This is a genomic window from Pandoraea commovens (assembly GCF_902459615.1).
GTDB lineage: Bacteria > Pseudomonadota > Gammaproteobacteria > Burkholderiales > Burkholderiaceae > Pandoraea > Pandoraea commovens.
In genome coordinates this window covers 1,089,879-1,320,564 of record NZ_CABPSA010000001.1, presented here as the reverse complement: position 1 = coordinate 1,320,564, position 230,686 = coordinate 1,089,879, and the positions used below count along the sequence as shown (strand labels likewise).

Sequence of the window (230,686 nt, the reverse complement as noted above, 5' to 3'; positions counted from 1 at the left end):
GCCCGCATGGTCGGTGCCCGGCACCCACAGGGTGTTCGCGCCCTTCATGCGGTGGTAGCGCGTCAGACCATCCATGATCGTCTGGTTGAACGCGTGCCCCATGTGCAGCGTGCCGGTGACGTTCGGCGGCGGCAACTGGATGCTGAAATCTTCGCGGGCGTCGTCGAGGGTCGGGCGGGCATAGCCGCGGCGTTCCCATTCGGGGCCCCAGTGGGCTTCGACGTCCTGCGGCTCGAAGCTCTTGGCAAGCGTATTGTCGCTGTCGCTCATGGATTGATGGACCGTGTAATGCGTGAAACCTTGAATTATAAAAGATTCGGTGGCGTTTCCGCGCCGCAGCAGGATTTATAATCGGGCTTCACTCGAAATTCCTCCCCGACATGCCCGATCTGCTCGCCAATCTGAACCCCGAACAACTGGCCGCCGTCACGCTTCCCGACGAGCCTGCCCTCATTCTCGCGGGCGCGGGTTCCGGCAAGACGCGCGTGCTCACGACCCGTATCGCCTGGCTAATCCAGCAGGGACACGTCGGCCCGGCGGGCATTTTGGCGGTGACCTTTACCAATAAGGCCGCCAAGGAAATGCAGGCCCGGCTTGGCGCGATGCTGCCGATCAGCACGCGTGCGATGTGGATCGGCACCTTCCACGGGCTGTGCAACCGCATGCTGCGCGCGCATTTTCGCGACGCTGGGCTGCCGCAGAGCTTCCAGATCCTCGACCAGTCCGATCAGCTCTCCGCCATCAAGCGGATGATGAAGGCAGCGAATGTCGACGATGAGAAATTTCCGCCGAAAAACCTGCAATATTTCATCAACAACGCGAAGGAACAGGGCCTGCGGCCGCATGAAGTCGAGGCCAACGACGCGTTCAATCAGAAGTTCGTCGAACTGTACGCGAGCTACCAGGAGCAATGCCAGCGCGAGGGTGTGGTCGATTTTGCCGAACTGCTGCTGCGCTGCTTCGAACTGCTCAAGCACAACGAGCCGCTGCGCGTGCATTACCAGTCGCGCTTCCGCCATATCCTCGTCGACGAGTTCCAGGACACCAACAAGCTCCAGTATGCGTGGCTGAAAATGCTCGCCGGTACAAACGCCGCCGTGTTCGCTGTGGGCGACGACGATCAGAGTATCTACGCGTTTCGTGGTGCCAACGTCGGTAATATGGCTGACTTCGAGCGTGAATTCCGCGTTCGTCACCTGATCAAGCTGGAGCAGAACTATCGCTCGCACGGCAATATTCTCGACGCCGCGAACGCGCTGATTTCCAACAACGCGCGACGTCTGGGCAAGAATCTGCGCACCGACGCGGGCCATGGCGAGCCGATTCGCGTCTATGAAGCGGCGACCGATCTGCAAGAGGCCAGCTGGCTCGTCGAGGAAATCAAGGCGCTGGTCGCGCAAGGCCTTTCCCGACAAGACGTGGCGATTCTGTATCGCAGCAACGCCCAGTCGCGGGTGATGGAGCATGCGCTGGTCGGCGCGGGCATCGCCTATCGCGTGTACGGTGGCCTGCGCTTTTTCGAGCGTCAGGAAGTCAAGCACGCGCTGGCGTATCTGCGTCTGATCGAAAATCCGAACGACGATACGGCGTTCGTGCGTGTCGTCAATTTCCCCACGCGCGGGATTGGCGCACGTTCGCTGGAGCAACTGGCCGACGCGGCGCGTCTCTACAACTGCTCCATGTATGCGGCTGTACCTTATATGACGGGCAAGGCCGGGACCAATCTACTGGCGTTCGTGCGCATGATCGAACAGATGCGCCATGCCACCGAGAGGCTCACGTTGCCGGAGGTGGTGACGCATGTCATCGACGCGAGCGGCCTGATTACGCACTATCAGACCGAGAAGGAAGGGCAGGATCGCATCGAGAACTTGCAGGAACTGGTGCATGCCGCCACGGCCTTCATCGCTGAAGAGGGCTATGGACTGGACGCACCGGCGCGTCTGATCGCGATGCGCCCCGCACTGCCTGGCGCGCCCGACGTGCTGGCGTCTCCCGATGGCGTGGTCGATGCCGATACGCCGGTGGAGATGACTCCGCTGGCAGGCTTCCTTTCGCACGCGTCGCTCGAAGCGGGCGACAACCAGGCCGAAGCCGGCCAGGACGCTGTGCAACTGATGACGGTGCACGCAGCCAAGGGGCTGGAATTCACGGCGGTGTTCGTCACCGGTCTCGAAGAGGGGCTGTTTCCGCACGAAAATAGCGCGCTCGAACTCGACGGGCTCGAAGAAGAGCGTCGTCTGATGTATGTGGCGATCACACGCGCGAAGGAGCGTCTGTACCTGTCGTTCACGCAAAGCCGCATGCTGCATGGTCAGACGCGCTACAACGTGCGCTCGCGCTTCTTCGACGAAATCCCCGAGGAAGTGCTGAAGTTCCTCACGCCGCGTGCGCAGCCGGGGGCGCGTCTGAGTCAAAGCGAACCGGCTTGGGGGCGCGACTGGTTCTCACGCCCGCAAGTCAGCGCGCCGAAGGACGAATGGGCGGCAACGAAGTCTGAGAAGGCGCTGGCCGATCGCTCGCGCGCGTCGGAGACGGGCTTCAAGCTGGGACAGGGCGTGTTCCACACCAAGTTCGGTGAAGGCAAGATCATCGGGCTGGAAGGCACGGGCGACGAAGCGCGTGCGCATGTGAAATTCGGCCGTCATGGCGAGAAATGGCTGGCGCTGGCTGTGGCGAAACTTCAGCCGATCGAGTGATCGTTGGCACTGCAATAAAAAAGGGCACCTTCGGGTGCCCTTTGCTTTTGTCGACGTCGCCCGATGCCTGCTTCAAGCCTCCGGCGGCGAAACGTTCGGATCGAGCGCCCCGATCTCCTGCACGCCGAAGCATCCGCGATAGCTGGCGTAGAACGAGCAGTAGATGATGGCGGCGAACAGCAGCGACAACGGCGAGACCAGAAGAATGGCGTATTGGAAGACGCCCAGCACGGCCATGATGATCGTGAGAATCATCGATGCCGCCGCCGCGAGCAGCATCACACACAGCGCGTAGACGACGAACGCGCGGAAGTTTCGCGTGCAGGCTGTCCAACTGAAGAAGATGGCCTTGACGGGCGTGATGTCGTGCCATGCTACGAGCACCGGCGCGAACCAGAACAACATCGCCACCGGGATGTACGCGATGGCGAAGGCGATGGCAGCGATCAATCCGGCGGTGCCGTTCATGATCTCGTCGCGATTGACGTTGCCGTCGAACAGCAGGTTGTTGATCAGTTCGCTGCCATTGAACAGCGACGAAATCAGGTAGGCGGCGATGGTTGCGGCCATGTAATACCCGCCCAGCACCAGCAGACGGCGGGCGATGTCTTTGCCGTGTCCGCGAAAACCGTCGAGCAGCACCTGCGGCAACACCTGCTTGTTCTTGATGATGTCGCGGCAAGCGGCCATGAAGCCCACCGACAGGCCGGGCACCAGGACGAGCAAAACGGGCCCGCCGATGATCGGCACGAAGGAGATCACCAACGTGCCGAACATATAGGCAAACAGCAGGCTCATGATGGCGAGCGGATTCTTGCGGAACAGCCAGATGCCCTGGCGCAGCCACAAATAACCACTCTTCGGCGGGACTTCAAGCAATTGCATAGGGTTCGAGAGACTCCGGGTGGGGTCGGGTTACAGCCAGGGAATGGAAACGGCTTCGATGCGTTTGCGCAGGATTCGTTCGAAATGCCCCGGATCGTGCGGCTTGAGCATTTCGGCCGCTCGCGGCAAGTGAAAATCATACAGGCGCGAGAGCCAGAATCGCAGCGCGCCCGCTCGCAGCATGTCTCGCCAGTGCGACGCCTCGATGTCGGTCAGCGGACGCACCGTCTCGTACGCGCGCAGCATCGCGAGCGCACGGGCGTCGTCCAGCTCACCGGTGGCGAGGTCGCAGCACCAGTCGTTGACCGTCACGGCCAGATCGAACAGCCACTTATCGCAGCCGGCAAAGTAAAAGTCGAAGAAGCCGCCCAGACGAGGCGAGCCGTCTTCGGCCTTGTCGAAGAGTACGTTATCGCGGAACAGATCGCAGTGGCACGGCCCGGCCTGCATCGCGCGATAGTCGCCCGAGCCGAAAAACGCCTCCTGATGCGCCATCTCGCTTTCCAGCAGCGTGCGCTCGGCATCGTTCAGGAACGGCAGCACGGCCGGAGCCGCCTCACGCCACCACGGCAGGCTGCGCAGGTTGGCCTGTTCCAGCGTGAAATCGCGTCCGGCCAGATGCATGCGGGCAAGCATTGCGCCGACATGGGCGCAATGCGCGGGCGTCGGCGCCAGTTCGGAGCGACCCGACAGTTTGGTGACGATGGTCGCGGGCTTGCCGTTCAGCTCGCCAAGGATCTCACCCGTGCGATCCGGAATCGGATCGGGCACGGGCACGCCGTGATGCGCCAGATGGCCCATCAATTGCAGGTAGAACGGCAACTGCGTGGCCGTGAGCTTCTCAAACAGCGTCAGCACGAACTCGCCGCGCTCGGTCGTCAGGAAGTAGTTGGTGTTCTCGATGCCCGAGCTGATGCCCCGGAAGTCGAGAACATTCCCCAAATCGTAGCGTTGCAGCCACTGCTGGAGCTGCTCGGGCGAGACGGAAGTAAAAACGGCCATGCTTGCGTTGAGTGGATAAGACTCAGACAAACGGCCCGTGCGCGTGCAGCGGGCCGCTGGTTTGAGACAAACAGGTGGCTCGCGCGCCGAACGAAATGAAGTATCGGAAGTGCCGGGGCGCGCGAATGAGTCAGATTACCAGAGACGTCAGAACTTCAGGCCGACGGACGGCAGACGGTCGTTTTGCGACGTGTTGTCACGTGCGCGCGGCGCGTTGTCGGGCGGCGTGGTCAACTGGTAGTTGGTGCCGAAACGGGAGTGGACATCGATTTCCGTGGGCTTGCCGCGATCGCGGTACTCGGTCACGGTCGTACCCTGGTCGTTGACGTAGTAGCTCGGCTTGCGTTCCTGATTGACGTCGACGTTCTGGACGCTGGTGGCAGCGGCGCGGGCGTCGGCTTCACGTTTGGCGGCTTGTGCGGCGGTTTCCTTGCCGTCCTGAGCGTAGACATGGCCGGCGAACAGCAGGCCGGCACCGATCAGCAGGGGCAGGGCACGGGAAAAGCGCGTTTTCATCATTATTCTCCGAGGGCGGGAACGCATCCGCGACGTAAGAGGCAAGCCGGGCCGGCGCAGCGGGTTCCAATCTGTCCATTCTATCAAACGTACCCCACTTCGCATTGTGGAATCTCGTCGAATGCACCGTGGTTGCTTGCCTGCGGCCCTTTTTGTCCTCACCAATGAACGTTTCATGACAACGCTTCTGTCCGAAATGTGAGATTTCGGATGATTCGCAATGTTGGTCTATATTTCTTTTGGTTATAACGAAATCACAAAACGGTCGTTCGCATCGACGTCGAGTTCTGGCAGCCTTGCAAGTTGTCTCAATGGGTGGCCAGGTGCCACCCATCTGCATTCTGGAGTCAGAAAGTCATGTCGTCTTCCGCTTCGGCCGCCGTCAAAACGGCGTCGCCTTCTCCCTCTTCCTACAATGCTCGCCCGCTGACGATTGCGCTGGTGCTCATCGTCATCGGCATTACGTATCTGCAAGCGACGGTCGGACCCAAACAGGCTGCGCTCGCAGGTGTCGGTGCGTTGCTCGGCGTCGCGCTTTACCACGCGGCGTTTGGCTTCACGTCGGCCTGGCGCGTGTTCATTTCGGATCGTCGTGGCGCCGGGTTGCGCGCGCAGATGGTGATGCTCGCGGTCGGTGTCGTGCTGTTCTTCCCGGCGCTGGCCGATGGCACGCTCTTCGGCAACAAGGTCGTCGGTCTCGTGTCGCCGGTCGGCGTGTCGGTGGCGTTCGGCGCATTCATCTTCGGTATCGGCATGCAGCTCGGCGGCGGTTGCGCGTCGGGCACGCTGTACACGGCTGGCGGTGGCAATACGCGCATGCTGGTGACGCTTGCGGCGTTCATCGTCGGCTCGGTCGTGGCGACGGCGCATCTGCCGTGGTGGGAATCGCTGCCGCACATCAAGCCCGTCTCGCTCGTGAAGACGTGGGGCCTCTGGCCCGCGCTGATCGCGAACCTTGCGCTGTTCGCAGCGATTGGCGCGTTCACGCTGTGGGCGGAGAAGCGTCGTCATGGCCGTATCGTCGGTGTGCCGATGACGCGCAGCGCCAAAGGCAAGCCTGCGCTGCTGCGTGGTCCGTGGCCGCTGGTGTGGGGCGCACTCGCGCTCGTGCTGCTCAATTATGCGACGCTCGCACTGGCCGGTCGCCCGTGGGGCGTGACGTCGGCATTTGCACTGTGGGGCGCGAAGGCGTTCATGGCCGTGGGTATCGACGTCGCTTCGTGGCCATACTGGGCCAAGCAGGTCAACGTACTCAACGCGCCGGTCTCGCAGGACGTCACGACCGTCATGGATCTGGGCATCATCCTCGGCGCATTGGTGGCCGCTTCGTTGGCGGGCAAGTTCGCGCCGGTATGGAAGGTGCCCGTGCGCTCGCTGATCGCGGCTATCGTGGGCGGTCTGCTGCTCGGCTACGGCGCACGTCTGGCGTACGGCTGCAACATCGGCGCGTACTTCAGCGGCATCATCTCCGGCAGCCTGCACGGCTGGCTGTGGCTGGTAGCGGCGTTCTTCGGCAACGTGTTCGGCACGCGCCTGCGACCGTTCTTCGGTCTGGAAGTCGAGACGACACCGCGCGAAAGCGGCTGCTGATTCGTTGCTCCGGTGGACGTGCGTCCGCCACAAAAAACGGCGCTCGCGATGACCTCGCGGCGCCGTTTTGCATGGCTGATGACGTTGCCCTCAGCCCTTACAGGTAGAACATCTTTTCACTGGTTTCCGTCTCGGGTTCGATGTGCCCGTCGTAGAACGCGAAGACCGCCTTGAGGATTTCGTCGGGGTCGTCGATCACTTGCACGAGATCGAGATCCTTTTCGCTGATGAGTCCCATCGGCAGCATCGACGAGCGCACCCAGTCCAGCAGGCCTTTCCAGAACTCCGAACCCACGAGAATCACCGGCACGCGACGCGACTTCTGCGTCTGGATCAGCGTGAGCACTTCGGACAATTCGTCGAGCGTGCCGAAGCCGCCGGGCATGATCACGAAGGCGTCCGAATTCTTGACGAATGTGACCTTACGGGTAAAGAAGTGGCGAAAGCGCAGCGAGATGTCCTGCCACTGATTGCCCTTCTGTTCGTGCGGGAGTTCGATGTTCAGACCGACGGTCGGTGACGCGCCACCGTGCGCGCCCTTGTTGGCCGCTTCCATGATGCCGGGGCCGCCGCCGGAGATGACGGCGAAGCCGTTGTCCGAGAATTTGCGGGCAATCGTCATCGTCAGTTTGTAGAACGGCGATTTCGGCTTGATGCGGGCGCTGCCGTAGATGCTGACGGCCGGCCGGATCTCCGACAGGTACTCGGTCGCCTCGATGAACTCTGCCATAATCGTGAACATCTGCCACGACGCGCGCGCCTTCTTGGCGGTGGCGCGCTCATGGTCTGCCAGCATGCGCAGACTCGGTATCTCTTTTCTTCTCTTGGTCATATGTCGGAACAGCAAAGTCTGGAAGGTAAGACGCTCTTATTGGTCGATGGTTCGAGTTATCTGTATCGAGCCTATCACGCCCTGCCGGATCTGCGCGGCCCAAGCGGCGAACCTACGGGCGCGCTGCACGGCATCGTCAATATGCTGCGCCGCATGCGTAAAGACGTTCATGCAGAGTACAGCGCTTGCGTTTTCGATGCAAAGGGCAAGACTTTTCGCGACGACTGGTATCCCGAGTACAAGGCGAATCGCCCGTCGATGCCCGAAGACCTGCGCGCGCAAATCGAACCGATTCACGAAGCCGTGCGCGCGATGGGCTGGCCGCTGTTGATGATCGACGGCGTGGAAGCCGACGACGTCATCGGCACGCTCGCAAAGCGGGCGGCCGAGCTGGGTATGCGCGTGGTCGTCTCGACCGGCGACAAGGATCTGGCGCAACTCGTGAACGATCGCGTCACGCTCGTCAACACGATGACGAACGAAACGCTCGACGCGGCTGCCGTCGAAGCCAAATTCGGCGTGCCGCCTGCGCGCATCGTCGACTACCTCGCGCTGGTGGGCGACACGGTCGATAACGTGCCGGGTGTGGAGAAGTGCGGGCCGAAGACGGCCGTCAAGTGGCTCACGCAATACGGCGATCTCGACAACCTCGTCGCCAACGCCGCCGAAGTGAAAGGTGCCGTCGGCGAGAATCTGCGACGTGCACTCGACTGGCTGCCGATGGGGCGCAAGCTCGTGACGGTGGCGCTCGATTGCGATCTCACGCCGCAGGTCACCTCCATCGAAGCGAGTCTGCAAACGCAGCCCGAAGACGCCGAAGTGCTGCGCGATTTCTTCTCGCGCCACGGCTTCAAGACGCTGCTGCGCGAAGCGGAAGCGACGGTGGCATCGCAAGCCGGTGAGGAAGCTCCGGCACCGGTGGCCGACACCATCGAACGCGAGTACGAAGCGGTGCTCACGTGGGAGCGGTTCGATGCGTGGCTGAAGATCATCGAAGCCGCCGAGTTGACGGCGTTCGATACCGAGACGACGTCGCTCGACGCGATGCAGGCGCAACTCGTCGGTCTGTCGTTCTCCTGCGAACCGGGTCGCGCAGCGTACATACCGGTGGCGCACCGTGCGCCAGGGGAAGTCGAGCAATTGCCGCGCGACGAAGTGCTCGCCCGTTTGAAGCACTGGCTCGAGAGTCCCGATCACAAGAAGGTCGGGCAGAACCTCAAGTACGACGCACATGTGCTTGAAAACTACGGCGTGATTCTGGGCGGCATCGTGCACGACACGCTGCTCGAATCGTACGTGCTCGAATCGCATCGCAGTCACGACATGGACAGTCTCGCCTCGCGCCATCTGGGCGTGACGACGGTCAAGTACGAAGACGTGTGTGGCAAGGGTGCCAAGCAGATCGGCTTCGACGACGTGAGCGTCGAACGTGCGACGGAGTACGCTGCAGAGGACGCCGACATTACGCTGCGTCTGCATCGTGCGCTATACCCCGATGTCGCCCGCGAAGCCACGCTCGAATTCGTCTATCGAGATATCGAATTGCCCACGGCGCGCGTGCTTCAGCGCATGGAGCGCAACGGTGTGCTGGTCGACACGGCACGTCTGGCGGCGCAAAGCGACGAGATCGGGCGCAAGCTGATCACGCTCGAAACCGAGGCGTACGCGCTGGCCGGGCAGCAATTCAATCTGAATTCCCCCAAGCAGATCGGCGACATCTTCTTCACGCAACTGCAACTGCCGGTCGTCAAGAAGACGGCCAGTGGTGCGCCGTCGACCGATGAAGAAGTGTTGCAGAAGCTCGCAGAGGACTATCCGCTGCCGAAGGTGCTGCTGGAGTATCGCGGTCTGGCCAAGCTCAAGTCGACGTACACGGACAAGCTGCCGAAGATGGTCAATCCGTCGACGGGACGTGTGCATACGAACTACGCACAGGCCGTGGCGATCACGGGCCGTCTGGCGTCGAACGATCCGAACTTGCAGAACATTCCGGTGCGCACGGCCGAGGGGCGTCGCATTCGCGAGGCCTTCATCGCGCCGCCGGGGAGTCAACTGGTCTCGGCCGACTACTCGCAGATCGAGCTGCGCATCATGGCGCATATCTCCGGCGACGAAAGCCTGCTGCGTGCGTTTGCGAACGGCGAGGATATTCACCGTGCGACCGCTGCGGAAATCTTCGCCGTCACGCCGCTGGAGGTGTCTTCCGAGCAACGTCGCTATGCCAAGGTCATCAACTTCGGTCTGATCTACGGCATGAGCGCGTTCGGGCTGGCTGCGAACCTCGGCATCGAGCGCGACGCGGCCAAGCAATACATCGATCGCTACTTCATGCGCTATCCGGGCGTGGCGCGTTACATGGACGAGACGCGCAAGAGCGCCAAGGCGAAGGGGTACGTTGAGACCGTGTTCGGTCGTCGTCTGTGGTTGCCGGACATCAATGGCGGCAACGGCCCGCGTCGTCAAGGTGCCGAACGCGCGGCTATCAATGCGCCGATGCAAGGCACCGCCGCCGACCTCATCAAGCTATCGATGATTGCCGTGCAGCGCTGGCTGGACGATAGCGGTTTGCAGACGCGTCAGATCATGCAGGTGCACGACGAACTCGTACTCGAAGTGCCGGATCATGAATTGGCTGAGGTTCGCAAGCGTCTTCCGGAACTGATGTGCGGCGTGGCCAAGCTGCGTGTGCCGTTGATCGCCGAAGTCGGCGTTGGTGAAAACTGGGAGCAAGCACACTGATTGTGCTGGGCTAATGCCCAAAGTGTGTGAGGCGGTGTGTGAGGCGGTCGACGTTGCAGCACGCTTTGGCCGCCACTACGATCAAGGTCACGCAATAGCGGAAATAGGGTGGCGGGTATACCCTAAGTCCGCACTCTGCGGTATGGTAATCGCTATCGCCGGTCTGGCAAATGCTGACCGGCCGGACGGTTTTCCAAGCACGGGGAGTTATCGTGAGTGTGCATCGTATCGTTGTGGTCGGCGGAGGCGCCGGCGGTCTCGAACTCGTCACCCGGTTGGGCGACAAGTACGGGCGTGGCAAGGACGTTCAAATAACGCTGGTCGACCGTTCCCTGTCGCACATCTGGAAGCCGTTGCTGCATGAGGTCGCGGCCGGTGTCATGGATACGGCGACGCATCAGCTCTCTTACGTGGCGCAGGCGAACTGGCATCACTTCGAGTTCGCGACGGGCGAGATGATCGGGCTGGATCGTGTCGCCAAGACCATCCGTCTGGCTGCCGTCCCGGCGGCGGACGACGAAGGCGAGGGCGATCTGCTGCCCGAGCGCACGTTGCCGTACGACACGCTCGTGCTCGCCATCGGCAGCACGACCAATTTCTTCGGTGTTCCGGGCGCGAGGGAACACACCATTGCCCTCGATACGGTCGAACAGGCCGAACGTTTCCGTCGCCGGTTGATGGCGGCTTGCGTGCGTGCGCAGAGTGCTGCCGAAGCGTCGGCACCGGCTGCTGCGACTGAGGTGCAGAGCGGTGGCGCGTTGCTGTCGCCGCCGGGCGCTCAGCGTCCCAAGGTCAATCTCGTGATCGTCGGTGCGGGGGCGACGGGTGTGGAACTGTCGGCCGAGTTGCGCAATACCGCTGAAGTGTTGCGCTCCTACGGTTTGAAGCTCGACCCGCGCAAGGACGTGCGCATCACCATCATCGAATCGAGCCCGCGCATTCTGAAAGCGTTGCCGGAGCGTGTGTCGGGCGCGGTCGCCGGGTTGCTCGCCAAGCTGGACGTCGACATTCTGTGTGGCGATTCGGTGGCGGAAGTGCGTGCCAACGAAGTGACCCTGACCAGCGGCAAGATTCTGCCTGCAGACATCACGGTCTGGTCGGCGGGCATTACTGCACCGCCGGTGCTTGGCACACTGGGGCTGGACGTCAATCGTCTGAATCAGATCGAAGTGCTGCCGACGCTGCAAAGCAAGACCGATCCGGACATCTTCGCGTTCGGCGATTGCGCGAGCTGCGAGTGGCCGGAGCATGGCTTCGTGCCGCCGCGCGCGCAGGCGGCGCACCAGCAGGCGAGTTTCCTTGTGAAGGCCGTCGAGGCACGTCTCAAGGGACAGAGCTTGCCGACGTTCACGTACCGCGACTTCGGCTCACTGGTCTCGCTGGGCAAGTTCAGCGCCGTGGGTAACCTGATGGGCGGACTGATCGGCGGCAGCATGTTCATCGAAGGGCTGTTCGCCCGCGTGATGTACACGTCGCTCTATCGGATGCACGTGGCGGCGCTGCATGGCGTCTGGCGAATGATGCTCGATACGGTGGCTAACCGTCTGCGGCGCTCGACCGTGCCGCGCGTGAAGCTGCACTGACGTCCCGGCCGCGCAGGCACTTTGCCTGCACGGCTTTTTTTCATGCTTCGTGCTGAGTGCACGCGAATTTCCCCTCTAGTAATATCCGAACGTCCGACTCTCGGTCGGCGGTCTTCCCGACCATTTTCTTATTGACGCTTTCTCCTGGAGTGCGACATGTCGCAAGCGGATCTGGATAGTCTCGTACCCGAAGTGGCGCCGCGTAACCGGCGCGATTTTCTGAAGACCGCCGTCGGATCGGCGTTTGCACTGGCGGTGTTGCCGGTGGCGGCCGAAACGATCACCACCGACACGCAAGGACTGGACGCGGGCGAGTACATGCTCGAGGTGTCCGGTATCAAGATGCCGGTGTACTACGCAAAGCCTGCGGGTAAGACACATCTGCCGACGATCGTCGTCGTCTCGGAGATTTTCGGCGTGCACCAGCACATCGCCGACATCTGCCGTCGCTTCGCGAAGCTCGGCTATCTGGCAGTTGCGCCTGAGTTGTTCGTGCGTGCGGGCGACCCGCAATCGTTGGGCACGATTGCAGAGATTCAATCGCAAATCGTAGCGAAAACGCCGGACAAGCAAGTCATGAGCGACATCGACGAGACCGTGAAGTGGGCGGTGGCCAACGGCGGCGACGAAAAGCGTCTGGGCATTACCGGCTTCTGCTGGGGCGGACGTGTCGCGTGGCTGTACGACGCGCATAACCCGAACGTGAAGGCGGCGGTGGCGTGGTACGGACGCATCGTCGGCGACAAGAGCGAGAACTTCCCGCAGAACCCGATCGACATCGCTGGCAAGCTGCACGGCCCGTTGCTGGGGTTGTACGGCGGCAAGGACACGGGAATTCCGGTCGCGAGCGTCGAACAGGCGCGCGAGGCGCTGGCCAAGGGCGATGCTGCGTCGAAGCGCTCGGAACTGAAGGTGTTCCCGAACTCGGGCCACGCGTTCTTCGCGGATTATCGTTCGAGCTATGTCGAGGCCGATGCGAAAGAGGGCTGGAAGCTGGCGCAGGACTGGCTTCGGAAGCACGGCGTCGCTTGATGGCAGGGAGGTGAGGGGGAGAGCCGTCGGCATGCTGACGGCGCGTGGCCCTTGCCCGATCGCCTGCGTAGGCGCTGCACGCCTCGATGTACCAACGGTTTGCCTGTAACGGTAAAAGCTGGTTAAATCGCCGGCTTGCCCGCGGGAGAATCACCATCGACGCCATCCTTGTTTTCATCGTTATCGCCACGCTGGCTTCCGGCGTGCTGAGCCTTTTCGGGGCGGCGTCACTGTCGCTGGGGCTGCTCTCGAAGCTCATCGACAAGATGGTGAGCTTCTCGGCAGGCGTGCTGCTCGGCACGGCGTTGTTGCATTTACTGCCGGAAAGTCTGGAGTCGCACGTTGACGCCCACGTCATCACGCGCTGGTTGCTGGGCGGGCTGTTGGGGTTCTTTCTGCTGGAAAAGCTGGCGTTGCTGCGCCATAGCCACCACCACGAAGGGGACGGACATCATCACGAGCATGGCCATGACGCGCACGAAGCGGGCAAGGGCGGCTGGATGATTCTGGTGGGCAGCGCGATCCACAATTTCGCCGACGGCGTGGTGATTGCGGCCGCTTTTCTGACCGATCCGCGTCTGGGTGTGGCGGCCACGGTGTCGATCACGGTGCACGAAGTCGCGCACAAGCTGGGCGACTTCATGGTGTTGCTGAACGCGGGTTTCAAGCGCCGCAAGGCGCTGGTGCTCACGTTGGCGTCCAGTCTGACGGCCTTGCTGGGTGGCGTGCTCGGTTACTTCATGCTGGATCGTCTGCAAAGCCTGATCCCGTACCTGCTGGCGCTCGCAGCGAGCAGCTTCATCTACATTGCCGTGTCGGATCTCATGCCGCAGATGCAACGACGCACGTCGCCGCGCGACGCCCTGCCGCAGATCCTGTTGATCGGTGTTGGGCTGGCGTTGGTCGTGTGGCTCAATGGGCATGACCACGATCATGACCACGGGCACGGCCATGACGAAGGCGGAAGTGCGCTGGCGATGTCGGCAAGCGTCGTTAAGTCGAGTGGCGAGTAACGAGTAACGAGCGACATCGAACGGCACAAAAAAGGGCACCTCATTCGGGGTGCCCTTTGCATTACTGGCCGACTGAAATCAGGGTTGTGCACCCGTCGAAACCGGACGACGCTTGTCCGCGCACCACTCGCTCCACGAGCCGGGGTAGAGGCTCGCCCCGTGCAGACCCGCCACTTCCATTGCCAGCAGATTGTGGCACGCGGTCACGCCCGAGCCGCATTGCGAGATGACGCGTTCCGGCAGGCGGTCGTGGCCGATCACTTGTGTGAACTCCTCGCGCAGTGTGGCTGCAGGTTTGAATCGACCGTCCGCGCCGAGGTTGTCTTTGAAGAAGCGATTCTTTGCGCCTGGAATATGGCCGCCAATCGGGTCGAGGGTTTCGTTTTCGCCGCGATAGCGGTCCGGTGCGCGGGCGTCGATAACAAGACGCTCGTGCGACGTGAGGTTGCGCTCGATGGCGGCGGCGTCTGCCGTCGTCGCCAGCGGTTCGCCCGGCGCGAAATCGCCGGGAGGCGGCGCTTCGGGCGGTGCGGCGTCGAGCTTGAATCCGGCGGCTTCCCAGGCTTGCAGGCCGCCGTCGAGTACCGCGACCGACTCGTGTCCGAGCCAGCGCAGCAGCCACCACAGGCGCGCGGCGTACATGCCGCCCTGAGCGTCATACGCAACAACCTGCTGGCCCTTCGACAGGCCGCATGCGGCGAGATGTCGGACGAGGGCATCGCGATCGGGCAACGGGTGACGTCCGTTCTTTCCGTTCGTCTTGCCCGAGAGATCGCGTTCGAGATGCGCATAGAACGCGCCGAAGATATGGCCCTGAACGTAGGCTTCCTCGCCGGCCTTGGGATTGGCAAGATCGAAACGGCAATCGAAGATGACCACCGGGGCGCCGCCACCGGCGGCGGTTTGCATCAGCGCATCGAGATTTTGCGGACTGATGAGCGTGGTGAAATGCGTATGAATCATGGCGTCTCCGCAGACGGGCGTGGGGGATTCGTTCGGCGGCGATCAGGCGGAGGGGGAAGGCCGGCGCAGCGCGGTCATGCCGCTCGCTACGATGAGCAGCATGCCGATCCAGCCGGCCAGTGCAGGCCAGTCGCCCCAGACAAGCATGCTGATCAGTGTAGCGAAGATTACGCCGGAATATTGGAGATTCGCAGTGACGAGCGTGTTGCCAAGACTGAACGCCCGGGTGAGCGCCGTCTGCGCAATCAGTGCAGCGATCCCGACGCCCAGCATCAGGCCGGCGCCGCGCCAGGTCATCGGGTGCAAGCCTTCGATGGCGACCCAGGCCAGACCGAGCAGCACCCCGCCCGCCGAGAAATAGAAGACGATGCGCCAGTCGGGTTCGCCCGCTGCGCCTAGCTCCTTGACCTGCATGTATGCGACGGCCGAGAACACGCCCGAGACGACGCCTGCGACACCGGCAACCCACGCCTGGCTGTCGATGGTCGGCTGCAGCAGGAGCGCCACGCCGACGAAACCGGCGAAGATCGCCGCCACCAGCCTGAAATCGGTGCGCAGGCTGCCGCGCATTGCCGCCGTCCCCATCACGATCAATGAAATCCAGATCGGCGACATGTAGTTGAGCGTCATTGCCGTGGAGAGCGGCAATTGTGTGAGCGAAAAGAACCATAGACCGAGGGAAATGACGCCGGCCGTGCTGCGTTTGATGTGCGACCCCAGATGGCGCGTACGAATGGACTGGCCGCGCAAACGCGCCATCCCCAGAAGGACGATCACGCCGATAAGGCTGCGGTAGAGAACGATTTCGCCGGTGTTGTATTCGTTTGCCGCCAGTTTGATGAAGAGCCCCATCAACGTGAACATGAAGGCGGAGACCAACATCCAGAGCGATTGCATGGCGAATTGTGGCCGATGACGGCGAGGAGACGAACGAGCGCGTTTTGTGCTGAACGCGGGCGACTCGTGCAGCACAAACGATCAGTGCACGGTCATATTGGAAGCATGGCGTCGATTCTAACGAAAACGGCGGGCACATGGCCCGCCGTTCAGCGTTTTTTCGGCAAATATTTAATTCAGTCTCGCCGGCACCACAGGGCGTCCGCGAGGCCAATCCGACAGGACTTCCGTCAGATGGTTTTGCGTTCTCATGCAATGAGACTTCCTGAGCCGCTGAGGCTTAGAAATCCCCCATCTGGCGACGCAGGAACTCGTGGAAGTGTTGCATGCCGTCTTCCATCGGGCTCTGATATGGGCCCACTTCCGAGACGCCACGCTGGAACAGGGCGCGGCGCCCGGCGTCCATGCGTTCGGCAATTTCGTCGTCTTCGCGCGCCGTTTCCATGTAGGCGGCACGCTCGGCTTCGATGAATTCGCGTTCGAAGAGCGCGATTTCCTCGGGGTAATAGAATTCGACGATATTCGTCGTCTTCTGTGGTCCGTTCGGGATCAGCCACGACACCACGAGCACGTGCGGATACCACTCGATCATGAGATGCGGGTAGTACACCATCCAGATCGCACCGAAGTCCGGCGGCACGCCTTCCCGGTAGCGCAGCAGCACGTCGTGCCACTGGCGGTAGATGGGGCTGCCGGGTTTGGCGAGACCTTCATGCACGCCAACCGTCTGGACGCTGTACCAGTCGCCGAACTCCCAGCTCAGGTCTTCGCACGAAACGAAGCTGCCCAGACCGGGATGGAACGGCACGACGTGATAGTCCTCGAGATAAACCTCGATGAACGTCTTCCAGTTGTAGTTACATTCGTGCACTTCGACGTGATCGAACATGAAGTTCGAGAAGTCGAGATGGTGCTTCACGCCCAGTCGTGCGAGATCGGCCTGCACATCGCGGCCTTCTGCTTCGAACAGCAGCCCGTTCCAGCGTTGCAGCGGGAACTTGCCGAGGTTCAGGCAGGGCTTCTCCGGGAAATGCGGCGCGCCGAGCAGTTCGCCCTTTGTGTCGTAAGTCCAACGGTGAAGCGGGCAAACGATATTGGGCGTGTTTCCACGCCCATTGAGCATGACCGCCTGACGATGACGGCAGACGTTCGAGAGCAGTTCGACGCCGTTATGCTCGCCCGTACCGTTGCGGACCAGCATGCGCCCCTCCTGCTCTGCCGGAAGGGCAAAATAATCGCCGACTTCCGGGACCATCAATTCGTGGCCCACGTAACGGGGGCCGTGCTTAAACAGGACTTCACGCTCGCGGGCGAGGAGCGCCTCGTCGAAATACGTGTAGACCGGTAGTTGGCTTGAGGCTGGCTTCAGTTGCAAAGCGCTGCTTAGATTGGACATTCCCACTCCCGTCTAGCTTGAAAGCAGTGAACAACCCAACCATCGAAAAATCGATTTAGGGGAACCGACGATTATACCCGGTCTAAGCATCCGAGGGCTGCTAAGTCCATGATTTACGTTAAATAATGTCCGAAAAAAGTCATCCGGACCCGATTTCAGGCAATTTACGCTCTGCGAGCTAATGCGCTTTTGCCGTAAAATGGAACATTCGACCCGAATTTTGCGTTTATGGCTAAGACTGCAAAGTCGCAAGACGCGGCGCCCGAGGTGCCGCAAGACCTGCCCGAGACCTATGAGGCTGCGCTGGCTGAGCTCGAACAGCTCGTCGGACGCATGGAGGGCGGTGAGCTGGGACTGGAAGAATCGTTGGGCGCGTATCGGCGCGGCGCCGTCCTGGTGAAGTACTGCCAGGGTCTGCTCGAGAAGGTCGAGCAGCAGGTGAAGGTGCTCGAAGGCGAGACGCTCAAGCCGCTCGAAGCGTCTTCGCGCGACGAGTTCTAAGTCGCCTGAGCAGCCAACCCGAATTACGGCAAGACGACCCACGACCCAAGGCGTCCCCCAGCAAGACACCGGGGCGCTTCAATAACAAGCACGGCCCGACGGGCACGTGTAGGACGAAGACGATGGCGGATCAGAATATCAAGGCCTGGATGCAGGCAGTACAGGCCCGTGTGGAACAGGCGCTCGACGCTGCGCTGCCCAAGGCGACCGATGGCGGCTCGGCGCGACTCAACGAGTCGATGCGTTACGCCGTGCTCGGTGGCGGCAAGCGGGTGCGCCCGCTGCTGTGCTTCGCTGCGGGCGAAGTGACGCAGGCCAGCGAGACGGCGCTCGATCGCGCGGCATGCGCCGTCGAAATGATTCATGCGTATTCGCTGGTGCACGACGATCTGCCGTGCATGGACGATGACGACCTGCGCCGTGGCAAGCCGACGGTGCACGTGCAGTACGACGAAGCGACTGGTCTGCTCGCCGGCGACGGTCTGCAGACGCAGGCCTTCGCGCTGTTGGGCGAGGCAACGGGCGATCTGAGCGCAGCGCAGTCGCTTGCGCTGGTGCGCGAACTGGCGCTGGCTTCGGGTGCGCTCGGCATGGCAGGCGGTCAGGCCATCGATCTGGAAAGCGTGGGCATCAAGCTCACGCAGTCGCAACTGCAAAACATGCATCGCCTGAAGACGGGCGCATTGCTGCGTGCTTCGCTGCGTATGGGCGCTATCTGTGGCCGCGCGCTGTCGGACGACGAAACGGTCGCGCTCGACGCCTACGCGGCAGCCGTCGGACTGGCTTTCCAGGTGGTGGACGACATTCTCGACACGACGGCCGACTCGGCCACGCTGGGCAAGACCGCAGGCAAGGACGCCGCCAACGACAAGCCGACCTACGTGTCGCTGATGGGCCTCGATGGCGCACGCGGCTACGCGGAAAAGCTGCGTGCCGATGCGCATGCAGCGAGTGCGTCGCTGGGTAACGCGGATCGTCTGCGTGCACTGGCCGATTACGTTGTCGATCGCATTAATTGACCGACGTAGATTAGATGTAAGCCGACGATTCGTGGCGGAAGTCGCGACGCATCATCGGCAAATGAGTTTTCTGGGCAGTCTCTGGGGCGTGGGGTAATGCGTATCCGGGGACTGCTGGCAGTAGCGATAAGCAAGGGGCAAGGAGGGTCGACGCGTTTCTCCCCACAGAACGCATCGGCAGGAGATCGGGAACAACTCACAGGGGGAGTTGACCGGTAAAGAACGCCTATATATGGAACGACGATGTACGAACTTCTAAATACTATCGATGACCCGGCCGATTTGCGGCGTCTGGAGCGTCGCCAACTCGCGCCGCTGGCCGAAGAGCTGCGGGCTTTCGTGCTTGAGAGTGTGTCGCGTACCGGCGGCCACCTGTCGTCCAACCTCGGCACGGTCGAGCTGACGATTGCGCTGCACTACGTCTTCAACACGCCGGAAGATCGCATTGTCTGGGACGTGGGCCACCAGAGCTATCCGCACAAGATCCTGACGGGTCGTCGCGAACAGATGGGTTCGCTGCGTCAGCTTGGCGGTATCTCGGGTTTCCCGAAGCGCGACGAATCGCCGTACGACACATTCGGCACGGCGCATTCGAGCACGTCGATCTCGGCGGCGCTCGGCATGGCGCTCGGCGCACGCACGAAGGGTGAGAACCGCTTCGGCATCGCTGTGATCGGCGACGGTTCGATGACGGCCGGTATGGCGTTCGAGGCGATGAACAACGCCGGCGTGCATGAAGACGTGCCGCTGCTGGTCATCCTCAACGACAACGACATGTCGATCTCGCCGCCGGTCGGTGCGCTCAACCGCTATCTGGCCCGTCTGATGTCGGGCCGTTTCTACGCCGCTGCGAAGAAGGGCGTGGAGAAGGTTCTGAGCGTGGCACCCCCGGTGCTGGAGCTGGCGCGCAAGTTCGAAGAGCATGCCAAGGGCATGGTCGTGCCGGCCACGATGTTCGAAGAATTCGGCTTCAACTACATCGGCCCGATCGACGGTCACGACCTCGATTCGCTGATTCCGACGCTCGAGAACATCAAGAATCTGAAGGGTCCGCAGTTCCTGCACGTGGTCACGCGCAAGGGCTATGGCTACAAGCTCGCGGAAGCCGACCCGGTGCTGTATCACGGTCCGGGCAAGTTCAACCCGGCCGAAGGTATCAAGCCGAGCACGAGCAGCAAGAAGACGTACACGCAAGTGTTCGGCGACTGGCTGTGCGATATCGCTGCGGTGGACAAGCGCATTGTGGGCATTACGCCGGCCATGCGCGAAGGCTCCGGCCTCGTGGAGTTCGAGAAGCGTTTCCCGGATCGTTACTACGACGTGGGCATCGCCGAGCAGCATGCGGTGACGTTTGCTGGCGGCATGGCGACCGAAGGTCTGAAGCCGATCGTCGCGATCTACTCGACGTTCCTCCAGCGCGGTTACGATCAACTGATTCACGACGTCGCGCTGCAAAACCTGCCGGTCGTGTTCGCGCTGGACCGCTCGGGCCTCGTGGGTGCCGACGGTGCGACCCACGCCGGAGCGTACGACATTCCGTTCATGCGTTGCATTCCGAACATGGTCGTGATGGCCCCGTCGGACGAGAACGAGTGCCGCCAGATGCTGTACACCGGCGTGCAGATCGACGGTCCGTCGGCGGTGCGCTATCCGCGTGGCGCAGGCACGGGTGCCGTGATCGAACAGACGATGACGGCACTGCCGATCGGCAAGGGCGTGGTCCGTCGCGAGAGCCAGGCGGAAGCCGGACGTCGCGTCGCAATTCTCGCTTTCGGTAGCATGGTGGCCCCGTCGCTTGCTGCGGCAGCGCAACTCGACGCGACCGTGGCCGACATGCGCTTCGTCAAGCCGATCGACGACGAACTGATCGCACGACTGGCGCAAACGCACGACTACCTCGTGACGGTGGAAGAGGGCAGCATCATGGGCGGCGCGGGCTCGGCAGTGGCCGAATCCCTGTTGGCCAGCGGGGGGCATCGACCCGTACTACAATTGGGCCTGCCCGATCGCTTCATCGATCATGGCGACCCGGCGTTGTTGCTGTCCGGTGTGGGTCTGGACGCCGCAGGTATCGCCAAGTCGATCTGCGAGCGCTTCGATCTTCTGTCGGCAGAGGCCGCCCAGACAACCGGCAAGACCGCGGCGAAGCTCGTCGCCTGACCTGTCCGGTAGTCTCGAGTCTGCGAACGATCCGGCCCAAGCGCCGGATCGTTTCGTTTTGAAAGACGCATTCCCCATCCCGTGCCGGGGTTCTCCGGCACGTTCCCGACGCCACTCGGCAGAGGCCCGCGAGCCGTGTGTCGGATACGTTTGCCCATTGCCTCCCCCCAGTCGGCTTGCCGGCAAAGAAGGAAATTAGATGAACCAGATGAACCCCGCTTTCGTCATGCCGGATGTGCAGAGCACCGTCGACACCCGGCAGATTCCGATTCAGCGCGTTGGTGTGCGTGGCGTGCGTCATCCGTTGTCGGTGCGTCTGGCCGACGGCGACGTGCAGGCCACCATCGGCCTGTTCAATCTCGACGTGCATCTGCCTGCCGACCAGAAGGGCACGCATATGTCGCGTTTCGTCGCCTTGCTCGAAGCGAACCGCGAGCCGATGAACGTGGCGGGCTTCCGCGCAATGCTCGCCAGCATGCTCGACAAGCTCGAAGCCGAAGCCGGTCGCATCGAAGTGACGTTCCCGTACTTCATCAACAAGACGGCGCCGGTCTCAGGCGTGCAGAGCCTGATGGACTACGAAGTCACCCTGACCGGCGACGTTCGCAACGGCGAGACGCGCGTGTGGCTCAAGGTGCTCGTGCCGGTCACGAGCCTGTGCCCGTGCTCGAAGAAGATCTCGCAATACGGTGCGCACAATCAGCGCTCGCATATCACCATCGACGCCGAGATCGCAGGCGACATCGCGGTCGAAGAACTGGTGCGGATGGCGGAAGAGGAAGCGTCGTGCGAGTTGTGGGGGCTGCTCAAGCGCCCGGACGAGAAGTACGTGACCGAACGCGCCTATGAGAATCCGAAGTTCGTGGAGGATCTGGTGCGTGACGTGGCGACGCGTCTGAACGATGAGCCGCGCGTCGCAGCCTACGTGCTTCAGGCCGAGAACTTCGAATCGATCCACAACCACAGCGCCTATGCCGTGATCGAGCGAGATAAGCGCGTGGCGGCGTGATCGTCCGAGACTTTCGTCGGACGTAAAAAAACCGCTCCTCGGAGCGGTTTTTTCTTGGGCGTTCGCCGAAGGATGTGCAGATCGTCAGGTCATCGACATCGCGTTACACACTTCGCACGATATCCGCCAGATCCCAGCGCGGGCGCACCGTGTAGGCGTATTCGCTATCCGCTTCGTCCGGCCAGTGCTTGAGACGCATCGCGCCCGCAAAGGCGATCATCGCGCCGTTATCGGTGCAGAACGCGAGGTCGGGGTAGTGCACGCGGTAGCCACGGCGCCGTGCCGCTTCGTTCAACCCGGCGCGCAGTTGAGCGTTGGCACCCACCCCCCCGGCGACGACCAACGTCTTCATGCCGGTCTGCTTCAGGGCAGCCATCGACTTGGCCACGAGGACGTCGACAATCGCGTCGACGAAGCCACGCGCGAGGTCGGATTTTTCCTGTTCGCAGACGTTGCCGCCGAGATTGCGGACCTGCGTGAGTACCGCCGTCTTCAGGCCGCTGAAGCTGAAATCCAGATTGCCCGAGTGCTTCATCGGGCGCGGCAGGTCGAAGCGTCCCGGCGTGCCGAAGTCGGCCAGACGCGAGACGGCAGGGCCGCCCGGATAGCCGAGTCCGAGCAGTTTGGCCGTCTTGTCGAAGGCTTCACCGGCCGCGTCGTCGAGCGTTTCGCCGAGCATAGCGTACTGTCCGAACGCGCGGACTTCCATCAACTGCGTGTGGCCACCGGAGACCAGCAGGGCGACGAAGGGGAAGTCGGGCGCGTCCGGGGCGAGCAGCGGCGACAGCAAATGGCCTTCTAGGTGGTGCACACCGACGACCGGGCGGTCGAGTGCAAAGGCGAGGGCGTTGGCGACGCTTGCGCCCACCAGCAGCGCACCTGCGAGACCGGGGCCTTGCGTGTAGGCGATGGCGTCGACGGCGCTCAGCGGCTTGCCAGCTTGCGCGAGCACCTCTTCGGCCAATGGCAGGGCGCGACGAATGTGGTCGCGTGACGCCAGCTCAGGCACCACGCCGCCGTACTCGCGATGCATCGCAATCTGAGAATGCAGCGCGTGCGAGAGCAGCCCGGCCTCGGTGTCGTAGAGGGCGAGCCCGGTTTCGTCGCAGGAGCTTTCAATGCCTAGAACCAGCATGGCGGATGGGGATGCGCGCAGCGTCAACTTTAATGGGGAACCCGGAAGTATACCAGTCGGCCTCATCGGCTGCCGGTTACAATGCGCGCCATGGAAAAGTTCGATGTAGCGATTGTGGGGGCTGGTGCGGCCGGCCTGATGTGCGCGGCGGTGGCCGGGCAACTGGGCCTGCGCGTGGTGCTCATCGATCACGCGACGCGTCTCGCTGAGAAGATTCGAATCTCGGGCGGCGGTCGCTGCAATTTCACCAATATCAATGCGGGCCCGGCGAACTATCTGTCGGAGAATCCGCGTTTCTGTCGTTCAGCGCTCGCGCGTTACACCCCGCGCGACTTCCTCGATCTGCTCAAGCGCCATCGCATTGCGTGGCACGAAAAGCATCGCGGTCAGCTCTTCTGCGACGAAAGTGCCGAAGACGTCATCGAAATGCTGCGAAACGAGTGTGCAGCGGGGCACGTGCACTGGCGCATGCCGTGTGCGGTCCATACGGTCGCGTACACCGAGGCCGGTGGGGCGCACCGCTATCACTTGACGACAGATGCCGGGCATATCGCGGCAAAACGTCTCGTAATCGCGACTGGCGGACTGTCGATTCCGAAGATTGGGGCGACGGACTGGGGGTATCGAATCGCGCGTCAGTTCGGTCTGGATATCGTAGAGCCGCGACCGGCGCTCGTCCCCCTGATGTTCGATGCGTCGACCTGGGCACCCTTCGTCGGACTGTCGGGTTTGTCGCTGGAAGTCGACGTCAGCACGGGCAAAGGTAAGGATGCGGGCAGCTTTCTTGAGGATCTGTTGTTCACGCACCGCGGTCTGTCCGGTCCGGCGATTCTTCAGATTTCCAGTTTCTGGACGCCGGGACAGCCGATTACGCTGAATCTCGCGCCGACGTCCGATATCGAGGCGGCGCTGTTTGAAGCCAAGGCGTCGTCCAAACGTCAATTGAGCAACTTGCTGGGGCAATGGGTTCCGGCGCGATTGGCGGATGCATGGGTCGCCAATAGCGGCCTCTCGCCGCAAGCGCGCGTGCAGGAGTTGCCGGACAAAGCGCTGCGCTCGCTCGCACAGGCGTTTTCCGGCTGGACGCTCAAGCCTTGCGGCTCGGAAGGCTGGCGCAAGGCGGAAGTGACGCGCGGTGGCGTCGACACCCGCGCACTGTCCTCGGCCACGCTGGAGGCGCGCGCGCAACCGGGGCTGCACTTTGTCGGGGAAGTGGTCGACGTGACGGGCTGGCTCGGTGGCTACAACTTCCAGTGGGCGTGGGCGTCGGCAGTGGCGTGCGCACGGGCGATGTCCGAAAGCATCCAGGCGGCCAAAGCCGCTGGTGACGGCATCTGACCGCCCCAAGGCGACGCGCTGTCGTAGACGGCCACTAGACCGTTATGCTACGATCTCTCCTTCGTGGAGACGGCGCTGTATCTGTCGTAATAGTCGTTTCGGAAGGCGTTTTGGTTACTTTCAGACGCCTCCGGCGCATTGCCTGAAGATTAGCGTCCGATACGCCAGCGACATGAGGCATCGAACAATGCCGGTGTCCGGGCGGTCTAACTCTCCGGCGAGCCCGCTTGTGATCGCACGTGTGATCGTTTCCGCAAGCGGGTTTTTGTGCTTTGTGCCCCCGTGAACGCTGCGCCAGTGCACCGGCAGCGGCGTAGCGCGGTGCGTGTCACACCGTCGCCGTCCTTTTCTTTGGGGCGGCATGCACTACACTGAAACGTAATCGAATTCCGGAATCCCTGCTCATGAGTCTGAAAGAACGCATTAACGAAGACATGAAGACGGCCATGCGTGCCAAGGCCGCCGACAAACTGGGGACCATCCGCCTGCTGCTTGCGGCAATCAAACAAAAGGAAGTCGACGAGCGCATCACCCTCGATGACGCGGCCACCGTTGCCATCGTCGACAAACTGATCAAACAACGCAAAGATTCCATCAGTCAGTTCCAGGCCGCTGGCCGCGCCGATCTGGCCGATAAGGAAGCCGCCGAAGTCGAAGTACTCATGGTCTACATGCCGCAGCAACTCTCGGCAGACGAAGTTGCGCAGGCGGTGAAAGCGGCCGTGGCGCAAACGGGCGCAGCCGGCCCGCAGGACATGGGTAAGGTGATGGGCGTGCTCAAGGGTCTGTTGGCGGGCCGTGCCGACATGACTGCCGTGTCCGCGCAAGTGAAGGCGGCGCTGGCTGCGTAATCCGGTAGTGCGGTAAGGCGCTGTCGCTTGTGCGACGGTGCGGCACCGCGTTGCGATGGCACCGATCCAGTGATTCCCCAGTCGTTTTTGCAGGACTTGCTCAACCGCGTCGATATTGTCGAGGTGGTGGGCCGTTACGTGCAGTTGAAGAAGGGCGGGGCGAACTTCATGGGGCTGTGCCCCTTTCATAACGAGAAGTCGCCCTCATTTACGGTAAGTCCCACCAAGCAGTTCTATCACTGCTTCGGGTGTGGCGCGCACGGCAGCGCGATCAGCTTCCTCATGGAGCATGCCGGGCTCGGATTTGTCGAAGCCGTGGAAGAGCTGGCCCGCAACGTCGGGTTGGACGTGCCGCGAGAAGCGCCCCTGCCGGGCGCACCGGCACCGGCTGCGCAACGTGCGCAGACCCTCGGCCTCGTCGACGTGATGACGCGCGCTTGCGACTACTACCGCAAGCAGCTGCGCGGCGCGCCGGTGGCCATCGAATATTTGAAACGACGTGGATTGACGGGGGAAATCGCAGCACATTTCGGGCTCGGTTACGCCCCGGAAGCCTGGCAGAACCTGGAAGCGGCGTTTGAGAATTATCGCGACGACCAGTTGCTTGATGCCGGTCTCGTCATAGAGAGCGAGAAGGGCGAGCCGGGCAGCACGAAGCGACGCTACGACCGTTTCCGGGACCGGATCATGTTTCCGATCCGAAATACGAAAGGCCAGGTCATCGCCTTCGGCGGACGCGTGCTGGATAAGGGCGAGCCCAAGTATTTGAATTCTCCCGAGACGCCGCTCTTTAGCAAGGGTAGCGAGTTATACGGATTGTTCGAGGCGCGCATCGGCATTCGCGACGCGGGTTACGTGCTGGTGGTCGAAGGCTATATGGATGTCGTGGCGCTGGCCCAGCTTGGTTTTCCGCAGGCGGTCGCAACGCTCGGTACGGCCTGCACGCCGATGCATGTGCAGAAGCTCCTGCGCCAGACCGAAACGGTGGTGTTCAGCTTCGATGGAGATGCGGCGGGGCGCCGGGCGGCGCGTCGTGCACTTGAAGCCTGCCTGCCGCATGCCGACGACAACCGGAGTTTCAAGTTTCTGTTTTTGCCGAGCGAGCACGATCCGGACAGCTATGTGCGCGAGCACGGCACGCAAGCGTTTGCAGACGAAGTCTCGCGCGCCATGCCGATGTCGCAGTTCCTGATCGGCGAAGTGACGGCGGGCAAGGAAATGCACCAGCCGGAAGGGCGGGCGCGTGCGTTGTTCGAGGTCAAGCCGCTGTTGCAGCAGATGCCCGCTAACGCGCTGCGTGGCCAGATCATTCATGCCCTGGCCGAGCGGGTGGGCAGCTCGGTCGAGGAAGTTGCGGAGCTTTGCGAGTTGCACATCGGCGCTGCGCGCCGTCAGAACACGTGGGACAAAGCACCGGCCAAGCGCGAGAAGCGTCGCGTGGTCGGTACCGAGCATCGGGCATTGCAGAACTTGCTGATGTTCCCGGCGCTGGGAAACGAATTAACCGACGAAGAGACCAAGATTTTGCGGGAGATGGGGCAGCACGGCGAGATTTTCTCGGAAGTGCTGACGCTGTGCCGCGAAATGGGTGCGCAGGCCGATTTCCGCTATATGTCGGATCGGCTGCGGATTTCGCCGAACTGGGCCAGTTTCGACGACATCATTCGCGAAATTCTGGCATTTGAAGAAAATGCGCGGGATCTGATGTTGTTCGATCCGGCCGATGAGGCGCAGGTCGAGCGTCGCGAAGAGCAGATCGCTTTACGCCTCACCGAGTTGCGTAGTGCCATCCGGCGTTTGCAGTACGACCGGTTGTGCGAAGAATTGGAGACGATTTTCAAGCGGGCGTCGTTGACGCCCGATGAATTGCGCCACGCTCAAGCGCTGTCGCGGGAACGCGACGAATTGAAGCGGTGGCTGGCTACGGCCAGCACAGGAGGCGCGCGAAGTTGAGGTATGCCCGCGTGCTATAATTAAAGGTTTTCAGTGGGCTGTTTTCTGGCAAGCGAGATCGCTATGGCAAAGATGACAACGACCAGCGGAAAAAAGACGGTTATCCCTTCACCGACAGCTAAACGCGCGACCAGTGCGGCGGCGGCGTCAGGTGGGAAGGGGGCGTCTCGTTCTGCGAAAGCTGGCGTTGCAGCGAAAGCCGGTGCGGTGTCGCAAGCCTCGAAGAAAACAGCCAGCCAGGCAAGTTCGGCGAAACGTACTACGCAAACCAAGGCAGCTGCCGGTGCCAAGAAGGCAATCGGCAATACGGCTGCGAAGGTGACCGATGTCACCAAGCGCAAGAGTGCGACCGCCGCGACGGTGGGGGCTGCCAAGGCAGCCAGGCCGACGGTGAAGTCTGAGCCGCCCGCCACGACCGCGAAAACGGTCAAGGCGACCAAGCCGGCAACGGCCGCGAAGGCGACGGCAGGCGGGAAACCGCAGGCCCGACAACCCGCTGAAAAAAGCGCGAAGAGCGCAACTACCGCCAAGGCTTCGAGCCCGGCGGGCCGCAGTACACCTGCGACGAAAGCCCCACGCAAGACCGGGGCTTCCAGCAAACCGGAGGCAGTGGTGGAGGTTACGTCGGCAGCAGTTGAGCCGGTCGTCCCGACCAAAGCACGCGGCAGAGCCGCGAAGACCGCCGCCCCGGGGGAGCAGAACGTCGCAGCGAATACTAATGATCAACCCGTGAACGAAGATCAGACCAAAGTGGAAAAGCAGAAGGCGCGTGATCGCCGGGCAAAAGAGAAAGCACTGCTCAAGGACGCATTTTCCTCGCACCAGCCCGGTACGGCCGAGGAACTTGAGGAACGTCGTGGCAAGCTGCGGACACTGATCAAGCTGGGCAAGGAACGAGGCTTCCTGACCTTTGCAGAGATCAATGACCACCTCCCCGACGATGTGGTCGAAGGCGACGCGCTGGAAGGCGTGATCGCAACGTTTAACGACATGGGCGTGGCTGTCTACGAGCAGGCACCCGATGCCGAGACGCTGCTGCTCAACGACAATGCCCCGAACGCTGCGACGGACGACGAAGTTGAGGAGCAAGCGGAAGCGGCCCTCTCGACGGTCGATTCGGAGTTCGGCCGCACGACCGACCCGGTGCGTATGTACATGCGCGAAATGGGCACGGTCGAGCTGCTGACGCGTGAAGGGGAAATCGAGATCGCCAAGCGCATCGAAGAAGGCCTGAAGCACATGGTGCAGGCCATCTCCGCATGCCCGACGACGATTGCCGAGATCCTGGCGATGGCCGAGAAGGTCGAGCGCGAAGAAATGCGCATCGACGAAGTGGTCGACGGCCTGATCGATCCGAATGCGGAAGCCAATGCGGCCGCCGCAGCCTCTGACGACGAAGACTTCGACGCTGATGCGGAAGAAGAAGAGGAAGAAGAGGAAGAGGAAGACGGCGACGAGGAAGAGGATAGCAGCAACGGCGGCGCAGCTTCGGCAGCGCAGGTCGAGCAGCTCAAGCGTGACTCGCTTGCCAAGTTCGCCGTGATCGCCGACTGGTTCGGCAAGATGCGTCGTGCGTTCGAGAAGGAAGGCTACCAGTCCAAGTCGTACGTGAAGGCTGGTGAGTCGATCCAGGCTGAACTGATGATGATCCGCTTCACTGCACGTACGGTCGAGCGTCTGTGCGACACGCTGCGTTCGCAGGTGGACGAAGTGCGCAACATCGAGCGTGCGATCCTGAACATCGTGGTCGACAAGTGCGGCATGCCGCGTGCGGATTTCGTGTCGCGTTTCCCGGGCAACGAAACCAATCTCGACTGGATCTACACGGTTGTGGCCGACAACAAGGCGTACAGCTCGGTGGTTGAGCGTAACGTGCCGGCCGTTCAGGAATTGCAGCAGAAGCTGATCGACCTGCAAGCGCGCGTGGTGTTGCCGCTGACCGAGTTGAAGGACGTCAATCGCAAGATGTCGGAAGGCGAACGCCGTGCCCGCAAGGCCAAGCGCGAGATGACCGAAGCGAACTTGCGTCTGGTGATTTCGATTGCGAAGAAGTACACGAACCGTGGTCTGCAGTTCCTGGATCTGATTCAGGAAGGCAACATCGGCCTGATGAAGGCGGTGGACAAGTTCGAATACCGTCGTGGTTACAAGTTCTCGACGTACGCGACGTGGTGGATCCGTCAGGCCATCACGCGTTCGATCGCGGACCAGGCACGTACCATCCGTATTCCGGTGCACATGATCGAAACGATCAACAAGATGAACCGGATTTCGCGTCAGATTCTGCAGGAAACCGGTGTTGAGCCGGATCCGGCGACGCTGGCCGAGAAGATGGAAATGCCGGAGGACAAGATCCGCAAGATCATGAAGATCGCGAAGGAACCGATCTCCATGGAAACGCCGATCGGTGACGACGACGATTCGCATTTGGGCGATTTCATTGAAGATACCGGCACGGTCGCCCCTGCCGACGCCGCATTGCATGGTAGTATGCGCGACGTCGTGAAGGACGTGCTCGATTCGCTGACGCCGCGGGAAGCCAAGGTGTTGCGCATGCGATTCGGTATCGAGATGAGCACGGACCATACGCTCGAGGAAGTGGGCAAGCAGTTCGACGTGACGCGTGAGCGTATTCGTCAGATCGAAGCCAAGGCGCTGCGCAAGCTGCGCCACCCGAGCCGTTCCGACAAGCTCAAGTCGTTCCTCGAAGGCAATTGATTGCTGCTGAGCGAGCGCCGGTAGTTTAGGGCCGTTAGCTCAGTTGGTTAGAGCAGAGGACTCATAATCCTTTGGTCGCTGGTTCAAGTCCAGCACGGCCTACCAAAAAACACTGTTGTATAAGCACCTTACGCCGCTCTAACCAGCGGCGTTTTTCTTTTCTGCACCTGCTGTGACCAAAGCTTGCCCCGACCCCTACCACGTCGGCCGAAGCGAGTAGGCGCGGCGGAAGTACGACCGGCCGAATTCGGTGGGTTCGAAGTGCGTGCCCACCCGATGTATCAACTCGCGAGCGAGCAACGCGTTAATGACAGCATCGGGCGGCTGGTTGGGGCTCTTTTCCGCAATGGACTGGAGCGCGGCAGTAATGGCGGGCGCTGAAAGGGCGAGCATGTTGGCTCCTGTAGACGTCTTGAGGCCCTCGGCGCTGTGATTCGATAGCGCTTGCTCGGGTGAGCGTACTTTCCAGACTAAAGCCGCTGTATGACGCGAATGTGTGCGGCATCACTTGAGGTTCCCTCTCTCGCTTATACGCTTGTTACGCTGGGGGCTCAACGCAATTCGTGTAGGTGTTTTCGCGCCTCGCGCGTATTGTTGCCAATAGGGCAACACGATAGTCCCCGCCCGGGGGCTTCTGACGGTGCTTGTGTCGACCTACGATAGGGGTGTTGTTCACGTATGCGTGAAACCCGTCAACCGCTGACGGGGCGCGCCAACCCAATGAGGAAGTCATCATGAGCCAACGTCTGAACGCCTTTGCCCAATCCCCGGAACTCTTCAAGAAGTTCGTCGAATTCGGCATGTTGCTCAAGTCGAGCGCCATCGAGTCGTCGATTCTGAGCCTTGTTGAAATCCGTGCCTCGCAAATTAACGGTTGCGGCTTCTGCCTCGACATGCACGTCAAGGAAGCGAAGATTCGCGGCGAAGGCGAACTGCGTCTGCACCACGTCGCGATCTGGCGCGAATCGACCTTGTTCTCGGCACGCGAGCGCGCCTGTCTCGCCTGGACCGAAGCGCTCACCACGCTCGGTGCACACGGCGTGTCCGACGAAATCTACGAGCGAGTGCGCGGCGAGCTGTCGGAGAAGGAAATCTCGGATCTCAGTTTCGCCATCATGGCCATCAACGGCTGGAACCGCCTCAACGTGGGCTTCCGCACCGTTCCCGGCTCGGCCGACAAGGCTTACGGGCTGGACAAGGCCAACTTCAGCTGAGCGGCCCCGCCATGAAAATTCTGGTTATCGGCGGTACCGGCCTGATCGGCCGAAAACTCGTCGCACGGCTTATCGAACTGGGTCATGAAGCGATTGCAGCCTCACCCGCCACGCATGTGAATACGATCACCGGAGAAGGACTCGACGACGCGCTCGTCGGCGTTCACACCGTGGTCGATGTGGCCAACTCGCCTTCGTTCGAAGACAAGGCCGTGCTGGAGTTCTTCCAGACATCGAACCGGAATCTGCTCGCGGCCGAGGCACGCGCCGGTGTGCGCCACCACGTTGCGCTGTCCGTTGTGGGCACGCAGAAGCTTGCCGAGAGCGGATACTTCCGCGCGAAGATCGCGCAGGAAGCGCTGATCGCACAAGGCGGCATTCCGTACACCATTGTTCACAGCACCCAGTTCTTCGAATTCCTGGGCAGCATCGTGCAATCGGGGACCCAGGCTGACGAGGTGCGTCTCCCGACGGCGTTCGTTCAGCCGATTGCCTCCGACGATGTGGCACTGGCGCTGGCCGATTCGGCGCTGGGCGAGCCGGTGAACGGCGTCGTGGAAATCGCAGGTCCGGAGCGTGTGCGAATGGCCGAGCTGGCAGCGCGCTACCTGCACAAGACAGGTGACGGCCGTACCGTGCACGCCGACCCGAACGCCCGCTATTTCGGGGCATTGCTCGACGACGACATGCTGGTGCCCGGCACGACGGCTCCCCGTCTGGGCAAGACCGACTTCGACACGTGGTTCAGCCGCGCGAACGAGCGTCGGGCATAGCGAACGCAAGCGCCTTCATCGATCTGTAGACCGCATCTGCGGCCTCCCCTTCAAAGTCCAATGGACAAGCGCGGGAGGCCGTTGCGCATATTCCGGCGGCTATCCGCACCTGCCTACGCGGCGTGCGCTTGATTCACCAGCAGATCGTTGTGCAAGACATGCAGGTCCATCGCGCGGATCTGCTCCGTCATGTAGTCGATAAACACACGAATGCGAGCCGGTAAGTGCTGTCGGCTCAGAAAGCACACGAAGTGTCCCCGATCCTCCGGCGCATATTGCGGCAAGCAGGCAACGAGACGGCCGGTGCGCAGGTGATCGCCCACCTGATAGGCCGCCATCTGCGCGATTCCTTGAGCGTCGAGTACCGATTGCAGCACGAGGTCTTCGTCGTTGAAGGTCAGCATGGCGTTTGGCGAAATCTTGCGCGCCCGCCCGTCGACCCTGAACTCCCATTCCGACACCCGACCCGACGCCAGCCGGAAATTCACTCCCCGGTGATCGGCGATCTCGTCGACGTTCTGCGGAAGCCCATGCTTAGCGACATAGTCGGCAGACGCACACAGCACCATCTGCATCGGGATCACCTTCCTGGCGATGACGCGGCTGTCTTCCATCCGGCCGTTACGAAACGACACGTCAATGCCATCGGTGGTGAAGTCGGTCGGGCTGTCATCGAGCACCAGCTCGATGGAGATGTTCGGATTGGCTTCGCGAAATCCACCCAGCAGGGGCGCCAGAATCTTGCGCCCGAAGTCCACGGTCGAGCACACGCGCAGCTGTCCCGACGGCGGCCCTTCGCGCAACTCACGCATGTCGTCCATCGCCTGCACGATCCGCTGGACGCCCGGATGACACTGCTCGTAGAAGCGTTTGCCTTCGTCGCTGAGCGACGTGTTGCGCGTCGTACGGACAAAGAGGCGCGTGCCGAGCTGGTCTTCGAGCTTCTGCACGCTGCGGCTGACCGCCGAGCGGCCAATGCCCAGCCGGTCGCCCGCCTTGGCAAAGTTACCTTCGGCCACCACGGCGATGAACGCCACGACGCCTGCATAACTCGTCGCGAAACTGTCGGCCAGCGAGTCGGCCCGCTTGGGACTCTGGGAGATCGAGAGTGCTGATGAAGGTGTCGACATGGTCACTGGGCCGCCGTTGGTTGTGCCTGCTGATAAGACGGCCCGGCGATACGTTCTGTGACATCGAACGCAAAAAAAGCTGACCTTCCAGGGGAAAGGCCAGCTTGGAAGCACGCCCGGCGGGGCGCACAGGGAAGCGCAAGCGGCTCGGGGCAGCGTGTGGCGGGTTAGCGCACCGGGATCATCTGATCGGAATCAGCGCCGGGGCGCCTTGTTGCTTGATGAGCATGACCAGAAATTTGGCGGGTTTCGTCTTGCTGGCGTTGCGCCCGACCGTGTGAACGTCTTCGGGGCCTTCATAGAACGTCTGACCGGCCGTGAGCGTGACTTCCTTGCCGCCTTTGACTTGCATGACGATACTGCCTTCGAGCACATACACGAAGCCATAGGCGTTGTGGCGATGCACCGGGTCCTGCGCGCCGGGCGGGTAATCGACGGTCAACATCAACGCGTCTTTGCCGGGAATGTCGGGCAAGGCTTTTTCCATCAGTTCCGACACGACGGGCTGCGGCGGCGCTGCGTTCGCGACCGGGCCAACGAAGGCACCGGTGACGGCAAGCGTTAAAACGCCTGTCGCCAGTTGGGTGCGCGTGGCGCGTTTCATGATCTTCAACATGGCTTGTCCTCGGCAAGGGAAGAGGTCCTTATCGTATGAGGGCATGCCGCACGGCGGTAGCACCGCGCAGGGGATCGCCATGTTGCCTGTCGCGCACCAAAGCCGGTGCGCCTGTTTCAGTGCATCGGCGAACTACCGCTTCCCGATGGCGGCAGCGATGCGTTCGAGCTTGTCGGGATTTCGTTGCACCAGAATGCGCGTGAGACGTTCGCCGTCGGTCTCAAACGACTGCGCGGATTCCAGCTCGCCGTCGATGAAGCGCAGCAGCGCCCATTGACCGTTGATCTGGATGACTTCGGTACGCATCGCGTCGCGGAACCGGAGCGTGCCCGCGTAGAACAGTTGGGCCAGACGTTTACCGCCGACCAGACTGCGGAAGGCGTTGACCTTGCCGCCGCCGTCGCCCACGAGTTCGGCATCGTCGCTGAGCAGCGCGTGCAAGCCGTGGAAATCGCTGCGTTGCATGGCGTCGGAAAAGGCCAGCAGCAGACGGTGCAGGGTGGCGCGTGGCACCGCGTCGCGGGGCGTGCCGTCGCGCAGTTGCTGCCTTGCACGACGCACGAGCTGACGCACTGCCGCCGGTGTCTTGCCGAGTGTCTGCGCGATGTCCTCATAGTCCGCGTCGAAGACGTCGCGCATCAGGAAGGCGGCGCGGGCATCGGGCGAGAGGCGTTCGAGCATGTACAGGAACGCCACCGACACGTCGTCGGCCAACTCGTGTGCCTGCTCGGGTGTCGCGGGGGCGGACATCAGCATCGGCTCCGGCAGCCAGACGCCGGTGTAATGCTCACGCTCCGCCTTCGCGGCTCGCAGTCGGTCGATGGACAAGCGCGTCGTGATGGTCACGAGCCACGCCTCCGGCGTCTCGATGGTCGCGCGCTCGGTACCGTTCCAGCGCAGCCATGCTTCCTGCACCACGTCTTCGGCTTCGGCCACGGCACCCAGCATGCGATAGGCGATCGCGTACAGCCGGGGGCGATGGCGTTCGAACAGCAACAGCGGGTTGTGGTCGATGCCGGAGTCGGGGGTGGAAGCGGAAGAGGAAGCGGAAGCGGTCATGAAGGGAGGGAAAGCGCCAGTGGCAAAGCTTCGGGCGGTCCATTTTGCCCCACCGCATGCCCCTCGACAAGGACGCACGGTGTTGCCTGCGAGACAACAATTCGGTCCGCGCCGAGAGACACGTCGACATATGCAGCGTCTCACGCATTGGAGGGCATTGGTGGGCATTGGCCTGCATTGGTGCATGAAGCACAACAACGCGCTTCCTCCCGTCTATCTACCGCCATCGTGGGACGGCACCTACGATGCAGTCGCTTCACTGCGTTTCGTCCCCCCACATACCACCCGGAATCCGGCCGACAACCGGCCGCGCTTGAGGAGATTCACGATGACCGCGACAGACAACACTTTGTTCGCCAGCGAAAACCGACCCGTCGATCTGGTGCCCTCCCGCTACGCGCTACGCATCGGCGACATCGAAGCGATGGTGATCAGCGACGGCGTGCTGCCGTTGCCGACGGCGACGATGGCCACCAACGTTGCGCCGTCCGACCTGGCAGCATGGCTCGACGACATGTGCATGCCGCCGGACGCCTTCGACTGGCCGCTCAATGTGATGGCGGTTCGCAGTGGCAGCCAGACCATCCTCATCGACGCCGGGCTGGGTGGTCAGTTTCCCGGATTCCCGCGTGCGGGCCTGTTTCCGCAGCGACTCCAGGCCGCTGGCATTTCGCTGGAATCGATCACGGACATTATCGTGACCCATATGCATATGGATCACGTGGGCGGTCTGCTTGTCCCCGAGGTCAAGTCGCGTCTGCGTCCGGACGTTCGTATTCACGTGTCGGAGACCGAAGTCGCCTTCTGGACGTCGCCCGATTTCTCGCACACCGTTATGCCGACGCCGGTCCCGCCCGTGCTCCGCACGACGGCGACGGCCTTCTACAACGCGTATCGCGAGCAGTTACAGACGTTCGAGCATTCGCGCGAGGTCGCGCCGGGCGTGACCGTTCGCATCACGGGCGGCCATACGCCGGGGCACAGCGTGGTCGATCTCGTCTCGGGGGATGAGCGGCTGACGTTCGCGGGGGACGCCATGTTCCCGGTCGGCTTCGACCATCCCGAATGGCAAAACGGCTTCGAACACGACCCCGAAGAGTCGACGCGTGTTCGCATTGGTCTCTTCGAAGAACTCGCGGAGAACCGTGGCCTGCTGGTGGCGGCCCACCTGCCGTTCCCGTCGCTCGGCCGCATTGCGCGCAATGGTGATGCCTACCGCTGGGTGCCTGTGATCTGGGATTTCTAAGCGCCTGAACTGTCCGGGAGGGGGGCGGTGCTTACTGTTCGCCGTCCTCTTCGGAAAGGTGGCTTCCGTCCTCCTCCTCGTTCATCTCACTTTCCTTCTCGTCGTCATGGTCGTGATCGTGAACGTGGTTCTGCGGCTCGGATCGCGCGATGTACGCCTGGAGTTCTTCGCCCATGTGGCGTGGCTTACTCGTGGTCCAACTGATTGGGTTGTGCGGGGCGACGCGCCCGCCGGCGTTGGTGATGATGAGTGGATTGCCCTGGTGTGTGTATGGCCCGGCCGTCGACACGCCGAACGATGCGAGGCCGGTATTTTGCGCCAGGAACGAGAACTGCGACGGCAGATGCTGATCGAGCAGGCCGCCGTACGTTCCGACCGTATTGGCCATCTCCTGATTGCATCCGCCGGGGAAGCCGCTTTCGCCGAATTTGCCGCAGGATGCGCGATTCTCGACGATGTCCGTCGTTACGCCCGGCATTCCAAGGACTGACGAAAGGTATTCCATATCGTCTTCGGTTGGATCGTCCGGGACGACTCGCTCGGTATCGATCCCCATCATGGACGCCATGTTGTTCAGATCCGTTGCGTTCTTCTCGACAGCCTTCTCGAACCCTTGACTATGCACAGCTAGCGCTTCAGCGTGAGCCGTCTTGCGGCCTGGCGGCAGTGTCACCCCTTGCGGCGGCCGACCTTGCATGAAGACGTTCTGTTTGTGAAACGCAAACGGGGACGTTCCGGGAAGGCTGCTCAGCGACGTACTCTGACCGGTCGGGTTGAAGACCTGTCGATTGTCGTCAGGCCCGTTCGTCATGATGACGGCGTAAGTGTTTTGTCCGCTGAAAGCCGTCTTGCCCGGCTCGGTCACGAAGGCGGAGCCACCCTCCATGACCGACCCCACCTGATTCTGATGAACCTGCCCGCCTGTCGTGAGCACCGGACCGAAGTGCGCGGGGTACTGATGCAGCGCGGCGGAAAGCGGATTCTCAGGCGTCGGCACCGGCCCTGTCGGTGGCTGGAACTGAAAGTTGACTGGTGGGCGTTCCCGCTGCGCCTGTTCCGCACGTTCGCGCCGAACCTGTTCTTCGGCCGCCTTCGCCTGCTCGTAGGTAGGAAATTCGCGGCCCGGGACTTCGGAGCTTCGGTACGGGCGTCCGTTTCGCCCGCCGGTGACCACGCGCTGAATCGGCGGTGCGTTCGACACAGGCATAGCGGAACGTGTCGAATGGCGATCTGCCATCGCTTGAATCGCGCTGTGCTGCGAGGCGACGGGGCGATTGTCGGAAATGCCGGAGATACCGGTGAACCGGGCGCTTTCACGCTTTTGAATCGGATGCCGCGATGCGACATGGTCACAGCCACAGGGTTCGGCGCGTTCGACGAGCTGTTTCACGGAATTCACCTGAATTCGAGAGTGAACGAGGCAACTGACGGTCACCGCACTATAGCCGACGCGTGCGTCGTATGTCCCGGCTCTGTGCAGCAATCGAGACGGTCTGCATATCCATTCGTATCACTGACGTTTCGCCATCCGTAACGATAGGCAAATATGAAGTCAATGATTCGGGTTAATACCTAAAGTTTTCGCTGCGACTGCCGTAATTTCCGAGGTGGAACCTCCCACCTCGTGGAGCCGGTAGCCTGGGTGCCGGTCTCTTGTCTTTCGATCCCCCTAGCCGCAGGCCTGCCTCGACAGCATGACAGTATCTTCGCTTAGAACACGCATCATTCTGATCGCGTGTGCCACCGTCATTGGTGCACTGATCCTCTCCGGCATTACCACTTACATCATCGTGCGCGACAGCATGATGTCCACCATCTCCAACACGCTCGACGCGGTCGCACGGGGCAACACGCTCGCGGTGGAACGCTGGGCGGCTGCCAAGGGCCAGTCGGTCGTCGGCACTGCCGCAGCCGTCGAAAAGGGCGAGCAGGGCGTGGCGCTCACGAAGCTGCTCGGCGCGACCAACGGTTTCCCGATTTCCAGCATTGGCTGGAGCGACAAGTCGTACTTCTCCAGCGGCCCCACGCCGCCCGACTACGATCCGACTGCGCGCCCCTGGTACAAGGGCGCGACTGCGGCGGGCAAGCTGACCGTCGTCAAGCCGTATGCCGACATCGCTTCGGGCAAGCTTTACGTGTCGTTCGCCGCGCCGATTCTGCGTGACGGACAGACGCTCGGCGCCGTGAGCGGGGCGGTGCCGCTCGACGCCGTGCAGGACGTCGTCAAAGCCGTGCACCCCACGCCGTCGAGCCTGGCGTTCGTGGTCTCGCGTGACGGTCTCGTCATCGCACACCCCGACGAGAAGTTCATGCTCAAGCAGTCGAGCGACCTCGCCTCGGTGCTCACGCCCGACGCACTCGTCAAGATGGAGCACGCCACCGAGCCGACGGAAGTCGAACTTGGCGGTGCACCCAAGCTCGTCAAGACGCAACCGGTGCCGGGCACCGACTGGCTCTTCGTCGTGGCGCTCGACAAGGCGGAAGCGACTGCCGGTCTCTCGCGCGTGCTGAGCGGCACGGTCATCTCGCTGATCGTGCTGACGTTGTGCGCCATCGGTATCGCGAGCTTCTTCACGTCGCAAGCGTTCCGTCGTCTGTCGCAGGTGCGAGACGCCATGGATACCATCGGTTCCGGCGGCGGCGATCTGACGCGTCGTCTGGATGTCGTCGGTCACGACGAAGTCGCGCAGATCTCGACGTCGTTCAACGCATTTGTGGACAAGATCAGTACCGTCATGCTCGACGTGCGCTCCGGCGTTCACGGCATGACTTCGGCGACCAGCGAAATCGAAATGGGCAACCGCGATCTGTCGCAGCGCACGGAGTCTTCCGCCGGTACGTTGCAGGAGACCTCGGCGGCGCTCACCGAGCTGACGGCCAGCGTCAAGCAGACGGCCGAGGCCGCCGAACATGCCACGCGTCTGGCGGGCGACGCCAGCGACGCCGCCGCGCGCGGCGGGGAAGTCGTGACCGGCGCTGTCACCACGATGAGCGAAATCGCCAAGTCGTCGGAGCGGATTACCGAGATTATCGGTGTGATCGACGGCATTGCTTTCCAGACCAACATCCTGGCGCTCAATGCTGCGGTGGAAGCGGCGCGTGCGGGTGAGCAGGGACGTGGCTTCGCGGTCGTGGCCGGTGAAGTGCGCACACTGGCGCAACGTAGCGCCGCTGCCGCGCAGGAAATCAAAACGCTTATCGAAGCCTCGGTGCAAAACGTCAAGAGCGGCACGCAACGCGTGCAGGCGGCGGGCGATACGATGGGCGAGATCGTCGACGGTATTTCCCGCGTGCGCCGCCTGATCGGCGAGATTCACTCGGCGGTGACGGAGCAGAGCACCGGGATCAGCCAGATCGACCGTAGCGTGGCCGAAATGGATCAGTCGACGCAACAGAACGCGGCACTGGTGGAGGAATCGGCAGCAGCGTCCGCAATGCTCAGCGAGCAGGCACGCAACCTCGCCGAGACCGTGGCGCTGTTCCAGCTTCGCGAGCACAGCCGTCATGGTGTCACCGTGATGCACACGTCCCAAGGCGGGCGCGGTTCGCGCGACGAACCGGCACTCGCGGCGTAAATGCGTCAGCGAGCGCTTCGGCGCGTTCGCTGACGTCGCTTTACCGCCTCACCTTTGGTACGCCGGCGCACCGTCGCCGCCCGCTGCCCGCCCGCTGGAATATGTCGCACAATAGAGCGCATTCCGGCGGGCACTTCCCGAAGTCCTTCCCATCCCGAATCACCGCCGGTAGCGTTTTCCCTTTTTCGAAGGAGCGACGTCATGGCGAATCAACAATACTCAGGCGGCTGTCATTGCGGCGATCTTCGCTTTGCGGCGAATATTGACTTGTCCAAAACAATTACGTGCAATTGTTCTATCTGTAAAAAGCGCGGATTGATTCTCGCTTTTACGCCGATTGCCGAGTTTTCGCAAACGACTGGCGAAGGAAAGGCGCGGGAATATCTTTTCAATAAGCACGTCATTCGTCACCAGTTCTGTCCGAATTGCGGCGTCGAAGCCTTCGCGTTTGGTCAAATGCCGGATGGGTCAAAAATGGCCGCAGTGAATGTGCGCTGTATCGACGACATCGATCTCGATGCCGTCCACCCAACTCCCTTTGATGGTGCAAGTCGATGATGCGATAGATAGTCAAATATATGACAATGAATATTTAATAATATTCAAATGATTATTGGCTTAACCATCGCAGTCAAAGAAGTAAATCTCTGAAAAAACGTTTCGGCTTCCGGAATTTGAAATATTTCGAAAGCCATTGCGTGAGAATCAGGGGTTTATTGGCTCAAGTTTTTTGAATGGTCGCCCGTTATCGCATGCGATTGTTATCGTTTTTTCGCATTTGGAGCGGGCATGAAGTTCTTGGGTAGTCTCAAAATCGGCACACGGCTGACCGTCGGGTTCGCCATCACGCTGATTCTCTTGTGTATCGTGGGCGGCATGGCTGTCTTTCAGGCGTCGCGCATCTACGGGGGAACACGCGATCTGGCCGACAACTGGCTGCCCAGTGTGCAGACGCTCGGCACCGCGCAAGTGGCCGCCAACGCAGCGCGACGCGCGACGCTCGCCACGCTGCTGACAACCGTCGACAGCACGCGTAAGGACGAAGAGGCTAAACGTCTGGCATCTATCGACCTGATGAACAAGACGCTCGACAGCTACAGCAGCATGGTGGCGTCGAGCGAAGACCGTCGTGCCTACGACGCAGTGAAGGCGGCCTGGGCCGACTATCTGGCCCTCGACAATCGTGTCGCCGCGCTGGAGCAGGGCGATGAAGAGGCAAAGACGCAAGCCCGCACCATCGTTATGACGGAGGCAGTCAAGCGCTTCGGGACGCTCAGTGACCGGCTGACCGAGCACGTTGCCATTAACCGCGCGGGTGCGGTCGGTGCGACGGACGCCGCGGCCGCCAACTATCACGCCGCTTTCATCGCCACTGTTGTGCTGATTCTGCTGGCGCTGGCCGTGGCGACATTCACGGCATGGCTCATCACGCGCTCCATCACCGGACCGATTGGCCGGTGTGTGGAGATCGCGCAGACGGTCGCGCGCGGGGATCTCAGCTCGCGTATCGACGTGCAAGGCCAGGATGAACTGGCGCTGCTGCTCGGTTCGCTTAAGGACATGAACGCCAAGCTCGCGCAGGTCGTGGGTCAGGTGCGCAACACGAGTGAGAGCATTGCCACCGGCTCGGCGCAGATTGCGGCTGGCAACACCGATCTGTCGTCACGCACGGAGCAGCAAGCGGCGTCGCTGGAGGAAACGGCGGCGAGCATGGAAGAGCTGACGACGACCGTCAAGCAGAATGCGGACAACGCAGAGCAGGGCAATGTGCTGGCGTCGAACGCTTCGCACATCGCACAACGCGGCGGAGAAGTCGTGCGTCAGGTCGTTGACACGATGCGCGAAATTTCGGACGGATCGGCGCGCGTGGCGGACATCACGAGCGTGATAGAAGGGATTGCGTTCCAGACCAACATCCTCGCGCTCAACGCGGCGGTCGAAGCGGCGCGCGCGGGTGAGCAGGGACGCGGATTCGCGGTGGTCGCAGGCGAAGTGCGTACGCTGGCACAGCGCAGTGCGAACGCTGCGAAGGAAATCAAGGAGCTGATCGACGCGTCGACGCGTCAGGTGAGCGAGGGCGCAAAGCTCGTCGCCGATGCGGGCAACACGATGGACGAAGTAGTGCATGCCGTCAAACGGGTGACCGATCTGATGGCGGAAATCGCCGCCGCGTCGACCGAGCAACGCACGGGTATCGAGCAGGTGAATCAGGCCGTCATGCAGATGGATACCGTCACGCAACAGAACGCAGCGCTGGTGGAAGAAGCCTCGGCGGCCGCGCAGTCGATGGCGGCACAGTCGAGCGGCCTGCGCGAACTGGTGTCGATCTTCCGTATCGACGGTGCGGCCAATCAGGGACAGCCAGCCCGGCAGATTTCCGCCTGAACCTCAGCAAGGTGTGTCCCGGTGCATCTCAGTGCAGGCGCACCCGTCACCTTGTAAAAGACGGCTCGCCCGCGCACGCCGGCGAGCCGTGAATGCCGGAACGCTCTCACCAGCGCCCGGCCCATGAGACCGCATGCGTCTCACGTTCTTCTCGGCACCGACACGAAGGGTCGATACCGGCCAATCGGCGTCCGTTCGCCCGCCCCCCGGCGATGGCGTCCGGCACCGATGTCCAATGAAGTTATTTCCCCACCAGCATCGAGCCGCGCTCGCGCAAGTTGACGTGCAGATCGAACGCACGCTCAAGGGCATGCGGCGTCTGGCCGCCATAGCGAAGGGCGTCGCGATAGTAGTCGCGCAACACCTCGCGGTAGCTCGGGTGGGCGCAATTGTCGATGACGAGATTCACGCGCTCGCGCGGGGCGAGGGTGCGCAGATCGGCCAGTCCCTGCTCCGTCACGATGATGTCGACGTCGTGTTCGTTGTGATCGACGTGCGGCACCATCGGGACGATGCTCGAAATCTTGCCGTCCTTGGCAATCGACTTCGTCGCGAAGATCGCCATGCGCGCGTTGCGGGCGAAATCGCCCGAGCCGCCGATGCCGTTCATCATGTGCGTGCCGCCGACGTGCGTCGAATTGACGTTGCCGTAGATGTCCACTTCAAGCGCGGTATTGAGCGCGATCAGCCCCAGACGGCGAATCACTTCCGGATGATTGCTGACCTCTTGCGGACGCAGCACGAGCTTGTCGCGATAACGCTCCAGCCGCTTGAATACGCGGTCCTGCACGGCCTGCGAGACCGTGATCGACGAGCCTGAAGCAAACACCATCTTGCCCGCGTCCATCAGATCGAACGTGGAGTCCTGAAGCACTTCCGAGTACATCGTCAGGTCTTCGAACGGCGATTCGATGAAGCCGCTGAGCACGGCGTTCGCGATGGTGCCGATGCCCGACTGAATGGCGGGCAAGGTGCGCGGCAGGCGTCCACGCGAGACTTCGTGCTGGAAGAATTCGATGAGATGCCCGGCGATGCGTTGCGTGTCGGCGTCTGGCGGCAGCGCGTTCGAGGCGCTGTCGGGCGTGTCGGTAATGACGATGGCCGCGATCTTTTCCGGCGCGATCTTGACGACGTTCGTGCCCACGCGGTCGCGCACGTCGACGATCGGCAGCGGTGCGCGATGCGGACGCTGGCCCGGAATCCAGATGTCGTGCATGCCTTCGAAGGCGAGCGGCTGCGCGAGGTTGATCTCCACGATCACCTTTTCCGCGAGGATCGCGAAGCTCGCCGAATTGCCGACCGACGAACTCGGCACGAGGCCGCCGTCTTCGGTGATGGCGACCGCTTCGATCACCGCGACGTCCAGCTTGCCGAACTGACCGGTGCGCAGGAATTCGACCGTCTCGGAGAGATGCTGGTCGACGAACATCACTTCGCCGCGATTGATCGCGCTACGCAACGTCGTGTCGACCTGAAACGGCAGCCTTTTGGCGAGCACGCCAGCTTCCGTGAGCGTCTTGTCGGAGTCATGCCCCAGCGACGCCCCGGTGATCAGCGTGATCTTCATCGGGTTGGCTTTGGCTCGGCGGGCCAGCGCAATCGGCATGTCCTTGGCGTCGCCGGCGCGGGTGAATCCGCTCATACCGACCACCATGCCGTCGCCCACGAGCTTGGCAGCATCGTCGGCAGTCATCACCCGGTCGCGTAGCGACGCCAGGCGAATGCGGTCTTCAAACATCGTGAGGCTCCTCGTCTCTTCTCGTCTCTTATTCGAATCTCTTGGATTCTTGGCGCGCCGGCGATGGATATGCCGGTCTGCGCTTGATTCGAAGTGTATTGACCCGCCGGTCACATTTCCAATATATTGAACATCAAGTTTCCATACTTTTAATGTATTGTCGATGTAAAGCCATATGGCATCGGGCTGACGGAGGAGCGGTCATGGAATTGCGGCATCTGCAATATTTCATTGCGGTCGCGGAGGAGCGGCACTTCACGCGTGCGGCGGCGCGGGTGGGCATCCAGCAACCGCCGCTGAGCTTGCAGATCAAGCAGCTGGAAACAGAGCTGGGCGGGCCGTTGTTCGTGCGGCTACCGCGCGATGTGGTGCTCACGGAGTTGGGCGAGGCGCTCCTGCCGGAGGCGCGCCAGATTCTCGAGCGTGTGGAGCGCACACGGCGGCGCATGCAGCAGATCTCACGCGGCGAAGCGGGGCACATTCGCATCGGTTTCGCCGGTGCGACGTATTTCGAGCCACGGATTCCGGCGTGGATTCGCGACTTCCGCGCGCGCTATCCCGACGTGCAGTTGCATCCGCAGCAGAGCAATACGGCCAGCTTGCTCACGGCGCTGGTGGACGATGCGGTCGATGCGGCGTTCGTGCGCACGCCGTTCGAGGTGCCGCCCGGCATCGTCAGCGTGCCGGTCGTGGACGAGCCGATGGTGCTGGTGCTGCCGCTGGGGCATCCGATGTGTGCGCGCGAACGCGTGCCCCTCGCTGCACTCGCGCAGGACGAATTCATCCTGCTGCCGCGCGACATCAGCCCGGCGCTCTACGACCGCACGGTGGCCGCATGCGAAGCGGCAGGCTTCCGGCCGAAGCTGGGGCAGGAGGCGCCACAGATCACATCCATCGTGCCGATGGTCGCGGCGGGCTTCGGGGTGTCGCTCGTACCGGCGTCGGTGAGCCAGATTCGTACGCCGGGCATGGGCTTCTGGCCCATCGATGCCGCGGGCGGCGACGTGCCGCTAGCGCCGATCAGTCTCGCCTATCGCGAAGATCATGGCTCGGCGGCACTCGATCGCTTCATTGCGATGATGCCGGTGGCGGACGCCGCCGAATGACTCAGTGATAGCCGCGTTGTCCGGGGCTCGGCAGGGCGTCGTCGCTGGTGGATTCCCAGCCGTTCGCGCGCAGTCTGTTGGTGAGCAGCGGATGAATCATCACGGCGTAGAGCAGGCAGGTAGCGGGCAGCGAAATCGCCAGCAACGATTCATTCCAGAGCAGGGCGGGGCCGATGGCGAGCACCGTCCAGAGTAGTGCGTGCCACGTGAAGCCGTACGCCAGCAGGTAGAGCGGGCCGAGAAAGAAGGCCCCGATGCAGGACAGATACGAAATCTCGATGACATCGCCGTTCGCGGGATGGCGAAATTTGAGTGTCATGGCGAGTTCGCAGTCGGAGGGAAGAAGTCGGCAAGTTACCCCAGCGTCGACCCAAAATCGTCCCACTCATGCGGCGATCTGCGAACCAGCGACCCAACGGGCGTTGTGTGGCAATCCGATGCGTTCGACCGGCGGTAGGCTACACTGCTTTCACGCCCCGACACGGGGCACACCGTGGATGCCTCTCCATGCAAATGCTCAGAAGGTTGACCCGCTGGTTGCCGGTGCTCATCGGCGCATTGGCGGGCATGCTGGTCATGCTGCTGATTGGACAGATCGCGCAGACGCGTATCGACGATTTTCGCCTGCGCGCCTATGTGCAGGACATCATGGGCTTCATGAGCGATGCGTCGGTGTCGAGCCGCAACGCGTTGCACGAAGCGATGTACAGCGGCGCGGTGCCCTGTAACGACGCGGACATTCTGGCGCTGCGCCGCGTTGCCATGCGTAGTCCTTATTTTCACGACATCGCCCGGGTGCACGATTCGCAATTGCTGTGCTCAGCCGTTGCGGGACGCTTCGATCCCGCGCCTGCACTGCCCCCCGCCGACCATGAAACGCGCAACGGGGTGAAGCTCTGGCACACGCTCACGGGCATCGTCACGCCGGGTGTTCAGGTTAATGCGATGGGCATGGGTGACGTGGTCGTCTTCAGCCCGCCGGTATTGCCTGAGAGGCTGGCGACGCCGGAGCCGGGCTTCGCGTCGGTGGCGTCGACGAGCGATATGCGCTTCGTCTTCTGGCGCGCAGGACTCGCCGGGGACCAGCAACGCATTACGCTGGGCGAGACGTCGCGCTGGCTCGATATCGGACCGGTGCGCCAGTTCTCACGGTGTTCGAACAACGTGGATGTGTGCGCGTCGGCGGTTTATACGTCGTCGCGCATCGTGACGAACGCGTGGGGATTGCTGTTGGCGCTGGCGATTGGCGCCGTGGCTGGTGGTGCGATGGGGCAGTCGTGGCGTCTGCGCCAACGTTATCGCACATCGATCGACTGGGTCACCCAGCAGGCCGCCGAGTCGGGGGGGATCTACCTCGTCTATCAGCCGCTGGTCAGGCTGCGCGACGGGAAGACGGTTGGCGTGGAAGCGCTCGCACGCCTGAACGACAGCGCGGGCAATCCGATCTCGCCGGACATGTTCATTCCGATTGCCGAACGGCGCGGCGTGATCGGTCTGATCACGCGACAGGTCGCACGTCAGGCACTGATCGAAATGCACGGACGCGCATTGGCCGACCCGGAATTCCACATCAGCATCAATCTCGCTGCCGTGGACGTCGTCGATCGCACCTTCCACACGTTTTTGAACCACATGGCCGCGTCGCTGCGGGTGCCGCGTGCGCAGATTGCGCTGGAGGTAACGGAACGCTCGACCGACAACATGGCGCGGCTTCGCGAAGCGCTCGACCGGCTGCGCGTGGACGGCTATCAGATTCACATCGACGATTTCGGCACCGGGTTTTCGAATCTGGCGTATTTGTCGACGCTCAATGTCGATGCGTTGAAGATCGATCGCATGTTCACGCAGGCCATCGGGACCGATACGGTGGGCAGCGCCATCGTCGACCAGATCTGCAAGATGGCGGCGCTGCTGAACGTCGAGGTCATCGTGGAAGGATTGGAAAGGCAGGCGCAGGCGGACTACATGCTGGCGATTTGCCCCGATGCAATCGGTCAGGGATGGTTGTTCGGCAAGGCGGTACCGGCGGACGAACTTGAGGATTCAGGTCCGCGTATCAGGCAAATTACCGAGAATAACGACAGCGATTCGGGACTAGAGTGAAATCACCGTGGTCCTGATGTGCCCCCGACCTCCACGGACTGTCCGGCTCGCCGCCCTGGCGAGCCGCTTTTTTTTTCGAACGTCGGTCGGAATTGATGAACATGTTACGATTCCTCAAAAAACAGCATCGGCTGGCAGGCCGGCAGACCTTTAGCTGTCGCTTGAGAGAGGGGACATATGACAGATTCGTTCAAATTCCAGTGGCACTATGTCAGCAATACGGCGCCTGGACGTCCGTTCGAACTGACGGGTGCAATCACACCGCGTGCCGACAAACGCTTTGACGGCGCAGTCGACGCGTATTGCGAAGGCGATTACATCGGCCGTTGCGAGTTTTCGAGCATCGACGCGGATTGCGCGTCCGATGCCGCCGCACAGATCCGAAAACGTATCGAATGCCGCATCGAGGATCGCGTCGCGAGAGAGAACGAGACGGCGCGCAATACGACGCATTAAGCGCAACGTCCCGCGCGACGACACGCAAGCCGCTCGGCTTGCGTCGCTCATCCACCACGCGTAATGACGCGCAGCCTCAGCGCGCTTTAAACGCTCGCGTTGCCTGAGCGGCCTACGGCCGTTTAGCGCCAGCGATGACAGCAACGGCCACCCCAGCCGCCCCAGCCACGCCCCCATGAGAACGAAAGCGACACATTGCTGAGCCACGGCGATGGGGCGTATGCCGGATAGACCGGCGCGTACGCAGGGTAAGCGGCATAGGCGGGGTAGGCCGCATATGCAGGATAGGTAGGATAAGCGGGATAAGCGGCGTAAGGCACGAAGCCCGGATCGGGCGAATACGACGAGTAGGCGGAATACGTCGAGTAAGCGGCATTACCCTGCGGCGGTTGCGACGTCTGCGGCGGCACGTAGTCGGGTGGCACCGGCGAACCGTTCGGATAGTTCGGATAGGCTGGGGTTGCACCAGGACGTGCTGTTTGCCCCGAAGGTGCGGGCGGCCGATAGTCCGGTGGGACGGGCGAGTTGTTGCCGGGCTGGAAGTCGCGCGGCACAGGTGAGCCGTTCGGATACACCGGGGCAGGCGTGGGCGCGGGGCGGACCGGCGTCGCCGCTACGGTCGGTGTCGGCACGGGCGCCGTCGCAACGTCGCCGCTCAGGACAGTGCCCGGTGCAGCGCGCACGGCTTGCGGCGCTGTAGGCGTTGGGGAAAGCGTCAGCGCGCCGCCGGGGTACTGCACGACGTAACAGCCGGCAAGCGAGCCGACCAGCGGCACAACACAAAGCAGGGTGGCGAGCGGTGCAATTTTCATGGCGTCGAGTGTAGCGCAGGAAAGTGCGTCTGCTACGTCGCTGCCCGTGCGCGTGCATTACGTTCGATTAGCGCCCCTGCGCCCTGACGCGATGTGCCGAAGACGTTACGAATACGACAGGCAAAAAAAACGGCCAGCGCGTTGCTGGCCGTGAAATCCACCAGGAGGAGGTGGAGGAGACAGGTGCAACTATATCAGGGAAATCCCTAGACGGGTAAACCTTTGTCAAAAAAATCTGTAGAAAAACCACATCTGCGACAATTCGTCGCTTTTTTGCTCGCGAATCGCCCAATTCCCCGTCCCATATAGCCATTCGGTGCATCACCGGGGCGTCCTCCCATCGTTCGGATGGAGAAAAACCACAAAGATAACGACCGTTTGCCACGGCGACGGACATTTCGCGCGCTTCCAAGCGACATCCGACGCGCATCCGACAGTACTCGCAACCCCTGGAAATCTAAGTGTTTACACCGAGCATTGATTTACGTTCGGCGATATAAACTTCCGCAAAGCGTAATTTCGCCGGCGACTCGACCGGGACGCAAAACCACGAAGTTGCGAGAACGTTTGGAGACAGGATGAAAGCAGCAGAAGTGAATGTGGGCGCTTTGATCGACGAGAGTCGACTGGGCGGCTATCAGTGGTGGGTGATCGCGCTGTGCGCGATGTGCCTGGTCGTGGACGGTTTCGACGTTCAGGCCATGGGCTATGTTGCGCCGGTGGTCATTCGCGAGTGGGGCATTGCCAAGGAAACGCTCTCGCCGGTCTTCGGCGCGGGGTTGTTCGGCATGCTGGTCGGCTCGCTGACGTTCTCGGCGCTGGCGGACAAGCTGGGTCGCCGTCCGGTGCTGATCGGCGCGACGCTGTTCTTCTCGGTGTGCATGATCGTCACCGGCTTCGCCAACTCGATCACCGAGCTGATCGTCTGGCGTTTCGCTGCCGGGCTGGGGCTGGGTTGCATCATGCCGAACGCGATGGCGCTGGCAGGTGAGTACAGCCCGCGTCGTATCCGCGTCTCGCTCATGATGATCGTGTCGTGCGGTTTTACGCTGGGCGGCGTGGTCGGCGGGCTGATTACGGCCGCCATCATTCCTGATCTGGGCTGGCGCGCCGTGTTCTATATCGGTGGGGCCATCCCGCTGGTGCTAGGCCTGCTGATGTGGGTCTCGCTGCCGGAATCGATCCAGTTCCTGATGTTCAAGAAGGGCACGAAGCCCAGCGATAACGCGCGTATTCGCAAGCAGTTGCTGCGTGTCGCGCCGGGTGCGAACGTCCCGACTGACGCCCGTTTTGTCCTCGACGAGCAAAAGGCGAAGGGTGTGCCGTTCATCGAGCTGTTCAAGGACGGCCGCGCACGCGTGACGATTCTGTTGTGGGTCATCAACTTCGCCAACCTGCTCGACATGTACTTCCTGTCGAACTGGCTGCCGACGGTGATCCGCGACGCCGGATATTCGACGCAAGTCGCCGTGATGGCAGGCACCGCCTTGTGGGCGGGCGGCGTGATCGGTACGTTGCTGCTCGGACGTGTGATCGACCGCGTGGGCTTCACCAGCGTGCTGGCGGTGACGTTCCTGATCGCGATTGCGGCCACGGCGGCCATCGGCAATCCGGTGGTGATGGTGTCGATGGTGGCGGTATTCGTAGCGATCTTCTTCGCAGGCTTCTCGATCATCGGCGGCCAGCCGGCGCTCAATGCACTGGCCGCGACTTACTATCCGACATCGCTGCGCTCGACGGGCATCGGCTGGAGCCTGGGCATCGGCCGTATCGGCTCGGTGCTGGGGCCTGTGCTGGGCGGCGCGCTGATGCACCTGCAGTGGTCGTCGTCGTCGCTGTTCCTTGCGGCAGCGGTACCGGCATGCGTCTCCCTGATCGGCGTGCTGGCGATTGCCCGCACCCAGCGCGGCGACGGTGGCAATCTGCGCACCGCCACGGCGAGCTGAGCGCCGTAGTGCAACGCGCAATGACGGACACATGCACGCGGCAGCGACATAAGCAGCGGTTAAGTGTCCGATAACCATCGAGTATGAAAGTGCGACGCCCGCCAGCGTTATCATGGCGGGCGTCGTCGTTTTTGCGACGTCTCCTGCGATGCGTCAGGCGTCGCACAGCATAATCAAAACGATAAATGACCTCGACGTCCGAACTCTCTCCTGCCTTGCCATCCGAGCGCGTGCTGTTGGGCATTCTCGGCCTGTTCATGATGATCGCGCCTGCGTCGACGGATATGTATCTGCCGGGGCTGCCGACGATGCGTCACGAACTGGGGGCGAGCGCTGCGGCCACCCAACTGACGCTCTCGTATTTCTTCCTCGGCTTTGCGTTCGGACAGTTGGTCTGGGGGCCGCTCGCGGATCGCTTCGGGCGTCGCAAGCCGATGGCGGCGGGGATCGCGTTGTACATCTTCGGCAGCATCGGCTGTGCGTTCGCTGACAGCATCGATCACATGATGATGTGGCGCTTCGTGCAGGCGCTCGGCGGTTGTGCAATGCCGGTGATTGCGCAGGCCATCGTGCGCGACGTCTACGGGCCGCGTAATAGCGCGCGCGCCTTCTCGATCATGTTGCTGGTAATGAGCGTCGCCCCCATCGTTGCGCCGCTGGTCGGCGGACAGATGCTGCGCTTCACGACTTGGCGCGTGATCTTCGGCATTCTCGCGGTGTTCGGCGTGGGCGCGTTGATGGCGCTTTGGCGTCTGCCGGAGACGGGCAACTTGAATGGCCGTCAGGCGGGCGGGCCGCGCGCCATCGCCATGTCGTACTGGCACTTGCTGCGCGACAAGCATTTCGTCGGCTACATGGTGGCGGGCGGTGCCGTGTTCGGGGCATCGTTCACTTACATTACCGGCACGCCGCTCGTGTACATGGAGTACTTCCACGTCTCGCCGCAATTCTTCGGTGTGTTGTTCGGCATCAATATCGTCGGCATGGCCGCGATGACGATGTTCAATTCGCGACGCGTCGGACAGATGGGGCCTTACCGGCTGATGCGCATCGGCATCATCGGGTGTGCGGTGGTGACGTCGGTGTTATGTGCCACGGTGTGGATGGGCTTGGTCCTGCTGCCGCTGATGGTGGCGATGTTGTTCCTGTTCATGTCGCTGCGCGGCATCATCACGGCGAATTCCGTGGCGGGCGCGCTCGCGAATCACCCGACGCGTGCCGGGGCTGCGGCGGCGCTCGTCGGCAGCGTGCAGTACGGCTTCGGCTTTGCAGCGGGCGGCTTACTCGGTCTGCTGGGTGACGGCTCGCCCCGCCCCCTCGTGACGGTGATGTGCGGCTTCGCGATCCTGGCGCTCGTGTCGCTGATGACGATGTTGCGTAAGCCGCAGAGCGCGCATTAACAAGAAGGGGGCCGCAGCCCCCTTTTTATTGCCCTCCAACCCTCGCTTCGACTTACAACGCCAGCACCAGCTTCTTGCCGCAGGCGCGCGAGCAGCAGGACATCATCTTCGTGTTGGCGTCGCGCTCCGTGCGGGTGAGCACCACGTCGCGGTGATCCACGTCGCCCTCCAGCACCTGCACTTCGCACGAGCCGCACAAGCCTTCCTCGCAGTCGCTCTGCACGTCGATGTTCGCCGCACGCAATGCCGTGAGCAGGGTCTGGTCGGCGGGCACCATCACCGTGATGCCCGAATCCTTCAGCGTGACCTCGAACGCATGTTCCTTCTCGGGATCGAGCGTACCCAGTTGCGACTGGAAGTGCTCAACGCGAAGCGTGTCGTCCGGCCAGTGCGCGCAGCATTGCGCCAGACCGTCGAGCATGCGCACCGGACCGCAGGCGTACACCTGCGTGCCGTGCTGCGGCGTTGCCAGCAGCGTCGCGTAGTCCGCGCGTTGCCCTTCGTCCTTCACCCACAGATGCAGACGGTCGCCATGCAGCGCTTGCAGTTCGTCGACGAGCGCCATCGTGCGGCGGCTGCGGCCACTGTAGTGAATCTCGTAGTCGATGCCCAGCACCTTGGCGCGGCGTGCCATCGCGGCAATCGGGGTGACGCCGATACCCCCCGCAACGAAGATGGCGCGCGGCGTCGTTTCGTCCAGACGGAAGTGATTGCGCGGCCCACGAATGCGCAGACGGTCGCCGACCGAGACCTGCGTGTGAACCCAGTTCGAACCGCCACGGCCTTCCGGCTCGTGCAGCACCGCAATTTCCAGTGCGGCGGCGTCCGTCGGGTCGCCGCACAACGAATACTGACGCGACAGCCCCGTCTCGCCGCATTCGATATCGATGTGCGAGCCCGGAGCCCAGCGCGGCAGGGCGCGGCCGCTAGGTGCGACCAGACGCAGCTTGACGATGCCCTCGGCGACCGGCGTGACCGACTCGACCACGACAGGGCGCGTCACGCTATGGCCCGACGGCTCGCCGATGCGCACCGGCGCATGACGCTCCAGCACGGCCGGATCGCGACGCTCCGGATTCTGCGCCGGATCCCATTCCACAAAGACATGCTCCGGACCGCGGAATGACGTGTTGGGCACGTACGTGAATTTCTGCTCGGCCAGCGTCATGTGCGGCAGGCGGCGCGTGAACTCTTCGAGGAAGATCTGCATCTCCATGCGGGCGAGGTTCTTGCCCATGCACTGATGCGAGCCGTAGCCGAACGTCAGTTGATCGCTGGCGTTTTCGCGGCGAATGTCGAACAGGTCGGCGTCGGCGAAATGCGCTTCGTCGTGATTCGCAGACGACGTCACGATCAGCAGCTTCGACCCGGCGGCAATCTCGATGCCGCCGATGTTGACGTCCTTCGTTGCGAGACGACGCCATGCCGCCACCGAACCGTTGTGACGCAGGCATTCTTCCACTGCGTTCGGAATCAGCGACGGATCTTCGCAGATCTCGCGCCAGACGTCCGGATGCGAGAGCAGCAGCTTCATCGCGTTGGCTGTGGCGTTGGCCGTCGTTTCGTGCGCGGCCACAATGCCCGCCATCATCATCGAATGCAGATAGGAGTCGGTCACGACTTCCGGGTGATCTTTCTGCTTGCGAATGCCGTATTGCATCCAGCCCGGGCCGTCCGGGTTCTGACGCATCTTGTCGAGAATCTTGCCCGCGAGTTGCCAGAAATTGCCCACGGCATGCGCCACCGCGACTTGTTCTTCGGGCTTCGGGCGTCCCCACGTGTTGACCGTGTGCGCAATCGAATACTCGCGCAGCTTGTCCATGTCTTCCTCGGGCACGCCGAGGAAGTGGAGCGCCACCGTCAGAGGGACTTCCCACAACATCTGGTCGACGAGATCGGCGCGGCCGTCGTTCACGAAGCGGTCGACGTATTCGCGCGCGAGCTGACGCACCAGCGGCTCGTGATGCTTCAGATGTTCAGGCGTGAACGGCTCCATGAGCACACGGCGGCGCGGCATGTGCGCGGGCTCGTCTTCGTTCACCAGCGTGCGGTTTAGCGCGAAGCCATAGGAAGCGAGCACCTCGTTGGCTTCCGGGCCGGTCGGCGTGATCTTTTCCAGCGCAATCGACGGGCTGAACGTAATGTTGTCGCGGAAGATCGCCTTGATGTCGTCGTAACGGGTCACGACCCAGTAGCCGAGCTTCGGGCTGTAGAACACCGGTTCCTGCTCGCGCGCCCAGCGCACGTATTCGGGCGGGTCTTGCTGATAGCCGTCTTCGAACGGATCGAAGTCGGCCGCGCGGGCACTCACCGGGCAGCCGTTCGGGGCCTTAGCAGCCGACGGGGCCGACGTTTGATGAAACGGGCAGCCGCCGGCGCTGGCTGCCGTGGCGTTGGAAGTGGGGGAAACTGTCTGGCTCATCCGCTCGCTCTCTGAGGCGTTTAGTCCGGTGTGAGAATACGGCAGCGACCTGCGAAGGGCCGCGCGGCGACGCACACAATGAATCAAGTGTAGAGGAGCGTAGCCTGTCACATTCTCTGAATCTGTTAAGCGTAAATATAATACGCATAGCGTAAATTAGTGGACTGGGGTTAACCTCTAGACTTGTCGACATCGAGCAACATTGGTTTGCATCTTAAAATCTCGCCGATGACGACAAGCAAACGACCCACAGCAGGCCGCCCGCGAAGTGCGGCTACGCTTTCCCGCGAGGCAGCCGCCGACGCGGCCGCCGTCTCGACCGGCGACGCTCTAGATGCACCCCGCGAGCGCGGCCGCCGCCAGCGCGTGCAGTCGGCAGAGACCGGCATGGTGGTGCTCAAAGGACTGGCCCGCCTGGGCGGCCGGGCGAGCCTGACGGCATTGGCGCTGCACGTGCAGCAAAGTCCCGCCAAGGTTCACCGCTATCTAATGAGTCTCGTGGAAGAAGGGCTCGTCGCGCAGGACGCCGACTCGCAACACTACTACCTCGGCCTCGAAGCGATGCTGCTCGGTGTCGCCGCAATGCGTCAGGCCGACCCGGTGCGGGCCGCCGAACCGGCACTGGTGCGTCTGCGCGAAGCCTTCGATGTGACCTGCTTCATTGCCGTGATGGGCAACAAGGGGCCGACCATCGTGCGCTTCGAGGAGCCGGGCCTGCCGGTGACGATCAACGTGCGGATCGGCTCGGTGATGTCAGTCCTCTGGTCGGCCGCCGGTCGCGTCTTCCTCGGCCTGCTCGACGACCCGCAGGTGCTGGCCATGGCCGAGAGCGAACTGGCGCACGCCACGCCGGAACACCGCACACAACTCGACGCCTCGGATCCTATCGGGGCACTGCGAGCCTCGGTGCGTGCGGCGCAAGGTGCCAGCGTGCGCGACACGAACCTGACCGGCATCAGTGCAATCGCCGCCCCCGTCTTCAATTACGACGGCCGCCTCGTCGGCGTCATCACCGCGCTCGGGGCAACGGGCGGGTTCGACGCCCGCATGGACAGTCCCATTGGCGAAGCGGTACGTCGTGAGGCGCTGGCGGCGAGCCACGCGCTCGGCTACCGGCCGCCGCTGCCCGCCGGGGCCTGAAGCGACCGGGGCACCCCGGTCAGCCTCCGAAATTTCCCAATCCGATGCGCTCATGCGGTCGCCGCCTTCGCGGCTGGCCGCGTCTGGGCGTTCTCCCGTTTAAACAAGCGAATTCCCACGCCTTTGTCACTCCTTTCGCGTAGACCTTTGTGTTACCATTTGATAATGATTCTCATTAACAAATAAGCGATTGCCGATGGCGCAGCCTCAAGCGGTGCAAGTCGTCGGCAGTCACGTCTGTGGAGGTCGTCATTGTTGATGTTGAAACGAACGGTCGATCTAACGCCGCGCGTAGCATCGATTCCCACACCTTCCATGACTTACGTGCCGCTCGGGCAGTTCGGACAGGGCGACCGCAAGCTCACGGGTGGCGCGCAGAATCGCGCGCTGGCGAGTAGCGACATCGAAGCAGCAAAGCAGGGCAACGGCGGGCAACACACCGCCGTTTCGCCTTCCCCTCAATGCGGCAGCGACGAGCTTTGGCTGTGGCGTTTTCTGCTGGCGGGTCGTCCCTTCGGGGCGACGGGCGCGGCGGCCGGTGGCCCGGACGACGGCGCGACCTGGCTCTCGGCGGCCGAGCACTCACTGGCGCGCCGGTTGCCGCGCACGCAAATGCGTCATCGGTTTCTGTCGGAGCGCATTGCGTTGCGCTGGATCTTCGGGCGCTGGTTCCGATGCTCGCCTGCGCAGGCCCCCGTGCCGACGGCGACGCCGGGCGTCTCGTCGCTGGAGTGCGACGGTCCGCACGGCAAGGTGTGGATCGACATGGCGCACGCGGGGCTGTGGCTCTTCGTCGCGATGGGGCAGGGCCCGGTCGCACTGGCCGCACACGCGCCGACGCCAGTGGGCACCGACGAAAATGCGTCGCTGATCGCGCACATGAGCCCGACGCCGAGCGCGCTCGATCCGTTCGCTGTGGCGCGCGACACTGCGCATCGCTTGTGTCTGGCAAGACTGGCGGGCGAGGGGGAGTCATTGACGTCCGGGGCGGATGTGCCGCTGCTCGCGCATCCGTATGTCAGCGTCCCGTACGCCGGGCAAACGCGCTACCTCTACGATATGTCCGTCAGTTCGCGACTGACGGTGGTGGCCGCACGTGACAGCATCGTCCATCGGATGCGCGCTTTCGGTTGGCAGAACTGACTTTCCCTTTTTGCGTTCCCTTTTGGTATTTGCACGTGCATATCTATGCATATGCTGCGACGCAAAGGCAGGGGTCCTGAATTTGCGCTATTCTGGCCCGTTGTTTTGCCATTCGTCCTGCCCGTCATCGACTTCCTGGAGAAGAAGCTCATGCGTCGTCGCTCGCTTGCATCCCGCCATCCTCGCCATACCCTCGCCGCCGTACTCACCGCGCTCGCTTTGCCGCTGATTCCGCTGGCAGCGAACGCCAAACCGCTCACCGTCTGCACCGAAGCCAGCCCGGAAGGGTTTGATGTCGTGCGCTATAACTCGCTCACCACGACCAACGCATCGGCCGATCCGGTGTTCAACCGTCTGGTCGAGTTCGATGCCGCGCAAGCCAAGGTCGTGCCGAGTCTGGCGACGAAATGGGAAGTGACGCCGGACGGCCTCACGTACACGTTCACGCTGCGCCCGAACGTTAGCTTCCACAGCAACGATCTCTTCAAGCCGACGCGCGCATTCAATGCCGACGACGTCGTCTTCACGTTCGACCGCATGCTCAACGACAACGCGCCGTGGCACAAGCTCACGCCGTCGGGCTTCCCGCATGCGCAGTCGCTGTCGCTGGGCAAGCTGATCAAGTCGGTGCAGAAGGTCGACGACAACACGGTGCGCTTCACGCTCTCCGAGCCGGACGCCGTGTTCCTCTCGATGCTGTCGATGGGCTTCGCGTCGATCTATTCGGCCGAGTACGCCGACAAGCTCGTCGCGGCGAACAAGACGGATGAACTCAACGCGCGTCCGATCGGCACCGGTCCGTTCGTCTTCCGTAGCTATCAGAAGGACAGCGTGGTGCGGTACGACGCCAACAAGGCGTACTTTGGCGGCGCACCGGCGTCCGAGCGTCTGATCTACACGATCGTGCCGGACCCTGCTGTGCGTGCGCAGAAGGTCAAGGTCGGCGAGTGCCAGATCGCGTTGTCGCCCAAGCCGCTCGACGTGCAGGCCGCGCGTGGCGACAAGGCGCTCAAGGTGGTCGAGACGCCCGCCTTCATGACGGCCTTCGTCGCCATCAACACACAGCACAAGCCGTTGAACGACGTGCGCGTGCGTCAGGCGCTGAACCTCGCGTTCGACAAGACGAGCTACGTGAAGCAGGTGTTCGAAGGCACGGCGACGCCGGCGGTGAACGTGTATCCGCCGAACACGTGGAGCTATGCGAAGAACGTGCCGGACTATCCGCACAACATCGATCGCGCGAAGAAGTTGCTGGCGGACGCCGGTTTCCCGCAAGGTTTCGAGACGACGATCTGGACGCGTCCGGCAGGCAGTCTGCTCAATCCGAACCCGCGCGTGGGTGCCGAGATGCTGCAAAGCGATCTGGCGAAGATCGGCGTGAAGGCGCAGATCAAGACGGTGGAGTGGGGCGAGCTGATTCGTCGCGGCAAGGCAGGCGAGCATGACCTGCTGTTCATGGGCTGGTCGGGTGACAACGGCGATCCGGACAACTTCCTCACGCCGCAGTTCAGCTGTGCGGCCGTCACCTCGGGCACGAACTTCGCTCGTTTCTGCGACGCCAATCTCGACAAGCTGATCAGCGACGGCAAGCGCACGCACGACATCGCGGCGCGCACCGCCAAGTATCAGGCGGCACAGAAGACGATCAAGGACGACGCGCTGTGGATTCCGCTGGCGCATCCGATCGCGGCCGTGATCACGCGCACCGACGTGTCGGGCTATCAGGTCAGCCCGTTCGGCCGTCAGGACTTCTCGGCGGTGAAGGTCAAGTAAGTCTCCAACTCGTAGCAGACGTCCCCGAAAGACAAAAAGCCATGCCCATCGACGGGCATGGCTTTTTTCATGGGGCGGCGAGCCTGACGTCAGGCGTCCGGCGCGCTCTCCGCTTCGCCGATGCGGAACACTTGCGACAGGTCCCAGTCCGCCATGCCGCGCTCTGCGGCGTCCTTCAGCAAACGACGCACTTCCGGCAGCACCCGCTGCACGGTCGCGCTCGCGTGCGCCAGTTCGGCAATCGCATCGAGGTCCTTCAGAATCACGCGCACCGTGCCGGTGGCGAACTCGGGCGGCGTGACCATGCGCGGCCAGAGCGTCTGCATGAGGACGGAATCGGCCCAGCCGCCTTGCAACGCCGACGGCACCGCCGCCGTGTCGATGCCGCTACGCTTGGCCAGCACGAAGGCTTCGGCCAGACCGGCGAGCGTCGTCGCGACGATGGCCTGATTGGCGAGCTTGGTCGTCTGACCCGCGCCGATGTCGCCCATGCGGGTGACGCGCGACGAGAACGCGCGCAGCACCGGCGTCACGGCTTCGATAGCCTCGGCGGGACCGCCCGCCATGATAGCCAGCGTGCCTGCCTGCGCGCCGCCCGTGCCGCCGGAGACCGGGGCGTCGATCCAGACGCTGCCGGTGGCCTCAGCCCAGCGCTTTGCGAGATTGCGGGTGAGGGCGGGCGAGAGCGTCGAGTGATCGACGAGATAGCGCGGGGGCGTTGCGGCGTGCACGAGCCCGTGCTCACCGAATACCACCTGCTCGACAGCCTTTCCATCACCCAGACAGAGCAGGGCGATGTCGACGCATTCGCCGAGCGCCTGTGGCGTCACACAGGCCATCGCACCGGCATCGGTCAGCGCGCCGAGCTTGGCGGCAGAACGGTTCCAGACGGCGACGTCGTGGCCAGCGGCGAGGAGCCGCTGCGTCATGGGTTCGCCCATGCGGCCGATGCCGCAAAAGCCTACGCGTGGGGTAGTCATCAATTCGGGTCCTCGTGGGTTGGCGTCTCCCCGATAGACGCTTCGTAGGGCCATTCCACGGCCCCCGAATGGGTCACCGCGCCCAGCTTGGCGGGCCGCACGAGCGCTTCGTACTTTTCCAGTACGCCGCCCAGACGGCCGCGCACGAACGGTTTGGCCTCGGCGGCCCGCGCGGCGAGTGCTTCGTCGGAGAGTTCGACGTCGAGCTTACCCTTGATTGCGTCGATGTGGATGGTATCGCCGTCCCGAAGTAGGCGAATCGGCCCGCCCGCCGCCGCCTCGGGGCCGACGTAACCGATGCACATGCCGCGCGTCGCACCCGAGAAGCGGCCGTCCGTGAGCAGCGCGACCTTCTCGCCCATCCCTTGCCCGTAGATCGCTGCCGTCACGCTCAGCATCTCGCGCATGCCCGGTCCGCCCTTGGGGCCTTCGTTGCGAATCACGAGCACATCGCCCTCGCGGTACGTCTGCGCGGACACCACGGCCATGCAGTCCTCTTCCGTCTCGAACACGCGGGCGGTGCCGGTGAACGTGAGGTGCTTCAGGCCTGCGGTCTTGAGCGCCGCGCCGTCGGGCGCGAGGTTGCCGCGCAGCACGACCAGTCCCGCGTTGGGCGAGAGCGGTTCGGTGTGCGGCTTGACCACGCGGCCGTCGGGGCCGGGGAAGGCGCGCAGCGCGTCGGCGAGCGTCTCACCCGTTTGCGTGAGCGTGTCGCCGTGAATATGTCCGCCTGCGAGCAGCGCGTTGAGCACCGCAGGCACGCCGCCGACATGATGCAGGTCGACGGCCAGATAGCGTCCGCCGGGCTGCATGTCGCCGATGAGCGGCGTGCGCGCGAGGACTTCGGAGACGTCGTCGAGCGTGAACTCGATGCCCGCCTCGTGGGCAATGGCAGGGATGTGCAGCATGGCATTGGTCGAGCCGCCGGTCGCCGCCACGGCGGCGCAGGCGTTCTCGAGACTCTTGCGCGTGACGAGGTCGCGCGGCAGCGGTCCGCCGTTACGCAGCGCACGCATCACGTTCTCGCCAGCGCGACGCGCAATCGCGATCCGTTCGCTGTAGACGGCGGGCACCATCGCGGACCCGAGCGGCGCGAGGCCGAGCACTTCCGCGACCATCGCCATCGTGTTAGCCGTGAACTGACCGGGGCACGAGCCTGCGGTGGGCGTGCAACGCTTTTCGATGCCGCGCAGCGTCTCGGCGGACATATCGCCGCGCTGGGCCGTGCCGACCGCTTCGATGGCGGTGAGGATGGTGGCCTGCGAGCCGTCGGGGGCAACGCCGGGCAGCATCGCGCCACCGAAGAGGAACACGCCGGGCACGTTCACGCGCACCATGCCCATCAGAATGCCGGGCAGCGTCTTGTCGCACCCCGCCACGCCAACGAGCGCGTCGTAGCAATGCGCGCGCACGAACAGCTCCACGCTGTCGGCAATCGTCTCGCGCGAGACCAGCGAGAAGCGCATGCCTGAATGGTTCATCGACGTGCCGTCGGATACCGAGATGGCCGAGCCGCGAATCGGTACGCCGCCACCGGCGGCCACGCCCAGGCGCACGTTGTCCGAAATCTGATTCAGCGACATGGAGCAGGGCGTGTTCTCGCCGAACGTGTCGACGATAGCGACGAACGGTTTGTCGATGGCGGCGTCGTCGAGGCCGGTCGCGCGCAGGAAGGCGCGATGCGGGGTGCGCGTGACGCCTTCGGTGACCGTGCGGGAGCGGTGTTTGTGCAGATCTGTCATGGGGACTTCCTTATGCTTTTGTGGCGGCTGTGCATGCGTCGACCCGAGGTCGATCAGGTATTGAGCAGCAGCCCGTTCTCGATGGCGAGCACCTGACCCGTCATCGCCGGTGCGCGGGCGGCGAGGAACCACGCCAGTTCGGCAACTTCAGACGGTTGCGAGACACGCTTGAGCGGCGAGTTCTCACGCATGCCTTCAACCACCCGGCCGTACGCCTCGTCACCGAGCACGCGGCGCAGCAGGCCGTCGTCGACCATGCCCGGCGCGATGGCGTTCACACGTACTTGCGGCGCGAGGTTGCGGGCGAGCGAGAGCGTGAGCGCGTTGACCGCGCCCTTCGAGGCCGCGTAAGCAATCGACGACCCCGTGCCGTTGAGCGACGCCAGCGACGAGATGTTGACGACCGATGCCGACATCGCCGATGCCGCAGACACCGGACGCTCCCGCAGCAACGGCGCAGCGGCGCGCGTCATCTGGAACATGCCGATGAGGTTCACGCGATAGATGCGCTCGAACTCGACGGCGTCGATGGCGTCGAGATCGCCGTGCGGGATCACGCGCGTGGTCCCGGCGCTGTTGATGAGGGCGTCAAGGCGCCCCCATTTCGCGCCGACGGCGTCCGCCATGCGGCGGCAGGCGGCGTCGTCACCCACGTCGGCATCGACGACGAGCGTTTGCGCACCTGCGTCACGGCATTGCGCCGCGACCGCTTCGGCGGCCGCACGCGTGCTGTCGTCGAAATTGTTGATGGCCACGGCCCAGCCGTCCTGCGCAAAACGCAGGGCGGTGGCCGCACCGATGCCAGTAGCGGCACCGGTCACGAGACAGACGGGAAAACTCATGCACGACTCCGTTGAGGCTTGAGCGACATCACGATGCATGCCCCGCCGACCAGCGCACACGCCAGCACGATCATGCCCGGCAGCAACTGCCCGGTGCTGTCTTTGAGAAAGCCGATGACGTACGGGCTGACGAAGCCCGCGAGGTTGCCGGTCGAATTGATCAGCGCGATGGCGGCGGCCGCGCCTGCACCGCCCATCATCGCCGTGGGAATGCCCCAGAAGACCGGCGCAATCGAGTTGATGCCGATCGCCGCGACGATCAATGCCGCCATCGACCACCAGAGATGCTGCGCGAGCAGCACCGAGGCGACCATCCCGGCCGCGCCCAGCAGGCAGCACACGGCCACATGCATGCGGCGTTCGTTGTGCCGGTCGGCATGACGCGCGACGAGAATCATCGCAACAGCGCTCACCAGCGACGGCACCGCAGAGAGCAGGCCGATGTTGCCAAGGTTGGCGACGCCTGCAGCGCGAATCATCGTCGGCAGCCAGAACACGAGGCCGTAGTTGCCCATGGCGATGCAGAAGTACAACAGGCCGAGCAGCCACACGCGGCCGCTGCCGAACACCTGACGCACGCTGTGATGCGCGCGGGTGCTGTCGTCGGCGGCAAGGTCTTGTGCGAGCAGACGTTTTTCGTCCGCGTTCAGCCACTTGACCGTTTCGATCCGGTCCTGAAGCACGAAGAACGCTGCGATGCCGACGAGCAGCGACGCAATGCCTTCGAGCAGAAACAGCCATTGCCAGCCTGCATAACCGTGCATGCCGCCGAAGTGCTGCATGATCCAGCCGGAGAGCGGGCCGCCGATGGCGCCCGAGACGGGAATGGCGACCATGAACAGCGCAATGATTTGCGAGCGCTTGTTCGACGGGAACCACGTGGCCAGATAGAGCACGATGCCGGGGAAGAAGCCCGCTTCGGCCACGCCGAGCAGGAAGCGCAGCGCGTAGAAGGACATCGGTCCCTGCGTGAACATCGTCAGGCAGGAAATGATCGACCACGTCACCATGATGCGCGCGATCCACATGCGCGCGCCCACGCGATGCAGGATCAGGTTGCTCGGCACCTCGAAGAGGAAATAGCCCAGGAAGAACACACCCGCACCTGCGCCATACACGGTCTCGGACAGCGACAGGTCGGAGAGCATCTCCAGCTTGGCGAAGCTCACGTTCACGCGGTCGATGTACGCGACGATGAACGCGAGAAAGAGGAACGGGATGATGTGCCAGGTCAGCTTGCGGTACAGCGCGTCGCGCTGTTCGGCACTGGCCGCCACAGGGGCAGCGCTGTTGCCGGGATGCGGCTGTGCACCGCCCGGGTAGGACGAGGGGGACGAGCTCATGGGTGTTGTCTCCGTGGTGCGTGCCGTGCGGCACGTCGAGTTATTGGGCAGCCTGACGCGCATCCGGAGAACATTCGGTTATGCGAAGGAGATTCGGCGATGTGCGATGGATCGTCGCTCCGGCGCATCGAATAACCCTGTGCGGCCATGCTGCTCGTACGAAGGGTAAGGGGTCGGTCGGCGTGACGGCAAATCACACTTTGCGCACACGGCATTACCGTTTGGTTATGATCTCGGCTTGGGCGTTCCCACAGAAGCTTTCCGCATCCGTCATGACAACGACCGACAACTCGATTGAGCGCTTTTTCCGCAGTGGCCTGAAGCTCGGCCATCTGCGCATGCTGGTGACGCTGGGCGAACTGCGTCAGGTCACGCGCGTGGCGGCGGCATTTCACGTCACGCAGCCCGCCATCTCCAAGCAGATCGGGGAGATCGAGGAGGCGCTGAGCGCGCCGGTGGTGCGGCGGGTGGGCAATGCGGTGGAACTCACTGGCATCGGACGCGTGCTCGTGGAGCGTGGACGCGAAATCCTGCGGCAGATCGAACTGGCGCGTCGCGACGTGAGCGCGTTGACCACGGGGACGGCCGGGCATGTGCGCTTCGGTGCGGTGGTAACGATTCCCCAGCCCCTGATCGCGCATGCGGTCGAGCTGTTCACGCGACGTGCGCCCAATGCATCGTTCTCGTTCGTGGAGGCTACGCTGGACCGTCTGCTCAAGATGATGGACGAGGGCAATCTCGATCTGGCGCTCGGGCGCAATCGTGTGACGGGCCATCTGGCGGTGATGCGCAACGAGTCGCTGCACCACGAGCCGTTCGTGTTCGTCGTCGGCACCCAGCACCCGCTGGGCGCGGCAGAGGCAGCCGTCTCATGGCGAGACTTGCAGGACGTGCGTTGGATTACACCGATGCGTGGCTCGCCCGCCTTCACCACGATGGCCGAGATTCTGGCCGAGCATGGGGTGACGTTGCAGCGTCCTGCCATCGAGTCGAGTTCGCTTGCGTTGAATCTGTCGCTGCTGCGCGGCGGCGGGTTCGTCTCGATCCTGCCGCTCTCGCTCGCACGACGCTATGCTCAGCGCGGGACTATGCGCGTGCTGCCGCTGCCGCCGTTAGGGCCGCTGGGCGACGCGATTCTGTATTGGCGTGAAGACACGGCAACGCCTGCGTCGCAACTGTTTGCGGCGTGCCTGCGCGAATCGTCGGCAGAGTTGATCGACGCAAACTGACGACGGATTGCGCCGGTGCATGCGTGCCTTGGGTTGGCAGGGGGCGCATGCACGGCTTCAACACCCGTGCGCGTCAGGCCGCGTTGGCGACAGCCTTCAATCCGTAACGCTTGCCCGGCGAGGTGTTGCTCAGTCCTTGCGACATCTTGCGACGCAGGGTGTCGTACGCGGTCCATTCGTCACCATCCTGCAACGGCGGGATAGTGACGGTTTCGCCCTGATCGAGTCCGGCCAGCGCCGCGTCCACGAGATCGTCGGACGTCATCAGCCATTCCTGCGGCAACTCCTGATGCGACTTGCCTGCGATATTCCAGAACTCCGTGATCGTGGCACCCGGCAACACGGCTTGCACGTGCACGCCCGTATCGGCGAGCTGATGTTGCAGCGATTGTGAGAACGCGAGCACGAACGCCTTCGAACCGCCGTACACGTCGTTGAGCAGTTCCGGTGCGATCGCGACGACCGACGCGATGTTGATGACGGTGCCGCGCCCGCGTGCCACGAAGCCCGGCACGGCCGCGTAGGTGAGACGCGTGAGCGCGGTCACGTTGACTTCGATCATGTCGGTCAGGTGATCGACGTCCGCTTGCAGCAGCGGTGCGACCGCGCCGAAGCCAGCGTTATTCACGAGTGTGTCGATGCGCGTGTCTTCGCGCAGACGCGCTTCCACGAGCGCCTGCCCTTCACGCGTGGAGAGATCCGCGCTCAGGATATCGACCCGACGGCCTGTCTCGACGTGAAGGCGCTGGGCCGCTTCGAGCAGACGCGCCGTGTTGCGGGCGACCAGAATGAGGTCGTGGCCGCGACGGGCGAGGCGGTCGGCGTAAATTGCGCCGATGCCGGAGGAGGCGCCGGTAATCAGTGCGGTGCCCGGCTGATGGGTTTGAGTGGATGCGTTCATGGTTGTTACGGTTCCGGTTGTTGGGTCCATGACGTCCAGTGTGGTCGGTCATCGCAATGTCTCAAATGACATGAAAACCACTTTTTAGGACAAGCGTGTCCGACACCCGTCCAGCATGCCAACTACAATCGACGCATCGGTCATGCGGTGGCTGTTGGTGTCGCGGCGTGTCCTCCCATTGCGTTGTTCCGGAACCTCCCGTCCTTAGCCTTAGCGGCCCTTTGCGTCATGACGAAACGAATTGCGTTGGTGGTCTATCCCGACTTTCAGATGATGTCGCTGGCCTCGATGTCGGCATTCGAGATGGCGAACTTTGGGCGCGACGAGCCGCTGTACGAAGTGCAGACGCTCTCGGTCGAAGGCGGACTGGTGCGGGACTCTGCCGGGATTGCGGTGGCCACGGAGCCGATGGGCAGGCATCGTTACGACACGGTGTTGGTGGCGGGCGCCACGTACGTGGTGCCGACAGAGCCGGATCTGGTCGAGGCTTTGCGGCGGCTCGCGCCGAAGGTGCGACGCATCGGGAGCATCTGCTCGGGGGCGTTTGTTCTGGCCGACGCCGGGTTGCTGAACGGACGGCGCGCCACGACGCATTGGGGGCAGGCGACGGCGTTACAGCAACAACACCCGGACGTGATCGTCGAAGACGACCGGATCTACGTCAACGACGGGTCGATATGGACGTCGGCGGGCATGACGGCCGGTATCGATCTGGCGCTGGCGCTGGTCGAAGCCGATTACGGCAGCGATGTCGCGCGCGATACATCTCGCCTGCTGGTGGTGCACTACCGGCGCACCGGTGGTCAGTCGCAGTTCTCAACGCTGTCCACGCTCGAACCCAGCTCCGACCGGGTGCGCGCAGCGCTCGCATACGCGCGCGAGCATTTGCGAGAGCCGTTATCGGTCGAGCAACTTGCGGCACAGGTGCACTGGAGCGCTCGCCATTTCAGTCGTGAATTCACGTTGCAGACCGGACTGACACCGGCCAAGGCCATCGAGAAATTGCGGCTTGAAGCGGCGCAGGCGTTGCTCGAAGCGGGCGAGGCGTCGATTGCGCGGGTCGCAATCGTGACGGGTTTCGGCGACGAGGAGCGTATGCGCCGTGCTTTCGTCCGTACGCTGGGCAAGCCGCCGCAGGCCTTGTTGCGCGAGGCACGCGAACGCATGCGTGCATGAACCTTCCCTGTGTTTCATGCGCCTCACGCACCACTCATCTGTCTTTCAGCCAGGCTTCATGAGGGCATCGTCCGTCAGGTTGAGCGCCGAATGCCGTTGCATTGCGTTGTAAGCGTTTCACGAACGATACGTTTTCGGCAGGGGACGTATCGATGTCTCATAAGTTGAGTTATTAATTTCTTTTAAATCAATGGGTTGAATCCGCTGGCACGGAATTCGCGTATGTGAATCGTGTATGGCGAAGCGCCAACCCGGATTCTCCGCAGGCTGTTGGCAAGGGACTCCTGTGCTGTTAAGCACGGGCGGGCCCGCTATTGCCCGCGATTTCTGCTGACGCGCTCTCGTCGTAACGCTGGACCTTCTGGCGGGGTCCGGCGTGTTCCGAAGTGAGTGTGTGCGCGTGCGCGGGGAGGGGACCATGAACAGGTTCAAGGCGACTCTGGTAGGGGCGGCAGCAGCAGCGATGCTCTGCGGCATTTCGATCAATGCGTCATACGCCGCCGGTGGTGGTGGCGGTGGACGTGGAGGAGGCGGTGGCATCGGCTTTGGCGGTGCGGGCGGCCTTGGCGGGTTGGGCGCATTCGGCGGCCCTGGCGGCCCTGGCGGGACCGGCGTCGGCATCGGTATCGGCGGCGCTGGCGGTTGCGGCTGCGGTGGCCACAGTGGCGGCGGCGGCGGCGGTGGCGGCGGCGGTGGTGGCGGCGGCGGTGGTGGCGGTGGTGGTGGCGGCGGTGGTGGTGGTGGTGGTGGTGGTGGTGGTGGTGGTGGTGGTGGTGGTGGTGGTGGTGGTGGTGGTGGTGGCGGTGGTGGCGGCGGCGGTGGTGGTGGTGGCGGTGGTGGCACCGGCGGCGGCGGCGGCACTGGCGGTGGTGGTGGTGTTGGCGCAAGCAGCGGCGGCGGTGGCGCCAGTGGTCCAGGCGGCCTTGGCATCGGTGGCGCTGCAGGCGGAGGCGGATTGGCAGCATTCGGTGGCCCCAGCGGCTTCGGTGGTGGCGGCGGATGCGCGATGAACGGCCAGGCTGGCGAGGAGCCGTGTCCCTGAGCTAGTGGTGGGTGTGGGGCCTGCACGCGTTCGGCACAGCGCGTGCAGGCACTGGCCCTCGCATCGGTTGGTCTTGATGGTGTAGCGAGTCTCGCAGGTTGTTCGTCGGTTCCTGACGCGACCGGCTGACGGCATTGCCGCCAGCCGTGCCACCCCCCCGGCCCGTGATCAGGCTGTTCTCCCGGCGAAGCGCCCCTTCGGTGATCCGAGGGGGCGTTTTTTTTGATGGACGCCGTCTATCGATGCGCTCGGGGGGATATCGAAATGCCGATTATGTATTTCGTGTAAACCCGCAGTTGTGGCAGCATCCGGGGTCTGGGTCGCCCGACATGGCCATGCAGCTATATGGCTGGTATGCCTACGTCGCGCGTGACCGTTGCGGGCTCAACAGGCCCGCTCCCCCTCGCACAGATGCCCAACAGGCGTCGGATCACATAAGCACAAGGAGAATTCGCACATGCTGTCCCGTCAACTGATCAATGCGTTCCTCGGCGCAACGTTTGCGCTGGCCTCTCTCGGCGCCTCGGCCCAGACGGCCGACAAGCCCCTCAAGGTCGGCACGATGGCCGGCTCGGACGCGCAGATCTTCGAAGTGGTGAAAAAGGTGGCCGAAAAGCGTGGCCTGTTCATCAAGATCGTCGAATTCAGTGACTATGCACAGCCGAACGCCGCGCTCGACGCTGGCGACCTGGACGCCAACGGCTTCCAGCACAAGCCGTTCCTCGATAGTCAGGTCAAGGATCGTGGCTACAAGATCACGACGGCTGGCCTCACCTACGTTTCGCCGCTGGGCTTCTATTCGAAGAAGTACAAGTCGCTCAAGGATCTGCCGAACGGCGCGCAAATCGGTATCCAGAACGATCCGTCGAACGGTAGCCGCGCGCTGCGTTTGCTCGCCAAGGAAGGTCTGATCAAGGTGAAGCCGGGGCTGGATGGCAAGAACATCACGCCGCTCGATATCGAGAACCCGAAGAAGTTCAAGATCCGCGAACTGGAAGCCGCACAACTGCCGCGCGCGTTGCCGGATCTGGACGCTGCGTCGATCAACACGAACTTCGCCGCACAGGCCGGACTGGTGCCCAAGCGTGATGCCATCGCTATCGAAGACCTGAAGGGCCCGTACGCCAACCTGATCGCCGTGCGCACGCAAGACCTGAACAAGCCGTGGGTCAAGCAACTGGTCGACGCCTACCAGTCGGACGAAGTGAAGCAATTCATCGACACGCAATTCAAGGGCGCACTGATTGCGACGTGGTAAGCATTGAAATGCCGTGGGATGCGCATCTTGCGCATCGCTTGGTAGCGGCTCGCGTCAAATGAAAAACCGGGGTTTCGACCCCGGTTTTTTTACGTCCGCAAGCCTGAGATTTTGCATCGCTGGCATGGTGGCGTTTGACTAGAATGGAAGCGTGATTCCTTTCGACGGGAGGCCGCCATGTCCATGATCAATGTCTCGATGATGCTGGTAGCGCTGCTCGTCGGCTTCGCCATCGGCATGCTGGTCGACCACTTCTGGGTCACGCATCACGATGAGCCTGCCGCGCACAAGCGTCTGGACTGGCACGAGATGTGGGACCGTATCCGTCATCAGCACTGAGCTCAGCACTGAAGTGTTCGCGCCGGGGGCATCGCCGATGCCCGATGCCCGTTACCCGGCGCGAAGTTTGCGCCAGAGCGTCGAGCGGCTGATGCCGAGTGCTTCGCACGCGGCATTGCGATCGCCGCCGCATGCGGCCAGCGTCGAGTGAATGCGTGCCAGCTCCTCGGCGGCACGGCGCTCGCGTCCGGTCATGGGGGCGTCGGGTGCATCGACGGTTGCAACACTCGTCACATCTTTTATCCGGCCACCGTTCGTTTTTGAAACGTCGAACGCGGGCGGTGACGGCGTCGTGCCAAGTTCCGGGGCAATCTCGATCAATCGCGCACGGCTGATTTCGCGGGCATCGACCACATCGGCGCAGACGACCGCGATGCGCTCCAGCAAATTCTCCAGCTCCCGAACGTTCCCCGGCCAGCGATAGCTCGCAAGCAGCGGCAATAGCGACGCCTGCAAGGCATCGACGCTCATGCGCGCACCCGCACGGGCTAGCGCACGTTCCAGGAACAACGGCGTGAGGCGCGGCAGGTCGTCCATGCGTTCGCGCAACGCGGGCAGCACCATGCGCAGGATGTTCAGACGGTAGTAAAGGTCTTCGCGAAACAATCCGGCCGCGACTTGCTGACGAAGATCGCGGTGCGTGGCGGCGACCACGCGCACGTCGCACGGCACCGGTTCGTTCGCGCCAAGGCGCAGGACTTCGCGCTCCTGCAACACGCGCAGCAGCCGAGTTTGCAGCGGCATCGGCATCTCGCCGATTTCATCGAGAAAGATCGTGCCGTTGTGCGCTGTTTCGAACAAACCGGCCTTGCCACCGCGTCGCGCACCCGAGAACGCGCCATCTTCATACCCGAACAACTCGCTCTCGAGCAGCGTCTCCGGAAAAGCCGCGCAATTGATGGCGACGAACGGATAGTCACGGCGGCGGCTCGCGTTGTGAATCCCCTGTGCGAGCAATTCCTTGCCCGTGCCGCTCTCGCCATGCACGAGTACCGTCGAGTCGGTCTGCGCATATCGGCGCGCGAGTGCGCGGACTTGCGTCATTGCCGCCGAATCGCCGATCAGATCGTCGAGCCGGTAGCGCGCCACGAGATGCCGCGGACGATGCCGTGAGCGCAACGAACGATCCACACGGGCGAACGACTGCGAGTCCTGACACGTCACGAGCGCACCCGTGAGCGTGCCTTGATCCAGCAAGGGAATGCGGTTGATCACCCACGTCTTGCCCGCCATCGAGACGATCGCTTCCAACTCGGCGCTCGCGCTCTCCAGTGTGCGGGCGATGTCGAGCGCTGGCGCGATAGCGTCGAGCGTTCGCCCGACGGCATCCGCCACCGTGACGCCGAGAATCCCGGCCATCGACGCGTTGATCGCTTCGATGCGTCCGTTCAGATCGACGGCGGCCACGCCTTCGTGCAGATGCCGCAACACCGTATCGAGACGTTCGCGCCGTTGCGCTTCGATGCGCCCGAGACGCGCCACCTCCAGTGCCGTGTCGAACGCTGCGCGCACCGAATCCTGCGAGTAGAGAAAGATGCCCGTGAGGCCGGCGCGCTCCGTCAGTTGCGTGACGAGACCCGGCCCAACGATGACTGCCATGCCGTCGTCGCGCAACCGGTGCACGAGGTCTTCGGCGTTCTGGGCGTCGACATAAGTGTGCTGAGAGATGTCGAGGTGAAAGGCGCTCTTGAAGCGCTCGAACTCGGCTGCGGGGCGTGCGTAGGACACGAGCGCGATGCGCGAGTCGGGAGACGACGCGGGCAGGGCGCGTCGCGCGCGGGCCAGTGCGTGCATGACGTCCGAGCCGGTGACTTTGACCAGCACCACAGGCAACGCAAGCCGTTCGCGCAGAAAGTCGCCGTTCGATCCGGCCGCGACGATGCCGTCGACGCTCCCGGCGGGCAAGCGCTCCAGCGCTTCGATCACGGCTTCGTACCCCTTGTCGACGATGTGAACGTCGGCCTGCGCAGCGTAGTCCGGCACGATATCGCGATACAGCTCGCCAAGCTTGCTGATGCCGACGGCCCAGATCACCGGCTTTCGCATCGCGGGGACCGTGGGCGCTCGCGCCACGCCTGCAGCGGTCGCGGGCAGACGGGACGGCATCTCGGCGGGTATCGAATTCGGCATAGCGGTTGGCAGCAGGGGATTTGAGTTGAATCGTAGCATGTTGCGACTATACGTTTCATTTCGTGTTTCAAATTGAAACGAAATGAGACCACCGCATCCACCCTTAAGTGACATTTACCTTGACGTAAACGTCATGCGGGCGAAGAATTTCCGTCGATAAATGAATGCGTTAGCGCGGCGAAGGGATTGGCGATGCGCGAGCGCACGACCTGCTGGCACGGCCATTGCTATTCAAAAGCCTTGCTACTCAACCCACGTGCGATCCGGTGGCATTCCGTTCATCCGGCGCGCAAGACACGACCGAGGGATTCAAGTGACGCAAACCATTCGTTCGGCCGGCGCCGCCTTCCGCGAGGCCGTCAAGACCGAGCAACCGTTGCAGGTTGTCGGTGCCATCAATGCCAACCACGCCCTGCTCGCCAAGGCGGCCGGTTTCAAGGCGATCTATCTGTCGGGCGGCGGTGTTGCGGCCGGTTCGCTCGGCCTGCCCGATCTGGGCATCTCGACGCTCGACGACGTGCTCACCGATGTGCGCCGCATCACCGACGTATGCGACCTGCCGCTGCTGGTGGACGTCGACACGGGCTTCGGTCCGTCGGCCTTCAACATCGCGCGCACGGTGCAGTCGCTGATCAAGTTCGGCGCGGGGGCGATGCATATCGAAGATCAGGTGGGCGCGAAGCGCTGCGGCCACCGTCCCGGCAAGGCCATCGTGACGCAGCAGGAGATGGTCGACCGCATCAAGGCGGCCGTCGACGCGCGCACCGACGAGAATTTCGTCATCATGGCGCGCACCGATGCGCTGGCCGTCGAAGGCCTTCAGGCGGCCATCGACCGCGCGTGCGCGTGCGTTGAAGCGGGGGCCGACATGATCTTCCCCGAAGCGATGACGGAACTGCCGATGTACCGCCAGTTTTCCGATGCCGTGAAGGTGCCCGTGCTCGCGAACATCACCGAGTTCGGCTCGACGCCGCTGTTCACCGTGGAAGAACTCAAGAGCGCGCAGGTCGGACTGGTGCTGTATCCGCTCTCGGCGTTCCGCGCGATGAACAAGGCGGCGGAAAACGTCTATCACACGATTCGTCGCGACGGCACGCAAAAGGCGGTGCTCGACACGATGCAAACGCGCGCCGAGCTCTATGAGAGCATCGGCTACCACGCATACGAACAGAAGCTCGACGCCCTGTTCGCCCAACAGAAATAACGAACCCCTGATCCTGGAGGAAAGAGCATGAGCGAGACGACTGCCACCGGCTTCAAGCCGAAGAAATCCGTCGCCCTGTCGGGTGTGACCGCAGGCAACACGGCACTGTGTACCGTGGGGCGTTCGGGCAACGATCTGCACTATCGCGGCTACGACATTCTGGATCTGGCGCAGACCTCGGAATTCGAAGAAATCGCGTATCTGCTGGTCTACGGGAAGCTGCCGAACGTGGCGGAACTGCGCGGCTACAAGGCCAAGCTCAAGGCGCTGCGCGGTCTGCCCGCCGCCGTGAAGGACGCCCTTGAAGCCGTGCCCGCCGCCGCACACCCGATGGACGTGATGCGCACCGGCGTGTCGGTGCTCGGCACCGTGCTGCCGGAGAAGGACGATCACAACATTCCGGGCGCACGCGACATTGCCGACCGTCTGATGGCCAGCCTCGGCTCGATGCTGCTGTACTGGTATCACTACAGCCAGAACGGCGTGCGTATCGACGTCGAAACGGATGACGACAGCATCGGCGGTCACTTCCTTCATCTACTTCACGGCGAGAAGCCGTCGGACCAGTGGGTGCGTGCGATGCACACGTCGCTGATCCTGTACGCCGAGCACGAGTTCAACGCGTCGACGTTCACCGCGCGCGTGATTGCGGGCACGGGATCGGACATGCACTCGGCGATTACCGGCGCAATCGGTGCGCTGCGTGGTCCCAAGCACGGCGGCGCGAACGAAGTCGCGTTCGAAGTGCAGAAGCGTTACAACTCGCCGGACGAAGCCGAAGCCGACATTCGTCAGCGTGTTGAGAACAAGGAAGTGATCATCGGCTTCGGTCACCCGGTCTACACCGTGAGCGATCCGCGCAACAAGGTCATCAAGGAAGTCGCGCACGAGTTGTCGAAAGAACAGCAGAACACGGCGATGTACGACATTGCCGAGCGTCTGGAATCGGTGATGTGGGACGTCAAGAAGATGTTCCCGAACCTCGACTGGTTCAGCGCCGTGAGCTACCACATGATGGGCGTGCCGACCGCGATGTTCACGCCGTTGTTCGTGATTGCGCGTACGTCGGGCTGGAGTGCGCACATCATCGAGCAGCGCATCGACAACAAGATCATTCGCCCGAGCGCTAACTACACCGGTCCGGAAGATCAGCAGTTCGTGTCGATCGACAAGCGTTAAGTCTGTCCCGCGCCTCGGCGATGGCCGGGGGATGGCAGCGGCGGGATTCCTGCTGCCAGCCCGCGACCTCGCCGGGGCGTCGCTGCTCCGTTATTCGCATCGCGCATCGCACACACCGTGCGCGCCAACTTGTCACCGGCCGGGCCGACACCTTCCTCACATGATGAACACCGAATACCGTAAATCCCTGCCCGGGACGTCGCTCGATTACTTTGACGCCCGTGCTGCCGTCGAGGCCATTGCTCCGGGTGCGTACGACACGCTGCCGTACACCTCGCGCGTGCTGGCCGAGAACCTCGTGCGCCGCTGCGATCCGGCGGCGCTGACCGATTCGCTCAAGCAACTGATCGAACGACGTCGCGACCTCGATTTCCCGTGGTTCCCCGCACGCGTGGTGTGCCACGACATCCTCGGCCAGACGGCGCTCGTCGACCTCGCGGGCCTGCGCGACGCCATCGCGGCGCAAGGCGGCGACCCGGCGCTGGTCAACCCGGTCGTGCCGACCCAACTGGTGGTCGATCACTCGCTGGCCGTCGAATGCGGCGGCTTCGATCCCGATGCGTTCGCGAAGAACCGCGCCATCGAAGATCGTCGTAACGAAGACCGCTTCGACTTCATCAACTGGACGAAGAAAGCGTTTCGCAACGTCGACGTGATTCCACCGGGCAACGGCATCCTGCACCAGATCAACCTGGAGCGCATGAGCCCGGTGATTCAGGTGGCGGACGGCGTCGCTTACCCCGACACGCTCGTGGGCACCGATTCGCACACGCCGATGGTCGATGCGCTGGGCGTGATCGCCATTGGTGTGGGCGGGCTGGAAGCGGAGAGCGTGATGCTTGGGCGCGCGTCGTGGATGCGCTTGCCGGACATCGTCGGCGTGGAGCTGACGGGCAAGCCGCAGCCGGGTATCACCGCCACCGACATCGTGCTCGCGCTGACCGAATTCCTGCGCAAGGAAAAGGTCGTATCCGCGTATCTGGAGTTCTACGGGGAAGGTGCTGCGAACCTCACGCTGGGCGACCGCGCGACGATCTCGAACATGGCGCCGGAGTTCGGTGCGACGGCGGCGATGTTCTACATCGACGCACAAACCATCAAGTACCTGAAGCTCACCGGCCGTGACGACGCGCTCGTCGCGCTGGTCGAGACGTATGCAAAGCAAACTGGCTTGTGGGCCGACACGCTGACGAAGGCCGAGTACGAGCGCGTGCTGACGTTTGATCTGTCGAGCGTGGTGCGCAACATTGCCGGTCCGTCGAACCCGCACAAGCGTGTGCCGACGAGCGAACTCGCCGCACGCGGCATCAGCGGCACGGTGGAGAACGAGCCGGGGCTGATGCCCGACGGCGCGGTCATCATCGCCGCCATCACGAGCTGCACGAACACCAACAACCCGCGCAACATGATCGCAGCGGGTCTGTTCGCGCGTAACGCCAACCGGGCGGGTCTCGTGCGCAAGCCGTGGGTCAAGAGCTCGCTTGCGCCCGGCTCGAAGGCCGTCACGCTGTATCTGGAAGCGGCGGGTCTGCTGCCGGAACTTGAGGCGCTCGGCTTCGGCGTGGTCGCTTATGCGTGCACGTCGTGCAACGGCATGTCGGGTGCACTCGATCCAGTGATTCAGAAGGAAGTCGTCGAGCGTGACCTGTACGCGACGGCTGTCCTCTCGGGCAACCGCAACTTCGATGGCCGCATCCACCCGTATGCGAAGCAGGCGTTTCTCGCCTCGCCTCCGCTGGTGGTCGCTTACGCCATTGCCGGGACCATCCGCTTCGATATCGAGAAGGATGTGCTCGGTGTCGACGCCGATGGCAAGCCGATCAGACTCGCCGACCTGTGGCCGAGCGATGAAGAGATCGACACCATCATCGCGAGCAGCGTCAAACCGGAGCAGTTCCGTCGTGTGTACGAGCCGATGTTTGCCGCGTCGGTGGACCACGGCGAGCGGGCCGAGCCGCTGTACGACTGGCGCGAGATGAGCACGTACATCCGACGTCCCCCGTACTGGGAGGGCGCGCTTGCCGGTGAGCGCACGCTGCGCGGCATGCGCGCGCTGGCGGTGCTGGGCGATAACATCACGACCGACCACCTCTCGCCGTCGAACGCCATCATGGCCGACAGCGCAGCGGGCGAGTACCTCGCGAAGATGGGCCTGCCGGAAGAGGACTTCAACTCGTACGCCACGCACCGTGGCGATCACCTCACGGCGCAGCGCGCCACGTTCGCCAACCCGACGCTCAAGAACGAGATGGTCGTGGTCGACGGACAGGTCAAGGCAGGGTCGCTCGCTCGCATCGAGCCGGAAGGCCGCGTGACGCGCATGTGGGAGGCCATCGAGACGTACATGGCGCGCAAGCAGCCGCTCATCGTGATCGCCGGGGCCGACTACGGTCAGGGGTCGTCGCGCGACTGGGCGGCGAAGGGCGTGCGTCTGGCGGGCACCGAAGCCATCGTCGCAGAGGGCTTCGAGCGCATTCACCGCACCAATCTGGTTGGCATGGGCGTGTTGCCGCTGGAATTCAAGCCGGGCACGAACCGCAAGACGCTGGGCATCGACGGCAGCGAGACGTTCGACGTGATCGGCGAGCGCACGCCGCGCGCCGACCTGACGCTGGTCATCCACCGAAAGAACGGTGAGCGCGTCGAGGTGCCGGTGACGTGCCGTCTCGACACGGCTGAAGAAGTTTCGATTTACGAGGCGGGCGGGGTGCTGCAGCGCTTCGCGCAGGACTTTCTGGAATCGTCGCAGGCAGCCGCCTGAGGAGAGATGTGATGGCGCATCAGCCACAAATTCGCATTCCCGCCACGTATATGCGTGGCGGTACGAGCAAGGGCGTGTTCTTCCGCCTGCAGGACCTGCCCACCGCCGCGCAGACACCCGGTGCGGCCCGCGACGCGTTGCTCATGCGCGTGATCGGCAGCCCGGACCCGTACGGCAAGCAGATCGACGGCATGGGCGGCGCGACGTCGAGCACCAGCAAGACGGTCATCATCGCCAGGAGCGAGCGGCCCGGGCACGATGTGGACTACCTGTTCGGGCAAGTCTCCATCGACCAGAAGTTCGTCGACTGGAGCGGCAACTGCGGCAATCTGTCGGCGGCCGTCGGCCCGTTCGCGATCAGCGGCGGACTGGTGGACCCGGCGCGCGTGCCGCGCGATGGCGTGGCCGTCGTCCGCATCTGGCAGGCCAACATCGGCAAGACGATCGTCGCCCATGTGCCGATGACGGACGGTGCGGTGCAGGAAACGGGCGACTTCGAACTCGACGGCGTGACGTTCCCGGCCGCCGAAGTGCAGCTCGAATTTCTCGATCCGGCCGCCGAAGAAGAGGGTGACGGGGGCGGTGGCGCCATGTTCCCGACCGGCAATCTCGTCGACGATCTCGAAGTCCCCGGCGTGGGCACATTCAAGGCGACGATGATCAATGCGGGCATCCCGACCATCTTCCTGAACGCCGAAGAGATCGGCTATAAGGGCACCGAATTGCAGGACGCCATCAACAGCGATCCGAAGGCGCTTGCCATGTTCGAGACGATCCGTGCACACGGCGCGATTCGCATGGGACTGATCAAGGATGTGTCGGAAGCGGCCACGCGCCAGCACACGCCGAAGGTCGCGTTCGTGGCGAAACCGGCGGGCTACACGGCGTCGAGCGGCAAGGCTGTGAATGCCGGAGATGTCGATCTGCTCGTGCGCGCGATGTCGATGGGCAAGCTGCATCACGCGATGATGGGGACGGCGGCCGTGTGTATCGGTGCGGCGGCCTCGATTCCGGGCACGCTCGTGAATCTGGCGGCGGGCGGTGGCGAGCGTAATGTTGGTAGTGCTGTACGCTTCGGTCATCCGTCCGGCACATTGCGTGTCGGGGCGGAAGCCAACCAGGAAGGCGGCGAATGGACGGTCACGAAGGCCATCATGAGCCGCAGCGCGCGCGTGTTGATGGAAGGCTGGGTGCGCATTCCGGGAGATGCCTTCTGACCGGACGCGGGTCCGGTACCGAACCGTCTCACCTCACAGGAGGTCGTCAATGTCCGCAGGTGCTTCGAACGTTGCGAATGTGCGTCCCTCGCCCGACAAAGTCCTGACGGACATTGCCGACTACGTCCTGACCTATGAGATCCGTAGCGATCTCGCCTTCGACACCGCACGCAACTGTCTCATCGACACGCTTGGGTGCGGTTTCGAAGCGCTCTCCTATCCCGCGTGTACCAAACTGCTCGGCCCGATTGTGCCGGGCACGGTCGTGCCCAACGGCGCGAAGGTGCCCGGCACGCCATATCAACTCGATCCGGTACAGGCCGCCTTCAGTCTGGGGGCGATGATTCGCTGGCTCGACTTCAACGACACGTGGCTTGCGGCCGAGTGGGGGCATCCGTCGGATAACCTCGGCGGCATTCTGATGACGGCCGACTGGCTCTCGCGCACGGCCGTCGCGCAGGGGCAGCCGCCGCTGACAATGCGTCACGTGCTCGCGGCGATGATCAAGGCGCACGAAATTCAGGGATGTCTCGCGCTGGAGAACTCGTTCAATCAGGTCGGGCTCGATCATGTGGTGCTGGTCAAGGTGGCGTCGACGGCAGTCGTCGGCGAAATGCTGGGCCTGTCGCGCGACGAACTGATCGCTGCGCTCTCGCTGGCGTTCGTCGACGGGCAGAGCCTGCGCACGTATCGTCATGCGCCGAACACCGGCAGCCGCAAGTCGTGGGCGGCAGGCGATGCGACGAGCCGTGCGGTACGCCTCGCGCTCATGGCGCGCACCGGCGAGATGGGCTATCCGTCGGTGCTCACGGCAAAGACGTGGGGCTTTTACGATGTGCTGTTCAAGGGCAAGCCGTTCGCGTTCCAGCGGCCTTACGGGTCGTATGTGATGGAGAACGTGCTGTTCAAGATTTCGTTTCCGGCCGAGTTTCACGCACAGACGGCTGCCGAGGCGGCGATGACGTTGCATCGACAATTGCTGGCGATGGGGCGTAGCGCACAGGACATCCGCTCGGTGAAGATTCGCACGCATGCGGCGGCGATTCGCATCATCGACAAGCAGGGGCCGCTCGCCAATCCGGCGGACCGCGATCACTGCATCCAGTACATGGTGGCTGTGCCGTTGCTGTTCGGACGGCTGACGGCGGCCGACTACGAAGACGATGTGGCGGGCGATCCGCGCATCGATGCATTGCGCGCGAACATTGTGTGCGAGGAAGATCCGCAATTCACCCGCGACTATCACGATCCCGACAAGCGCTCGATTGCCAACGGACTCACTGTCACGCTGAACGACGGTACGGTGCTCGACGAAGTGCTTGTGGAGTACCCGATCGGGCATCGGCGACGTCGCGACGAAGGCATCCCGTTGCTGGTGGAGAAGTTCAAAACGAATCTGGCGCGCCGCTTCGCCGCACGGGCGCAGGCGCGCATTCTCGACGTGGCACTGGATCGGCAACGGCTCGAAACCATGCCCGTCCATCAGTTTGTGGACTTGATGGTGTGAGGGGGCGAGGCGTATGACGTACGTCCACGCGACAGGAACGGCGCTGGTCGTAGGTGCGACGGGCGCAACAGGACGATTGCTCGTGCAGCAACTGCTCACGCGTGGTTGGCATGTGCGGGCGATTGTGCGCTCCGGCAAGCCACTTGATGCGTTAGCCGGTCACGCGCAACTATCGCTTGTGCAGGCCAGCGTGCTAGATCTGAGCGACGCCGCGTTGGCCGACCATGTCGCTGGTTGCGACGCGGTAGCGTCGTGTCTCGGACACAACCTCACACTCAGCGGTATCTACGGCGAACCGCGTCGACTCGTCACCGAAGCGACGCGTCGTTTGTGCCGCGCCATCAAGGTCAGCGGTCGGGCATCCGCCGTTCGCTTCGTGCTGATGAACACCTCCGGCAATCGCAATCGCGATCTGTTCGAGCCGGTATCGGTTGCGCAGCGGTGCATCATCGGCGCAGTTCGCCTGCTGCTGCCGCCACATGCCGACAACGAGGCGGCTTCGGATGTGCTGCGCGTCGAAATCGGTCGCGACGATCCTGCCATCGAATGGTCGGTGGTGCGTCCGGACAGTCTTGTCGATCATGTCGACGTCACCGCTTACGAAGCGCACCCCTCACCCATCCGAAGCGCGCTGTTCGACGCTGGCAAGACCAGTCGCATCAACGTCGCCCACTTCATGGCCGACCTGATGACGCAAGACGATGTCTGGTGCCGATGGCGGCACCAGATGCCGGTGCTCTACAACGTCGACACACCTTTGCCCGGCGCCTCAGACCTACCGCGCAGTCCGCCGACCCAGTGAAGCGCGAGGGCCAGCACACCGAGCGCAACGCCCAGACTCACGACGCCCGTCCATCCGAAGCGCGCCATCAGCCATCCGCTCACCGTCGCGCCCACTGCGCCGCCAAAGAACGTCGCCGTCATATAGAGGCTATTGATTCGCCCCTGCGCTTTCGGGTCCACCGCGAAAGCACGTGTCTGGTTGGACACAAGACCTGCTTGGACGCCGATGTCGAGCACGATCACCCCGATCACGAGCCACGCCAGCGAGAGGTTCGCGCCCCCGAGCAGCACGTAACTGAGCGTGACGATGGCGATGCTCACGCCGACCACGCCGCGCGGCCCCAGCTTGTCGGTGGCACGTCCGCCGAAAGACGCGGCGAACGCACCCGCCGCGCCGATGATACCGAACGCGCCCGCCCACGCGCTGCCGAGATGCCACGGCCCGTCGGCGAGCAGTGCCGCCAGATTCACCCAGAACGCGTTGAAGCAGGCCCAGAGCAGCGCCTGAATCGTCATCGATTCGCGCAGGGGGCGATGGTCGCGAGCCAACGGCCACAGTGACGCCAACAGACGACCATACGAAAGGTCCGTGCTGGGGCGCCCCTTCGGCAACAACAGTGCGGCGGCGATCCACACCGGGATCATGAAAGCGGCTTCCACGCCGTAGACGGCGCGCCATCCGAACCCTTCACCGACAACGCCCGCAATCGTTCGTCCGAGCAGAATCCCGATCATGATCCCGCTCACGACGGTGCCCACCGCCCGGCCGCGCTGACTCGGCGCCGACATGACGGCGGCGAACGGCACCAGTTGCTGCGGCACACAGCACACGATCCCCAGACCGAACGATGCGCCGATCAACGCCCAGATGCCCGGGGCAAATGTCGCGGCCAGCGCGAAGCAGAAGGCCAGCGCAATTTGCGCGAGCACGAGTTTGCGGCGGTCGTAGCGGTCGCCCAGCGGCAGCAATAACGCGAGCCCGGCGGAGAAGCCCAGCAACGCGGCGGCCGCGACGAGGTCCACCGTCCCGAGATCGACGCGCATGTCCGCAGCGATCAGCGGCAGGATCGGCTGCGTGCAGTAAATGTTGGTGACGACCGCGCCAGCAATCACCCCCATCATCACGATCTTGCTGTGCGAGGCGATTTCCTGTGCCGCGTGTGGCGGGGCGGTAGTGGTGGAAGGGGCGGTGGGGGAATTGGGCGGACGCACGATGCTCTCCTGATGTGACGATGACCGGTGCGGGAAGGGGCGGTGTCGTGTGACGACCGTGACTCACCCCGCTCAGGTCTCGACATTACGTGGTTGCATCCACGTAGAGAATCCATCAAGATCGGGAATCATCTTTCCAAAATTTGGTAGGGTCCATGAATCGACTCGAATCCATGTCGATCCTGATCGCAGTGGTCGATGCGGGCAGTTTGTCGGCCGCAGCACGCGGACTCGGCATGCCGCTGGCGACCGTCAGTCGTAAAGTCGGGGAACTGGAAGCGCATCTGAAAACGAGGCTGCTGCATCGCACGACGCGCCAGTTGTCGCTGACCGAAGCCGGGAGTGCGTACGTGGCCGCGTGTCGCAGAATTCTCGAAGAGATTGGCGAAGCGGAGCGCACGGCGACGGGCGAATATGCCACGCCGAAAGGCGAACTGGTGCTGACCGCGCCCGTCGTCTTCGGGCGTCTGCACGTGCTGCCGGTCGTGGCGGAATTCCTCGCGCAGTACCCGGAGATCGACGTCAGTCTTCTGCTGACCGACCGCGTCGTGCATCTGATGGACGAGCAGGCGGACGTAGCGCTGCGCATCGGTCATTTACCGGATAGCTCGATGGTGGCGTCGCGCATCGGGACCGTGCGACGCGTTGTCTGCGCCAGTCCGGAATACCTGGCGACGCATGGCGAACCGAAGAAGCCGCAGGATCTTACCGGTCAGGCGTGCATTACGTTCGAGGTGCTGGCGTCGCGCCGTGCGTGGGAGTTCGGCGAGGGACGAACCGGGCAGTCGGTGCCCATTCGCTCGCGGCTCGCGGTGAATACCGCCGAAGCGGCGATCTCGGCGGCGGTGCTCGGTGTGGGCTTCGTGCGGGTGTTGTCGTATCAGGTGGCGCAAGCGGTGCGCGACGATGCGCTACGCGTGGTGCTGGACGACTTTGAGGCCGCCCCGCTCCCCGTCAATCTGGTGCACAAGGGGCAAACGCCGTTGCCCCTGAAACTGCGTGCATTTCTCGACTTTGCCGTGCCCCGTCTACGGGCACGCATCGCCTGATCCTTGCGCTCAACCCTTGTGCGTATAACGCAGCCGCGTCATCTGTTCGGCGCTATCGGTCAGCAGACCGGCAGCGTCGGCAATGGCTTTCTCCAGCGTGGTCGGACCGAACGTCAGCGAGAAGCAGCCCGAGAAGACGCGCGACAGACTCTCCAGCGCCGTGCGGTCGATGGCCCCTGAGAGCAGCGATGCCGTCGCGCCTGCCTTGATGGCGACCTGTGCGGCGATCATCGGCGTCTTGCCCGAGAGCGTCTGACCGTCGCTGCGGCCTTCGCCGGTGATCAGCCAGTCGGCGCCCTCTACCGCTTGCGGCAGTCCCACGCGCTCGGCCACCACTTCCGCGCCCGAGCGGAACTGCGCGCCCAGCAGGTGCAGCGCGAAGCCAAGACCGCCCGCTGCGCCTGCGCCCGCGCGACTCGCGGCTTCGCTGGCGTTGAACGCGCGGTGTGCGTGCCCGGCGAAGTGGGCGATAGCGCGGTCGAGAGGTTCGACCTGTGCTTCGCTCACACCTTTCTGCGGGCCGAAAATCGCCGTCGCACCTTGCTGGCCGTTCAGCGGATTGTTGACGTCCGACATGGCCACCAGCTCGCAATCCTTCAGACGTGCATCGAGCCCGTTCAAGTCGATCGACGCTACGCGATGCAGTGCCGCCGGGACCGGTTGCACTTCTTCACCGGCTTCGTCGAGCAAACGGGCGCCGAGGCCGACGAGCAGACCTGCGCCGCCATCGTTCGTGCTGCTGCCGCCCAGACCGATCAGCACGCGGCGCGCGCCGGTGTCGAGCAGGGCGCGCAGCAGCTCGCCAAGGCCGACCGTCGAGCGCTCGGCCACCGGCGTCTGCATGCCGACCGGATCGGTAATGCTGACGACATTTGCACTTTCCAGCACGCCCGTACCGTCGGGCATGACACCGTACTCGGCCGTCACCGACGCCTTGCCCGCGCCACGCACGGACAACGGCACGCGTCGCCCGCCTGCGGAGAGCAGGGCGTCGAGCGTACCTTCGCCACCGTCGGCCATCGGGCGCAAGCGCAGATCGGCATGCGGCAGCACGCGGGCGATGCCTGCGGCGATGGCTTGCGCCACTTCAGGCGCGCTCAGCGAACCTTTGAAAGAATCGGGGGCGATGACGATGATCGGGGCTTGCGCATTGCTGGACATGGAAATCGGGACAGTCGCAAAAAGTGAAACGGGTTGGCTGGCGTCACGCGTGCTCGCTGTCCGCTTATTGTTATCGCTTATGGCGTTCCGGCGAGGCGGTGAGTTATCCGCGAACCGGTGGCAGAGCACACGCTGACTCGCTGCCGGATGGGGCGCGAGGCGGTGCGGCGAGTGTGACAGAAACCAGCAATATACGCGATTCGGGCCTGCGCGCATTGCGCGAATTGCCATGCTATGAATAACGCGAGTAAGATGAGCGCCAACTGGCGTCGCCCGATAGGCTACAAGGCCCGTGCAATCGAAGCGCGGGACATGTGCGGGTGAGTGCCGGGCCAGTTGTCTTACAGATCGCGATTTGGCGGTAATCGGGACGACGGGTCGATCAACAAGACCAAGACGGCGCGCGCGATGGCTTCGCACGGATGCATCAAGACATCCGCTGGCCACCGCACCATCGCGCGCCGGGATCAGATACCAGCATGTGTGGAGCGGGGCAATGGACCGGGGCATCAACACGAATTCCGACACGGCGCGCGGGGCGCAGCGCCGTGTGGCCAGCGCGCTTGCCGCGGCGGGCGTGACGTTCGCGGTGCTGCTCGCCGGGTGCGCGCAAACCGCACCCGTCGCCGCGCATGACGATCCGCCTGTGGGCAGCGTCGCCGATGTGGCCCCGGAGAATGTCAAAGTCGAGACCTTGCCCGCGTACCGCGACACCATCGACGACGCGCGGGGCAACGGCGCCGTGTGGCAGGGATCGTCCAAGAAGGCTTTCGCGCGCGTGAGCGCCTGCACGGCCCGGCTGTGGAAGAAGCAACTGCCTTACGCGCGACTGCAACGCGTGAAGGCGGGCACGGGCCAGACCCTCGAACTCTCCTCGAACGACGACGGCATTCTCGCCATCCTCGACCTCGCGCCGCGCAAGCCTGGCAGCGAAGGCTCGCTCTATCTCGGCTCGACCGGCCCGCAATCGCTCGCCGACGCCGTACGCCAGTGCCTTTGACGGCATGACCGGACACACGCCGGTCACGGTGGTGTCATACAACGACGGGGTATCATGACGGCGAACGCGCAGCCAGCCGGGCTGCGCGATGGTTTTTCTTTGCGCGTGCGTGCCGATGTCTCATAACGAATCCGCCGAATCCGTCGATGTCTCCGAAGGTCCGATCGCGGCTGGCGATGCTGGCCAGGCGTCGCTGAACCCGCGTCAGCAGGCGCTTTTCGACGCAGTGCGCCGCGACGGTTTTCTCACGGTCGACGAACTCGCCGCCCGCTTCGACGTCACCCCGCAAACCATCCGGCGCGACATCAACTTCCTCGCCGAGCGCAAATGGGTACGTCGCTATCACGGCGGTGTCGGCTTGCCCGGCGGCGCTGAGAACGAAGCTTACGACGCCCGTCAGACGCAACTGGCCGACGAAAAGCGCCGCATCGCTGTGCGCCTCGCCGAGCAAATTCCCGATCACGCCTCCCTCTTCATCAATCTGGGCACCACGACGGAGGCCGTGGCGCGGGCGCTGTCGCGTCACCGGGGGTTGCGCGTCATTACGAACAACCTGCATGTGGCGGCCATGATGAGCGGTTATGCCGACGCCGAGGTCATCATCACGGGCGGCGTGGTGCGCGCCCGGGATCAGGGCGTGACCGGCGAGGCCACACTCGATTTCATCCGCCAGTTCAAGGTCGACTTCGGCATCGTCGGTATTTCAGCCATCGATGCCGACGGGACGCTGCGCGACTTCGATTACCGCGAAGTACGTGTGGCCGAGGCCATCATCGCGCAGTCGCGCACCGTGTTTCTGGCGGCCGATCACAGCAAGTTCGGACGTCCGGCGCTGGTGCGGCTGGGGCATCTCTCACAGGTCGACGCGCTGTTCACCGATCGCCCGGTGCCTGCAAGCATGGATGCCGTGATTGCCGAGGCCGGCACGCTGGTTCACATCGCAGATTGATCGACGCTGCGAATTCGCACATCGGCCCAATGAAATGTGCGAATTCGAAACTCATGGCGCGTGATCTGTTAGAATTCGAATGTTGATGTTCGGAAACGAACATTGCAACGCATCAAAGCGAACATTTTCGAACTTTCCTGATTTGACCCCCATCGCTGGGAGTAACACGTGCAGACACCCGCTCAAACGCCATTGGACAACGGCTCGGCCCCTTTGGCGTCGGCTCCAACTTCCGCCCCTTACGATTTGCTGGTCGTCGGTGGCGGCATCAACGGCACCGGTATCGCGCGTGATGCCGCCGGTCGCGGTCTGCGTGTATTGCTTGTCGAGCAGGACGATCTGGCGTCGCACACGTCGTCGGCCAGCACCAAGCTGATTCACGGCGGTCTGCGCTATCTCGAGTACTACGAATTCGGACTGGTGCGCAAAGCGTTGCAAGAGCGCGAAGTGTTGTTGCGCGCGGCCCCTCACATCATGTGGCCGCTGCGTTTTGTCATGCCGCACATGCCGAACCTGCGTCCCGCCTGGATGATCCGCGCGGGGCTGTTTCTTTACGATCATCTGGCGCGTCGTGAAATTCTGCCTGGCTCGCGCGGCATCGACCTGCGCCAGCATCCGGCGGGTGCGCCGTTGCGTCAGGACCTCACGCGCGGCTTCGTCTACTCGGACGGCTGGGTGCAGGATGCACGACTGGTGGTACTCAACGCGCAGGACGCGGCCGAGCGAGGCGCGACCGTCCTTACGCGCACGCGTCTGGTGGGCGCAGAGCGCGGCGAGCACTCGTGGACGGCGCAACTGGAGACGACCACCGGCGAGCGTCAGACCGTGCGCGCGCGCGCCATCGTCAATGCAGCGGGGCCGTGGGTCGGTCATCTGCTGGGCGACGTGTTGCGTCAACCGGCAACGCATCGCATCCGCAACGTCAAGGGCAGTCACATCGTGACGCGCAAGCTGTTCGATCACGACCACGCCTACATCTTCCAGAACCCCGACAAGCGCATCATCTTCGCCATTCCGTACGAGCGCGATTTCACGCTGATCGGCACGACCGATCTGGAGTACCTCGGTGACCCGGCGAAGGTCGAGATCAATGAAGACGAGATCGCTTACCTCTGCAAGTCCGCCAGCGAGTACTTCACCAAGCCGATCGTGCCCGCCGACGTTGTGTGGACGTATGCGGGCGTGCGTCCGCTAATGGAGGAAGATGTGTCGAATCCGTCGGCCGTCACGCGCGATTACAAGCTCGAACTCGATGCCCCCGGCACGCGCGCGCCGCTGCTCTCCGTGTTCGGCGGCAAGATCACGACGTACCGGCGTCTTGCGGAAGAAGCGATGTCGCATCTGCACGGTGCGCTGGGTTTTACGCATGGCGACTGGACGGCGGGCGCACCGCTGCCGGGCGGCGATATGGCCGAGCCCGACGCGGGCGCTTTCGAGACGTCGCTGCGCGCGCAGATGCCGTGGTTGCCGTCGTCGCTGGCTCAGCGCTACGCGCATACCTACGGCACGCGCACGCATGTGCTGGTCGGCGACGCGAACTCGCTCGACGGCCTCGGCACCCGCATCTGCGGCGATCTCTACGAAGCCGAATTGCGCTATCTGGTGCAGTACGAATGGGCGCGCACCGCGCAGGACGTTCTGTGGCGTCGTACGAAACTCGGTCTGCACGTCGGCAAAGAAGGTGCGGCCAGCGTTGAGCAATGGTTTGCTCAGCATCTGGAAATGGCCGCCTGAGTCCGTCGGGAAGTCATCGCACTATCGCAACATCGCACAAGCAAGACTAAAAAAGCTGGATCAAGGAGACGAATGCAATGGCAGGAGGCGCCTACATCCTCGCGTTCGATCAGGGCACGACGAGTTCGCGAGCGCTGCTGTTCGATCGCGACGGTCACGTCGTCGCGACCGCGCAGAAAGAGTTCCGTCAGATCTACCCGCATCCGGGCTGGGTCGAGCACGATCCCCGTGAAATCTGGGCGACGCAAGCCGGTGTCGCCGCCGAAGCGCTCACGCACGCGGGCGTCGGTGGCAGCGACATCGCGGCCATCGGCATCACCAATCAGCGCGAGACGACCATCGTGTGGGATCGGCGCACGGGCGAGCCGGTGTACAACGCCATCGTCTGGCAGGATCGTCGCACGGCCGATTTCTGCGACGCGTTGCGTGCGCAAGACAAGGAGGCGCTCGTCGCGCAGCGCACCGGTCTGCGCATCGATTCGTACTTCTCCGGCACCAAGATCCGCTGGATTCTCGATAACGTCGACGGCGCGCGCGAAGCGGCCGACGCGGGGCATCTCGCGTTCGGCACCGTCGATAGCTGGCTCGTATGGCATCTGACCGGCGGCAAGCTACACGTGACCGACGTGTCGAACGCGTCGCGCACGATGCTCTTCAACATCCACTCGCTCGAATGGGACGAAGCGCTGCTGGCGCTGCTCGACGTGCCGCGCAGCATGCTGCCCGAAGTCCGTTCGTCGAGCGAAGTCTATGGGCACACGGCTACACCGTTATTCTCAGCGCCCGTGCCGATTGCGGGCATCGCGGGCGATCAGCAGGCCGCGCTGTTCGGGCAGATGTGTCTGTCGCCGGGCATGGTGAAGAACACCTACGGCACGGGCTGCTTCATGGTGATGAACACCGGCGACAAGCCGCAGGCGTCGAGCCATAACCTGCTGACGACGGTCGCCTGGAAGATCGGCAATCGGGTGGACTATGCGTTGGAGGGCAGCATCTTCATCGGCGGCGCGGTGGTCCAGTGGCTGCGCGACGGGCTGGGCATCATCCGTCATTCGCGCGATGTCGAAGCGCTCGCCACCAGCGTGCCCGATGCCGACGGCGTGGTGCTCGTGCCCGCGTTCGCCGGACTCGGCGCGCCGCACTGGCAGCCGCGCGCACGCGGCACGCTATTCGGCGCGACGCGAGGCACGACCGCTGCACACGTGGCGCGTGCCGCGCTGGACAGCATCGCGTTCCAGACGCTCGACGTGCTGCGCGCCATGGAAGCTGACGCTGGTCTGCATGTTTCGGAATTGCGCGTGGACGGCGGTGCTGCGGCCAACGATCTGCTGATGCAATGGCAGGCCGATCTGCTCGGCGCAGACGTCGTTCGTCCCAAGGTGATCGAGACGACGGCCGCAGGCGCGGCATACCTTGCGGGACTCGCGGTAGGGTATTGGCCGGACATCGACACGTTGCAGCGTCAATGGCAATTGCAGCGGCGCTTTTCGCGCAAGTTGTCCGAAGACGACGTCAATCGCGCGGTCGCTGGCTGGCAGCGCGCGGTGCGTGCGGCGAAGGTCTGGGCGGAAGAAAGCTGATCGGAAATCGCTGATCGGAAAAACAGGCGCACCGCACTCGCGGGCGCCTGTCGCAAAAGAAGTCACCTGACGAGGGAAGACTTCAGACGCAAATCGCATTAACGCAATGCCCGCCCGGGCGCGACATGACGGCGGTCTCCGGCGGCATCATGCCGACGGTGCCGCCAACTCGCACATCGTTCGCGGGGGTGACGTCGGGCCGACTTGGCAGGACTCGCAGGCGCGAGCGACCTGACGCAGGGACTTAGGGCGCAAGGCCCGGTGCGGCGCATTTGCATGATCCTCTCCCCGAATATTCCCAACGCACGATCCGTCTCTTCACACGACGGTCACTGGTGCAATCCGTCCGCACCCGGGGCGCTCCCGGCGAGGGGATAGGCATCGGGCGTGCCGGGGCCATGTGGCGTGCATGGCTTGATTCCCGAGGCGGTCGGCCAAGCGAAGAGACTTCCCCGAGGGCGGACGGCTTGCATCTTCCTTAATGCGAGAACCGTGCCAAAGCACGCAACCCATTGAATCGACAGGGGAGTTCGGCAAATGAAACGGGAGATTTGTCGCTATGCAGCGAAAAACGTTTCAGGAATGAACGAGGACGAACGAGGGGCGGGGAAGGAAAATTCGTGACGCGTCTGACGGCAATTTAGGCAATGCACTTGACAGCCAATGCCGACGGGCGATTGCGCCGTCGGCATGGCACTTATGCATAGGGTTATCAACAGTTGCTGTGGATATCCTTGCCGTCAGAGGTAAGGTTCGTTGCGAACTCAGGCGGCGGGCTTCCGGCCGACGGTGAACGCGATTTCACCGACCCCGGCAACACCGGCGCTCACCTTGTCGCCCGGCTCCAGCGGGCCGACGCCGGCGGGCGTGCCGGTGAAGATCAGGTCGCCTGCGGCAAGTTTCACGCTGCGCGAGATCTCGGCGATCAAGTCGGGCACCGACCAGATCAGTTCGTTGAGATCACCGGTTTGACGGTTTTCACCGTTCACGTCGAGCCACACACGGCCTTCGTTCGGATGACCGACTTCGTCCACGGCGTGCAGCGGGCCGCACGGTGCCGACGCGTCGAACGCCTTGCCCCAGTCCCACGGACGGCGCGTGTCTTTCGCCTGCTGTTGCAGATCGCGACGCGTGAGATCCACACCGACGCCATAACCCCACACCAGAGACAGCGCATCGCCCACATCCACGTTCTCGCCGTCGGCACCGATGGCGACTACCAGTTCGATCTCGTGATGCAGCTCACTGGTGAGCGGCGGGTAGGGCAGCGTGCCCTCGGCGGCGACCACGGCGTCAGCGGGCTTCATGAAGAAGAACGGCGGCTCGCGGTCCGGATTGCTGCCCATTTCGCGGGCATGCGCGGCGTAGTTACGGCCAACGCAGAACACGCGGCGCACGGGGAAACGGGCATCGCTGCCAGCGACGGCGACCGACGCTTGGGGCGGGGCCGAAATAACGAATTGGCTCATGAGAGGACTCTCGACTGATATGAGACGAATACCGACAACAAACACAAAACAACAAACGCCGTCCGACAATCAAGTGCCGGACGACGTGGGAAATTCCGATGCTACGCGCCGTGCATCGATTACTTGGCGAACACCTGCGACATGTCCGCGAACGCCTTGAACTCCAACGCGTTGCCCGACGGGTCGTAGAAGAACAACGTCGCCTGTTCGCCGACTTGCCCCGCGAAGCGGATATGCGGCTCGATCACGAAGCGGGTGCCGGCGGCGCGCAGGCGCTCGGCCAGTGCGTGCCACGCAGGCATGTCAAGGATAACGCCGAAATGCGGAACGGGAACCTCGTCGCCGTCGACCGGGTTCGTGATGCGCTTACCTGCCTCATCGGGCGAGAGGTGCGCGACCAGTTGATGCCCGAAGAAATCGAAGTCGATCCAGTGATCCGAGCTACGGCCTTCGGCACAGCCCATCACGTTGCCGTAGAACTGGCGGGCAGCGTCGAGATTGTGGACGGGGAAGGCGAGGTGGAACAGCGGCGTTGCCATGAGAGTCTCCGGTGCAATGTGGGGTTGAATTCGGGGAGCGGTTTTTCCGTACGACGCCCCGCGTTATGACGCGTCACCTGCGTGCGCAGATTTCCGGTAAATTCTATCTATCGATAAAAATAATTAAAAACGAATAATTCGACCACTCAGTAGCAAAATTTTCGATTCATGATCCGTTACCTCAAAACCTTTGTCACGGCAGCCGAAACCGCGTCGTTCTCCGCAGCGGGCGCGCGTCTCGGACTGACACAGTCCGCGGTGAGCGCGCAGATCCAACGCCTGGAAGACGACCTCGGGGTGCAGCTCTTCGAGCGCACCGGACGCGCCGTGTCGCTCTCCGACGATGGCCGCCGACTGCTGTCGCAGGCGCAGGGCGTGATCGCGGGCTACCAGTCCATGCGCGGCGAGGCGGGCGCGTTCGGCGGTCAGGCGGCGCTCGCGCCGATCAACGTCGGCGCGATTCTGACTGTGCAGTTGGGGCTACTGCCGGGCGCAGTGCAACGCTGGACGGCGCTGGGGGCGATGCCTCATCTGAACATCGTGCCGGGGATGTCGGTGCAACTGCTGGCTCAACTCGACGCCCGGGAACTGGATCTGGCCGTCATGATTCGTCCGCGCATCGGCGTGCCCGTCGACATGAAGTGGCTCACGTTGATGCACGAGCCGTATGTGGCCATCGCGCCGAAAGGCACGCGCGGGACGGTCGCCGACTGGAGTACGACGCTGCCGTTCGTGCGCTACAACCGGCGCTCGTACGGCGGCGATCTCGTCGAGCGATACCTGCGACGGCATCGGCTCTGGGTGCGCGAGGGCGTGGAGCTGGACGAGCCGGAAGTCATCCTGCGCATGGTGCGCGCAGGGCTGGGCTGGTCCATCGTGCCTGCGACGCTCATCGGATTGCCTGTCGACGCCGACATGACCCGCACGTCGCCGAAGCAGGGTAAGTCTGGGGGCGTGGGCGTTCAGGTATTGCCGCTGTCGGGCGCGCCGCTCACGCGTGAGCTTGGGGTGCTGGCGCGTCAGTCGGCGCTCAAGCGTGCGCCGGTCAATGCGTTGATGAAATGCCTCAGCGAGGAGGCGGCGTCGCGGGGGTAACCGGCCCATGAGGCGTGTCGTCCGCACCGGCGTCGCCATCGCCATCGCCATCGCCATTGGCAGACGGCACGGTGGCCGCCCCTCCCAGCGCTTGCCAAAGCGCCGCAGTATCGGCCAGCCGTGCGCCTTGCGTCTCCAGCCGTGCACGGGTGGCGTCAAGCGCCTGACGTTGCGCGTCGAGCAGGGCGAGATGACTGATGCCGCCTGCACGATAGCGAGCCTCGGCGATGCGGTAGGCATGCTCGGTGCGTTGCGCGGCGTCGGCCTGTGCGACCAGCTTGTCGGCATCGGCGTCGAGCGCACGCATCGCATCGGCGACTTGCGCGAGACCGAGCAGCACCGTGTCCTGATACGACGCGAGCGCTGCGTCATACGCGGCCACCGCCGAGCGACGTTGTGCGCGCAACTCGCCGCCACGCAAGAGCGGTTGCAGCAAGTTCATCCCGATATTCCAGATGTTGATGCCGTTGCCCAGATCGGCGGTGCGCATGCGTTGCGTGCCGAAACTGCCGGACAAGGTGAATTGCGGATACAGGTTCGCCGTTGCGACGCCCACGTCTGCGCTGGCCTTGTGCAATAGCGCTTGTGCTGCGCGGATGTCGGGGCGTCGGCTGGCAAGCGTGGAGGGCAGCGATACCGGCACCGTTTGCGGTAGTTGTAATGTCGTCAGGTCGATCGTCGGTGACGTGAACGCCCCCGGCGGCTGACCGACCCAGCGTGCCAACTGATGGTCGTACTGTGCGATTTGCTGACGAAGCGGCGGCAATTGCGCCGACGTTTGTGCGACCAGCGCGGCCTGATTCTGGACGTCGAGCGTCGCGACGCCGCCAGCTCGTTCCCGCGCGCGCGTGATGTCGAGCTGCTGACGCTGTGCACTCAGCATGCCGTCCAGCGCGGCAAGTTGGGCGCGGGCACTGGCCTGTCGCAACGCGGCCGTTACCACGTTGCCCGCGAGCGAGAGGCGTGCGGCGTCGCGTTCGAAGCGTTGATAGTCGATCTGTGCGGCAAGCCCTTCGAGCGCACGACGATTGCCGCCGAAGACATCGAGCGTGTACGACACATCGACGCTCGCGTTGTACAGCGTAAACGGGCCGGGACTCGGCACACTGGTGATACCGAACGACGCGAGATCGACCTGCTCGCGCGTGCCGGAGAGCTTCAGGTCGGCGGACGGCAGCAGGCGCGCCCCCGCCTGCGCGCGATAGTCCTCCTGCGCCTGACGCAGTTTCGCCTCGGCTTGCCGAAGCGTCGGACTGTCGGCCAGCGCCTGCGCGACCAACGCGTTCAGCGCGGGCGAACCGAAGCGCGTCCACCATTCGGCGGGCACCTCGTCGCCGGTGATCAGCGTCTGGGGGCCGCTCTGATGGGCGACGTCGCCTGAAGTCCCCGCCGTTGTGACCGGTTGCGTCCCGCTGGTGTACTGCGCGACGGTCGGGCTATCGGGCGTGTGGAAGTCGGGGCCGACGGCGCAGGCCGACAGCGCGCCGGTCAGCCCGATCAACAGACCGAGCTTGAGCGGTGCGAAGCGAGAGGGCGGTGGGCGCATGGCGAGCATGGAGCTAGTCGAGCGTGCGTTTATAGAACCTGACGGCCACCGTCATCAGCACGGCGCAGAAGACGAGTAGCGGCCACAGGTCGTGCCAGGCGTCGGCCCAGCCATTGCCCTTGAGCAGAATGCCGCGAATGAGCCGGTTGAAATACGTGAGCGGCAGCACGTTGCCGATCGCCTGTGCCCATGCGGGCATGCCGCGAAACGGAAACATGAAGCCGGAGAGCAGCATGTTCGGCAGAAAGTAGAAGACCGTGAGTTGCATCGCCTGCAACTGATTCTGCGCGAACGACGACAGCGCGATGCCGACCGTCAGATTGGCGGCAATGAAGACGAGTGCCGACAGATAGATCGCGATCACGCTGCCTTCGAAGGGCACGTGAAACACGAAGCGCGCTGCGATCAGGATGATGCTCGCCTGAATCAGGCCGATGGCGATGTACGGCACGATCTTGCCCGTCATGACCTCGATGGGCAGCACCGGTGTGGCGAGCAGATTCTCCATCGTGCCGCGCTCGCGTTCGCGCACGATGGCCAGACCGGTCATCATCGCGAGCGTCATCGTTAGGATCACGCCCATCAGCCCGGGAATGATGTTGTACTGCGTGATGCCCTCGGCGTTGTACAGCCGATGCACCTGAACGTCGAAGGGCGCATTACCGGATGAAGCGGATGATGAGCCAGGCCCACCCAGCGACGCCAACGGCCCCGTCAGATCCTTCTGCGCGACGGACTGAGCGATGGCGGGCAGCGCGCCAAGCGCCGAGGCCATGGCCATCGGGTCGGTGGCATCGGCTTCGACGAGTAGCGCCGGGCGCTCGCCGCGCAGCAGGCGGCGTGTGAAGTCGGTCGGGATGTTGAGCACGAACTGCACGCGACCTTGCGCGAGGGCGGCGCGTCCGGCCTCTTCGCTCGTGAGCGTCTCGGTAAAGCGGAAGTAGCCCGAGTGCTGCATGGCGGCGGTGAAGCTGCGTGTGAACTCGCTGTCGTCGTGCATCAGCACCGCCGTGGGCATGTGCTTCGGGTCGGTGTTGATGGCGAAGCCGAAGAGTGTCAGTTGCACGAGCGGCACGGCGACGATCATGGCGAACGTCACCCGGTCGCGGCGCAACTGGAGAAACTCCTTGCACACGATGCTCCACCAGCGCGCGACGGAGAAGCCCAGCGGTGCGCTCATGAGCCGTCTCCGAAGTTGTCTTTCGCGTGACTCATCAGATAGATGAAGACATCTTCGAGACTCGTCTCGATGGGCGTCGCACGCAGCCCGCGCTCGGTTTCGAGGCGGCGCAGGAGCTTCTCCAGTGCGTCGGCGTCGGTGCCGCTCACATGCAAGGCGCTGCCGAACGCGACCGTCTGCGCGACGGTCGGTTGTTCGCGCAACTCCCGCGCGAGATCGACAAGGTCGTCGCCATGCACGGTCCACGTCGACAGATGCTGGCTTTCGATGACCTCGGCCGCCGAGCCTTGCGCGAGCAGTTCGCCGTACGAGATGTAGGCCAGCTTGTGGCAGCGTTCCGCCTCGTCCATGTAGTGCGTGCTGACGAGCACCGAAATACCCTGGGCCGCCAGTTCGTGCAGTTCCTCCCAGAAGTCGCGCCGTGCCGTCGGGTCGACACCTGCGGTCGGCTCGTCGAGCAGTAGCACTTGCGGCTCGTGCAGCATGCACGCCGCGAGCGCGAGCCGTTGCTTCCATCCCCCTGAAAGCGAGCCGGTCAGTTGCTTCGCCCGCGCTTTGAGGCCAAGGCGCTCGATAGCGTGTTCGACGGCCTCGCGCCGGTTGGGCATGCCGTAGACACGGGCGACGAAATCGAGGTTCTCGCGGATCGTCAGGTCTTCCCAGTACGAGAAGCGCTGCGTCATGTAGCCGACGTGCCTTTTGATCTGTGCGGACTCACGCACGATGTCGAAGCCGAGGCATGTGCCGCTACCCGAGTCGGGTGTGAGCAGGCCGCACATCATGCGAATGCAGGTCGTCTTGCCGCTGCCGTTCGGCCCGAGAAAGCCGAAGATCTCGCCGCGCCGCACTTGCATCGACAGGTCCTTGACGACGTGTTTGTCGCCGAAGTGTTTATTCAGGCCGCGCACGTCGATGGCGAGTGTGTCGTCGTCCTGCGGGACGTTTTGCCGTCCCCTCTCGGGCGACGATGCGTTTCGTTGCGCGGCGGCGCGATCTGAGCGATCCGCGTTGTGAGGGGCGGTCATCGGCGCGTCACCTGCACGGGCTGGCCGGGGTTCAGCTTGATGGCGTCTGCGGCTGCCGGATGCGCCTCGATCATGTACACGAGCTTATCGCGCGTGTCGTTGCTGTAGATGACGGGCGGCGTGTATTCCGCCTGATTGGCGACGTAGGTTACGCGCGCATCCACGCCCGCACCGCAGCCGTCGCAGGCGATGTGTACGGTCTGCCCGGCGCGCAGTTCGCCGAGCGCGGCCTCGGGCACGAAGAACCGCACCTTGATGTTCGCGGGCGGCAGCAGACGCACGACGGGACTGCCCGCCGCCACCCATTCGCCGACGCGGTACATCGTGTCGAAGACGCGACCGGCGGCGCTCGCGACGGCGTGCTTCTGCGAGAGTTGCCAGTCGGCCTGCGCGAGCGACGCGCGTGCTACGTCGACCTGCGCCGCTTGCGACTGGCGCTGAGCCTCGCGGCCGGGCAGACGGGCGACGGCCAGACTGGCCTGCAATTCCTGCACCCGTGCTTCGGTGGTGCGGGCGTCGGCCCGGCTGGCTTCGAGTTGTTCGCGGGAGATGCCGCCAGCGGCGTATTGCGCCTGATCGCGGTCGAACTGGCTGCGCGCTTTGTCGCGGGCGGCGATGGCCTGCGTGAGCTGGGCCTTTGAGACGTCGATTTCGTCGGGACGTTTGCCTATGCCGAGATCGCGAAGTTGGGCTTCGGCGCTCGCAAGTGTCTCGCGTGCGTGGGCCTGAGCAGCCCTTTCAAAGGTGGATTCGAGATCGAAGAGGACATCGCCCGCTTTCACCTCCTGGCCGCGCGCGACGGCAAGCGACAGCAAGGTGCCCGCCTGCGAGGAGGCGACGTAGACGAACTCACCTTCGACATAGCCTTGCCACGGCTCGGGGCCACGGTTGCCGCAACCGGCCAGCAGCGCGAGCGCAGCGATGGCGGTCGAAGAAGCAAGGGTCATCGCTTTGTTGCACATGCGTGGGAGTGCCGACATGGCGCGCCTCGTGCGTTGCGGTTGTCCGTCGCCACCTTAGCGCAAAAGCGAACCCGGCGGCAATCGGGGCGGGCCGTGTCCGGTGTGCTCAGGACTGGCCATACGACCGGACTCGCAAACCGGGAAGCCGCATGCGTGCGATGTGACTCTCTGTTATTGTGCGCACATGTCCGGCAGCGCGGGGATGCGCAAGATGCAGCGGCGCAGCGCTGCGGATCCAATGTATGGGAGCTTGATTGATATGTCTCACGACACGTTCGACGAAAACGACTGGAAGCGATTCCTGAAACACATCGGCGAAGATCCGGAACGTTCCGGTTTGCATGAAACACCGGCGCGGGTACAAAAAGCGTGGCGTCAATGGACGGCAGGTTACGGCCAGGATCCGGCCGAAGTGCTCAAGGTCTTCGAAGACGGAGCCGAGCAATACAACGAACTGATCGTGGTGCGCGGCATTCCGGTGTACAGCCACTGCGAGCACCATCTCGCGCCGTTCTTCGGTAAGGCGACCATCGGCTATCTGCCCAACGGCAAGATCGTCGGCCTGTCGAAGCTCACGCGTCTGGTCGATTGCTTTGCGCGTCGCCTGCAAGTGCAGGAGCGTCTGACGACGCAAGTCGCAGAAGCGCTGATGACGCACCTTCAACCGAAGGCCGTCGGTGTCGTGGTGTCGTGCCGTCACATGTGCATGGAGAGCCGTGGCATTCGCACGGCAGGCGAAGAGACGGTGACGTCGGCGATGCTCGGCGAGTTGCAGCCCAACCTGGCGCTGCGCACGGAATTCCTCGCGCTCGCCCGTGAGCGGTAATCGCGTGTAAGGCTGCGTCGGGCGAACGTTGTTCGCACCGTGAAACGAAAAACGCCAGTGGACTATCCGCTGGCGTTTTTTATCGTTGCATCGAAGCGCGCGCCGGTCAGCGGCCGTATCGCGCCACGATGGTTGACCCGTTCAGCGTGTGACCGGCAAGCGCCACAGTGAGTCCGGCGGCGTCGAGGCCCGGCGGCAGGCTGCCCGGCGCAATGTCGGTCGCCGTCACCGTGATGATGTAGTGATGCGGCGTATCGCCCACCGGCGGGCACGCACCGCGATAGGCTTCGGCACCGGAAATGTTCTTCCCGACCGTGATGTTGTCGCCCGACTTGTTGCCCGCACCGGCCGCCAGTGACGTCACCGAAGCCGGAATGTTGTAAGCGATCCAGTGGACTACGCCGCCGCCCTTGGCACCGTCAGGGTCCGTCATCCGGATCACGACGCTGTGAGTGGCTTGCGGCAGATTCTTCCATTCCAGCGGCGGGCTGGTGTTCTTGCCGCCGCATTCGTTTGCGCCCGCGTGCTCCGCAGGCAGCAAACCGCCATCTTTGAATGCGCTGGACGAAACGCTCATGCCTTCGGCATGCGCCGTCCCGGCAAATCCTGCAAATCCGACGACGCCGCCGAGGAGGGCCGCAGCGACGGCCGTGGTGCTTGCCATGCGTTTGACGCCCTTCGTGCGGGTTGCGTCCTGAGATGAAAGCCGATTCATAAGCTGTCTCCTATTTGGCCGTGGCGATGATCAGTTTGAACGGGAGTGCGAGGAGGGCGGTGCCTGCCACACCCGCACACCATAACGCAATAAACCATCCCCAGCCGATCAGCCGTTGTTGCCACGAAGCGCGGACGTTCGGCAGCATCGTCTGCGTTGCCGCCGTGGCTTCGCGCTGACGGCGCACACCGGGCCTGACCAGATCAGTGATAGTGCGCATCGTGAGCCACCTTGCCGCGAAAGACCCAGTACGCCAGCATCGTGTAGGCGAGGATCACAGGAATGATGAAGGCCGCGCCCCACATCGTGAACGACAGGCTGGAGCGGGGCGCTGCGGCGTCCCACAGCGTGATGCCCGGCAGAATCGCGTACGGGTAGGCGCTGATGAGCAGGCCGCTGTAGCCGAGAAACACCAGACCGATGGCGAGCCAGAACGGCGTGGCGTCGTGCGCGCGCTGCAACACACGGCGCATTGCGAACGTCGCCCCGGCCACCACGAACGGCACCGGCAGGCAGCGCCAGAACCATTCGCCGTCGAACCAGCGCTCGGCCACGAGCGGCAGGCGCAGCGGCGTCCAGAGGGAGACGATCGCCATCGTGGCGACGAGCGCAAGCGTCAGCGGCCACGCGACCACGCGCAAACGACGTTGCAGATCTCCCTCGGTCTTGCCGATCAGCCAGCACGCGCCGAGCAGCGCATACGTCACGAGCAGGCCCAGACCGGTGAAGAGATTGAAGGCCGTCACCCAGGCGAAGGCGTCGCCCGCGAACTGGCCGTTCTCGACAGGAATCCCCGACAGGTAAGCGCCGAGTGCTACGCCCTGAAAGAACGTTGCACCTGCCGAACCGCCAATGAACGCCAGATCCCACCATTGGCGCGTGCGACGCGACTTGCCGCGAATCTCGAACGCGACCCCACGGAAGATCAGGCACACGAGCATGAGCACGAGCGGCAGATAGAGCGCGGAGAGCAGCACCGAATAGACCATCGGAAACGCAGCGAGCAGCCCGGCACCGCCGAGTACGAGCCACGTTTCGTTGCCGTCCCACACCGGGGCGACGGAGTTCATCATCGTGTCGCGCTCACGGGCATCGGGGAAGAACGGAAAGAGAATGCCGATGCCGAGGTCGAAGCCGTCGAGCACGACGTAAAGAAACAGGCCGAGCGCGATGATAGCGGCCCAGGCTAAGGTCAGATCCATGAGAGTTCTCGCTTGGGTTGGGGGGCGTCGTCGTTCGATTGGCCCGGCAGTACCGGGCCGCCGCGCAGAATCTTGAGCAGGTAGTAGACGCCGGTGCCGAACACGAGGAAGTAGGCGAGCACCAGCACTAACAGCGAGACCTGCACCTGCTGCGCACTCACCGGCGACATGGCGTGCGCCGTGCGCATCACGCCGTAGACCACCCACGGCTGGCGTCCGGCTTCGGTTGTCACCCACCCGGCGAGCAGGGCGATGAAGCCGGTCGGCGAAAGCAGCAACATCACACGGGCGAAGTTGCGCGAAGCGAACAACGTGCCGCGACGGCGCAGCCACAGCGCTGCGAGCGCTGCACCGATCATCGCCAGACCGAGACCGACCATGATGCGGAAGCTCCAGAACACCAGCGGCACGTTGGGACGCTCGTCTTTCGGAAACTCCTTCAGGCCGCGCACTTCGCCGTCCCAGCTATGCGTGAGGATCAGGCTGCCCAGATGCGGGATTTCGAGCGCATAACGTGTGGTCTCCGAATCCATGTCGGGCCAGCCGAACAGGTTGAGCGGCGTGCCGCCCGTCTTCGTCTCCCACAGACCTTCCATGGCGGCGAGCTTGGCGGGCTGATGCTCACGCGTGTTCAGGCCGTGGAGATCGCCCACGAACGCTTGCAGGGGCGCGAAGATCAGCAGGAGCCACATCGCCATCGAGAACATGGTCTTGACGGCAGGGTCGCGGCGTCCGCGCAGTAAGTGCCATGCGCCGGTGCCCGCCACGACAAGCGCGGCGACCACGAACGCGGCAATGCTCATGTGCGCGAGACGGTAGGGGAAGGACGGATTGAAGATCACGTCCCACCACGACAACACGACCACACGACCATCGACGATCTCGTAGCCCTGAGGCGTTTGCATCCAACTGTTCGACGCGAGAATCCAGAACGTCGAGATCAGTGTGCCGATGGCGACGCACAGCGTGGCGGCGAAGTGCGCGCGCGGGCTTACGCGGTTCCAGCCGAACAGCATGATGCCGAGGAAGCCCGCCTCAAGGAAGAACGCGGTCATGACCTCATAGGTCAGCAACGGCCCGGTGACCGCCCCGGCGAAACTGGAGAAGCCCGACCAGTTCGTGCCGAACTGATAAGCCATCACCACACCGGAGACGACGCCCATGCCGAAGCACACGGCAAACGCCTTCGACCAGAAGCGGCACAGATCCAGATAGTGTTGCTGACGGGTCTTGAGCCAGAGCCCTTCAAGGACGGCGATGAAGCTCGCCAAACCGATGGAGACGGCGGGGAAAACGATGTGAAACGAGACCGTGAACGCGAATTGCAGGCGTGCGAGGTCGAGGGCATCCGGAACGGCAGTCATGTTGCGCTCTATGTATGCAATTAAACCCTGTCTTGTATGGTGATATTGACGAAATATCACCGCTTGTTTGCATGCATATTAGGCGTTGCTGCGGCGCAGCATGCGTGACAAGTCGTCACATGTGGCGCATTGACGCGGGATGTGATCCGTCGACGCTACGATCTATTTGTATGTTTTTAAACGTGTTTATGTCCGCAGGCGGTGCGGCGTCATGCCACAGGGTGACGCACCTGCCGCGAACGGCAGGCGCGTGCGAGGCACGTGCAGACGTTCAGCTGAGCAGCCCGGCGCCGATGTTGATCGACAGGCCGAGGACCGCCAGATTGAAGAAGAACGAGAGGATGGCTTGCGCGAGGGTGGCGCGTCGCATACGTCGCGACTTCAGGGCGATATCGGCAGTCTGCGACGCGACCGCGATGGTGAACGAGAAATACAGGAAGTCCCAGTAATCCGGATCGCAGTCCTTGTCGGGCCAGGCGAGGGCGTAGGGCGTTTCGGTGTCGGTGAAGTACAGACGGGCGTAGTGGAGCGTGTAGATCGTCGGCACGAGAAACCAGCCGCCGATGAGCGTGACGGCGGCGAACAGTACATGCTCCGACGCGTGATGCGAGCCGCCCGCCTTGGCGCTGGCCAGCACATGAATGATGGCGGCCACGCTCGCGATGGCCGACAGGCTGACTACCGAGAGCACGAGGGCAGCGCTCTGGTCTTCCTGCTCGGCAAAGCGTTCGATGCTGCGCTTCGGGGCGGTGACCATCATGAACCAGATCATCGCGAGATACGACCACGCGCCCGCGTTCCAGCCGATCAGGATTCGGGTGACGGTGCTGAACTCGCCGCTCACGACCACTTGTACGAACAGCCCGGCGAGCAAGCCGATGGCGATGGCGACGAGCAGTCGCGGGTGAAAGCGAACGAGATGCGGGAAGAGCTTCGTGTTCATGGGCGATGTCCGTGGCGCAGCCGAGCGGCAATGCAAGCGAGTGCGACGATTATCGCCCACGCCGCATTGCCACGGTACGGGGCTGTGCCGACGCTGCCTGCTCAGCGCGACATCACCACCAGCACAAAGATCGCGTTGTTGAGCATGTGCATGGCGATCGGCACGGCCAGACCGTTGGTCTTTTTGGCGAGCCAGCCGGTTGTCAGGCCGAACATCACGAGGAACGGGAAGTGTTTGGGGTCGAAGTGAACGGAGGCGAAGATCACCGCTTGCCAGAGGTTGGCGGCGATGAAACTCATGTGCCGGGTCAGGCCGCCGAGCAGACATCCGCGAAACACGAACTCCTCGACGAGCGGCACGACGACGGCGACCAGCAGGAGCGCCAGACCGGTGCCGCCCAATTGCATCGCGCCTTTCACGACGTACTCGTTCCACGCCTGCGATTCGGCGCTGCGCACCGACGTGTGATGCGCCAGATACCACGCGGCGAGCGTCGACGTCAGGAGCAGTACGGCGGGCCAGATGAACCAGCGCGCTTTCCACTCGCCGTAGCCGGTCCACTGACGTCGGCCCAGCCGCCACATCGTGCGCGACAGCAGCAGGACCACAATGCCGAGCGTCACGAAGTGCGCCAGCGCGAGATTGGGCAGCAGCGTGTCCATGACGGGGGCCGTGCCCGCGTGCATCTGCGTCGACTGGCTCACGACGAACGCGGGGATGACCCACGTGGCGAAACACAGCGCGGCCAGTCCATACCACGCGTGCCGCAGGCCGATGCGTTCGAAGAGCGGCGGCGTCGGACGCCCCTTGCGGGCGCGCACCGTACCCACGTAATGCACCGGGAACATCAGCAGACCGGGAAACAGCACGATGCACAGACCGGCAGTCAGCAGCGTGATCATCAACCCGGCGAAGGCGAAACGCATCCCGGCGGCCGGGTCGATGCTCATCAGCACGGCATACGACTGTGCCAGTGGCCAGCGGTTGCCCTTGTCGTGTTCGAGTGACGACTGGATCGCGGAGGCGGCGGCCTTCCCGTCGCGCGCGGCGAGCGCGACGGAGAGTCGCAACGCGCGGTTCTGCGCCGACTCCGGTGCGTCAACCTTTATCTCGGAGAGCGCCCGTTGTGCGCTGGCGGCGTCACCGGCCTGAAGGAGGGCGCGAGCGCTGGTGTAAGGATCGATCTTCAGCCCGGCCTTTTGCATGCGCAACAGCACATCGCGCGCCGTAGGGCCCGGCAGTACATCGAGCGCGGTGTTGATGCGTCCGGTCGCTTGCCAGGCGATCTTCGGCACAGGGGCGTCCATCAGCAGACGCCGTGCCTCCGTCTTCTCGCCGGTCGTGGCGAGATGGCGCACGGCGGTGAGCAGCACGGGGGTGTCGGGCGACAGTTCTGCGGCCTCCACGGCCTGAACACCCGCGTTGCGTTTGTCCTGCGTGGCCTGATACGCATTGGAGAGCGCAGCGTGCAGACGCGCGCGATATTCCGCTGGCCAGCGCTGGGATTTGGGCAGCAACGCTTCGCCCTGTGCCACAGCGTCTTTGCCGTAGATGTTCTCCATCAGCGACACCGACACTTCCGGGTTGTCGGCGAATTTTTCTTTCAGATTTTGCAGACAGGCCGTCAGGTCCGACTGCGCTTTCTCGGCCCATTGCAGATCTTCGGCCCACGCGTAGTTACGCATGAACTGGCAGCGTGCGAGCGCGAGTGCTGCGTCGCCCGGCTGCGCACGGACGGCAGCATCGAACGTGGCGACGATCTCCCGGTACTTGGCGTAAGAGGCGTCGTCGACGCGCTGCATCATCCCTTGCTGATTGAGCAGCGGGTTGCTTGCCGGGGGGGTAGGAGAGGCGGCCGAAGGCGCAGCGAAGACGGGGGAGAGCGGCAGGAGGCCGAGTACCACCAGCGTCAGACAGAGGAAGAAGCGAGACACGCGAGATTTTCCGGAATGTTGTTGTTCTTGCCGACCGCCGCAGCGCAAGCAGCCCGCCTCATTGGCTTAACGACCGGATAGTGCCTGAACTGTAGTGCACCGGCTATTTGGAAACGACCGCGCGCTTGGAGGAAGTCCTCGGCATTGACCCTGCCGGGTCGCTTGTCGGTACTTCGGGCGCGGCGCATGATAGGCGTCGCCTGACGGGGCATTCGCAGGCAAGGGAGATGGACCGATAAGTGGGGTGATAACAACGAGGTCGATCAGGATGAGCGTGTTGCGGGAAACGCTGGCGGACTGGTGGCGACGCCGTGCGGACAATGGCGTGAGTGACTATCTCTTTTACGCGGCAGTCATTGGTATCGCGTTGATCGTCGGGCTGTTTGTCCTGTCCGGGGACGAGATGAGCACGCAGGGGTCTCTCATCGCACTTGCGAAGTTCGGCATTGTGGGCGCAGCCGCCGCATTGCTACTGAGGTGGGTGGTGCCACCCGCGCTGATGGAGGTCATCAAGGTCGCGGCGATCGTCGCGGTTTGCCTTGCCGTTCCCGTTGGGCTATTGGGGCTGCTGCCGAAGCCGAAGATTCTCCCACCGCCGCCTGCACCAGCGCTGGTGCATCTGGACGGCGACAGTGCAGAACTGCTTGGATACCGGCTCGGCGATCCGCTCACGGTGCCTGAGTGCAAGTTCGTTCAGGACACATTGCAACTCAGCTATCTCGGTCCGGACGGCGCGCCTTGTTTCCGTCACCGCACTAACGATCTGATCGGCAAGCCGATGGGGCTTAATGAGGTGGTGGTTGTCGACCGGCTGGACCTCGAGCGCTTCCAGGCTTTCAGCACAGCGATGCCGGTGTGCATCTCGCTTCACGACGGGCGCATCGACGCCTTGTCTGTGCATGTACTGACACCATCGCTCATTAAGGACAAGCGTGATATGGTCAAGCGCTCCCTGACGGCGACGTTCGCCCGGCCATCGGCGAACAGGCGATGGATTCTTCGGGCGTGGGACGATCCGTCCTATGACTCGTATTACGAGCGCGATGTGTGGACGTCGGCGAGGGGCGTTAGCCGACTCTATGCGCTAGTGGTGCCTTCCGTCCCGATTTCTCGGGGGCCCGGCTTTATCCGCGCCGTACTCTTGCTGGAGTCTTCCGACGGAACTCACCCCTTCTTCGGGAAGGTGACGGACTTTCGATTCGACTGTCCGGTCGTCGGTCCTGATTACCAGTAAGCCGCGAGCCGGTCCCACGCACGCTAATGGTGCGCCGCCGCATCGCGATGCGGCATTGTGCCCGTTGCGATGTCATCCGCCGTGCTCGGGCTTTTCCATCTCATCGCTCGTTGTACCGCCATCGGCATCCCTCTCGATATCCCCGAAAACCCCGTCGCACGGACCTTCGCGTCGAATTCATCCGTACATGACACCCACTTGGCACGCCAATTGCTAATGATTGCGTAAGGCCAATGGCGGCTGAGTGGAAGACAAGCGAATTTTCTGCACCGCATGCAGGGCCCCGCGAACGCGGGGTTTTCGGGGCAACGGCGTCCCGAAGCCACGCGTCCGTTCATTGGCGCACGGCTTCGGGACGCCTTTTTTTTTCGGCACACGAACACGAGGGTATCCATGAGCACGCTCACGCAATCGTTGAAAAGTGGCAACTGGCGCGCGCTGGTTGCGTGTTTTCTCTACTTCGACACCGGTTTCACCGTCTGGGTGATGCTCGGCCCGCTGGCCCCGTTCATCGGCAAGGACATTGCGATGACGCCCGCGCAGACCGGCTTCCTCGTCGCGGTGCCGGTGCTGGGAGCGGCCATTCTGCGCGTCACGCTGGGCAACCTCTATCAAGCCTGCGACGGTCGCAAGATCGCATTGATGGGGCTGACGCTCTCGGCCATTCCGTCGGTCGTGCTGTTGCTGATGCCCGGCACACCGTCGTACACGCTGCTGCTCGTGCTCGGCGTGTTCCTCGGTGTCGGCGGTGCAAGTTTCGCTGTGGCGCTGCCGATGGCAGGCAGCAACTATCCGCCGAAGGTTCAAGGCCTCGTGCTCGGTCTTGCGGCGGCGGGCAACATCGGTGCCGTGCTCGACGGTTTCATGTTCCCCGGACTGGCAGAGCATTACGGCTGGGCGCACGCGGCCGGTGCAGCGCTCCCGCTGCTGGCGCTCGCGGCGTTGGCGCTGGTGTTCTGGGCGAAGGATCAGGGCGTGAAGTCGGGCAGTGCGCCGCGCGCGTTCTCAAGCTTCTTCATTACGGTGTTCGGTCTGGTGGCGCTCGTGCTGTGCGTGCATGCGGGTGCTTTCGGTGAAGGCAAGGCCGGAGTGCTGTTGCTGCCTGTGCTTGGTGCGTTGCTCGCCATCGCTGTGCTGCCGCGTCACTATCGCGGTGTGCTGGGTGAGCGCGACACGTGGGTCATCATGCTCGTCTACAGCATCACCTTCGGTGGCTTCGTGGGCATGTCGTCCTATGTCACGACGCTGCTGATTTCGCTCTACGGCATGCCGCGTCTCGAAGCGGGGCTGTTCATGTCGCTGCTCGCGTTCCTCGGTGCGCTGGTGCGTCCTATCGGCGGTCTGGTGGCCGACCGTATTTCCGGCGTGCGCGCGCTCGTGCTGTTGCTCGCGGCGATCTCCGTCATCGACTTCGTGTTTGCCGCATGGATGCCGCCGCAAGGGGCTGGCATTGCGTTGCTGGTGCTGGTCTACCTGTGCTTCGGTCTCGGCAACGGCGCGACGTTCCAGCTCGTGCCGCAACGCTGGCAAGGCAAGACGGGTCTCATGTCCGGCATCATCGGCGCAGCTGGCGGTATCGGCGGTTTCTATCTGCCGGTCATTATGGGCATGGCCAAGGAATCGACGGGTAGCTATCAGATGGGATTCGCCACCTTCGGTGCGTTGGCCGCGCTCGCGTTCGTGCTGGTCGTTGCGCTGCGCACGCACTGGATGTCGTGGGCGTTGCCCAAGGAGGTGCCCGGCGGCGCAGTCCTCGCGGGCGGTGTGGCACACGTGGAATAAGTGCTGTCGGTACAGTGACTGTTGACGAAGGGCAAGCGGCCCGTCGATGCCTCGGCTCGACGGGCCGCTTTGTTTGCGCGCGACGCTTCGCATAGACTGTCGGGCAACATCGTTTTCCCGCAGGAGTCGTCATGCGTCTGGGCGTTCCCAGCCTCTCGGCGTTGCAGGCCTTCGAGGCCAGCGCCCGTCATCAGAACTTCGCCGCCGCAGCGCAAGAGCTTGCGCTCACGCACGGTGCCGTCTGCAAGCGGGTGGGGGAGTTGGAGAAGCATCTGGGTGTGGCGCTGTTCGAGCGCGTGAAGCAACGGCTCGTGCTCACGCCTGCCGGGGCCGAATATGCCAAGCGCATTCGCGTGCATCTCGATCAGATTCGTCGCGATACGCTGGACGTCGTGCAGCAGGGGCGTGAGACCGAACTGGAAATCGCCGTCGGGGTGACGTTTGCCGCGCAGTGGCTTATTCCGCGACTGGATGACTTCTACGCCAACACGCGCGATGTCCGTCTGCATATTCTCGGGCGCGATCAGCCCGTCTTCTTCGACGACTCTGCGTTCGACGCCGCGATCTACTTCAGCACGCGCCTGTGGCCCGGCATGCCCGGTACGGCGCTCGTCACCGACGACTCGCTCATGCTGGTGGCCGCGCCGCGTATGCTGGAGGGGAGGGCGTCGTTGTCGCTGGAACAGATTGCCGAGCACTCGTGGATTTGCCCGCGCGATCTACCGCGCGTGTGGGACGACTGGTTTGCCTCGCAAGGGCTGCAAGGCGGTGCGAACGCGGCCGAGATCAAGCCGCAGCGCAGTGCTCAGCGCTACGACATGTTCGTGATGGCGATCAACGCGGCGGTGGCCGGTCTGGGCGTGGCCTTGCTGCCGCGCGTGCTGATCGAGCGCGAACTGGCGAGCGGCGCGCTGGTGCAAGCGCACGCGCACACACTCGCCAACCCGCAGACCATTTACTTCTCCTATCCTGCGCAGCGTCGCGACTGGGCACCGCTGCGTCAGTTCGATGCGTGGCTGCGCAACGCCGTCGACCGGTATCTCGCCGAGCGTAGGTAGGCCGTCGTCTTCAACGTGCCGACGTCAGTTCCGGATGTTCGCGCAACACCTGCTCGTAGAGGCCCTGATACCCGAGCCATGCGACGTAGTCCGAACCGAGCAGACGGAAGACCTCGCGGGCTTCGGCGTCGGAGAGGACTTCCAGCGGACCGGCCGCTTCCGCGAGCAATTGCACCTGTGCGCAACGCTCCATCGCGAGAAAGCGATAGGCGGCGGCGTCCACCGACGAGCCGACCGTCAGCAAGCCATGATTGAGCAGTACCGCCGCGCGCTTGTGGCCCATCGACTGCGCGATGCGGCGTCCTTCCTCGGCACCGAGGACCAACACGTCGCCGCGAAACAGCACGTGGTCGTCGTAGAACAGGCACGCTTCCTGATTGATGGGCGCGAGTTCGCGCGTGCGCGCAGAGAAGGCGCGCCCGTGCGTGGTGTGCGTGTGAGCAGCGGCCGTCACATGGGGCAGCGTGGCATGAATACCGGCGTGGATCGCCATCGCAGCGGCATTCACCGGGCCTTCGCCGTGATGCAGGCCACCGGCCTCGTCGACCAGAATCAGGTCGTCCGGATGAATCGACGAAAAGTGCTGGGCGTAGCGATTGACCCAGAAGCGGTCGTGGAACTCGGGGTCGCGCACGGTGATGTGCCCGGCGATGCCTTCGGCAAGCCCGAAGCGCGCGAAGATGCGGAACGCGACCGCCAGCCGCAGCTTGCGGTCGGCGCGTTCGTCTTCGACGTTGTCGAACACGCGCGGCTTGGGCAGCGGTGCGCCCAGAGGTGTGGGGATCGCAAAGGCGGCAAAGCTATCGTGCGGGGAATTCATGGGCGCTCCGTCGAAGGGGGATGCCGTGCCCGCTGTCGTTGGCGCGCCGTGAGCGGCGTCGCGTGGCGGGGCATCGGCTGACGGAGCATTGTCCCCGGGCGTACGCGGCAACGTCTATCGACGAAAAGTCACTGGATATCGACCTGCCGCGCCATCGCACCCTTTATCCTGCTCATTCGCCCTGACGAAACAGGCCATTGAGCGTTGCACCGCTGGCCGCACCGTCAAAGCCATCGAAGCGGCCTTCCGCCAGTGCCTGCGCCGCGTGCATGAAACCGCCCCACGCGGCACGGGCGAGCGCGCCGCCCACGCTCACGCGCCGTACGCCGAGGCTCGCCAGCGCCTGCAACGTGAAAGGCGACGTCGCACCGATCAGCACGTTGACGGGTTTGGGCGCGACAGCGGCCACCACGGCGCGAATCTGCGCTTCGGACTGGATACCTGGCGCATACAGACAATCGGCCCCCGCTTCGGCATAGGCTTGCAGTCGCCGGATGGCGTCGTCCAGATCGGGTACGCCTGCGAAGAAATTCTCTGCACGACCGACGAGCAAGGTATCGCCGCCGGTTTCGTCGATGGCGCGACGCGCCGCCTTCATGCGTGCGACCGCTTCGTCGAGCGGGAAGAGCGGTTCGTTGGCGTCGCCCGTGGTGTCTTCGATGGACAGACCGGCCACGCCCGTCGCCACTGCCAGCTTGACGCTTTGCGCCACGTCGTCCGGCGTTTCGCCGAAGCCGCTTTCGAAGTCGGCATTCACCGGTAGATCGGTCGCCTCGACCAGCGTGCGCAGATGCGCCAGCACGAGCTCGCGCGTCACGCCGTTGTCGGGGCGCGCGGTGGACCACGCGAAGCCGGAACTGGTCGACGCAACGGCCTGGAATCCAGCGTGTTCGAGATACCGTGCGCTGCCCGCGTCCCAAGGGTTCGGGATCACAAAGCACCCGGCAAGGTGAAGTTCGCGAAACGCGGCGCGTTTTTCGGCGGTGCTGCGTGGCATGGGATTGTCTCCTGAGGGCGGCGCAGTAGATCGCTCGCTGCGCACGGAATGCCCGATCATCGCGGTTTTATGACGGCCTCGCAAGACAAGTGATGGCACACGAAATGCAAATGTCGACCGTCAGACGGTTTTCGCTGAATGCGTGGCATACAGGCCGTCAAAAGCCGAGGTAATGTCCGGTAACAACTTTTTTGCGGCAATGCGGGAATAAGCGCGCTTCAACTAGCGTTATGCAATCATCTTTCAGTGCATTTTCAGGACGTCAAACGTGAATTCTCTGCCCCCTTCGCCGCGATCCATGCCATCCACGTCGGCCAACAAGCCTCGCGTCGCCCTGTATGAAGACCCCAAGTACACGCGCGTCGCCATGCTGCTGCACTGGGCGGTGGCGTTGCTGATGCTCGGCAACGTCGCCATCGGTCAGACGATTGCCTTGCTGCCGGACGCCACGCTGGAGAAGATCGACGTGCGTTTCTGGATCGATCTGCATAAGTCCGTCGGCATCACGGTGCTGGGTCTCGCGATCCTTCGGATTCTGTGGCGCGTGACGCACCGTCCGCCCGCACTCTCGCATGTCTTCGCGTCGTGGGAACGCGCCGCGGCGCATCTGGTGCACTGGCTGTTGTATGTGCTGATTTTCGCGATGCCGCTCTCGGGCTGGGCGCACGACTCGGCATGGGTGGCGGCGTCGACGCATCCGCTGGTGCTGTTCGGTGTCGTGCCGTTTCCGCGCATGGGCATTCTGATGGCGATGGGCGACGCGAGCAAGGACTACTGGCACGAGGTGCTGGGCAATGTCCATACCTATTGCGCTTATGCTCTCTACGCGCTGCTGGCGTTGCACATCGGCGGTGCGCTCAAGCATCAGTGGATCGACCGTCACCCGGTCATCGGCCGGATGCTGCCGTGAGTGTCGGGATGAGTAGCGAGATGAACTCGGACGTCAACCCGCACATGAACCCCGATATCCAGACGGGCGTAGCGCAGCTCGAAGCATCGCGCGAGCAGCATTCGCCGCGCTTCACCTTGCCGCCGACACCGCTCGCCAGTTGGCTCGTGCACACCGGCGTGGCCGTGCTGTGGTGCCTGCTCTTCGCACAGGCGTTCTTCCTCAAGGGCGTTTTCGCGTGGGGCACGGGCGTGGCGTATGTCGTCTACGACACCTTGCTGCTGGCGTTCGTCTTCTGGCAGGCGTGGCGTCTGATGCGTCCCGATCCGGACGAGACGTGGGGTGGCACTGCCGACGCCGCATCGAACCGTCTCACGCTCGGCGTGGTGGTTGCGGCACATAACGAAGCGGCGGCGTTGCCGGTGACACTGCGTGCGCTGATGGCCGGTCGTCACGTGCCCGACGCCATCGTCATCGCCGACGACGGTTCGCACGACGGCTCCGTCGCCTTGCTCACCGGCGAGTATGGCCTGGTGGACCCGGGCGTCGGGAGCCTGAGCGCACCGAGCACCCGCTATCCGAACCTGCGATGGTTGCGCGTGCCGCACGGCGGCAAGGCGAAGGCGCTCAATGCGGCCCTCGTCGGTATGCAGACCGACATCGTGATGACGGTCGACGCCGACACGTTGCTCGATGCCGGTGCGTGCGCCGCCATGCATGATGCTTTCGCTCGTCGTCCCCGTCTGGTCGCCGCCACCGGCGTGCTGACACCGGTGTGTGGCGACACCATGAGCGCACGTGTCTTGCAGTTCTTCCAGACGTACGAGTACATCCGCAACTTCATCTCTCGCTTTGCGTGGATGCGCGCCGACGGGCTGTTGCTGATCTCGGGCGCGTTCGCGTGCTTCCGTCGCGAGGCGGTGCTGGCCGTGGGCGGCTTCGACCCCGCGTGTCTGGTCGAAGACTACGAACTGATTCACCGTCTGCGTCGCTATTCGGTCACGCATTCGCTCGACTGGGAAGTGCGCGTCGTCGGCGGCGCGCAGGCGATCACCGATGCGCCGGGCACGCTGACGAGCTTCTTGCGTCAACGCCGTCGCTGGTTCGCGGGCTTCCTCCAGACGCAGTACTGGTATCGCGATATGGTCGGCAACGGCCGCTACGGCAACCTCGGTCGCTGGATGTTGCCGGTCAAAGCGTTCGATACGCTTCAGCCGATCTACGGGCTGACGGCCTTTGCGTTGCTGGTGACGTTCGTCTGCGAAGGCCACTACGGCGTGGTGCTGCCAGTCTCCGGGATCATACTGGGCAAGATCGTCATCGATCTCGGCTTTCATCTGTGGTCGGTGCATGCGTATCGCCGCTGGACCGGCCACCGCACCGGCACGAGCCTTGGGCTGGCGTTCGTTGCCGCCGTGCTGGAGCCGTTCACGTTCCAGTTGATGCGTCACACGGGCGCGGCGATGGGGTGGGGGCACTTCCTCACGGGGCGTCAGCGTTGGGGTGTTCAGGTGCGACGAGGTATCCTGTCGGGCGAACGCGGGACGGAGGTGTCCCGCGACAGATGATTTCCCGGCAGTTTTCTTTCCCTGATGATTCGATCTTTGACGTGGTTGGCGATGGTGTGCGCACTGGGCGGCGTGTTGGGCGCGCTGGGGTGCAGCACGCCCGCACCGAAGGCGAGCGGCCCTGATTACGCGGCGCAGGGCGGCGCGGCCGAGGTGCGTGGCGACTGGGACGGCGCGCGCCGCGCCTTCGGGCAGGCGGTGCTCGTGGCGGACCAGTCGGGCTGGCCCGCATCGCAACGCGCCGCCATGCACTTCGACTACGGGCGCGCGCTGGGCGTGACCTGCTACTACGACGAAGCCGAGCGCGAGCTTAGCCAGGCGTACGACCTCGACATCCTCACGGCACGATACCGCTATCCGGCGCTGGTCGAACTGGCGCGTCTCGCGCTCGCGCAACGTCAGTTCGGGATTTCCGCAAAATACTTCGGCCGGGCACTCGGCACGCTCGACCGGCTGGAAGCGGCGCGCAAAGTGCCGTTCGCCTACGCCGAATTGCTCGACGATTACGCGCTGGCACTGGGCGGCGCGGGCGATGCGGAAGCGGCCACCCGCATCATCGACCGTGCGGCCAAAGTGCGCGCGAGCCTCGACGGTGATGCGAGCGTCCAGCCGACGACGCGCACACCCTACGGCAAGTATTGCGGGCAACTGGCAGCGGGGGCGCGATGAACCCTCTCCGTGTGCCGCTCGCGAACGTCGCCGAGTTCGATGAAATCATCGATGTGCGCACACCGCTCGAATTCGCCGAGGACCATATCCCTGGCGCGATCAACGCCCCCGTACTCAGCAACGAAGAACGCGCCATCGTCGGCACGATGTACAAGCAGGTTTCGCCATTCGACGCGTCGCGTGAAGGTGCGGCCATGGTCGCGCGCAACATCGCCAGGCATCTCGACACGCTGTTCGCCGACCGGCCGCGCAACTGGCGTCCGCTCGTGTATTGCTGGCGCGGCGGCATGCGCTCGGCGTCCATGACCTTGATGATGAATATGATCGGCTGGCGCGCCCGGCAGCTTGAGGGCGGTTACAAGACATACCGCACCGATGTCGTGGCGTCGCTGGCGACTCTGCCGCCCACGCTCGACTACATCGTCCTTGCAGGTCATACCGGTAGCGGCAAGACCCGTCTGCTGCATGCGCTCGCGGACGCTGGCGCTCAGACGCTCGATCTCGAGGGCCTCGCCGTACATCGCGGGTCGCTCCTCGGCGCGATGCCGGACGCCCCGCAGCCGTCGCAAAAGTCGTTCGACACGTCGCTCATCGGGGTGCTGCGCAGCTTCGACGCAACGCGTCCCGTGTTTGTCGAGGCGGAAAGCCGCCGGATCGGACTGATCACATTGCCCGAGTCGCTGATGACGTCGCTACGCGGCACGATGCGATGCGTCGAAGTGAATGTGAGTGTGGACGAGCGCGTCGAACTGCTGACGCAGGAGTATGGCCACCTGCTGGCTCAGCCTGAATACTTCCGTGCGCAGTTGCTGCGTCTGGTCGAATTGCATGGCAAGGCGGTGGTCGATCAATGGCTGGCGATGCTTGACAACGGACAACAGCGTGAGTTGTCCGAAGCGCTAATCACGCGCCACTACGACCCGGCCTACACGCGCAGCTCGCGCAAGCTGCTGCAAGGGCTGGCGAAGGCGATACCGTTCGAATTCCACCCGACGGCGCAAGACCTGCGCGCACAGGCGCAGGCCTTGCTCGCGCTTACTTCACCGGCAGACAGATGCGGGTCTGAAGCTGCGCCGCCGGTGTCGAGCGGGGATCGTTGAGGTACTGCTCGAACATCGGGAAGTTGGCGGGCTCCAGTCCGCTGGCGGGCAGCCACTGCGCGAACAGCCACTGATAGGGCTTGCTCATCTCGTTGTACGGCCCGGTGTATGTCAGTACGGCGCATTTTCCTGCGGGAATCTCGAAGCGTTCCAGATCGCCGCCGATCTCGGCATCCGATGGCACCGACATCCCCGCGAGCGAGCGCAATTGTGCGACGGGGACTTGCTCCGGGTCGTCGAAGTAGACGCCGAAGCCGGTCGCATCCGGATGGGCGAGGCCCTGCGCGGCAGCGAGCATGAACGCGCGTGTGAAGACGGGGCCGATGCCCTGATAGTCGCCGTTGTGACGGAGCACGGCGAGGGTGGTGGCGGGAAACGATTCGACTGAGATCGGGTACATGGCTAGCTCCTGAGGATCGATGGGTCCGGAGCGGACGTCTCGGTAGCGTCCCGGCGGGATGCCGAAGAACGCACCGAAGGCCCGGTTGAACGCAGCGTCCGACGCATAGCCGGCACGCGACGCCACAACACGCATCGAATCCTCTGACCCCGACAGGGCAATCGCCGCACGGTGCATGCGAATGCGCTGCACCGAATTGTTCACCGTCTCACCGAGCAATGCGCGGTAGACACGATGAAAGTGGTACGGCGACAGACACGCCAGCTCGGCCAGGTGATGCAGGTCCGGATCGCTCTCCGGATGGTCGGCAAGCCAACGGAGCACGGGCTCCATGCGTTCGGCGTATCTCAGTCGGGTCTGGGGTTTCATCTGCGCTCCTTGGACGCCAATGTAGCCACAGGCGATTTGCCGATTTTGCGGTTTTCTTCAGTCGTTGAACATCCCCTTTCGAATAATCGCGTGCACGCCCCAGTTGCCGTTGACGACCTGCGTCACGCCGAAATCGACGGAGACCGAAAGAATCGCGGTGGCTTCGTCCTCTGTTAGCCGCTTGACCTGCATGAGAAAGCGGCGCGCCTTGAGGAAGGCGTCGCGCAGGGCGCTGTCGAGCGTCGATTTCATGTAAATCTGGCTCTGCGCCTTCTGTCCCAGCTCGGCCAGATGGTTCGGCGAACTGAAGCCGTGGATGATCCACTCCGTGGGCGTCTCGACCAGCGGATAGGTCAGATCCGCGTACGGCGCCTGTGCTTCGATGGCAGCCTTCTTGTGCAGCACCAGTTGGATGTTGCCCGTAAGCGAGCATTCGATGGCGGTGCCGCCGAGTTCGGCGTCGCCCTGCGAGGCGTGCGGATCGCCGATGGAGAGCAGTGCGCCCGGCACGGCGACTTTCAGAAAGACGCTCGCACCACGCGTCACGCGCCAGTTATCGAGATTGCCCGCGTAGCTCGACGGCGGAATGGAGTCGATCAGACCGTCTTGCGCAGGCGCGACGGCAAGCACGCCGAAGTGCGGGCGCAGCGGAATCTCGACGTTCTTCAGCGTCCGGAAATTCTTGGTGATGCGAGTGTGATCGACCGGCACGCCGGGATAGTCGATGGTCGGATGGACCACGCCGAAGGGGTCTTGCTGCGGCGTCCAGCGGAAGCTGTAGATGGCGCGGGCAACGTCGGTGCCTTCCTCTGCATCATCATGGCAATCGATCTCGAACACCGTCACGACCTCGCGCTCGCGCGGCAACGTGAGCATGTCCTGATAGTGAAAGCCCCACCACGTCGACGCGTGGCTGCCGAACGCCTTGCCCGCGAACTCGGGATTCGCGCTCGGCCGGGGATGCAGATCGAGAATGCGGACTTCGAGCACGTCGCCCGGCATCGCGTCTTCGACGGCGATGGGGCCGGTGCAGATGTGCACACCGAAGCCTTCACCTGCGCCGCGTCCATAGACGGAGGCGTCCATCGGTCCCGCGCCGCGCCGGTCAACGTTCTTCTGCGTCGCCGTCCAGTGGAACACGCTCTGCGCACCCGGATCGCCCTGAATCATGCGCTCCCAGTCGTCGGTCGCATGCTGCGTGAGTGTCTCGACGGTCACAGTGTCGCCCGACGCGACGGTGAGCACGGGGGGAAGATCGTGACTGAGATACCCCCAATGCACCGAGTCGCATGTCGCGCGCAGATAGTGGTGCTGTCCGGCGTCATGGGGCAGGGCGGGACGGGCGACGCTGCCGGGTATTGCGTCGCGCTCTGAGAGGGCCATCGCCGCCGCCGGACCAATGCTCGTTCGATGCGCCAGCCCGGCAGGCACATCGGGGTGTCCGCGCGAGATGCGCGCGCGCTCTGGCAGCGCACGGGAACGCAGTGCCTGATCGCGGCTTGCCTTGGGCGACACGCCAAACCGCTCGCGAAAAGCCTGACTGAAGTAAGACGGATCGTTGAAACCCCAGCGATAGCAGATGTCCGACACCGACAACTGGTCGTACGCGGGATTCTGCAAATCTGCGTGACAACGCTGCAAACGACTATTGCGCAGGTAGGACGAGAAGCTTTGACCGGCGTCTTCGAAGAGCTTGCGCAGATACCGGTCCGATACGTGCTCGTCTTTCGCGATGGCGCATAGCGACAGATCCGGCTCGGCCAGACGGGCCTGAATGCGGTGGCAGATGCGCGTGAACACGATGCCGCGCGACGTCGAGAGGTGGGTCGACGCTTGTGGTTTGGCCGCCGCGAGCGCCGAGGCGAGACATTCCAGAATCACATTCTCGACGGGTTCCAGCGCGTGCGGATCGGCGTCCTGCATCGCGTCGAGTTGCATGGCGAGTCCGCCGAGCAGCGCGCCGAACAGACGCGAGACGCTGTCGGGCAGCTTGCATGTCTGCACGGGCGGCGCACTGCCCAGTCGCGGTGCGATCAGCGTGTGACGCACGTGCACCGAAATCAGCCGGAACGGCGTGCGGGCGATGAGGTCGGCGCTCTGTGCGCCCGGAATGCACGCGATGTCGCCAGCGGCCAGCGTCTCGCCATCGAGTGCGCTTGCGCTGGCCAGCGTCATCTGACCGTCGAGCAGCATGACGAGCAGGAAGCCACGCTCACCGCCTGCGCGCGCCGATACGGTTTGCGGCGTGGACGAGATCACCGAGAGTTCGATACCGGCGGGCGTGCGATGCGTGAGCAACGTGCCGTGCAGCGGTTCTCCGGCCGGTGGCGGACGAAAGTGCAGACGGGCGTCGAGCAGACGCGCCTGCCATGCGGGCCCGCGCTGGTCCTGGGCATAGGACTCCGTTGAAAAGTGCGCACGATCCAAGTCCGGCCTCCATCAGAAATGACAACGACGACACCCCGGCGCAGCGCTTGTGAGTCGCTGCGCCGGGGCTGGCGTCAATAGTGCAAGGGCGTCAGCCGAAGTGCAACTGCCCGCGCATCGCCGCCACGAAGGCGAAGCCGATGAACGTGCCGACGATGGCGAAGATGCCGCCGAGGACGTTAGGGGCCGGAATCGGTGCGCGTACGCCGGTGTAAAGCACACCGGTCACGAGTCCGACGGCGGCGGCCTGCAACTCCGTCGCGCCAAGTGTGATTTCTACCATGACAACCTCCTCAGGACCGGCTGGACGAGTTGGCGGGGCGGGCGTTCAGCGACGTATCCAGACCCTGGGCGGGCGGACGTCCGAACGTGACCGAGCGACGCCACACATTCACGATCAGATAGCCGAGATACGTGAAGATGATGGCGAAGATGCCGCCGAGCACATTCGGGGCGGGAATCGGCAGGTTGAGCCACGAGTACAGCGTGCCCGTGACCAGACCGACGATCAGGGCGACAAGCTCGTTGCGCCCGACATAGACGTATTGCATGGAAGCGTCTCCCGATGAAGAGACAACATGAAATGCCGCGCACCGCACGGCGCACCCTTGACGTCCGGGCACACCGGGCAGGCAGCCAGAGCGCTCAGGTCTTGGACGACTTGGGCGGGAACATGCCGCGTGGCATGGTGCAGTGCACCCCTTGCGTGCCGTCGACGACCTGCGTCACACCGAAGTCGGCCGCCACGCTCATGAGCGAGTAAGCGTCGTCGCGCGAGAGGCCCTGTTGCTCGGTGAGCAGCTTGATCATGTCGCGCGCGGCGTTCTTGCCCGCTTCGTCCAGATCCTGATGGAAGCCGTGAACGATCCAGCAGTCGGGCGTCTCCAGTAGCGGCGACGGGAATTCGAAGTCCTTGCGCAGCACCACCTGGAACAGCACGTTGAGCGATGCCTCGATGGCCGTGCCGCTGATTTCGCCGTCGCCCTGCGAGATGTGCGGGTCGCCAATGGAGAAGAGGCCGCCGTCGACCTGCACTTTGTAGTACATCGTCGCCCCGGCACCGATACGCCAGTTGTCGATGTTGCCGCCGTGCAGCCCCGGCTCGACCGTGCTCACGCGGCCTTGTGCGTCAGGCGCGACGCCCGCCGTGCCGAGGTGCGGACGCACCGGCACCCGCACACCGGCGAGCGCGGGCTGCTTGCAGCACTCACGATGGTCCACCACCTTGCCCGGCGTGGTCAGCTTGCCCGGATAGTCGAACGCGAACAGGGCGTGCGCGGTGTTCGAACTGTTGTCGAGTTCGTAGATGGTCACGCGCTCTTTCTGGAAGTCGTCGTAGAGCTGACCCCAGTGGGCGGCGACGTTCGCGCCGAAGCGAAAGCGCGGAATCATCTGGAGGTAGCGCACTTCGAGCATGTCGCCCGGCTTCGCGCCTTCCACGTAGATCGGGCCGGTCATGATGTGCACGCCCGGGTTGCGGTCTTCGTGGGGAATCTTGTCGTAGATGGCGCGCACGGCGTCGTCCATCATCAGGTCGGGCGCGTCGCCCGCATGATGGGTAACGGCTTCGGCGCGAATGAAATCGCCGCTCTTGATGGTCAGGGCCGGGGTTTGCGCGGCGTTGAAATAGCCCCAGTGCACCGTGTCGGGCCGTGCGGGAAGGTCGTGAAGCATGCCATGTCTCCTAGAGTTTTTGTCTGACTGCCCGCAAACACAGTTCACGGTGAAGTCATGGTAGTGCCCGACAAAAACGCACGATTAGGAGCGTTTGACACCTTCTCTATTGCTGGGAGGAACTAACGTTTACCCGTCCCACGCATCTCCAGTGACGCGTACACGTCCTGTGACAGGCCCGTCAGCGTCGCGCGGTCGATACCGCCCGAGATCGCATAGCCGAACGTCTTGTCGACCCAGTAGAAAACCCTGACCGGACCGTCCTCGTAGAAGCGGAAAGCGGCGGGCTGTCCTTCGACACCGGCCGGAGAGATGCACACGGTGATGCGCTCGCCCGCGTCGTTGCGATACATGTACTGCACGACGTGTTCGTCGCTGTCGGGCAGCACGCGTCCGCCACTCAGGTGGAAGCCGCGCGAGGACAGGTCCGGCGCTTGCGCGGCGGTTTCCAGACGGCTTGCGATCCACTTGGAGAAACGTGCTTCGGACTCCCCGTCCATGCCGGTGGGGCGCTGAATTTCGGGCATGTAGACGACGTGCGCAATGGCGGCGCGTCGGGCGAAGCGCGCCGCACCGTCGGCGGCGGTGGCAAGCGATGGCGCTGCCTCGCGCATGGCGATGGCGGACGCATTCGTTTCCCGCGCCGACCATAGGCGATTGCCCTGAACGCCAATGCCGATGCCGACGACCAGCGCGGCGGCCAGCCCGGCAAACCGGGGCCAGTTGGCGGCGACTTTGCCGCGCGGCATCGGCGCCTGCACGTCTGCCGGACGTTGCAACCGGGGCGGCACCGGTTCATCCAGTACATCGTCGTAGCGCTCGTGCAGCGCGCGTCGCAGGGCGACGAGTTCGCTCACGGCCGCCGCGAGCGCCGGGTCGGTGGCGAGGGCGTTGTCCAGTTCTGCACGACGCTGCGGGGGCAATTCCCCGTCGACGTACGCGTGCAGTTCGTTATCGTCGATCGGGCGGTTGGGTTCGTTCATCGCACCACCTTGAGCTTGGCTGACGGTCCTGTCTGGGCCGACTGGGTGGACGGTGTCCCTCCGGCCATGAGATCGCGCAGCCGTTGCCGACCGCGCGATAACCGCGACATTACCGTGCCGATCGGCACGCGCAACGTGGCGGCGACGTCCGCATAACTCATGTCTTCCAGACCCACGAGCAGGACGATGGCCCGTTGCTCGTCGGGGAGATGCCGCAGTGCTTCGTCGAGATCGCGGATTTCGAGACGGCGGGCGGGGTCGGACGTCGGCATCTGAACGGATGCGTGACTGACGTCGTGCTCGACTAGGTCGCCAATGTTAGTTTCGTCCAGCGAGACGTGGGTCGCCTGCGCGGGCGCGCGGCGTTGCTGATTGAGAAACAGGTTATGCATGATGGTGAAAAGCCATGCGCGGGCGTCCGTGCCCGCTTCGAACATCGTGTGGCGGGAGAGGGCGCGCTCCAGTGTGTCCTGCACCAGGTCGTCGGCCAGCTCGGTATTGCCCGTGAGCGCGCGGGCATACCGCCGCAGTCGCGGGACGTGGTGATAGAACTGGTCGCGAATATCCATGCCGTCAGAGATCGAATGCGGTGAGCCGTGCCATAAGAGGTCAACACGCGTGGCTGCTCGCTTATTCCATGAAACCGAAAATAAAACGGGCGACGACGGAATAAGGGCCGCGCGGATGTGTTTTACCGTGAAGACGCCCGTGTTTCCACGATCTGCTCATCCGGCAACCTGCCCCGGGACGTCATCACAAGGAGCCTCATTCGTGACCGAACCTTCCTCGTCCGATCCTCGCGCCATTTGCGTGCCTTGCCGGGCGGCGGCCATCGTCGCCGTTGTCGGCCTGCTCGCGGGCGGTTTTGCTTACGCTGCCGGGTGGCTCACGCCGCAGCGCCTGAGCCCCCGTACCGTCATCGATACGTTCGAGTCGAACGGCGGCATTCACGAAGGCTTCCGTCGCAATCACGCGAAGGGCCTGTGCGTGGACGGATATTTCGAGAGTAATGGAGGCGCGGCGTCGCTGTCCAAGGCGCTCGTCTTCGTCCCCGGACGCACCCCCGTGACCGGCCGTTTCGCGATTCCCGGACCGAACCCGACCGCCTCGGACAACAGCGTACCGATTCGCAGCATGGCGTTGATGTTCACGCTAGCCGACGGCCAGCAGTGGCGCACCGGCATGAACACGACACCGCTGTTCGCCGTGCGCACACCGGAGGAGTTCTACGCGCAGCTTGACGCGTCGCGCCCCGATCCGTCGACCGGCAAGCCCGATCCGGCGAAGTTGCAGGCGTTCTTTGCCGCGCATCCCGACACGCAGCCGTTCCGCGACTGGGTCAAGGGGCATCCGCCGTCGTCGAGCTACGCCAACGCGGCGTACTACGGCATCAACGCGTTCTATTTCGTCGACGCCAACGGGCAACGCACGGCCGTGCGCTGGTCGATGCAGCCGGAGTTGCCTTTCGACACCGTGACCGACAAGGAGAAGGGCGACGCCAATTACCTCGCAAGCGAGTTGTACGAGCGTCTGAAGCAGGGGCCGGTGCGCTGGCATCTGGTGGTGACCGTGGCTGATCCGGGCGATCCGACCGACGATGCCACACGCCAGTGGCCAGCCTCGCGCAAGCAGGTCGATGCGGGCACGCTGGTGCTGTCGCGGGCGGCGTCGCAAGACGATGGCGCATGCCGCGACGTCAACTTCGATCCGACGATTCTGCCTGCGGGCATCGAGCCGTCCGACGATCCGCTACTCGCAGCACGCTCGGCTGCGTACGCGCTGTCGTACAAGCGTCGCACGCGCGAAGAAGCGTTGAACGGTGCTCCCGATGCACCGCAAGGCAACACGACTCAGGAGGCCCGTTCGCGATGAATCGCCCCCATCTTCACTTCAGTCCCGTTCAGCGCTGGTTGCACTGGGGCATGGCGATCGCCATGCTCGCGATGCTGTTTATCGGGGTCATCATGGTCAGCACGCTGACGCAGGCGCACACCACGCTGATCGCCTTGCATAGGCCGCTCGGCATCGTGATTCTCGCGCTGGTCGTGCTTCGCATCATCGTGCGCATCAAGCGCGGCAGCCCGCCGCTGCCCGACAGCGTGCCGTCGATGCAGCAGACGATTGCCAAAGCGTCGCATCTGATGCTGTATGCGCTGATGCTCGCGATGCCGTTGATCGGTTGGGCGATGGTGTCGGCCGGTGGCTATCCGGTGACGTTGTTCGGTGCCTGTCATCTGCCGCCACTGGTGTCGGCGGATGCGCGTCTGTTTGCGGTCTTGCGCGCGCTGCACACGTGGCTGGCGTTCGCGCTGTTCGCGCTCGTGATCGGGCATCTTGCGGCGGCGCTGATGCACGGCCTTATCAAGCGCGACGGTGTGTTTTCCAGCATGGCGCGGGGGCATCGGCCCTAATTCGGGTTTGAGAGCTTCTGACGGCTTGAGCTTGTGTAGCGAAATGACGACGGGATGCGCAGTTTCGGCATCCCGTCGTTTCTTTCATGAAACGCCCGCAGGCCGCATGGTCCGGTCATCTAGATGTCGATGAGTTGTATTGAGGCCTGTATTGAGAGGGATTTGCAAAGATTTTTATGTTTTCGCGATATCGACTTGGGAATAATGCGAATCTTTCGGCCCGTCGCCGTAGTGGTGAGTGAACATGATGCAGTTCGAGCACGATTCGGGGTTTGCGCGGCTGCTGCTCCCCATGTTGCCGAAGCTGTGGACGTTCGCGTTGCGGCTCACCGGCGACCGTCACGACGCCGAAGACCTCGTGCAGCGCGCCTGCGTGCGTGCGCTTGAGCGTGCCGACGCCCAGTTGCGGCCCGACAGTGCGCCGCTGAACTGGCTCTACTCCATCGTCCATTCCCTGTGGCTTAACGAACTGCGGGCGCGTAACGTGCGCAATCGCGGCGGCGTCGCATGGGACGACACGTTGCTCGAGAACATTGCTGACTCCGTGTCGGGATTGCCGGACGAGCATGTCGGACACCGCCAGATCGTCGATGCCGTCGAGCGGCTGCCCACGCCGCAGCGCGTGGCGCTGCTGCTCGTCGCGGTCGAAGGCTTCAGCTATCGTGAGGCGGCGCAGATTCTCGATGTGCCGGTTGCCACGGTCATGGGCCGTTTGTCGGCTGCGCGTCAGCGTCTGGGCGTGCAGTTCGATGTGACGCCGCGTCGACGCGGCACCTCCGCCGTTGGCGAAACGCCGACGTGAAGGTGACGACCCGATGGTGATCACCGACCAGATTCTTCTCTCCTATGTAGACGGTAGCCTGAGCGAGGATGCCGCGTCCAAGGTCGAAGCTGCGATAGCGAGTTCGCCGGACATCGCTGCGCGTGTGGTGGCGTTGTACGCGTCCGATCTGCCGTTTCAGGCCGCGTACGGAACCTGCTTCACCGCGCCGGTTCCACCTGATCTGGTGTCGACGGTGCGCACGCTTGTGCGTGGGCGCACGACGCTGGATGTGCCCTCGCATATCGCCAGCGCCAACGACGCGCGCTTCGTCCGCGCCGGGCGGGAGAGGCAGGAGAGGCGGGAGAGGAGTGAGGGGCGACGCGTTCACGTCCGCAGCCCGGACGGTGTGGCGCGTCGCAGTTCGCTCGACTGCGAGTTCGATGAATCGACGCCGTCCGTCAGCAAGCCGCCACGTGTGATCTGGTGGCAGATCGGCGGTTTCGCAGCGGGCGCGACGGCGTTCGCCGTGCTGGTCGCCAGCGCCGGTGCACGCTTTCTGACCGAGGGCCCGGCACCGACGCCTATGCCTATCTCGCACGCCATATCCGTCGCGGGCAATCTGGATGTCGACAGTGTGGCGGCGTCGCCGCCGGAGGCCGCCAACGCGTGGCACGGATCTTACGAGCCGTGGGTGCGCGCATTTGTTTCGTATCAATCGCTCTTTGCCAGAGCGACCCTCGATCCGCTCGACGACGAAGCGGCCGAGGCCATCGCCACGGTGCGCGCCATCCGCCACCGCGACGATATTCCACTGGTCGTGCCCGATCTGCGCCGTGCCGGTATGGAGTTCAAGCGCTTGCAGCGCTTACAGTTCGACGGCCGTGCCGTCGTTCAGATGGCTTATCTGCCCCGCGAAGGGCCGCCCGTGGCGATCTACGTCGTGAAAGACACGCGTCTGGCGCACGGCCCCTCCGCACAGACCATTCCCCCCATGGATACGGTGACGTGGCGCCGTGACGGGCAAATGTTCGCGTTGGTCTCCCTGGCCGGGTCGAGCGATCTGCTGCCGATTGCCCGCGCGCTCGCCAACGACGTCGTGCCGGTGCTCTATGACGGCGGCACCACGCCGCCGGGCCTGCAAGCCAATGGTGACTTGCAGCCGTTCACCGATGCGATGGCGGACGCCCCCCTTTCAAAGACTTATGAACCTCGCTGATTTTTCGTCTCCCGCATTTTTCGATAATCCTTATCCGATCTACGAACGTTTGCGCCAGGCTGGCGATTTGGTGCCCATCGGCCCCTCGTTGATGATGACGGGCCGCTACGACCTGATCGAAGCGCTATTGCACGATCGCCGCATGGGTAAGGCGTACATGCCGAGCGTGATTGCGCGCTACGGCCCGCTCGCCGTCGAGCAACCGGTGTTTCGCGCGATCAGCCGCATGTTCCTGATGGCCAATCCGCCGGAACATACGCGTCTGCGCACGCTGCTGATGCACTCGTTCAACGCGCGACGCATCGAGGACCTTTCCGGCGATATGCATCGGCAGGCGGCCAGCCTCATCGAAGCGATGCCTGCGACCGGTCCGGTCGACCTGATGGCGGCTTACTGCACGCCGCTGCCGCTGCGTATCATCTGCCGCTTGCTCGACGTGCCGCTAGCGGACGGGCAGGTGCTCGGGGAAAGTGCCGCCGCGCTGGTGCGGGCGTTCGATCTCGCGCCGCTCGACGAGGCCGGGCTGGCTGACGCCAACAAGGGCGCAGTGACGCTCGAATCGTATTTCGACCGTCTGCTGCGCGCACGCCGCCGTCAGCCGGGCGACGATCTGCTCTCTGCACTGATTGTCGCTACGAGCGGGGAGGGCGGTCTGTCGGACGAGGAAATCGTGGCGAACATGCTGCTGCTGTTCGTCGCAGGGCACGAGACGACGTCGAACATGCTGGGCAATGCGCTGATCCATCTGTATCGCGATCCGGCGCAATGGCAGCAGCTTCGCAGCGATCCGTCGCTCACGCAGGGGGCCGTTGTCGAGGCGATGCGCTTCGACAGTTCGGTGCAGATGGTCGCGCGTACGGCGCTCTCGCCGGTGCGCGTGGGCGATGTCGCTGTCGAGACCGGCACGACAGTGTTCATGTTGCTGGGTGCGGCCAACCGCGATCCGGCGAAGTTCGACAACCCGGACCGGTACGATCTCCGGCGGGAAAACCACGGCCGGTTGATCTCGTTCAGTGCGGGCATCCACCACTGTCTCGGCGCACGGCTCGCGACGGCCACGCTGCAAATCGCGCTCGACAAGCTGCTCAGCAGCTTCCCGAACCTGACGATCACCGGTCTGGACGACCTGCGCTGGCATCGACGCCACAGCCTGCGCGGTGTGGCGTCGTTGATGGCGAATTACTGAAGACGGACGCCAGACGGGACCGTTCGACGGTCTCAGTCCGGTCGTCCAAAGCAACGCGGCCCGTCACTTCATCGGTGACGGGCCGCGTTGTCTGGTGATACCGGTTCGGACGGGGTTATTGGTCGATGTGCGAGGGGGCGTCGGTGTCGTACACGGCGTACAACTTGGTGTAGCCCTTCGATTCGAACACGCCCGTCCAGCCCTTGGGCAGCGTGACTGCTTCGCCCGGACCGGCTTCCACGACCGTGCCATCGCTCGACGTGAACTTCGCGCCGCCGCTCAGGAACACCAGCAGTTCCGTGTATGGATAGCCGGGGGCCGAGCGAATTTCTTCGCGCACGGGGCCGGACTTGAACACGCCGGTCTGGAACGCCTTGTCGGGCGAGGTGAAGGTGGTGACGTCAACGGTGTCGTTGCCGTCTTCGTTTTCATGCACCGCGTCGTCGCGGTCGAAGACGGGACCGGCCAGCTCCTGCTTGTTCACCTTGATGGGGTGGAGCGCTGCGGCGTTTGCGTCACCGGCATAAATCGTGAAATACAGCGCGAACGTCATCAGCGCGACGGCGGCCTTGCGTGCCGTTCCATGGGTCCTGCGTTGCAGCATATCGTTGTCTCTGTTGTCTTTATTGACTTTCGTCTGCCCCTGAATGGCGCGTGCGCTGCCGGACGGCAGGCGTCCGCCAGCGGGCCGGGCGAGAGCTTATCAATCGCGAGAGACTTCAGGCAAGGACTGCGTGTGCGAGGCGACGCCTGTGGCGCGCGTACTACGGACCGGGCTTAGTGAGCGTTGCGGGCGTGCACCAAGGCAGTAGCCGCCGCCGTACACGGCACGCAGCACGAGACCGTGTTCGCCGCGCAGGCCGAGCCGGTTACGCAGCAGATAGACGTGCTGCTCGATGCTGCGCGCCGCCGAGGCTTCGTCGCTGCGCCAGATCAGCGACGCGATGCGCGCGCGGCTCACCCGCATGTCCGGGGCCGAGAAGAGCAGCCACGCCAGCGCGAACTCGCGGGCCGTCAGTTCGACCTCGATGCCCCCGACCGCCACCGTGTCCCGGCCACGGTCGAGCTGATACACCCCGACTTCGAGCAGGTCTTCGCTGCGAGCCGCGTTGGCCGAGGCGCGCCGGTGCAGCGTCATCGCCAGACGCGTCTGCAACTCGGCCACGTCCACGGGGAAGGGCAGCACGTCGTCGCACCCGGCGCGAAACGACAGGTCGAGCATCCACGACGGGGTGCCGAATCCGATGACCAGCGCGCCTGCGCTGCGCGTGCCGCGGCGGCGAGCGAGAACGCCCTGCAAGTCGAGAGGGCCGAGTGCGGCATCGACGAGTGCCGCCGTATAGGGAATGCGCGAGGCGGCCACAAGATATTGGGCGGCGTCGTCAAAGCGCTGGCACTCGCCATCGGCACTGAGGCGTTGGCGGATGGCCTCGAAGAGCCCGATGTCTGACGTAAGAACTGCAAACTTCACTTCATGCTCCTGTTGCCGAACTCGAATTCGTTGTTTCATGCATCTGGCGTGCCCGAGAGAAAAATTGTCGGGAATCGCGTTGTCATGCTTAAAACACTTCAGTCCGCCAAAAGAAACTTGAGGAATTTGCATCGACCTGTTGAAGGCTTGCTGTATCGAGACGCAATGCGTGGGGATGCTAGTTGACGTAAACGGAAAGTCCTGATGCTGACGCCCTGCGTTGGGGCAATGACGCGTCGTTTTGGGGCAGGGCGGCCGACGTCGCCATGCTTCGTTGGCAAGTCAGGCTCAAGTGGGCTCAATCGGCCAGCAGCTCGACCATGCGTTGTTTCGTGTAGTCGACGAACGCCTGTGCCAGCCGTGAGGGTGGATGCTGCGTGGACGTGACCAGCGAGAAGCCTGACATGACGACCGGTTCGAACGGTTTGACCAGCACCCGACCGGCCGCATAGCGCGCGGTGACCTGATCGATGATCGCTACCCCGGCGCCGTGCTGGACCAGCACGCATATCGCTGCCGACAACTGGGATTCTGCGCTCATCACCCGATCGATCTGCCGCTCGGCAAAGAGCCGGTCGATGTACATCCGATTATCGAATTCCTTCGGATAGGAAATGAAGGATTCGTCGCGCAGGTCCTCCGGTCGGATGACGTCCCGGTCGGCGAGACGGTGGCCCAGCGGCAGGATGCAGCGCATGGGGGCGCGGTGCAGTATCTCGACGTTGGCCCCCGCATGCGTGAGCGGGTGCGCGATGAAGCCCACATCGCAACGACGCCCGACCACCATATCCACCACGATGCTCGACGCATGAATCAGCAGCGTCGTGCTCACGCCGGGGTGCTCGCGCATGAAGCCCGTCAGCGTGGTGGGCAGAAACTCCAGCGCAAGCGCGGGCGCACCTGCGATGTGCAGCGAGCCGCGTCGCAACGATTTGATCTGCTCGGCGGTCTGCGCGATGCGGTCGATGCCCGCAAACGAGCGCTCCACTTCCTCGAACAGCACCATCGCCTCGGGCGTCGGATTCAGTCGGCCGTTGCTCCGGTCGAATAAGGAAAACCCTACGTCGGCTTCCAGATCGTTGATCAGTCGCGTGACGGCCGGTTGCGAGATGTGGAGCATGTCCGCCGCGCGAGTGACCGTCTGACGCAGGATCAGCGCGCGAAATGCCTCCAACTGCCGGATCTTCATCGAAGCTTGTCTCCGCTCCCCCATAACATTTGCGTATGGCGGAGCAAAAAAATGTGATTTGACCGTGCGTGTGTCGAAAATGACTCTACGAAAACCACGCAATAGTTTCATTTTTTTCGTAATGCCGGGCCATAACATCACATAACACTGCATCACGCAAGGAGCTTCCCGATGAAGACTGTCGTCCCCCAAACGCTTCGCAAGCTTGGCCGTGCCGCCGCGATTTCTGTCGGTGCGGGATTGGTTTTTGGCGCTGCCGCCGCGCATGCCGATACGACGCTGTATGTCGGCGCGTACGGCGGTTCGTTCGAACAGATGTTGAAGAAAGACGTCATTCCCGGCTTCGAGCGGGCCAACCCGGGCACCAAGGTTGTGATCGTGCCGGGCGACTCCACGACGACGCTCGCGAAGCTTCAGGCGCAAAAGGGTAAGGCTGGCATGGACGTGGTCTTCCTCGACGACGGTCCGATGTATCAAGCCATCCAGATGGGCTTCTGCGGCAAGCTCGCCGACGCGCCGGTCTATCAGGATCTCTACGACATCGCGAAGTTCAAGAGCGGCAACGCTGTGGCGGCCGGTCTGATCGCGACCGGCATCGCCTACAACACGCGTCTGTTCCAGTCGAAGGGATGGCCCGCGCCGACGTCGTGGAAGGAACTCTCCGACCCGAAGTACAAGGGCAAGCTCGTGATGCCGAGCATCAAGAACACGTACGGTCTGCATGCGCTGCTCGTCGAGTCGAAGCTTAACGGCGGCAGCGACAGCAACATCGATCCGGGCTTCAAGGAGATGGAAAAGATTGCCCCGAACGTGCTGTCGTTCGATCCGTCGCCGGGCAAGATCGCCGAGCTGTTCCAGGCCGACGAAGTCGCGCTGGCGGTATGGGGTAATGGCCGTGTGCAGGCGCTGCGTCAGCAGGGCATTCCGGTCGAGTTCGTCTATCCGAAGGAAGGCGCGGTGGCGCTCGGCATGGGCATGTGCGTGGTCGACAAGTCGGCCAACGATGCCCTCGCGCAGAAGTTCATCCAGATGATTCTCTCGCCGCAGACGCAAGCCGTGCTGGCCGAAAGCCAGGGCGTGGCACCGTCCAACAAGAAGACCCAGTTGTCGATGTCGGTCGCCGCGCGCGTACCGTCGCCCGCACAGATCGACAAGCTCGTGCGTGTCGACTGGGATGTCGTGAACGCCAAGCGTGCCGAATGGACGCAGCGCTGGAATCGTCAGATCGAGCGCTAAGCGATTAAGTGAATTCGGACGTTGAGCGGCAAGGAGAACACAAGCGACATGAGCACCAGCACCCCTTACTTACGCGTTGAAAATCTCGGCAAGCGCTTTGGCGACACGGTGGCGGTCGAGGGCGTCGATCTCTCGATTGCGCAGGGCGAGTTCATCTCCCTGCTGGGTCCGTCGGGCTGCGGCAAGACGACCACGTTGCAGATGATTGCGGGTTTCGTCGCCCCGACGTCCGGCCGGATTCTGCTCGAAGGCCGCGACCTCACGCCCGTCCCGCCGGAAAAGCGCGGGCTGGGCATCGTCTTCCAGAGCTACGCGCTGTTTCCGCACATGACGGTGGCGCAGAACGTGGCGTTCGGTCTGGACATGCGGCGCGTAGACGCTGGCGAGAAGCAACGTCGCGTGAAGGACGCGCTGGAGCTGGTGCATCTCGGTGCGCATGCGCAACGCTATCCGCGTGAACTCTCCGGCGGACAGCGTCAGCGTGTGGCGCTGGCGCGGGCGATGGTCATTGCACCGCCCGTGCTGCTGCTCGACGAACCGCTCTCGAATCTCGACGCCAAGCTGCGCGAACAGATGCAGGACGAGTTGCGTGCGATTCAGCGTAAGGTCGGCACGACCACGATCATGGTCACGCACGATCAGGCCGAAGCGCTCGCGATCAGCGATCGCGTGGTGCTGCTCAACGCGGGACGTGTGGTTCGCATCGACACGCCGCACGAAGTGTACGAAGACCCGCGCGCGACGTTCGCCGCTAACTTCATCGGGCAGACCAATCTCATCACCGGTCAGCTCGACGTGCGCGGTGGCGTGGCGCTGCTGGAAGTGCAGGGACTGCGACTGGTCGTGTCGCCTGCGCAGGCGGGGCTGGCGTCGCCGCAGGCCGCGAACTCAGCGGTCACGTTCTGTCTGCGGCCCGAGCGTATCCGGCTCACGTCGGCGACCGCCGGGCGCGTGCCGGGACGTGTCGCGCAGCGCAGCTTTCACGGCAATCATTGGGTGCTCACCGTTTCGACCGCGCTGGGTGAGTTGCGTGTACTCGTGTCCAACGACGGTGTGGTCGCGGCCAATGACGGCGACGCCGTCGGTCTCGACTGGGCTGACGATGCGCTGCGTCTCGTGCAGGAGAGCGCATGAACGCCGCGACGTCTACGCCACCGGGGGTGCCGAGCGTGGAAACAGCGAAGCCTACGGCATCGGTATCGCCCGAGGTCGCCGCTCAGCGTCGCTCGGCATGGGCGCTGGTCGCGCCTGCGACGCTCTACTTCCTCGTACTGCTGGCGGTGCCGCTCGTACTGACGTTTGTCCTCAGTCTGCACGGCTTCGATCCGAACTCGGGCGGCATTCTGCCGACGGTGTCGTTGCAGCATTACGTCGACATTCTCACGGACAGCTACTTCTACGAGATCTTCCTGCGCACGTTGCTGCTGTCGGTCGGCGTGACACTGCTGTGTGTGCTGATCGGCGTGCCAGAGGCGTACTTTCTGTTCCGCATGCGCGATCCGTGGCGTTCGCTGTGTCTGGTACTCGTGCTCGGTCCGTTGCTGATCTCGGTCGTCGTGCGCACGCTCGGCTGGTCGATTCTGCTGGGCCGGGAAGGGCTGATCAATGCCGTGCTCACGAAGCTCGGCCTCATCGATCATCCGTTGCAGATGCTGTTCACGATGGGTGCCGTGACGGTGGCGCTGGTGCATGTCCTCGTGCCGTTGCTGGTGCTGTCGGTGTGGACGTCGCTCACGCGGCTGGACCCCGCCGTGGCGCACGCGGCCCGCTCGCTCGGCGCAGGTCGTGCCACCGTGATGTGGCGCGTGGTGCTGCCGCAGATCACGCCAGGCATTCTCTCGGGCAGCCTGATCGTGTTCGCCCTCACGGCGAGCGCCTTCGCGACACCGGCGCTCATCGGCGGACGCCGTCTGAAAGTCGTGGCGACCACGGCGTACGACGAATTCCTCGGCACGCTGAACTGGCCGCTGGGCGCGGCGATTGCCATCGTGCTGCTGATCGTCAACGTGCTCATCATCAGCGGATACAACCGCGCCCTTGAGAAGCGCTTCACGCGCCGTCTCGGCTGACGGGAGGCCATCACATGAATCAGCTCGATTCTCAGTACGATCGCAACGGCGCGGGCGCGCTGGCGTTCCACGTGCTGTTTCTCGTCTTTATCCTTGCGCCGCTGGTCGTCGTGTGTCTGGTGGCGTTCACGCCGGACAACTTCCTCTCGATTCCGACGAAGCACTTCTCGCTGCGCTGGTTCGAATCGCTCATGAGCGACGAGGACTTTCAGTCGGCGTTGCGCACGAGTCTGTGGCTGGGCGTGATGTCGGCGACGGTGTCGACGGCGCTTGCCGTGCCCACCGCCATGGGACTGGCGCGCTACCGGTTTCCGGGGCGCGACGCGATCAACTCGTTCTTGCTCTCGCCGCTGATGATCCCGCCGGTGGTGCTGGGTATCGCTTTCCTGCGTCTGTTCACGCTGCTTGACATGGGCGGCTCGTTCGAGAGTCTGGTCGCCTGCCACGCGCTGCTGATCTTCCCTTATGCGCTGCGCCTGATCATGGCGGCGCTCGTGGGGCAGGCAGACGAAGGTGAGCGTGCTGCGCGCTCGCTGGGGGCAGGGCGCTGGACGACATTCCGTCGCATCACACTGCCCGCGATTTTGCCGGGCGTGGCGGGCGGCTGGGTGCTGGCGTTCATCAACAGCTTCGACGAACTGACGGCCACGATTTTCGTCACGTCTCCCGAGACGATCACGCTGCCGGTGCGCATCTACATGAATATGAGCGAGACGGTCGATCCGAGCGTCGCCGCGATTTCAACGTTGCTCATCGGGGTGACGCTGGCGGTCATGCTGATCCTCGACCGCATCTACGGATTGAACAAGGTTCTGGTTGGAAATCACTAAAACATGCAAAAGACATACGATATCGCCGTCATCGGCGGTGGCCTCGTCGGCATGGCAATCGCCTACGGGCTTGCCAAGCGCGGACAACGCGTCGTCGTTTGCGATGGCGAAGACAACTCGCTGAGAGCCGCACGCGGCAACTTCGGGTTGGTCTGGGTACAGGGCAAGGGAGGCACCTGCACCAACTATGCGCGCTGGTCGCTGCACTCGGCGAACACGTGGCAGGGGATGGCCGACGAGCTGTTCGCGCGTACCGGCGTGGACGTCGGTTTTCAGCGCCCCGGCGGTTTCAACATCGCGCAGACGGCCGACGAACTGGCCGTCAAGGTCGAGAGCATGCGCAAGCTCAAGGAAGCCGAGCCAGCGCTGGTCTATGAGGTGCTCGATCACGATGCGCTGACTGAGCGTCTGCCCGCCATCGGCCCCGACGTGTACGGGGCGATCTATTCGCCGAACGACGGGCACGTGAGCCCGCTGTACACGCTGCGCGCGCTGTTCGCTGCATTCGAGCAGGCGGGCGGCGAGTACGCGCCGAACGTGCGGGTGACGGACATCCGTCAGCTGGGCAGCGGTGCGTTTCGGGTGAGCATGGGTGACACGTCGTTCGAAGCCGGGCGCGTGGTGCTTGCCGCAGGGCTGGGTAATCGCGAACTCGCGCCGATGGTGGGACTGAGCGCGCCCGTCAAGCCGCTGCGTGGCCAGATCATCGTGACGGAGCGCGTTAAACCGTTCCTCGACTATCCGACGATTTACGTGCGTCAGACCGTCGAAGGCTCGGTCATGCTTGGCGACTCGGCAGAGGACGTCGGCTTCAACGACGGTGTGACGCCGGACGTGCTCGCCGACATCGCCCGACGCGGGATTGCGCCGTTCCCCATTCTCAAGAATGTACGCATCGTGCGCGCATGGGGTGCGCTGCGTGTGATGACGGGCGACGGCCTGCCGATCTACGAAGCCTCGGAATCTTGTCCGGGCGCGTTCCTCGCGACCTGCCACAGCGGCGTGACGCTGGCCGCCGCACATTGTGAAACCATCGCGCCGTGGATTCTCGGCGCAGAACGCCCCGCGCTTCTGGACCATTTCTATGCCAAACGTTTCGCTGCTTAAGTCGCTGGCGCGCAAGGATGGCGCGACGGTGCGGATGTTCATCGACGACATGCCGGTCGATGTGCCCACGGATATGAACGTGGCGGCCGCCTTGCTCTTCTCTGGCGTGACGGCGTGCCGCACCACGCCTGTGACGGGCAGCGAGCGCGCACCGTTCTGCATGATGGGTGTGTGCTTCGATTGTCTCGTGGAGATCGACGGTGTTCCGAACCGGCAGGGCTGCATGACGCCCGTGCGCGAGGGAATGCAAGTGCGTCGCATGGACGGCGCAAGGAGTGTGGCATGAGTTCGATGCGTGTGGATTTGTTGGTCGTCGGCGCCGGTCCTGCGGGACTCGCGGCGGCGCTTGAAGCGAAGCGTCATGGCCTGACGCCGCTCGTCGTCGATGAAAACACGCTGCCCGGCGGGCAGATTTACCGAAGCGTGAGCCGCTCGCCGCTGGCCGATCCGGGCGTACTCGGGCCGGACTATCTGCGCGGGCGTGCACTCGTCGATGCCTTCACGGAAGCAGATATTGCCTATTGGCCGCAAACGCTGGCGTGGCAGATCGGTACCGACAAGCGTGTCTCCGTCACACGGCAAAGCGCGGGTGGCGGAACGTTGCAGATCGAGGCCGGGGCCATCGTGCTGGCAAGCGGTGCGCAGGAGCGTCCGTTCCCGATTCCGGGCTGGACGTTGCCGGGCGTGATGGGCGTGGGGGCGGCGCAGACGCTGCTCAAAGCGTCGGCGCTCGTGCCGGACACACCGGCGGTGCTGGCCGGATGTGGGCCGCTGCTGTATCTGTTCGCGTGGCAACTGATCAACGCCGGTGTGCCGGTGCGGGCAATTCTCGACACCGCCGAGCCGGATGGACGCCGTGAGGCGCTGCGTCATGTGGGCGGGGCGTTGCGTGCACCGTCCTATCTGATGAAGGGTCTCAAGCTACTGCGAGCGATTCGCGCGGCAGGCGTGCAACACGTGAAGCATGTGACGTCGCTGCGCGTCGTCGGCGCGACGCAGGCCGAGGCCATCGAATACGTCGTGGAGGGCAAGACGCAGCGCATCGATACGGCGCTCGTGCTGCTGCATCAGGGCGTGATTCCGAACACGCAGGCCACGCGCTCGATCGGTTGCGAGCATGTTTGGGACGAAGCGCAACTGTGCTGGCGGCCGAAGACCGACGCATGGGGCGAGACGAGCGTGCCGGGCATTTTCGTCGCAGGGGACGGTGCGGGTATTGGCGGCGCCTTGGCAGCCGAGCCGTCCGGGCGCCTCGCGGCCACGCAGGCCGCCGCGACGCTCGGCAAACTCGACACGGCAAAGCGGGATTCGCGTGCGCTGTCGTTGCGCCGCGAGCTGGCGGCCCACACGTCGATTCGTCCGTTCCTCGACGCGCTTTACCGACCGGCGGACGGCTTCCGCGCACCTGCCGATGACAGCACTATCGTGTGCCGTTGCGAGGAGGTGACGGCGGGCGACGTGCGTCGTATGGCGGGACTGGGTTGCGTCGGCCCGAACCAGACCAAGAGTTTCTCGCGCTGCGGCATGGGGCCGTGTCAGGGCCGCTTCTGCGGTATGACCGTCGCCGAGTTGCTGGCGCAAGCGCAAGGGTGCGCGGTGCCGGAAGTGGGCTACTACCGCATCCGTCCGCCGATCAAGCCGGTGACGCTGGGCGAACTCGCCTCGGCCGTCGACACCCCCGAATTCCTGAGCGAACGAGCAGGTTTCCCCAAGTAGGCGAGACGGCTCGCGCCTCTCGCCTGCTACTTTTTATTCCCCTTTTTATTCCTTTTTGGAGACGCAGTAATGAGCGACATTCAACGCCATCACACGAATGCACGGATGAGCCGTGTCGTGGTGCATAACGGCACGGTCTACATCGGCGGCCAGACGGCCGACGACCGCAGCCAGGACATCACCGGCCAGACGCAGCAGGTGCTGGCCAAGATCGATGGCTATCTGAAGGACGCTGGTATCGACAAATCGCGTCTGCTGTCGGCACAGGTGTGGCTCAAGGACATCGAGTCGGATTTCGCCGGTATGAACGCCGTGTGGGACGCCTGGACGAGCCCGGGCAACACGCCGACGCGCGCGACGGTGGAGTCGCGTCTGGCCGCGCCGGACCTGCTCGTCGAGATCGCCGTGATTGCGGCAGCGAAGTAATCCGGATCCCATGCTTCATGGGGCGGGCGGCGGACTCACGGACGACGACGGTCCGTGCCGCCACCGTCCAAGCCCATCCTGCCGTTTGCGGAGGCCGGAATCTGCGTACATTTTTTGATGGGTGATGAGGTCAACTTTGGGAGAAATATGATTTACGGGCAGGCGCACAGTGCAGGAGACTCCTCGCACCCTTGATTCGCGTCTGTCGGGCGTTGTCGGTCGAAGCCGGTGATGCCGCAGCAATCCCTGCATGAGTCGTCCCCTTAGTCTGATCGTATTGATGGTGTGGTTGGCGCTGAGCGTCGTCGGCACGGCCCTTATCGTCGTGCGTGCCTACATCGAGGCGCATCCGTCGGCGATGGCCGATTCGCATCATGCGTTGCTAATGGCGTTGTCAGACTTACCGTGGCTGCCGATCGGTCTTTGGAGCGCGATCGTCGTGCTCGCCGTTCTGGCGATGTTCGGCGCGCGACGCCTTCGTCACGCACACGAGCGCGAACTAACGCGCGCGCGACTGGACCGGTTCACCGACCTCGATACGTTCGGCGAGATGGCGGCCGGTCTTGCGCACGAACTCAACCAGCCTTTGATGGCGATCGTGTCGAACGTGCGCTTCGCCGAGCGACTGCTCGACGTGCCGGACGAGCGCAACAACGTGCGCGTGGCGCTGCAAACCAGCGCCGCGCAGGCCAAGCGCGCCGCGCGGATCATCGAGCGGCTGCGCGCAACCGTTGGATCGCATGGCGCAGACGCGCCGCAGGCGTTCGATCCCGGTGCGACCGTACTGGGGCTATTCGCGCTGTTTCGGGGCGAACCGGATCGTGCTCCGGTTCGGCTCGACTGGCACGACGAGGCGCCAGGCGCTCGACCGATGGCCGATCAGGCCGCCATTGAGCAGATTCTTCATAACCTGATTCAGAACGCGTGCGACTCGGTCACCGGTTTTGCCTGTCCGCATATTCAGGTGTTCGGTGAACGGCATGGGCGTCGCTATCGATTTCGTGTCGTGGACAATGGCCCGGGCATCGATGGCGTCATCATGTCGAAAGTCTTCGATCCCTTCTTCACCACGCGACTGCAAGGGCTAGGTCTCGGCCTGCCACTGTGCCAGACGCTCACGCATCGTCAGAACGGCAAGCTCACGCTTGCCAATCTGCCCTCGGGCGGTGCCGAAGCGGCGCTATGGTTGCCGCTGGCTTAGGGTGACGCATGGGAATCGTAGGCGGCTGCCTCGTGACCCCGGTCGTAGCCATCGTCGATGACGACATCGCCGTGCGCGATGGCATTGCTTTGCTGCTGCGTACGGTACGCGTTCCAAGCCGCCAGTTCGGCGATGCTGCGACCTTGTTCGACGCCATCGCTGTCTGCCCGGACATCGGCTGCGTGCTGCTGGACATGCGTATGCCGGACATGAACGGACTCGACGCGCTGGAGCGCTTGCGAGATCAGGCCGATCTACCCGTTATCGTGCTCACCGGTCACGGCAGCGTCGACATGTGCCGTCAGGCCTTCAAACGGGGCGCGGTCGACTTCCTGCAAAAGCCGGTCGACGAGGACAAGCTGATCGCCGCCGTTCAGCATGCGCTGCGCTCGCACGTGGTGTTGCGCGACGTCGAGAAGGCGCGGCAACAGCGCATGGAGGGGTTGGCGTCGCTGAGCGGGCGCGAGCGTGAGGTGCTCGACTGGGTCGTCAGGGGGGCCAGCAGCAAGGAGATTGCGCGCGTGCTGGGGATTTCGCCGCGCACTGTCGAGACGCATCGCGCGACGTTGTTGGGCAAGCTCGATGTGAATTCGCTCGTCGCGCTGGTGCGGGACTTTTCGCCGCTGCTCGGTGAGTCGTCTCCGTAGCGCTACGGAGAGTCGTTCAGTAGCCAGACGGATACCTCGGGCGTGGCTGACTTTCTACGATAGCGGTTCACATCGCTACGTATGAGGAAGTCCATGAAGACCTATCACTTCGCTATTCCTTCGTTGATGGCGCTGACGTTCGCCGGTGTCGCAATCGCGGACACCGCACCCGCAGCATCGGCCAGCGACGCAGGCTACTATGGTGCCGCCCGCCTCATCGGCGCCTTCGACAACGTCAACAACATGGAACTGACGAGCCCGCGTGTGAGCGGCATGATCCGTGGTCCGAAGTCCGAGGCTCACATCACAGGGTCGGTGGCACTGGGCTATCAGTTCGGCAACGGCTGGCGCGCGGAAGGTGAATACGTGTTTCGACGTGGCAACGAGTTCGATAGCTACTGGGCGCCGTTCAACGCAAATGCAAATCGCTTCAAGGTTGCATCGCAACGTCTGATGCTCAACGGATATCGCGATTTCGATCTCGGGCATGGGTTCTCCGTATACGGCACGCTCGGCCTCGGTGTTGCGATCGTCTCGGCAGACGGCTGGCAAGGCAACGCGTCGCGCGGCTTCGCTTCGCGTACGCAGACCAATCTGGCTTACTCGGGCGGTGTCGGCGTGAGCTACGCCATCGACAAGCGTTTCACGGTCGACATCGGCTATCGCTACGTCGATATGGGCAATGTCGAGAGCGGCTTCAACACGTTCGAGAACCGTATCGGCGCACGTGACGAACAGTTGAAAGCCCGACTGGCCTCGAGCGAAGTGTTCATCGGAGTGCGCGGCCGCTTCTAAGCGTGGGTCCGTCGGACACGATGATCAAGCGGGGATCAACGCATTGGTGAATTTACTGCGTCTGTAGGTTGATCCCCGCTCGTGCCTGCAAGCGCGGCAGGGCAGGCATAATGCGCGAGTCGGCAGGTTGCCTACAGTAGGTCAAAGCCCCCTTTCGTATTTGCTCATCGCAATTCCATCTCCACCCGCCCTGGACGTTGGCGACATGACGGACCCATCCACCGACCCGATCACGCGATCGCAGGCCCAGAAGGGGCGGGACTTCTCTCGTCGCGTGCTGGGGCTGCGCAGTCTGGGATGCGTGCTGAGCGCCATCGCCGTGTTCACGGCCATCCGGCATGCGGGGGCGTCGCATTTCGGTTACGGGATTTGGGCGCTCAATGCGTTTCTCTGGCCAGCGTTTGCCCACGCCATCGCCATGTCGTCGGCCGATCCGGTGGTGGCCGAGCGTCGAAATTTGTTGTGTGACTCGGCCTTCGGCGGTGGCTGGGTCGTGGCGATGCACTTCAGTGGCGTGCCGTCGGCCGTGCTGGTGTCGGTGCTGTTGATGCACAACGCGTCCGCAGGCGGATACCGGCTGCTACGCGACGGCATTCTGGCCATGCTGGTCGGCGGCGTTCTGACGGGGACGGTGCTGGGCTTCACGATCCGAACGGACATCCCTTTCTCGGAACTGGTCGCGAGCCTGCCGTTGTTGCTGATCTATCCCACATTGGTCGGACTCACGAGCTATCGTCTGGCGAAGCGGCTCTCAAGGAGCGAGCGGACGCTGCGTCGGATCAGCGATCAGGACGACCTGACATCGCTGCTCAACCGACGCTCATGGATGCGCGCACTCACGAGTTGCTTCGCCGAGAAGCGGCTGGGGCGCACGGGGACTGCGAGCATCGCGCTTATCGATATCGACGGGTTCAAGGAAATCAACGACCTGCACGGTCATCTTCAGGGCGATTCGCTGATCCGGATTCTTTCCGACGTGCTGTCCACCGAACTGGGCAGTCACGACATCAGCGGCCGATACGGCGGCGACGAGTTCTGCGTGTTGTTCGACGGGCAATCCGCCGAGAAGGCACGCCGGAAGCTGGAAAAAGTGTGTGCGGTGTTTTCAAGTGCGACCGAGGGGCTGGACTCGGTGCGCGCCGTGACATTGAGTGCAGGCGTGGCGAACTACACCGTGAATCTGGTGTCGCCGACCGCGTGGCTGGCGATGGCCGACCACGCGTTGTACACCGCCAAGCGCTCAGGGAAGGACCGGATCGTGATTGCCGATATCGACGTCGGCTTCGACGGGGTCGTGCTGCGCTAGCGGTTTAGCGACATAGTGACGTCGCCACTCAGGCGGGTTCCTCGGTCGTGCCGCTGATCCACGGTGTGAGGGCCTGACGGGCATCCTGCATCATGAAGTTCACGAGCGTCGTGGAGACCCCCAGCGACTGGGCGATCTCGCGTTGCGTACAATCCTGGAAGTAATACATCTCGAACACCGTGCGGGTGCGCTCGGGCAGCGTCTTGAGCCGGTCGAGCATGCCGCCGATCATCTGGCGCGCTGTGACCTGCGCCTCAGGCGAGGCGGCACGATCGGGCATGTCGATGGCTTCGTCTTCCACCGTAAACACGCGATTCTCGATTTGCTGACGGCGGTATCCGTCCAGCGCCAGATTGCGCACGACTTGCATCACGTAGCTGGCGGGATGCCGCACGGGGCAGGCGCTGCGCGCATCGCATAGCTTGATGTACGCGTCCTGCACGACGTCTTCGGCACGGCAGGGACATCCGAGGATGCGCATCGCCAATCCCACCAGCGCCCGTCGGTGCGTCACGAAAATCTGGCCGACGAGACTGTCCTCCGTATCTGTGCCCATTGGCGTCCAGCCGGGACACCCGGCGTAACTCAACTGCTCGCTCATGCTTTTGCCTCCAGATCGGCATCGAACGCACAGCTGTGTGACGAAGCGACGCACTGTCGCTTTGGAACCACACTGCGGCACCCCTTGAGGAGTACGAACGCAGCTGGATGACAAAACGACGGACGAACGCCGCCGGGAACGGCGCACGGGCGCGTTCCGACACAACGGTGCAGGGAGAAAAGACAGGACTGCAGAACTTCTGTTGCATCGCGCTGACAGGCAGTGGGGCTACCACTTTCTGCAGGGGATGCGGTAAATTTGACGTAAACGATAGTGAAAATGAGAATGGTTTGCAATTGATATTTTGATATGCAAGATGTCGACCGATTGGGGAGCGTGTCATTTCGTTATGCCAATGAGCTTAGCTTTGCAATTCATCAGGATTACCGATGCTTCGAGCGCACCGGCGCGCCTGGCGTCGCGGCTGTCTGCGGACGAGCATTTCCGGCTCGGTGCGCTGCATAAGGAGGAGGATCGGGCGCGCTTCGCGGTGGTCCGGGCTACGTTGCGCGATGTGCTGGGCCGCGAGTTGGGGTTGCCGCCGGATCGGGTGGCGTTCGAGGTCGACGCGCAGGGCCGTCCGCGTCTGGCCGGGGGCGGGCCGCCGGACTTCAACGTCAGCCATGCCGGGCATTGGGGGGTGCTGGCCTATTCGCCTGATGTGCGCGTCGGTGTGGATATCGAACGACTGAACGCGCTCGCCAAACCGCGTTCGTCGTGGGACGTCTGCCTTCATGCGGAAGAGCAGCGTGCCTTGCTGATGCTGAGTTTCACGCTGTCGGGGCACGGATCGCGCGTAGACGAGATATTTCATTGGGTCTGGAGCCTCAAAGAGGCGATCTTCAAGGCGCTCGGCACCGGGTTGCAGGACAGCCTCACGGCGCTGAGCGTGGATGTGGACGCCGTTGCGCGCGCGGTGACGGCGGTCGAGGGCAAATTCGATGCGGCGATCCCGTCGGCCACCGCCGGTTGCGCGATTCCCTGGCGGACGGACGACCCGGCGCTGGCCGAGGCGTTGCGCGGGCTGGAACTGCGTCTGTTGCCCGCGCCGCCGGGCTATTCGGCGGCATTGGCTTGGCTGCCTAAGGGGTAATTTGGGTAAATTGGGTAAATTGCGCCGGTGCTTGACCGTCTTTCAGCCAGAGGAGGGCGCACACCGTGCCCTTGCAGCCTTCGCCCCCGGCAGGCTGGACGCTTAAGGAGTGATCGATGAGTTTCGACGACGAGAATGGCGTGTTCCGTGTGGTCATCAACGACGAAGAGCAATACGCCATCTGGCCGGACTACCGGCCCGTGCCTGCTGGCTGGCGCGAAGTCGGGGTGACCGGTAACAAGGCAGCGTGCCTTGCCCACATCGAGTCGGTCTGGACGGACATGCGCCCGCGCAGCCTGCGCGAGCATCTGGCCGCGCAGGGTGACGGACGCAATGGCGTTTGAGGCCTGTCGTCTGCTCTGCCTGCCCTGCGCAGGGGGGAGTGCTACGGTGTATGCGCGCTGGGCGCAGGCCGCGCCGTCATGGCTGGCGGTGCGCCCGCTCGAACTGCCGGGGCGCGGTACGCGTCATCATGAACCATTGCAACATGACCCGCACCTGCTGGCGGACCAACTGACCGAGGAGTGCCTGGCGCAGCATGTGAGGCCCGGCACACGTTTCGCGTTGTTCGGTCACAGCCTTGGCGGTTTGCTGGCGTTCGAGATTGCGCATCGCCTGCATGCGCGAGGGTGTTCGCCTGCGGCGCTGTTCGTGGCCGCGAGCCGCCCGCCCGCCACGCGCGACGACAGTCGCTATGCCGCGTTGCGCGACGACGCCGAGGTGCTGGCCGAGATGCGCGCGCTCGGCGGCACGCCGGAAGCCCTGCTCGCCGAGCCTGAGCTGATGGCGATGGTGCTGCCGGTCATCAAGGCGGATTTCCAACTGTGCGGACATTACCGGCGTCCATCGCTGCAGGTGCGTGCGCCGTTATCCATGCCGATTCATGCGTTGGCCGGACGCCGCGACGCGTTCGCACCGGATGTCCTCGACGACTGGCGTTGCGAGACGACCGGCAGCTATACGCGCACCGACTTCGACGGCGACCATTTCTTCGTGCGCGACGATCCCGCCCATCTGCTGGCGGTTATCGCCAACGGCCTCGCCCCGGCGATGCATGCGCCGCACCCGGCGCGCGCGTTGGCGGCAACGCGATGAGCGAGCGCGCTCACACACTAGCGCAACCATCTCCGGGCGCTGCCAAGTTCGACCTCGCGGCGAGTCTGCCTGCCCCGGTGCGGGCCGAGTTGGGGCCGCTGTGTGCCGGGCTGGCCTTCGGCGCACGCGTGCCCGACGACCTTCACCCCGGCGATACGGTCATCGGTCTGGCGGATCTCGATCGCCACATGCCCGCCATGTTCGACGGCGTTCGCCGCCTCGTGCCTGGTGTCGAGCCGCGTGCGCTCATGTCGCAGTGGAGCAAGTTCTACTTCCGGGCGGTGGCCCCGGCGGCGCTGGCGATCGCCGTCGTGCATGGCCGTACACTGACGCTCGACTCGGATGCCTGTGGCATCGTGCTGCGCGGCGGACTGCCCGTGCAAGTTCGCTTTCCCGAATCCAGCTGGACGCCGCCGCGCGAAGGCGAGGGCGATGCTGAGGCCGATCCGGCGTCAGCGCGTTTTGCGTCACTGCTTCAGGGGCATCTGCCTGCCGCAATGGCGGCCATGCAGCGGGCGGCGGGCGTTTCGACCCGTGTACTCTGGAGCAACGCAGGCAATCTGCTGGAGTTCATCGTCGGTGAGATGCGCAAGGTGCCGTCGCTGAGCGTGCGTGCCGCCAGCGACTACGCGTGGCTGTTCGATGGCGACGCCGGTTTCGGTCAGACGTCCGACAATCCGCTCTATCGCACGGTTCGTTACGTCACGCCGCCGTCAACCGCCATGCCCACGCCGATGCGCGCGCGCCGTGTGTGTTGCCTGCGCTATCAGTTGGCGGGGAAAGGCACGCGATGTGACGAAGCGTTGCTATGCGGATCGTGTCCGCTGATCCTGACCATGACGCCCGTGCAACTCCAGCGGCAACTGGCGATGCAGGCCTGTGGCGCACCTCAGTAGCCGCTCGCATCCTACGCAACAATGAAAAGCGGCACCGCAGCCCTATAGGCAGTGGTGCCGCTTTTGCGTCGATGGTGCCCGTTCATCCCACCAGTGCGGCGACGCGCGATGCTTGGGTTGTCTGGGCCGGTGCATCGGTCTGCAAGGGCGCGCGCGACAGCAGCGACGTTGCGATTTCGGACGAGCGCGTAGCCAGAATCGAGAGTAGCGTGTCGGACAGTCCGTGCGTCGGCTCGCAATAGCCTTGCAGATAGATGCCGGGCTGGAAGCTCTCGCGGGTGCGCAGACGATAGTCGCGCTCGCCTTCGAGGCCGTCGAGCCACGGCGCCAGGTCCGACAATAGGGCTTCGTGCGTGCGGCGCTCGTACCCGGTCGCCAGCACCACGACATCGTAATGCTGCGTCACCGGCCGTCCGGCAAGCCGCTCGTGCATGTGCAACGTGATGCGGTCCCCGTCGGCGCTCGCCTCCTGGATCTCATGGCACGACAGCAAGGCGTGGTGCCCGTGTCCGCCCACGCGCTGCTGATACAGCACGTCGTAGATGCGTGCGATCAGATCCTCGTCGACCACGGCATAGTTCGTATTGCGAAACTCATCGAGAATACGTTCGCGTTGTTCCACCGGCTGCGCATAGATGAAGTCGGTGAATTGCGGATCGAAGATTTCGTTGACGAACGGGCTGCTGTCTGCGGGTTTGAGGGCGCGGCCGCGCATGATGAGGTCGACCTGTGCCTGCGGCCATTGCTCCGCAAGGTCGAGGAAGATTTCCGCCGCACTTTGTCCGCCGCCGACGACGGCGACCCGACGCGGTGCGGTCTCGCTGAGCGACGCCACGCGGGCCAGATATTGCGACGAATGGAACAAGCGCGCGTGGGACGTGCGATGTAATGGGGTGAACACCGGCGGCACATGGGGCGTGCCGCCTGCGCCGAGAATCACGTTGCGTGTGCGGCGCGACTGCGTCTCGCCTTGCCCGTCGCGCGAATGAACCTGCAACGCCACGACTTCGTCGCGCTCGAGCACCGGCTCGATGCCTGTCACCGTTTCGCCATACGCGCATTGCCCGTGAAAGTGCGACGCCGCCCAGCGCAGATAGTCGTTGTACTCGCGCCGGGTCGGATGGTGGCTTTGCAGGTTGATGAACGCGGACAGCCGCGCCTTCTCATGCAGATAGTTGATGAAAGTGAAGCGGCTGCGCGGATTGCGAAGCGTCGCGAGATCCTTGAGATAGGCGATCTGCATGCGGCTGTTCGAGAGCAGCATGTTGCCGTGCCAGGTGAACTCGGGCTGCTTTTCCAGAAACAGGAAGCGGGCAGGGCCGAGGCGCTGCCCGCAGTGCTCTTCGAGGGCGATGGCCAGAGCGAGATTGGACGGGCCGAAGCCAACGCCGATCAGGTCGTGTGTCACAGAATGAGGGGAAGTGTTGGTCGTCGTGGACGGTTCGGTACTTGCGTGCATGAGGGCCTCGGCAAGGTCATCCGGTGAATTCACCCGGACCCGGGATCGGGGGGAATGCCATACAAAGCATCCGTTTCCCAGAAGACGATGAGCATTTCTTTAAATTTACCCCGGAGAAATTCAAGCAAATGCGACGGGAAAATTTTCGGTGTCCTGAATCGTCTTAGAGCGAAGGAGCCATAAGTGGGTGCGGCTGTCGGGCCCGCCAGTTTCCGGTTTCCCCCTCTGTTCCTTCATCGAGATCCGTGGTCTGGCGCCGTCGTGCGCGCGACGACGGATCACCCGCGGAGAGCGTCGTGTTCCTGTTTCTGTTCCTGTTGCGTGCCTCACGCTGGCTGCTTGCGGCCGCTGTAGTTGCCTCGCTCGCCTGCGGCGTGGCGAACGTCATGCTGATCGCATCGATCAATCGCGCGCTCGGTGCGCCAGCGGCGGAGCTGGGCGCACTGGCGTGGCGCTTCGCCGCGCTGGCCGTGCTGTCCATGCTCGCGCAGATGTGCGCCGGTGCGCTCTTCACACGGCTGGGGCAGCGTACGCTGGCCGAACTTCGTCGACACGTGTCGCGCATCATCGTCAACGCGCCGCTGCGCATGGTCGAGTCGACGGGCGGCGCGCGCGTGCAGTCGGTGCTGGCCGACGACGCCAACCACGTCGCCAATTTCTTCATCGGCCTGCCGACGCTTGTCATGAACGGCGCGATTGTGATGGGCTGCTTCCTGTACCTCGCGATCCTGTCATGGCCGATCTTCCTGATGGCCTGCGTAGCGATCGGTCTGGGCGCGCTGGGTTATCACATCAGCCATACCAAAGTGATTCGGTATCTGCGCACGGCGGGGCAGCGTCAGGACGAGCTGTTCGGGCACTTCCAGACGCTGGCATCCGGTGCCAAGGAACTGAAACTCAACCGCCGTCGTGCCGACGCCTTTCTCGCCCGCGTGCTCGGCTCCGCCATCGAGGCGGTGCGAGAGAATCGCTCGCGCGGCCTGACGCTCTTCATCTTCTCGGTCAGTTGGGTGCGCTTCCTGTTCTTCGCGCTCATCGGGCTGGTGCTGTTCGTGATGGTCGGTGCGACGTCGAGCAATGCGCATGTGGCGACGGGCTACGCCATCGTCTTCCTTTACATGGTCACGCCGCTCGAAGCCATGCTCAACAACATTCCGTTGCTGACGATGGCGCGTGTCGCGAGCGAGCGCATCCAAAAGGTGACGGAGTCGATGCGCACCGAGGACGTCACGTCGTCGGAGACGTCGACGACCGGCGCACCGCTGGTGCGGCTGCATGGCATCACGCATAGCTATTACCACGAACAGCAGGACGAAATCTTCCGCATGGGGCCGATCGATCTGACGTTCCGGCCGGGTGAGATCACCTTCCTGATCGGGGGGAACGGCAGCGGTAAGACGTCGCTCGCGAAGCTGCTCACCGGGCTGTATGTGCCCGAGAGCGGTGAAATCGTGTGGAACGGGCAGTCGGTCGACGTCAAGAATCGTGATCGCTACCGTCAGTTGTTCTCGGCGATCTTCTTCGATTTCCACCTGTTCGAAACGCTGTTGGGCGCGGACGACGCGCAAACCGATCCCGCTCGGATCGATGCGTTTGCTGCGCGCTGGCTCGCGCGTCTGCACCTGCAACACAAGGTCAGCGTGACGAATGGTGCGTTCTCGACGCGCGATCTCTCGCAGGGGCAACGCAAGCGTCTGGCGCTCGTGGCGGCGTGCGTGGAGGATCGGCCGTTCCTCGTGTTCGACGAATGGGCGGCCGATCAGGACCCTGTGTTCAAGGAAGTGTTCTACCGGGAAATCCTGCCCGAGCTGAAGGCGCAGGGGAAAACTGTGCTGGTGATCTCGCACGACGACCGCTACTTCTCGCTGGCCGACCGGCTGGTGAAGATGGAAAACGGTCAGTTGATCGCGGACGGCGAGCCGACATCTGTCGCATCGACGTCTGCAAATCCGGCGACGACGGCGGCGAATGTAGAAAAACCGCAATCGTCCGCGTAAACCCCTTAAATTGCGGTCACGAGGATCGTCAATGAAATTGCGGCGCGTGTGGCGCCGCGGTTTCGTTGAGGATCCAACCATGCTCGATACGATGCTCGATGTGCGCGCCCTGCGCACCAATGGCGACCTCCCGATGGTGGTCGAACCGCGCGATGCCGGTGTGCCGATCGAGGCCGCCGCCAGTGCCCTTCACGCGCTGGTGGACGAATATCTCCCGACCCACGGCGGCGTTCTGTTCCGGGGGTTCAAGGTCGATGGCGATGCGGCGTTCCGCGAGTTCGCCGCGTCTTTCGGTCATTCGCTGCTGACCTATGAGTTCGGTTCGACGCCGCGCAGCAAAGTCGCGCAAGGCGTCTACACGTCGACCGAATATCCGCCGCACCAGCACATTCCGTTGCATAACGAACAGTCGTACACGCGCGACTGGCCGATGAAGATCTGGTTCTACAGCGTGCTCACGGCGCAGGAAGGCGGCGAGACGCCGATTGCCGACAGCCGCCGCATTTATGCCCGTGTGCCGCAAGACCTGCGCGAGCGCTTCGCGAGCAAGGGGCTGATGTACGTGCGCAACTTCGGCAACGGCTTCGACGTGCCGTGGACGCAGGTCTTCAACACCGAAGACCGCGCCGAAGTTGAAGCGTACTGCCGCGCGCACCGCATTGCCTGCGAATGGAAAGACGATGGCGAGTTGCGTACGCGCCAACTGTGTCAGGCCGTCGCGCAACACCCCGTGACGGGCGACTGGGTCTGGTTCAATCAGGCGCACCTGTTCCACATCTCCAATCTCGAACCCGACGTGCGCGAGACGTTGCTCGACGTCGTCGGCGAAGAGGATCTGCCGCGCAACGTGTACTACGGCGACGGCAGTCCCATCGAGGAAGACGCGCTCGCCACCATTCGTCACGTGCTGGAAGCGGAGAAGATCAGTTTCCCGTGGCAGAACGGCGATGTGCTGATGCTCGACAACATGCTCGCGGCGCACGCGCGCTCGCCGTTCAAGGGGCCGCGCCAAGTCGTCGTGGCGATGGCGCAGGCGCACGGGGCCGACCGCTGACGGTTTTTCCCGGTATTCGAAACATCTTCTCTCCGTCATTTACCGCGTGTCGCGGCCCGGCGACCCCGTCGGCCGCCACGCGCCAGTCTTTGATTCCGTTCCTGCTTCGTGAGTCGCTACCGTCATGAACGACGCTCTCCGCTTGCCCGTCCCCTTCGGCCCTGTCTTATCGACGGCGCCCTCTCAGGGAGCGCCCGGCGCTCCTATCGAACACATCGTCGATCTTCTGCGCGCCCGTGCCCGGCTTGAGCCGGATCGCGAAGCGCTGCGCGCCGTGTCCAGCGACGAGGGCGACGGTCAGGCCCTGACCTGTGCCGGGCTCGATACGCGCGCCCGTGCGGTGGCGGCCACGCTGCAACGCCTCGCCGCGAGTGGGAAAGACGGTGCGTACGGCGAGCGCGGATTGCTGCTCATGCCGACGGGACTGGATTACGTAGCGGGCTTCTTCGGCTGCCTGTACGCGGGGGCCATTGCCGTGCCGGCGTTTCCACCGGAGTCGGCGCGTCCGCAGCATCTGGCGCGCGTGCGCTCGATCCTGCACGACGCGCGTGCACGCTTCGTGCTGACCGACCGTCAGCATCGCGATGCCATGCTCGCGTTCGGCGACGCCGTGCCGGAATTACGCGGTGTGGAGATCGTGGTGATCGATGAGATCGACGACGCGCTCGCGGCCGAGTGGCAGGAGACGACCGTCGCCCCGGGCGATCTGGCATTCCTGCAATACACGTCGGGTTCGACGTCCACGCCGAAGGGTGTGATGGTCAGCCATGCGAATCTGATGGCCAACGAAGCCGCCATCGTTGCCGGGCTGGGCATGACGCGCGACGACACCATGGTGAGCTGGTTGCCGCTGTATCACGACATGGGACTGATCGGCGGGCTGCTTTCGCCGATTTATCGTGGGGCGCGTCTCGTGCTGATGTCGCCGCAGTTCTTTCTGGAGCGGCCGGTGCGGTGGTTGCGCGCCATCGACAAGTTCGGCGGCACTGTCAGCGGCGGCCCCGATTTCGCCTATCGCCTGTGCGCGCAGCGCATCGATGCGGCCACCATCGGCGTGCTGAACCTGAGTGGCTGGCGGCTCGCGTTCTCCGGCTCGGAGCCGGTGCGTCACGACACGCTGGTCGATTTCTGCGAAGCGTTCGCGCCTGCGGGTTTCGATCCGAAGGCGGTCTATCCCTGCTACGGACTGGCCGAGGCGACGCTGTTCGTCACCGGCGGGCAGCGGGGCGACGGTATGACGGCGACCGGCTTCGACCGCAACGCACTAGCGCGGCAACGGGCGGAAGCCTCGGGCGATCACAGTGACGACAGCGCGATGCTGGTCGGGTGCGGCACCACGCCACTCGATCACGAAGTGCGCCTGATGACGTGGAACGATTCGCCTGACGTCGCACCGTCGGCGGTTGCAGCGGGCGGCGTGGGCGAGATATGGGTAAGCGGGCCGAGCGTGGCGCAAGGCTACTGGCACAACGAGGAAGCGAGCGCACGGACGTTCGTGCAGGCGGACGGTAAGCGCTGGCTGCGCACGGGCGACCTCGGCTTCGTGCACGACGACCAGTTGTACATCACGGGCCGCTGCAAAGACGTCATCATCGTGCGCGGCCATAACCTGTACCCGCAGGATCTGGAAAAAGCGGTCGAGGCCGACGTCGAACTCGTGCGCAAGGGCCGCGTCACGGCGTTTGCCGTCGATATCGATGGCGAGCCGGGTATCGGCATTGCGGCGGAAGTCGGTCGCGGCGTGCAGAAGATGGTGCCGCCGCAGACGCTCGCCGAAGTGATCGCCGTCGCGGTTTCCGACGTCTGCCAGCAAGCCGCGTCGGTCGTGGTGCTGCTCAATCCGGGCGCGTTGCCCAAGACGTCAAGCGGCAAGTTGCAGCGCAGTGCCTGTGCGAAGGGCTGGCGAGACGGCTCGCTCGATGCGTGGGCGACCTGGCAGAACGGTGCGATTGTCGGGGACGACGTGCAAAAGGCGTCATCGAACGACAAACCCGGCAAGGCGCCGACGCAGGGCGTGACATCCGACGCCACGTTCGATGCCGTCGCACAGATCTGGCGCGAAGTGCTGGGGCGAGAGCAGGTCCGTGCCGACGATCATTTCTTCCTGTGCGGTGGCAGTTCGTTGCTCGCCATGCAGGTGCTGGCGCGCGTGCATGAGCGTCTCGGCGTGAAGGCGACGCCCGCCTCACTGTACGAACATGCGCGGCTGGGCGAGTGGGTGCGAGAACTGGCGAAGCTCACGCCTGTCTCGGGCGTGCAAGCTATCGACGCCGGACAGCAAATTCCGCCCGCGACACCGCTCGCACAAACGCCGGACGCCCGCGTTTTCCGTCAGTCGTTTGCGCAGTCCCGGTTGTGGTTCGTTCATCGTCTCGATCCGGCGAACAGCGCGGCGTATCACGTCGGTGGGCAGTTGCTCGTGAAGGGACGCTTCGACGCGAACGCTTTCTTTCGCGCGCTCGAAGTGATCACGGGCCGTCACGATGCTTTGCGCACGACGTTCGACGAGCGCGACGGCGTTGCCGTCCAGATCGTGCATGCGAAGGCCGATGTCCCGCTCGTCAACCACGATGTGTCGGGCGATGCGAACCCCGATGCCGCAGCGTCCCGTCTGACCGATGCGTTGCTCGCACAGCCGTTTGCCCTGGACACCTCCGCGCCGTGGCGCGCTGCGTCGATCCGTATGTCGGACGAGACGCATCGAATTGTCTTCGTCCTGCACCATCTGTTGACGGACGCGTGGTCGATGACCCTGCTGGTCGACGAACTGGCCCGAGCCTACAGCGGATTCTCCAACGGCGAAACGCCTGTACTGGCTCCAGTGCCAGTCCAGCCCGGCGATCATGCCCATTGGCAGCATGCCCGCGTGGATGGCGAGGCGCTCGGCCGTCAGCTCGACTGGTGGCAGGCGCGTTTGCCGGAACCGTCGCCGGTGCTCGCGTTGCCGGTCGACCGCGCGCGTGGCGCGTTGCGCAGCGGCGCGGGGCAGACGCTCGCGTTCGAATTCCCGGCGGGTCTCACGCGTGACGTGCTGACCTTCGCCGCACAACGTAAGGCGACGCCGTTCATCGTGCTGGCCGCGTCGTTCCAATGGCTGCTGCACCGTTACGCGGGCGAGACGGATATCCGCGTGGGCGTGCCGATCGCGCAGCGTGACGTGGCCGGGCTGGAGCGCATGCTCGGCTGTCTCGTCAACACGCAGGTGTGGCGCGCACAGATCGATCCGGCGGCCGACTTCGACGGGCTGTTGACGCAGGTGCGTGATGGGGCGTTGGACGCGCAGGCGCACCGCGAAGCCCCGTTCGAGCGTGTGGTGGAGCGCATCGCACCGCAGCGCAGCCTCGGACAATCGCCGCTGTTTCAGGTGATGTTGAACCATCATGTGGCGAACGCTGCCGCATCGCGCGCCGCGACGGGCTGGCCTGCGGGCCTGAATGTGGTCGCACAGCCGCTGACTGGCGGTGCGCAGTACGACCTTGCGCTCGACATCGACGAGCTTCACGAGGCGACGATTGGCAACGGCGCAGATCCGCTCGACGGCGTGACGCTGCGCGCCCGCCTCACTTTCCCGACGGATCTGTTCGACGCACCGACCATCGAGCGCCTTGGTGCGGACTGGTGCGCCGGGCTGGCGACGCTGCTCGCGCTCCCGACGCAACCGTTGGCGTCGCTCGACGTCGCCTTTGAAAGCGCATTGGAGGGCGGGCATCGCATTGCGCTTGCGGAAGCCCTGTCGACGTTTCAAAGCATCCCCTCGCTGATCGACGTGCAGGCACAGCAACAACCGTCCGCCATTGCGTTGCGGGATGAGGCGGGCACGCTCACGTACGCCGAATTCGTGCGCGGGGCGAACCGCATTGCGCATTGGCTGCTGGCACAGGGTGTTGCGCCGGAAGCGCGCATCGGACTGGCGATGTCGCGTCAGACGGGCATGATTGCGGGGCTACTTGGCATCATGAAGGCCGGGTGCGCATTCGTGCCGCTCGATCCGTCTTACCCGGCTGAGCGGCTGGCGCAGATCATCGATGACGCGGGCATTTCGCTGGCGCTCACGGAAGCCTCGATGGCCGAGGCGTCGTGGCTCCCCGCGCGTCGCGCCGTGGTTGCCGATCTCATGGCGGATGCTTCGCTGCCGGAACATCCGCCAGCGGTCTCGCTGCATCCCGATCAACTGGCTTACCTGATTTATACGTCCGGCTCGACCGGCGCGCCGAAAGGCGTGGCGGTGGCGCACGGTCCGCTCGCCATGCACTGCGTGGCGACCGGCGCGCAATACCGCCTCACGCCCGAGGTCTGCGAGCTGCATGTGCTCTCGATCAATTTCGACGGCGCACACGAACGGTGGATGACGCCGATGATCTGCGGCGCGTCGTTGTTCATCGCGGACGAACGTCACTGGGCACCGCAGACGATGGTCGATGCGATGCGTCGTCATGGCGTGACGAATGCCGGTTTCCCGACGGCCTATCTGTGCCGTCTCGCCACGAGCGGGGCGACGGGCGCGCCGGCGCTGCGTTTGCTGTCGTTCGGTGGCGAAGCGATGACGTGGCCCGCGCTGCGCGCGGCGCAGGCGATGTTCTGTCCGGCGCAGACGATCAACGGTTATGGTCCGACCGAGACCGTGATGACACCGGTCGCCTGGTCCATCGACGGGGCGCTGGATGCGCAACCGGCTGCGCAGATCGCGGGTCAGGCGTATGCGCCGATCGGCGAGCCGGTGGGGCGCCGCCGCGCGTGGGTGCTCGATCCGTGGCTCGGCGAAGTGCCGCTCGGCGCGGTGGGCGAACTGTACCTCGGTGGGGAGGGCGTGGCGCGCGGATATCTCGGACGCGCAGCGCTCACGGCTGAGCGCTTCGTACCGGACCCGCGCGGCGAGCCGGGCGCGCGCATGTATCGCACGGGCGACCGGGTGCGGCGACTGGCCGACGGCACGCTCGTCTACCTCGGCCGTTTCGATCAGCAGGTGAAGGTGCGCGGTTTCCGCATCGAACCGGGCGAAGTCGAGACGCAATTGCTGCGCGAGCCGGGCGTCGACGATGCACTGGCGGTTGTGGCAGCCGGGCCTGCGGGCGATCAATTGGTGGCATACGTCGCAGGCAAGGGACTCGATGGCGAAGCGTTGCGCGTGGCGCTGTCGCGTCGTCTGCCGGACTATCTGGTGCCGTCGCTCGTGATCGTGCTGGATACGCTGCCGAAGCTGCCCAACGGCAAACGCGACCGGGCGGCGTTGCCTGCGCCGGTCTGGGGCAGTGCTGGCGGACAGGCACCGCAGGGCGAGGCGGAGTGTGCGCTGGCGGCCGTCTGGCAGGATCTGCTACGCGTGCCGTCGGTGAGCCGCGACGACAACTTCTTCGCGCTGGGCGGCGATTCCATCGTCGCGTTGCAGATGGTCGGACGCGCACGTCAGGCGGGCTGGCAAGTCGGCGCGCAAGACGTTTTCCGTCACCAGACGCTCGCGCGTCTCGCAGCACAAGCGCGGGCGGTCGGTGAAGGGGACGGCGCGACGCGCGCGCCCGAACCGCTCGAAGGAGATGTGCCGCTCACGCCCGTGCAGGCGTGGTTCTTCCGTCAGCCCATTGCGCGCCGCGATCACTGGAACCAGTGGGTCGAAGCGACGTTGCCCGAAGGCACGGACATGACGGCCCTTCGTGAAGCGCTGGCCACCGTCGTGAAGCATCACGATGCGCTTCGGCTTCGCTTTACCGAGCATGACGGCCAATGGCAGGCACGTTACGTCGCGCCGCATGCCGCCGACGATCTGCTCTGGCACGCGGCGATGTGCGACGACGCGCAACTGGCTGATGCCCTTGCTCAGGCCCAACGGAGTCTGTCGCTGGCCGACGGCCCGCTGTTGCGTGCGCTGCTGGTACGCACGGAGGCAGGCGAGTTGCGCTGTTTCCTCGTCGCGCACCATCTGGTGATCGACGGCGTGTCGTGGCGCATCCTGCTGGACGATTTGCAAACGGCGCTCGGGAATACGGCGCAGGGGCGGGCATTGCCCGCCGTGGGCGAATCGATGCGCGCGTGGGCGCAGCGATGGCATGACTGGACCAAAAGCGACGCCGCATCGGCCGCGCTGGAGGTCTGGCAGCAGGCGCTGGCCGGTGCCGTGGATTCGGTGGACGTTGCCAAGCCGACGAACGCAACGGCGGGGACGGGTGAGATCGAACACGCATGGCCCGCGGACATCGCCGTGCCGCTTACGCAACTGCGTCGTGTGCGGATGCATGAAGCGCTGAGTGCCGCCGTTGCGCACACGCTGGGCCAGCGTGCCGGGGCGCAGCGTTATGTCGTCCACGTCGAAGGTCATGGACGTGGCGGCGAAGGCCAGGGCGACCTGTCGCGCACGCTCGGCTGGTTCACGGCGGCGTGGCCGCTCGCCATTCCGGTAGGTGGCACGCCTGAAGTCACACTGGCCGCCGCGCGCGAAGCCTGGCGGCGCGTGCCGCACGACGGCGCAAGCTACGCCGCGCTGCGTTATCTCGGCACGCCGCATGCCCGTCAGACGCTCGACGCGCTGCCCGCAGGCCACGTCACGGTCAACTTCCTCGGACGCACCGACGCGGACGGCGTCGTCGACGGGGGGCTGTCGCACGAGCCCGACGCTGCGCCGCCAAACTGGCTGACGCTCGACGTCTGGCAGCGCGGCGACACGCTGCGGCTCGTTTGCCGCTACGACCGTACGCGTCTCGAAGGCGACGACGTTCAGGCGCTCGTCGACGAGATCGGTGCGACGCTGCGTGCACTGGCGCAGACGTTGCCGGGTCACGAACCGGTCATCGCCGAAGATTTCCCGTGCGCGGGCCTCACGCGTGAACAACTCGCGGCATTGCCCGCGTCGATGCAGCAGATCGAGGCCGTCGTGCCCGCGACATCGATGCAGCAAGGCCTGCTGTTTTACTCGCAGCAGCAGGGCACCGCCGATCCGTACTTCTACCAGAAGGGCTTCGTGATCGACGGCGCACTCGACACGAATGCCTTTGCGCAGGCATGGCGCGAGGCGGTCGTGCGTCATGCGGCGTTGCGCACGGCCTATGTGAGCGACGTCGGTGAGCTGCCGCTGCTGCTGGTGCATGGCCCCGAGACAGTGGCCACGGCTGTCGACTTGCTGCCGCAGGAGGACTGGCGCAAGTTGAGCGAGACGGAACAACACGGGCGTCTGGACGCTCGTTTCGCGGCCGAACGCGCCGCCGGTTTCTCGTTCGTGCAGGCGCATCGTCCACGTCTGGCGTTGATTCGCGTGGGCGAGTCGCGTTGGTGGCTGCTGTGGAGCAGTCACCACGTTACGCTCGACGGCTGGAGCACCGGCCTGATTCTGAGCGACGTGATGTCGCGCTATGCCGCACTGGCAAAGGGCGGGGTGTCGACGGATGGCGAGGCGCAGGCCGCGCCGTCGTTCGCTGAGTTTGCGGTGTGGCAACGTGAATTGGACGCCACCGCATCGCTCGCGCATTGGCGGCATCTGCTGGGCGGCGTGAGTGCGCCGACGCCGCTTCCGGCTGCGCGTCAGGCGCGTACGGCCGCTGAGGCGACGGGGCATGGCGAAACTGCATGGACGCTCGCCCCTGCGCAATGGCAGGCGTGGTGCGACGCCGCTCGTCGCGCTGGCGTGACGCCGGGCACGCTGTGTCAGGGCGCATGGGCGCTGTTGCTGGCGCGTCATGCCGGATTGCGCGACGTGGTGTTCGGCGTGACGGCATCGGGCCGCTCTGCTGCCGTGCCGGGCATCGAACGCATGGCGGGTCTGTTCATCAACACGCTGCCGGTGCGGGCCACGCTCGACGCGCGTCGTCCGGTCGCCGACTGGCTGCGCGATCTTCAGACGCAAACGGCGCAGTCGCGTGAGCATGAGCATGTGGCGCTGTCCGCCATCACGCGCGAGGCGCAGCGGGACAATGAGCGCGACGGCGAAAGCGCGGACGGTGCACTGTTCGAGAGCATTGTCGTCTTTGAAAACTATCCGCTCGATGCCGCGTTGCTCGGTCAGCGCGACGACGGTCTGCGGCTGTCGCTGCTGGAGCGCCGCACGCAGGCGCGCAACAACTATCCGCTGTCGCTGATTGTCGAGCAGCACGATGGTTTGCGTCTGGTGCTGGCGTTCGCACGCGAGCGCTTCGACGCCGCCGCCGTGCAGGCCCTCGGCGAGCAGTTTGTGGCGTTGTTGGGCGCGGTGGCGGACAGCCTTGGCACGTCGACTACGCCATTGGGACAGATTGGACTGACGAACGTCGTGCCACAGGCTGCCGAGAACGTCATTTGGTCCTCGCAGGACTTGCTTGACGACTGGCACGCGCATGCCGCCCGTGACGGTGCGGCGCTGGCCGCCGAAGGCGAGGACGCGACTTATCGCCGAGACGAACTCGACGCGCTCGCGAATCGTCTGGCGGCAACCTTGCAGGCGCAGGGGATCGGCCTGGAGGATCGTGTCGCCATCTGTCTGCCACGCGGCGCAGCGCTGGTTGGCGCGATTCTGGGCGTGTGGAAGGCCGGTGCAGCGTACGTGCCGCTCGACCCCGCGCAACCGGCGGCGCGTCTGGAAAAGCTGGTGAGCGCCAGTGGTGCGAAGGCGGTGATCGTCGACGATCAGACACCGGCGATAACGCACGCCTCTCTGATTCGCTGGCGCGACATCGCGGACGCGAGCGTTAACACGAAAGCGCCGACACCGGTCCGCGTGCATCCGGCGCAGGCGGCTTACGTCATCTATACCTCGGGGTCGACGGGCGAGCCGAAGGGCGTCGTCGTCAGTCGCGGGGCGCTGCACAACTACGTGCACGCAGTGGCGGCGCGCTTGCGTGCGCGCGGTCTTGATACGGCAGGTGAGATGGGCGGATTCGCGATGGCGTCGACCGTCGCCGCCGATCTCGGCCACACGACGTTGTTCGGCGCACTGGCGCTCGGCCGCCCGCTGTATCTCGTGCCGCAAGCGTGCGCATTCGATGCGCAGCGCTTCGCCGAGTGGTGCGCCGCGCGTCCGATCGATGTGCTCAAGATCGTGCCGGGTCACCTGAAGGGCCTATTCGACGCGGCGGGCGCGGCGGTGCTGCCGCGCGCGGTGCTGGTGACAGGCGGGGAATCGCTCGATCCGTCGTTCGTCGCACAGATCCGCGCGGCGAGTCCGGGACTGGCTGTTCTCAACCATTACGGACCGACGGAGACGACTGTCGGGGCGTTGACGCATGCGGTCGGCGACGTTGCGGAGGTGCCTGTGCCCGTCGGTCGTCCGCTGACGAACCTGCACGCGCATATCCTCGATGCGGACCTGAACCCGTTGCCGTCGGGTGTGGCCGGTGAGCTCTATCTGGGCGGCGCAGGGTTGGCCCGGGGGTATCTCGGCGCACCCGCGCAGACAGCCGAGCGTTTCGTGCCGGATCCGTGGCGCGCGGGCGCACGTCTGTATCGCACCGGCGACCGGGCGGTGCAGCGCGCCGACGGTGCCGTCGTCTACCTCGGCCGCGTGGACGATCAGGTCAAGATTCGCGGCTATCGCGTGGAACCGGCGGAAGTGGCGCAGGCGATGCGTCGCGTGTCCGGCGTGATCGATGCCGTGGTCGTTGCCCGTCACGACGGGCCGGGTGGCGCATGGTTGCATGGCGTCTTCACGGGCGAGGCGACGGTCGATGCCGTACGCACCGCGTTGGCCGAGGCGCTGCCGTCCGCCTGGGTGCCCGCGCGCCTCGACGGCGTCGAAAAACTGCCGCTGACCGCAAACGGGAAGGTGGATCGTCGCGCCTTACTGGCGCTGACCGACAGCGTCGACGCCACGAAGGAAAGTGCGAACACGGCGTCGGTGGAATTGCCGCAAGACGGCGCGGAAGCCGACATCGCAGCCATCTGGTGTCAGGTGCTCAAGCGCGAGCAGGTCGGCCGTCACGATGCGTTCTTCGACATCGGCGGCGACTCGATCCTCGCGTTGCAGGTGATCGCGCGATTGCGTAAGCGTGGCATCAAGGTCGGGCCGCAGCATCTGGCATCGCATCCGACCGTGGCGCAACTGGCGACGCTGGCAGCGCCTGCCGAAGCGAAGTCCGCGCAAACGCCACCGGCCGTCAACGGGCCGACGCGTGGCGACGAACACCGCAGTACGTTCCCGCTGTCGTCGTCGCAGATGCGCGTGTGGTTGGAGACGCAGATGGCACCGCGCGCCGGGGCGTATCACATCGCCGGTGCGTTGCGTCTGGATGGACCGTTGCAAGCCGATGCGCTTGAGCGCGCCTTGCAGACGCTGTCGGACTGGCACGACGTGTTGCGCACGACCATTGCTGTCAATGCCGCCGAGGGTGGCGCACCGGAGCAACGCGTCCATGCCGCGCTACCGGTCGCATTCGCGCGCGACGCCGTTGCACCGGGGACGTCCGGAGACGCTGCCAACGCGGCTGTGCAAGCGCGCCTTGAGGCGCTGACGCTCGAACCGTTCGATCTGGCCGACGGACCGCTCTGGCGTGTCCATCTCACGCAACTGAGCGACCAGTCGCACGTGCTGATGCTGGTCATGCATCACCTGATCTCGGACGGCTGGTCGATGAACCTGCTGGTTGCGGATCTGGCGCGTGCCTATCGTGCCCATGCGAGCGGCACTCAGCCGATGCGCGGCGCGACGACTTCACCGCTGCGCTACGGCGATTACGCCGTGTGGCAGCGCGAACAACTGGCTGGTCCCGCGCAAGCCGCGCAGCTCGCCTACTGGCGTCAGCAGCTTGGCACGACGCATCCTGAACTGGCCTTGCCGTTCGACCGCGCACGCCCTGTCGTTCGTGACGGCGCGGGGGCCAGCATCGACCTCACGATGCCGCCGGGCTTGCCCGCGCGACTCGACCGTTTTGCGCGTGAGCACGGCGTTACCCGTTTCATGGTCATGGCCGCTGCCTTCCATCTGCTCATGCATCGCGTCACCGGCGAGGGCGATGTGCGTACGGGAATGCCCGTGGCCGGGCGCGCGCACGAAGCCGTCGAGCCGGTCGTGGGCTTCTTCGTCAACACACAGGTATTGCGCTCGCAGATCGAATCGCCAACGACGTTTGCCACGCTCGTCACGCAGGTGCGAGACCAACTGCTGGGGGCGCAACAGCATGCCGACGTCCCGTTCGAACGGCTGGTGGAACACCTCGCACCTGTGCGTAGCGTGTCGCGGCACCCGTTGTTCCAGGTGTCCATCAATCACCAGAAGCGCGCCTTCGCGCCGCTGAGCGATCTGGCCGGTGTGACGATGCAGGCCATCGAGCGCCGTGCACATCATGCGCAGGTCGACCTCGCGCTCGATACGGAGGAGGACGAAGCGGGCGCACTGCGCGGCTGGCTGACGTACGCCTGCGACGTGTTCGACGCGCCGACAGTGCGCCGCCTCGGCGAGCAATGGCTGACGCTGCTGGATGTCGCCATGACGCAGGCCACGACGCCCGTCGCGCGGCTTGCGATGACGACTGGCGACGCGGCGAGTCAGGGCAACGGTAAAGGCCGTACGCGGGTGAGCGTTGCCGTGCCGCTGCCCGTGCATGCCGTGATCGACGCGCAGGCCGCAGTCCGGAGTGACGCGATTGCCGTGTGCGACGCAAACAGTCGCGTCTCATACAGCGACCTCGTCACCCGCGCGAACCGCATCGCGCATGCGCTCATTCGGGCGGGCGTCGCGCCCGAGGCGCGTGTCGGGCTGGCCATGTCGCGCAGCACGGACCTGATCGTCGCCATGCTCGGTATTCTCAAGGCAGGCGCGGCGTATGTGCCGCTCGATCCGGCGTATCCGGTCGAGCGTCTGAGCTATATGGTGGAAGACGCCGGGGTGACACACGCGATCACGCAGGCGTCGCTGGCCGGGGCGTCGTGGCTGCCGGACGAGGCGATGACCGTTGAATCGATGCTCGCCGACGCCTCGCTGCCGGATCACGCCCCGGCGCGCGACGTCCACGTCGATCAACTGGCTTACGTGATCTACACGTCCGGATCGACGGGGCGTCCGAAGGGCGCGCAACTGACGCATCGCAACCTGATGCGATTGCTCACAGGCACGTCGCAGGACTTCGCCTTCGACGCGGCCGACGTCTGGACGATGTTCCATTCGTACGCCTTCGACTTCTCGGTCTGGGAAATCTTCGGAGCGCTCGCGCATGGCGCGCGGCTCGTGGTCGTGTCGCAGGACACGGCGCGCGATCCGGTCGCGATGTGGACGCTCGTTGCCCGCGAAGGTGTGACGGTGCTCAACCAGACGCCCTCGGCGTTCTATCAATGGCTCGGCGCGATGCCGTCGGACGCGACGTCGACGACGCTGCGCCACATCGTCTTCGGCGGTGAAGCGCTCACGCCCGCAAGACTCGCCGCGTGGTGGCAGCGCTTTGGTGAAACGACGCGTCTGACCAATATGTACGGCATCACGGAGACGACGGTGCACGTCAGTCAGCACGTGCTGCATCGGGACGACACAGCGGGTTCACCCATCGGCGAGCCGATTGCCGACCTCGACTGGCGTGTGCTGGACGCGGGTCTTAACGAGGTGCCACCGGGTGTTGCGGGCGATCTGTACGTATGCGGCGAAGGGCTGGCGCGTGGGTATCTGGGACAGGCAGGCCTCACGGCCGAGCGCTTTGTGCCGGACCCGAAGGGCGCACCGGGCGAGCGTATGTATCGCAGCGGTGACCGGGCGCGTCGGCTGGCGGACGGCACGCTCGACTACCTCGGTCGGGGCGACGCACAGGTCAAGCTGCGCGGCTTCCGCATCGAGTTGGGCGAAATCGAGTCGCAGCTGCTGCGTCATGAAGGCGTGACGGACGCGGCCGTCCTGGTGCGGGACGACGGTGCGGGCGAGCAGCTGGTGGCGTACGTGGTGTCGCCGCCGGACCGCGCCGCCGACGTCGATACCGCCGCGCTGTGGTCGCGTCTGCGCACCCATCTGAGCAGCGAACTACCGGCTTACATGGTGCCGGGCCAGTGGTTGCGTCTGGATGCCTTGCCGCTCACCCCGAACGGCAAGCTCGACCGGCGTGCGTTGCCGGTGCCCGAAGCCGCCGCAGCGGTGCAGTTCGAAGCGCCGCGCGACGGCATCGAAGCGCGCATCGCTTCGATATGGCAGGACGTGCTGGGCGTGCCGCGCGTGGGGCGTCACGACGACTTCTTCGCGCTGGGAGGTCACTCGTTGCTGGCAACGCAGGTGGCGTCACGGTTGCGCGATGCGTTGTCGCTCGACGTACCGCTGCGCACGCTCTTCGAAGCGAGCCGTCTGACGGCACTGGCGGAAGCCCTCGACGCGATGACCGGAGCATCACCCGCCAGCCCGGCGGTCGCCGAAGACGACCTGCAAGCCGCCCTGCGCGAAATGGAATCCCTTTCCCCCGAAGCACTGCAAGCGCTGCTCGGGCCGGAGGCTACTCATGGGCAAACTAAGCATGGCTGATACGAAAGACGACATTCAAACGACGCTCGCCCGTCTGGCTCCGGCGCAACGGCAGGCGATGATCGCGCTGCTCGAACGCAAGGGCGTCGATGTGCGCGAGCACTTGCCGCTCGACGGCTGGGTGTCCCGCACGGAGGGGCAGGACGTCGAGCGCGCCGTCGCCTCGTTCGCGCAGCAGCGCATGTGGACGCTGCTGCAACTGGATGAGCGCCACGACACTTATCACATCACCGGCGCGGTACAGCTCGATGGCGATCTGGATACGGCGGCGCTGGCGCAAGCCTTCGCCGCTGCCGTGGCACGTCACGCCGCGCTGCGCACGACGTTCGACGTGGCGGACGGCAAGCTCATGCAGCAAGCGCATGCGCGCGTCGATGTTCCGCTGGACATCGTACCGCTGGCCGCCGGGGCCACTGAGGCCGACGTTCGCAACGCGGTGGCGGACGTCAGTCGCCGTGCCTTCGATCTGACGCTCGGCCCGCTCGTGCGCACGACGTTGCTGCGCGTGACGCCGACGCGTCATGTGTTGGTGCTGACGATGCATCACCTGATCTCCGACGGTGGCTCGCTCGACGTGCTTATCGGCGAGATCGCCCGTGACTACGCCATCGTGCGCAACGGACGGACGCCCGCGACGCAGGCGACCGGCCCGACCTACGGCGATTACGCCATCTGGCAAAGATTGCGGCTGGGCGGCGAAGCGCTGACCGGGCAACTGGATTACTGGGCGACGCAGCTCGCTAATGCCGACGATTTGCTGGCGTTACCGCTCGACCGTCACCGCCCGGCGCAGCGCGATGCCGAAGGCGGACGCGTAGCGTTCACGCTGCCAACACCGCTGGCGGAGCGCGTTCGCGCCCTGGCGCGTGACGCCCGCACCACGCCGTTTGCCGTCTTGCTAGCGTCCTTTCAAGCGCTGCTGGCCCGCTACGCCGTAGGCCAGAGCGATGACGATACGGATGCCTCCACCGTCGATGTGCGTGTCGGTGTGCCGGTGAGTCATCGCAGCCGCACCGCGCTGGAGCGTGTGGTGGGGTGTTTCGTCAACACCGTGGTCGTGCGTGCGCGCGTCGATTTGTCGGCGGGCTTCGACGCATTGCTCGCGCAGGTGCGCGACACGCTGCTCGACGCGCAGCGTCATGCGGACGTGCCGTTCGAGCAGGTGGTCGAGCGCCTTGCCCCCGCGCGCAGTCTGAGCCATAGCCCGTTGTTTCAGGTGATGGTGAATCATCAGCGGCGTCATGCGGCGTCGGCATTGCAGTTGCCGGGCGTCACCGCGACGGTGCTCGACGGCGAGACCACGCAGGCAAAGTTCGACCTGGACCTGGGAATCGTGGAGTCGCCGGACGACACGCTCGGCGGTGGGCTGGGCTACGCCTGCGACGTCATCTCGTCGCAAACGGCGCAGCGCATCTGCGCGCACTGGCAGACGTTGCTCACCGCGCTCGTTGCGCAGTCGGCAACGCCCTTGCAGGACCTGCCGCTAGCCGATGCAGACGAGTTGGCCGCCATCCGCCGCTGGGGTAGCCCCGCGAACGATGCTGGCGTCGCAACGAACGATACGCGCCTGCTACCGGACATGATCGCGGATCACGCAGCGCGTCGCCCGGACGCCACCGCTGTCGAATGCGATGGCGATGTGCTGACGTATGGCGAGCTGCTGCGTCGCGCGGACGCGCTGGCGGCGCGCTTGTTGACGAACGGATTGACGCCGGAGACGCGTGTCGGGGTGTGGTTGCCGCGCTCGACGAACGTGTTCGTCGCGATGGTCGCGGTGCTACGCGCAGGCGGTGCCTATGTTCCGCTTGACGTGGAACATCCCGCCGAGCGCGTGGCCGAGTTGTGCGCCGATGCGGGCATTGCGCTGGTGATCACGGACGGGGACGGGCTGACACGTGTGCCGCCGGGCGTGACAGCGCTGGACATTGCCGCGGCCGATTCACCCGCTACGACGGTAGCGCTGCCTGCACTGCATTCCGCGCAACTGGCCTATGTGATCTTCACGTCCGGCTCGACGGGGCGGCCGAAGGGCGTCGCCGTCTCGCACGGCCCGATTGCGATGCATTGCCGTGCCATCGCCGGGCTGTTCGGCATGACACCGGGCTTCCGCGAACTGCATGTGGCGTCGCTCTCGTTCGACGGTGCGCATGAGCGCTGGCTGACGCTGCTGTCGCAGGGCGCGTGCGTGGTGCTGCGCGGCCCGCGTCAATGGACGCCGGAGGAAATCTGCGAGCAGATCGTGCACCGTCGCGTGACCAACGCCGGGCTGCCGACGGCGCTATTGCGTCACGTGGCGCAATGGGTGGAAGCGCACCCGGACGCCGTGCCGCCTGGACTTATCTACTCGTGCGGTGGCGAAGCGTTGTCCCGCGACACGCTGGCGCTCGTCATGCGCACGCTGCAACCGGCGCGGCTGCTCAACGGTTACGGGCCGACGGAGACGGTCGTGACGCCCGTGAACTGGACGGTCCATGCAGGCATGCAGAGCCCGACGCCGTACGCGCCTATCGGCTCGCTCGTGGGCGAGCGTCGCGCGTATGTGCTCGACAAGCGTCTGCAGCCGGTGCCGGTCGGCGTGGCGGGTGAGCTGTATCTCGGCGGTGAGGGCGTGGCGCGCGGGTATCTGTCGCGTCCCGGCCAGAGCGCCGAGCGGTTCGTGCCCGACCCGTGGGGCGCGCCGGGCACGCGCATGTATCGCACCGGCGACCGTGTCCGTTGGCTGGACGACGGCACGCTGGAGTACCTCGGCCGTCGCGATCAGCAACTCAAGGTGCGCGGTTTTCGCATCGAACCGGGCGAAGTCGAAGCGCAATTACTGGCCGAGGGGGGCGTGCGCGAAGCTGTCGTCGGCACGGCGCAGGGACCGGCGGGGGTGCAACTCGTGGCGCACGTGAGCGCGACGCCGCCGGACGGCGTCGACGTGGCGAGCTTCGGCGAGCAGTTGCGACAAGCGCTCGCCGCGCGTCTGCCCGCGTATCTGGTGCCTGCACAGATTCTGGTGCTCGACGCGCTACCCAAGCTCGTCAACGGCAAGCTCGACCGCAAGCGGCTACCGGAGCCGGTGTGGCAGAGCGCGAGCGCGGAAGCGCCACGAGTGGGGGCCGAAGCGGATCTCGCAGCCATCTGGACGCAATTGCTCGGGGCGGCGCAAGTCGGCCGGGGCGACAACTTCTTCTCGCTCGGAGGCGACTCGATCATCGCGCTGCAACTGGTGAGCCGGGCGCGCGAGGCGGGCTGGCGCATCACGGTGCGCGACGTGTTCCGCCATCAGGCGCTCTCGGAACTGGCTGCTGTGGCAACGCCCGCGCAAACGATTGCAGGTGCCGTCGAGCAGACTGCCGCTGACGAAGCGCGCGAGATCCCCTTGCTGCCGATCCAGTCATGGTTCTTCGGCGAACCGATCCCTCAGCGCGACCATTGGAATCAGTGGGTGCAGGTGGAGGTACGCGACGCAGGACGTCCGCTCGATGGCGGCTCACTGCGCGAGGCGTTGCAGGCCGTCGCTGCGCATCACGAAGCCCTGCAAATGCGCTACGTCCAAAGCGGCAACGGCTGGCAACAACGGCGTGCTTCGTCCGACACATCGCTCGTCGATCTGGATGTCGTGGACGCCGCCGATGAAGCGAAAGCGCTTGCCGCTGCCGAGCGCGCACAGCGCGGTCTGTCGCTGGCAAACGGTCCGTTGCTGCGCGCGGTGCTTGTCAACCTGACGGGGGGACGTCAGCGTCTGCTGCTCGTCTGCCATCACATTGCAGTGGACGGCGTGTCGTGGCGCGTGTTGCTGGGCGATTTGCAGCGAGCGCTAGCACAGCGTGAAGCGGGGCAACCCGTCGCGCTGGCGGACAACCGCACGTCGTACGGCGCTTGGGCGACCTACTGGCGTGATTGGGCGTCTTCGTCCGAGGCTGAGCAGGAAGCGAATTTCTGGACGAACGCACTGCAAGGCGCACACAACACGCTGCCCGTCGACGCCACGCCCGCAGAGGGCGACCGTCAGGCAGATGCAGCGGAAGTCACCGTGGCGCTCGACGTGTCCGCCACCCGCCGGTTGCTAGAGGCTGCGAACGACCGCGCGCGTATCCACGAACTGCTCGTTGCCGCACTGGCGCACGCCGTCGGCGAGTGGACCGGAGCAGGGCGCGTGGCCTTGTGCGTCGAAGGTCATGGCCGCGACGATGTGCCGGGCACAGAGGTCTTCGATCTGACCCGCACGCTTGGCTGGTTCACGTCGGTCTATCCGCTGGCAGTCGACGTCTCGGCATCGCCGCGCGACACGCTGTTCGCGCTCAAGCGGATGTGGCGGGCTGTGCCACGCGCCGGACTGGGATTCGGTGCGTTGCGGTATCACGGCAGCGCCGCAGTGCGCGAAGCGATGGCCGCGTTGCCGCAGGGACGCATCACGTTCAACTACCTCGGCCGCATAGACGCAGGCTTTGGCGAAGGGAGGTTCGCGCCGAGCGATGCGCCCGCAGGGGCTGCCCGCGACGCCTGCGCACCGCTGGGCAACTGGCTGTCCGTCGACGGGGCGATTGCCGATGGCTGTCTGCGTCTTTACTGGCGCTTCTCGCGTAAGCGCTTCCACGAGGCGACGATTGCCGCTGTGGCTGCGCGCATGCAAGCGGCGCTGGGCACGCTCGTCACGGCCAGTGCCGACGCACAGGTCACGAGCGCGGCCGACTTCCCGCTGGCGGACCTCACCGAAGCTGCGCTGGCTGCGTTGCCGGTGCCCGCCGCCGATCTCGAAGACGCCTATCCGCTGTCCCCCATGCAGCAGGGGATGGTGTTTCATGCGCGTCTTGCGCCGGACAGCGCGTCGTATATCAACCAGCTTCAGATCCGTCTCGAAGGGTTACAGGCCGATGCCTTTGCCGCCGCATGGCAGGCCGCCGTCAAACGTCACGCGATCCTGCGCACGAGCTTCGTGTGGCGAGACGGCGCGGCGCCGCTGCAACTCGTGCATCGCGAGGTGCCGCAAGCGTTGCGTCTGCTCGACTGGCGCGAACGTGTGGCCCAGCAGGGCGCGGGTGTGCTGACGGAATTGGCGCAGCAGGAACGCGCACAGGGTTTCGACCTTGCGGTCGCGCCGTTGCAGCGTGTGGCGCTCGTGCGTGTGGACGACGACGCGTGGCAACTGGTCTGGACGCTGCATCACGTGTTGCTCGACGGCTGGAGCAGCGCACAGTTGATCGGCGAGATCCTTCAGGCGTATCTGTCCGGCACGCCCGAGGTGACGGGCACTGCGCCGCGCTTTCGCGACTACATCGCGTGGCTTGAGGAACACGCGCCGCAGGACGGCGAATCGTTCTGGCGCGAGCGGCTGGCCGCCTTCGAATCGCCCACGCAATTGCACGAGACGGTGCTGCGCACGACGGCCCCGACGCAAGGCCACGGTGAGCGCACCTTCCGGGTCGATGCGACGAGCGCACAGGCCTGGCAGCGCGCCGCGCGCAGTCGCCGCCTGACCGTCAACACGCTGGTGCAAGGCGCGTGGACGCTGCTGCTCCAGCGCTACACGGGCAAGCGCGACGTGTGCTTCGGCGTGACTGTCTCCGGTCGTCCGGCGGAGCTGCCGGGGGCCGAACGCATGATGGGGCTCTTCATCAACACGCTGCCCGTGGTGCAGGGGCCGTCGCCCTCCGAAGGACTCGACGACTGGCTACACCGTTTGCAGGAAGACAACCTGGCGCTGCGCGAAGCCGAGAGCACGCCGCTCTACGACATTCAGCGCTGGGTCGGCTGGCCGGGGCAGGCGTTGTTCGACTCGCTGATCGTCTTCGAGAACTATCCGGTGGATCGCGCGTTGCGGGCACAAGGCGCGCAGGCGCTGCGCTTCGGCGACATCGTGAACGTGGAGACCACGCACTACCCGCTCACGATCGGCATCGCGTCGGGCGAGACCATCGACGTGCGCATGAGCTACGACCGTCAGCATTTCGACGACGGAGCGGTGGAGCGTTTGTGGACGCAATTGCACGACCTGCTGGGGCAGTTGTGCGCGCCGCAGACGTCGAATGTGCTGCATGCTGTACGTGTTGCGGACGTCGTACTGCACGACACCGACGCCGCATGGCCGACGCAGCGCGGACCACGTCGGACATTCGATGTCACGACGACCGTCGACCGGACGATTGCCGCTTTCGCGACCTCGCAACCGAATGCCATCGCCGTCACCGATGGCGAGCACTCGCTCACCTATGCGGAACTCGACGCGCAGGCGAACCGTGTGGCGCACGCGCTGCTGCGCCGGGGTGTGGCGGCTGAGGACCGTGTCGGTATTGCGTTGACGCGTCGCGTCGAACTGATCGTCGCGATTCTCGGCGTGCTCAAGGCGGGCGCGGCCTACGTGCCGCTCGACCCCGCATATCCGGACGAACGCCTCGGCTACGTGGTGCAGGACGCCGACATCAAGGTCGTGGTGACGGACGCCGCGCTCGGCGCACCTGTGTGGCTGCCGAAGGACAGCGTGAGCATCGATGCACTGTCGCGCGACGCGACGCTGCCGACCACTTCGCCCGAAGTGCGTATTCACGTCGACCAACTGGCGTACGTGATTTACACGTCCGGCTCGACGGGCAGGCCGAAGGGGGTGCAGGTCGCGCATCGTCAGTTGATGCGTCTGCTGCACTCGACGCAGGACTGGTTCGGTTTCGGTCCGGATGACGTCTGGACGATGTTCCACTCGTATGCGTTCGACGTGTCGGTGTGGGAGATCTTCGGCGCGCTGTCGCATGGCGGACGACTGGTCGTCGTGCCGTACTACACGAGCCGCGAACCGCAGGCCCTGTGGACGATGATCGAGCAGCAACGCGTGACGGTGCTGTGTCAGACACCGTCCGCGTTCTATCAGGTGCTCGCGGCTCTGCCGCCGGACGCTTCACAGACCACGCTGCGCCACATCGTGCTGGCGGGCGAAGCGCTTACACCGCGCCGACTCGCGCCGTGGTGGTCGCACTTCGGCACGCAAACCCGCGTCATCAACATGTATGGGCCGACGGAGACGACCGTCTATGTGAGCTATGGCGTCGTGACACCGGAGGCGGCCGAGGCGGGCGTCGGTCAGTCGCCGATTGGCGAGGCGTTGCCGGATATCGGCTGGCGCGTGCTCGACGCGTCGCTTGCGGAAGTGCCGATGGGGGTGCCGGGCGATCTGTACGTCGGTGGCGACGGGTTGGCGCGCGGCTATCTGGGACGTGCGGCGTTGAGCGCCGAGCGCTTCGTCCCCGATCCGTGGGGGCCTGCCGGTGCACGCATGTATCAGACGGGCGACCGCGTGCGACGTCTGCCGGACGGCACGCTCGATTACCTCGGGCGCGGCGATCAGCAGGTCAAGCTGCGGGGCTTCCGCATCGAGCCGGGCGAGATCGAGGCGCAGTTGCTGGCGCACGCGGAGGTCAGCGATGCCACCGTGCTGGTGCGAGGCGAGGGCGCCGACGAACAACTGGTGGCGTACGTCGTCGCCAGTGCCGAGGACGAGGGGCTTTGGGAACGCCTGCGCGAGCATCTCGCCACGCGCGTGCCGGTGTTCATGCTGCCGGGCCAGTGGCTGCGTCTGGACGCGTTGCCGCTCACCCCGAACGGCAAGCTCGATCGTCGTGCTCTGCCTGTACCGCAAGCGGCTGCCGCGCGGTTTGTTCCGCCGGAGGATGGAGTGGAATCGGACGTCGCGCAGGTCTGGCAGGCAGTACTCGGCGTCGAGCGCGTGGGGCGTCACGACAACTTCTTCGCACTGGGCGGCCACTCGCTGCTGGCCACGCAGATGGTGGCGCGCTTGCAAGCGTCGTCGGCGCGTTCGGTGGCGTTGCGTCAGTTGTTCGAGACGCCGGTGCTGTCGGACTTCTGCGCCGCGTGGGCGGCTGCCGCGCCAGCAGCGCTCGATGCGCAGACGCGCAACGCACTGGACGATCTGCTCGGCGATCTGGAGGCCGATGCGGCTTGATGTGCTACGGCCTCGCGTCGCGCAAGATCGCTTGCCGAGTCATGCGCGACGCAAGGCCATCTCCATTCGATTTCTGGTGGTTCGATAGAAGGATTTCGCGATGTCTCTCGCCAATTCGGCCAACGTGGCCCATGTTCCCAAGGCTGACGACTCGGCATTGATGCGACGTTTCCTCGCCTTGCCGGGCGACAAGCGTCGCGTGTTTCAGTCGCGCGCCCGTGAGCAGGGCGTCGATCTGGCCAGTCTGCCGATCCCCGGTGGGCTGCGTGACGGGGCCGATGCGCCGCTGTCGTATGCTCAGCAACGCCTGTGGGTCGTCGAGCAACTGCATCCGGGCACGGGCGCGTACAACATTCCGGCCGCTGTGCGGCTGAAAGGGACGCTGAACGTTGTAGCGCTGTCGCAGGCGTTCGCGGGCATCGTCGCGCGGCATGAAGCGCTGCGCACCAGCTTTCACGAAGGGCCGAACGGGGCCGTGCAACGTGTGCATGACGATGTGCCGTTCTCCATCGACTACGAAGACTGGCAAAGCGATGACACGACCGTTGCCGATCGAGACGCGCGCGTGCAAGCATGCGCGCGTGACGAAGCAGTCCGTCCTTTCGCGCTGGACGCTGCGCCGTTGATGCGGGCACGACTGATTCGTGTAGCGGCCGACGAACACGTATTGCTGCTCACGCTGCATCACATCGTGGCGGACGCATGGTCGATGACGCGTCTGGTCGAGGAATGCACGCGTGGCTACGCCCAATTCGTCGGTACCGGCGGAGCGGGGACTCACGTCGCGCCACTGCCTGTGTTGCCGGTGCAGTACGCCGACTACGCCATCTGGCAACGTGGCTGGCTCGAAGCCGGTGAACTGGAGCGTCAACTAGCCTACTGGCGTGCGCAGCTTGGCGAAGACCATCCCATATTGCCGTTACCGACGGACCGTCCACGTCCGGCAGCGCCGAGCGGACGCGGCGCGACATATGTCATGGAAGCCGACGCACCGCTCACCGCACGGCTGCGTGAGTTGGCGCGTACTCACGACACCACGCTCTACACCGTGTTGCTGGCGGCGTATGGCGTGTGGCTGGGGCGCATTGCCGGTGTTCGCAGCGTCTGCGTTGGCGTGCCGGTCGCGGGGCGCGCGAAGCTGGAAACGGAGCCGCTGATCGGCTTCTTCGTCAACACGCAGGTGATGCGTGTGCCGCTCGATCCGACAACATCGTTCGGCGGTCTTGTCGCGACGATGCGCGCGCGGGCCATCGAAGCGCAAGCGCATGCCGACGTGCCGTTCGACAAGCTTGTCGAAGCGTTGCAACCGGCACGCGATGCGTCCGTCAACGCGCTGTTTCAGGCGAAGTTCAATCACGAGATTGCACGCGACGCCGTGCCGGAGATGGCCGGTCTTCGGATCGAGCCGGTGGTCGTTGCCGGACAAAGCTCGCACTTCGATCTCTCGCTCGATACGCTGGAGCGCGGCGACACGTTGCAGATCGCGCTGACGTACGCCACGGACCTGTTCGACGCCACGACCGTCGAGCCGTTAGCGCGTGCGTTCCACCGTCTGCTAACGCAACTGACGCAAGCCCCGGGCGACCCGCTCGCCGATATCGCGCTGAGCACCGACGTGCCCGTCACGACCGACGGCGAGCGGCGCGTGTGGGACACGCGCGACTGGATGGAGACATGGGCGTCGCGCGTCGCTCAGCAGGGCGATGTGCTGGCCGTCGAAGGCGGGGACGGTGCGTGGTCGCGTCGCACGCTCGACGCGCATGCCAATCGCGTGGCGCACGCGCTCGCGACGCAGGGCGTCGGTGCGGAGGATCGCATTGCATTGCTGATGCCGCGCAGCGTCGGTTGGGTCGCCGCGATGCTCGGTGTGTGGAAGCTAGGGGCGGCCTACGTGCCGCTGGACCCGACGCAGCCGTCCGCACGTCTCGCACAACTGATCGCAGCGAGCGGTGCAAAGGCACTGATCGTGGCGCCGGATGTCGCATCGGTCCCTCAGGTCGACGGCTGCCAGACGCTGGCCATCGTCGATGTGCTGGCGGGAGACGAGGTGCGTTTCGTCAGTCGCAGCGTGCATCCGGCGCAGGCGGCTTACGTCATCTACACGTCGGGGTCCACCGGACAGCCGAAGGGTGTCGTTGTGAGCCGGGGTGCGTTGCATAACTATGTACAGGGCGTGACCTCCAGACTGCACGATCTCCCGGAAGACGCCGGGATGGCGATGGTCTCGACCGTCGCGGCCGACCTCGGGCACACGGTGCTGTTCGGCGCGCTCGCGATGGGACGCCCGCTGCATCTCATGCCGCAGGAAGATGCTTTCGACGCGGGACGCTTCGCCGAGTGGATGCGTGCACGCCGCATCGGGGCGACGAAGATCGTGCCGAGCCATCTGAAGGGGCTGATGCTGGCCGCAGGACCGGACGTGCTTCCGAACGACTGGCTGATCGTGGGCGGGGAAGCGGCGGATGCCGAGTTGCTGACGTTGCTTCACACCCATCGTCCGTCGCTGCGTGTGCTCAATCACTACGGGCCGACCGAAACGACCGTGGGCGTGCTTACTCACCGTGCGGCATCCAATGATGCGCTGTTGCCTGTCGGCCTGCCGTTGCCGAACGTGAGTGCCTACGTACTCGACGACGATCTCAACGCGGTGCCGCCGGGCGTAAGCGGCGAGTTATACATCGGCGGTGTCGCGCTCGCACGTGGCTATCTCGGCGAGCCGGGCAAGACAGCGGAGCGCTTCGTGCCGGATCCGTGGCGTCCGGGCGCCCGTATGTATCGCACGGGCGATCGGGTGAAGCGACGTGCAGACAGTGAAATCGTCTATCTCGGACGCGCCGACGATCAGGTGAAGATTCGCGGCTATCGCGTGGAGCCGGGCGAGGTGGCCCATGCGCTGCGCGCGCTGGACGGTGTGCAGGATGCCATCGTCCTCGTGGAGCGCGACGCGCGCGGGCAATCGCAATTGCTCGGCGGCTACACGGGGGAGCTGACCGAGACCGACGCGAAGGCAGCGCTCACCTCGGCGTTGCCGTCGGCCTGGGTGCCGTCGCGGATCGTGCGTCTGACGGCACTACCGCTTACGGCGAACGGCAAGGTGGATCGTCGCGCGTTGCTGGCGGCGATGTCGACCGACACGTCCGACGGGGACGCGAAGGCGCAGGCGGCGCCGTCAGGCGAGATCGGCGCGCTCGAAGCACGCATCGCGGAAGTCTGGAAGGCGGTCCTCAAGACGGCGCAGGTAGGCCGCGACGCGAACTTCTTCGAGATCGGTGGCGATTCGATTCTGGCGTTGCAGGTGATTGCGCGGCTCAAACGCGGGACGCCGCCGCTCAAGGTCAGCCTGCGCGAACTGATGCAGCACGGCACGGTGGCACGCCTTGCCGCCGCACTTTCCCCTTCGCAGGCTGCGCCATCGGCCGGTGGCGACCTGCTGGTGCGGTTGAACGCCAGCAAGTCGTCGGCACCCGCGCTGTTTTGCGTTCACCCGGCGGTGGGCACTGTCTTCGACTACCGTCCGCTTGCGCAGGCACTGGCCGACGAACGTCCGGTGATCGGCATTCAGTCGCGCATGTTGATCGATCCGGCGTGGTCGGATAGGTCGCTTGACGAAATGGCAGGGCGATATGTCGACGCCGTGCGCATCGCTCAGCCGAACGGGCCGTATCACTTGCTCGGCTGGTCGCTCGGTGGGCCGATTGCGATGGCGATGGCCGAGCGTCTGCGTGCCAGCGGCCAGACGGTCGCGTTCCTCGGACTGGCGGATACGTTCGTACCGGCGCAGCAGGACGATGCGCCACCCGTCGCATCGTCGCGCGACTGGACGGGCGATCTGCTTGACTATCTCGTCACGATTCTGCCGCAGGTCGACGCGGGGAAACTACGCGCGTCGCTCGCACCGCACGCCGGGAAGCCGTTGGATGAGGGCGTATTGGCGGCTGCTGTCGATGCCGCGTTGACGATGCACGGGCAGGGCGGTGCGCCGGTGACCGCTGAGGGTGATTACGCGTCGCTCGGTCGCGACGAACTCGCGCACATGTTCCGGGTGACGGCGCACTTGCGTGCCTTGGCGGACGTTCATCGTCTGCGTCCGTCCGTGGTGCCCGTGCATGCATGGTGGGTCGAGCGGCGTGCGTCTGACGACCGTGAGCGGCTGTCGCGCGCGATGGGTGCAGCGCCGGTGTACGAGGGCACGGTCGCGTCGAGTCACATGCAACTGCCTCGCACGAAGGCGTGGATCGACGATGTCGCAAGGGCTGTGCGAGACGTGAGCGAAGTGAGCACTACCGGGGTGAGCGTCGCCGCGTGACATTGCGGCGACGGAGGTCGCGTTCGAAACAAAAAAGCGAGGCCAGTTCATTGGCCTCGCCTTTTTTAACGACCTTTCAGACGTCCAATGACTTACCAGCTGTACTTGGCCGTGCCGAGAATCGTGCGACGTGCACCATAGGCGCACTGTGAGGTCGTCACACACACGACGTAGGTCTTGTCGAAGATATTGCTGCCGTCGAGCTGGAAGCGCCAGTGCTTGTCCAACTGGTAGTGCAGGCCCAGGTCGACCAGCGTGCGCGACGGCGCTTGTCCGGCTGTATTGGTCGCGTCGATGAAGGTCGGTCCGACGTAACGAATGCCGCCGTTAAAGCCGAAGCCCTTGAGCACACCGGCGTGGAACGTGTAGTCGGCCCACAGGGCGGCGGCCGTGCGCGGTTGCTGCGGCGGTACTTTGCCCAGCAGCGTCGGGTCGGTCGTCTTCGAGTTGGTGATGTTCGTGTTCGTGTACGAGCCGATCACCTTCAGGTTGTCGGTGACTTCGCCGACCGCTTCGAGTTCGAAGCCCTTCGAGTGCTGCTCGCCCGTCGTGATCGAGAACGCCGTGTTGGCCGGATCGGGCGTGAGCACGTTCGTCATGCGGATGTCGAACAACGACAGCGTGACGAAGCTGTTGTAGCCCTTCGGCTGGTACTTCACACCGACTTCATACTGCTTGCCCTTCGACGGGTTGAACTGGTTGCCAAAGCGGTCCACACCGACGTTCGGCTGGAACGATTCGGAGTAGCTGAAGTACGGTGCCAGCCCCATGTCGAACAGATACGTCAGGCCAGCACGATAGGTCGCCTGCTGGTCTGCCTGATTCGACGAGCGGTTCGTCAGCCGGTTGTAGACGTTCTGTGCCACCCAGTCCTGACGTACGCCCAGCGTGAGCAACCACTTCTCGTACTTGATCTGGTCCTGGAAGTAGAGGCCGCCTTGCGTGAAGCGAGAATCGGAATCCGCTGCCTGACGCGTCAGACCGAACACGGCCGCGCCGTAGTTGGGGGAGAAGATGTCGAGCTGGTTCGCCGCGCTCGCCACACCCTGACGCATGCTGCGATGCTCGTTGTAGTAGTAATAGTCGAAGCCGAAAAGCGCCACGTGCGAGAGCGGACCCGTGGTGAATTTCGTCTGCAACTGGTTATCGATGGTGAGCACATCCGTCTGACGATAGTCGGCAAACGGCAACCGGTTGATCAGTCGCGTGCTGCCCGGCGCGAAGCCCAGACCGTAAGCGTTCGTGTCGACTTTGTAGTCGAAGTACGAATAGCGTGCAGCCTGCTTGAACGACACCTGATCGTTGAAGCGGTGTTCGAGCTGATAACCGGCGAACACCTGCTCGCGCTTGATGTTGTCGTAGTTCGGGTCGCCCACGAAGCGGCCGACCGGAATCTGACCGTTCGGGTTCGGGAGCACCGTGCCGGACGCGGGCAGGAACTGGCCGAAGCCGAGCTTATCGCGCTGGTAGCTGGCCTCGAACGTGATCGTGGTCTTGTCCGTGGCCTTCCACGTGAGCGACGGCGCGATGTAGATGCGGTCGTTCGGGGTGTAGTCGACCTGCGTGTTGCTGTCGCGGAACAGGCCGACGAGGCGGTAGAGCACGCGGCCGTCGGCGTCGAGCGGGCCGCTGAAGTCGAAGGCCGCCTGCTTGTTCTTGAACGAACCGGCCGAGAGCTGGATTTCGTGAAGCGGGGTCTCCAGCGGCTTCTTCGTCACCATGTTGATCAGGCCGCCGGGCGTGTTCTGCCCGTAAAGCACCGACGACGGTCCGCGCAGGATTTCGATGCGCTCAAGGCCGTACGGATCGAGCTGGAATTCTGTCGCCGATTGCAGACGCGTGCCGTCCATGAACAGGCCCAGCGTGGACGCCGAGAAGCCCCGAATGTTGATCCAGTCGAAGCGCGTCTCGAAGCCTGCGTTGTCCGGCAGCACACCGGCGCTATATCGCATGGCCTGACTGACCGACTGCGCGCCCAGATCCTGAATCATCTCCTTCGGAATGACCGACACCGACTGCGGATTCTCGATGAGCGGGGTATCCGTCTTGGTACCCGTGGTACTGCGCTTGGCGACGATGCCATCGACCGGCCCTGCGCCGTTCTCCGGGGCGCGCTCGGCGCTGACCTGCGTGGGCGAGAGCGCGACGTCGCCCTGCTGGACGGTGGTCTGCGCCCACGCACCGTGGGAGAGGGCCAGCGGCGCGAAGGCAAGGCTTGCGGCCAGCGCGATGTGACGGTGGATTGGGTGGATCGGGCGATGGATCGATTGCAGGCGACTGGCCCCCCGGCCACGTGCGCTCCCGTAGTGCTTCATCTAAGACTCCTAGGTTTTTATCGAAGACTGAGGCGACGTGCGCACTCGAATCCCCGGGCGACGGCACCTATCGAGTAGTGGACGAACCAACTGGCCGGATATTTAGGGGGCCATCATCGGCCTGTCATATGGGCCGCCTCATTGCGACAGATGCAGCACGCTGACGGTGGCCGCCGCAACGTCGGCCTCGGTGAACGGTGCGGCCTGCCAGCGCTTGTCGGCCCACGCTTGCAGGGCAGTCGCGTTGCGCGGATCGTCGCGGTCGTCCGAGGGGCCGGAGGCGTCGAGGGTGGCGGCGGCGACGCGTCGCGCCGTATCGTCCGGGAACGAGACGACCTGGAGATACGTATCGCCGCGCGGTGCCGTGTCCATGCCGTAGCGGTCGGTGCCCATGCGGGCGTCGGCGCACATGATCGAGAAGTAGCCCGCGATGTCGCAGCCGCCCGACAGGCCGATGCGACGTCCGCCGCGCGTGGCGAAGAGCGCTTCGTCGCGTCGGCTGTCGAGTGTCAGCCCCATACGTTGCATCTCCAGTACGGCTGCGCCCAGCACTTGCGCAAGCGACGCGCTTTCTGCAGCGATTCCGGCGGGCGACGCGACGGGGTGCGTTGCATCGAACGGGTCGACAAACGCCCGGCGGCCGGTGGCGTCGACGCCTGCGAGCCGGATCCAGACGGCATCCCACAAGTTCGCGCCCCGGGCGCTGCGCTCGCCCGTGCCGTCCCACGCGGCCAGCACGCGGCAGGCGGGCGCGAGATCGACGGTCTGCGGCGACTTCAGCGGTTTGCCGTCGATGGGGTCTTGGGTGATAAGCACGTCGAAGCGTTTGTCTTTAAGTTCGACCGCTGACGGGCAAACCCGCGCGAGGAGCGACTTGCGGGTGAGGTCGGCGGACAAGGGGTCGGCGCGCAGCACGGACTCACGTACGGCCTGCGTCGTGACCGGACCTGCGGCGCGCAAGGCGGCGATGCGTTGCAGGCCCGCGCGGCTGCGCAGCGAAAGCGGCGCGTTGCTTTGGCCGAGCACACTGCTGAGACGGGCGAGGGGCGCATCCGGCGCGGCCAGCCACGCGCTGTCGTTCATGTTGGCGACGACCGTGTCGCTCATGATGTCCGGCATCTCCCGGCGGCCCAAGGTGCCGGGCAACGGGCTGTCTGGCGCGGTTTGCCATGCGCAGGCGCTGCGGCTGCCGTCGAGGACAGGCAGGCCCGGCGCGGCCTTCGCGAAGGCCAATCCTGCGGGCTTTGCGGTGCAAGCGGCCGACAACGTGTCCGGCACGCCCGGCACCGGGCCGATGTCGCCGAACCATACGCGCGGGTCGCGTCGACCAATGGCCACGGTGTTGACCCACGGATTGGCCGCATCGGTGCGCATGCCGGACGCGAACGCATCGAGCGAGTCGGCCTGTGCCATGCGCAGGTAGTGATCGAGCAAGCCGAAGTTGTTCGCGTTGGCATCGCGCAGGACCAGTGCCTGACGCGTCGTCCAGCCGAGCGCCGGGGACATGGCCGAGAGATTGACGACCGGTCCGTCGGCTGTGCGATACAGCGTTCGTGAGACGGTCGACGTCTTGCCCTGCGCATCGCGCACGGGGACAGTCACGGACACGCGCTGCATGGCTTCGGTTCGGCCGTCGATCCGGTAGCGGGTCGGGTCGGACGGATCGAGCGTGAGGGCCATGAGGCCGAAGCGTCGCGCACTCGAGACCGTATGCGTCCACGCGACGTTCTGCGTGAAGCCGATCATGACGAACGGCGCGCCGAGCATGCCGACGCCGGAGACGTCGAGCTGGCCGGGGATCGTGAGGTGCGCAGGGTACAGCCGGTCGGGGCCCTCCCAGTACCAGTGCGGGCTGCCGTACAGGATCGGCTGACCGTCGGCGCTCAGCGACGCCCCGAAGGCAAACGCGTTGCTGCCGACGCCCGCATCGTTGATCGATGCCAACGACGTCGGGGGCACTCCGGCGGGCAACGATGTTGCGATCGTGCGCACCGGGCGTGATCGTCCATTGATCGCCGCACTGGCCGAAGGCGGCCGGGCCGTCGCGATGGCGGTGATCTGCGTGGCGGCGCTCGCGGCGAGGGTGGCGGCGTAGAGACGGCGGTAGACGTCGTCCTCCGTCACGGTGCCTAGCTGGCGCATCCAGTCGGCGTTACGGCACGCGGTGTGCTGCGCGGCGTCTGTGCCCGCTCGCACGTCTTGCAGATAGCGCGTCACACCAGCTGCGAAGCCCTGCGCCAGCTCACGTCCGCGCGGCGACTGGGCGGCGCGATACCGGTCGAGGGTGGCGGCATCGAACGTCAGACGAAAGAAGACGTCCGCATCGAGGTTGTTCGGCTGGCCGAAAGTGGCGCGCCGGGCAACCCGACCGTCCGCTCCGAAGGCCAGCGAGCGCTCGCCACGAAAGGTCACGATGCTCTCGGCGAGTGTGCAGAGATTGTCCTGCGCCTGCGCGTAACCGAAGCCATAACCGAGGCCGCCCCAGTTGTCCGCGCGAACATGGGCGGTGCCGTCGGTCGTGCGACGCACATCGGCGTTGTAATGAGCGGAAATGGACGGGGCGTGGGATTCCGGGTTTTTTGTCGTTTCGGCGACCTGATGCGTCGGGGGCGTGGGTGACGTGCATGCTGCAAGGCACAGGGCGACGGTGGCCAGTCCGGTACGCAGGGCGCTGGGCGATATCGGTGGGGAAGGCAGATCAGTTAAGGCGGGACGGGCAGGGCGGGCAAGAATCAGGCGCGACGGCTGGGGCGATCGGGACATGGGTAAATATGCCGGTTGGTGATACGTCTTTTGAGCGACGAACCACCACTTCCGGAGTTTAGGCGGCGCGCGCTCACGCCGACCGTCGAGACGACTGGTGCCCGATACCCGTACTTCCACCGGTCCAGCAGCCGCCAGACCGGCATTGAACATGACCGAATCTCTGACGCCTGCCGCGGGCGCGTCGTTGCGCGCGGAAGGCCTTAATGTTGCTGTGGGGGCCCGCAACGTCCTCACTCAGGTCGACGTGACCTTCGCCGCAGGCCGTGTGAGCGCGCTGTGCGGCCCAAACGGCTGCGGCAAGAGCACACTGCTGCGCACGCTGGGCGGCCTGCTCAAACCTGTGTCGGGCCGCGTATGGCTCGACGACACGCCACTTGACTCGCTGCGTGCGCGCGAGCGCGCGCGTCGCATCGCGCTGCTCGCTCAGACCCCCGGCATGCCGTTCGGCATGACCGTCGCCGAACTCGTCGCTTGCGGCCGCTACAGCCACACCGGCATGGGCGGACGCCTCGGGGAGCGCGACAACCTCGCCATCGAGCGCGCCCTGCATCTCATGGAACTGGAAACGCTGTGCACGCGCGACGTCACGGCATTGTCCGGCGGCGAGCGTCAGCGCGCGTTCATCGCGATGGCGCTGGCGCAGGAAGGCAACGTGCTGTTGCTCGACGAGCCGACGACGTATCTCGACGTGCGCCACCAGATCGACATCCTTGCGCGTATTCGCGAACTCAATCGCGAGACGGGGATGACGGTCGTGTGGGTGCTGCACGACCTGAATCAGGCCGCCGCCTTCTCCGACGCCATGCTGCTCATGCGGGACGGCAAGCTGGTCTTTTCGGGCACGCCCGACGAGACGATGGACCCGGACCGTCTGATGGCAGTGTTCGCCACGCCGATGCAACGCATCGACTTTCAGGGCTTGCCGATGTGCTTGCCGGTGCTGGGCGGGCAGGGGGGACGTAGTGACGTTCGCGAGCGGGCGGAGATCGGTGGTCCGAGTGTCCCGAATGGATTGAATGGCGGTCGACATGGCGGCTGAGCGTACGGTGGGGACCTTGCCCCTCGCGCGACGCCTCACGGTGCCCGCGCACGCCGCGCCGCGTCAGTACGCGCGCCGCACACGTGCGTTATTGGGCGGATGGCTGGCCCTTGCGCTCGCCATCGTCGTCCACGCGCTGGCGAACGACGCGTGGCCGGGGGCGGGCACGGTCGCACAGGCGATGCAAGGCGGGCCGAGCGGCATGAATAGCGACGCCACGCTCGGCTGGTTGCTGTTTGTGGACGCATGGATGCCGCAGATTCGTGCGGGCCTTGCCGCCGGGGCATGCCTTGGACTGGCCGGTGCGTTGCTCCAGACCATCACGCAGAATCCGCTCGCATCCGGCGAATTGCTCGGGGTGTCGGCGGGCGCGCAGATGGGGTTGATCGTCGCGTTGCTCGTGCCCGGCCTCGCCGTCCTGCCGATGATGCTGGCGGGCGGTGTGCTGGCGGCGCTGTTCACGTTCGCGCTCGCGGGCGGCACGCGCACGACACCGCTGCGTCTCACATTGGCCGGGGCGGCAAATGCGCTCGCGCTCTCGGCGTTATGCATGGTCGCGCTGACGCTCTACACCCGTGCGGCCGTGGGCGTCGTGCAGTGGAGCACGGGGTCGTTGCAGCAGTTCGGCAAACGCGGGGCGGAAGAAGCGATGTGGTTGCTGCTCCCGGCGGGCGTGGCCCTGCTGGCGTTGCTGCATCCGCTCGGACTGGCGCGGTTTGGCGAAGCGCAGGCGTCGGCGTTGGGGCAGCGAGTCGGCGCGGTGCGTGTCGGGACGATTTTGCTCGCTGCCGTGCTGTCCGCGATTGCCATTGCGCTGGCAGGGCCGGTCGGCTTCGTCGGGCTGGCCGCACCGAATCTGGTGCGTCTGATGGGGGTTCACCGGCCCGCATGGCTGATTCCGCTCTCGGCGTTGTGGGGCGGCGCAATGCTCATCTTCACCGATGCCATTGCGCGCGCGCTGGTGACGTTCGGTGCGCTGCCGGTCGGCGTGATGAGCGCCGTCATCGGTGCGCCCGTGCTGTTGCTGTTGCTTCGCTACGGCCTGCCCGCGAGCACTGCGGAAATGACCGCCCCGATGGCGGCTGGCCATCGTGCGTCGAACCGGCGACCGATGGCCGTGATCGCGGTGCTGGTGGTCGTCGCGCTGATCGCCGTTACCGGACTGACGCTGACGATGGGTGTGCTGTCATGGCCGTCGGCATGGCAGTGGCGCGATGTGTTCGATCCGCACACGGCGGCAGGCATGCTGGTGGACCTTCGTCTGCCGCGCAGTCTGATCGCGATGGGCGCTGGCGCATTGCTGGCGGGCAGCGGCGTGTTACTTCAGGGGGCTTGCCGGAATCCGCTGGCCGGGCCGGAACTGCTGGGCGTGAATCAGGCGGCAGGGCTGGCGGTGCTTGCGCTGCTACTGGTGTCACCCGATGCGGCCGCACGCTGGTCGATGCCCGCTGCGTGGGCGGCCAGCGCCGGGGTGCTGGCGATTGTGCTTGGCGTGAACGCGCGCTGGGGCCTGGCGCCGATGCGGGTGATCCTGACAGGCATGGCGCTGGCCGGTCTGCTCGCGGCGCTGGCGAACCTGCTGGTGCTGCAATTCCACGTGCATGCCACGCAGGCGCTGGTATGGCTCGTCGGCAGCAGTTACGGGCAATCGTGGCACGGCGTGCGGGCGTTGCTGCCCTGGCTGGCGATCTGTCTGCCGCTCGCGGTGTATGCCGGGCGATGGCTCGACCTGCTGAGTCTCGGCGACGAGACGGCCGAGGCGCTGGGCGTGCCGGTCGTGCGTGCCCGTCTCGGATTGCTGGTGCTCGCGAGCGCGATGGCTGCGGCGGCGGTGGCGACTGTCGGTCCGGTGGCTTACGTCGGATTGATCGTCCCGAATGCGCTGAGATCGCTGCCGCTGACCGGCACCCGCGACCGTATCGTCACGGCCGCGCTGGCGGGGGCTTTGCTGCTCGGCGTGGCCGACTTGTTCGGCCGGACGTTGTTCGCCCCGCTCGATTTGCCGCTGGGCATCGTCACCGCTGCCGTCGGCACGCCGCTCTTCCTATGGCTGCTCTCCCGTACTTTCCTGAGGTCGCATGCGCATGCTGGTTAAATCCTTTGGGGGCGTGCCTGTGCAAATCTCACGTCGTCGCTGCCTGAAATACCTTGCCGCTGGCGCGGCGGCGATCACGGGCGTGGCGGCGCTCGACGCACACGCGCAGAACTATCGCGGCCTGTTCAATCGCGCGTCGCCCGTCTTGCCGACGAACGCCCGCCGGGTCGTCTCGCTGGAGTTTCTGTTCACCGAGTCGCTGTTGGCGCTCGACGTCACGCCGGTCGGGGTGGCCGATCCCCGTGGCTACACGCAGTGGGTCAAATATCGCGCAGACCGGCTGGGCGCGGACAGCTCCGTGGGCACGCGCGAGCAACCGAATCTCGAAGCGATTGCGGCGTTGCGTCCCGATCTGATCATCGCGTACGCCTATCGGCATGAGCGGTTGTTCGACGCATTGGCGCGTGTCGCACCGACCGTCGTCTTTAACGTCCAGCCCGCCGAGGGCGAGGGCGACGCGCTCGACCGCATGCTGGCCATTTTCCGATCCCTTGGCGGCATGACGGGGCGCGCCGATGCGGCGGCGCAAATCATCGCCGCTAGCCAGGCGCGCATTGCCGAGGCGCGCACGAGTGCGCTGCGCGACGGTTTTCGCGATGCGCCGATTGCGCTGCTCAACGCCAACGCGGGCGGCGGCAATTTCTGGGCTTACGACAACAAGGACATGATCGGCGCGCTGATCGGGCATCTGGGTGCGCGCAACGCGCTCGGGTGGCTCGACGAGCGTCAGTCGATGGTCAATCTGTCGCTGGGCGATCTGGCGCGGCATCCCGAATGGTCGCTGATCGTCGTCGACAACGGCGCCGCGCCTGCGTATCAGTTGCCGGTCTGGCGGGCGTTGCCTGCCGTGCGCGACGGACGTGTTGCATTTCTGCCGCCGTCGTGGGGGTTTGGCGGACCGGTGTCGCTCGATCGGATTACCGGTCTCGTGGGCACGGCGTTCGCATCGATGGCGCCTGCCATGCGCGCGAGGGCTGCGTCTGGCGTATGAATGGCGTCTGAATTCTGACGGATGCCGTGGCGGCGTCCGGCTTGGCTGAGAGGAGATCGAATCGTGTCAATTGCAATGACTGCCCCTGTTGAATCGTCCGCAGCGCATGACGGGCGTTCTGCACCTCATGATCCCTACGGCGTCACGCTGGCCGACGGCCATCGGTATCACGCGAGCGGGCCGGACGATGGCGTCGCCCGCGCCGGTCAGGACCTCACGCTCTGGTGCGATGCGCGTGCCGTTGCCGTGTTTCAGGTCAGCGAAGCGGATGACGCGATAACGCTGCGGGCGAGCACGCAGCACGACGCCCATCTGCCCGTTCAGGCGCTGCTGCCCGTGCTGGCGGCAGTGTTCTGTCGTCACAAGGCGTGCAAGCGGGCCAGTGTGGTGTGGCCGGGGACGGGTGTCGACCCCGAGCTGGCGGCGTGGCTAGTCGCCGCGGTTCGTGACGGCGTGGGCGAGCAGTTCTCCCAAGCGGATGGTGCGAGTGCGTTGCAGGTCTCGCGTCAGACGTTCTGGCAGCACCCGGCGCAGTGGCTCCAGGGGCCGTCATCGGCCGGGATGGCCCAGCAGTATCGTGTGTCGGACGGCAAGCGCCATCCGTTGCGCGCACCGAAGCCGGTGGGTGAGGTGTACCGGCGTCATATCGCGCGACTCGGCACGAGCTTCAGCCTGCGCGCCATCGATCAGCCGGGCGACGTCGAACGCTTTCATGAGTGGATGAACCTCGACAGCGTGGCGCACTTCTGGGAGCAGACGGGCACGCTGGAGGAGCATGCGCAATATCTGGCGAAGATGCAGGCCGATCCCCATACCGTCACATTGTTCGCATGTTTCGACGACGAGCCGTTTGCTTACTTCGAGGTGTATTGGGCGAAGGAAGATCGCATCGCGCCGTTTTGCGAGGCGGCCGACTACGACCGAGGTTTCCACTTGCTGGTGGGCTCGACGCGTTTTCGCTCACCCGGGCGCACCGAGGCGTGGCTGCGGTCTATCGTCCATTACATCTTCCTCGACGATCCGCGTACGCAGCGCATCGTCGGCGAGCCGCGCATCGATCACGACCGCTGGATCGCCTATATGCAGGGGCAGGGCGCAGCCCGCCTGCGTGAGTTCGATTTCCCGCACAAGCGCGCCGTGCTGATCGCCTTCGAGCGTCAGACGGTGTTCGAGCAATACGCGCCGTGGTGAGGTCGGAACGGACAGGTCCGTGTGGGTGTCTGCCGATCAACGACCTTGATTACTCCGATATCTGCGTGCCAAAACCCGCCTGATTGTCGAATCCGGTCACGACACTGTCGATTGACGCATCATCGCTGGCGGTGAAGCGGAAGTTTCCGTAACTCTTGGCGCGTGTTCTTGCCCATCATGTCGAGTCGCCCCGCCCTGGGGCGACTTCGCTAAAGGAGGCTCGACATGAACGCGACACGTGTGGACTATCAACGCTGGATTTCACTCAGACGGCGGGTGCCCGCGAACGAATATCCCGTGCATCCGCTCCCGGACCGGTTGCCGCGACGCGGGTATGTCGTCTGGTTTTACTTCAGAAACGAATTTTTCGGATCGCAGTTCGACAAGAAAGCGAAGGCTTATGTGTGCGACCACGTCCGCAACCCGTGGGAAGCGGCGTTCCTTGAGACGAAAGCCGAAGCGCTCGATATCGCCCGGCGCATGGTGTGCCCGTGTCTGGTACTGTACTGCGCCGGACCGTCCGCTGCGGTCACCGCCGTGGCCTGAGCGCACGGACCGGAATGTCCGACGGGTGCCGCGCGACGTCAGCCCGACGTGCCCCGCGCAAGACGCTCTGCCAGGGCGGCCTTCACTTCCGGCCATTCGTCGTCGATGATGCTGAACCGGACGGAATTGCGCTTGCGTCCGTCGGGCATGATCCGTTCGTGTCGGACGATGCCCTCTTGCTTTGCGCCGATACGCAGGATCGCGGCGCGCGACTTTTCGTTGAGTTCGTCCGTCGTGAATTGCACGCGCACACAATGCATCGTCTCGAAGGCATAAGTGAGCAATAAGGACTTCGCTTCGGTGTTGATGCTGGAGCGCTGCGCCGAAGCGCTGACCCACGTGTGTCCGATTTCCAGCTTTCGATTCGCTCGGTCCACCTTCCAGAAACGGGTGTGGCCGACCACGTTGCCCGTCGCCGTCGAAACGATGACGAAAGGGATGACGGTGCCATCAATGCGTCCCTTCAATGCCCGGTCGATGTAGGCATCGACGGTATCGGCGCTCGGTACAACGGTCACTTTCAGATTCCACAGCTCGCCGTCGGCCGCCGCAGCAACCAGCGCCTGTGCGTGATGACGTTCCAGCGGATGGAGTTCGACACTGTTGCCGAGCAGCGTGGGACGCAGTGCGTCGGCAGGCGTTGCATGGATAGACATGGGAAGGGCGCGGTCGTGACGGAAGAAAACCTGCAAAACGACGATTCTGCGCCCACTCCGGCGCCCCGGCAAGGCGTCGAACATGGGGCTTTACATGCCGAACTCGCGCAACCCTTCCAGATCGAGAATAGTCAGCACGCCGTAATCGACTTTGACCAAACCCGCCTGCTCCAGCACCTTGAGCGCAAGGTTGACGCGCTGGCGCGAAACGCCCGCAAGGTAACTCAGTTCCTCTTGTGAGATCTGCACGGTGTTGTCGTCGGACGGATACAGGTTCGGATTGAACATCGACGACAGCGAACGGGCGACGCGGGCATCGGTATCGAGCAGACGCTCGTGCTCGACGGCCGCAATGAATTGCCCCAGCCGTTCGTTGAGTTGCAGCGTCAGAAAGCGATTGAACGGAATGCTCGTGTCGAGAAGCCAGTCGAAGGTGGCGATGGGCATATGCGCGAGCACCGAGTCGCGCAGCGCCATGACGTCATATTTCCGGATCTCGTGCTTGAGCACCGACCCTTCCCCGAACCACGCGCCGGCTGGCACGCCCGTGAACGTCACTGTTTTGCCGCTGGCCGACGCTGTCGTGATCTTCACCAACCCCTCGATCACCCCGAACCATGCGTGCGTCGGGTCGCCCTTGCGGCAAACATAGCCCCCGTTTTCGACCGGACGCACCTGAATCTCCGCCACCACGCGTGCGCGCTGATCGGGCGTCAGTCCTTGCGCCCAGGCGCTGCGCTGCAACAAGGTTTCGAGCGACATATAGGGACTTTCCCTTGATTGTCATCCTGGTGACAAATCCGCCGTGAGCCATGAGGTATCTTCGCCTTGCCTGGCAGCGGCGAGACAAGCATTCCTGGCGGTCTGAACACGACGCCGAAGCACAAGTATAGAAGCTGACGCTTGCCCGGCATATCGGTAGTCGCCGTAGTCGTTTCACCGAAGTCGCTGCAGACGCTGTATGGCATTCCAAAGCAAAAATAGCGCCGCTTAGAGGCGCTGCGAGCAGTAAGGAGCGTGTCACGAGCACGCACGCCGACCGAGCCACGCCACTCCCCCTCGACAAATGTCGAAACGTGGCGAGACACAGGAGACTGGCATGCAGGAGCGGACTACCTTCCCGCGATTGTTGTTGGCCCATGCCGCGACACGGGGCGCCCGCACGGCGTATCGGGAAAAAGATCTGGGGATCTGGCAAAGCTGGAGCTGGCAGGAGGCTGCGCATGAAGTGCGCATGCTCGCCTGCGCACTCGCCGCTGCCGGGTTCAAGCGTGGCGACAATCTGGCTATCGTCGGCAATAACCGGGTGCGCCTGTACTGGGCGATGACAGCCGCGCAAGCCCTCGGGGGCGTAGCCGTGCCGCTGTATCAGGACGCCGTTGCTGCCGAAATGGCGCACGTGCTCGAAGACGCCGAGATCGATTTCGTCGTCGCCGAAGATCAGGAGCAGGTCGACAAGCTGCTGGAGCTGCGCGAACACGTACCGCACCTGTCGCACATCATCTACGAAGACCCACGAGGCTTGCGCAACTACGATGCCGCCGGGCTGCAATCGTATGCTTCGGCGCTGGAGCAGGGGCGTACTTTCAACGCGAAGCATCCGCGCTACTTCGACGATGCCGTCGCTGCCGTTAGCCCCGACGACACCGCCACCATCCTCTACACCTCCGGCACCACGGGCAAGCCGAAGGGCGTCTGCCACTCGCACGCCGGGTTGATCGGTGCGGCGTATCACGGCAGCACGTTCGACCGGCTTGGCCCGGGGGACGAAGTGCTGTCCTATCTGCCGATGGCCTGGGTTGGCGACCACCTGTTTTCCTATGCGCAGGCGCTCGTGGCTGGCTTCACGGTCAATTGCCCCGAATCGCCCGACACGATCTCCACCGACATGCGCGAGATCGGCCCGACCTACTACTTCGCGCCGCCTCGTGTGTACGAGAACGTGCTCACGCAAGTCATGATCCGCATGGAGGACGCGAACCGTCTGAAGCGCAAGATGTTCGCGCACTTCATGGACGTGGCGAACCGCTGTGGGGCGGCCGTGCTGGATCGTCGCCCGGTCTCTTGGCTGGACCGTCTGCAATACGCGGTCGGGAACCTCTGCGTATACGGCCCGCTGCGCAACACGCTCGGTATGAGTCGCATCCGAACGGCTTACACCGCCGGTGAGGCCATCGGCCCGGATCTCTTCCGCTTTTACCGCGCGATCGGCATCAACCTCAAACAGTTCTACGGTCAGACGGAGACGTGCGCGTACGTCTGCCTGCAACCGGATCGTCAGGTGCGATTCGACAGTGTCGGCCCGGTCGCGCCCGGCATGGAAATCAAGATTGGCGATAACGGCGAAGTGCTCGTGCGCGGTGTGGGCTTGCTCAAGGAGTACTACAAGCGGCCTGATGCCACACGCGAAGCGCTCGATGAGGGCGGCTATTTCCGCACCGGCGACGCGGGCATCATCGATGCCGACGGCCATCTGCGCATCATCGACCGCGCCAAGGACGTCGGCAAGCTCGCCTGCGGGTCGCTGTTCGCGCCGAAGTACATCGAGAACAAGCTCAAGTTCTTCTCGTATATCAAGGAGGCGGTGGCCTTCGGCGACGGACGCGACGGCGTCTGCGCGTTCATCAATATCGATATGGAAGCCGTGGGCAACTGGGCCGAGCGCAAGCACCTCGCCTACGCCGGTTACATCGATCTCGCCAGCAATCCGCTGGTCGCCGAACTGATCCTCGGTTGCATCGAGCAAGTCAATGCCGATCTCGCGAAGGAGTCGGCGTTTGCCGCCGCACAGATTCAGCGCTTCGTGATTCTCCACAAGGAGCTGGACCCGGACGACGACGAACTGACGCGCACGCGCAAGGTGCGCCGCGCGTTCATCGCCCAGAAATACGACGTGCTGATCGACGCCTTCTACACCGGCAAGTCGACGCAGTTCATCGAAACGCGCGTGAAGTTCGAAGACGGACGCGAGGGCAGTGTCAGCGCCACGCTCACGATTCATCCGGCGCGTGTGGTCGGGGTGCGTGCGCCCGTCGACGACCCTGCGCCTGCGAAGTTGCGCTGCGCGGCCTGATTGACCTGACCGACCTGGCACCCGACAAACCCAACGCTACCCCCGTCCCGGCATTGCCGCAGGAGAAGGTATGAGTGAGCACCGCAAGACTGGCGAAGTATTGCTCGATTTGCAGCACATCAGCTTGTCGTTCGGCGGCGTCAAGGCGTTGACGGATATCTCGTTCAACGTGATGGCGCACGAGATTCGCGCCATCATCGGCCCGAACGGCGCAGGCAAGAGTTCGATGCTCAACGTCATCAATGGCGTCTATCACCCGCAGCAGGGCACGATCGTCTTTCGCGGCGAAGTGCGTCAGCGCATGCATCCGACGTCTGCCGCACGGCAGGGCGTGGCACGTACGTTCCAGAACATCGCACTGTTCAAGGGCATGTCCGTGCTCGACAACATCATGACGGGGCGCAACACCCGCATGCGCGCCGGACTGCTGGCCAGCGCCCTCTGGTGGGGCAAAGCGCGTCAGGAAGAGATGGCCAACCGCGCCAAGGTCGAAGAGATCATCGACTTTCTCGAAATTCAGCACATCCGCAAGACACCGGTTGGACGTCTGCCGTACGGCCTGCAAAAGCGTGTCGAGCTGGCGCGCGCGCTGGCTGCCGAGCCTGAACTGCTGTTGCTCGACGAGCCCATGGCGGGCATGAACCTCGAAGAGAAGCGCGACATGTGCCGCTTCATTCTCGAAGTGAACGAGGAGTTCGGCACGACCATCGTGCTGATCGAGCACGACATGGGCGTGGTGATGGACATCTCCGATCGTGTCGTGGTGCTGGACTACGGCAAGAAGATCGGCGACGGCACCCCTGCCGAGGTTCGCGCCGATCCTGAGGTGATCCGCGCCTATCTCGGCGCAGCACAAGGCATGCCTGCGGCAGCGTGATCGTCAGTAAGGCTATCGGAAGCCTCGAGCACCGAACATCGAATGGCAGTTGACTGAGCGTTGGCACACTGGAGACATCGATGCAGTTCTTCTTCGAAATCCTGATCGGCGGGCTGCTCTCGGGCGTGATGTATTCGCTCGTGGCGCTGGGCTTCGTCCTGATCTTCAAGGCGTCCGGCGTGTTCAATTTCGCGCAGGGCGCGATGGTGTACTTCGCGGCCTTGTCGGTCGTCGGTCTCATGGAGCGCGGCTTGCCGCTGTGGGCGGCGGCCATCGGCGCGTTCGTAGTCATGGTGCTGATGAGCATGGCGACGGAGCGCTTCGTGTTGCGCAAGCTGGTGAACCAGTCGCCGATCACGCTCTTCATGGCGACTATTGGTCTGTCGTTTTTCCTCGAAGGTCTGGCGCCGCTCCTGTGGGGCAACGAAGTGCGTCCGTTGTCGCTGGGCATCGTGGACGAACCCATCGCCTCGATCATGGATTCGACGGGCGTGCTGGTGAGCAGCTTCGACCTCGCGGCCGCCGGGATCGCGGCGGTGCTGGTCGCGCTGCTGGCCCTGTTCTTCAAGGCGACGAGCATCGGCCGGGCGCTGCGGGCGGTCGCCGACGACCATCAGGCGGCGCTCTCGCTGGGTATTCCGTTGCAGCGCATCTGGGTGGTCGTGTGGAGCGTGTCGGGCTTCGTCGCGCTGGTGGCGGGCATGCTGTGGGGCTCGCGCAACGGTGTGCAGTTCGCGCTCACGATGACGGCGCTCAAGGCGCTGCCCGTGCTGATTCTCGGCGGCTTCACGTCGATCCCCGGCGCGATTGTGGGCGGGCTGATTATCGGTGCGGCGGAGAAGCTCGCAGAGATCTACGTGCCGCAACTGCTGCAAAGCCAGTTCGGCGGTAATTTCGGTGGTATCGAGGGGTGGTTCCCGTACGTCTTCGCACTGCTGTTCCTGCTGGTACGCCCGGAAGGGTTGTTCGGCGAACGGCACATCGACCGGGTTTGACCCGGCGGCTGACCGCACCAGTCATTCGAATCATTCGAATCGGAAAGCACGCGCAAGCATTCATCGCAGAGGCCACACATGTTCTATCGCGAAGCTGGGCAGTTCAAGACGTCCTACGTTGCCGACAGCCAGATTTTCCCGATCCGGCAGGACCGGATTGCCGTTTGCAGCCTGCTGGTCGTGGCATTCGGCATTCTGCCGTGGATCGCCACCGAGTACTGGCTGACGGCTATCCTCGTCCCATTTCTCGTGTTCTCGCTCGCTGCGCTGGGGCTGAACCTGCTGACGGGCTACGCAGGGCAACTGTCGCTCGGCACGGCGGCGTTCATGGCCGTGGGCGCTTATGCGTCCTACAACTTCCAGTTGCGCATCGAAGGCATGCCGATTCTGGCGTCGTTCGCGCTGGGGGGCGTGTGTGCGGCGCTCGTGGGCATTGCGTTCGGTCTGCCGTCGCTGCGCATCAAGGGCTTCTATCTCGCGGTGGCCACGCTCGCCGCGCAGTTCTTCGTGCTCTGGGTGCTCACCAAATTCCCCTGGCTCTCGAACAACAGTTCGTCGGGCGTGATCACGGCGCAGAAGATCTCGGTGTTCGGTGTGGATGTGGATACGCCGGTGCGCAAGTACCTGTTCGTGCTGGGCGTCGTCACGGTGATGGCGCTCATCGCGAAGAATCTGGTTCGCTCGCATATCGGCCGCGCGTGGATGGCCGTGCGTGACATGGACGTCGCCGCCGAGGTCATCGGCATTCCGCTCATGCGGGTCAAGCTGCTCGCCTTCGCGGTAAGTTCGTTCTACTGCGGCGTGGCAGGCGCGCTCTATGCCTACTGCTACCTCGGCTCCGTGGAGCCGGACGGCTTCTCGCTCGACCTGTCGTTCCGCATCCTGTTCATGATCATCATCGGCGGCGTGGGCAGCATTCTCGGCAGCTTCCTGGGTGCTGCGTTCATCTTGTTGCTGCCGATCTTTCTCGACAGCACGTTGCCAACGATTGCGACCTTCCTGCATTTGCCGTTCACCAACGCCACCGTCTCGCATATCCAGTTGATGGTGTTCGGCGGTCTCATCATCTTTTTCCTGATTGCCGAACCGCATGGGCTGGCGCGGCTCTGGCAGATTGCCAAGGAGAAGCTGCGCATCTGGCCCTTCCCGCATTGAGGTTTGCCACACCGACGGCAATTGTTACCTGTTGCCGGTGAATGTTCGGACACACACAAAACCACAGATGGAGACACAGCATGAACACGAAACAGTTGACGACATCGTTGGGCTCGCTGGCTTTGGCGCTGGCGCTCGGCACGGGGGCGGTGGGGACGTCGTTCGCACAGTCGAACGATCAGTTCATCGCGTTGGCTGACTATCGCGTTGGCCCGTACGGCGCCAACGGGCAGTCGTTCTACGGCGGGTTCATCGACTATCTGCAATACGTGAACCTGAAGAACGGCGGCGTGAACGGCGTGAAGCTCACGTGGGAAGAGTGCGAGACCGAGTACAACAACGCCAAGGGCGTGGAGTGTTACGAGCGTCTCAAGGGGAAGAACCCGGTGACGAAGGGCACGGCATATCACGTCATGGCGACCGGCATTTCTTACGCGCTGATCGACAAGACGGCGACCGATCAGGTGCCGCTCGTCATGATGGGCTACGGGCGCACCGACGCGGTCGACGGCACCGTGTTCCCGTGGGCGTTCCCGCTGGTGACGACCTACCAGATGCAGGCGTCCGCCATCATCAAGTTCCTCGCCGACAAGAACGGCGGTTCGCTTAACGGCAAGAAGATCGTCTTCCTGTATCACGACTCGGCCTATGGCAAAGAGCCGATTGTCGCGATGCAAGCCGAGTCCAAGATCAATAAGTTCAACCTGATCGAGATTCCAGTCGCACACCCGGGTAATGAACAGGGTGCACAGTGGCTGCGCATTCGTCAGGAGAACCCGGATTACGTCGTGTTCTGGGGCTGGGGTGTGATGAACCAGACGGCGCTCAAGGCCGCGCAGAAGGTCGGTTATCCGCGCGAGAAGATCGTCGGCAGTTGGTGGGCCGGTTCGGAAGAAGACACGATTCCCGCAGGTCCGGCCGCCAAGGGCTACATGAGCGCGACGTGGAACGTGGCGGGCAAGCAGGTGCCGCTGATCGCCGACATCGAAAAGGTGGTCTACGGCGCGGGCAAGGGGAATATGCAAGACCCGTCGAAGGTCGGCTCGGTGTTGTACAACCGAGGCGTCTCAGCAGCGGTGGCCACGGTCGAGGCGCTGAACACCGCGCAGAACAAGTTCGGCAAGGGGAAGGTCTCGACGCCTGCGCAGGTGCGCTGGGCGCTGGAGAACCTGAACATCGACGCGGCGCGCCTCAAGGCGCTGGGTGCGACGGGCCTGCTGCCCGACATCAAGACAAGCTGCGAGGACCACGAAGGCTCGGGCAAGGTCCGTATCCAGCAATGGGACGGCACCAAGTGGGTGATGGTGTCCGACTGGATCGAAGGCAATCGCCGGCTGATTCACCCGTTGTTCGAAGCGTCGGCCAAGCAGTACGCCAAAGAGAAGGGCATTACGCCTGCTTGCTACAAGGGCTGATGAAGGGCTGATGAAGGGCTGAGGATCCGCTGCCGGTCATAGGCACCGGCAGCACCGATTTCGGAGTGATGCATGGAAGCGAGTTTGCGCGTCAACAACATCGAAGTCATTTACGACCACGTCATTCTGGTGCTCAAAGGCGTGTCGCTGATCGTGCCCGAGGGCAAGATCGTGGCGCTGCTCGGGGCCAATGGCGCGGGCAAGAGCACGACACTCAAGGCCATCTCGAACCTGCTGCACGCGGAGCGCGGCGAAGTGACGAAGGGCACCATCGACTATCGCGGCGAGCGGGTCGAGCAACTGACGCCCAACGGACTGGTCAAGCGCGGTGTGATTCAGGTGATGGAGGGACGCCACTGCTTCGGGCATCTGACCATCGAAGAGAATCTGCTGACGGGCGGCTATGTGCGGCATGCGTCGCGCAGCGCGCAGCAGCACGCGTTGGAGCGCATTTACGCGTACTTCCCGCGTCTGAAGACGCGACGCAAGTCGCAGGCGGGTTACACCTCCGGTGGTGAGCAGCAGATGTGCGCCATCGGGCGCGCCATGATGGCCCAGCCGTCGATGATTCTCCTCGACGAGCCGTCGATGGGGCTCGCGCCGCAGATCGTCGAGGAGATATTCACGATCGTGCGCGACCTGAATCAGCGCGAGAACGTCAGTTTCCTGCTCGCGGAGCAGAACACGATGGCCGCGCTGCGATATGCGGACTACGGCTACATCCTCGAGAACGGACGTGTCGTGATGGATGGTGACGCGACGTCGCTGCGCGATAACGAGGACGTCAAGGAGTTCTATCTGGGCATCGCCAAAGACGGGGCGAGCAGCGCGGGGAGCTTCCGCAACGTCAAGAGCTACCGGCGGCGTAAGCGCTGGATTGCCTGAGCGCCTGCCCGTTCGGACGAGTGGCGCACTCGCGCTGCTTCGTCAATCCGCTTCGTTAATCCTCATCGTTGATCCGTTGATATGAACGACTACTTCGACACGCTGGAAATCCGTGCGCCGGAGGTTCGCGAGAAGGCGTTGCTGGCGGCGCTCCCGGCGCAGGTCTCGCATGCCCGCACGCATGCCGCCTACTTTTCCGAGGCGCTGAGCGATATCGACGCTGGCGAGATCGACTCGCGCGATGCGCTGGCCGGGTTGCCCGTCACGCGTAAATCGGATCTGGCGGCGTTTCAGGTGCGTCACCCGCCGCTGGGCGGTCTGAACGCCACGCCGGTGAGCGGCCTCGCGCACGTCTACCAGTCGCCTGGCCCGATCTATGAGCCGGACGGGCGCAGCAGTGACTGGTGGCGCTTTGCACGGGCGATGTACGCGGCAGGGTTGCGCCCGGGTGATCTGGTCTATAACACGTATTCGTATCACTTCACGCCCGCTGGCATGATGATCGAGACGGGGGCGGCACGGCTGGGGTGTTGCGTGTTCCCCGCCGGTGTAGGGCAGACGGAACTGCAACTGGAAGCCATCCGGCACCTGAAGCCGGGTGCGTATGCAGGCACGCCGTCGTTCCTGAAGATTCTGATCGAGAAGGGCGAAGCGGCCGGAGCGGACCTCAGTTGCATTCGTCGTGCCACGCTCTCGGGCGAAGCGTTGCCGCCCTCGTTGCGCGAGTGGTTCAACGGCCGGGGGATCACGGCGCGCCAGTTGTACGGCACGGCGGATCTAGGGCTGATTGCCTTCGAGAGCGACGCACAGGCCGGGCTGATCGTCGACGAGAACGTGCTGGTGGAACTGGTCGAGCCGGGCGGCACGAAGCCGGTGCCCGATGGGGAAATCGGCGAAGTCGTGGTGACGAACTTCAACCCGGATTACCCGCTGATTCGCTTCGCGACCGGTGACCTGTCGGCGGTGGAGGCGGGCATCAGTCCGTGCGGGCGCACGAACATGCGCCTCAAAGGCTGGCTCGGGCGCGCAGATCAGACGGTGAAGGTGCGCGGTATGTTTGTGCATCCTGGGCAAATCGGCGAGATCGGCAAACGCTATCCGGAGCTGGTGCGGTTGCGTCTGCGTGTGGAAGGGCGGGTGGGGGACGACCGCATGCGCCTGCTGTGCGAGACGAACGATACGCCGCCGGATGGACTGGCGGCACGTCTGCAAGAGACGTTGCGCGATGTGACGCGACTGCGCGGTGAGGTGGATTTCGTCGCTGTCGGGTCGCTGCCGACCGATGGCAAGTTGGTGGAGGATGCGCGGGCCTACGACTGACGCCGCGTACTCCCGGAAGGCTCGAAAGCGCGCGTGATGTCGACGATATCCGCGCGCTTTCCTATTTCCGCCTACCGTATCACGAGAGGGCAGGGGACGACGGCGCGCTGACCGCGTCCGATGCCTGCGTTACCCGGCGGTGCTTCGTCCCGGCGAGCAGAATGCCGAGCGCCGCGAGCATGGCCGGTATCGCCAGAATCGTGAACAGCCCGGCGTTGCTCCAGCCCGCTGCCAGCAGGAGCGCCCCGCCGAAGGATCCCGCGACGGCACCAATGCGGCCGATACCCAGCGCCCAGGCCACGCCCGTCGCCCGATTCGATGTCGGGTAATACGCCGACGCAATCACGTTTGCGCACACCTGCGAGCCGCTCACGCAGAATCCTGTGATGAAGATGCCCACTGCGAGCCAGACCGCGCTCTGCGTCAGCGCCAGCGACGCCAGCGAGGCCGCCCCGAGCAGATAGGCCACCGCAACCACCTTGTACGGATGGAAGCGATCGATCAGCACCCCCAGCACGATCGCGCCCAGCACACCGCCCCCTTGCAACAGCCCGGCAAACATCGACGCCTGTTTGAGCGTCAGCCCGCTACGTTCCGCGAGAATCGGCAGCCAGTTGATGAGCAGGTACAGGAGCAACAGGCTCATGAAGAACGCCAGCCAGAGCAGTAGCGTGCCGCGCCGGTAGTCGCGGTGAAACAGTTGCACGACGGGCGAGGACGGCAGGCGGTCGTCAACGGCGCTGTATGTCTGACCGGCAACGACAAGGCCCGGCGCTACGCGTTTGAGCGTCGCGGCGATCTGCGCCTGCGTGCCGCCCCGGATCGCCAGAAAGCGCACCGACTCCGGCAGCGTGAACCAGAGCACCGGCACGAGCGCGAGCGGCAGCAGTCCGCCAATCGCGAGCAGCCCGCGCCAGCCTACGCCCGCCACGAGATAGGCCGTGACCACGCCACCCAGCGCCGAGCCGAGCGAGAATCCGCAGAACATCAGCGTGAGCAGCGTGCCGCGACGTCGTTCGGGACTAAATTCGGATGTCAGCGTGATCGCGTTGGGCATCGCACCGCCCAGCCCCAGACCGGTGAGGAATCGCAGCGCGATGAGCCAGGCAACGTTCGGCGCGAGCGCTGCGCCGACGCTCGCCGCACCGAACCACGCCACGGACAGGATCAGCACCCGGCGGCGACCGATCCGGTCGGCCATCGGCCCGCTGCAAAACGCGCCGACCATCAGCCCAAGCAGGCCCGCGCTGAAGAGCGGGCCGAGCGACACCATTGATAACTGCCATTCGCTGCGGATATGCGGCGCGATGAAGCCGATGATGGCGATGTCGAACCCGTCCAGCGCCACGATCAGGAAACACATCGCGCTGATCAGTATCTGGAAGCGCGACACCGGGGCCGCGTTGATGAAGTCCCGCACATCGACTGACGTGTGCCGGGTGTCGTGCTTGTCCATGAAGTGTCTCCTGTCCTCGGGTGGCGTTTTTGCCTTGTTATGGATGTTTTGGAACGATGGCTTAATGCGTCGTCAGGCGGCGTGCGCCGGGGTGGTCAGGGCCTCCACCTGCGCGACGAACTCGGGATCGCGCGCCCGCAGATCCTCGTGCGTTACCCGCCCCGTGCGCAGCATGTAGTCGTAGGCGAAGCGCACAGGGTCGAGGTGCATACGGGTGTCGACGGATTCGTACCAGTCGAGACTCCGGCGGGCAGCATCTTGAAAACGGTCCGAAGCACTGCGACGGCTCTGCTCGAAGGCTGCGAAGGCGGCGGGCACATCGCTGCGGTTCGCGCTCAACGCCTCGAACAGTGCGATGGCGTCCTGCATGGCCATACGGGTGCCGGAGCCGAGCGAGAAGTGGACGCTGCGCAGCGCGTCGCCCAGCAGCACCACGTTGCCGTGCGACCAGCGCGCGTTGCTCACTACACGCGCCTGGAACCAGTTCGAGCGGTTCGTCAGCAGCGAATGGCCTTGCAGGTCATCGGCGAAGATCTGTTCGCAGAACGCGCGGCTTTCGTCTTCGGTGGCCGTGTCCAGTCCGCAGCGTTGCCACGTGTCGGGATCGACTTCGACGAGGAACGTCGACCGGTCGGGGCTGTACTGATAGGCGTGCGCCATGAACACGCCGTGCGGCGTCTGGCGGAAGATGAGCGACACGGGATGGAACGTGCGCGACGTGCCGTACCACGCGAACTTGTTGCGGCGCTCGTCGAAGCTCGGGCCGAAGTGTTCGGCCATGCGCGTGCGCACTTCGCTGTTCACGCCGTCGGCCGCAACGATCACGTCGGCGTCGGGCAACTGTGCCGGATCGGTGACGTGGCTCTCGTAGCGCACTTCCACACCGGCGTCGGCGCAGGCTTGTTGCAACACGCGCAGCATGTCGATGCGCGACGTGCGGGAGAAATGGTTGTTGGACAGACGCACGGGCACGCCCTGATGCACGATTTCCATGTGATCACAACGCGTGTGATGCGCCGTGAACTTGCGGAAGAAGGCTTCGTCCGCGTCCTTCAGGAAGGCGAGGGCGATGTCGGAGAACACGACGCCCCAGCCGTAGGTGGCGTTCGCAGCGTTGCGTTCGTGCACGACGATCTCGTCTTCCGGATGACGTTGTTTCATCAACAATGAGAAGTACAGGCCCGCAGGCCCGCCACCGATGACGGCGATTTTCATGATTGGCTCCTGGATTGGGGGGGAGATCAGGCGACGCGCGCGGACAACGCCTCGCGCCCGGCGGCGAGCAACGCTCCGGCATCCGGAACCACGGGCGCGAGGCCGAGGTGGTCGAGCATCTGCCGCACCGTGCTGACGGCCGTGGACGTCACGGGAAGGCCGATCATGTCCTGCGCCAGTTGAATGGCGGGCAGAGAAGGCATCTGCACACAGGCAGACAGCACGACGGCGTCGGCATTGGCCGTGTTCAGGCGCTTGACGTCGTCGAGCAACTGCATCGGGTCGCGACGGCCGACTTCAAGGTTGTCGGGGATCTCGAACGACAGCGCATCGATGACTTCAATGCCTTCGTGCTCGATGTACTCGACAACCGCTTGCGTGAGCGGCTTCATGTAGGGCGCCATCAGCGAGATCCTGCGAGCGCCTAACGTCTTCAGACCGGCGACGAGCGCACCTGCCGAGGTCATGATGGCGGCGTCGCAATGGTTCTCGCGGGCCACGCGTCGCAGGTCTTCCTCGACCTGACGGTGGTAGCCCGGTCCCATTGCCATAATGGCGACGAGGCAAGCTGTGCTCATCACATCGACGCGTGCGTCGGCGAGTTCGGCGGCGCAGCGCAGGCCTTGAAGGTTCATCGCGGCGAGCTCTTCCTTCACCACGCGATGCATGCGCATGCGGCTCGAATGGAACGTGAAGCGCTCGGGCAGGATCTGTTCGCGGGCGCGCAGCATCGCGGGAATCTCCGTCTCCATCGTGGTGTTGGAGCTGGGCACGATCTGGCCGATGCGGAAGGGTGTTTGCAGGGTTTGCGTCATGGTGTCGGTTCTCCGGCGAAAGCTGGGGCTGCGGCGGGCGTGGAAGGCGCGGCGCAGCGGGTTCGGTATTGGTCGAGTGCTGCGCGCAGCACGGCGGGCATCTCGATGGACTCGCGCACGCCACGCTGAATGCAGATCGGCGTGAGGCGGGCGACGAAGGCGATGTCGCCGTCTTCCTTGCGCGCCGTCATCGTCAGCGTGAAAGTTCGTGTGCGGATGTCGGTGACTTCGACGCTCACGTCGAAGACATCGTCCGGCCAGAGCGAACGGCGAAAGTCGAAGTCGAGCGCGCGAGTGGGCGTGCCGAAGCCGTGATGGTTCTTGACGGCTTGGGGCGTGCCGTCGAACAGCGAGCCGTAGAACAGCTCGGCGATGGAGATGACGTACTCCGAAAACGTCACGGTGTAGACCACGCCCGCCGGGTCGCAATCGCCCCATTTCACACGGCGACGGACGACGAACGGGTGCTCGCTCACCACATGTTCGGTGCTGATCATGCGTCCTCCCTGGCAGGCTGGGCAGACGTGGCGAGGGCGGTCTCAGACGCGACGCGTCCGGCAATCGTCGAGCGCAACGACGCTTTGTCGACCTTGCCCACGCGCGTCACCGGAAACTCGTCGATGATCTCGATGCGCTCCGGGCACTTGAACTTCGCCAGCCCGTGGCTCACGAGAAACGCACCCAGTTCGCCGACGGACGGCGCAGGCTGGCCGGGGCGCAGGATCAGATAGACACAGCCGCGCTCGCCGTAGAGCGGGTCGGGCATGGCGACGAGTTTGGCGTCGGCCACAGCGGGGTGATGACTCACGAACGCCTCGACTTCCTCGCATCCGATCTTCTCGCCGCCGCGATTGATGTTGTCGCGCAGGCGTCCTTCGAAGGCGAAGCAGCGCACACCGTCGATCACCTTTGCCGTCACCATGTCGCCGGTTCGCACGAAGCCGTCTGGCGTGAGCGTCTGCGCCGTGGCCTCCGGGGCGTTGAAGTAACCACGCAGGCTCGACGGGCCACGGAAGCAGAGTTCGCCCGGCGTGCCGTCGTCGACCGGCGTATCGGTGCCGGGCGTCAGCACGCGGATCTCGTCGTCTTCGCAGCCGGACAGCCCCTGCGTGTGATGGCGAAGGTCCGGCGCGAGGTGCGCCCCTGCGCCCATCAGCAGCCCCTCGGTCGTGCCGTAGAGGTTGAAGCACGGCACGCCGAGATGCGCTTCGAGCGAGTCGGCGCGGCTCATCGTGCCGAAGAGTTGGAGCGACGTCAGATCGTGTTTGGCGATGTCCTTGTACGCGATCATCTGCGGTGCGACCGGCCCGATGGACAGACCGTGCGTGACGCGATGCGTTTCGATCAGCGTGAGCATGCGGGCGATGTCGACGCGGGGCATCAGCACCGTCGTCATGCCGCTGGCGACCGTCGACGCGAGGACATACAGCTGTCCGGCGTTGTGCAGCAACGGCAGCGACCAGATCATGCGGCTGTGCTCAGTCATACCGATGTGACGCATCCACGCCAGCGAATGACCGATGTATTCCGCATGAAAGCGCGGGATGATCTTCGGCACGCCGGTGGTGCCGCCGGATAACTGGAAGCTCAGTACGTCTTCACTGCCGATGCGGATGTCGGCCAGCACGGCGCGCGCACGCTCAAGTGGCATGAGGTCAATCAACTGATCGATGGCGCAGATACCGGCAACGGCGTCGTGCTCGACACGGCCGCGCGCGACCAGCAGATGCTCGATCGATGCGTGCCGGTCCATCATCTGACGGGCGAAGCCGACGAGGTCGAACGCCGAGAAATCGGCTTGCACGAAGTAGGCGCGGGCGTCCGATTGCGACGCCAATTGGCCGATCTCCACTTCCCGGTATTGCGGCACGGCGCACACGGGCACGACGCCCGCTTTGTAAGCGCCCATCAGCGCGACGACCGTATCGACGTTCGTACCCATCTGGAAGATGGCGCGGTCACCGGGGCGCAGCCCCAGTTCGATAAGCGCTGCACCGAGCCGTTCGCTGCGCTCGTCGAGCGTGGCGAAGCTCAGCGTGGCTTCGTCGCTGAGGTAGGCCGCGCGCTCGGGCACACGCGCGGCGGTCGCGCGCAGCGCATCGCCCAGGGTGATGTCGTACCAGGCGTTCGACGCGAAGTAGCGTTGCGCCAGATCCGGCGCACAGTACGTCACGCCGTCGATAGGGTGAAAAATACCGCTCATGGTGTCTCCTGCACGTACTTTGGCGACTTTATCGAGGACGCCTGTGTTCAGTCAGTGGTTCGGTGGTTCAGTGGCTGTGGCGAGGGGCGATCCGCACGATGTCGCGTTCATAGCGTTCGATCTGGCCGTCGAGTCCGCCAGTAAAGAGGCCGTACCAGACGGCAGGCTTCAGACCCAGCGCGCGACGCCCGAACGTGATCGGCACGTCGCTGGAGATCACGGTGTAGTCGCCGGTGTTCTCTACGCGGCACTCGGGCATCGCGCGGGCGGCTTCGGTCAGCGACGCAAACTCGGGCACGTTCAGCACAAAGATCTGCAACGGTTGTGAAGTCATGATTAGCGCTCCTGACGCAGTTGTTGCCCCAGACGCTGCGCCTTGCGCTGCCAGACGGCGTCGATCTGGGTGAACGGCGCGCCCCCGGCGAGGGCTTCGTCTTCGATTTCCATGGCCGCTTCGAGGGTGGCGGCAGCGTCGCGTGCATCGATGTCGGCGAGCGTGCGCAGCTTGCGGGTGATCTCGATGAAGTAGCCGTTCGGATCGCGGAAGTAGATCGACTCGATGACCTCGTGCGCCGTCTCGGCCGACACGGTCACGCCGCGTGCTTCCAGACGGGCTTTCCACGCATGCAGTTCGTCCTGCGTGTCGACGAGCCACGCGGTGTGGGTGGCGTCGAACACGTGATCTTCGGGCAGCGGTGCGCGTCCCGGACGGTCGGCGAGCGAGGCAGGGACTTCACCGCCGAGGTAATAGAAGAACGCGATGGTGCTGCCGTTGCCGCTATCGAAGAAGAAATGCAGGAAGTCGGGATGCGTTGCCGGTCCCCAGCCCCGGGCGGAGATCGTGTGGATGAGCGGCAGGCCGAGCACGTCACGGTAAAACTCGACGGTCTCGCGCAAGCGCCAGGTCGGGCGCGCCGTGTGATCGACGCCATGCAGACGCAGCGCAAGATCGGCAGCTGCGGCGGCGGGGATGTCATTCAGTTTCATTGGAACTCCGGGAATTCAGTCGGTCAGTCAGGCAAATGGGGGACGTCACTGCGGAAACGTTTCGCGCAACCAGTCCTGCAACAGGCGTCCGGCGATATAGCGTCCGGCTTCTTCACCGTCGGCTAACGCGCGGCCGTGGTGGTCGCCGCGCACGCGTCGATGCGACTTCCGTGTTGCGCCGAGGCTCGCGTAGATGTCTTCGATGACGCTCGGGAAGCACGCCTGATCGCCGGTGTATTCGATGAGCAGGGTGGGCTGCACGATGGCGGCGGCCGTCTTCGAAAGAAGTGCGTTCGAGGACAGCCCGGACCATGTCGAAAGCCACGCTTCTGGCGAACACACGCGGCCGAAGCCGACCGAGCCGTAGTTGGATGTGAACGGATCGCTACCCCACAGGGAGCCGTAGCGACGGTCGGATGGGTCAAGCGTCAGGTCGAAACAGCGCAGGTCGGCGTCGGTGCGCCAGATCGTCATCAGCGGCGTGTGGGCGGCCATACGGCGCAGGCGGGCGTCGGTGCTAGCTGCGCCGGTGTCGCGCTTGAGACGTTCGCGCGCCCCCTGACGCGCAGCGATCAGGTCGCGTGCGGTGGCGTCGAGGCGTGCTACGCGCGCATGTTGTGCGGCGCGATAGCGCGTGACGAAGTCCACGTCATAGCGCGACCGGGCTGTTTCGCCCGGCTGTCGGTGCACATAGCCATTGGCGGTGTCGAACGGATCGAGCGACGGATCGACGGACAGGGCGTCGTGTTCGTTTGTGACCGAGGGGTCGATGCAGGTTTGCAGCAGCGCGCCCTGACCCGGATGCGGTGCCACAAAGACGACGCCATGCACGGGCGGCATGTCGAGCGACGCGAGCTTGGTCGGGCGGCCGCCGGGCGTACGTTCGATGCGCTGCGCCGGATCGAGATTCGACTGCTGGACGTAGAGCGCATAAAGGCCGCTACCGCCCGAGTTGCCGAGCATGACTATGCGCTTGAAGCCCGCGTCCCGCAGAAACTGCATACCGGCGGCGACGTCGTATAGCGCGAATTCGTGCTCGAGCCGCATGTCGTTGCCGACCGAACGCGGGGCCTGCGTCCACGCCGCGAAGCCCGCGCCCACGATGTCCGGAATCAGGTAGTGGCAGGCCATGAACTCACGCGGATGCATGATGCACACCACGGTATCCGTCGATCCCGGCACGTACAACGACCCGCTGGTGGCCGCGCCGTCGGCCGTGCGCAGGACAACGTTGCGCGTGGTGGTGCCCAGCGGCAGATCCCGCGGATTCCAGTCGGTGTTCAGGAACCCCGCCGTCGCGCTCTGACCGTCACGGCGTTCCGCTTGCTGATGACTCATCTCTCAACCTCCGTTTTTTTACATCCTAGTTCAATTTTTTACGAATAGGTAAACAATTTCGCTAAAATTTGACGAATTCGTAAAAACCCTGATCGGCAGGTGCCTTGGGGTTTTCTGGGGGGAGGAATTTGGTTATCGTTGGGTTTTCTGACACTTGCGTCAAAAATTTGGCGGGTGTCGATGCATCGGTAGGGAACGAGGGAGAGGCGATGAGCAAAGCGCAGACCAAGAGCGACGCGTTGCGGGAGAACATTCTGGAAGTCGCGACACGGCTGTTCGTCGAACGGGGATTCGACGGGACGAGCATTAACGATATTGCCGACGTGGTGGGCGTGACGCGTCCTGCGCTGTACTACTACTTCAAGAGCAAGGAAGCGATTCTGGAAGTGCTGACGGCGGCTGTCACGCGGGCGGCGGGGGAGTTGGCGTCGGAGGCGGTGCCGGACGATCTGCGACAACCGTCGGCAATGCTGCGGCATCTGGTGCTGCGTCACGCGCATCTGATCCTGACGCATCCGCTGCAATTTCGCGTGGTCGAACGCAACGAGGACAATCTGCCGCCGGAGCAACGCCAGTTGGCAGAGCAGTCACGGCGTGCGGTGCTGGAGCAGTTCCGTCACGCGATCGAGTTGGGCATCGAGCGTGGGCAGTTTCGGGTGATGGATGCAAAGGTCGCCGCGTTCTCGATCATCGGCATGTGCAACTGGACCGCCTGGTGGTTCACGCCGTCCGGCTCACGTAATGCCGAGGAGATTGCGGCGCAGATCGCCGACATGGCGCTTCGTTCGGTCGAACAGGATTCGACGCGGCAGCTCGGCGAACAGGGCGCTGCGGGCGTACTGAAATTACTGCGGGACGATCTGGATTTGCTTGAGCGGCATATCAAGCGGTAACGGTGTTTTGGGCGGGCTGACGCGCGTTATGCCGTCGTACCTTGCGCGAGTGAGCGCAACAACGTCGGCACTTTGTCCTTGCTCGTGGTTTGCACGCGGGCGATCAGCGCGTGATCCACGCGTTTGAGCCCGTAGGTGCGTGAGATGTCGTCGTGCATGCGACGCCAGAGGTGGGTCGTCATCTCGGCGTCGACCATCGCCCGGTGGGCACGACCGGTCTTCGGAAGCTGGAGAAGATCGGCGAGGCTGGAGAGGCGGTGATTCTGGGCGTGCGGGTAGAGGCGTCTGGCGGTCAGCATCGTGCAGGCGAAGACGTGATCCGAGCGCTCGCCCAGCATGGCGAGTTCAGCTTGCCAGAAGCGTTTGTCAAACCCGGCATTGTGCGCGACGACCGGGCAGTTGCCGACGAACTGCGCTGCCTCGCGCATAACCTGCGAGACGGGCGGTGCGCTCGCAATCATGTCGTTCGTAATGCCCGTGAGCGCGGCGACGTCCGACGGAATACGCCGTCCGGCATTCATCAAACTCTGATAGCGATCGACAATTTCCCCGTCACGCAACAGGATGACGGCGATTTCCGTCGCCCGGTCGCCCTGTGTCGGCGACAGACCAGTGGTTTCGAAGTCGAGGATCGCTACTGTTTGCATGCCGTTTCTCAAAAGAATGTCGCTCAAATGGACGTCGTCGACCCGTGATTTTACAGACGTCAGGTGTAAAAAAAGCGCCACCAGCATTTCGCTGGCGGCGCCTTTTCAAACTACGGTGCAGACGTCGCGCCGTAGTCCGGCAGGTGCTTAGACCTGCACCGTGTCGGCGACTTCCTTGAAGTCTTCGATCTGATCGAAGTTCATGTACTTGTAGATCTTGTCGCCGTTGGATGCGAGCACGCCCATGTCGGCCATGTACTCTTCCTTGGTCGGGATCTTGCCCAGACGCGAGCAGATCGCAGCCAGTTCCGCCGAGCCGAGGTACACGTTCGTGTTCTTGCCCAGACGGTTCGGGAAGTTACGGGTCGACGTCGACATCACCGTAGCGCCTTCGCGCACTTGTGCCTGGTTACCCATGCACAGCGAGCAGCCCGGCATTTCGGTACGGGCACCGGCCGTGCCGAACACGCCGTAGTGACCTTCTTCCGTCAGTTGCTTCTGGTCCATCTTGGTCGGCGGGGCGACCCACAGCTTGACCGGAATGTCGCGCTTGCCTTCGAGCAGCTTCGATGCGGCGCGGAAGTGACCGATGTTGGTCATGCACGAACCGATGAACACTTCGTCGATGGTCGCACCGGCAACGTCCGACAGCGTCTTCACGTCGTCCGGATCGTTCGGGCAGGCGACGATCGGCTCATGGATGTCGGCCAGATCGATTTCGATGACGGCAGCGTATTCGGCGTCGGCATCCGGCGAAAGCAGTTGCGGGTCGGCCAGCCACTGCTCCATGGCCGTGATACGGCGTTGCAGGCTGCGCGGATCCTGATAACCCTGCGCAATCATCCACTTGAGCAGCGTGACGTTGCTGTTCAGGTATTCGATGATCGGTTCCTTGTTCAGGTGCACCGTGCAACCGGCGGCCGAGCGCTCGGCGGAGGCATCCGACAGCTCGAACGCTTGCTCGACCTTCAGTTCGGGCAGGCCTTCGATTTCGAGGATGCGGCCCGAGAAGATGTTCTTCTTGCCTTGCTTGGCGACCGTCAGCATGCCTTGCTTGATGGCGTACAGCGGGATCGCGTTGACGAGGTCACGCAGCGTGACACCCGGTTGCATCTTGCCCTTGAAGCGGACCAGCACCGATTCCGGCATGTCCAACGGCATCGTGCCGGTGGCTGCGGCGAAGGCGACCAGACCCGAGCCTGCCGGGAAGCTGATGCCGATCGGGAAGCGGGTGTGCGAGTCGCCGCCGGTGCCGACGGTGTCGGGCAGCAGCATGCGGTTGAGCCACGAGTGGATCACGCCATCGCCCGGACGCAGTGCGATACCGCCACGGTTGCTGATGAAGTTCGGCAGCGTCTGGTGCGTCTTCACGTCCACCGGCTTCGGATAAGCGGCAGTGTGGCAGAACGATTGCATGACGAGGTCGGCCGAGAAGCCGAGGCAAGCCAGATCCTTCAGTTCGTCGCGGGTCATCGGCCCCGTCGTGTCTTGCGAGCCGACCGAGGTCATCTTCGGTTCGCAGTACGTGCCCGGACGCACGCCCTGACCTTCCGGCAGACCGCAGGCGCGACCCACCATCTTCTGTGCCAGCGAGAAGCCCTTACCGCTGTCCGACGGCTGTTGAGCCAGACGGAACAGCGTCGACGGAGCGAGACCCAGCGCTTCGCGCGCCTTGGCGGTCAGGCCACGGCCGATGATCAGGGGAATGCGGCCGCCGGCGCGCACTTCGTCGAACAGCACGTCGGACTTGACCTGGAATTCGGCGATGACAGCACCGTTCTTCAGTGCGCGGCCTTCGTACGGACGCAGTTCGACCACGTCACCCATTTCCATCTGCGACACGTCGAGTTCGATCGGCAGTGCGCCGGCGTCTTCCATCGTGTTGTAGAAAATCGGGGCAATCTTGCTACCGAGGCACACGCCGCCGAAGCGCTTGTTCGGGATGAAGGGGATGTCTTCGCCCGTGAACCACAGCACCGAGTTGGTGGCCGACTTGCGCGAGGAACCCGTGCCGACGACGTCGCCCACATAAGCGACGAGGTGGCCCTTTTCCTTGAGCGACTCGATGAATTTGATCGGACCGCGCTTGCCGTCTTCTTCCGGGGTGATGCCGGGGCGGGCATTCTTGAGCATCGCCAGGGCGTGCATCGGAATGTCGGGGCGGGTGGTAGCGTCCGGGGCCGGCGAGAGATCGTCGGTGTTGGTTTCGCCCGTGACCTTGAATACGGTGATGGTCAGGCTTTGCGGGACTTCCGGGCGGCTCGTGAACCATTCGGCGTCGGCCCAGCTTTGCAGGACGGCGCGTGCGTTGGCGTTGCCCTTGTCGGCGAGTTCCTTGACGTCATGGAACTGGTCGAACATCAGCAGGGTTTTCTTGAGCGCGTCCGCTGCGACGGTGCCGACTTCGGCGTCCGACAGCAGCTCGATGAGCGGGGCGATGTTGTAGCCGCCGAGCATCGTGCCGAGGAGTTCGGTGGCGCGGGCGCGGGAGATCAGCGCGCAGGCCGTTTCGCCCTTGGCGACAGCCGCGAGGAAACCGGCCTTCACGCGGGCGGCTTCGTCAACACCGGCGGGCACGCGGTTCGTGATCAGATCGACCAGCGTCTGCTCTTCGCCTGCGGGCGGGTTGGTCAGCAGTTCAACCAGTTCGGCGGTCTGCTGAGCGGTCAGCGGCAGGGGAGGAATACCCAACGCGGCGCGGGCGGCCACGTGTTCACGATAGTTTTCAAGCATGAGGAGACCTGCTGATGTTGCGTTTCGGGGGAGGTTTTGAGGCCTCCAGGGCTTGTTCCAGTACGGCTTTTGCCCGTGATTTTAGTCCCTATGCAACGTAAGGTCAAATGTCTTATGTCTTATATAAGACTTGATGTAGCAGCCGGTGCGGAACGGCGACCCGGATCAGGCGAAGTACTGGCCGGGCGTGCGTCCGAGGGATTTGCGGAACATTTCGATGAAGCCCGTCGTGCTCTCGTAGCCCAGCTCGTTGGCGACTGCGGAGACGGTCCGGCCTTCGGCCAGCCGGTACAGCGCTTCTTGCAGGCGGACGTGGCGTCGCCATTCGTCGAACGTCTGGTTGAGTTCGCGGGTGAACAGGCGTGACAGGGTGCGCGAACTGGCGCCGACGTGATCGCCCCATTCCTGGAGTGTCCGGTTGTCGGACGGCTCGCGCAGGAATTCGGTGCAAAGGCGGGCGAGACGTCGCTCACGCGGGATTTCGAGCGACAGCGGAATTTCGTCGCTGAATTCGAGTTCGTCGCGGATGATCTCGAAGAATTTGTCCACATGACGCTTGCGAAGCAGCGGCTCGTCGGTGGATGCCGCGCGCAGGATCAGTTCGCGCATCAGGTTGGAGACGACAAGCGGCTCGCATGTCTTGGGCAAGTCGGCGACGACGTGCGGCGAGATCAGCAGGTTGTGCATGCCGAACGACGCCCGTAGCCGTACGGCGTGCAACGTCATCGGTGGAATCCAGACGGCGCGCTGCGGCGGCACGACCCAGGTGCCGCGTGGCGTGTCGACGCACATGATGCCTTCGCCGCCAAACAGCACCTGACCATAGGGGTGGACATGGGGCTCGACGCCGCCCCCAGCGGGGAACTCGAAGGCCAGACCGACCATAGGGGCGGGTGAAATTCGCGACTCGAAGAACTCGACGTCCTGTGCGGTGATGATCCGGGTCTGCATGACGGCCCCCGAGGCGTTAAGGGACGTTAGGGAAAGAAATGCTCGTTTCATTCTTTCCTTAACATCCGTCGTCGGACATGGGGGTTAACGTGGGTGGAGTTGGGATGGGACGGGAGAGGGCGGGGGGATGGCGCCGGAAGACAACGCTGCCCTCCGGCGCAACGGCTCATTCGAGCGCTTGACCGCGTGTCTCCGGCATCCGGACTACCGCGAGGACCGTCAGCAGATTGAGTGCGATCAGATAGGCGGCGAACCACCCCAGATGGCCGTGATCGGCCATCCAGTTCTGAAGGTAGGGCGCGGTGCCGCCGAAGATTGCGACCGTTAGCGAGTACGGAATGGCCACGCCGGTGGCGCGGATACGCGTGGGGAACAGTTCGGCGTAGACCGCCGGGGCGATGGCCGTCCAGGCGGCAAGGACCACCAGCCCGGCGCAGATCGCCAGCGTGAGGCGCGCGAAGGAGCCGTCGATGAGCAGCAGCAGCGGCACGATGACGAGCGCCGAGCCGCCAGCCCCCATCAGCAAGTTCGGCTTGCGGCCGATGCGGTCGGACAGTGCGCCCCAGAACGGTTGCACGGCCATGTACACAAGGCAGCCGATGCACAGTGCCCATAGCCCCTGACGGGCATCGACGCCCTTGAAGTGCGTGGCGAACGTGATGGCCCCCGACATCCAGGTATTGAACGTCAGCGTCGGTCCGGCGGTGAGCGCGATGATTCGCAGTACCGATGCGCGATGCTCCCAGATCGCGTGCGCCATCGGTTGCACGGGCGCACCGGCACGCGCTTCGTTTTGCTCCTGTTCGAAAGCGGACGTTTCCTTGAGTCTGCCGCGCAGGAACAGCGCATACACCCCGAGGGCCGCACCGAGGAAGAAGGGGATGCGCCAGCCGTAGCGGGTCATCTCGTCCGTGGAAAAGACCTGCGTGAGCACCAGTCCCACGGCGGTGGCGAGCAGCGAGCCGCCCGTAATGGCAATGAACATGCTGCTCGACCAGAGGCCCCGGCGGTGTACGGGAGCGCTTTCCACGAGGAACGTGAACGATGCGCCGATCTCGCCGCCGAGCCCGAAGCCCTGGAGCAGGCGTCCGAAGACGAGCAACGCCGGTGCCATCAATCCGATGGAGGCGTACGTCGGCGATACGGCGATGACGAGGCACCCTGCGGCGGTGACGGCCATCGAAGCCACCATCGCAAAGCGACGTCCCCGGCGGTCGGACAGCCAGCCGAAATAGACACCGCCGATGGGACGCAGCAGGAAGCCGACGGCGAAGACGGCGAGCGTGGACAGGAAGGCGGCGGTCGGGTCTTCGGCGTGGAAGAACTGGGTCGAGAAATAGCGGGAAAAGAGTACGAACGACGCGAAGTCGTACCACTCAAGCGCGTTACCGATACCCGCGCCCAAGATGACCGACTTGGCGGGTGAGCCGCGCTCGTTGCGGGCGACGGCTTGCAGGGTCGCATCCATGGTGTGTCTCCTGATGGCTGATTGTCGTTGTGGTTGGTCTTGTTTGTCCTGATGCCCTGACCACATTAGCGCCGCTCGCCTGCCGCGCACACCGCGCGCGGGACAACACATATCGCAAAACGGACAGAATTTTCGAGCGGCCCGCGTGCTCCACAGCCGATGGTCCTCGTCTGCCCATCTCTCCTTTGTTCCTTTCCCGGTCGTCCCCCTCACTTTGGCCGCTTTGCTGGATGGCGTGTCCCGATCGCCGCATTCGCGCAGAGGAGGGCTGTCCACAATGGTCACGTTCCATTCAGCAGTTTCAACAATCCATGACCGGCCCGAGGAGGGCGCTACTGCGATGAGGGTGATCGATTGCGATGTCGTAGTCGTGGGCGGCGGCGGTGCAGGCACTTACGCCGCGCTGCGTCTGCACGACCTGGGATTGAAGCCGATGTTGATCTCGAAGGGTCTGGTCGGCAAGAGCGGTGCGTCGATCATGGCCGGGGCGGTGATCGTCGGCTCGAAGATGCTCGGCGGCAACGCGCAGAACGCCGCCAGTTCGCTCGAATTCTTCGCGAAGTACTACAGCCACTTTCTGGTCGATCAGTCGTATCTGGCGGCCGCGGGGCACTGGATCGAGAACACCTTCTATCCGGAGATGGAGTCGCTCGGTTTGCTGTTTTCGCGGGAGGCCGACGGGCAGATCGCCATGAGCCACTCGCCGGTGCGCTGGGCGGTCGCGCCCATGCAGGGACAGACCGGCATCTTGCTGATGGATATCCGACGCAAGCAGTTACAGGCACGCGGCATTCCGATGCATGAGGAATGCGTCGTGACGGCGTTGCTGCGCAATGAGAACGGCGAAGTTTGCGGGCTGACTGCGCTCGACTACGTGCGCGGCGAGATGTTTGCGGTGCATGCCAAGGCTGTCGTGATGGCGACCGGGCACGCCGACCGGATGGTGCGTCGCTCAACGGGAACGCGGGAGCAGACCGGTGACGGCATTGCGCTGGCACTGCGCGCGGGGGCCGAGATGACCAATCTGGAGATGCAGTTCTGGCACATCAGCGACTTTGCACATCCACCGACCTGGCAGCGTCTGCACATCTATCCGAATCCGCTGGTCGGCACCGACCAGAGTTCGCGTGTGTACAACGCGCAAGGTGAGTGCTTCTTCGAGCAGTCGCGCGACGCGCCTGCTGCGCTTGCGCCTTACACGCTTCAGGTCAAGCGACTCACGCAGCAGGTGCTCGCGGGCAAGGCGCATTTCAGTGGCGGCTATTACACGTCTTACAGCCATGTCGATGCGGAAGTGTTGCGGCGTTACCAGTACGCCGGTTCGGCGTTCGAGAAGCTGGGGCTAGACATCACGCGCGACAGGGTCGAAGCGCGCACCACGATGCATTACCGGCAAGGCGGTATCGAGTCGGATCCTCATTCGATGCGCACCAGTGTCGACGGATTGTGGGTCGCAGGGGGCGTGGGCGCGCATGTCACGGGGAGTCTGGCCGTCGCGATTTACGACGGCGGGCTGGTGGCCGAGTCGATTGCTGGCAGCTTGCCGGACCGACATCGTCACGACGGCATGACCGAGCAGCAGATTCGGGCGGAAGAAGCGCGGGTGGAGGGGGTGAGGCACCGAGCCGCCGACAGCGCGGCTGGTCAGCAGACGCTTGCCCCCATGCACGTCAAGACCGGTATCTGGGACGTGATGGACGAGGCGTACGGACTGATCAAGAGCGGCAACACCATGCGCACCGGTCTGGCAAGGCTTGCGGCGATGCGCGAGCGCGAGCTGCCGCGCATGACGCCGCCGAGCGCCTCGCGTCGGTTCAACACCGCGTGGCTCGATGCGCTCGACGCCCACAACCTGATCGACGTGTGTGAAGTCACGCTGCAAAGCGCGTTGAAGCGAGAGGAGAGCCGGGGAAGTTTCTACCGCACGGACTTTCCGTACGTCGATAACACGGCATGGCAGTGCAAGAACATCGTCGCGCGCGACGGCAGCGCTTACCGGTTCCGGCGGGAGCGATATCCCGAGGGGGCCATCGCGCCGGGATTCGAGCGGCAGGAGTATTTCAGCGTGCCGTGGTGAGCCACGGAAGGCGAGACGGCAGGCGTGGGGACACGGACCGGGTTGAATCAGTCGACTTTGCAGGGAGAGGGGACACATGCATTCGGACGTCAGGCAATTTCGAGGTGACAGCGATAACGACAGTGAACTGACGACGGTGACGCTGCACATTTCGCGTTTCGATCCGGAGACGGACGCTGCGCCCTATGTGGAGACCTACGCGGTGCCGGCGGTGCCGCACATGCGGATCATCGATGCGCTGAACTACGTCCAGGAAGCGCTCGGGGTGGACATCGGGTATCGATGGTATTGCGGCACGAAGAAGTGCGGTACTTGCGCCGTGCGGATGAACGGCCGGGAGGTGCTGGCGTGCTGGGAGGCGGCGCAAGCGGAGATGCACATCGAGCCGCTGCGTCATCTGCCACTCATTCGCGACCTGGCGGTCGATCGGGCACCGGTCGAGGCGAAGCTGGTGTCGTTACAGACGTGGCTCCAGCGGACGCGTCCGTATGGCGGGTTTCCCGAGCCGGTCGACGCCGCAAATGCCGCGACACTCCGGGCGACGATGGACTGCCTGAGTTGTCTCGCGTGCTATTCGGCGTGTCCGGTGCTCGATTTTCCCGACGACATCGCGTTCGCGGGGCCTGCGCCGTTGGTGCATCTGGCCCGTGTTGCGCTGGATGCCCGGGACGACGCCCCTCGTCTGCAAGCCATTCTGGACGAGGCGCATGTTCACCATTGCGTCTCTTGCTACCAATGCGAAGCGGTCTGTCCTGCGCATATTCCGATTGTGAGTGCTGCTATCGAACCGCTCAAGCAGTTGGCGTATGCGCGTGCACCGGAGGCGTCGCCGCATGCGCGCACGTTCATGGACATCGTCGTCAGACGTGGCCGCATCGAGCCGATGTTGCTGGTGCTTGGGACGCGGGGCTGGCGAGCGGCGCTGCAACGTCCCGGACGGACCTTGAAGCTGATGCTGCGCGGCAAGGTGCGGCCACTGGCGGCGCTGTTGCGCCGACCTGTCGAGGGCATTGCGGCGATCCGGCGCATTTTCTTTCGTTGAGTTCTTTTCTGATGAGGCATAGCCATGCGAATCGCGTTTTATCCCGGGTGCAGCGCCCGTACGACTTGTGGTGAGTTATTGACGGCTACGCAGGCGGTGGCTGAACGGCTGGGCATCGAGCTGGAGACGCTCACGTCTGCGACCTGCACCGGGAGCCGAGAGATTCGTGCGGCCGACGCGGAGCGCTTCGTTGCGCTGAACGTGCGGATCATCGCACTGGCGGAGGCGCGCGGCCTCGATCTGATGACAATCTGCAATACGTGCACGCTGAACCTGCTCGAAGCTAAGCAGCGCGTAGACAGCGATCCAGCCTTGCGCGAGCGGGTCGACCGAAAGCTGGCAGAGGAGGGGCTGGTCTACCGGGGGACGGCGCGTGTCACACACTTCCTCTGGTATCTGCTTGAGGAGGTGGGGGAGACGCGGCTGCGCGCGTTGGTGAAAACGCCGTTGTCGTCACACAAGATTGCTGCGTTCTACGGATGCCATATCGTTCGGCCCCCTTCGGTGTACGGCGACACGGATGCACGGGATGTCCAGTCGATTGAAACACTGGCGCAGATTCTGGGATGCACGACCGTCGACTACTCCGGCAGGACAGCATGCTGTGGCTTTCATTGTTCGGCCCAGAGCGACGTGATTCCCGTCAAGCTGAGCGGGCGGCATGTGGCATCCGCTAAATCGGCCGGGGCGGACGCCATCGTCACCCCGTGTCCCCTATGTCATACGGTGCTCGACACCTATCAGGACGACATGGCGCGCGACCTCGATACGCCGCTGGATCTGCCCGTCCTCCACTTGCCACAGCTTGTCGGCCTCGCGCTGGGTATCGATGCGGCGGCGCTCGGGATCGACAGGCATGTGGTGCGGGTGGAGGAGGTTCGGTGGGTGCAGAAGTGGGTGTAGGGGCGGCATCCCGGGGCTTGCTCCGTCGTCTCAGAAAATTCATGTGCAAAGTTTCCATCATTCGACTATATTCGAATCATGGAAACGAACAACGTACTTAGCGCCCTTGCTGCGCTCGCCCATTCTGTCCGTCTGACGGTCTTTCGCTTGCTGGTTCAAGCAGGCCCTGAGGGCTTGCCTGCTGGCCGGATCGCGGAGTTGATGGACATGCCCGCCTCGTCCTTGTCGTTTCACCTCAAGGAGCTTCATCGCGCTGACTTGCTGACAAGTCGTCAGGAAGGCAGGTCGATCATCTACATGGCGCATTTCGAGACCATGAATGCATTGCTCGGTTATCTCACGGAAAACTGTTGCGGCGGTGTGTCGTGCACGCCCGAATTCATCTGCAAGCCGGTCTCCGGGTCTGGATCGTGACGCAGGCTCACGTCCGCGTGGGTGAGGACGGTGTGACTGAGCGCCTTCTGAAGGAAATACGATGAGCTTTATGCAAAAAGCTGCCCGGATACCGCAATCCGGCGCTATCGGTGTGTTCGAACGGTATCTGACTTTGTGGGTTGCCCTGTGCATCGTCGCGGGAATTCTGCTGGGGCAGTGGCTGCCGGGCGTTTTTCGCACTATCGGTGCGATGGAGGTGGCTCAGGTCAACTTGCCTGTCGGATTGCTGATCTGGGTCATGATCATCCCGATGTTGATCAAGATCGATTTCGGTGCGATGGGGCAGGTTGCCGGTCATTGGCGAGGCATTGGCGTCACGTTGTTCGTGAACTGGTTCGTCAAGCCGTTCTCGATGGCGTTGCTAGGTTGGGTTTTCGTGCGTCATGCGTTTGCTGACTGGCTGCCGGCGGATCAACTGGACAGCTATGTCGCGGGTTTGATTCTGCTGGCGGCGGCACCTTGCACGGCGATGGTTTTCGTCTGGTCGCAACTCTGCAAAGGGGACCCGTATTTCACCCTTTCGCAAGTCGCACTTAATGACGCCATCATGGTGGTGGCTTTCGCGCCGGTTGTCGCACTGTTGCTCGGCCTGTCTTCGATTTCGGTGCCGTGGGATACGCTCATTACATCGGTCGGGCTGTACATCATCGTGCCGGTCTTGATTGCACAAGGTATCCGCAAAGCGCTGCTGGCTCGCGGGGATGCCACGTACAAGCGAGTTGTCAGCGCGTTGGGGCCGTACTCGATTACCGCGTTACTTGTCACGCTGGTTCTGCTTTTCGGCTTCCAAGGCAACGCCATCGTAGAACAGCCGATGATCATCCTACTGCTGGCAATTCCGATCCTCATTCAGGTGGTGTTCAACTCCGGCCTGGCCTATCTGCTCAATCGCAAGTTGGGTGTCGCACACTGCGTGGCAGGCCCGTCGGCGCTCATTGGTGCGAGCAACTTCTTTGAGCTGGCGGTTGCCACGGCGATCAGCCTGTTCGGTTTCAAATCGGGGGCCGCGCTCGCTACCGTCGTCGGTGTGCTGATCGAAGTGCCCGTCATGCTTCTGGTCGTGAGCGTCGTCAATCGATCGCAACGCTGGTACGAATCGAAATAAGGAAATGTCATGTCCGTCACCATCTATCACAACCCCGCCTGCGGTACGTCGCGCAATACGCTGGCGATGATTCGTAACGCTGGCATTGAGCCAGCCGTTATCGAGTACCTAAGTTCGCCGCCGGATCGTCAAACGTTGCAAAGCATGATTCGCGACGCAGGGCTCTCAGTGCGCGAGGCTATCCGGGAAAAGGGCACGCCCTACGCCGAATTAGGTCTTGATGATCTGTCGCTGTCCGACGACGCATTGCTGGACGCAATGCTTGCAAACCCGATCCTTATCAATCGTCCGTTCGTGGTGACGGAGTTGGGTGTTCGCCTTTGTCGCCCTTCGGAACTTGTGCTGGATATTCTGACGTCGCCGCAAAAGGGCGCTTTCACGAAAGAGGATGGCGAGGCTGTGATCGATGCCGCGGGGCGGCGGATCAAATGAGGGCCGATCTTCCGAATGTGCGCGATTCGGTACTTGAGGTGCCGGATATCCAAAGACTCGAACCGAGCAGTGTCAGCAAACACCCGCCGCGCATTCTCTTGCTCTACGGTTCGTTGCGCGCGACGTCATATAGCCGTCTGCTGGTTCAGGAGGCCGAGCGGATTCTTCAACGCTTTGGCGCGCAAACGCACATTTTCGATCCGGCGGGGTTGCCTTTGGCCGACAGCGTTGCGGCGGATCACCCCAAGGTGGTCGAGCTGCGAAAACTCTCTGAATGGTCGGAGGGGCAGGTGTGGTGCAGCCCGGAGCGTCACGGGACATTGACGGCGGTCTTCAAGAATCAGATTGACTGGTTGCCTCTGGAACTCGGCGGCATCCGTCCGACGCAAGGTCGCACGCTTGCAGTGATGCAGGTCAGCGGCGGATCGCAGTCATTTAACTCGGTGAATGCGCTGCGCGTGCTGGGGCGGTGGATGCGCATGGTGACGATTCCGAATCAATCGTCGGTCGCGAAGGCCTATCAGGAGTTCGACGCCGAGGGGCGCATGAAGCCGTCCTCATACTATGACCGCGTTGTCGATGTCATGGAGGAGCTGTACAAGTTCACGTTATTGGTCAGGGACCGGACGGATTACCTCACGGACAGGTATAGCGAGCGCAAGGAGGCCGCACCGGCTGTCGCGACGACACTGGCCGCTGCGGCGATGACGCATGAACGGGACGCTCCCAACTTGTAACGGGAGAAACAGCGAAATTCTGGCGGAGGCGGTGAGATTCGAACTCACGGAAGGGTTACCCCTTCGCCGGTTTTCAAGTCTTGCTGGGAAATCGTTGTGAAACCGTGGGTTAGGTGAGGTTTTGCTTCGAGACGGACGGGGAGTGATCGGCCGGAAACCCGCGTGTTTACTGGAGGCGGGGAAAGCGTTGCGGAGCGGGAATTGCGGGGGCTCGGTTGCAGGACGTCAGGAAACTTCCTGATTTTTTGTCGCCACAAAAAATAATTGCCGATCGTGAATTTTTGTGGGTACAATAAATGCCCATGGATATCAGTTTCGACCCGGGAAAAAGTGAACGGAATGAGCAGGAACGGGGTTTGCCGTTCACGATGGCCCAAGATTTCGAATGGGACAGCGCGGTGATCGATGAGGATGTTCGAGTCGACTATGGCGAGCGCCGCTACCGAGCTTTTGGGTATATCGGTGAACGGTTGTTTGCATTGGTCTTCACGCCTCGCGCAGAAAAAATACATGTCATTAGCTTGCGCAAGGCGAATTCGCGAGAGGTGAAACGTTATGCCGAAACTTAAGCCGGGAACCATCCTCCCCACGCCGGTTGAGGACGCCAAGATCAAGAAGCAGATTCGTCAGGATTCGCAAAATCCCGAGTGGACCAAAAAGGGCTTTGCCAAAGCGCGTCCCGCAAGCGAGGTATTACCGGGGATTGTTGGCAAAGAGGCCGCGGAGCAATTGCTCAAGTCACGTGGCCGCCCCAAGGCCGACATCACGAAAGAACGAATCAACATTCGGCTGTCGCCGGAAGTTGTCGATTATTTCAAAGCCTCTGGGCGCGGCTGGCAAACGCGAATTGATGCAGCACTAAGGCAGTTCATCTCGGAGCATCCGCATTTGGTATGAGATGAGCCGTGGGCTTAGCGCGTCGCGAGTGCAGTAAGTGACTGACACCACTGCGTGGTCTTCAGCGCGCATCCATATTGACTTCGCCTGGGTGTCAACGAAAACATCGGGATATTCCTGTGCGAATCACGTCACGCAACTTCAAGAAGCTCGTGTGCGATTGTTCTCATACTGGACGCGTTGCTTGCCGAACCCTAGCTTGCCGGTAATGCGACGGCACCCCGTGTTGATAATGACGTTCGCAGGCAATTGGCTGGTACGTTCGGCGTTGTAGGCCGCGACTGATTTGCTGGGTAATGTCATAACGCCCAATCTCGCAAGCGCCTGAGGGGCTAGGACCTCAAGCGGGCGTACTGGGATGGGATTTCCAGACAGGCTGCACAGCTTGTCCGAACGCCTCCTCGCGCTCTGCATGGTCGCAGCAAATCAAGAAAACACCGAATCCATTCCTCCAGAATTCGCGAACGCGTATTTCGAGCAAGTGGGCGACCTTGCAGACGAAGTTCTCAATGTGGCTCAGCGTTTGGATGACGATCTGAGCTTCGAGGACATCCGTACGCTCCTGGCTATTCAGCCCTCTTCGGGCGTTCCGCAGCTTGAACGGCATGCGCCAGTGGGGGCGAGGTGTGCCCGGTGGTCTCATCCGTGCGTCCTGTTACCAGCCAAAACGCGAACTGAGGCCACACTTGGCCTATCGCCTCGATCATCTCGGACGTTGGACGTTGAAGACCTCGGGAGACGTTCTGCCATCGCTTCGACGGAATTCCCGTGAAGTCCTCCATATCGCGCCAAGATCGTTCCGCGTTCGAAACATGCTTGATGAGCTGGCAAATACGCTCACGCATATCGGAATTTCCCTCGGTACATTTCAAGCATGGAAACGTTCCATTTCGATGAGACAAACGTGTACGTGCTAGTGGCCCGACCGGTCGTCGCTGATCGTGAAAACCAAGAAATTCTGGCGGAGGCGGTGAGATTCGAACTCACGGAAGGGTTACCCCTTCGCCGGTTTTCAAGACCGGTCCATTAAACCACTCTGGCACGCCTCCGGGGCGTTGCGCACGATGCGAGATCGTGGCCTGGGATGTCGTCCTGGGACGACTTGAGATGCGTGCGGTCCGGTGGAATCGGCGTCGGAGTCGTTTGCGCTCCAACGCAGGCCAGTACCGCACGGCAGCGCGCATTATACCTGCTCATCCCGTCATGTGAAGCCTTCCCGCAACCAAAATCGCCTCACACCCCGCCAATTTCCTAGGATTACCCCCCGTCCCCCTTGTCTTGTCACCGCCCGGCATGCATCATGCTTGAAGACGTGCGGTGTACGCCCCCGGCGTTACCGTGCGAGGCCAGACATGACCCGGAGACACCGCATGGATGCCGACACCTCCCGTGCCCCCGCCCAAGAGACGTCAAATGACGCCAGTGGCGAGCGCGTAACCCACGCACCAAACAAGAACGCGACCAACACGGCTGCCGCGCCCTTCACCTGGCAGATCCCCACGCTCTACAACATCGGCGTCGACGTCTGCGACAAATGGGCCGACGGCTCCAACCGTCTCGCGCTCATCCACGAAAGCGCAGACGGTGCGCACGTACGTCTCACGTTCGACGTCCTAAAACAACTCTCCAATCAACTCGCCAACGAATGGCGCGCCAACGGCGTCAAGGCCGGTGACCGCATCGGCATCTTCCTGCCGCAGTCGCCCGCCACACTCGTCGCCCATGTCGCCGCGTACAAACTCGGTGCAATCGCCGTCCCGCTGTTCACCCTGTTCGGCCCCGAAGCACTCGCCTATCGCCTGCAAAACTCCGGCGCGGCAGTGCTCGTCACCGACCTCGCGAGCATCGGCAAGATCGACGACATCCGCGCCGAGCTACCCGACCTGCGACTCGTGTACGTCGTCCATGACGACCTGCCCGAAGCGCACCATCACGTCGCCGACGACGAAGATTGGGGCGTCGCCGAAGACGGCCTGCTCGCACTGTGGCCAGCGATCGCCTCACGCGATACGCACTTCGAGCCTGTCCAGACGCGTGCCGACGCACCGGCCGTGATCATCTACACCTCCGGCACCACGGGCAAACCCAAGGGTGCGCTGCATGCGCATCGGGTGCTGCTCGGGCATTTGCCGGGCGTGGAGACGTCCCACAACGGATTCCCGCAGGAGGGCGATCTGATCTGGACGCCCGCCGACTGGGCCTGGATCGGCGGGCTTCTCGACGTGCTGCTGCCCGCGCTTCATCACGGCGTACCGGTCCTGTCACGACGCTTCGAAAAGTTCGATCCGGTGGCCGCCTTCGATCTGATGGCACGTCACGGCGTGCGCAATACCTTCTTGCCGCCCACCGCGCTCAAGATGCTGCGCACCGTGGCATCGCCGCGCGACCACTGGCCGCTCCAACTGCGCTCGGTCGCCAGCGGCGGCGAGTCCCTTGGCCCCGAACTGCTGGCATGGGGACGGGAGCACCTCGGCGTCGATATCAATGAGTTCTATGGGCAGACGGAGTGCAACATGGTCGTCTCGTCGTGCGCCGCCGAATTCCCGGCGCTGCCCGGCGCTATCGGACGCGCCGTACGCGGGCACGACGTCACCATCGTCGATGACGAAGGCACGCCGTTACCCACGGGCTCCGTGGGCAACATCGCCATCGCACGGCCCAACCCGGTCATGTTCCTCGGCTACTGGCATAACCCGGACGCCACCATGGACAAATACCGTGGCGACTTCCTGCTCACGGGCGATTCGGGATTCGTCGACGAGAACGGGTACATCACGTTCACCGGCCGGTCGGACGACGTCATTACCAGCGCCGGCTACCGCATCGGGCCGGGACCGATCGAGGACTGCCTGATCCGGCATCCGTCGGTGCAATTCGCTGCCGTGGTCGGTGAACCCGACGACCTGCGTACCGAGATCGTGAAGGCATTCGTCGTGCTACGCGAAGGGCATGAGCCGTCGGACGCGCTGGCGAAGGAAATTCAGGACTTCGTCAAGCACCGCCTTGCTGCGCATGAATACCCGCGCAAGGTGGTTTTCCTGCCGGAGCTGCCGATGACCGTGACGGGTAAGATCATCCGCAAGGCGCTAAGGGAGATGGGGGCGGCGCTGGGGTAGGGGCGATGGCAAAAAAAACGGCGGGACATCCGATGATGTCCCGCCGTTTTCTTTTGTGCTGCCGTTGGTCGATTACTTCTTCTCGCCTTCCAGAAACATCCCTTGCAGGTCGTTCAGGAAGCGTTGACCCAACTCGGTCGGCGCGATGCGTTGCGGGTCGTCGACCAGCAAGCCCTTCTCGACCCCGGCGGCGAGCGCCTTGGCGATCTTCGCCATCGGCAATCCCGTGCGGTCGGCAAACAGCTCGCTCTTCACGCCATCGGTCAAACGCAGCGCATTGAGCATGAATTCGAACGGCAAATCGCGCGCATCGACCTCACGTTCCTCCTGCACCGCGTTCCCGGCGGCCGCTGCCTCCATAAACCGCTGCGGATGCTTATGACGCACCTGACGCAACACGCGATGCGGGAACGAAATCTTGCTGTGCGCACCCGCGCCGATGCCAAGGTAGTCGCCGAACTCCCAATAATTCAGATTGTGCTTGGCGCGTCGGTGCGATTGGGCGTACGCCGACACCTCGTAGCGTCCGTAGCCCGCGGCCGCAGTGCGCTCGGCAATCCAGTCCTGCATGTCGGCCGACGTGTCGTCGTCCGGCACCGTCGGCGGATATTTATGGAACTGCGTGTTGGGTTCGAGCGTGAGGTGATACAGCGACAGATGCGGCGGGGCGAACGAGATCGCCGTCTCCACATCCTGCTGACATTGCGCGAGCGTCTGGTTCGGCAGCGCAAACATCAGATCGAGGTTGAAGTTGTCGAAATTCGCTTGCGCGATCTCGATGGCGTGACGGGCTTCGTCGCCGTCGTGAATACGGCCGAGCGCCTTCAAATGCTCACTGTTGAAGCTCTGGATGCCGATGGACAGCCGGTTGATCCCGCTCGCACGGAAGCTGCGGAATTTGTCCGCTTCGAACGTGCCGGGGTTGGCTTCCATCGTGATTTCGGCATCGGCGTCGAGCGGCAGCAGGGCGCGCAGATCCGAGAGCAGACGATCCAGACCTGCTGCAGACAGCAGACTCGGTGTGCCGCCGCCGATAAAGACCGTATGCACCGGACGTCCCCACACGAGCGGCAACGCCTGTTCGAGATCCTGACGCAATGCATCCAGATAGGCCTGCTCGGGAAACGCCTGCGCGCCGCCTTCGCCGCGCCACTCGTGCGAGTTGAAATCGCAGTAGGGGCACTTGCGAACACACCACGGGAAATGCACGTACAGCGACATTGGCGGCAAGGCCGGCAAACTGATCTTGCCGGGCCGCAGAAAGTTCTGCACGGGCAACGTGGATTCACTCATACGACTTACGCCTCCCGCCCCAGCTTTTCCAGCAGCACGCGCAATGCGCGAGCGCGGTGGCTATGGGCGTTTTTCACGGCGGGATCGAGTTCGGCAGCCGTCTGATTCAACGAACGGATGAGGAAGTGCGGATCGTAGCCGAAGCCATGCGCGCCACGTGCGTCGTCCACGATCTCACCGTCCCAGCGCCCCTCGGCGATGATCGGCTGCGGGTCTTCTGCGTGACGCACGAGCACGAGCGCCGCGAAGTAATACGCATCGCGATACCCCGGCGTGTCGGCATGCGGGGCCAGTTGCTCGATCAGATGGCGGTTGTTCGCGGCATCCGACTTCTCACGGCCAGCGCGTGCAGCGTAACGCGCGGAATACACGCCAGGGGCACCGCCGAGGATCGGTACGCACAGGCCGGAATCGTCGGCGAGCGCGGGCAGGCCGGTCGCGGCAGCCGCGTGACGCGCCTTCGCTAAAGCGTTCTCGATGAAGGTGACGTGCGGCTCTTCAGCCTCGGACACGCCGAGCATGCCCTGCGGCACCAGCTCGATGCCGAGCGGTGCGAACAACGACGCGAACTCGCGCAGCTTGCCCGGGTTGTTCGACGCCAGCACGATCTTCTGCATGGCCATCGTCAGACTCCCAACGCGCGCTTTTGCGCGTCGATCAACTGACGGATGCCGGCGTCGGCCAGATCGAGCAACACATTGCTTTGCGCGCGCGTGAACGGTGCGCCTTCGGCCGTGCCTTGAATTTCGACGAAACCGCCTTCGCTCGTCATGATGACGTTCATGTCGGTGTCGCAGGCCGAGTCTTCGACGTAGTTCAGGTCGAGCACGGGCTGTCCCTGGTACAGCCCGACGGAGACGGCCGCCACGTGCGCGCGGATGGGCGACGATTCGAGCTTGCCGTCGGCGATGAGCTTCGAGACGGCGTCATGTGCGGCGACGAATGCACCGGTGATCGAGGCGCAGCGCGTGCCGCCGTCGGCCTGAATGACGTCGCAGTCGATCTGAATGGTGCGCGGGCCGAACTTCTCAAGGTCGAACACGGCGCGCAGCGAACGGCCGATCAGACGCTGAATTTCCTGCGTGCGTCCGCTTTGCTTGCCGCGTGCGGCTTCGCGGTCGCCACGGGTGTGCGTGGCGCGCGGCAGCATGCCGTACTCGGCGGTGAGCCAGCCCTGGCCCGAATCGCGCAGGAAACCCGGCACTTTCTCTTCGACGCTGGCCGTGCAGATGACCTTGGTCTCGCCGCACTCGATCAGCACGGAGCCTTCGGCGTAGCGGGTGTATTGGCGGGTGATGCGCACGGGGCGCAATGCGTCTTGCGCACGGCCGTCCGGGCGGGTGATTTGCGTCATGGATGAATGTCCTGCGAGGTGAGTTTATGCGGCAATACCCGAATGGTATCGCTAAACGCCAAAAGCTTGGCGGCGCGCACCGGTGTCGTGCGCGGATTCAGGAGCCTTGGGCCGGAAAATGCGATAATCCCGTTTCATCCATTGCATGCGAAACCGGTTGCTGCATCGCCACGCTGAAAAAGTGTCACGGCGCTGTGGTAACGGTCACCCTGATGAAAGACAACAATATCTACAGTATGACCGGCTACGCCAGCGTCACGCGCGACATTGCGCATGCCGATGGAGCCGCAGGCGCGAGCGTGTCGGTCGAATTGCGCACGGTCAATTCGCGCTTCCTCGATCTGGCATTCCGCATGCCCGAAGAAGCGCGTGCGTGCGAGCCGTCGTTGCGTGAATCGCTCACGGCCAAGCTCTCACGCGGCAAGGTCGATATCCGCATCAACGTGCAACGTCCCGAGAGCGGCACCAGCGGTGCGCTCAATCAAGAGGCCGTTAAACAACTCGCCGATCTCGAACAGCAAGTCCTCGTTCATTTCCCCGATGCCGAACGCATGCGCACCGGTGAAATTCTGCGCTGGCCGGGCGTACTTGGCGAAGAGTCGGTAACGGCTGAAGCGCTGCGCGATGCCGTGATCGATGCTGGTCGTGCCGCCATCGGCGACCTCGTCGACGTGCGCCGTCGTGAAGGCGCGCAGCTCAAGGCGAGCCTGATCGAGCGCATCGAGAAGATGGAGACGATTCTCACGGGCCTGCAACCGCTCGTACCGGATCTGATCGCACGTCATCAGCAGAAGATCGTCGATCGTCTGCAAGAAGCGCTGGGTGTGGTCGTGCCGGAAGGCTCGACAGCACCGAGCAAGGAAGAAATCGCAGAACGTATTCGTCAGGAAGTGACGATCTATGGTGTGCGCATCGACGTAGCGGAAGAACTCACGCGACTCGACGCTCACCTGAAGGAAACCCGCCACATCCTCGATAAGGGAGGATTGGTCGGCAAACGGCTCGACTTCATGATGCAGGAGCTCAATCGCGAAGCGAATACGCTCGGCTCGAAGGCAGCCTCGAAGGAACTCGCCGATGCGTCGATGGAGCTCAAGCTCTACATCGAGCAGATGCGCGAGCAAGTGCAGAATCTGGAGTAAGTCGTATGTCCCCGCAATCACACGCCCCGCAACCCGCCTTGCATGCCGAGTATCCCGGCAATCTGTTCATGGTGGTCGCCCCCTCGGGCGCGGGCAAGTCCACGCTCGTCAACGCGCTGCTCGCGCAGGATAGCGACGTTCGTCTGTCGATTTCCTGCACGACGCGAGCCCCGCGTGCCAACGAAGAAGAAGGCGTGCACTACAACTTCATCTCGGTCGATCAGTTTCTCGAACGCCGCAAGCGTGGCGAGTTTCTGGAAAGCGCGGAGGTACACGGCAACTATTACGGCACGTCGCGCGTGTGGATCGAAGAGCAAATGCGCGAAGGCCGTGACGTGTTGCTGGAAATCGACTGGCAGGGTGCGCAGCAGGTGCGCAAGCGCTTTTCGAACGCGGTCGGCATCTTCATTCTGCCGCCGTCTATCGAAGCCCTGGAAGAGCGCCTGAAGAAGCGCGGGACAGACGAGCCGAAGGTCATCGCGCGCCGCTTGCTGGCGGCCGGTGGTGAGATCGCCCACGCGCCGGAAGCGGACTTCATCATCATCAATGACGAATTCCAGCGCGCGCTGGATCAATTGCAATCGGTGTTCACTGCGGTGCGTCTGCGATTCGCTTCGCAGTATGCGCGGCACAAGACGCTGTTCACCGATCTGGATATCCACGCGCCGAACGATCACGAGTAACACCGTCGCATTCGCTGGCAGCGCTCGTGTTTTGCGCGGGCGCGCGCCGGCTGCGATAGAATACGCCTTATATTGAGAAGGAACCTCCTTATGGCCCGAATTACCGTTGAAGATTGCCTGAAACAAATTCCGAATCGCTTCGAGCTCGCACTCGCCGCGACCTACCGCGCCCGCCAACTGGCGCAAGGTCATACGCCGAAGCTCGAGAACAACAAGGACAAGCCGACCGTCGTCGCGCTGCGCGAAATCGCAGCCGGTCAGGTGGGCATCGAGATGCTCAAGAAAGTGCCGCTCTGATCGGGAGACTGCACTGATGCGATGTGACGTTCCGGGCCGCTCGACGAAACAGGTACATGTATGAGTCATGCGAAATCACCGGCCACGTCCATCGCTGCGGATGAACCCAAAGCGGGGGAGCCCAAGCCCGAGCGCAAGAAGAAAAAGGGCGAGAGCGCCACGCGACAGTACATCGACGCGCTGCTGGAGCAGTCCTATCGGCACCTCTTCGGTCCGACGGCAACGCCCGAGCAGCCGCGCAAGCACGAGGTCGTCTCGATCGCCCGTCTCAAGGGCATGCTTGGGGAGTACCTCAAGGAAAGCGACCTCGCGCAAATCAAAGAAGCCTTCCAGTTCAGCGATGAGGCCCACCTGGGTCAATATCGCCAGAGCGGACAGCCTTACATCACCCATCCCGTTGCCGTAGCCGAGATCTGTGCCGAGTGGAAACTCGACGCGCAGTCGATCATGGCTGCGCTATTGCACGACGTGATGGAAGACCAGGGCGTGACCAAGGCCGAACTCGCCGAGCGATTCGGGCCCAAAGTCGCGGAACTGGTCGACGGCTTGTCGAAACTCGACAAGATGGAGTTCAGCAGCCGGGAAGAAGCGCAAGCCGAAAGCTTCCGCAAGATGCTGCTGGCAATGGCGCGCGACGTTCGCGTCATTCTGGTCAAGCTCGCCGACCGGCTGCACAACATGCGCACGCTGGGCGTGACGTCGACGGAAAAGCAGCGCCGCGTGGCGCGCGAAACGCTCGACATCTATGCGCCGATTGCGCACCGCCTCGGCCTGAACAACACCTATCGCGAACTTCAGGACCTGAGCTTCGCGAATTACCACCCGCGTCGTTACGCAGTGCTCGACAAGGCCGTGAAGGCCGCACGCGGCAACCGACGCGAGGTGGTCGGCAAGATTCTCGATGCCGTCGAGAAAGCGCTGAAAGACGGCGAAGTCAGTGCCGACGTCTTCGGCCGCGAGAAGACGCTCTTCAGCATCTATACGAAGATGCAGGAAAAGCAGCTGTCGTTCTCGCAAGTGCTGGACGTCTACGGCTTCCGTGTCGTCGTCGAGTCGAACGCGCAGTGTTATCTCGCGCTCGGCGTGCTGCACGCGCTCTACAAGCCCGTACCGGGCAAGTTCAAGGATTACATCGCGATTCCGAAGGTCAACGGCTATCAGTCGTTGCACACGACGCTCGTGGGCCCCTTCGGCACGCCCATCGAATTCCAGATTCGCACGCGCCGCATGCATGAGATTGCGGAAGCGGGCGTGGCCGCGCACTGGCTGTACAAGAACGGCGGCGCGGACATGAACGACGTGCAGAAGCATGCACACCAGTGGCTCCAGTCGCTGCTCGATATTCAGAGCGAGACGGGCGACTCCACCGAATTCCTCGAACACGTCAAGATCGACCTGTTCCCCGACGCCGTCTACGTTTTCACGCCCAAGGCGCGCATCATGGCGCTGCCGCGCGGTGCGACGGCGCTCGACTTCGCCTATTCGGTCCACAGCGATCTGGGCAACCAGTGCGTGGCCGTCAAGATCAACAACGAGTTGCTGCCGCTTCGCACCGAGCTGAAGAACGGCGACATCGTGGAAGTCATCACCGCGCCGTATTCGAAGCCGAACCCCGTGTGGCTCGGCTTCGTGCGTACCGGCAAGGCGCGCTCGGCCATTCGTCATTACCTGAAGACGATGCGCTTCGCCGAGTCGGTGCAGCTTGGCGAGCGTCTGGTCGAGCAGGCGCTCAAGGGGTACGGCCTGACGATGAGCGAGATCTCGCCGGAGATCTGGGACAAGCTCGCGCAGTGGACGGGCAACAAGGATCGTCAGGACATCTTTGCCGACATCGGTCTGGGACGTCGTGTCGCAGCCGTCATGGCCAAGCGCCTCGCGGTGCTGCTGTCGGGCAAGGAAGGCGAGAACGACGACAGCCCGGACGATCCCGATTCACCGCGTACGGGCGACGAGAACGTCGGGCCGCCGGTGCTCATCACGGGCACGGAAGGCATGTCGGTGCAGTTCTCGGCGTGCTGCCGTCCGATTCCGGGCGACGCCATCATGGGCTACATCGGCATCGGGCTGGGCATGGCGATTCACACCACGGACTGCCCGGTCGCGCGCCGTATCCATCGCAAGGACCCGACCCGCTGGATCGATGTGGCGTGGGCGCCGCAACCGGGGCGTCTGTTCGACGTCGGCATCAAGGTGCTGGTGCACCACAATCGTGGCGTATTCTCGCGTGTGGCGGCCGATATCACGGCATCCGACGCGAACATCGTGCACATCGGGATGGACGAAGTGGTGCCGGACGAATCCGCCACGCTACGCTTCCTCATCCAGGTGAGCGACCGCGTGCATCTGGCTAACGTGATGCGCCGCATCCGTGTGAATCCGGACGTCATGCGCGTGGCGCGCGAGCGTCCGAGCGAGCGGCATCAGGACGATGGTCACGCCAATCACGCCATGCGCATTTCGCGCGAACGCGGCAACTACTGATTCTCGCGGTATCGATGAAATGAAAACGCCTCCCTCGGGAGGCGTTTTGCATAGTGTCGAGCGACGCGCGGTGCGCTTACTCGGACGGCGGGTAGCGAACGTCGAGAATCTCGATCTGATCGAGCCCGGCCGGTGTGCGCAATGGTACGGTGTCGCCGATCTTCGATTTGGTGATGGCACGGGCGATGGGCGAGATCCAACTGACGTGCCCACGGTCGAGATCTACTTCGTCGATGCCGACGATCATGATCGTATGCTCGTCTCCCTTGCCGTCTGCATAGGTGACTTCCGCACCGAAAAACACCTGATCGACGTTCTCCTGACGACGCGTGTCCACCACTTCCGCGTTATCCAGACGTTTCGTCAGAAAGCGAATACGCCGGTCGATCTCACGCAGACGTCGTTTGCCGTAGATGTAATCGCCGTTCTCCGAACGGTCGCCGTTGGACGCCGCCCACGACACGATCTTCACCACTTCAGGGCGCTGATTATCGATGAGATCCAGCATCTCATCCTTCAGACGACGGTAGCCTGTGGGCGTAATGTAGTTCTTGGTGCCCGCAGGAATCTCCGGCGCGCCTGCGTCGAGATCGTCATCGTCGTCGCCGCTATCTTCCTTGACGAAGGCCTTGTTCATAAGTCGATGCCCGCGACGCGCACGAGCCAAAAGCGTTACACAATCCCTGCATTATAGGAGCGATGTCGCAAGAACATGTGCGCCACCCCATTTTCGTGGCGATGGCCATCATGCTCAGGTGTCATGGAGCGCGCCCGCAATGTCCTCTACAATCGGGCGTCAGCACCCCACATGAACGCCACACTTCACACGCAAGTGTCGAACGCAGGAGAACCGCGCCATGACCGATTCCACGAGTCCCTTCCTTGCCGTGCTCAAGCCGCATCTGAGCGATATCGGCGCATTTACCGTGCAGCGCAGTCTGCCGAGCCTGCCGTTCAAGACCGTCGGGCCGTTCATCTTCTTTGACCACATGGGGCCTGCAACGCTGCCGCCCGGTGTGGGGCTGGACGTGCGTCCGCACCCGCACATCGGGCTGGCGACCGTCACCTATCTGTTCGACGGCGAAATCTGGCACCGCGACAGTCTCGGCAGCGATCAGCGCATCACGCCGGGTGCCGTGAACTGGATGACGGCGGGACGCGGCATCGTGCATTCGGAGCGTTCGCCGGACGACGTGCGCGAGCGTGGTGGTGACGTCCACGGCATTCAGACGTGGGTCGCGTTGCCGCAGGCCGACGAGGAGACCGCGCCGTCGTTTGCGCATCACGAAGCGGCGTCGCTGCCGGACATCTTCCTGCCAGGCGTGCACATGCGTCTGATCCTCGGTGAAGCCTTCGGCGAGAAAGCCCCGGTGAAAGTGTTCTCGCCTATCTTCTATCTCGCGGTCGAAATGGAACCGTGCGCAGCGTTCGTGCTGCCGCCGGAGTATGCCGAGCGCGCCGTCTACACGGTGCAGGGCGAGGTGACGGTGAACGACGAGGCCTTGCCCGAGCATCGGATGGGCGTGCTCGCTCCGGGCGGGGACGTGCGCATCGTGGCGGGTGATCGACCTGCACGACTGATGCTGCTGGGTGGTGCACCGCTCGACGGCGAGCGCTTCATCTTCTGGAACTTCGTGTCGTCGAGCCGTGAGCGTATCGAGCAGGCGAAGGCCGCCTGGACAGCGCAGGAAATGGGCAAGGTGCCCGGTGAGACGGAATGGATTCCGTTGCCGGAGCGCAAGCCATCGGCGAGCTGAGTTTCGTCGCAGTAAGCACGAAAAACGCCTGTTGACGGCCTGCCGCAACAGGCGTTTTTCATTGGCGTGCCCTGAGACGTCAAGCGCTCAGCACGATCACGGAACAGCGTCGTTCTTCCAGCAAACGATGGGAGACGGCACCGAAGTTGAGACGGTCGCCGAAACGCGGTTGCACGCCGAGCACGAGCAGGTTGTGTTTGCCGTGGTGGATCTGATGCAGGATGGCGTCGTCGACCTTGCCGCCTGCAAGCAGACGTGTGCGGAGCTTCACGCCGTTGCGCTTGGCCAGCGAGTGCAGGTTCTCCAGCATGGCGGCTTCGGCAGCGTCTGGACGTAGTACGCGTGGACGCCAGCGGCGGTGCAGCATGCCCGGAGCCACACGCGCCGAGACATGCAACGCGGTGACCGACGCCTTCGCCGCGCGCGCGAGTGTGATCGCCAGTTCGGCCGCATGCCGCGAATAGTCGGTGCCCGAGACTGGCACGAGGATGTTGAGCGGTGCGTCAGGCTGGCGCGCGTGGTCGCCATGCGCGAGCACGATGGCGATGGCACCGTCGAACGCCTTGGTCAGCGGCAGCACGCCTGTGGGCAGGGGGAGCGGGGGGACGTCCGAGTCCGACTCTTTGCCCGGCGCGTCGAATCCGGCGATGACGAAACCGTAGCCCTTGGCGATTTCGTCGGAGATGCGGACCGCTTCGTCGCTGCTTTCCGGCTGCGCTGCCTCCTGTTCGCGTGCGGTGTCGGACGGATCGTCAGCGACGAATTCGCCTTCCTCCTTCGCCTCGCTCACGCGCTTGTCGTCATGTGCTTCGCCGACAGGTTCATGCTTCGGGGCGGCTTTGGAGGACGTTTCGTCGGTCGGAGTTTCGGCGTCGCCTTCCTTGACAGGACCGTGCGGCAGTTCCGGCGTTTTCTGCGGCGCTTTGCCCGTGCGCTCGCGCAGCACCAGGCGCGCGGCCTCACGCTCCTTCTCGCCCGGCTTGACGGGCTTGTCTTCTTCCACGCCTGGCGTACCCGGGGCGCGACTCACCGAATGCGTGGCGGCGGCAAGGGCGATCTCATAGGCGTCGAGCCCAGCGCATTCGCCCGCGTCGACGGCGGCGCTGTCATCGCCCGAAGCAGGTGCGGGGGCGAGCACCGTCGTCAGTGTGCCGCGCACACCGGCCGTCAGCCCGGCGATCCACGCGGCGAAGCGTCCGTTGGCGCTGCCGTCGACCGCCGTCAGAATGCGCTCGACGTTCGGCAGGAAGTCCTTCTCCTCGGCGGCTTCCTTTTCAAGGCGAGCCTTCTCTTCTGCAGACAGCGGAATGCGCACGAGCGCCCGGCGCAGCACCGGCGGCATGATGAGCGTGGTGATGAGCGCCATGATGACGATCATGGTGAACAGGTCCTTGCTCAATACGCCCAGCGACAACCCGATGCTCGCGACGATGATCTCGGTCGAGCCGCGCGCGTTCATGCCGGTGGCCAGCGCAAGCGCTTCCGCTGAGGACATGCCACCCAGACGTCCGCCGATAAAGCATCCCGTGAACTTGCCGATGCTCGCGATCAGGATCAGTCCGGCCACCAACCCAAGCATTCGCCAGTCGAGCAGAATCGTCAGGTCTACCGACAGGCCCGCCACGCCGAAGAACACGGGCGCAAAGAGGGCGACGATCAGCCCACGCAACTGCGCTTCGATCTGTTCGCTGAGAATGGGCGACTGCCCGATCATGACCCCTGCCATGAATGCCCCCAGCGCTGTGTGCACGCCGAGTTTGTCGGTCGCGAGCGCCAGCACGAACGTGATGACGAGAATCGCGCTGAGCACCGGCATCTCCACGGTGAAGCGGTCGTTCGTCCAGCGAATGGCCACGGCCACGGCGCGCTTGCCGACGGTAAAGCACAGCACGATGAACAGCAGCGTGCCGCCGAGGCTGAACGTCAGATGGCCGAGATCGACCGAACCGCTGGCGCCCAGGCCTGCGATGGCGGCGATGATGATCCAGCCGGTGGTGTCGTCGAGAATGGCCGCGGCGAGGATGATCTGACCGATGTTGCGTCGCAGATAGTCGACTTCGCGAATGACCATCGCCACGACCTTGACGGACGAAATCGACAGCGCCGTGCCGAGAAATAGCGATGTGACGAGCCGCGCTTCCGGATGCGGCAGCAGATTGTCGGGCAGATGCCACCCGAGCGCGAAACCGCAGGCGAATGGAATCAGCATGCCGCCCGCCGACGCGAAGATGGCCATACGCTTCATGCGTCGCACGAGCCCCAGATCCGTCTCCAGCCCCGTGGACAGCAAAAGCAGCAGCACGCCCAGCTCGGAGACGGCGTCGAGCATCTTTTTTTGCGCTTCGTTGTCGGGAAAGACGGCGTGTTGCCAGGCGGGCATCAGCGCGCCGAAGATGGACGGGCCGAGCAGCACCCCTGCGAGCAACTGGCCCATGACGGCCGGCTGACGCAGCCGTTGCATGACCTCGCCGAGCAGTCGGCCGACGAGTACCAGCAAGAGAAGTTGAGTAAAGAAGATTGCCGTGCCGTGGCCTGCGTGCATGTGCCTCCCTGCCCGTCGTTGGACT

181 protein-coding genes and 2 tRNA genes (1 of these 183 running past the window's edge) are annotated in these 230,686 nt (G+C 64.0%); 108 read left to right on the top strand and 75 right to left on the bottom strand.

Going from position 1 to position 230,686, the window contains the following annotated elements:
- Positions 1-270 carry the beginning of a valine--tRNA ligase gene (locus PCO31010_RS05770; RefSeq protein WP_150663338.1) on the bottom strand. It extends 2,592 nt beyond the left edge of the window, so the window shows 270 of its 2,862 coding nt (coding positions 1-270); the start codon lies at positions 268-270; the stop codon falls past the left edge of the window.
- A 110-nt stretch (positions 271-380) separates the two neighbouring features.
- On the opposite strand from PCO31010_RS05770, the gene PCO31010_RS05765 reads away from it, so the two are divergent.
- A complete protein-coding gene (locus PCO31010_RS05765; RefSeq protein WP_150663337.1) occupies positions 381-2,699 on the top strand; it encodes a UvrD-helicase domain-containing protein in 2,319 nt (772 codons plus the stop codon).
- Between the two features lie 72 nt (positions 2,700-2,771).
- Here PCO31010_RS05765 and PCO31010_RS05760 read toward each other — a convergent pair whose 3' ends face one another.
- The 3 genes from PCO31010_RS05760 to PCO31010_RS05750 form a co-directional block, all read right to left on the bottom strand.
- Positions 2,772-3,584, bottom strand: a complete 813-nt coding sequence (locus PCO31010_RS05760; RefSeq protein ID WP_150663336.1) for a BPSS1780 family membrane protein — start codon at positions 3,582-3,584, stop codon at positions 2,772-2,774.
- 30 nt (positions 3,585-3,614) lie between these two features.
- A complete protein-coding gene (locus tag PCO31010_RS05755; RefSeq protein ID WP_150663335.1) occupies positions 3,615-4,586 on the bottom strand; it encodes a homoserine kinase in 972 nt (323 codons plus the stop codon).
- 147 nt (positions 4,587-4,733) lie between these two features.
- Positions 4,734-5,102 (bottom strand): hypothetical protein, encoded by a 369-nt coding sequence (locus PCO31010_RS05750; RefSeq protein ID WP_039402729.1) that lies wholly within the window; start codon positions 5,100-5,102, stop codon positions 4,734-4,736.
- A gap of 357 nt (positions 5,103-5,459) precedes the next feature.
- On the opposite strand from PCO31010_RS05750, the gene PCO31010_RS05745 reads away from it, so the two are divergent.
- Positions 5,460-6,692, top strand: a complete 1,233-nt coding sequence (locus PCO31010_RS05745; RefSeq protein ID WP_150663334.1) for a YeeE/YedE family protein — start codon at positions 5,460-5,462, stop codon at positions 6,690-6,692.
- Positions 6,693-6,789: 97 nt separating this feature from the next.
- Here the strand turns inward: PCO31010_RS05745 and PCO31010_RS05740 are convergent, their stop codons facing one another.
- The gene (locus PCO31010_RS05740; RefSeq protein WP_039397329.1) at positions 6,790-7,524 is read right to left on the bottom strand and encodes an LOG family protein; all 735 of its coding nucleotides are present in this window, start codon (positions 7,522-7,524) and stop codon (positions 6,790-6,792) included.
- Here PCO31010_RS05740 and polA point away from each other — a divergent pair, their 5' ends adjacent.
- From polA to PCO31010_RS05720, 4 genes are all read left to right on the top strand, one after another.
- A complete protein-coding gene (polA, locus tag PCO31010_RS05735) occupies positions 7,525-10,263 on the top strand; it encodes a DNA polymerase I (protein WP_150663333.1) in 2,739 nt (912 codons plus the stop codon).
- A gap of 218 nt (positions 10,264-10,481) precedes the next feature.
- Complete coding sequence (locus PCO31010_RS05730; RefSeq protein ID WP_174984429.1) at positions 10,482-11,846, top strand: NAD(P)/FAD-dependent oxidoreductase; 1,365 nt, start codon at positions 10,482-10,484, stop codon at positions 11,844-11,846.
- Positions 11,847-12,002: 156 nt separating this feature from the next.
- Positions 12,003-12,878 (top strand): dienelactone hydrolase family protein, encoded by an 876-nt coding sequence (locus tag PCO31010_RS05725; protein ID WP_150663331.1) that lies wholly within the window; start codon positions 12,003-12,005, stop codon positions 12,876-12,878.
- A gap of 86 nt (positions 12,879-12,964) precedes the next feature.
- The gene (locus PCO31010_RS05720) at positions 12,965-13,891 is read left to right on the top strand and encodes a ZIP family metal transporter (RefSeq protein ID WP_246184454.1); all 927 of its coding nucleotides are present in this window, start codon (positions 12,965-12,967) and stop codon (positions 13,889-13,891) included.
- A gap of 78 nt (positions 13,892-13,969) precedes the next feature.
- Here the strand turns inward: PCO31010_RS05720 and PCO31010_RS05715 are convergent, their stop codons facing one another.
- From PCO31010_RS05715 to PCO31010_RS05705, 3 genes are all read right to left on the bottom strand, one after another.
- A complete protein-coding gene (locus PCO31010_RS05715; protein WP_039397336.1) occupies positions 13,970-14,854 on the bottom strand; it encodes a sulfurtransferase in 885 nt (294 codons plus the stop codon).
- 42 nt (positions 14,855-14,896) lie between these two features.
- Entirely contained in the window at positions 14,897-15,751 is an 855-nt protein-coding gene (locus PCO31010_RS05710; RefSeq protein WP_150663330.1) for a DMT family transporter, read from the bottom strand.
- A 280-nt stretch (positions 15,752-16,031) separates the two neighbouring features.
- Entirely contained in the window at positions 16,032-17,147 is a 1,116-nt protein-coding gene (locus PCO31010_RS05705; RefSeq protein ID WP_150663329.1) for an aromatic ring-hydroxylating oxygenase subunit alpha, read from the bottom strand.
- A 228-nt stretch (positions 17,148-17,375) separates the two neighbouring features.
- Between PCO31010_RS05705 and PCO31010_RS05700 the strand changes: the two genes are divergently transcribed.
- The 4 genes from PCO31010_RS05700 (at position 17,376) to folE2 (ending at position 21,836) form a co-directional block, all read left to right on the top strand.
- Complete coding sequence (locus PCO31010_RS05700) at positions 17,376-17,648, top strand: exodeoxyribonuclease VII small subunit (RefSeq protein ID WP_150578213.1); 273 nt, start codon at positions 17,376-17,378, stop codon at positions 17,646-17,648.
- Between the two features lie 122 nt (positions 17,649-17,770).
- Positions 17,771-18,667 carry a polyprenyl synthetase family protein gene (locus PCO31010_RS05695; protein ID WP_150663328.1) on the top strand — a complete coding sequence of 299 codons (897 nt, stop codon included), beginning with the start codon at positions 17,771-17,773 and terminating at the stop codon, positions 18,665-18,667.
- A gap of 243 nt (positions 18,668-18,910) precedes the next feature.
- Positions 18,911-20,827, top strand: a complete 1,917-nt coding sequence (gene dxs, locus PCO31010_RS05690) for a 1-deoxy-D-xylulose-5-phosphate synthase (RefSeq protein WP_150663327.1) — start codon at positions 18,911-18,913, stop codon at positions 20,825-20,827.
- 199 nt (positions 20,828-21,026) lie between these two features.
- Positions 21,027-21,836, top strand: coding sequence for a GTP cyclohydrolase FolE2 (gene folE2, locus PCO31010_RS05685; protein WP_150663326.1), 810 nt, complete (start codon positions 21,027-21,029; stop codon positions 21,834-21,836).
- A gap of 103 nt (positions 21,837-21,939) precedes the next feature.
- On the opposite strand, the gene tsaD is transcribed toward folE2, so the two are convergent.
- Complete coding sequence (gene tsaD, locus PCO31010_RS05680) at positions 21,940-22,971, bottom strand: tRNA (adenosine(37)-N6)-threonylcarbamoyltransferase complex transferase subunit TsaD (RefSeq protein WP_150663325.1); 1,032 nt, start codon at positions 22,969-22,971, stop codon at positions 21,940-21,942.
- A gap of 90 nt (positions 22,972-23,061) precedes the next feature.
- Here tsaD and PCO31010_RS05675 point away from each other — a divergent pair, with 90 nt between their 5' ends.
- The 3 genes from PCO31010_RS05675 to dnaG all read left to right on the top strand — a co-directional run bounded on the left by PCO31010_RS05675 (position 23,062) and on the right by dnaG (position 27,113).
- Positions 23,062-24,309, top strand: a complete 1,248-nt coding sequence (locus PCO31010_RS05675; RefSeq protein ID WP_150663324.1) for a BaiN/RdsA family NAD(P)/FAD-dependent oxidoreductase — start codon at positions 23,062-23,064, stop codon at positions 24,307-24,309.
- A 404-nt stretch (positions 24,310-24,713) separates the two neighbouring features.
- Positions 24,714-25,160: a GatB/YqeY domain-containing protein gene (locus PCO31010_RS05670; RefSeq protein ID WP_150659826.1), complete on the top strand. Its 447-nt coding sequence runs from the start codon at positions 24,714-24,716 to the stop codon at positions 25,158-25,160.
- A gap of 69 nt (positions 25,161-25,229) precedes the next feature.
- Positions 25,230-27,113 carry a DNA primase gene (gene dnaG, locus PCO31010_RS05665; protein ID WP_150663323.1) on the top strand — a complete coding sequence of 628 codons (1,884 nt, stop codon included), beginning with the start codon at positions 25,230-25,232 and terminating at the stop codon, positions 27,111-27,113.
- Positions 27,114-27,133: 20 nt separating this feature from the next.
- Here dnaG and PCO31010_RS26900 read toward each other — a convergent pair whose 3' ends face one another.
- Positions 27,134-27,712 (bottom strand): hypothetical protein, encoded by a 579-nt coding sequence (locus tag PCO31010_RS26900; RefSeq protein ID WP_246184453.1) that lies wholly within the window; start codon positions 27,710-27,712, stop codon positions 27,134-27,136.
- Positions 27,713-27,725: 13 nt separating this feature from the next.
- On the opposite strand from PCO31010_RS26900, the gene rpoD reads away from it, so the two are divergent.
- Together rpoD and PCO31010_RS05655 are read left to right on the top strand one after the other, a co-directional pair.
- Positions 27,726-29,831 carry an RNA polymerase sigma factor RpoD gene (gene rpoD / locus PCO31010_RS05660; protein ID WP_246184452.1) on the top strand — a complete coding sequence of 702 codons (2,106 nt, stop codon included), beginning with the start codon at positions 27,726-27,728 and terminating at the stop codon, positions 29,829-29,831.
- Between the two features lie 28 nt (positions 29,832-29,859).
- A tRNA-Ile gene (locus tag PCO31010_RS05655) sits at positions 29,860-29,936 on the top strand.
- Between the two features lie 90 nt (positions 29,937-30,026).
- On the opposite strand, the gene PCO31010_RS05650 is transcribed toward PCO31010_RS05655, so the two are convergent.
- Positions 30,027-30,224: a hypothetical protein gene (locus tag PCO31010_RS05650; RefSeq protein WP_150663322.1), complete on the bottom strand. Its 198-nt coding sequence runs from the start codon at positions 30,222-30,224 to the stop codon at positions 30,027-30,029.
- A 341-nt stretch (positions 30,225-30,565) separates the two neighbouring features.
- Between PCO31010_RS05650 and PCO31010_RS05645 the strand changes: the two genes are divergently transcribed.
- Entirely contained in the window at positions 30,566-31,045 is a 480-nt protein-coding gene (locus tag PCO31010_RS05645) for a carboxymuconolactone decarboxylase family protein (RefSeq protein WP_039397361.1), read from the top strand.
- A gap of 11 nt (positions 31,046-31,056) precedes the next feature.
- Positions 31,057-31,818, top strand: coding sequence for an SDR family oxidoreductase (locus PCO31010_RS05640; RefSeq protein ID WP_150663321.1), 762 nt, complete (start codon positions 31,057-31,059; stop codon positions 31,816-31,818).
- Between the two features lie 113 nt (positions 31,819-31,931).
- Here the strand turns inward: PCO31010_RS05640 and PCO31010_RS05635 are convergent, their stop codons facing one another.
- The 3 genes from PCO31010_RS05635 to PCO31010_RS05625 form a co-directional block, all read right to left on the bottom strand.
- Complete coding sequence (locus PCO31010_RS05635) at positions 31,932-32,948, bottom strand: LysR family transcriptional regulator (protein ID WP_150663320.1); 1,017 nt, start codon at positions 32,946-32,948, stop codon at positions 31,932-31,934.
- 181 nt (positions 32,949-33,129) lie between these two features.
- A complete protein-coding gene (locus PCO31010_RS05630; RefSeq protein ID WP_373275413.1) occupies positions 33,130-33,552 on the bottom strand; it encodes a cupin domain-containing protein in 423 nt (140 codons plus the stop codon).
- Between the two features lie 144 nt (positions 33,553-33,696).
- A complete protein-coding gene (locus tag PCO31010_RS05625; RefSeq protein ID WP_150663318.1) occupies positions 33,697-34,623 on the bottom strand; it encodes an RNA polymerase sigma-70 factor in 927 nt (308 codons plus the stop codon).
- A gap of 328 nt (positions 34,624-34,951) precedes the next feature.
- Here PCO31010_RS05625 and PCO31010_RS05620 point away from each other — a divergent pair, with 328 nt between their 5' ends.
- Positions 34,952-35,869: an MBL fold metallo-hydrolase gene (locus PCO31010_RS05620; protein ID WP_150663317.1), complete on the top strand. Its 918-nt coding sequence runs from the start codon at positions 34,952-34,954 to the stop codon at positions 35,867-35,869.
- A 31-nt stretch (positions 35,870-35,900) separates the two neighbouring features.
- Here the strand turns inward: PCO31010_RS05620 and PCO31010_RS05615 are convergent, their stop codons facing one another.
- Positions 35,901-37,259, bottom strand: a complete 1,359-nt coding sequence (locus tag PCO31010_RS05615) for a hypothetical protein (protein WP_174984370.1) — start codon at positions 37,257-37,259, stop codon at positions 35,901-35,903.
- 304 nt (positions 37,260-37,563) lie between these two features.
- On the opposite strand from PCO31010_RS05615, the gene PCO31010_RS05610 reads away from it, so the two are divergent.
- The 3 genes from PCO31010_RS05610 to PCO31010_RS05600 all read left to right on the top strand — a co-directional run bounded on the left by PCO31010_RS05610 (position 37,564) and on the right by PCO31010_RS05600 (position 41,829).
- On the top strand, positions 37,564-39,444 hold the full coding sequence (locus PCO31010_RS05610; RefSeq protein WP_150663315.1) for a methyl-accepting chemotaxis protein: 1,881 nt from the start codon (positions 37,564-37,566) through the stop codon (positions 39,442-39,444).
- A 201-nt stretch (positions 39,445-39,645) separates the two neighbouring features.
- Entirely contained in the window at positions 39,646-40,002 is a 357-nt protein-coding gene (locus tag PCO31010_RS05605) for a GFA family protein (RefSeq protein WP_150663314.1), read from the top strand.
- A gap of 231 nt (positions 40,003-40,233) precedes the next feature.
- Complete coding sequence (locus PCO31010_RS05600; RefSeq protein ID WP_150663313.1) at positions 40,234-41,829, top strand: methyl-accepting chemotaxis protein; 1,596 nt, start codon at positions 40,234-40,236, stop codon at positions 41,827-41,829.
- Between the two features lie 241 nt (positions 41,830-42,070).
- Here the strand turns inward: PCO31010_RS05600 and scpC are convergent, their stop codons facing one another.
- Positions 42,071-43,567 (bottom strand): succinyl-CoA:acetate CoA-transferase ScpC, encoded by a 1,497-nt coding sequence (gene scpC / locus PCO31010_RS05595; RefSeq protein WP_150663312.1) that lies wholly within the window; start codon positions 43,565-43,567, stop codon positions 42,071-42,073.
- Between the two features lie 203 nt (positions 43,568-43,770).
- On the opposite strand from scpC, the gene PCO31010_RS05590 reads away from it, so the two are divergent.
- Complete coding sequence (locus PCO31010_RS05590) at positions 43,771-44,673, top strand: LysR substrate-binding domain-containing protein (RefSeq protein ID WP_150663311.1); 903 nt, start codon at positions 43,771-43,773, stop codon at positions 44,671-44,673.
- Position 44,674: 1 nt separating this feature from the next.
- Here the strand turns inward: PCO31010_RS05590 and PCO31010_RS05585 are convergent, their stop codons facing one another.
- Positions 44,675-44,992 (bottom strand): hypothetical protein, encoded by a 318-nt coding sequence (locus PCO31010_RS05585; protein WP_150663310.1) that lies wholly within the window; start codon positions 44,990-44,992, stop codon positions 44,675-44,677.
- Positions 44,993-45,180: 188 nt separating this feature from the next.
- Here PCO31010_RS05585 and PCO31010_RS05580 point away from each other — a divergent pair, with 188 nt between their 5' ends.
- Positions 45,181-46,776, top strand: coding sequence for an EAL domain-containing protein (locus PCO31010_RS05580; RefSeq protein ID WP_174984367.1), 1,596 nt, complete (start codon positions 45,181-45,183; stop codon positions 46,774-46,776).
- A 177-nt stretch (positions 46,777-46,953) separates the two neighbouring features.
- Positions 46,954-47,232 (top strand): hypothetical protein, encoded by a 279-nt coding sequence (locus tag PCO31010_RS05575; protein WP_150663308.1) that lies wholly within the window; start codon positions 46,954-46,956, stop codon positions 47,230-47,232.
- Positions 47,233-47,354: 122 nt separating this feature from the next.
- Here PCO31010_RS05575 and PCO31010_RS05570 read toward each other — a convergent pair whose 3' ends face one another.
- Positions 47,355-48,044, bottom strand: a complete 690-nt coding sequence (locus PCO31010_RS05570) for a hypothetical protein (protein ID WP_150663307.1) — start codon at positions 48,042-48,044, stop codon at positions 47,355-47,357.
- Between the two features lie 578 nt (positions 48,045-48,622).
- On the opposite strand from PCO31010_RS05570, the gene PCO31010_RS05565 reads away from it, so the two are divergent.
- Positions 48,623-49,990 (top strand): MFS transporter, encoded by a 1,368-nt coding sequence (locus PCO31010_RS05565; RefSeq protein ID WP_150663306.1) that lies wholly within the window; start codon positions 48,623-48,625, stop codon positions 49,988-49,990.
- 185 nt (positions 49,991-50,175) lie between these two features.
- Positions 50,176-51,390, top strand: a complete 1,215-nt coding sequence (locus tag PCO31010_RS05560; RefSeq protein WP_150663305.1) for a multidrug effflux MFS transporter — start codon at positions 50,176-50,178, stop codon at positions 51,388-51,390.
- A 52-nt stretch (positions 51,391-51,442) separates the two neighbouring features.
- Here PCO31010_RS05560 and PCO31010_RS05555 read toward each other — a convergent pair whose 3' ends face one another.
- Positions 51,443-53,812 (bottom strand): cytochrome P450/oxidoreductase, encoded by a 2,370-nt coding sequence (locus tag PCO31010_RS05555; protein WP_150663304.1) that lies wholly within the window; start codon positions 53,810-53,812, stop codon positions 51,443-51,445.
- 228 nt (positions 53,813-54,040) lie between these two features.
- Between PCO31010_RS05555 and PCO31010_RS05550 the strand changes: the two genes are divergently transcribed.
- From PCO31010_RS05550 to PCO31010_RS05540, 3 genes are all read left to right on the top strand, one after another.
- Complete coding sequence (locus PCO31010_RS05550; RefSeq protein ID WP_246184451.1) at positions 54,041-54,952, top strand: IclR family transcriptional regulator; 912 nt, start codon at positions 54,041-54,043, stop codon at positions 54,950-54,952.
- Positions 54,953-55,267: 315 nt separating this feature from the next.
- Positions 55,268-56,095: a 4'-phosphopantetheinyl transferase family protein gene (locus PCO31010_RS05545; protein ID WP_150663303.1), complete on the top strand. Its 828-nt coding sequence runs from the start codon at positions 55,268-55,270 to the stop codon at positions 56,093-56,095.
- Positions 56,096-56,245: 150 nt separating this feature from the next.
- Positions 56,246-57,868 (top strand): ABC transporter substrate-binding protein, encoded by a 1,623-nt coding sequence (locus PCO31010_RS05540; protein WP_150663525.1) that lies wholly within the window; start codon positions 56,246-56,248, stop codon positions 57,866-57,868.
- Between the two features lie 89 nt (positions 57,869-57,957).
- On the opposite strand, the gene PCO31010_RS05535 is transcribed toward PCO31010_RS05540, so the two are convergent.
- From PCO31010_RS05535 to PCO31010_RS05520, 4 genes are read right to left on the bottom strand one after another with little or no spacing between them, the layout of a single operon-like run.
- Positions 57,958-58,848, bottom strand: coding sequence for an NAD(P)-dependent oxidoreductase (locus PCO31010_RS05535; protein WP_150663302.1), 891 nt, complete (start codon positions 58,846-58,848; stop codon positions 57,958-57,960).
- Positions 58,848-60,590 (bottom strand): dihydroxy-acid dehydratase, encoded by a 1,743-nt coding sequence (ilvD, locus tag PCO31010_RS05530; protein ID WP_150663301.1) that lies wholly within the window; start codon positions 60,588-60,590, stop codon positions 58,848-58,850. Before ilvD ends, PCO31010_RS05535 begins: the two co-directional genes overlap by 1 nt.
- A 53-nt stretch (positions 60,591-60,643) precedes the next feature.
- On the bottom strand, positions 60,644-61,432 hold the full coding sequence (locus tag PCO31010_RS05525; protein ID WP_150663300.1) for an SDR family NAD(P)-dependent oxidoreductase: 789 nt from the start codon (positions 61,430-61,432) through the stop codon (positions 60,644-60,646).
- A complete protein-coding gene (locus PCO31010_RS05520; RefSeq protein ID WP_150663299.1) occupies positions 61,429-62,775 on the bottom strand; it encodes an MFS transporter in 1,347 nt (448 codons plus the stop codon). Before PCO31010_RS05520 ends, PCO31010_RS05525 begins: the two co-directional genes overlap by 4 nt.
- A gap of 272 nt (positions 62,776-63,047) precedes the next feature.
- Between PCO31010_RS05520 and PCO31010_RS05515 the strand changes: the two genes are divergently transcribed.
- Complete coding sequence (locus PCO31010_RS05515) at positions 63,048-64,004, top strand: LysR family transcriptional regulator (RefSeq protein WP_150663298.1); 957 nt, start codon at positions 63,048-63,050, stop codon at positions 64,002-64,004.
- 73 nt (positions 64,005-64,077) lie between these two features.
- Here the strand turns inward: PCO31010_RS05515 and PCO31010_RS05510 are convergent, their stop codons facing one another.
- Entirely contained in the window at positions 64,078-64,905 is an 828-nt protein-coding gene (locus tag PCO31010_RS05510) for an SDR family NAD(P)-dependent oxidoreductase (RefSeq protein ID WP_150663297.1), read from the bottom strand.
- A gap of 228 nt (positions 64,906-65,133) precedes the next feature.
- Here PCO31010_RS05510 and PCO31010_RS05505 point away from each other — a divergent pair, with 228 nt between their 5' ends.
- The 4 genes from PCO31010_RS05505 to PCO31010_RS26590 all read left to right on the top strand — a co-directional run bounded on the left by PCO31010_RS05505 (position 65,134) and on the right by PCO31010_RS26590 (position 68,720).
- On the top strand, positions 65,134-66,081 hold the full coding sequence (locus tag PCO31010_RS05505; RefSeq protein ID WP_150663296.1) for a GlxA family transcriptional regulator: 948 nt from the start codon (positions 65,134-65,136) through the stop codon (positions 66,079-66,081).
- Between the two features lie 418 nt (positions 66,082-66,499).
- The gene (locus PCO31010_RS26760; RefSeq protein ID WP_217426129.1) at positions 66,500-67,123 is read left to right on the top strand and encodes a hypothetical protein; all 624 of its coding nucleotides are present in this window, start codon (positions 66,500-66,502) and stop codon (positions 67,121-67,123) included.
- Positions 67,124-67,580: 457 nt separating this feature from the next.
- Complete coding sequence (locus PCO31010_RS05495; protein WP_150663294.1) at positions 67,581-68,381, top strand: MetQ/NlpA family ABC transporter substrate-binding protein; 801 nt, start codon at positions 67,581-67,583, stop codon at positions 68,379-68,381.
- A gap of 177 nt (positions 68,382-68,558) precedes the next feature.
- Positions 68,559-68,720 (top strand): hypothetical protein, encoded by a 162-nt coding sequence (locus PCO31010_RS26590; RefSeq protein ID WP_174984361.1) that lies wholly within the window; start codon positions 68,559-68,561, stop codon positions 68,718-68,720.
- A gap of 51 nt (positions 68,721-68,771) precedes the next feature.
- On the opposite strand, the gene prpR is transcribed toward PCO31010_RS26590, so the two are convergent.
- Positions 68,772-70,826 carry a propionate catabolism operon regulatory protein PrpR gene (gene prpR / locus PCO31010_RS05490; RefSeq protein WP_246184450.1) on the bottom strand — a complete coding sequence of 685 codons (2,055 nt, stop codon included), beginning with the start codon at positions 70,824-70,826 and terminating at the stop codon, positions 68,772-68,774.
- 337 nt (positions 70,827-71,163) lie between these two features.
- On the opposite strand from prpR, the gene prpB reads away from it, so the two are divergent.
- The 6 genes from prpB (at position 71,164) to PCO31010_RS05460 (ending at position 79,520) form a co-directional block, all read left to right on the top strand.
- Positions 71,164-72,054, top strand: a complete 891-nt coding sequence (gene prpB, locus PCO31010_RS05485) for a methylisocitrate lyase (RefSeq protein ID WP_039397405.1) — start codon at positions 71,164-71,166, stop codon at positions 72,052-72,054.
- Between the two features lie 27 nt (positions 72,055-72,081).
- Entirely contained in the window at positions 72,082-73,233 is a 1,152-nt protein-coding gene (gene prpC / locus PCO31010_RS05480) for a bifunctional 2-methylcitrate synthase/citrate synthase (protein WP_150663293.1), read from the top strand.
- Positions 73,234-73,393: 160 nt separating this feature from the next.
- Complete coding sequence (gene acnD, locus PCO31010_RS05475) at positions 73,394-75,994, top strand: Fe/S-dependent 2-methylisocitrate dehydratase AcnD (RefSeq protein WP_150663292.1); 2,601 nt, start codon at positions 73,394-73,396, stop codon at positions 75,992-75,994.
- An 11-nt stretch (positions 75,995-76,005) separates the two neighbouring features.
- The gene (gene prpF, locus PCO31010_RS05470; RefSeq protein WP_150663291.1) at positions 76,006-77,211 is read left to right on the top strand and encodes a 2-methylaconitate cis-trans isomerase PrpF; all 1,206 of its coding nucleotides are present in this window, start codon (positions 76,006-76,008) and stop codon (positions 77,209-77,211) included.
- Positions 77,212-77,260: 49 nt separating this feature from the next.
- On the top strand, positions 77,261-78,718 hold the full coding sequence (locus tag PCO31010_RS05465) for a bifunctional 2-methylcitrate dehydratase/aconitate hydratase (RefSeq protein ID WP_150663290.1): 1,458 nt from the start codon (positions 77,261-77,263) through the stop codon (positions 78,716-78,718).
- A 13-nt stretch (positions 78,719-78,731) separates the two neighbouring features.
- Positions 78,732-79,520 carry an NAD(P)-dependent oxidoreductase gene (locus tag PCO31010_RS05460; RefSeq protein ID WP_150663289.1) on the top strand — a complete coding sequence of 263 codons (789 nt, stop codon included), beginning with the start codon at positions 78,732-78,734 and terminating at the stop codon, positions 79,518-79,520.
- On the opposite strand, the gene PCO31010_RS05455 is transcribed toward PCO31010_RS05460, so the two are convergent.
- Positions 79,457-80,713, bottom strand: coding sequence for an MFS transporter (locus PCO31010_RS05455; protein ID WP_373275318.1), 1,257 nt, complete (start codon positions 80,711-80,713; stop codon positions 79,457-79,459). The genes PCO31010_RS05460 and PCO31010_RS05455 overlap by 64 nt on opposite strands.
- A 155-nt stretch (positions 80,714-80,868) precedes the next feature.
- On the opposite strand from PCO31010_RS05455, the gene PCO31010_RS05450 reads away from it, so the two are divergent.
- Positions 80,869-81,762, top strand: a complete 894-nt coding sequence (locus PCO31010_RS05450; RefSeq protein ID WP_150663288.1) for a LysR family transcriptional regulator — start codon at positions 80,869-80,871, stop codon at positions 81,760-81,762.
- Positions 81,763-81,771: 9 nt separating this feature from the next.
- Here PCO31010_RS05450 and PCO31010_RS05445 read toward each other — a convergent pair whose 3' ends face one another.
- Positions 81,772-82,923, bottom strand: a complete 1,152-nt coding sequence (locus PCO31010_RS05445; RefSeq protein ID WP_150663287.1) for a glycerate kinase — start codon at positions 82,921-82,923, stop codon at positions 81,772-81,774.
- 496 nt (positions 82,924-83,419) lie between these two features.
- On the opposite strand from PCO31010_RS05445, the gene PCO31010_RS05440 reads away from it, so the two are divergent.
- The 4 genes from PCO31010_RS05440 to glpK all read left to right on the top strand — a co-directional run bounded on the left by PCO31010_RS05440 (position 83,420) and on the right by glpK (position 88,186).
- On the top strand, positions 83,420-83,923 hold the full coding sequence (locus tag PCO31010_RS05440; RefSeq protein WP_150663286.1) for a hypothetical protein: 504 nt from the start codon (positions 83,420-83,422) through the stop codon (positions 83,921-83,923).
- A gap of 115 nt (positions 83,924-84,038) precedes the next feature.
- Positions 84,039-84,872, top strand: coding sequence for a DeoR/GlpR family DNA-binding transcription regulator (locus PCO31010_RS05435; protein WP_246184449.1), 834 nt, complete (start codon positions 84,039-84,041; stop codon positions 84,870-84,872).
- A gap of 213 nt (positions 84,873-85,085) precedes the next feature.
- Positions 85,086-86,606 carry a glycerol-3-phosphate dehydrogenase gene (glpD, locus tag PCO31010_RS05430; protein ID WP_150663521.1) on the top strand — a complete coding sequence of 507 codons (1,521 nt, stop codon included), beginning with the start codon at positions 85,086-85,088 and terminating at the stop codon, positions 86,604-86,606.
- A gap of 77 nt (positions 86,607-86,683) precedes the next feature.
- Entirely contained in the window at positions 86,684-88,186 is a 1,503-nt protein-coding gene (gene glpK / locus PCO31010_RS05425) for a glycerol kinase GlpK (protein WP_150663285.1), read from the top strand.
- Between the two features lie 764 nt (positions 88,187-88,950).
- Here glpK and PCO31010_RS05420 read toward each other — a convergent pair.
- A complete protein-coding gene (locus PCO31010_RS05420) occupies positions 88,951-89,655 on the bottom strand; it encodes a fumarylacetoacetate hydrolase family protein (RefSeq protein ID WP_150663284.1) in 705 nt (234 codons plus the stop codon).
- Between the two features lie 119 nt (positions 89,656-89,774).
- On the bottom strand, positions 89,775-90,194 hold the full coding sequence (locus PCO31010_RS05415; RefSeq protein WP_150574797.1) for a VOC family protein: 420 nt from the start codon (positions 90,192-90,194) through the stop codon (positions 89,775-89,777).
- Positions 90,195-90,362: 168 nt separating this feature from the next.
- On the opposite strand from PCO31010_RS05415, the gene PCO31010_RS05410 reads away from it, so the two are divergent.
- Positions 90,363-91,289 carry a LysR family transcriptional regulator gene (locus tag PCO31010_RS05410; protein ID WP_150663283.1) on the top strand — a complete coding sequence of 309 codons (927 nt, stop codon included), beginning with the start codon at positions 90,363-90,365 and terminating at the stop codon, positions 91,287-91,289.
- Here the strand turns inward: PCO31010_RS05410 and PCO31010_RS05405 are convergent.
- Genes PCO31010_RS05405 through PCO31010_RS05390 form a run of 4 tightly spaced genes read right to left on the bottom strand, consistent with a single transcriptional unit; the run spans position 91,261 to position 95,987 of the window.
- Positions 91,261-92,844, bottom strand: a complete 1,584-nt coding sequence (locus tag PCO31010_RS05405; protein WP_150663282.1) for an efflux transporter outer membrane subunit — start codon at positions 92,842-92,844, stop codon at positions 91,261-91,263. The genes PCO31010_RS05410 and PCO31010_RS05405 overlap by 29 nt on opposite strands.
- A gap of 4 nt (positions 92,845-92,848) precedes the next feature.
- Positions 92,849-94,015 (bottom strand): ABC transporter permease, encoded by a 1,167-nt coding sequence (locus PCO31010_RS05400; protein WP_150663281.1) that lies wholly within the window; start codon positions 94,013-94,015, stop codon positions 92,849-92,851.
- The gene (locus tag PCO31010_RS05395) at positions 94,012-95,040 is read right to left on the bottom strand and encodes an ABC transporter ATP-binding protein (protein WP_150663280.1); all 1,029 of its coding nucleotides are present in this window, start codon (positions 95,038-95,040) and stop codon (positions 94,012-94,014) included. The genes PCO31010_RS05400 and PCO31010_RS05395 overlap by 4 nt, the downstream gene beginning before the upstream one ends.
- Positions 95,037-95,987: an HlyD family secretion protein gene (locus tag PCO31010_RS05390; RefSeq protein ID WP_150663279.1), complete on the bottom strand. Its 951-nt coding sequence runs from the start codon at positions 95,985-95,987 to the stop codon at positions 95,037-95,039. Before PCO31010_RS05390 ends, PCO31010_RS05395 begins: the two co-directional genes overlap by 4 nt.
- Before the next feature lie 274 nt (positions 95,988-96,261).
- Between PCO31010_RS05390 and folE the strand changes: the two genes are divergently transcribed.
- Positions 96,262-96,828, top strand: a complete 567-nt coding sequence (gene folE / locus PCO31010_RS05385) for a GTP cyclohydrolase I FolE (RefSeq protein WP_150663278.1) — start codon at positions 96,262-96,264, stop codon at positions 96,826-96,828.
- A 106-nt stretch (positions 96,829-96,934) separates the two neighbouring features.
- On the opposite strand, the gene PCO31010_RS05380 is transcribed toward folE, so the two are convergent.
- The 6 genes from PCO31010_RS05380 to PCO31010_RS05355 all read right to left on the bottom strand — a co-directional run bounded on the left by PCO31010_RS05380 (position 96,935) and on the right by PCO31010_RS05355 (position 102,986).
- Complete coding sequence (locus PCO31010_RS05380) at positions 96,935-97,543, bottom strand: YbhB/YbcL family Raf kinase inhibitor-like protein (RefSeq protein ID WP_246184448.1); 609 nt, start codon at positions 97,541-97,543, stop codon at positions 96,935-96,937.
- A gap of 10 nt (positions 97,544-97,553) precedes the next feature.
- Positions 97,554-97,763: a hypothetical protein gene (locus PCO31010_RS05375; RefSeq protein WP_150663277.1), complete on the bottom strand. Its 210-nt coding sequence runs from the start codon at positions 97,761-97,763 to the stop codon at positions 97,554-97,556.
- On the bottom strand, positions 97,747-98,745 hold the full coding sequence (gene cydB, locus PCO31010_RS05370) for a cytochrome d ubiquinol oxidase subunit II (RefSeq protein WP_150663276.1): 999 nt from the start codon (positions 98,743-98,745) through the stop codon (positions 97,747-97,749). The genes PCO31010_RS05375 and cydB overlap by 17 nt, the downstream gene beginning before the upstream one ends.
- Entirely contained in the window at positions 98,736-100,109 is a 1,374-nt protein-coding gene (locus PCO31010_RS05365) for a cytochrome ubiquinol oxidase subunit I (RefSeq protein ID WP_150663275.1), read from the bottom strand. The genes cydB and PCO31010_RS05365 overlap by 10 nt, the downstream gene beginning before the upstream one ends.
- Before the next feature lie 271 nt (positions 100,110-100,380).
- On the bottom strand, positions 100,381-101,052 hold the full coding sequence (locus tag PCO31010_RS05360; RefSeq protein WP_150663274.1) for a DUF1345 domain-containing protein: 672 nt from the start codon (positions 101,050-101,052) through the stop codon (positions 100,381-100,383).
- 101 nt (positions 101,053-101,153) lie between these two features.
- Positions 101,154-102,986, bottom strand: coding sequence for a CPBP family glutamic-type intramembrane protease (locus PCO31010_RS05355; RefSeq protein ID WP_150663273.1), 1,833 nt, complete (start codon positions 102,984-102,986; stop codon positions 101,154-101,156).
- Positions 102,987-103,311: 325 nt separating this feature from the next.
- Between PCO31010_RS05355 and PCO31010_RS05350 the strand changes: the two genes are divergently transcribed.
- From PCO31010_RS05350 to PCO31010_RS05340, 3 genes are all read left to right on the top strand, one after another.
- Positions 103,312-104,220 (top strand): hypothetical protein, encoded by a 909-nt coding sequence (locus PCO31010_RS05350; RefSeq protein ID WP_150663272.1) that lies wholly within the window; start codon positions 103,312-103,314, stop codon positions 104,218-104,220.
- A gap of 393 nt (positions 104,221-104,613) precedes the next feature.
- Entirely contained in the window at positions 104,614-106,002 is a 1,389-nt protein-coding gene (locus PCO31010_RS05345) for an MFS transporter (RefSeq protein ID WP_150663271.1), read from the top strand.
- 131 nt (positions 106,003-106,133) lie between these two features.
- A complete protein-coding gene (locus PCO31010_RS05340) occupies positions 106,134-107,060 on the top strand; it encodes a LysR substrate-binding domain-containing protein (RefSeq protein ID WP_150663270.1) in 927 nt (308 codons plus the stop codon).
- A gap of 10 nt (positions 107,061-107,070) precedes the next feature.
- Here PCO31010_RS05340 and PCO31010_RS05335 read toward each other — a convergent pair whose 3' ends face one another.
- Together PCO31010_RS05335 and PCO31010_RS05330 are read right to left on the bottom strand one after the other, a co-directional pair.
- Positions 107,071-107,880, bottom strand: a complete 810-nt coding sequence (locus PCO31010_RS05335; protein ID WP_150663269.1) for a class II aldolase/adducin family protein — start codon at positions 107,878-107,880, stop codon at positions 107,071-107,073.
- A gap of 172 nt (positions 107,881-108,052) precedes the next feature.
- Positions 108,053-108,877, bottom strand: a complete 825-nt coding sequence (locus PCO31010_RS05330; protein ID WP_150663268.1) for an isocitrate lyase/PEP mutase family protein — start codon at positions 108,875-108,877, stop codon at positions 108,053-108,055.
- A gap of 298 nt (positions 108,878-109,175) precedes the next feature.
- Between PCO31010_RS05330 and PCO31010_RS05325 the strand changes: the two genes are divergently transcribed.
- Genes PCO31010_RS05325 through mnmH form a run of 4 tightly spaced genes read left to right on the top strand, consistent with a single transcriptional unit; the run spans position 109,176 to position 113,103 of the window.
- Positions 109,176-109,787, top strand: a complete 612-nt coding sequence (locus PCO31010_RS05325) for a cytochrome b (protein ID WP_150663267.1) — start codon at positions 109,176-109,178, stop codon at positions 109,785-109,787.
- Between the two features lie 20 nt (positions 109,788-109,807).
- Positions 109,808-111,334 (top strand): glycosyltransferase family 2 protein, encoded by a 1,527-nt coding sequence (locus PCO31010_RS05320; protein WP_246184447.1) that lies wholly within the window; start codon positions 109,808-109,810, stop codon positions 111,332-111,334.
- A 24-nt stretch (positions 111,335-111,358) separates the two neighbouring features.
- Complete coding sequence (locus PCO31010_RS05315) at positions 111,359-112,003, top strand: tetratricopeptide repeat protein (RefSeq protein WP_150663266.1); 645 nt, start codon at positions 111,359-111,361, stop codon at positions 112,001-112,003.
- Positions 112,000-113,103, top strand: a complete 1,104-nt coding sequence (gene mnmH / locus PCO31010_RS05310) for a tRNA 2-selenouridine(34) synthase MnmH (protein ID WP_150663265.1) — start codon at positions 112,000-112,002, stop codon at positions 113,101-113,103. The genes PCO31010_RS05315 and mnmH overlap by 4 nt, the downstream gene beginning before the upstream one ends.
- Here the strand turns inward: mnmH and PCO31010_RS05305 are convergent.
- The 7 genes from PCO31010_RS05305 to PCO31010_RS05275 all read right to left on the bottom strand — a co-directional run bounded on the left by PCO31010_RS05305 (position 113,039) and on the right by PCO31010_RS05275 (position 119,525).
- Positions 113,039-113,872, bottom strand: coding sequence for an AraC family transcriptional regulator (locus PCO31010_RS05305; RefSeq protein WP_150663264.1), 834 nt, complete (start codon positions 113,870-113,872; stop codon positions 113,039-113,041). The two genes, mnmH and PCO31010_RS05305, sit on opposite strands and share 65 nt — an antisense overlap.
- Positions 113,873-113,929: 57 nt before the next feature.
- Positions 113,930-116,299, bottom strand: a complete 2,370-nt coding sequence (locus PCO31010_RS05300) for an acetamidase/formamidase family protein (protein ID WP_150663263.1) — start codon at positions 116,297-116,299, stop codon at positions 113,930-113,932.
- A 91-nt stretch (positions 116,300-116,390) separates the two neighbouring features.
- On the bottom strand, positions 116,391-116,582 hold the full coding sequence (locus tag PCO31010_RS05295; protein ID WP_046292445.1) for a DUF1427 family protein: 192 nt from the start codon (positions 116,580-116,582) through the stop codon (positions 116,391-116,393).
- Between the two features lie 10 nt (positions 116,583-116,592).
- The gene (locus PCO31010_RS05290; RefSeq protein ID WP_150663262.1) at positions 116,593-116,850 is read right to left on the bottom strand and encodes a XapX domain-containing protein; all 258 of its coding nucleotides are present in this window, start codon (positions 116,848-116,850) and stop codon (positions 116,593-116,595) included.
- Between the two features lie 94 nt (positions 116,851-116,944).
- Positions 116,945-117,973, bottom strand: a complete 1,029-nt coding sequence (locus tag PCO31010_RS05285; RefSeq protein WP_150663261.1) for an acetamidase/formamidase family protein — start codon at positions 117,971-117,973, stop codon at positions 116,945-116,947.
- Between the two features lie 122 nt (positions 117,974-118,095).
- Positions 118,096-118,956, bottom strand: coding sequence for an anti-sigma factor family protein (locus PCO31010_RS05280; RefSeq protein WP_150663260.1), 861 nt, complete (start codon positions 118,954-118,956; stop codon positions 118,096-118,098).
- Positions 118,953-119,525, bottom strand: a complete 573-nt coding sequence (locus PCO31010_RS05275; protein ID WP_150663259.1) for an RNA polymerase sigma factor — start codon at positions 119,523-119,525, stop codon at positions 118,953-118,955. The genes PCO31010_RS05280 and PCO31010_RS05275 overlap by 4 nt, the downstream gene beginning before the upstream one ends.
- Before the next feature lie 202 nt (positions 119,526-119,727).
- Here PCO31010_RS05275 and PCO31010_RS05270 point away from each other — a divergent pair, with 202 nt between their 5' ends.
- The 5 genes from PCO31010_RS05270 (at position 119,728) to PCO31010_RS05250 (ending at position 124,532) form a co-directional block, all read left to right on the top strand.
- Positions 119,728-120,828 (top strand): catalase family peroxidase, encoded by a 1,101-nt coding sequence (locus PCO31010_RS05270; protein ID WP_246184446.1) that lies wholly within the window; start codon positions 119,728-119,730, stop codon positions 120,826-120,828.
- A complete protein-coding gene (locus PCO31010_RS05265; protein ID WP_150663257.1) occupies positions 120,825-121,367 on the top strand; it encodes a cytochrome b in 543 nt (180 codons plus the stop codon). The genes PCO31010_RS05270 and PCO31010_RS05265 overlap by 4 nt, the downstream gene beginning before the upstream one ends.
- 244 nt (positions 121,368-121,611) lie before the next feature.
- A complete protein-coding gene (locus PCO31010_RS05260; protein ID WP_246179349.1) occupies positions 121,612-122,169 on the top strand; it encodes an RNA polymerase sigma factor in 558 nt (185 codons plus the stop codon).
- 13 nt (positions 122,170-122,182) lie between these two features.
- The gene (locus PCO31010_RS05255) at positions 122,183-123,346 is read left to right on the top strand and encodes an anti-sigma factor family protein (protein ID WP_150663256.1); all 1,164 of its coding nucleotides are present in this window, start codon (positions 122,183-122,185) and stop codon (positions 123,344-123,346) included.
- Entirely contained in the window at positions 123,333-124,532 is a 1,200-nt protein-coding gene (locus tag PCO31010_RS05250; RefSeq protein WP_150663255.1) for a cytochrome P450, read from the top strand. The genes PCO31010_RS05255 and PCO31010_RS05250 overlap by 14 nt, the downstream gene beginning before the upstream one ends.
- 115 nt (positions 124,533-124,647) lie before the next feature.
- On the opposite strand, the gene PCO31010_RS05245 is transcribed toward PCO31010_RS05250, so the two are convergent.
- From PCO31010_RS05245 to PCO31010_RS05235, 3 genes are all read right to left on the bottom strand, one after another.
- Positions 124,648-125,136, bottom strand: a complete 489-nt coding sequence (locus PCO31010_RS05245; protein ID WP_246184445.1) for a cupin domain-containing protein — start codon at positions 125,134-125,136, stop codon at positions 124,648-124,650.
- A gap of 99 nt (positions 125,137-125,235) precedes the next feature.
- Complete coding sequence (locus PCO31010_RS05240; RefSeq protein WP_174984357.1) at positions 125,236-126,003, bottom strand: response regulator transcription factor; 768 nt, start codon at positions 126,001-126,003, stop codon at positions 125,236-125,238.
- Positions 126,004-126,301: 298 nt separating this feature from the next.
- Complete coding sequence (locus PCO31010_RS05235; protein ID WP_246184444.1) at positions 126,302-127,192, bottom strand: LysR substrate-binding domain-containing protein; 891 nt, start codon at positions 127,190-127,192, stop codon at positions 126,302-126,304.
- A gap of 171 nt (positions 127,193-127,363) precedes the next feature.
- Between PCO31010_RS05235 and PCO31010_RS05230 the strand changes: the two genes are divergently transcribed.
- From PCO31010_RS05230 to PCO31010_RS05175, 12 genes are all read left to right on the top strand, one after another.
- Positions 127,364-128,428, top strand: a complete 1,065-nt coding sequence (locus tag PCO31010_RS05230) for an ABC transporter substrate-binding protein (protein WP_150663252.1) — start codon at positions 127,364-127,366, stop codon at positions 128,426-128,428.
- Between the two features lie 48 nt (positions 128,429-128,476).
- Positions 128,477-129,562 (top strand): ABC transporter ATP-binding protein, encoded by a 1,086-nt coding sequence (locus PCO31010_RS05225; protein WP_150663251.1) that lies wholly within the window; start codon positions 128,477-128,479, stop codon positions 129,560-129,562.
- The gene (locus tag PCO31010_RS05220) at positions 129,559-130,497 is read left to right on the top strand and encodes an ABC transporter permease (RefSeq protein WP_150663250.1); all 939 of its coding nucleotides are present in this window, start codon (positions 129,559-129,561) and stop codon (positions 130,495-130,497) included. The genes PCO31010_RS05225 and PCO31010_RS05220 overlap by 4 nt, the downstream gene beginning before the upstream one ends.
- Positions 130,498-130,511: 14 nt before the next feature.
- A complete protein-coding gene (locus PCO31010_RS05215) occupies positions 130,512-131,327 on the top strand; it encodes an ABC transporter permease (protein WP_039397483.1) in 816 nt (271 codons plus the stop codon).
- 3 nt (positions 131,328-131,330) lie between these two features.
- Positions 131,331-132,434, top strand: a complete 1,104-nt coding sequence (locus tag PCO31010_RS05210; protein ID WP_150663249.1) for an NAD(P)/FAD-dependent oxidoreductase — start codon at positions 131,331-131,333, stop codon at positions 132,432-132,434.
- Entirely contained in the window at positions 132,412-132,720 is a 309-nt protein-coding gene (locus PCO31010_RS05205) for a (2Fe-2S)-binding protein (RefSeq protein WP_052252662.1), read from the top strand. Before PCO31010_RS05210 ends, PCO31010_RS05205 begins: the two co-directional genes overlap by 23 nt.
- Positions 132,717-134,150, top strand: a complete 1,434-nt coding sequence (locus PCO31010_RS05200) for an FAD/NAD(P)-dependent oxidoreductase (RefSeq protein ID WP_150663248.1) — start codon at positions 132,717-132,719, stop codon at positions 134,148-134,150. Before PCO31010_RS05205 ends, PCO31010_RS05200 begins: the two co-directional genes overlap by 4 nt.
- 69 nt (positions 134,151-134,219) lie before the next feature.
- On the top strand, positions 134,220-134,576 hold the full coding sequence (locus tag PCO31010_RS05195) for a RidA family protein (RefSeq protein ID WP_141571936.1): 357 nt from the start codon (positions 134,220-134,222) through the stop codon (positions 134,574-134,576).
- A gap of 250 nt (positions 134,577-134,826) precedes the next feature.
- Positions 134,827-135,777, top strand: a complete 951-nt coding sequence (locus tag PCO31010_RS05190) for a sensor histidine kinase (RefSeq protein ID WP_150663247.1) — start codon at positions 134,827-134,829, stop codon at positions 135,775-135,777.
- 8 nt (positions 135,778-135,785) lie between these two features.
- Positions 135,786-136,424, top strand: a complete 639-nt coding sequence (locus tag PCO31010_RS05185; protein ID WP_150663246.1) for a response regulator transcription factor — start codon at positions 135,786-135,788, stop codon at positions 136,422-136,424.
- A gap of 93 nt (positions 136,425-136,517) precedes the next feature.
- A complete protein-coding gene (locus tag PCO31010_RS05180; RefSeq protein ID WP_150663245.1) occupies positions 136,518-137,219 on the top strand; it encodes an outer membrane protein in 702 nt (233 codons plus the stop codon).
- A 205-nt stretch (positions 137,220-137,424) separates the two neighbouring features.
- The gene (locus PCO31010_RS05175) at positions 137,425-138,525 is read left to right on the top strand and encodes a diguanylate cyclase (RefSeq protein WP_150663244.1); all 1,101 of its coding nucleotides are present in this window, start codon (positions 137,425-137,427) and stop codon (positions 138,523-138,525) included.
- A 28-nt stretch (positions 138,526-138,553) separates the two neighbouring features.
- On the opposite strand, the gene panA is transcribed toward PCO31010_RS05175, so the two are convergent.
- Positions 138,554-139,126 carry a pandorabactin biosynthesis sigma factor PanA gene (gene panA / locus PCO31010_RS05170; RefSeq protein WP_150663243.1) on the bottom strand — a complete coding sequence of 191 codons (573 nt, stop codon included), beginning with the start codon at positions 139,124-139,126 and terminating at the stop codon, positions 138,554-138,556.
- A gap of 355 nt (positions 139,127-139,481) precedes the next feature.
- Between panA and PCO31010_RS05165 the strand changes: the two genes are divergently transcribed.
- The 4 genes from PCO31010_RS05165 to fhuF all read left to right on the top strand — a co-directional run bounded on the left by PCO31010_RS05165 (position 139,482) and on the right by fhuF (position 142,210).
- On the top strand, positions 139,482-140,219 hold the full coding sequence (locus PCO31010_RS05165) for a 4'-phosphopantetheinyl transferase family protein (RefSeq protein ID WP_484549326.1): 738 nt from the start codon (positions 139,482-139,484) through the stop codon (positions 140,217-140,219).
- A gap of 116 nt (positions 140,220-140,335) precedes the next feature.
- On the top strand, positions 140,336-140,563 hold the full coding sequence (gene panC, locus PCO31010_RS05160; protein WP_150663241.1) for a pandorabactin biosynthesis protein PanC: 228 nt from the start codon (positions 140,336-140,338) through the stop codon (positions 140,561-140,563).
- Positions 140,553-141,314 (top strand): pandorabactin biosynthesis thioesterase PanD, encoded by a 762-nt coding sequence (gene panD / locus PCO31010_RS05155; RefSeq protein ID WP_150663240.1) that lies wholly within the window; start codon positions 140,553-140,555, stop codon positions 141,312-141,314. The genes panC and panD overlap by 11 nt, the downstream gene beginning before the upstream one ends.
- Complete coding sequence (gene fhuF / locus PCO31010_RS05150; protein WP_150663239.1) at positions 141,311-142,210, top strand: siderophore-iron reductase FhuF; 900 nt, start codon at positions 141,311-141,313, stop codon at positions 142,208-142,210. Before panD ends, fhuF begins: the two co-directional genes overlap by 4 nt.
- Positions 142,211-142,292: 82 nt before the next feature.
- Here the strand turns inward: fhuF and panF are convergent, their stop codons facing one another.
- Complete coding sequence (gene panF, locus PCO31010_RS05145; RefSeq protein ID WP_150663238.1) at positions 142,293-143,669, bottom strand: pandorabactin biosynthesis N-hydroxylase PanF; 1,377 nt, start codon at positions 143,667-143,669, stop codon at positions 142,293-142,295.
- 296 nt (positions 143,670-143,965) lie between these two features.
- On the opposite strand from panF, the gene panG reads away from it, so the two are divergent.
- The 5 genes from panG to PCO31010_RS05120 all read left to right on the top strand — a co-directional run bounded on the left by panG (position 143,966) and on the right by PCO31010_RS05120 (position 172,343).
- Positions 143,966-145,666 (top strand): pandorabactin export ABC transporter PanG, encoded by a 1,701-nt coding sequence (panG, locus tag PCO31010_RS05140; RefSeq protein ID WP_150663237.1) that lies wholly within the window; start codon positions 143,966-143,968, stop codon positions 145,664-145,666.
- 79 nt (positions 145,667-145,745) lie between these two features.
- The gene (panH, locus tag PCO31010_RS05135; RefSeq protein ID WP_150663236.1) at positions 145,746-146,720 is read left to right on the top strand and encodes a pandorabactin biosynthesis dioxygenase PanH; all 975 of its coding nucleotides are present in this window, start codon (positions 145,746-145,748) and stop codon (positions 146,718-146,720) included.
- 124 nt (positions 146,721-146,844) lie between these two features.
- Positions 146,845-160,101: a non-ribosomal peptide synthetase gene (locus PCO31010_RS05130; protein WP_150663235.1), complete on the top strand. Its 13,257-nt coding sequence runs from the start codon at positions 146,845-146,847 to the stop codon at positions 160,099-160,101.
- Positions 160,079-168,037: a pandorabactin non-ribosomal peptide synthetase PanJ gene (gene panJ, locus PCO31010_RS05125; protein ID WP_150663234.1), complete on the top strand. Its 7,959-nt coding sequence runs from the start codon at positions 160,079-160,081 to the stop codon at positions 168,035-168,037. The genes PCO31010_RS05130 and panJ overlap by 23 nt, the downstream gene beginning before the upstream one ends.
- A gap of 100 nt (positions 168,038-168,137) precedes the next feature.
- A complete protein-coding gene (locus tag PCO31010_RS05120; RefSeq protein ID WP_150663233.1) occupies positions 168,138-172,343 on the top strand; it encodes an amino acid adenylation domain-containing protein in 4,206 nt (1,401 codons plus the stop codon).
- Positions 172,344-172,435: 92 nt separating this feature from the next.
- Here the strand turns inward: PCO31010_RS05120 and panL are convergent, their stop codons facing one another.
- Together panL and PCO31010_RS05110 are read right to left on the bottom strand one after the other, a co-directional pair.
- Positions 172,436-174,658, bottom strand: a complete 2,223-nt coding sequence (gene panL / locus PCO31010_RS05115; protein WP_150663232.1) for a TonB-dependent pandorabactin receptor PanL — start codon at positions 174,656-174,658, stop codon at positions 172,436-172,438.
- A gap of 138 nt (positions 174,659-174,796) precedes the next feature.
- Entirely contained in the window at positions 174,797-177,421 is a 2,625-nt protein-coding gene (locus PCO31010_RS05110; protein WP_174984346.1) for a penicillin acylase family protein, read from the bottom strand.
- A gap of 151 nt (positions 177,422-177,572) precedes the next feature.
- On the opposite strand from PCO31010_RS05110, the gene PCO31010_RS05105 reads away from it, so the two are divergent.
- From PCO31010_RS05105 to PCO31010_RS05085, 5 genes are all read left to right on the top strand, one after another.
- Positions 177,573-178,463, top strand: coding sequence for an ABC transporter ATP-binding protein (locus tag PCO31010_RS05105; RefSeq protein ID WP_150663230.1), 891 nt, complete (start codon positions 177,573-177,575; stop codon positions 178,461-178,463).
- Positions 178,453-180,558 (top strand): pandorabactin ABC transporter permease subunit PanO, encoded by a 2,106-nt coding sequence (gene panO, locus PCO31010_RS05100; protein WP_444511834.1) that lies wholly within the window; start codon positions 178,453-178,455, stop codon positions 180,556-180,558. Before PCO31010_RS05105 ends, panO begins: the two co-directional genes overlap by 11 nt.
- Positions 180,548-181,549, top strand: coding sequence for an ABC transporter substrate-binding protein (locus PCO31010_RS05095; RefSeq protein WP_174984343.1), 1,002 nt, complete (start codon positions 180,548-180,550; stop codon positions 181,547-181,549). The genes panO and PCO31010_RS05095 overlap by 11 nt, the downstream gene beginning before the upstream one ends.
- Before the next feature lie 75 nt (positions 181,550-181,624).
- Entirely contained in the window at positions 181,625-182,740 is a 1,116-nt protein-coding gene (gene panQ / locus PCO31010_RS05090; protein ID WP_150663227.1) for a pandorabactin biosynthesis N-acetyltransferase PanQ, read from the top strand.
- A gap of 225 nt (positions 182,741-182,965) precedes the next feature.
- Positions 182,966-183,286, top strand: coding sequence for a hypothetical protein (locus PCO31010_RS05085; protein WP_150663226.1), 321 nt, complete (start codon positions 182,966-182,968; stop codon positions 183,284-183,286).
- A gap of 38 nt (positions 183,287-183,324) precedes the next feature.
- Here the strand turns inward: PCO31010_RS05085 and panU are convergent, their stop codons facing one another.
- Complete coding sequence (panU, locus tag PCO31010_RS05080; RefSeq protein ID WP_150663225.1) at positions 183,325-183,942, bottom strand: pandorabactin biosynthesis N-acetyltransferase PanU; 618 nt, start codon at positions 183,940-183,942, stop codon at positions 183,325-183,327.
- Positions 183,943-184,032: 90 nt separating this feature from the next.
- Positions 184,033-184,704 carry a pandorabactin biosynthesis transcriptional regulator PanV gene (panV, locus tag PCO31010_RS05075; RefSeq protein WP_150663224.1) on the bottom strand — a complete coding sequence of 224 codons (672 nt, stop codon included), beginning with the start codon at positions 184,702-184,704 and terminating at the stop codon, positions 184,033-184,035.
- A 337-nt stretch (positions 184,705-185,041) separates the two neighbouring features.
- Here panV and PCO31010_RS05070 point away from each other — a divergent pair, with 337 nt between their 5' ends.
- The 7 genes from PCO31010_RS05070 to PCO31010_RS05040 all read left to right on the top strand — a co-directional run bounded on the left by PCO31010_RS05070 (position 185,042) and on the right by PCO31010_RS05040 (position 193,662).
- The gene (locus PCO31010_RS05070; protein ID WP_150663223.1) at positions 185,042-187,015 is read left to right on the top strand and encodes an AMP-dependent synthetase/ligase; all 1,974 of its coding nucleotides are present in this window, start codon (positions 185,042-185,044) and stop codon (positions 187,013-187,015) included.
- 70 nt (positions 187,016-187,085) lie between these two features.
- Positions 187,086-187,892, top strand: a complete 807-nt coding sequence (locus PCO31010_RS05065; RefSeq protein ID WP_046292406.1) for an ABC transporter ATP-binding protein — start codon at positions 187,086-187,088, stop codon at positions 187,890-187,892.
- An 80-nt stretch (positions 187,893-187,972) separates the two neighbouring features.
- Complete coding sequence (locus PCO31010_RS05060) at positions 187,973-188,887, top strand: branched-chain amino acid ABC transporter permease (RefSeq protein ID WP_039397508.1); 915 nt, start codon at positions 187,973-187,975, stop codon at positions 188,885-188,887.
- A gap of 78 nt (positions 188,888-188,965) precedes the next feature.
- Positions 188,966-190,042, top strand: a complete 1,077-nt coding sequence (locus PCO31010_RS05055) for a branched-chain amino acid ABC transporter permease (protein WP_150663222.1) — start codon at positions 188,966-188,968, stop codon at positions 190,040-190,042.
- Between the two features lie 80 nt (positions 190,043-190,122).
- On the top strand, positions 190,123-191,457 hold the full coding sequence (locus PCO31010_RS05050) for an ABC transporter substrate-binding protein (RefSeq protein WP_174984340.1): 1,335 nt from the start codon (positions 190,123-190,125) through the stop codon (positions 191,455-191,457).
- A 72-nt stretch (positions 191,458-191,529) separates the two neighbouring features.
- Positions 191,530-192,342: an ABC transporter ATP-binding protein gene (locus PCO31010_RS05045; RefSeq protein ID WP_039397512.1), complete on the top strand. Its 813-nt coding sequence runs from the start codon at positions 191,530-191,532 to the stop codon at positions 192,340-192,342.
- 81 nt (positions 192,343-192,423) lie between these two features.
- Complete coding sequence (locus tag PCO31010_RS05040; protein WP_150663221.1) at positions 192,424-193,662, top strand: phenylacetate--CoA ligase family protein; 1,239 nt, start codon at positions 192,424-192,426, stop codon at positions 193,660-193,662.
- 79 nt (positions 193,663-193,741) lie between these two features.
- Here PCO31010_RS05040 and PCO31010_RS05035 read toward each other — a convergent pair whose 3' ends face one another.
- The 8 genes from PCO31010_RS05035 to PCO31010_RS05005 all read right to left on the bottom strand — a co-directional run bounded on the left by PCO31010_RS05035 (position 193,742) and on the right by PCO31010_RS05005 (position 201,676).
- Positions 193,742-195,118 carry an MFS transporter gene (locus tag PCO31010_RS05035; RefSeq protein ID WP_150663220.1) on the bottom strand — a complete coding sequence of 459 codons (1,377 nt, stop codon included), beginning with the start codon at positions 195,116-195,118 and terminating at the stop codon, positions 193,742-193,744.
- Positions 195,119-195,190: 72 nt separating this feature from the next.
- Entirely contained in the window at positions 195,191-196,333 is a 1,143-nt protein-coding gene (locus PCO31010_RS05030; protein WP_150663219.1) for an FAD-dependent monooxygenase, read from the bottom strand.
- Positions 196,334-196,359: 26 nt separating this feature from the next.
- A complete protein-coding gene (locus PCO31010_RS05025) occupies positions 196,360-197,148 on the bottom strand; it encodes a maleate cis-trans isomerase family protein (RefSeq protein WP_150663218.1) in 789 nt (262 codons plus the stop codon).
- Positions 197,145-197,645, bottom strand: coding sequence for an acyl-CoA thioesterase (locus PCO31010_RS05020; protein ID WP_150663217.1), 501 nt, complete (start codon positions 197,643-197,645; stop codon positions 197,145-197,147). Before PCO31010_RS05020 ends, PCO31010_RS05025 begins: the two co-directional genes overlap by 4 nt.
- Positions 197,642-199,351, bottom strand: a complete 1,710-nt coding sequence (locus PCO31010_RS05015; protein WP_150663216.1) for an AMP-binding protein — start codon at positions 199,349-199,351, stop codon at positions 197,642-197,644. Before PCO31010_RS05015 ends, PCO31010_RS05020 begins: the two co-directional genes overlap by 4 nt.
- A 67-nt stretch (positions 199,352-199,418) precedes the next feature.
- The gene (locus PCO31010_RS27120; RefSeq protein WP_308340568.1) at positions 199,419-199,685 is read right to left on the bottom strand and encodes a hypothetical protein; all 267 of its coding nucleotides are present in this window, start codon (positions 199,683-199,685) and stop codon (positions 199,419-199,421) included.
- A gap of 2 nt (positions 199,686-199,687) precedes the next feature.
- Positions 199,688-200,338, bottom strand: coding sequence for a VOC family protein (locus tag PCO31010_RS05010; protein WP_343039088.1), 651 nt, complete (start codon positions 200,336-200,338; stop codon positions 199,688-199,690).
- A gap of 45 nt (positions 200,339-200,383) precedes the next feature.
- On the bottom strand, positions 200,384-201,676 hold the full coding sequence (locus tag PCO31010_RS05005) for an alpha/beta fold hydrolase (protein ID WP_150663215.1): 1,293 nt from the start codon (positions 201,674-201,676) through the stop codon (positions 200,384-200,386).
- A gap of 209 nt (positions 201,677-201,885) precedes the next feature.
- On the opposite strand from PCO31010_RS05005, the gene PCO31010_RS05000 reads away from it, so the two are divergent.
- Positions 201,886-202,569, top strand: coding sequence for a TetR/AcrR family transcriptional regulator (locus PCO31010_RS05000; protein ID WP_150663214.1), 684 nt, complete (start codon positions 201,886-201,888; stop codon positions 202,567-202,569).
- A 26-nt stretch (positions 202,570-202,595) separates the two neighbouring features.
- Here the strand turns inward: PCO31010_RS05000 and PCO31010_RS04995 are convergent, their stop codons facing one another.
- From PCO31010_RS04995 to PCO31010_RS04980, 4 genes are all read right to left on the bottom strand, one after another.
- A complete protein-coding gene (locus PCO31010_RS04995) occupies positions 202,596-203,216 on the bottom strand; it encodes a 3'-5' exonuclease (protein WP_150663213.1) in 621 nt (206 codons plus the stop codon).
- Between the two features lie 147 nt (positions 203,217-203,363).
- On the bottom strand, positions 203,364-205,949 hold the full coding sequence (gene acnB, locus PCO31010_RS04990) for a bifunctional aconitate hydratase 2/2-methylisocitrate dehydratase (RefSeq protein WP_150663212.1): 2,586 nt from the start codon (positions 205,947-205,949) through the stop codon (positions 203,364-203,366).
- Between the two features lie 165 nt (positions 205,950-206,114).
- Positions 206,115-206,900: an AraC family transcriptional regulator gene (locus tag PCO31010_RS04985; protein WP_174984338.1), complete on the bottom strand. Its 786-nt coding sequence runs from the start codon at positions 206,898-206,900 to the stop codon at positions 206,115-206,117.
- A gap of 166 nt (positions 206,901-207,066) precedes the next feature.
- Positions 207,067-208,368 carry an MFS transporter gene (locus PCO31010_RS04980; RefSeq protein ID WP_150663210.1) on the bottom strand — a complete coding sequence of 434 codons (1,302 nt, stop codon included), beginning with the start codon at positions 208,366-208,368 and terminating at the stop codon, positions 207,067-207,069.
- A 340-nt stretch (positions 208,369-208,708) separates the two neighbouring features.
- Between PCO31010_RS04980 and PCO31010_RS04975 the strand changes: the two genes are divergently transcribed.
- The 9 genes from PCO31010_RS04975 to PCO31010_RS04935 all read left to right on the top strand — a co-directional run bounded on the left by PCO31010_RS04975 (position 208,709) and on the right by PCO31010_RS04935 (position 215,996).
- The gene (locus tag PCO31010_RS04975; protein ID WP_174984335.1) at positions 208,709-210,445 is read left to right on the top strand and encodes an FAD-binding protein; all 1,737 of its coding nucleotides are present in this window, start codon (positions 208,709-208,711) and stop codon (positions 210,443-210,445) included.
- 76 nt (positions 210,446-210,521) lie between these two features.
- A complete protein-coding gene (locus PCO31010_RS04970; RefSeq protein WP_150663208.1) occupies positions 210,522-211,487 on the top strand; it encodes a succinate dehydrogenase/fumarate reductase iron-sulfur subunit in 966 nt (321 codons plus the stop codon).
- A gap of 24 nt (positions 211,488-211,511) precedes the next feature.
- Complete coding sequence (locus PCO31010_RS04965) at positions 211,512-212,390, top strand: CoB--CoM heterodisulfide reductase iron-sulfur subunit B family protein (protein WP_150663207.1); 879 nt, start codon at positions 211,512-211,514, stop codon at positions 212,388-212,390.
- Between the two features lie 78 nt (positions 212,391-212,468).
- Positions 212,469-212,804: an ArsR/SmtB family transcription factor gene (locus PCO31010_RS04960; RefSeq protein ID WP_150663206.1), complete on the top strand. Its 336-nt coding sequence runs from the start codon at positions 212,469-212,471 to the stop codon at positions 212,802-212,804.
- A gap of 61 nt (positions 212,805-212,865) precedes the next feature.
- Positions 212,866-213,930: an ACR3 family arsenite efflux transporter gene (arsB, locus tag PCO31010_RS04955; protein WP_150663205.1), complete on the top strand. Its 1,065-nt coding sequence runs from the start codon at positions 212,866-212,868 to the stop codon at positions 213,928-213,930.
- Positions 213,931-213,939: 9 nt separating this feature from the next.
- Positions 213,940-214,362, top strand: coding sequence for an arsenate reductase (glutaredoxin) (arsC, locus tag PCO31010_RS04950; protein WP_150663204.1), 423 nt, complete (start codon positions 213,940-213,942; stop codon positions 214,360-214,362).
- Positions 214,359-215,099 (top strand): arsenical resistance protein ArsH, encoded by a 741-nt coding sequence (gene arsH / locus PCO31010_RS04945; RefSeq protein WP_150663203.1) that lies wholly within the window; start codon positions 214,359-214,361, stop codon positions 215,097-215,099. Before arsC ends, arsH begins: the two co-directional genes overlap by 4 nt.
- Positions 215,100-215,401: 302 nt before the next feature.
- Positions 215,402-215,668 (top strand): BrnT family toxin, encoded by a 267-nt coding sequence (locus PCO31010_RS04940; protein ID WP_150663202.1) that lies wholly within the window; start codon positions 215,402-215,404, stop codon positions 215,666-215,668.
- A complete protein-coding gene (locus tag PCO31010_RS04935; RefSeq protein WP_174984332.1) occupies positions 215,655-215,996 on the top strand; it encodes a BrnA antitoxin family protein in 342 nt (113 codons plus the stop codon). The genes PCO31010_RS04940 and PCO31010_RS04935 overlap by 14 nt, the downstream gene beginning before the upstream one ends.
- Positions 215,997-216,955: 959 nt before the next feature.
- Here PCO31010_RS04935 and PCO31010_RS04930 read toward each other — a convergent pair.
- Positions 216,956-217,045: transfer RNA gene (locus tag PCO31010_RS04930), tRNA-Ser, on the bottom strand.
- 321 nt (positions 217,046-217,366) lie between these two features.
- On the opposite strand from PCO31010_RS04930, the gene PCO31010_RS04925 reads away from it, so the two are divergent.
- On the top strand, positions 217,367-219,112 hold the full coding sequence (locus tag PCO31010_RS04925; RefSeq protein WP_150663201.1) for an acyl-CoA synthetase: 1,746 nt from the start codon (positions 217,367-217,369) through the stop codon (positions 219,110-219,112).
- A gap of 72 nt (positions 219,113-219,184) precedes the next feature.
- Here the strand turns inward: PCO31010_RS04925 and hemW are convergent, their stop codons facing one another.
- From hemW to rph, 3 genes are read right to left on the bottom strand one after another with little or no spacing between them, the layout of a single operon-like run.
- Positions 219,185-220,405, bottom strand: coding sequence for a radical SAM family heme chaperone HemW (gene hemW, locus PCO31010_RS04920; RefSeq protein WP_150663200.1), 1,221 nt, complete (start codon positions 220,403-220,405; stop codon positions 219,185-219,187).
- Between the two features lie 5 nt (positions 220,406-220,410).
- Complete coding sequence (gene rdgB / locus PCO31010_RS04915) at positions 220,411-221,028, bottom strand: RdgB/HAM1 family non-canonical purine NTP pyrophosphatase (protein ID WP_150574704.1); 618 nt, start codon at positions 221,026-221,028, stop codon at positions 220,411-220,413.
- A 2-nt stretch (positions 221,029-221,030) separates the two neighbouring features.
- Entirely contained in the window at positions 221,031-221,759 is a 729-nt protein-coding gene (gene rph, locus PCO31010_RS04910) for a ribonuclease PH (RefSeq protein ID WP_039397575.1), read from the bottom strand.
- Between the two features lie 212 nt (positions 221,760-221,971).
- On the opposite strand from rph, the gene PCO31010_RS04905 reads away from it, so the two are divergent.
- The 4 genes from PCO31010_RS04905 to PCO31010_RS04890 all read left to right on the top strand — a co-directional run bounded on the left by PCO31010_RS04905 (position 221,972) and on the right by PCO31010_RS04890 (position 226,362).
- Complete coding sequence (locus tag PCO31010_RS04905) at positions 221,972-222,901, top strand: YicC/YloC family endoribonuclease (protein ID WP_174984329.1); 930 nt, start codon at positions 221,972-221,974, stop codon at positions 222,899-222,901.
- 5 nt (positions 222,902-222,906) lie between these two features.
- Entirely contained in the window at positions 222,907-223,584 is a 678-nt protein-coding gene (gmk, locus tag PCO31010_RS04900) for a guanylate kinase (RefSeq protein ID WP_039397580.1), read from the top strand.
- Between the two features lie 90 nt (positions 223,585-223,674).
- The gene (gene rpoZ / locus PCO31010_RS04895; RefSeq protein ID WP_039397582.1) at positions 223,675-223,881 is read left to right on the top strand and encodes a DNA-directed RNA polymerase subunit omega; all 207 of its coding nucleotides are present in this window, start codon (positions 223,675-223,677) and stop codon (positions 223,879-223,881) included.
- A 60-nt stretch (positions 223,882-223,941) separates the two neighbouring features.
- Complete coding sequence (locus PCO31010_RS04890; protein WP_150663199.1) at positions 223,942-226,362, top strand: RelA/SpoT family protein; 2,421 nt, start codon at positions 223,942-223,944, stop codon at positions 226,360-226,362.
- Positions 226,363-226,438: 76 nt separating this feature from the next.
- On the opposite strand, the gene greB is transcribed toward PCO31010_RS04890, so the two are convergent.
- Entirely contained in the window at positions 226,439-226,999 is a 561-nt protein-coding gene (gene greB, locus PCO31010_RS04885; protein ID WP_150663198.1) for a transcription elongation factor GreB, read from the bottom strand.
- Between the two features lie 220 nt (positions 227,000-227,219).
- Between greB and PCO31010_RS04880 the strand changes: the two genes are divergently transcribed.
- On the top strand, positions 227,220-228,119 hold the full coding sequence (locus PCO31010_RS04880; protein ID WP_150663197.1) for a pirin family protein: 900 nt from the start codon (positions 227,220-227,222) through the stop codon (positions 228,117-228,119).
- A gap of 79 nt (positions 228,120-228,198) precedes the next feature.
- Here PCO31010_RS04880 and PCO31010_RS26585 read toward each other — a convergent pair whose 3' ends face one another.
- On the bottom strand, positions 228,199-230,661 hold the full coding sequence (locus PCO31010_RS26585) for a cation:proton antiporter domain-containing protein (protein WP_174984325.1): 2,463 nt from the start codon (positions 230,659-230,661) through the stop codon (positions 228,199-228,201).
- Between the last annotated feature and the right edge of the window lie 25 nt (positions 230,662-230,686).

What these genes read in the sequence shown, in the direction of transcription:
- PCO31010_RS05765 (WP_150663337.1), top strand. Translation starts at nt 381, where the DNA reads ATGCCCGATCTGCTCGCCAATCTGAACCCCGAACAACTGGCCGCCGTC.
- PCO31010_RS05760 (WP_150663336.1), bottom strand. Translation starts at nt 3,584, where the DNA reads ATGCAATTGCTTGAAGTCCCGCCGAAGAGTGGTTATTTGTGGCTGCGC.
- PCO31010_RS05755 (WP_150663335.1), bottom strand. Translation starts at nt 4,586, where the DNA reads ATGGCCGTTTTTACTTCCGTCTCGCCCGAGCAGCTCCAGCAGTGGCTG.
- PCO31010_RS05750 (WP_039402729.1), bottom strand. Translation starts at nt 5,102, where the DNA reads ATGAAAACGCGCTTTTCCCGTGCCCTGCCCCTGCTGATCGGTGCCGGC.
- PCO31010_RS05745 (WP_150663334.1), top strand. Translation starts at nt 5,460, where the DNA reads ATGTCGTCTTCCGCTTCGGCCGCCGTCAAAACGGCGTCGCCTTCTCCC.
- PCO31010_RS05740 (WP_039397329.1), bottom strand. Translation starts at nt 7,524, where the DNA reads ATGACCAAGAGAAGAAAAGAGATACCGAGTCTGCGCATGCTGGCAGAC.
- polA (WP_150663333.1), top strand. Translation starts at nt 7,525, where the DNA reads ATGTCGGAACAGCAAAGTCTGGAAGGTAAGACGCTCTTATTGGTCGAT.
- PCO31010_RS05725 (WP_150663331.1), top strand. Translation starts at nt 12,003, where the DNA reads ATGTCGCAAGCGGATCTGGATAGTCTCGTACCCGAAGTGGCGCCGCGT.
- PCO31010_RS05720 (WP_246184454.1), top strand. Translation starts at nt 12,965, where the DNA reads ATGTACCAACGGTTTGCCTGTAACGGTAAAAGCTGGTTAAATCGCCGG.
- PCO31010_RS05715 (WP_039397336.1), bottom strand. Translation starts at nt 14,854, where the DNA reads ATGATTCATACGCATTTCACCACGCTCATCAGTCCGCAAAATCTCGAT.
- PCO31010_RS05710 (WP_150663330.1), bottom strand. Translation starts at nt 15,751, where the DNA reads ATGCAATCGCTCTGGATGTTGGTCTCCGCCTTCATGTTCACGTTGATG.
- PCO31010_RS05705 (WP_150663329.1), bottom strand. Translation starts at nt 17,147, where the DNA reads ATGTCCAATCTAAGCAGCGCTTTGCAACTGAAGCCAGCCTCAAGCCAA.
- PCO31010_RS05700 (WP_150578213.1), top strand. Translation starts at nt 17,376, where the DNA reads ATGGCTAAGACTGCAAAGTCGCAAGACGCGGCGCCCGAGGTGCCGCAA.
- PCO31010_RS05695 (WP_150663328.1), top strand. Translation starts at nt 17,771, where the DNA reads ATGGCGGATCAGAATATCAAGGCCTGGATGCAGGCAGTACAGGCCCGT.
- dxs (WP_150663327.1), top strand. Translation starts at nt 18,911, where the DNA reads ATGTACGAACTTCTAAATACTATCGATGACCCGGCCGATTTGCGGCGT.
- folE2 (WP_150663326.1), top strand. Translation starts at nt 21,027, where the DNA reads ATGAACCAGATGAACCCCGCTTTCGTCATGCCGGATGTGCAGAGCACC.
- tsaD (WP_150663325.1), bottom strand. Translation starts at nt 22,971, where the DNA reads ATGCTGGTTCTAGGCATTGAAAGCTCCTGCGACGAAACCGGGCTCGCC.
- PCO31010_RS05675 (WP_150663324.1), top strand. Translation starts at nt 23,062, where the DNA reads ATGGAAAAGTTCGATGTAGCGATTGTGGGGGCTGGTGCGGCCGGCCTG.
- PCO31010_RS05670 (WP_150659826.1), top strand. Translation starts at nt 24,714, where the DNA reads ATGAGTCTGAAAGAACGCATTAACGAAGACATGAAGACGGCCATGCGT.
- PCO31010_RS05650 (WP_150663322.1), bottom strand. Translation starts at nt 30,224, where the DNA reads ATGCTCGCCCTTTCAGCGCCCGCCATTACTGCCGCGCTCCAGTCCATT.
- PCO31010_RS05645 (WP_039397361.1), top strand. Translation starts at nt 30,566, where the DNA reads ATGAGCCAACGTCTGAACGCCTTTGCCCAATCCCCGGAACTCTTCAAG.
- PCO31010_RS05640 (WP_150663321.1), top strand. Translation starts at nt 31,057, where the DNA reads ATGAAAATTCTGGTTATCGGCGGTACCGGCCTGATCGGCCGAAAACTC.
- PCO31010_RS05635 (WP_150663320.1), bottom strand. Translation starts at nt 32,948, where the DNA reads ATGTCGACACCTTCATCAGCACTCTCGATCTCCCAGAGTCCCAAGCGG.
- PCO31010_RS05630 (WP_373275413.1), bottom strand. Translation starts at nt 33,552, where the DNA reads ATGAAACGCGCCACGCGCACCCAACTGGCGACAGGCGTTTTAACGCTT.
- PCO31010_RS05625 (WP_150663318.1), bottom strand. Translation starts at nt 34,623, where the DNA reads ATGACCGCTTCCGCTTCCTCTTCCGCTTCCACCCCCGACTCCGGCATC.
- PCO31010_RS05620 (WP_150663317.1), top strand. Translation starts at nt 34,952, where the DNA reads ATGACCGCGACAGACAACACTTTGTTCGCCAGCGAAAACCGACCCGTC.
- PCO31010_RS05610 (WP_150663315.1), top strand. Translation starts at nt 37,564, where the DNA reads ATGACAGTATCTTCGCTTAGAACACGCATCATTCTGATCGCGTGTGCC.
- PCO31010_RS05605 (WP_150663314.1), top strand. Translation starts at nt 39,646, where the DNA reads ATGGCGAATCAACAATACTCAGGCGGCTGTCATTGCGGCGATCTTCGC.
- PCO31010_RS05600 (WP_150663313.1), top strand. Translation starts at nt 40,234, where the DNA reads ATGAAGTTCTTGGGTAGTCTCAAAATCGGCACACGGCTGACCGTCGGG.
- scpC (WP_150663312.1), bottom strand. Translation starts at nt 43,567, where the DNA reads ATGTTTGAAGACCGCATTCGCCTGGCGTCGCTACGCGACCGGGTGATG.
- PCO31010_RS05590 (WP_150663311.1), top strand. Translation starts at nt 43,771, where the DNA reads ATGGAATTGCGGCATCTGCAATATTTCATTGCGGTCGCGGAGGAGCGG.
- PCO31010_RS05585 (WP_150663310.1), bottom strand. Translation starts at nt 44,992, where the DNA reads ATGACACTCAAATTTCGCCATCCCGCGAACGGCGATGTCATCGAGATT.
- PCO31010_RS05580 (WP_174984367.1), top strand. Translation starts at nt 45,181, where the DNA reads ATGCAAATGCTCAGAAGGTTGACCCGCTGGTTGCCGGTGCTCATCGGC.
- PCO31010_RS05575 (WP_150663308.1), top strand. Translation starts at nt 46,954, where the DNA reads ATGACAGATTCGTTCAAATTCCAGTGGCACTATGTCAGCAATACGGCG.
- PCO31010_RS05570 (WP_150663307.1), bottom strand. Translation starts at nt 48,044, where the DNA reads ATGAAAATTGCACCGCTCGCCACCCTGCTTTGTGTTGTGCCGCTGGTC.
- PCO31010_RS05565 (WP_150663306.1), top strand. Translation starts at nt 48,623, where the DNA reads ATGAAAGCAGCAGAAGTGAATGTGGGCGCTTTGATCGACGAGAGTCGA.
- PCO31010_RS05560 (WP_150663305.1), top strand. Translation starts at nt 50,176, where the DNA reads ATGACCTCGACGTCCGAACTCTCTCCTGCCTTGCCATCCGAGCGCGTG.
- PCO31010_RS05555 (WP_150663304.1), bottom strand. Translation starts at nt 53,812, where the DNA reads ATGAGCCAGACAGTTTCCCCCACTTCCAACGCCACGGCAGCCAGCGCC.
- PCO31010_RS05550 (WP_246184451.1), top strand. Translation starts at nt 54,041, where the DNA reads ATGACGACAAGCAAACGACCCACAGCAGGCCGCCCGCGAAGTGCGGCT.
- PCO31010_RS05545 (WP_150663303.1), top strand. Translation starts at nt 55,268, where the DNA reads ATGACTTACGTGCCGCTCGGGCAGTTCGGACAGGGCGACCGCAAGCTC.
- PCO31010_RS05540 (WP_150663525.1), top strand. Translation starts at nt 56,246, where the DNA reads ATGCGTCGTCGCTCGCTTGCATCCCGCCATCCTCGCCATACCCTCGCC.
- PCO31010_RS05535 (WP_150663302.1), bottom strand. Translation starts at nt 58,848, where the DNA reads ATGACTACCCCACGCGTAGGCTTTTGCGGCATCGGCCGCATGGGCGAA.
- ilvD (WP_150663301.1), bottom strand. Translation starts at nt 60,590, where the DNA reads ATGACAGATCTGCACAAACACCGCTCCCGCACGGTCACCGAAGGCGTC.
- PCO31010_RS05525 (WP_150663300.1), bottom strand. Translation starts at nt 61,432, where the DNA reads ATGAGTTTTCCCGTCTGTCTCGTGACCGGTGCCGCTACTGGCATCGGT.
- PCO31010_RS05520 (WP_150663299.1), bottom strand. Translation starts at nt 62,775, where the DNA reads ATGAGCTCGTCCCCCTCGTCCTACCCGGGCGGTGCACAGCCGCATCCC.
- PCO31010_RS05515 (WP_150663298.1), top strand. Translation starts at nt 63,048, where the DNA reads ATGACAACGACCGACAACTCGATTGAGCGCTTTTTCCGCAGTGGCCTG.
- PCO31010_RS05510 (WP_150663297.1), bottom strand. Translation starts at nt 64,905, where the DNA reads ATGAACGCATCCACTCAAACCCATCAGCCGGGCACCGCACTGATTACC.
- PCO31010_RS05505 (WP_150663296.1), top strand. Translation starts at nt 65,134, where the DNA reads ATGACGAAACGAATTGCGTTGGTGGTCTATCCCGACTTTCAGATGATG.
- PCO31010_RS26760 (WP_217426129.1), top strand. Translation starts at nt 66,500, where the DNA reads ATGAACAGGTTCAAGGCGACTCTGGTAGGGGCGGCAGCAGCAGCGATG.
- PCO31010_RS05495 (WP_150663294.1), top strand. Translation starts at nt 67,581, where the DNA reads ATGCTGTCCCGTCAACTGATCAATGCGTTCCTCGGCGCAACGTTTGCG.
- PCO31010_RS26590 (WP_174984361.1), top strand. Translation starts at nt 68,559, where the DNA reads ATGTCCATGATCAATGTCTCGATGATGCTGGTAGCGCTGCTCGTCGGC.
- prpR (WP_246184450.1), bottom strand. Translation starts at nt 70,826, where the DNA reads ATGCCGTCCCGTCTGCCCGCGACCGCTGCAGGCGTGGCGCGAGCGCCC.
- prpC (WP_150663293.1), top strand. Translation starts at nt 72,082, where the DNA reads ATGAGCGAGACGACTGCCACCGGCTTCAAGCCGAAGAAATCCGTCGCC.
- acnD (WP_150663292.1), top strand. Translation starts at nt 73,394, where the DNA reads ATGATGAACACCGAATACCGTAAATCCCTGCCCGGGACGTCGCTCGAT.
- prpF (WP_150663291.1), top strand. Translation starts at nt 76,006, where the DNA reads ATGGCGCATCAGCCACAAATTCGCATTCCCGCCACGTATATGCGTGGC.
- PCO31010_RS05465 (WP_150663290.1), top strand. Translation starts at nt 77,261, where the DNA reads ATGTCCGCAGGTGCTTCGAACGTTGCGAATGTGCGTCCCTCGCCCGAC.
- PCO31010_RS05460 (WP_150663289.1), top strand. Translation starts at nt 78,732, where the DNA reads ATGACGTACGTCCACGCGACAGGAACGGCGCTGGTCGTAGGTGCGACG.
- PCO31010_RS05450 (WP_150663288.1), top strand. Translation starts at nt 80,869, where the DNA reads ATGAATCGACTCGAATCCATGTCGATCCTGATCGCAGTGGTCGATGCG.
- PCO31010_RS05445 (WP_150663287.1), bottom strand. Translation starts at nt 82,923, where the DNA reads ATGTCCAGCAATGCGCAAGCCCCGATCATCGTCATCGCCCCCGATTCT.
- PCO31010_RS05440 (WP_150663286.1), top strand. Translation starts at nt 83,420, where the DNA reads ATGGACCGGGGCATCAACACGAATTCCGACACGGCGCGCGGGGCGCAG.
- PCO31010_RS05435 (WP_246184449.1), top strand. Translation starts at nt 84,039, where the DNA reads ATGTCTCATAACGAATCCGCCGAATCCGTCGATGTCTCCGAAGGTCCG.
- glpK (WP_150663285.1), top strand. Translation starts at nt 86,684, where the DNA reads ATGGCAGGAGGCGCCTACATCCTCGCGTTCGATCAGGGCACGACGAGT.
- PCO31010_RS05420 (WP_150663284.1), bottom strand. Translation starts at nt 89,655, where the DNA reads ATGAGCCAATTCGTTATTTCGGCCCCGCCCCAAGCGTCGGTCGCCGTC.
- PCO31010_RS05415 (WP_150574797.1), bottom strand. Translation starts at nt 90,194, where the DNA reads ATGGCAACGCCGCTGTTCCACCTCGCCTTCCCCGTCCACAATCTCGAC.
- PCO31010_RS05410 (WP_150663283.1), top strand. Translation starts at nt 90,363, where the DNA reads ATGATCCGTTACCTCAAAACCTTTGTCACGGCAGCCGAAACCGCGTCG.
- PCO31010_RS05405 (WP_150663282.1), bottom strand. Translation starts at nt 92,844, where the DNA reads ATGCTCGCCATGCGCCCACCGCCCTCTCGCTTCGCACCGCTCAAGCTC.
- PCO31010_RS05400 (WP_150663281.1), bottom strand. Translation starts at nt 94,015, where the DNA reads ATGAGCGCACCGCTGGGCTTCTCCGTCGCGCGCTGGTGGAGCATCGTG.
- PCO31010_RS05395 (WP_150663280.1), bottom strand. Translation starts at nt 95,040, where the DNA reads ATGACCGCCCCTCACAACGCGGATCGCTCAGATCGCGCCGCCGCGCAA.
- PCO31010_RS05390 (WP_150663279.1), bottom strand. Translation starts at nt 95,987, where the DNA reads ATGACCCTTGCTTCTTCGACCGCCATCGCTGCGCTCGCGCTGCTGGCC.
- folE (WP_150663278.1), top strand. Translation starts at nt 96,262, where the DNA reads ATGTCTCACGACACGTTCGACGAAAACGACTGGAAGCGATTCCTGAAA.
- PCO31010_RS05380 (WP_246184448.1), bottom strand. Translation starts at nt 97,543, where the DNA reads ATGAATCGGCTTTCATCTCAGGACGCAACCCGCACGAAGGGCGTCAAA.
- PCO31010_RS05375 (WP_150663277.1), bottom strand. Translation starts at nt 97,763, where the DNA reads ATGCGCACTATCACTGATCTGGTCAGGCCCGGTGTGCGCCGTCAGCGC.
- cydB (WP_150663276.1), bottom strand. Translation starts at nt 98,745, where the DNA reads ATGGATCTGACCTTAGCCTGGGCCGCTATCATCGCGCTCGGCCTGTTT.
- PCO31010_RS05365 (WP_150663275.1), bottom strand. Translation starts at nt 100,109, where the DNA reads ATGACTGCCGTTCCGGATGCCCTCGACCTCGCACGCCTGCAATTCGCG.
- PCO31010_RS05360 (WP_150663274.1), bottom strand. Translation starts at nt 101,052, where the DNA reads ATGAACACGAAGCTCTTCCCGCATCTCGTTCGCTTTCACCCGCGACTG.
- PCO31010_RS05345 (WP_150663271.1), top strand. Translation starts at nt 104,614, where the DNA reads ATGAGCACGCTCACGCAATCGTTGAAAAGTGGCAACTGGCGCGCGCTG.
- PCO31010_RS05340 (WP_150663270.1), top strand. Translation starts at nt 106,134, where the DNA reads ATGCGTCTGGGCGTTCCCAGCCTCTCGGCGTTGCAGGCCTTCGAGGCC.
- PCO31010_RS05335 (WP_150663269.1), bottom strand. Translation starts at nt 107,880, where the DNA reads ATGAATTCCCCGCACGATAGCTTTGCCGCCTTTGCGATCCCCACACCT.
- PCO31010_RS05330 (WP_150663268.1), bottom strand. Translation starts at nt 108,877, where the DNA reads ATGCCACGCAGCACCGCCGAAAAACGCGCCGCGTTTCGCGAACTTCAC.
- PCO31010_RS05325 (WP_150663267.1), top strand. Translation starts at nt 109,176, where the DNA reads ATGCCATCCACGTCGGCCAACAAGCCTCGCGTCGCCCTGTATGAAGAC.
- PCO31010_RS05320 (WP_246184447.1), top strand. Translation starts at nt 109,808, where the DNA reads ATGAACTCGGACGTCAACCCGCACATGAACCCCGATATCCAGACGGGC.
- PCO31010_RS05315 (WP_150663266.1), top strand. Translation starts at nt 111,359, where the DNA reads ATGATTCGATCTTTGACGTGGTTGGCGATGGTGTGCGCACTGGGCGGC.
- mnmH (WP_150663265.1), top strand. Translation starts at nt 112,000, where the DNA reads ATGAACCCTCTCCGTGTGCCGCTCGCGAACGTCGCCGAGTTCGATGAA.
- PCO31010_RS05305 (WP_150663264.1), bottom strand. Translation starts at nt 113,872, where the DNA reads ATGAAACCCCAGACCCGACTGAGATACGCCGAACGCATGGAGCCCGTG.
- PCO31010_RS05295 (WP_046292445.1), bottom strand. Translation starts at nt 116,582, where the DNA reads ATGGTAGAAATCACACTTGGCGCGACGGAGTTGCAGGCCGCCGCCGTC.
- PCO31010_RS05290 (WP_150663262.1), bottom strand. Translation starts at nt 116,850, where the DNA reads ATGCAATACGTCTATGTCGGGCGCAACGAGCTTGTCGCCCTGATCGTC.
- PCO31010_RS05285 (WP_150663261.1), bottom strand. Translation starts at nt 117,973, where the DNA reads ATGCTTCACGACCTTCCCGCACGGCCCGACACGGTGCACTGGGGCTAT.
- PCO31010_RS05280 (WP_150663260.1), bottom strand. Translation starts at nt 118,956, where the DNA reads ATGAACGAACCCAACCGCCCGATCGACGATAACGAACTGCACGCGTAC.
- PCO31010_RS05275 (WP_150663259.1), bottom strand. Translation starts at nt 119,525, where the DNA reads ATGGATATTCGCGACCAGTTCTATCACCACGTCCCGCGACTGCGGCGG.
- PCO31010_RS05265 (WP_150663257.1), top strand. Translation starts at nt 120,825, where the DNA reads ATGAATCGCCCCCATCTTCACTTCAGTCCCGTTCAGCGCTGGTTGCAC.
- PCO31010_RS05260 (WP_246179349.1), top strand. Translation starts at nt 121,612, where the DNA reads ATGATGCAGTTCGAGCACGATTCGGGGTTTGCGCGGCTGCTGCTCCCC.
- PCO31010_RS05255 (WP_150663256.1), top strand. Translation starts at nt 122,183, where the DNA reads ATGGTGATCACCGACCAGATTCTTCTCTCCTATGTAGACGGTAGCCTG.
- PCO31010_RS05250 (WP_150663255.1), top strand. Translation starts at nt 123,333, where the DNA reads ATGAACCTCGCTGATTTTTCGTCTCCCGCATTTTTCGATAATCCTTAT.
- PCO31010_RS05245 (WP_246184445.1), bottom strand. Translation starts at nt 125,136, where the DNA reads ATGCTGCAACGCAGGACCCATGGAACGGCACGCAAGGCCGCCGTCGCG.
- PCO31010_RS05235 (WP_246184444.1), bottom strand. Translation starts at nt 127,192, where the DNA reads ATGAAGATCCGGCAGTTGGAGGCATTTCGCGCGCTGATCCTGCGTCAG.
- PCO31010_RS05230 (WP_150663252.1), top strand. Translation starts at nt 127,364, where the DNA reads ATGAAGACTGTCGTCCCCCAAACGCTTCGCAAGCTTGGCCGTGCCGCC.
- PCO31010_RS05225 (WP_150663251.1), top strand. Translation starts at nt 128,477, where the DNA reads ATGAGCACCAGCACCCCTTACTTACGCGTTGAAAATCTCGGCAAGCGC.
- PCO31010_RS05220 (WP_150663250.1), top strand. Translation starts at nt 129,559, where the DNA reads ATGAACGCCGCGACGTCTACGCCACCGGGGGTGCCGAGCGTGGAAACA.
- PCO31010_RS05215 (WP_039397483.1), top strand. Translation starts at nt 130,512, where the DNA reads ATGAATCAGCTCGATTCTCAGTACGATCGCAACGGCGCGGGCGCGCTG.
- PCO31010_RS05210 (WP_150663249.1), top strand. Translation starts at nt 131,331, where the DNA reads ATGCAAAAGACATACGATATCGCCGTCATCGGCGGTGGCCTCGTCGGC.
- PCO31010_RS05205 (WP_052252662.1), top strand. Translation starts at nt 132,412, where the DNA reads ATGCCAAACGTTTCGCTGCTTAAGTCGCTGGCGCGCAAGGATGGCGCG.
- PCO31010_RS05200 (WP_150663248.1), top strand. Translation starts at nt 132,717, where the DNA reads ATGAGTTCGATGCGTGTGGATTTGTTGGTCGTCGGCGCCGGTCCTGCG.
- PCO31010_RS05195 (WP_141571936.1), top strand. Translation starts at nt 134,220, where the DNA reads ATGAGCGACATTCAACGCCATCACACGAATGCACGGATGAGCCGTGTC.
- PCO31010_RS05190 (WP_150663247.1), top strand. Translation starts at nt 134,827, where the DNA reads ATGAGTCGTCCCCTTAGTCTGATCGTATTGATGGTGTGGTTGGCGCTG.
- PCO31010_RS05185 (WP_150663246.1), top strand. Translation starts at nt 135,786, where the DNA reads ATGGGAATCGTAGGCGGCTGCCTCGTGACCCCGGTCGTAGCCATCGTC.
- PCO31010_RS05180 (WP_150663245.1), top strand. Translation starts at nt 136,518, where the DNA reads ATGAAGACCTATCACTTCGCTATTCCTTCGTTGATGGCGCTGACGTTC.
- PCO31010_RS05175 (WP_150663244.1), top strand. Translation starts at nt 137,425, where the DNA reads ATGACGGACCCATCCACCGACCCGATCACGCGATCGCAGGCCCAGAAG.
- panA (WP_150663243.1), bottom strand. Translation starts at nt 139,126, where the DNA reads ATGAGCGAGCAGTTGAGTTACGCCGGGTGTCCCGGCTGGACGCCAATG.
- PCO31010_RS05165 (WP_484549326.1), top strand. Translation starts at nt 139,482, where the DNA reads ATGAGCTTAGCTTTGCAATTCATCAGGATTACCGATGCTTCGAGCGCA.
- panC (WP_150663241.1), top strand. Translation starts at nt 140,336, where the DNA reads ATGAGTTTCGACGACGAGAATGGCGTGTTCCGTGTGGTCATCAACGAC.
- panD (WP_150663240.1), top strand. Translation starts at nt 140,553, where the DNA reads ATGGCGTTTGAGGCCTGTCGTCTGCTCTGCCTGCCCTGCGCAGGGGGG.
- fhuF (WP_150663239.1), top strand. Translation starts at nt 141,311, where the DNA reads ATGAGCGAGCGCGCTCACACACTAGCGCAACCATCTCCGGGCGCTGCC.
- panF (WP_150663238.1), bottom strand. Translation starts at nt 143,669, where the DNA reads ATGCACGCAAGTACCGAACCGTCCACGACGACCAACACTTCCCCTCAT.
- panH (WP_150663236.1), top strand. Translation starts at nt 145,746, where the DNA reads ATGCTCGATACGATGCTCGATGTGCGCGCCCTGCGCACCAATGGCGAC.
- PCO31010_RS05130 (WP_150663235.1), top strand. Translation starts at nt 146,845, where the DNA reads ATGAACGACGCTCTCCGCTTGCCCGTCCCCTTCGGCCCTGTCTTATCG.
- panJ (WP_150663234.1), top strand. Translation starts at nt 160,079, where the DNA reads ATGGGCAAACTAAGCATGGCTGATACGAAAGACGACATTCAAACGACG.
- PCO31010_RS05120 (WP_150663233.1), top strand. Translation starts at nt 168,138, where the DNA reads ATGTCTCTCGCCAATTCGGCCAACGTGGCCCATGTTCCCAAGGCTGAC.
- panL (WP_150663232.1), bottom strand. Translation starts at nt 174,658, where the DNA reads ATGAAGCACTACGGGAGCGCACGTGGCCGGGGGGCCAGTCGCCTGCAA.
- PCO31010_RS05110 (WP_174984346.1), bottom strand. Translation starts at nt 177,421, where the DNA reads ATGTCCCGATCGCCCCAGCCGTCGCGCCTGATTCTTGCCCGCCCTGCC.
- PCO31010_RS05105 (WP_150663230.1), top strand. Translation starts at nt 177,573, where the DNA reads ATGACCGAATCTCTGACGCCTGCCGCGGGCGCGTCGTTGCGCGCGGAA.
- panO (WP_444511834.1), top strand. Translation starts at nt 178,453, where the DNA reads ATGGCGGCTGAGCGTACGGTGGGGACCTTGCCCCTCGCGCGACGCCTC.
- PCO31010_RS05095 (WP_174984343.1), top strand. Translation starts at nt 180,548, where the DNA reads ATGCTGGTTAAATCCTTTGGGGGCGTGCCTGTGCAAATCTCACGTCGT.
- panQ (WP_150663227.1), top strand. Translation starts at nt 181,625, where the DNA reads ATGACTGCCCCTGTTGAATCGTCCGCAGCGCATGACGGGCGTTCTGCA.
- PCO31010_RS05085 (WP_150663226.1), top strand. Translation starts at nt 182,966, where the DNA reads ATGAACGCGACACGTGTGGACTATCAACGCTGGATTTCACTCAGACGG.
- panU (WP_150663225.1), bottom strand. Translation starts at nt 183,942, where the DNA reads ATGTCTATCCATGCAACGCCTGCCGACGCACTGCGTCCCACGCTGCTC.
- panV (WP_150663224.1), bottom strand. Translation starts at nt 184,704, where the DNA reads ATGTCGCTCGAAACCTTGTTGCAGCGCAGCGCCTGGGCGCAAGGACTG.
- PCO31010_RS05070 (WP_150663223.1), top strand. Translation starts at nt 185,042, where the DNA reads ATGCAGGAGCGGACTACCTTCCCGCGATTGTTGTTGGCCCATGCCGCG.
- PCO31010_RS05065 (WP_046292406.1), top strand. Translation starts at nt 187,086, where the DNA reads ATGAGTGAGCACCGCAAGACTGGCGAAGTATTGCTCGATTTGCAGCAC.
- PCO31010_RS05060 (WP_039397508.1), top strand. Translation starts at nt 187,973, where the DNA reads ATGCAGTTCTTCTTCGAAATCCTGATCGGCGGGCTGCTCTCGGGCGTG.
- PCO31010_RS05055 (WP_150663222.1), top strand. Translation starts at nt 188,966, where the DNA reads ATGTTCTATCGCGAAGCTGGGCAGTTCAAGACGTCCTACGTTGCCGAC.
- PCO31010_RS05050 (WP_174984340.1), top strand. Translation starts at nt 190,123, where the DNA reads ATGAACACGAAACAGTTGACGACATCGTTGGGCTCGCTGGCTTTGGCG.
- PCO31010_RS05045 (WP_039397512.1), top strand. Translation starts at nt 191,530, where the DNA reads ATGGAAGCGAGTTTGCGCGTCAACAACATCGAAGTCATTTACGACCAC.
- PCO31010_RS05040 (WP_150663221.1), top strand. Translation starts at nt 192,424, where the DNA reads ATGAACGACTACTTCGACACGCTGGAAATCCGTGCGCCGGAGGTTCGC.
- PCO31010_RS05035 (WP_150663220.1), bottom strand. Translation starts at nt 195,118, where the DNA reads ATGGACAAGCACGACACCCGGCACACGTCAGTCGATGTGCGGGACTTC.
- PCO31010_RS05030 (WP_150663219.1), bottom strand. Translation starts at nt 196,333, where the DNA reads ATGAAAATCGCCGTCATCGGTGGCGGGCCTGCGGGCCTGTACTTCTCA.
- PCO31010_RS05025 (WP_150663218.1), bottom strand. Translation starts at nt 197,148, where the DNA reads ATGACGCAAACCCTGCAAACACCCTTCCGCATCGGCCAGATCGTGCCC.
- PCO31010_RS05020 (WP_150663217.1), bottom strand. Translation starts at nt 197,645, where the DNA reads ATGATCAGCACCGAACATGTGGTGAGCGAGCACCCGTTCGTCGTCCGT.
- PCO31010_RS05015 (WP_150663216.1), bottom strand. Translation starts at nt 199,351, where the DNA reads ATGAGCGGTATTTTTCACCCTATCGACGGCGTGACGTACTGTGCGCCG.
- PCO31010_RS27120 (WP_308340568.1), bottom strand. Translation starts at nt 199,685, where the DNA reads ATGACTTCACAACCGTTGCAGATCTTTGTGCTGAACGTGCCCGAGTTT.
- PCO31010_RS05010 (WP_343039088.1), bottom strand. Translation starts at nt 200,338, where the DNA reads ATGAAACTGAATGACATCCCCGCCGCCGCAGCTGCCGATCTTGCGCTG.
- PCO31010_RS05005 (WP_150663215.1), bottom strand. Translation starts at nt 201,676, where the DNA reads ATGAGTCATCAGCAAGCGGAACGCCGTGACGGTCAGAGCGCGACGGCG.
- PCO31010_RS05000 (WP_150663214.1), top strand. Translation starts at nt 201,886, where the DNA reads ATGAGCAAAGCGCAGACCAAGAGCGACGCGTTGCGGGAGAACATTCTG.
- PCO31010_RS04995 (WP_150663213.1), bottom strand. Translation starts at nt 203,216, where the DNA reads ATGCAAACAGTAGCGATCCTCGACTTCGAAACCACTGGTCTGTCGCCG.
- acnB (WP_150663212.1), bottom strand. Translation starts at nt 205,949, where the DNA reads ATGCTTGAAAACTATCGTGAACACGTGGCCGCCCGCGCCGCGTTGGGT.
- PCO31010_RS04985 (WP_174984338.1), bottom strand. Translation starts at nt 206,900, where the DNA reads ATGCAGACCCGGATCATCACCGCACAGGACGTCGAGTTCTTCGAGTCG.
- PCO31010_RS04980 (WP_150663210.1), bottom strand. Translation starts at nt 208,368, where the DNA reads ATGGATGCGACCCTGCAAGCCGTCGCCCGCAACGAGCGCGGCTCACCC.
- PCO31010_RS04975 (WP_174984335.1), top strand. Translation starts at nt 208,709, where the DNA reads ATGAGGGTGATCGATTGCGATGTCGTAGTCGTGGGCGGCGGCGGTGCA.
- PCO31010_RS04970 (WP_150663208.1), top strand. Translation starts at nt 210,522, where the DNA reads ATGCATTCGGACGTCAGGCAATTTCGAGGTGACAGCGATAACGACAGT.
- PCO31010_RS04965 (WP_150663207.1), top strand. Translation starts at nt 211,512, where the DNA reads ATGCGAATCGCGTTTTATCCCGGGTGCAGCGCCCGTACGACTTGTGGT.
- PCO31010_RS04960 (WP_150663206.1), top strand. Translation starts at nt 212,469, where the DNA reads ATGGAAACGAACAACGTACTTAGCGCCCTTGCTGCGCTCGCCCATTCT.
- arsB (WP_150663205.1), top strand. Translation starts at nt 212,866, where the DNA reads ATGAGCTTTATGCAAAAAGCTGCCCGGATACCGCAATCCGGCGCTATC.
- arsC (WP_150663204.1), top strand. Translation starts at nt 213,940, where the DNA reads ATGTCCGTCACCATCTATCACAACCCCGCCTGCGGTACGTCGCGCAAT.
- arsH (WP_150663203.1), top strand. Translation starts at nt 214,359, where the DNA reads ATGAGGGCCGATCTTCCGAATGTGCGCGATTCGGTACTTGAGGTGCCG.
- PCO31010_RS04940 (WP_150663202.1), top strand. Translation starts at nt 215,402, where the DNA reads ATGGATATCAGTTTCGACCCGGGAAAAAGTGAACGGAATGAGCAGGAA.
- PCO31010_RS04935 (WP_174984332.1), top strand. Translation starts at nt 215,655, where the DNA reads ATGCCGAAACTTAAGCCGGGAACCATCCTCCCCACGCCGGTTGAGGAC.
- PCO31010_RS04925 (WP_150663201.1), top strand. Translation starts at nt 217,367, where the DNA reads ATGGATGCCGACACCTCCCGTGCCCCCGCCCAAGAGACGTCAAATGAC.
- hemW (WP_150663200.1), bottom strand. Translation starts at nt 220,405, where the DNA reads ATGAGTGAATCCACGTTGCCCGTGCAGAACTTTCTGCGGCCCGGCAAG.
- rdgB (WP_150574704.1), bottom strand. Translation starts at nt 221,028, where the DNA reads ATGGCCATGCAGAAGATCGTGCTGGCGTCGAACAACCCGGGCAAGCTG.
- rph (WP_039397575.1), bottom strand. Translation starts at nt 221,759, where the DNA reads ATGACGCAAATCACCCGCCCGGACGGCCGTGCGCAAGACGCATTGCGC.
- PCO31010_RS04905 (WP_174984329.1), top strand. Translation starts at nt 221,972, where the DNA reads ATGAAAGACAACAATATCTACAGTATGACCGGCTACGCCAGCGTCACG.
- gmk (WP_039397580.1), top strand. Translation starts at nt 222,907, where the DNA reads ATGTCCCCGCAATCACACGCCCCGCAACCCGCCTTGCATGCCGAGTAT.
- rpoZ (WP_039397582.1), top strand. Translation starts at nt 223,675, where the DNA reads ATGGCCCGAATTACCGTTGAAGATTGCCTGAAACAAATTCCGAATCGC.
- PCO31010_RS04890 (WP_150663199.1), top strand. Translation starts at nt 223,942, where the DNA reads ATGAGTCATGCGAAATCACCGGCCACGTCCATCGCTGCGGATGAACCC.
- greB (WP_150663198.1), bottom strand. Translation starts at nt 226,999, where the DNA reads ATGAACAAGGCCTTCGTCAAGGAAGATAGCGGCGACGACGATGACGAT.
- PCO31010_RS04880 (WP_150663197.1), top strand. Translation starts at nt 227,220, where the DNA reads ATGACCGATTCCACGAGTCCCTTCCTTGCCGTGCTCAAGCCGCATCTG.
- PCO31010_RS26585 (WP_174984325.1), bottom strand. Translation starts at nt 230,661, where the DNA reads ATGCACGCAGGCCACGGCACGGCAATCTTCTTTACTCAACTTCTCTTG.